Genomic DNA, 227,750 nt, shown 5'->3' with positions numbered 1-227,750 from the left:
CGGCTCACCGAGGACGACTCGTGGGCCGCCCAGATGGTCGCGGCGGGCCTGATGAACGAGGCCGAGGCGTACGCGGACGAGCGCGCCCACGCGATCACCGGGTGGCTCGGCGCCGACGCGTACGAACTGGAGCCGCACACGGCCGCGTTCAAGCCGGACCGGTCCGGCGTGGTGGTGGTCTGCACGGACGGCCTGTGGAACTACGCGGAGGGCGCCGACGACATGGCCCGGGTCGTCCCCGCCGACGCGGCGCACCGCCCGCTGCACAGCGCCCAGGTCCTGGTCGGCCACGCCCTGGACGGCGGAGGCCACGACAACATCACGGTCGCCCTCGTGCCGTTCACGGTCACCCCCCAAGGGGCAGGATCCGCCTGAGCGGTCGCCGGTCCCCCGTCCCCTTCAGCCTTGTTGTCCGAGGAGCCGTAACAGATGGCGAACTTCTCCAAGTCGACCGTGCCGCAGTTCTCGGTGGACGTCTACCAGAACGAGTTCCTGCCCGAGGGCGGGCGTGACGTCAGCGCGATCGTCACGGTCACGGCGACCGGGGGCGGCACGAGCGGGCACCGGCTCTACGGCACGGCGGGCGCCGGGACGGCCGGTGTCGTGATCATGGTCGACTGCTCCGGCTCGATGGACTACCCCTCCACCAAGATGCGGGGCGCCCGGGAGGCGACCGCCGCCGCCGTCGACACCCTGCGCGACGGCACCTCCTTCGCCGTCGTCGCCGGCACGCACGTGGCGAAGGAGGTCTACCCCGGGGACGGCCGCCTCGCCGTCGCCGACGCCCGCACCCGGGCCGAGGCCAAGGAGGCGCTGCGCCGGCTGAGCGCGGGCGGCGGCACGGCCATCGGCACCTGGCTGCGGCTCGCGGACCGGCTGCTCTCCTCCGCCGAGCTCACCATCCGGCACGGCATCCTGCTCACCGACGGCCGCAACGAGCACGAGTCGCCGGAGGAGTTGCGGGCCGCGCTCGACGTTTGCGCGGGCCGCTTCACCTGTGACGCGCGCGGGGTGGGAACCGACTGGGAGGTCAAGGAGGTCACCGGGATCGCCTCGGCGCTCCTCGGCACCGCCGACATCGTCGCCGACCCGTCCGCCCTCGCCGCCGACTTCACGGCGATGATGGAGCAGGCGATGGGCAAGGGCGTCGCGGACGTCGCGCTGCGGCTCTGGACCCCCGTCGGGGTGGAGATCGCCTATGTAAAGCAGGTGGCGCCGACGGTCGAGGACCTGACCGGGCGGCGTACCGAGGCCGGACCGCGCGCCGGGGACTACCCGACGGGTTCGTGGGGCGACGAGTCCCGCGACTACCACGTCAGCGTGCGGGTCCCGAGGGCCGCGGTCGGCCAGGAGATGCTCGCCGCCCGGGTCTCCCTGATCGCCCCGGACCCGGCGGGCGGCGATCCGCGCCCGCTGTCTCAGGGACTGGTACGGGCGGTGTGGACCGACGACCTGGCGATGTCGACGTCGATCAACCCCCAGGTCGCGCACTACACGGGCCAGGCCGAGCTGGCGGACGTCATCCAACAGGGCCTCGATGCCCGCAAATCGGGCGATCACGACGGCGCGACGGCCAAACTGGGCCGCGCCGTGCAGCTCGCGGCGGCTTCAGGGAACGCGGATACGGCGAAACTGCTTTCGAAGGTGGTCGACGTCGTCGACGCGGCGACCGGTACTGTGCGTTTGAAGGCGAAGGTCGCGGATGCGGACGAGATGACACTCGAAACGCGCTCCACCAAGACCGTTCGCGTCAAGAGGTAGCCCGGCCACCGGGCCGGACGACGAGAGGGGGAAGCACCGACATGCCTACCTGCCCGAACGGACACCAGTCGGTCTCCGACGACTGGTGCGAGGTCTGCGGCCATCGCATGGCCGGGGCGGGTGCGCCGACGGGTGCCGTACCGCCGCCTCCCCCGCCGCCGCCCCCCGCGTACGGATACCCCGGCCCCGGCCAGCCCCCGGCGGGCCCGCCGCCCGGTGCTCCGGGCGCGCCCGGCCCCGGTGGTCCCGGTGCTCCGGCCGCTCCCGGTGGCTTCGGCCCCGGTGGCGACCCGAACGCGACGGCCCAGGCGGAGCTCTGCCCGCAGTGCCGTACCCCGCGCGAGTACATGGCGCCGTTCTGCGAGGAGTGCCGCTGGAACTTCCTCACGAACACGGCGACCTCCTACACGCCGCTGGCCCCGCAGAACGCCCCGTCCCCGCCGCAGCAGCCCGGACCGCCACCCGGTCTGAACCTGCCGCCGGGCTTCCAGTCCCCGCCGCAGCACCAGACGCCTCCGCCGCCACCGCCGCAGCAGCAGCCGCAGGACCCGTTCGGGTACCAGGGCTCGCGGCCCTCGCAGGTGAACCGGCCGGCCGAGCCGCTCGGGGGCGACCCCACGCACCACCAGGCCCCGCCGCAGCGCCCGCCGGCGCAGCAGCCGCCGGCCCCGCCCTCTTACCTCCAGGCTCCGGCCCAGGCACCGGCGCCGCCCGCGCCGCCGCAGCCGCGCGCGGACGACGACTGGGTGCTCTCGCCGCCGTCGCAGCACCAGGCGCCGCAGGCACCTCCGCAGCACCAGACGCCTCCGCAGCATCAGGCGCCCCAGGCGCCGCCTCAGCATCACGCGCCTCCGCAGCACCAGACGCCTCCGCCGCCCCCGCAGCACCAGACGCCCCCGCAACACCAGCCGCCCCACGGCCCTCCCCCGCACCAGGGTCAGCAACAGCCTCCGCAGCAGCAACAGCCTCCGCAGCAGTACCAGCCGCCGCGGCAGCCGCTGTCCTGGACCGCGGTCATCGGCCCGGACCGCGACTACTTCATGGCGATGATGCAGCGCAGCGGTCCCGAGGCGACGGGCCTGAACCTGCCCGCGTACTCGCCGGACAAGCACCTGCCGCTCCAGGGCAACCAGATCTCCATCGGCCGCCGCCGGCACTCCACCGGGGAGTCCCCCGACATCGACCTGTCGGTGCCGCCGGAGGACCCGGGCGTCTCGCACCAGCACGCGGTGCTCGTGCAGCAGCCGGACGGCTCGTGGGCGGTGGTGGACCAGAACTCCACCAACGGCACCACGGTCAACGGCGGCGAGGAGCCGATCCAGCCCTACGTCCCCGTCCAGCTCCAGGACGGCGACCGGGTGCACGTCGGCGCCTGGACGACGATCACGATCCGTCTGTCCTGACCGTTCACGCGTCCGGCAGGGGCCAGGCGTACGGCCCTCCGGGGTCGTCGAGCCAGGCCCACTGCCGGTCGCCGCTGACCGTCACCCCGAAGCGCTCCCGCTCCGGCCGCCGCTCGCGCAGCCAGAGCGAGAGCGCTTCCCGCCTGTCGAGGGTCCCGCCGACCAGACCCCACAGGAACCGGAAGCGCTCGTCCCCGGCCGGATCGGGCCGCGGGACGCGCCCCGCGGCGCCCCGGAGCGCCACGAAGTACGCGGAGGTCGCGAGGAACCGTCCCTCCGCGTGCGCCCCGTCGCGCACCCGCAGCAGGAGCAGCCCGGTGGAGAGCGGGGCGAGGACGAGGGCGCCCGGCCTGCACTGGGCGAGCCAGGGGTACGGGACCGAGGGCAGCGCGCAGGTCGCGACGATCCGGTCGTAGGGGGCGTGCTCGGGACAGCCGCGGGCGCCGTCGGCGGTGACGACCGCCGGACGGTACCCGACGGCGGCCAGATGGGTCCGGGCGGACTCGGTGATCTCCTCGTCCAGGTCGACGGTGGTGACGTGCTCCGCGCCGAGCCGGTGGCAGAGCAGGGCCGCGTGGTAGCCGGTCCCGGCGCCGATCTCCAGGACGTCGTCCCCGTCGCGTACGTCCAGGGCGTGGAGCATCAGCGCCATCAGGGAGGGCTGGCTGGCGGACGAGACCAGTTCCCCGTCCCGCACCCGGGTGGCGATCGCCGTGTCCTCGTAGGCCCCGCGGAGCCAGCTGTCCCGCCGCTCGGGGTTCGGATCGCCGGACCAGAGCCGCTCGTAGCCGCCGGTCCCGGGCACGTAGTAGTACGGGACGAAGAGGTGGCGCGGGACGTCGGCGAAGGCGGCGCGCCAGGCGGGATCGGTCAGCGAGCCGTCCGCCTCGATCTCCCGCACGAGGGCCCGTCGCGCCCGCGCGCCGGCCTCGGCGAACTCGTCCGGCCGCTCCCGCCGCTCATCCATGCCTCCACTCTCCCGCCGCCGGGGGTCCCCGGCGAGTGGTCCTGGACCTCAAGTCCTAGGACGGGTCATCTGAGACGATGGGACGGTGAACGAGATTCCCGGGGAAACGACGCAGGAGCAGACCTTCTACGAGCAGGTCGGTGGCGAGGAGACCTTCCGCCGTCTGGTCCGCCGCTTCTACGAGGGTGTCGCGGGGGACCCGCTGCTGCGCCCGATGTACCCCGAGGAGGACCTCGGCCCGGCGGAGGAGCGCCTCGCGCTCTTCCTGATGCAGTACTGGGGCGGCCCCCGCACCTACAGCGACGGCCGCGGCCACCCCCGCCTCCGGATGCGCCACGCCCCGTTCACCGTGGACCAGGCGGCCCACGACGCCTGGCTCCGCCACATGCGCGCGGCCCTGGACGACCTGGCCCTGGCCCCGGAGCACGAGCGCGAGCTCTGGCGCTATCTGACGTACGCGGCGGCCTCGATGGTGAACACGGCCGGCTGACGACCCCTCACCCACCCGTCACGGAACTCGCCTGTCGCGGAACCTGTCTCGGACGGACACATTCCGGAGACGGAACCCCGAATAACGGTCACGATCGCATCAAGGTCGGTCCGTAAGCGGTTTCCAGCGGCACATGCCCTCTGAAAGCATCCGAGGGAAGTCTCGGGAGCGTTCGACCACGTTCGACGTGCGCACCGTGATCAGGGTGGCCAGGGGGATGGGTGACGGGGTTCGTATTTCTGCGTGTCAGGGCACACCGGCTGCTGCTCGCCGCCGCACTCCTCGCCGTGCTCCTGACCACCTCGGTGCTCGCCACCCTCGCCTCGTTCTCCGGGGCCATCGGGGACGCCGCGCTCCAGGCCGGGCTCCAAGGCAGGTCCGCGGCCGCGGCCTCGCTGCGCGTGAGCGGGCAGGTGCCCGCCGCCAAGCGGGCCGGCGCCGAGGAGGCCGTCCAGGAGGGGATGCGGCGGACCTTCGACGGCCTGCCCGTGACCGTACGGCGCCTGGAACTCTCCGGGCCGTACGCGCTGCCCCGGAGTCTCCAGGCGCCCGCCGCCCGCAAGGGCGACCCCGACCTCACCCACTTCGCCGCGCTCGACCGCTCGAAGCTGTCCCTCGTCCGCGGCGCCTGGCCCTCCGCCGCCCGGACGGCCGGCGTGGTCGAGACGGCGCTGCCCGAGGAGGCGGCCCGGCGGCTGCGGGTCGGCCCCGGGACCGTACTCGACCTGAGCGACCGGCTCGACGACCGGCGGGTGAAGGCCCGGATCACCGGCGTCTACCGGCCCGTCGACACCGGTGACCTGTACTGGCAGCTGGACCCTGCCGGTGGCCGCGGGGTGCGGACGGTCGCGTTCACGACGTACGGCCCGCTCCTCGCCGACCCGGCGGCGCTCGCCTCGGGGGCGCTGAGCTCCGGCGACACGTCCTGGCTCGGCTCCGCCGACTTCAGCGGCCTCACCACCGACCGCATCGACGCCCTGCGCGCCTCGGCGACCGAGGGCCCGAAGGCGCTGGCCGAGGCCCCCGACCGGTTCGGCACGACGATCTCCGCGACCACCGCGCTGCCGACCGTCCTCGAACAGACCCAGCGGTCCCTGCTCGTCTCCCGCTCCACCCTCCTGATCGTCGCCGTCCAGCTGGTGCTCCTCGCCGCGTACGCGCTGCTGCTCGTCGCCCGGCTGCTCAGCACCGAGCGCTCGGGGGAGACCGCGCTGCTTCGGGCCCGCGGCGGTTCGCGGCGCCGGATCGCCGGGCTCGCCGCCGCCGAGGCGCTGCTGCTCGCCCTGCCCGCGGCGCTCGCCGCCCCGCTCCTCTCGGGGCCGCTGACCCGGCTCTTCGCCGAGCGGTCCGCGCTCTCCTCCCTCGGCGTGGAGCTGGACACGACGCCCTCGCTCCAGGTGTGGCTGGTCGCCGCCGCCGTGGCGGTGTGCTGCGCGGCGGCCGTCGTCGCCCCCGCGCTCGCCGCGGGGGACGGCTCCGCCGTCTCGCTGCGCAAGGCCCGCTCGGCGTCGCTGCCCGGCCCCGTACGGGCCGGGGCCGACCTCGGTCTGCTCGCCGTCGCCGCCATCGCGTACTGGCAGTTGCAGCGGCCCGCGGCCGCGGGCGGCACCCTCGGCACGGAGGGACCCGGCGGCGGCTCCGTGGACCCGGTGCTCGTCGCCGCGCCCGCCCTCGCCCTGCTCGCCGGCACCGTCCTGACCCTGCGTCTGCTGCCGCCCCTCGCCAAGCTGGCCGAGCGGCGCGCGGCGGGCGGCCGGGGTCTCTCCGCCGCGCTCGCCGGCTGGCAGTTCAGCCGCCGGCCGCTGCGCGGCGCGGGCCCCGTCCTCCTCCTCGTCCTCGCCGTGGCGATGGGCATGCTCGCCATCGGGCAGAACCGGTCGTGGGAGCGTTCGCAGCGCGACCAGGCCGACTTCCGCACCGGCGCGGCCGTCCGTGTCCTCGGCGCGGGCCCCGGCGAACCCACCCGGACCGAGCAGTTGGGCGCCGTACCCGGTGTCCGCGCGGTCGCCCCGGTGTACCGCACCGGCATGGACGTGGCCGGCAAGCACGCGACCGTCCTGGCCGTCGACACCCGCAACGCCGCCGGTGGCCTGCTGATGCGCCCCGACCTCGCCGACGCCCCCGTCCGCTCCCTCCTCGCCCCGCTCGCCCCCGCGGCGACCACCCGCCCCGGTCTCCCGCTGCCCGCCGGCAGCCGGGCGTTCACCGCCGACCTGCGGCTCACCGCGACGGCGGCCCCCGCCCAGGTCGCGGCCGTCCTGGAGGACCCGAACGGCGTCCCGTACCGGCAGGCCATGGGCCTGCTGCCCACCGACGGCCAAACCCACCGGCTGACCGTCGACCTCGGCGCCCTGACCTCCGGACCGGGCGCCGACGCGGGCCGCGGCTCCGGCGGCCTGCTCACCCTCACCGGCCTGGAGTTGACCGGCCGGTTCGACGACGGCGCGGGGACGGGGACCCTCCGCGCCGAGCGGTTCGGCGTCGTCCGCGCGGACGGCGGCGAGCAGGTCCACGCCCCCGGGCGGATCCTCGCCCCCTGGACGCACCTGTACGAGGCGACCGACGGCGACGCCGTAGGCGGCAGCCCCACCTCCGGCGTCCCCGGCACCGCCGGGCCGGGAGGCCGCCCCGCCCCGTACACCGTCTCGTTCGCCGCCACCACCGCGTCCGACGCAGAACCCGCCCCGGCGGCCGAGGAGTTCGCCCTGCGCCTGACCGCCCCAGGACCGAAGGCACCCGACCGGCTGTTCGCCGTGGCCACCGGGGCCTTCATGACGGCGACCGGAGCCGGCCCCGGCGACGAGATCGAGGTCGCCATCGGCGGCCGCAACGTCCGCGTCACCGTCGCCCACGTCGTCGCCGAGCTGCCCACGACGGGGCCGGGAGCCCAGGCGGCCTCCGCCCTCTCCCCCGTCGCCACCCCCGACGACGGCGGTACGGTCCTCCTCGACCTGGCGGCCGTCAACCAGTACCTCTCCACCGGCGAGGCCTCGACCGTGCCGCCCACCGAATGGTGGCTGACCGTCGCCCCCGGCCGGGCGGACGAGGTCGCCGCGGCCCTGCGCGCCCGGCCCGACGCCGACCCCGCGCAGGTCCTCGTCCGCGACGAGGTCGCCGCGGAACTGCTCGGCGACCCGCTCGGCGCGGGCCCCAACGCCGCCCTGATGGCGGTCGCCGCCGCGGCGGCCGCGCTCGCCGCCGTCGGCTTCGCGGTCGGCTCGGCCGGCGCGATGCGGGAACGGTCCGCCGAGTTCGGGGTGCTGCGGGCGCTCGGCGCGCCACGCCGCCGCCTCGCCCGGCTGATCGCCGCCGAACAGGGACTGCTCATCGGCATCGGCCTGCTCGTCGGCATCGGACTCGGCGCCGTCCTGGCCCGTGCGGTCGTCCCCCTGGTCGTCCTGACCGGCCAGGCCGCCCGCCCCGTGCCCCCGGTCCTGGTCGAACTGCCCCTCGGCCACGTCGCCCTGCTGCTCGCCGGCGTCGCCGCGCTGCCGCTCGCCATGGTCGCCGTCATCGCGCTGCGCCCGACGGACCCGGCCGTGACCCTGCGCCACCAGGGGGACAACTGATGGCGCCGACGGCCCCGTACGACGACAACGATCCCGACAGCACCGGCACTCCCGCCGTACGCAGGAAGGCACCCGACATGGCCCGGCCCAGGTCCGACAAGCCCGCCCGCGCCGTGGCGCCCTGGGTGCGGACCCGGCTGCGGACCGCGCCCTGGGCCGCCGCGTCGCTCGCCCTGCTCGTCCTGGTCACCGCGTACCTCGCGGCCGCGCTGCCGCGGGCGATGGACGCGTACGAGACCGAGGGGCTGCGGCACGACATCCGTACCGCCGCGCCCCGCAACACCGTCCTCGAACTCACCGCCCCGCTCGGCGTGGCCCCACCCGAGCCGAGCCTGGCCCCGGGTGTCCTCCGGAAGCAGCACGACGAGGTCCGTGCCCTGTTCCCGGAGCCGATCAGGACCGACCCGGGGCAGAGCGTCCACGGCGTCCGTACGGTCAAGCGCGTCGAGGGTCTCGACCCCTGGCTGCCCCGGCCCGACGGCATGTCCCCCGAGTTCGTGCTCTCCTCCCCGTCCGGGCTCACCGAGCACGCCGCGCTGCGGACGGGCCGGCTCGCCGCGGGCACGCCCGGCGCGCCGGAAGCGGTGGTGACCGCGCAGACCGCCGCGGCCCTGCGGCTGAAGCCCGGCTCCGTCGTGCACGTGCCGAGCAGGGTCGGCGCGGAACCGTTCGCCGTGACCGTCACCGGGATCGTGGAGCCGCGCGGCCCCGAAGCCGCGTACTGGGCGGTGGAGCCGCTGCTCCGCACCCCCGCGCTCGCCCCGCTGGTCGCCGACGGAGAGGTGAAGTACTACTGGCAGGGGGCGCTGCTCCTCTCCCCCGCGTCCGCGGCCGCCGCGCTCTCCACCCTCGGCGACCCGGAGGTCTTCTTCCGGTTCATGCCCACGTCCGGCCACCTCACCGGCCGGGACACCGACCGGCTCGCCGCCGCGCTCGACTCGGCGGCCGGCGGCCCCGACCTGCTCAGGATGCGCAAGGTCGTGGGGCCCACCGGGGCGCTGACCACCGAACTCGACACGATCGTCGACTCGTACGGTTCGATGCGCGAGGCGATCGGTCCGGTCGTCGCTGTCGCCGTCTTCGGGATCGGCGCGGTCGCGGCGGTCGTCCTCGCCATGACGGGCGGGCTGTTCGTCGCCCGCAGGGACGGCGAACTGGCCCTGCTCCGCTCCCGTGGCGCCTCGCTCACCGGTATCGGTCTGCGGCTGCTCGGCGAGACCTCCGCCGTCTCCGTACCGGCCGCGGCGCTCGCCCTGGTCCTCGCGGTGGTGACGGTGCGGGCACCCGGAGGCGGGCCCGACGCGATCCCGCTCGGCCCCTCCCTGCTCGCCGCCTCGGCCGTCGCCCTCCTCGCGATGCTCGTCCTGCCGCTGCGGGCGGTCGTCCTGCACCGGCGCCCGCGCCTGCACGGCGGGCGCGACGACCTGCTCACCACGCGCCCCTCCCGGCGCCGTACGGTCGCCGAACTCACCGTCCTCGTCCTCGCCGTGGGCGCGGTCGTCTCGCTGCGGCTCCGCGGAACTGGTGGTTCCGGGGGCTCTGGTGGTTCTGGTGCCTCGGCTGGTGCGGGTGCCTCCGGTGACCTGCTGGTGAGCGCCGCGCCGGTCCTCGTCGGCCTGATCGCCGCCTCCCTCCTCGTACGGATCTATCCGCTGCCGCTGCGATGGCTGGGCCGGCCGGCCCGCCGGCTGCGGGGAGCGGTGGGCCCGCTGGCCCTGGCGCGCGCCGGGCGCTCGTCGTCCGCGGGCACGCTCCCGCTGCTCGCGCTCGTCCTCGCGCTGACGACGGCGGCGTTCGGCGGCTCGGTCCTGGCCGGTGTCGCCGACGCCCGCGACCGGGCCGCTCTCCTGGCGACCGGCGCGGACGCCCGGATCGACGGCGCGGTGGAGTGGACCCCGCTGCCGGCCGGACTCGCCGAGTCGGTGCGCGGGACGGCGGGGGTACGGGACGTGGCCCCGGTGCAGATCGAGTACGGGGTGGCCCTGCCGTCCCACCAGGGGACCACCGTCCAGCCGATGAGCGGCACCCTGGTGGGCGTCGAACCCGGCTCGTACACCCGCCACACGGAACGCACCGGCTTCGGCCCGTTCCCGGCGGGGCTGCTCGCGTCGACGGGGAAGGGCGGCAAGGAGGCCGCCGCGGACACCGAGCGGGTGCTGCCCGCGATCGCCTCGCCCTCGGTCGCCGAACGGCTCGGCGCGGAGCCGCAGGAGATCGTGGCGGCGGCAGGCGTCTTCCGGGTGAAGGTGGTCGCCGTCCGGTCGGCCACGCCGGCCCTGCCCGGCGCCGACTTCCTCCTCGTCAACGCCGCCGACCTCACCCACAGGACCCCCACGACACTGCTCGTCACCGGCCCGCAGGACGGCGCCGCGCTGCGGGCCGCCGTGAAGGCGAAGTCCGACGCCCTGCTCGTGTCGATGCGCGCCGAGGAACGGGCCGGCTACGTCGACTCGCCGCTCCAGTCGGGCGCCGAGCGGATGTACCTGGGCGCGATCGGTGTGGGCGGCGGTTTCGCCGTGGTGGCCGTGCTGCTGTCCCTGATGCAGAACGCGCCGGAGCGGACGACGCTCCTCGCCCGGCTGCGGACGATGGGCCTCACCCGGAAGCAGGGCCGGCGTCTGCTCGGGCTCGAAGCGGTGCCGCAGGCGGTGCTCGCGGCGCTCGGCGGGACGCTGGTCGGCTGGGCGACGGTGCCGCTGCTCGCGCCGGGCATCGACCTGTTCCGGCTCGCGCTGGCGACGACACCGGGGTTCGCCCCGCTGGACAGCGCGCCGCTGCGGGCGGACCCGTGGTCGCTGGTGGTGCCCGCGCTCGTGGTCGTCGTCCTGACGGCGACGGCGGCGGCCGGGCAGGCCTGGTGGGCCGGGCGGAAGAGCTCGATCAAGGAACTCAGGGCAGGAGACGCACGATGACGAAGACCGGGACGATCCCCAGCACCGCGTCCGACACCACCCTGGAGGAGCTGGAGCGGCGGGTGAACGCGCGGCGCGACCGGCCCTCGTACGGTCACGACGCGCTCATCGCCTGCGACCGGCTGGTCCGGATCTTCACCACCGACGGAGTGGAGGTGCAGGCCCTCCAGGGGCTCGACCTCCTCGTCAAGGAGGGCGAGTTGATGGCCCTGGTCGGCGCCTCGGGCTCCGGCAAGTCGACGCTCATGAACATCCTGGCGGGCCTGGACGTACCGACCGCGGGCGCGGCCCGGGTCGCCGGGTGTGACCTGCTCGCGATGGACGGCAAGGCGCGGCTGCGGTACCGCCGCGAGGTCGTCGGCTTCGTCTGGCAGCAGACCGCCCGCAACCTCCTGCCCTACCTGACGGCGGCCCAGAACGTGGCGCTTCCGATGCAGTTGCGGGGCCGGTCCAGGCAGAAGGGGCAGCGGGCCGAGGAGCTCCTCGCGATGCTGGGCATCGCGGAGGCCCGCGACCGGCGGCCGCACCAGCTGTCCGGCGGTCAGCAGCAGCGGGTGGCCATCGCGGTCGCCCTCGCCAACAACCCGTCCGTGCTCCTCGCCGACGAGCCGACGGGCGAGCTGGACTCGGCCACCGGCGAGCAGGTCTTCGCGGCCTTCCGCCGCGCCAACGCCGAACTGGGCACCACGATCGTGATCGTCACCCACGACCAGGCGGTGGCCTCCGAGGTACGCCGCACGGTCGCCATCCGCGACGGCCGCACGTCCTCCGAGGTGCTGCGCCGTACGGAGGTCGACGAGCAGGGCCAGGAGTCGCTGGTGGCCCGGGAGTACGCGATGCTCGACCGCGCGGGCCGGCTCCAGCTGCCGGCGGAGTACACCCAGGCGCTCGGGATGGAGCACCGGGTGGCGCTCGAACTGGAGCAGGACCACATCGGGGTGTGGCCGGACGACGCGGAGGGCTGAGGAAGCCTCTCGCGTCCGGGGCGGGGCTCCGGCGAAACCGGGGACGGCCGGCACACGTCCCTCTCCTGGGGGGGTGGTGTCCATGCCAGGGGGATCCATGCGAGTGGTGAGCGCGCCGTCGAGGAAGGCGCGAAAGGCCCGGGCGGCGGTGTTCCTGCCGGCGGTGGCCGCGGTCGCGCTCGCCGTCTGGGCGGTCTGGTGCTTCGGGGGCGCGTCGGCGCCGTCCACGGCGGTCTCGGTAGCGGTCGGCGGGGCGGCCATCGTCGTCGCGGGGGTGGCGTACTTCGTCCTGGTGACCGGGAGCCTGGGCTTCTTCGGCGCGCTGGCGCTGGCCGGCGGGCTGCTCCTGACGGCGGCCGCCGCGGACCAGGCGGCGTCGCGGGGTGAGGTCGCCGAGTGCGTCGTCGAGAAGGTCACCGCCGAACACAAGGAGGCGATCTTCGACGGCGGTCTCGACACGACGCTCTTCCACCACACCCTGCGCTGCCCGGGCGGCTACCCGTCGTCCCTGGCGGAGGACCGCAGGGCCGCGCCGGACGGCGCGACGATCCGGGTGGCCTACGATCCGCGCCGCCGGGTGGACCCGGCCCTCGAGGGCTCCAACTCGCCGTGGCTCCCGGGGTTCCTCGCCCTGATCACACTGTCCGGCGCGACGGCGGCGGCGCGGCACGTCAGCCGCTTGGAGAGCCGCCCGAAGGACCCGCCGATGACCCGCCGAGGGGCACGGCGGGCGCCCCGCTAGGGCGGGCCGCCCACCGGGCGGTGATCAACGGGGGGCGACGGCCAGGGACATCGGCGCGGTCCGCAAGGCGATGGAGCCGTACGGGGTACGCAGCCGCAGCCACGGCCCGGAGGCGAAGAGAGCGACCGGCGTCGGCTCCTGCGTGGGCGGCAGGAAGCCCAGGGACTGGGCGGCGTGCACGGCCCGGAGCGGCAGTCCGGTGGGGCCGAGGGTCCGGGACCAGATCTCACGGCCGATGCGGTCGCGCTCGTCCCTGGTCCGCCGTTCCTCGGGCAGTTCCTCGTCCCGCGCCCTGAACTCGGCGACGGCGGCGGCGACCGCACCCCGCATCTCCGCCGCGCTCGGGAGCCCGGCGACCGGCGCCCAGTCGGCACGCGGCGGGAGCACGCCCGCCCAGGGCGGCCCGGTCACGGAGTCGGGCACGACCGCCTTGCCCGCCGACTCCTCGATGCCTTCGAGGAGTTCACCGGCGGAGACGGTGGCGTCGAGTTCCACCGCGTCGACGAGACGGGCCGTACGGATCGCGAGGACCTCGAAGGACGGCGGGCGTCCGAAGACGGCCAGCGCCCCGCCGCCCGCCTGGAGGCGGACGACGGCGGCCCGGTCGTAGTGGACGAGCCGGGTCAGGAAGGCGGCGAGGGCCGCCGCCTCCCTGGCGTCGTCGAAGTGCAGCGGAGCGAGCACGGTCATGCGGCGGACGTCATCCCGTCGTCCACGTACTCCTCGAGGAAGCTGCGCTCCTCGGCGGTGATCCGCCGCGGCCGCTGCGCCTCCAGGTCGAAGGGCACGACGACCGTGGACGCCCGTACGTACGTGACGTCGGGGTCCTTGATCTCGTACGCGATCGTCAGCGAAGCCGCGCCGATCTTCGTGACCCAGGACTCGATGGTCACCGGCGCGTGCCGGTGGACCAGCGGCCGCAGGTAGTCGACCTCGTGCCGGGCCACGACGGACCCGCCGGAGAACGAGGGGGAACCGTCCCCCGGCGCGAGCCGGAACATGAAGTCGATCCGCGCCTCTTCCAGGTACCGCAGGAAGACGACGTTGTTGACGTGCCCGAAGGCGTCCATGTCCGACCAGCGCAGGGGACAGCTGTAGATGTGCCTGGTCACTGACTCAGCCTCGGGTCAGCTTCTTGTACGTGGCGCGGTGCGGACGGGCCGCGTCCGGGCCGAGGCGCTCGATCTTGTTCTTCTCGTACGACTCGAAGTTGCCCTCGAACCAGTACCACTTCGACTCGCCCTCGTACGCGAGGATGTGCGTCGCGACCCGGTCCAGGAACCAGCGGTCGTGGGAGATGACCACGGCCGCACCGGGGAACTCGAGCAGCGCGTTCTCCAGCGAGGACAGGGTCTCGACGTCGAGGTCGTTGGTGGGCTCGTCGAGGAGCAGCAGGTTGCCGCCCTCCTTGAGCGTGAGCGCCAGGTTCAGGCGGTTGCGCTCACCACCGGAGAGGACGCCGGCGGGCTTCTGCTGGTCCGGCCCCTTGAAGCCGAAGGCGCTGACGTACGCGCGCGACGGCATCTCGACCTGGCCGACGTTGATGTAGTCCAGCTCGTCCGACACGACGGCCCAGAGGGTCTTCTTGGGGTCGATGTTGGCGCGGGACTGGTCGACGTAGCTGATCTTGACCGTGTCGCCGATCTTGACCGAGCCGGAGTCCGGGGCCTCGAGGCCCTGGATCATCTTGAACAGCGTGGTCTTGCCGGCGCCGTTCGGGCCGATGATGCCGACGATGCCGTTACGGGGCAGGGTGAAGGACAGGTCGTCGACGAGGACCTTGTCGCCGAAGGCCTTGGAGAGGTTGCTGACCTCGACGACGATGGAGCCCAGGCGCGGGCCCGGCGGGATCTGGATCTCCTCGAAGTCCAGCTTCCGCATCTTGTCGGCCTCGGCAGCCATCTCCTCGTACCGGGCGAGGCGCGCCTTGGACTTGGTCTGCCGGCCCTTGGCGTTGGAGCGGACCCACTCCAGCTCTTCCTTGAGGCGCTTGGCGCGCTTCTCGTCCTTGCGGCCCTCGACCTTGAGGCGGGCGGCCTTCTTGTCCAGGTACGTGGAGTAGTTGCCCTCGTACGGGATGGCGCGGCCGCGGTCGAGCTCGAGGATCCACTCGGCGACGTTGTTCAGGAAGTACCGGTCGTGCGTGACGGCGACGACGGCGCCCGCGTACTTCGAGAGGTGCTGCTCCAGCCAGTTCACCGACTCGGCGTCGAGGTGGTTGGTGGGCTCGTCGAGGAGGAGCAGGTCCGGGGCCTCGATCAGCAGCTTGCAGAGCGCGACGCGGCGCTTCTCGCCACCGGACAGGTTGGTGACGGCCCAGTCGCCGGGCGGGCAGCCCAGGGCGTCCATGGCCTGCTCCAGCTGCGCGTCGAGGTCCCAGGCGTTGGCGTGGTCCAGGTCCTCCTGGAGCTTGCCCATCTCGTCCATCAGCGCGTCCGAGTAGTCGGTCGCCATGAGCTCGGCGACCTCGTTGAAGCGCTTGAGCTTCCCCATGATCTCGGCGGCGCCGTCCTGGACGTTCTCCAGGACCGTCTTGGCCTCGTCCAGCTTCGGCTCCTGCATGAGGATGCCGACGCTGTAGCCCGGCGACAGGAACGCGTCACCGTTGGACGGCTGCTCAAGGCCCGCCATGATCTTCAGAACGGTGGACTTACCGGCACCGTTCGGGCCGACCACACCGATCTTCGCGCCCGGCAGGAAGCTCAGCGTCACGTCATCGAGGATGACCTTGTCGCCGTGCGCCTTGCGCGTCTTGCGCATCGTGTAGATGTACTCAGCCAAGAGAAACCGTCCGGCTAGGAGTGAGTGGGCAGATACACCCCATCTTGCCTGACCGCTACCCCCGGGCGGAAACCGGTAAGGCGGAGGCGGGTGCTCCGAGGGGGCCTCGGGCGGCTCGTACCGGGCGGTAGGGGAGCGGGGCCGTACCGGGCGGTACGGGACGGAACGGGGACGGAACGGGGCCCGGACGTGCGACGACCCCGGGCGCTGGCGCGGTCCGGGGTCGTGCGGGGGTCACGGGGCGGGTCCGGTGTGACGCGGATCACCCTGTGGGGTCAGGCGCTGTCCCGGTGCCGGCGGGGCCGGCACCGGGGGCCTGGGCTTACTGGCCGGCGGTCTTCTTCTTGCGGAGGAAGAACACCGCGCCGCCGCCGATCACGACGAGCGCGGCGGCGATGCCCGCGATCATCGGGGTGGCGTTGGAGCTACCGGTCTCGGCGAGGTCGCCGCCACCGGTGGTGGTGCCGGTGGTGCCGGTCGTGCCCGTGGTGCCGGTCGAGCCGCCCGCGGTGCCACCGGTGGTGCCGGTGGACGTGGACGGGGAGACCGACGGGGTGGGCTCGGTCGAGGGCTCCGTGGTGGGGGTCTCGGACGGCTTCGGGCCGGGGGTGGCCGTCTCGCAGTCCAGGACGCCCTCGAAGGACTCCTCGAAGCCGTTCGGGCCGGTGATCGTGAACTTGTACGCCTCGTCCTCGGTGAGCGGGACCGGGATGGTCTTCGTCTCACCCGGGGCGACGGTGTGCGAGGTGCCCTTCAGGTCGAAGGTCCAGGCCTCGTCACCCTTGTTGGAGGCGATGACCTCGAGGCCGCCCTTGGCGCAGTCCTTGGCGACCGTGACGGCCGGGACGGCGCCCGTCTTCGCCCAGGTCGCGGAGGCCTTGCCGGTGACCGTGGACTCGCTGGAGCCGGCCAGGATCAGGGTCTGCGAGGGGCCGTCGACGGAGACGAAGGCGCGGCCGAGGGAGACCTTGGTGGTGGCCGCGGCGGTCAGCTCGGCGGCGCCGTCGGCGGTGCCGGCGGGAACGTCGAAGAAGAGCTCGGTCTTGCCCTTCGGGACCTCGGTGACGGCCTTGCCGTCCTTGTCGACGACCGTGACGCCCGCGGGGGCGCCCGGGACGACCGAGACCTTGGCGGTCGCGGCGTTGGTGTCGACGGTGATCGGGCCGAGCTTCCCGCCGGCCTTACCGGCGACGGAGGCCGGGGAGACGCTCAGGGAGGCGGTCGGCTCGTCGAGCTGGACGGCCTTCTCGAGCAGCCACTTCTTCAGCTTCTCGGCGTCCTCGTCCTTCGGCGTCGCCGTGACGTCGTCGGAGAGGGTCCAGATCGCGGCCTGGGTGCCGGCAGCGGCCTCCTTCTTGTCGAGGTCGACGCCCACCTTGCCGCCGAGGGCCTCGGCGGAGAGCTTCGGGTAGGCGTTCTCCAGGATCCAGAGGATCTTGCCCGCGTTCTCGTTGTCGTGCAGGGAGGATTCGTCCCAGCCGACTTCCTTGTAGTCGAAGTCCTGCTTCGCCTCGGTGCGGAGGTCGATGCAGTACGTGAAGAGGGTTCCCCCGCCCTCGACCTCCATCTTGAACAGACCACCGTCGACCGGCCACTTCTCGCCGTTCTTCTCGGTGATCTCGACACCGGCGGCGTCCTCGGTCATACCGCCGAGCTTCGCCATGACACCGCCGGTGCCCGAAGCACCGTCATCGGCGAGCGCCGGACCGGCGATCGCGACGGATCCGACCGCGACGAGGCCGGAGACCAGCGTCGCAGCGGCAAGGCGGCGGGCAGCGCCGCGCCCTCGAACTGAAAACATTGCATTCCCCTCCGGGCGAGCCGCTCCGCGAACATGGTCATTTCGCGTGGGGGGAGCGCACGCCAGCAGATTCACAGACCCGATGGGCTCATGTGCCACATGAGTACCCGCGAATCCTAGGGATGCGGAACCCCCCGGTGCCCGGCCATACGTTCAGATAACCATTCCGTCTCGGAATCGTTATCACCCACGGCGAGTTGGTCGACAAATCGCCGCAACACAAGGTCAGGGGACGGTCACCAGTCGCGAGGACTCCTGTGCCGCAGCCACCGCCCCTGCCTTGACCTCCGCCTTTTCCCCAGTCGCCGCCTCGGCCACCGCCTCCGCTGCGGCCTCCGCCGCCGCCTCCGTCCACGGGTCCCGTTCCAACGCCGGAACAAGTCCCTCCGATTGTTCCGGATGCGGCCTGGGCTCGGGCCGCGCCGCCCGCCGGAAGGCCGCCGTACCCCGCGTCAGATCGTGGCCCACGGCCAGCGCGGCCACGTCCACGAAGGTCTTGCGCTGGCCGTCGCGCTCGTCCTCACGCACCCTCAGGCGGCCGTGGACCACCAGTGGTTCGCCGACGGACACCGAGGCCGCGAGATTGGCGCCGAGCGACCGCCAGGCCGACACCGTGTAGAAGCTGGTGTTCCCGTCGGACCAGAGCCCCCGCTCCCGGTCCCAGCGGCGCGCGGTCACCGCGAAGCGGAACCTGGCCACCCCGCCGGTCGCCGTGTCCCGGTACTCCACCGCCGTCGCCACGTTGCCGACGAGCGTCACGGTCGTGTCGTTCATGGTTCCGCCCCCACCCTCTGCGTTCTCTTCCGGTCCCCACCATGTTGAGACGAAAGGGAAGTTCCCGCCCGCGCCTGTGGACAGCGGCACGGATGGGCGTAACTCCTTCACCCGGAAGAGTGATGGGGAGCGGCGCCGTCACCTCCCCCGTACACCCGCCCGTGTCGCACCCCACCGGGTCGCGCCGGCGCGGATCCCGCCGACGATCCGCGCCGAGGAACGGATCCCCACGACCGTCGCGTACTGCTCGCGCACCTCCCGGTAGCGCATCAGCTCCGCCGCCACCGGGTCGAGCACCCGGGCCCGGCCGCAGGCCGCCGCCGCCTCGCGCAGGCGCCGTTCGGCCTCCTGCCCGTACCGCTTGGCCGGACCCTTCACCGCGCCCTCGCAAGCCCATTCGACGAGCGGTCCGCCGATGATGCCGCCGAGCATCACGAGGACCGCGGGGAGCAGCCCCGGTTCCACGACGCCGACGATCTGGGCCACCAGCCACAGCGCGCCGAAGAACTGGAGGAGCGTCATCACGATCTGGGCGAGGACGGCGGCGGGCCACCAGGCGGGCCGGGGCGGCCGGGCCGCCGGGTCTCCGATGGTGACCGTCAGCTCGTCCAGGGCCTCGGGCAGCCCGTCCGCCCCGCGGGCCGCCGCCTCCCGTACCGCCTGCGCCCAGGGCGTGGGGAGCCCGCGCGAGGCCTCGTCGGCGACGATCCGTACCGCCTGCTCCACGCACTGGCGTGCCGTCAGCTCATCCTCGACCGGGGAGGAGAGGCGCGGGTCGGTGGAACCGTGGGCGCGCAGCCGCTCGTACCAGCGGTAGAGCCGTAGCCACGGCGTGCCGCAGGCGCGGATGGCGCCGCGGCGCCAGACCCGTTCGGCGGCCTCGCCCGCGGCCTGGGCGCCGACGGCGGCCGCGAGCCGGTCCGTGAAGGCCTCGCGGGCCCGCTCGTCGAGGCCGGGCCGCCCGTCGGCGAGGTAGGCCGGGCGCAGCCGGGTGGCGGCGGCGTCGACGTCGGCGGCGAGCCGGCGCTCGGGAGCGGTCCGTTCCTGGACGAAACGGGCGATGAGTTCCCGGAGTTCGGACACGCCGTCGCCGGTCAGGGCGGAGACGGCGAGGACGGTGGCGCCGGGTTCGCCGTGCTCGCCGAGCGCCACGCCGTCCTCGTCGAGGAGGCGGCGCAGGTCGTCGAGGACCAGGTCGGCGGCCTCCGTACCGAGCCGGTCGATCTGGTTGAGGACGACGAAGGTGACCTCGGCGTGCCCGGCGAGCGGCCGGAGGTAGCGCTCGTGGAGGGCGGCGTCCGCGTACTTCTCGGGGTCGACGACCCAGATGACGGCGTCGACGAGGCCGAGGACCCGGTCGACCTGGTCGCGGTGGGCGGTGAGCGCCGAGTCGTGGTCGGGCAGGTCGATGAGGACGAGCCCCTGGAGTTCGGTGTCGGCGGCGCCGCCCGCGAGGGGCCGGCGGCGGAGCCGGCTGGGGACGGCGAGCCGGTCGAGGAGTCCGGCGGCGCCTTCGGACCAGCTGAGCGCGATGGGCGCGGAGGTGGTGGGGCGGCGCAGGCCGGTCTCCGAGACGGGTACGCCGGCGAGCGCGTTGAACAGCGTGGACTTGCCGCTTCCGGTGGCGCCGGCGATCGCGATCACGGTGTGCCGGGAGGAGAGCCGCTGCCGGGCGGCGGCCTCGTCGAGCACCCGCCCGGCCTCGGCGAGGGCCTCGCTCTCGACCCGCGTACGGGAGAGCCCGACGAGCTCGTGAAGGGCGTCGAGGCGGATACGGAGGGGGCCGCCGTAGCTCCCGCCGAGGGGCGGCAGGGTGTCCTCGTCCTGCGGACCCCGGCCGAGACCGGCTCCTTCGGAGGACCCGCCGCCGGGGCCGACGCCGGCCGCGGCGGCGGCCCGATGGTCGGCACGCCGGGCGATCAGTCCGTCGTCCCAGCGGAGCTGGGCGCGACCGCCGTCGCCGCCACCGTCGCTGTCACCGTCACCGTCGGCGTCACGCGCAAGGCGGTCCCCACCCCGACAAGGTTCCCTCCGCAGATCTCCACCCGATTCCCTCCGCAGATCTCCCCCGCGATCGCCGTCCACATCCCCGCCCCCGTCCCCGCCGCCATCCACATCCACATCAACCACGTCACTTCTCCTTCTGCAGTACGGAGAGCGCGGCGATCAGCTCCGCCTGCGGCTCGGGGGTCACGTCGAGTGCTTCGAGGGGCGCGAGGAGCCGGTCGCGTTCGGCGTGCAGGACTCGGTCGACGTACGAGAGGACGAGTTCGCCGCCCTTGTCGCGCAGGCGCAGGGCGGACTTGGCGCCGAGGAGTTCGGCGAGGCGCTCGCCCGCGGGGCGGGTGCGGCGGCCGCCGAGGAGGGCGGCGGCGAGGAGGGCGGCGACGGTGTCGGCGTCGGGGGCGGCCGTACGGGAGGTGGAGGGGCGCTCCACTCCGCGTACCTCGTCCTCGGCGAGTTCTTCGAGGACGCGGCGCCAGCGCCGCACCTCGACGCCGATCCGCTCCCCCGCCTCGCGGTCGCCGCCGGTCCGTACGGGGCCCAGGGCGCCGGCTGCGGGTTCGCGGCGCCAGGCGTCGTCGACGCGTTCCTCGGCGGCGGAGACCGCGCAGTGGAGGAGGGCGGCGAGGGACTCGACGAGGGCGTCGAGGAGTTCGACGGCGGTGCTGTCGCGGGGGTAGCCGCGCCAGCGGGTGCGGGCGTCGCCGGCGAGGACGGCGCCGCGGCCGAGCAGGGTGCGGACACGTTTCCCCTGCTCGCCGTAGGCGGCTTCGACGGCACCGCCGAGGCGGACGGCGGCGGCGTACTGCGCGGCGACGGCGGCGGCCAGCTCGGGGAGCCGGGCGTCGAGGGAGTCGATGACGCCGGAGGCGGTACGGTTCGCGGCCTGCTGCCGGGCGGCCGGGTCCTCGGCGCTGTGGGCGAGCCAGCCGCGCAGGGCGGCGACCGCGCTGTCGGGCAGGAGGCCGCTGCCGCCGTCGGCGGACTCGGGCAGCTCGGGGATGGTGAAGCGGGGTACGTCGCCGAGGCCCGCCTTGTCGAGCAGGGCCGCGTACTGCCGGGAGACCTCGCCGATGACCTGGTGGGGGACGCGGTCGAGGACGGTGACGAGGGTGGCGTCGTACTCCTTGGCGGTACGGAGCAGGTGCCAGGGCACGGCGTCGGCGTACCGGGACGCGGTGGTGACCATGACCCAGATGTCGGCGGCGCAGATCAACTCGGCGGCGAGGAGCCGGTTCTCGACGACGAGGGAGTCGATGTCGGGCGCGTCGAGGAGGGCGAGACCCCGGGGCACGGAGGAGGCCGTCTCGACGCGCAGGGCGTTCTCCTCGGGAGGCTCCTCCGGAGGGTGGTCGTCGTCGGTCTGGGGCAGCCAGACGCGGGTGAGCTGCGGGAGGACGCGCATTCCGGCGAACCAGTGGTGGTCTTCCGGGTGGCACACGAGCACGGGTGTGCGGGTGGTGGGTCTGAGCACGCCCGACTCGCTGACGCGCCGCCCGACAAGGGAGTTGACGAGCGTGGACTTCCCGGCTCCGGTGGAACCGCCGACGACGGCGAGGAGCGGGGCGTGGGGATCTTTCAGGCGAGGTACGAGGTAGTCGTCGAGCTGGGCGAGCAACTCGGCCCGGGTCTGCCGGGCGCGTGGTGTGTCGGGGAGGGGGAGGGGGAGACGCACGGCGGCGACACGGTCGCGCAGGGCGGAGAGTGCGTCGATCAGCTGAGGCCGTTCGTCCAAGGTCACCACATGCGAAGAATGCCCAATTTATGAGTGTTTTTGAAGCCTATTGCGGCCCTGCGCGCCGAAGAGAGCGGCGGCGACCGGAACCTCAGGCATAACGAGTGCACAACACCCGTCCCGAGCGATGCGAAAAGCGCTGCGCAAATCGCACCTGCCTGCGATTATCGTTCCGCTTCACCGAACCTCCACATCGTGCCACGCAGGTGAAGCAACCGGGCCAAGGTGATCGGAGCCCTATCCTTGTCCCGTCAGGCCACACCCCACCCACAAGGGGTTCCTGGCCACACGGCCACCACCCGGCCCCCGTAGCTCAGTGGATAGAGCAGGTGCCTTCTAAGCACTTGGCCGCAGGTTCGAGTCCTGCCGGGGGCGCTCCGCGATCGACCCTCCTTCGGGAGGGTCTTTTTGCTGGTCGGGGGAGGTTTTCGGCCGACTCCAGCCCCTTGGGCGGTCTCGGCGCGCAGTCATTGCGTAGGGGGGTCGGCGAGGAAATGGGGAGACGGGACCAACGGGGCGTTGGCAGGATGTCTGCGCCCCGGACGCTCGACGCGAAAGGACCTGGCCGCCATGGCTCGTGCCGTCACCTTGATTCGCTCCGCCTCTCTCTCCGATGTCGCCGAGTACGCCTACGCGGCCACGGCACCTGCTGAGGCACGCCTGATCTTCCTCGCCGGGGCGTGTCCGCTCAACGACGACGGCTCCACGGCAGCGATCGGGGACTACGCGGGTCAGGCAGCGAAAGCCGTCGAGAACATGCAGGCCGCTCTCAGGGACTCCGGTGCGTCACTCCAGGACGTCATCAGCACAAGGGTCCTCGTCGCATCGGCCCGGCGGGAGGACCTGGTGGCCGCCTGGGAGGTGGTCCGGGAAGCGTTCGGTGACCACGATGTACCCAGCACTTTGCTGGGTGTCACCGTGCTCGGCTACAAGGACCAGCTCGTCGAGATCGAGGCCGTCGCCGCCGTACTCGATTCTTGAGACCCGTTGGCATCCGAATGACACGATGACCGGCTTCAGTGTCGAAGGACAACTGGCCCAGCAGAAGCGAGTTCGCCTCGGCCCTGCGGATGGCCGGCCGCAACATCCTGACGCTCGGCGCCGAGTCCCTGTCCGTCACCTGACTCGCCGAGCCCCTCACGTTCGCACGGAACTGGGCGTACCCGCGCTGAAGACCAGCGACGTCACCTGGCTGACCGACGAACTCGGCGACGCCATCCTCTCCCGTGACATCACGGCGCACTTCAAGGGCCTGCATCGCGACGGTCTCGCCAACCGATCAGTGATCGACAACGCCATGCGGATCACCGAGAAGGGTGAGGAGTACCTCGCCGCCCTCTGACCCACGTACGCAAGCAGGTCCGGCCTCGCAGGGATCACCGCGTACGCCACGAGACACTCTGCCTCGTGATCGTGATGCAGCCCGTCCTGGAGATGTACGCTCCTGGCCCTTTCGTCCTCTGGCCTGTCGCCGGCGGTGAGCCGTTCAGCCATCTGGCGCTCCACGGTGGGCTCAGCCCTGCTGAGGTCGGGGCTGCGGTGAGGCGTATCGCTGAGTGCAATGACATCGATCCCGATCCCGACGTGGGGGACGACCGGCCGCCCCGGCCGGCAGACGCGGTTGGTTCCTTCCTGCACGGGCTGCTCACCTTCGACAGCCTCTTCGCGGCCGGTGGACTGCGTGTCACGGACAGTTCCACAGGCGTCGCGTTCCTCCCTGGTTGCTGCAACGGCCTGGAGGAGTGGCGCGTTTGGTACGAAGTCATCGGCGGCAGCGGGCCCGTCTCCTTTGGTCACGACCCCGACGCGGTCGCCGAGCTCTGCGGCGACGCCGTCCGGCTGACCGTCGACGCCGAGCAGGACAACAGTCCCGTGATCTACGTACCGACCAGCGAGCTGTCGCCCTTGCTGGACGGGGTCGAGCGCGACCTGAGCGCGTTCCTCGTGCTGGCCGCCGACTGGAGCGCCAGGCACCTGCCCGACCGGGCAGCCTCCGTCACTGCCGCCCTCGCCCGAGCCCTCGCCCTACCCGAACCAGCCGGACCGTCGGAGGCGTAACGGTGCACCGGTTTCTCAGTCCTGGGCGGGGATGTCCAGGGCGGTTCCGTACAGGCGGGAAACCTTGATCAGGATGGTTACGCGTCGGTCAGGCAGCGGCTGATCGCCGGGGGCCGTCCCGTCGGCCGGGTCCACGATCTCCGCCTGTCCCTCCGCCACGGCGAACGACCAGATGTCCGGGCCGTTGACATGCAGGGAGGCGTGGGGGTCGCGGCGCAGTTGGCGGACCTTGAGGCGGTCTGCGGTGGAGGAGACCCGCAGGACGCGCTCCTCGGCGTTCCAGTCGTAGAGGACGGTCGACAGGTGCGGGTGGCCGCTGCTCCTGACGCTCGCGAGTACGCCGAACTGCTGCTGGCCCAACAGCCTGGAGAGTTCCTGGTCGGTGAGCACCCGGGGGGCCGGGCCGTCGTTCTGCGTGGTGCCGGCGGGGGTCTCGGTGGCGGTGGTGGCCTCGGTGGCGGTGTGCTTGCTCATGGATCGACCTTTCGGGGGGGGTGGGGTGAGTTCGAGGGAGAAGCGGGCGTCGGCTTGGAGTCGGATGCGGCGAACCTGCGGTCTCTCCTGCCGATTGGCGCCACAAGAGAGACCGTAGCCGATAGTTTTGTTGCAGACTATCGTTTACGGTCTTATTCATTGGTTCGCTTGGTGGAGTGCCCGCCTGCGGCCTTGCTCCACACAGCCCGTGACGGGACGTCATATCCCGAACATGAGTGTGTTGCCGACTTCTCGAGCACCGGGAGGCCTGAGCCGTCGGGCCCGGACCTTCGTCGGCGGGGTGTTGAGGTCGTCGGTCACGAGCCACAGGAGGGCGCGGGGGCGTTGGGGGTCAGCTGGATCAGGGGCTGGGGTGGGGTCTGCTGGGGTGGGTCTGCGGCGACGCCTGCCCGATCTCCCCGGCAAGAAGTACCTCGACTGCCCTTGAGGACCCGGCCGGCCAGGGCGTCGAGGCCGTCCGCCCCATCCGCGACGAGATCAAGCTCCTCATCGAGCGCCTCGTCGCCGAGATCGGCGCCCAGCGGGAGGCGTGACCCGGGAGGCACTCATGCGTGGGTGACCCGGCGCCGTCTGGGTAGCCGCCCTGGGAGGCCTTCGGGCACTGCACCGCGCGGCGACTGCGAGGAGCGGCACGTGAACACCGCCGAGACGATCGAGCAGCTCCTGCGGGAGCACGGGCGGACCTACGCCGACGAGGCCGGGATCGCTCTGCGAGACACACCCGCCCCGCTGTACCAGCTCCTGGTGCTCACCGTTCTGTGCTCCATCCGCATCAAGGCGGACATCGCCACCGCCGCCGCCCGCGAGCTCTTCGCAGCCGGGCTGCGGACGCCGCGGGCCATGGCGGACTCCGCCTGGCAGGCACGCGTGGACGCCCTCGGGCGGGCGCACTACGTCCGGTACGACGAGAGCACCGCGACCGTGCTCGGCGAGGGTGCCGCGCTGGTCCTCGACCGGTACCACGGCGATCTGCGCCGGCTCCGCGAGCAGGCGGGCGGCGACGCGGACGTCCTGCGCCGGCTGCTGCGCGAGGTGCCCAGGATCGGTCCGGTGGGCGCCGACATCTTCTGCCGGGAGGCCCAGGCCGTCTGGCCGGAGCTGCGCCCGTTCTTCGACGAGCGGTCGCGCGGGGCCGCCGAACGCCTCGGCCTCCCCCACACCCCGGCCGGCCTCGCCCGGCACGTACCGCCCGAGGACGTGGCCCGTCTGGCCGCCGCCCTCGTACGCGTCAGCCTGTCCAAGGACGCGGCGGGCACGGCCTCCGACACGGCGCGGGCGGCGTGAGACGTGGGCGGCGTGGGGCGTGGGCGGCGTGAGACGTGGGCGGCGTGGGGCGTGGGCGGCGTGGGGCGTGGGCGGCGTGGGGCGTGGGCGGTGTAAGGCGGGCGGTGTGAGGCGTGGGCGGCGTGAGACGTGGGCGTACGCCCCGACGCCGGGCAGTCGCCCCACTGCGCCGCCCCCCCCTGCCGGGCAGTCGCCCCACTGCGCCGCCCCCCTGCCGGGCAGCCGCCCTGCCGTCCCCCCGCCCCCCTCACCCCACCCGACGCGCCAGCCCGACCCTGACCAGCGTGGTCTCCACCCCGCTGTCGACCAGTCGGCCGTTCGCGTCGAAGGCCTCGGGGCCGTCCGTCATGCCGAAGTCGTTGTCGTTGATGAGGACGAGGGTCGAGGAGTCCTCCACGGCGACGCCTTCGATCTTGCCGGGCACGCCCTCGACCGTGTTGAGGTCGACCACCAGGCGCTTGCCGAGGACCGGCGCGCCGGCCGCCGCCTCGTCGTCGAGCTGCTCAAGGGTGGGCGCGGCGGACGAGTCCCAGGTCGAGCCGAGGATGTCGGAGCCGCGGCGGAGGCGTACCTCGTACAGGCGGGAGGACGTGTCGGTGCGCTCCTGGACGAGGAGGCGGTCGCCGCCGAGTGCGACGAGGGCGGAGATCTTCAGCTCGGACGTCTTCGTCTGGCCGGGCTCGACGACACCGACCGGGTCGAAGCGGTACGCGTACTCCGCCGTGACCCGGTGCGTACGGGTCGAGAAGCGCAGCAGCCGCGTGGTCCGGGAGTCCTCGCCCGACGCCTTGTCGGGGTTCAGCAGCGGGCTCTGCAGGGCCATGACCAGGTCGCCGCCGGGCAGCAGCGCGAGGCCCTCGAAGCCGCGGTTGATCTTGCGCTTGAGGAAGACCGAGGGGAGCGACTCGATCACCGGGTAGTCGGCACCGGTCAGACCGAGGCCCTCGGGTACGTGCCGGGCGAGCACCCGGCCCTTCGCGGAGACGTGCACGAGCGAGGGGCCGTACTCGTCCACCAGCCAGAAGCTGCCGTCCCTGTCCCGCACGAGGCCCTCGGTGTCGAGGCCGTTCGGGTTGTACGGGAGCGGGGTCGAGGCGTCGTACGTGTACGGGATCTCGTCGCGGCCCGGCTGGTTGGGCAGGCCGGTGACGGGGGCGCCGGAGGCCGTGGTGAGCGGGATGGAGCCCAGCACCTGGACGCGGCCGCCGACGGCGCGGACCTTCACGATCGCCGGGTCGAAGCCCGGCACCGGGAACGTACGCCGCTTGTCCTTGCCGACGGCTATCTGCCCGTTGGGCCCACGGTCCGTCACGGTCCAGTACTCGCCGCGCCGTTCGGCCGGGAACAGGTCGCTGCCGATGCCGCCCAGGTCGACGTCCCGGTCGTCGTCGACGCTGCCGGGCAGCAGGGAGTTGCTGAAGGCGGCCAGCGGGATGTCGGGCAGGGTCGAGGTGGAGACGACCCGGGCGACGGAGCCGTGCCGCGCCGGCTCCGCCTCGGCCGTCCCCATGACCACCGACAGCGCGAGCGCGGAGGTCAGCGGCAGGACCACGACCGCGGGTCGGCCCCGGAGACGCGAACTCAGTGACCTCAGTGACCTCATTGACCTCAGCGAACTCCGTGACCTCAGCGAACTCATCGGCCCCAGCGGTCCCATCGGACTCCGTGAACTCTGCGGACTCATCTGGACTCCCTTGAACACATGCACATGGAATGTCGCCCGTGGGCATGTCGATCTCGCCCGGAGAGGCGGCCCCATGGTCCTTTTCCGGCCACAACGGCGAGCGTCGTGTCCGCGACGACACGGCGATCCCTGGGTGAACGGGCGAACTCTCCGTACAACCACCCGACCCGATCGCGAGTCTGTTCGGGTACGGGAGTTCCGTGCCCGTCCTTCTCGTGGGGGTTCACCTTGCAGTTCCGCTCCACCGGTACCCGTCTCGCCGCGGCCGTCACCGCGGTCCTGGCCGTCACGGCGCTCGGCGCCGGCACCCTCGTCTCGGCGCCGGCCGCCTTCGCAGCGCCCTCGGGTCCCGCCGTGGCCGATCAGGCCGCCGCCCTCCCGGTCTTCCCGACCGGGGCCCGGCTCCTCGGTACGGGTTCCACCGGCTTCCTCACCTACGACTCGCACCCCTCGGACGAGTCGAGGGAGTTCCTCTGGACGCCGTACGACGGCGGGGAGCCGACCCCGCTCCCGCGCCCCGACGGCACCGGTTGGGCGATGTCGGGCAGCGACGTGCTCGTCCACGGTGACCACGTACTCACCTCCGAGATGCGGTCGCTCACCCTGCGGAACATGGCCGCACCGTCCGCCCCGGGCGTCGCCCTCGATCTCGACGAGCTGAACGGCAACTACGTCGCCGCGCTGAGCCCGACGAGCGTGCTCGCGCAGATCACGAACGAGGACGGCACGGCGGAGCTGCACGTCGTGACCAAGGACGGCGCCGCGCTGTCCAGCCGGAAGGTGTCCGGGCTGCCCGCGGACGCCGACCACTTCTTCACCAGCACGCCGGTCAGGGACGGCATCGCCTTCGTCGGGTACGAGACGGGTCCCGAGGGCGCGCGGACCGGCGGCCGGGCCCTGATCGACGTCGGGGCGGGGACGGTCTCCGAGACCTACGCCTCCGCCGAGTCCGGCTACGGCTCCAGCGACCTCATGTTCTCCGGTTCGCACGTGGCCTGGCTCGACCGGGAGAGCGGCACCGGCCCGTTCATCACGTCCGTCGACCGCTCCACGCGCACCGTGAAGCGCACCGCCCTGGCTGCCGACGACGAGTGGTCGGCCGAACTCGTGGACGGCTGGCTCGTCTACGGCAACGCCTGGAGGCCCGCCAAGGCCCTCTCCCTGATCAGCGGCGAGCTCCACGACCTCGCCGAGACCATGACCGGTGCGTCGGCCGCGGCCGACGGCGGCGCGGTGTTCAGCGGCAAGCGGGCCGCCGACGGTGACGGCCTGTTCCGGATCACCACGGCGGGGGACGGCACCCCGGCCGTCACCAAGGTGGCGGACATGGACGAGCCGACGCCGCTGACGATCGACCAGGTCCACGTCCCCGACTCGGTGAACCTCGACAGGACCGGCGGCAAGGTGACGCTCGGCTGGACGCTGTCGCGCCCCGACGTCTCCGTGCACGTCACGCTCACGCACATGGTCACGGGCAAGGAGTACCACCAGTACGCGCACGCGTCCGCCGGCAGCACGCTCTTCTCCTTCGAGTGGGACGGCCGCGCCGACGACGGCACGGACGCGCCGAACGGCTCGTACGCGGTGGGGGCCGAGGCCACGTCGGACGATGGGGGCGGCGAGCCGGTCTACCAGGGCTGGCTCATGAACGTGCACCGCACGGGCAACCCGCACGACTACACGAACAACGGCTCCACCGACGTCCTCGCGCGGGACACCGCCGGTGTGCTGTGGCGCGACGACCTGCGGGACCGGCCGGTGAACGGCCGGGTCGAGACCGCCCGGCGCGACCGGGTCGGCCCGGGGTGGCAGGCGTACAAGCAGATCGAGGCCGCCGGTGACCTCGCGGGCAACTCGGTCGGTGACCTGATCGCCCTCGACGGCACCGGCGTGCTCTGGCACTACCTCGGCAAGGGCGACGGCACCTTCGCGACCCGGGCGAGGATCGGCGGCGGCTGGGGTGCCTACACCAAGCTGACCGGCGGCTCGGACCTCAACGGCGACGGCCGCGCCGACCTCCTCGCCGCGGACACCGCAGGCGTGCTGTGGTTCTACAAGGGCACGGGCTCCGCCACCTCCCCCTACGCCGCCCGGGTGCGCGTCGGCGGCGGCTGGGGCGCCTACAACCAGATCACCGCCGTCGGGAACATCGCCGGTACGGCCGCGGGGGACCTGGTCGCCCGCGACACCGCCGGCATCCTCTGGCTCTACCAGGGCGACGGCCGCGGCAACTTCGCCACCCGCGTGCGGGTCGGCGGCGGCTGGGGGGCCTTCACCCAGCTCGTCGGCGCTGGTGACGTCGACAACGACGGGCGCCCGGACCTGATCGCGTACGGGGCGGGCGGCACGTACGTGTACCGCTCGACCGGCTCCGCCCTCAGCCCCTTCGTCCGTCAGTCGACGTCCCTGTACGCGGGCGAGGGCTCCAAGTTCAACAGCGTCGCCTAGCAACCCTTCCGACCCCCGCCGACCCCCACCAGCCCACGACGCGCCCCCGCCGGCCCCACCGCGCCCCCTACCGCAGCAGCAGGTTCGCCCCCACGTCCGTGGGGACGGCCTCGCGGACGGGGGTGCTGTCGGGGCCCGGCAGGCGCATGCCGGGGACGGTGGCGGTGCGGTCGGTGCGGTGGAGCAGGACCGTCCCGTCCTGGTCCCAGACCCGGGTGTAGCCGTGGGCGAGGAGGAGCCGGACACGCTCCCGCTGGTCCTCGGTCGAGGCGAAGGGGAACGTCCGGTCCCGCGTGCGGAGGAGGACCCAGTCGGCCCCGCGCGGCGTCGCGTCGGCGATGACCACGTGGGTACGGGCGGTGAGGCGGGGCGCGATCGTGTTGTCCGCCTCCACCGTCGCGCCGTCGGGGATGAGCGCGGCGGCCGCCGCGAGGGGGCTCTTGTCCGGCGACGGGCGCCAGAAGTCCGGGCGGAACAGGAGGTTGAGGCCGAGGGCGACGGCCGCCGCCGAGGCGAGCGCGACCGCGGTCACCGCCCACCGGCGGAACACCGCCCGGTTGCCGCCGCGGTGCAGCCGGGCCGCCGTCTCCAGGGCCGCCGTCACCAGGATCGGCCACAGGAAGGCGTCGTAGTGGTTGATCACCGGCCAGTGGTTCGGGTTGTCCGAGAGGACCCGTTCCGCCAGGAGGGGCACGGCGAGCAGGAAGGTCCGGGAGCCGAGCGGCAGCAGGGCCAGACTGCCGAGGGTCCAGGCCACCATGGCGACCTTCACGAACGGCGTCACGGCGACCTGGAGCAGCACCCAGGGGGCCGTGACGACATGGGCGAGCGCCGAGCCCGGGTCGGCGCCGAGGCGCCCGTACGACCAGTAGTAGCCCTCCGGTCCGCCCATCGCCGGCAGGAACCACACGATGACGGCGGCGGAGACCAGCGGTCCGGCGAGCGCGAGCGCGATCCCCGCGGCCCGGCCGGCGCGGTGGCCCGCGCGGTGCGCCCGTACCGCGAGGACCAGGCCGAAGGCCCCCACGACGAGCCCCATGTCCTCCTTCGCCGTGCACAGCAGGGCCGCCCAGCACGCTGCCGCGCCGTACCGGTGGGCCAGGCCGCGCTCCAGCATGAGGAGGGTGAACGGCACCGCGAAGGCCACCTCGTGGAAGCCGTTGTACGAGGAGTTCAGGAGCGGCCAGCCGAGGCCGTACACGAGCCCGCCGAGGTCCGCCGCCCGGCGTGCGGTGAGCGGGTGGGCATCCGCGAAGCAGTGCTGTGCGATGCGCCGGACCACCGGCACGCCGGCCGCGAACAGCGCGGCCTGCGCGAGGACGAGGACCCTCGGGTCGTCCCACAGCCAGTACAGCGGCGCGAGCAGCGCCAGGGCCGGGGTGAAGTGGTCGCCGAGGAGCGAGAAGCCGGGCGGGAACTCGTGGTGCACGTTCTTGATCGGCGACCTCGGCAGCTCGAAGTGCGCGTACGCGCGGACCGCCTGGTCGAAGATGCCGAGGTCGAAACCGGTGAGCCGCAGGGCGAGCCAGGACTGCATGCCGAGGGCGCAGCAGACGAGGAAGCACAGCAGGGTGAGGGCGAGACCGCGGCGCCGGGACCGCGGGCCGGCCGGGGTGGCCGGGTCGGCCGGGGTGGCCAGGGCGGCCGGGGCGGCCGGGGCGGCCGGGGTGGCCAGGTCGGCCGGGGTGGCCGAGGTGGCCAGGTCGGCCGGGGCGGCCGGGGTCGCCAGGTCAGCCGGGGCGGCCGGGGCGGCCGGGGTGGCCAGGTCGGCCGGGGCGGCCGAGGTGGCCAGGTCGGCCGAGGTGGCCGGGTCGGCCGGGGTGGCCGCCGCCTCCCGTTCCTCGTCCCGTTCCGCCTCCGGTTCCTCGTCCGGGCGTCGTGGGGATGTGCGGGTCGGCGTGGCTTCCATGGCCATGACCCTACGGTGCGTCGCCCAGGCGCCCGGGGACGGAGGACAATCGCGCCATGGTGATCACCGCGCGCGCCCTCAACCGCTCCACCCTCGCCCGGCAGTTGCTCCTCGACCGGGCTCCGATCGGCGTCGAGGAGGCCGTACGGCGGGTGGTGGCGCTCCAGGCGCAGCAACCGGGCTCGCCGTACGTCGCCCTGTGGAACCGGGTCGCGGGCTTCGACCCAGCACGGCTCGACGAGGCCGTCGGCGGTTTCGAGTTGGTCAGGTCGACCCTGATGCGGCTCACGCTGCACCTGGTGCACGCCGAGGACTACCGGGCGTTCCGGGAGGGCATGGAGCCGACACTGCGCGGCTCGCGGCTCCACGACCCCCGGTACAAGGCGGCGGGCTTCACGGCCGCCGACGCCGACGCGCTGCTGCCCGACCTGCTCGCGTACGCCGGTGAGGCACGGACCGGCGCCCAGCTGCGGTCCCGTATCGAGGAGGCGCGGGGCGGGCCGGTGGAGGCGGTGGTCTGGCGGATGATCCGCCAGTACGCGCCGCTGTGGCACGCGCCGACGGGGCCGCCGTGGTCGTACGGGACGGCGCAGGCGTTCGTGACGGCGAGCTCGCTGCCGGTCCTGGCCGACCCGGAGGCCGCGACGGCGGGGCTCGCCGCCCTGATCCACCGCTATCTGGAGGGCTTCGGACCGGCGTCCGTCCCCGACATGGCGCAGTTCACCCTGGCGCCCCGGGGCAGGGTGCGCGAGGCGGTACGGGCGCTCGACGGCCGGCTCGACCTGGTGGAGGGGCCCGACGGGACGGTGCTGTACGACGTTCCCGGCGCGCCGCGCCCCGCCGAGGACGTCCCCGCGCCGCCGCGTCTCATGGCCATGTGGGACAGCGTTCTGCTGGCCTACGCGGATCGCGGGCGCGTCCTGCCGGCCGCGTACCGCAGGCAGGTGATCCGGGTGAACGGCGACACGCTGCCGACGCTCCTCGTCGACGGGTACGTCGCCGGGGTCTGGCGGCCGGTCGCGGGCGGCATCGAGGCCTCGGCCTTCCACCCGCTGCCCGCCGACGCCTGGGAGGGCCTCGCGGCCGAGGCCGGGGCCCTCGGCGCCTTCCTCACGGCCCGGGACCCGTGGGTCTACCGCCGCTACGACCACTGGTGGGCGAAGGGGCTGCCGACGGTCGAGACACGGGTACTGCCGGCCGCGGTCTGACGGGCGGCCCTTCAGCCGCCGGCCGCCCCCTGACGCGCGGCCCTTCAGCCGCCTGCCCCGCGCTCCTTCAGCCCCGCCCCGCCGCCAGTTCCTTCAGCGCGATGTTGAGCCGCAGGACGTTGACCCGGGGTTCGCCGATGAAGCCGAGGAGCCGGTCCTCGGTGTGGTCGGCGACCAGCCGGTCGACCTGGGCGGCGGTGAGGTGGTTCCTGGCCGCGACCCGGTGGACCTGGAGCTTCGCGTACGCCGGGGAGATGTGCGGGTCCAGGCCGGAGCCGGAGGAGGTGACCGCGTCCGCCGGCACGTCGGAGGGCCTGACGGGGTGGCCGGGGACCGAGTTGTCGCTGACCACGGCGGCCTTCGCGTCCTTGACCCACTGGATGAGTTCGGCGTTGTCGCCGGAGCGGTTGGTCGCGCCGGAGAGGATGAGCTTGTGCTGGGTGTTGCTCGTGTTGGTGCCCAGGCCGTTCGACGGCCGTGGCTGGAACCAGCGCGGGTCCGGCTTCCCGTCGTCGGTCAGATACGTCTGGCCGATGAGTTCGGAGCCGACGACCTTCCCGCGCGCGTCCTTGATCTCGGAGCCGTCCGCCTTGGCCGGGAAGGCGACCTGGGCGGCGCCGGTGACGGCGAGCGGGTAGAGGACGCCGCACACGACGGTGAGGACGAGGAGGGCGCGCAGTCCCGCCCAGAGCAGGCGTCCCGTGTTTCCGGTGGAGGTGGAGGTGTTCATGAGCGTCAGGCCGCTTTCGGGTCAGCTCAGTCCGGGGACGAGGGACAGGAGGAGGTCGATGATCTTGATGCCGACGAAGGGTGCGACGAGGCCGCCGAGGCCGTAGATCCCGAGGTTGCGCCGCAGCATGGCGTCCGCGCCGCTCGGCCGGTAGCGCACGCCCCTCAGGGCGAGCGGCACGAGGGCGACGATGACGAGCGCGTTGAAGACGACGGCCGAGAGGATCGCGGACTGGGGTGAGGCCAGGCCCATGACGTTCAGCTTGTCGAGGCCCGGGTAGGCCGCCGTGAACATCGCGGGGATGATCGCGAAGTACTTCGCCACGTCGTTGGCGATCGAGAACGTGGTCAGGGCGCCCCGGGTGATGAGGAGCTGCTTGCCGATCTCGACGATCTCGATGAGCTTCGTCGGGTCCGAGTCGAGGTCGACCATGTTGCCGGCCTCCTTCGCGGCCGACGTGCCCGTGTTCATCGCCACGCCGACGTCCGCCTGGGCGAGCGCCGGGGCGTCGTTCGTGCCGTCGCCGGTCATGGCGACGAGCTTCCCGCCCGCCTGCTCGCGCTTGATGAGCGCCATCTTGTCCTCGGGTGTCGCCTCCGCGAGGAAGTCGTCGACGCCCGCCTCCTCGGCGATCGCCTTCGCGGTGAGCGGGTTGTCGCCCGTGATCATGACGGTACGGATGCCCATGCGGCGCAGCTCGTCGAACCGCTCCCGCATGCCGTCCTTGACGACGTCCTTGAGGTGGACGACCCCGAGGACCCGGGCGCCCTCGCCGTCCTCCAGGGCGACGAGGAGCGGTGTGCCGCCGGCCTGCGCGATCCGGTCGGTGAGCGCCTGCGCGTCCTCGGCGACGTCGCCGCCCCGCTCCTTCACCCACGCCACGACCGAACCGGTGGCGCCCTTGCGTACCTTGCGTCCGTCGACGTCGAGGCCCGACATCCGGGTCTGGGCGGTGAACGGGATCCACTCGGCGCCCGTGAGTTCGTCCTGGTGGCGTTCGCGGAGCCCGTACCTCTCGTTCGCCAGGACCGTGATCGAGCGGCCCTCCGGGGTCTCGTCCGCGAGCGAGGACAGCTGGGCGGCGTCGGCGAGTTCGGCCTCGGTGGTCCCCCGGACCGGCACGAACTCCGCCGCCCTCCGGTTGCCCAGCGTGATCGTGCCCGTCTTGTCGAGCAGCAGCGTCGACACGTCACCCGCCGCCTCGACCGCGCGGCCCGACTTCGCGAGGACGTTGCGCTGGACGAGCCGGTCCATGCCGGCGATGCCGATCGCGGAGAGCAGCGCGCCGATCGTCGTCGGTATCAGGCAGACGAGGAGGGCCGTCAGGACGATCATCGACGTCTGCTCGTCGGCGCCCGCGTAGATCGCGAAGGGCTTGAGGGTGACGACGGCGAGCAGGAAGACGATCGTCAGGGAGGCGAGCAGGATGTCGAGCGCGATCTCGTTGGGGGTCTTCTGCCGTGCCGCGCCCTCGACGAGGCCGATCATCCGGTCGATGAACGTCTCGCCGGGCTTCGTCGTGATCTTGACGACGATCCGGTCCGAGAGGACCTTCGTGCCGCCGGTCACCGCGCACCGGTCGCCGCCGGACTCGCGGATCACCGGCGCCGACTCGCCCGTGATCGCGGACTCGTCGACGGACGCCACTCCCTCGACGACGTCTCCGTCGCCGGGGACGACGTCACCGGCCTCGCAGACGACCAGGTCTCCGACGCGCAGGTCGGTCCCCGGGACCCGCTCCTCGCCGTCGCCGTCGCCGGCGCCGGCGAGACGGCGCGCGACCGTGTCCGTCCGTGCCCTGCGCAGGGTGTCGGCCTGCGCCTTGCCGCGGCCCTCGGCCACCGCCTCCGCCAGGTTGGCGAAGATGGTGGTGAGCCACAGCCAGGCGGCGATCGCCCAGCCGAACCAGTCCCCCGGGTCCAGGACGGCCAGCACGGTGGTGAGCAGCGAGCCGATGAGCACCACGAACATGACGGGCGACCTGGCCATGACCCGGGGGTCGAGCTTCCTGATCGCGTCGGGGAAGGACGTCAGCAGCTGCTTCGGGTCGAACAGTCCGCCGCCGACGCGTCCGGTCGCGGCCGGCCGGCCGGTGGGCGCCTCGGACGGCGAGGGCTCCGGGGGTCTGGTGGGGGTGAGGGTGCTCATGCTGCGAGTCCTTCGGCGAGCGGGCCAAGGGCGAGGGCCGGGAAGTAGGTGAGTCCGGCGACGATGAGGATCGTGCCGACGAGGACGCCGGTGAACAGCGGTTTCTCGGTCCGCAGGGTGCCCGCCGTCTCGGGTACGGGCGTCTGCTCGGCCAGCGAGCCGGCGAGCGCGAGCACGAACACCATGGGCAGGAACCGGCCGAGGAGCATCGCGATGCCGAGGGTCGAGTTGAACCACGGGGTGTCGGCGCTGAGGCCGGCGAACGCGGAACCGTTGTTGTTGGCGCCCGAGGTGTAGGCGTAGAGGATCTCGGAGAAGCCGTGCGCGCCGGAGTTGGTCATCGACTGCGACGGGGTGCCGAGGGCCAGGGCGAGGGCGGTGAAGCCGAGGACGAGCGCCGGGGTGACGAGGATGTAGCAGGCGGCGTACTTGATCTGGCGGACGCCGATCTTCTTCCCCAGGTACTCGGGGGTGCGGCCGACCATCAGTCCGGCGATGAAGACGGCGAGGACGGCCATGATCAGCATGCCGTAGAGGCCGGAGCCGACACCGCCGGGCGCGATCTCGCCCAGCTGCATGCCGAGCAGCGTGATGCCGCCGCCGAAGCCGGTGTACGAGGAGTGGAAGGAGTTCACGGCGCCGGTGGAGGTGAGGGTGGTGGCCACGGCGAAGAGTGAGGAGCCGGCGATGCCGAACCGGGTCTCCTTGCCCTCCATCGCCCCGCCGGCCAGCTCGAACGCCGGCCCCTTCCCGGCGAACTCGGTCCACATCATCAGCGCGGTGAAGCCGAGCCAGATGGCGGCCATCGCGCCGAGGATCGCGTACCCCTGCCGGACGCTGCCGACCATGCGGCCGAAGGTCCGCGTCAGCGCGAAGGGGATGAGGAGGATCAGGTAGATCTCGAAGAGGTTCGAGAGGCCGTCGGGGTTCTCGAAGGGGTGGGCGCTGTTGGCGTTGAAGTAGCCGCCGCCGTTCGTGCCCAGCTCCTTGATGACCTCCTGCGAGGCGACCGCGCCGCCGTTCCACTGCTGCGTACCGCCGCCGAACTGCCCGACCTCGTGGATCCCGGCGAAGTTCTGGATCGCACCGCAGGCGACGAGCACGAGCGCGCCGACGACGGAGATCGGCAGCAGGATCCGGACGACTCCCCGGACCAGGTCGGCCCAGAAGTTGCCGAGTTCGCCGGTACGGGACCTGGCGAAGCCGCGGACGAGCGCCACCGCGACCGCGATGCCCACCGCCGCCGAGACGAAGTTCTGCACGGCGAGGCCGCCGGTCTGGACGACGTGGCCCATGGCCTGCTCGCCGTAGTACGACTGCCAGTTGGTGTTCGCCACGAAGGAGGCGGCGGTGTTGAACGCCTGGTCCGGGTCGATCGACACGAAGCCGAGCGAGCCGGGCAGGGCGCCTTGCGCCCGCTGGAGCAGGTAGAGGAAGAGGACGCCGGCGGCGGAGAAGGCGAGGACGCCGCGCAGATAGGCGGGCCAGCGCATCTCCGCTTCGGGGTCGGCGCCGATGCCCCGGTAGATCCACCTCTCCACCCGTAGGTGCGTGTCGGAGGAGTAGACCCGGGCCATGTGGTCACCGAGCGGGCGGTACGAGAGGCCGAGCGCGACGATCAGGGCGAGGAGCTGAAGGGCGCCGGCGAGGACGGGACTCATGGGACGGCCTCAGAACCTCTCGGGCTTGACGAGGGCGAGGACGAGATAACCAAGCAGGGCGGCGGCCACGAGGAGACCGACGATGTTCTCGGCGCTCACAGTTTGGCCACCCCCTTGGCGATGAAGGCCACCAGCGCGAAGACCGCGACCGTGGTGACGACGAAGGCCACGTCGGCCATCGTGAGCTCCCGGATGCAGGAAGAAGGAAGAAAGGATTCTCGGACGAGATGAGGAAACCTCTCTTCCGGCCGCCCACCGCCGTCGTTGACGTGCCCCTAACGCGCCGAATGCCCGTCTTGACGCTTCCCCTACGCGGACCCCGAGGACCCCGAGGACCCCGAGCTTCCTACAGCCCGGCCGCCCGGACTCCCAGCCATACGGCTCCGAGCCCGGCGGCCAGGCTCCCGGCCACGTTCAGCACCGCGTACCCCTTCGCCCCGTTCCCGTACAGCACATGTGTCTCGTACGAGAAGGTCGAGTACGTGGTCAGCGCTCCGCACAGGCCCGTGCCGAGCAGCAGGAACGCATGCGCGGAGGCGACCCCGGCCAGCAGGCCGAGCGCGAACGAACCGACGACGTTCACCGTGAACGTGCCCCAGGGGAAGCCGTGGCCGAACCGGGCCCTCAGGGCACGGTCCGTGAGATGGCGCAGGGGCGCGCCGACGGCGGCTCCCGCGACGACGAGCATCCAGTTCACGCGCGCGCCACCCGCCCGCGTACGGCCCTGGTGACGGTGATCCCGGCCTGGACGGCGGCGAGCGCGGTCACCACGGTCGCGCCCAGGTAGAGCAGGCCGCGCGTCGGGTCGCCCGCGCTCAGCAGCCGCTCGGTTTCGAGGCTGTACGTCGAGAACGTGGTGAACCCGCCGCAGAATCCGGTGCCGAGGAAGGGGCGCAGGAGCGGATGCGGGGCGGCGGGAGGCTCCGTCATGAGGACCACGAGGAGTCCGAGCAGCGCGCAGCCGCTCACGTTCACCGTGAACGTCGTCCAGGGGAAGGCGCCTTCGGGGGTCGGCCAGAGCAGCGCCGCGCCGTGGCGGGCGGTCGCGCCGAGGGCGCCGCCGGCGGCCACCGCCGCGACGACCGGCAGTTCCGCGCGCAGCCCCATGCGTCAAGGGTACGAGGACGGACACGCGCGTCCGTTCACGACGGGGCCGTACGGGGCGGGCCGGGGCAAGGCGCGCGGGCCCGTTCGAGGCGAGGCGCACAGGCGCGGTCACCGGCCTGGGGCATTAACCGGGGACCGGCCCGTGCAGCCTCGCTCTGCGATGGTCCGGCCACGCCCTGCGACGGGTCAAAGCGGGGCCGGTGAGTCTGTCAGATCCCCCGGCGGCGCCCTCGGGACGGCTTCGGCGGGTCCGCCCTGCCGCGCCGAAGACGCCTCCGACCTGCGACGACACGGGGGGAGGTGGTCCGGCCACCATCCGGCGGCCGATTCGGGTGCCGGGTACACCTCGTCCCGGAGGGCGGGGACGGGCGACGGTGGTGGGGCAGCGGGAGGGAGCTGCGCAACCTTCGGGCAGGAGTGTCGTGAGTACATCCGTCGCAATCAAGCGCAGGGCCGTCGCCGGGGCTGTTCCGCCGGCCGTTCTTCCCCTGGGCGTCGTCAGGTCCGTCGGCGCGGCCGGCTCGCGCGAGGACGTCTACGCCGAGCTGTGCGGCGCGCTGTTCTCCGGCTTCCCGCGCCGCGACCAGCGTCTGAAGGCCGAGCAGTATCTGCACGGCCTGCTGACCGCGCAGGGCCGCAAGTCCATCCGCAACATCGCCGCGCAGATAGGCGGTCCCGCGGCCGAGCAGAGCCTGCACCACTTCGTGTCCAGCTCGACCTGGGACTGGCAGCCCATGCGGGCCGCGCTCGCCCGGTTCCTGGAGCGGAACAGCTGCCCGCAGGCCTGGGTGGTGCGTCCCATGCCGATCCCGAAGGCCGGCGAGCATTCGGTGGGCGTGGACCGGCGTTTCGACCCGGAGCGCGGTCAGGTCTTCCACGGCCAGCAGGCCTTCGGGGTGTGGTTCGCCAGCGACGAGCTGAGCGTCCCGGTGAACTGGCGTCTGTTCCTGCCGGATCCCTGGGTCAACGACCGCACGCGGCGCGACCGCGCGGAGGTTCCCCAGGAGGCCGGCGAGGAGACCCTGGAGGAGTGCGCGGTCGCGGCGGCGCTCGACACCGCCCGCTGGCCCGACGTCACCCGCAAGCCGGTGCTGCTCGACATCCGGGGCGGCGCGGGGCGGGCGGCCCTCACCCGGCTCGCCGGGGCGGGGGTGCCGGTGGTGGCCCGGATCGGTCCGGGGTCCCGGCTTGCGATCGCCGACCGGTCGTTGCCCGGTTTCGGGGCGGGCCCGCTGACCGCCGTACAGATCCTGGAGTCGCTCAAGGGGCTGCGCAGGCCGGTGAGCTGGGTGGACACCGTGGCCGGCGCGCGGACCTCGCGTACGTCGCTGGCCACGGCCGTCCGGGTGGCGCTGCCCACTCCGGGCGGGGAGCGGATGCGGCCGCTCGTGCTGCTCGGCGAGTGGGACGATCCCCGGCGGGCCCCGGCCCGGGTGTGGATCAGCGATCTGACCGGGTCTCCGGTCGGTTCCCTGCTGCGGCTGACGAAGCTGGCGCGCCGGGTGGAGCGGGACTTCGCGGAGGTCGGGGAGGGGGCGGGGCTGCGGGACTTCGTGGGCCGCTCGTTCCGCGGCTGGCACCGCCACATCACGCTGGCGTCGGCGGCCCACGCGGCGACGGTCATGGCCGCCACCGACTGGGAGGCGGCGTACGACTCCCGCTACGGCTCGGGACGCACGGCGAGCTGACGGGCGGCGAGCCGGCGGCCGGGGGCACGCGCAACGCGCGTATACACGCCTGCCGGTCCATCAGTTGCCGCGCTCCGGCGGGCCCGGCTGGCGGGCCGGGTCCGTCGTGGCGCGGCCCCTGGCCAGGACCTCCCGGGTGCGCTGGAGCCGCAGGGCCAGCTGGACCTCGAGGACCTGGCCCGGTTTCTGCCACTCGGGGCCGAGGAGTTCCCCGATCCGCTCCAGGCGGCGGGAGACCGTGTTGGGGTGGACGTGCAGCGCCTCGGCCGCGTTCGTCGGGCTGCCGCCGGAGGCGAAGTACGCCTCCAGGGTGTGGGTGAGATCGGTGAACCGTTCGGCGTCGTAGTCGAGTACGGGCCCGATCGCCGCCTCGACGAAGCCCTCGACGTCGTTGTCGTCGGAGAGCAGCAGCCCGAGGAACCCCAGGTCCTGCACGGAGGCCGCCGAGCCGGTGCCGCCGAGCGCGCTCATCGCGTCGAGGCAGCGGCCGGCCTCCTGGTGCATGCGGGCGACACCGTCCGGGCTCCAGCCGGGTCCCGCGGCGGCGACCGAGACGGGGTGCCCGAGCAGCGGGGAGAGTTCCGCGGCGACGGCCTTGGCGGCGGCGGAGGCGTCGATGCCCGGGAGCAGCAGCACGATGCAGCCGCCCTGCACGGTCTTCAGACCCGAGAGGCGGTACGCGTACGAGGACGCCCAGACGACGGCCCTGCCCTGTTCGCCGCCCTCGGGCCGCGCGAGCACCAGGACGTGCGGTTTGCGCAGGTCGACGCCGAGCCGACGGGCCCGCTGGGCGATCTGCTGCGGCGCGTGCGGCGGGTCGGCGATGAGGTCGTCGAGCAGCTCGTCGCGGACGGGCCCTTCGGCGACGGCGGTGGAGCGCCGCATGAGGAGGAGGAAGGCGACGGACTGGGCGGCGAGTTCGAGGAGCCGCTCGTCCTCGCCGGTGAGGCCGCCCGCGGCGCGGATGACGAGTCCGCCGAGGTCCTCGGATCCGGCGATGACGGGCGCGACCCAGGTGTCGTCGGCGGCGAGGACCGGGCGGCGGCGGGCGTGCGCGTCGAGGGAGGCCTTGGCGACGGCCTCCTCGTCGAGGCCGGGGATGTCGCCGGCGGTGGCGAGGCAGCGGCCGCCCTGGTCGCGGATCATCACGGTCGCGTCGAGGGCGTCGGCGGCGGCCTTGGCGACGTTGCACAGGTCGCCGCCCGCGAGGACGAGGTTCATGATGCGGCCGTGGGCCTCGCTGACGTGCCGCATGCGGGTGAGGCTCGTACGGACGCGGGAGCTGTCCCGTTCCAGTTCGGTCACCTCGGCCCGGGTCCGGTCGAGGAGTCCGGTCTTCTCGACGGCCAGGGCGGCGAGGTCGGCGAGCGCGGCGAGGAGCCCGATCTCCTCGGAGGTGTGGTGGCGGACCCGGCGGTCGGCGCCGTGGAGGGCGCCGATCACGGTGTCCCCGCTGCGCAGCGGCGCGGTCATGATCGCGTGCAGGTCCTCGGCGCGCAGGGCCGCCTCGGCGGCTTCGTCGAAGGCCGGGGCGTGGACGCCGGCGTCGAGGGAGCCGGAGGGGGCGAAGCGTTCGTCGGCGAGGTAGTCGGCGGTCCAGACGGGTTCGCCGTGGAGCTGGACGGCGCCGCCGAGCCCGTACCCCTCGGCGATCCGCAGGCCGGGGGCGAGCCGCGGCCCCTCGCCGCGGCCGCCGCGGGAGCCCTCCGTCGTGTGGACGTAGCAGGCTCCCTGCGGGCCGCGGAGGGTCACGTACGCCAGGTCGAGGTCGAGCAGCCGGCGGGCGCGGCGGGTGATGACGCGCAGCAGGCTGTCGAGGTCGTAGGAGGAGGTCAGGTCGCGTGCGGTGTCGGTGAGCGCGGCGAGTCCGGCCTCGCGGCGCGTCTCGTCCGCGCGTCCCCGGTCGACCTCGCGGGCCAGTTCGACGGCGCGTTCGACGCGGTGGAGTTCCTCGCCGGCGAGTCCGGAGAGGCGGGCCTCGTCGAGGAGGGCGTCGAAGCGGGCGGGCGGGGCCTGCCCGGCGAGCAGTTCGAGGACCGTGAGCAGCGCGTCGGCACCACCGGCTCCGTCGGCGCCGTGCAAGGTCATGGTCCCGTCCCCCGTGGTCGAGCGAAAACGGGCACCTGGGCGGAAACCCGTACTGGTCGCCGAAACTGTTTCGGCTCCGGGAGTCGTCAACGGTGAGCTGCCGCACTTCGTTCCCGGCGGCAAGCGCCCCGGAGACCCTGTGCCCCCCGCAACCCCTGAGTCCCGTGCGTCCCGTGCGTCCCGTCGGGTGGTCAGCCGACGGAGCCCGCCGGGACGAGGGCGCGTGCCGGGCTGAACTGGGCGGGGACACGGGGAGCGTACACAGGGCGGACCGCGGAGTTCCGCATGGTGAGGACCGAGCTCTGGAGGCGGCGGAGCCGGGCCGAGGGCTCCATGCCGCTCTCCCCCTTGAGGGCCACGCGCAGCCGCTCGTACACGGTGAGGGCCTCGTCGTGCTGTCCGCAGCGCAGCAGGGCGGCCATGTAGTGGGCGTGGAGGGGCTCGTTGGTGCGGTAGCGGGCGACGAGCCCGGGGAGTTCGGAGAGCAGCTCGGCGTGCCGGCCGAGGCCGAGCTGCGCTTCCACCCACTGGTCGAGGACGCTCAGCCGGGAGGCTTCGAGGCGCTCGATCTCCCTGCGGAGGCGGGGCCCCGCGGCGACGCCCGCGTAGGGTTCGCCGCGCCACAGGGCCAGCGCCTCGCCGAGGCGGAGCGCGGCGCGCGGGAGGTCGCCGGCCTCCATGGCGCGGTAGCCGGCGCCGGCCGCGCGCTCGAACTGCCAGACGTCGTGGACGCCGCCGCCGGTGTCGAGGCGGTAGCCGCCGGGCTGGGAGACGAGGATCGCGTCGGCGGTGCGGCGCTCCGACCAGCCGGGACCGGGTTCGGCCGGCTCGGCGCCGCGCAGCAGCGCGCCCGCGATGAGGGTGCGCAACTCGGCTATGTGGGACTGGAGTTCGGTACGGGCGCCGCGGGGCGCGCCGGACGGCCACAGCTCCTCGGTCAGCACCGTGACCGGAACGACCTGGTCGGCGCTGGCCGTGAGCAGGGCGAGGAGCTGCCGGGGCGCGGCAGCCGTCGGGGTGATCGACACCCCGTGCTCACGTACCGACAGTCCCCCCAGGATCCGGACGTCCACCTTGCCCCCTCAGTGCCTGTGCGGTGTCTGCGCGCGGGATGACTTCTCGTTGATTAGAAAAGACCCCCGTAGGCATGTCAATAAGAAACCGGAGGGTACGGAATCTCAACCCGGGATATCGGGGTGATTCACCCTCTTTATGGTGGTATTGAGGTGTCAAGATTTCATCACTGACGGAGGCGACCGCACCTCGGAAGACTGTTTCCGGACTCGGGGGTACGCTTTCGCAGGGTCCTTGCGGATGCGGGAAGCGCCGACACGCGCGAGTTCACGCCAGAATCCGGCCGCTCGGTACGGTTCGGGGATCTGGCGCGTCGGGGCAGGGGGCTGGAGAGGCCCTAGAGCACGGCCGCGGCCGTCAGCAGGCCGAACGCGACGGTGATCAGGGCCGTACGGACGCGGTGGAAACCGTTCCAGCGCTTCTCGAAGGCCCCGCGGACCTTCGCCGGGTCGTCGCCCGGGGCCTCGGGTGCGGCGAGCGCGGTGTTGAGCGGGATGTTGCCGCCGACGGTGACCGCGTGGTTGAGGGCCGCGCACACGAGCCCCGCCAGGACCAGCCACTTCTGGGTGTCCGTACGCCCGTCGACGGGGACGAAGTACGCGGCGGTGGGGAAGGCGAGCACCCCGAGGAAGACGGTCAGGAACACGCCCCTCGGCACGGACTCGTTGATCCGGCGCATCGCCGTGACGAACTCGGCGTCCGTCAGGCGGGCGAGGGCGGGCATGATCCCGGTCTGGAAGATCAGCATGAAACCGGCGTAGAGACCGGTGCATGCGACGGCGAGGGCGAGCAGCAGGGAGGCCATGGGGCCATTCTGTCCCGCTGCCCGCCGTGCGCGTCAGCTGTACGGGTCGCCCGACCTCAACTCTCCTTCACGCGAAGGCCCTTCACCCGGCTGCTCGCCGCGCGGAGCGAGCAGCCCCTCCGCCTGCCGCACGGCCTCGGCCAGCTCCCTGACCACCGCCGAACCCGACCGGCCGGCGATCGCGTCGGCGCGCTCCGCGAGCGCCGGAAGCCCCGGGGCCCCGGGCAGCCCGCCGCCCCGCAGGGCGTCCGCGAAGTAGGCGGTGACCGCGGTCAGCTGGAGACTGTCGTGCCCGCCGCCCCAGATGTCGGCGGCGAGCCCGCCGGTGCCGACGGTGCCGGACCGCTCGCGCGGCGCCCGGGTGGCGGGGTCGAGCCAGCGGACGGTGGCGGTGGCGACCGGGCCGGTCGCGCCGGGCCTGGTCCTGACCGCGTACAGGGCGGTGACGGTGTGGCCCGCCCCGACCTCGCCGCCGTCGACCCGGTCGTTCCTGAAGTCGTCGTCGGCGACCTCCCGGTTCTCGTACCCGATCAACCGGAACTTCTCCACGGTCCGGCGGTCGAAGGCGACCTGCGCCTTGGCGTCGCGGGCGCGCAGCTCGACATGGGCGGGCAGTTGGTCGACGAAGACCTTGCGGGCCTGCGCGGAGGTGGAGACGTACGTCGTCTGGCCGTCGCCCCGGTCGGCGAGCTGCTCCATGAACGTGTCGCCGTACTCGCTGCCGACACCGACGCCGAAGAGGGTGATCCCGTACGCCCTGCGCTCCTCCTCGATGCGTTCGAGGATCGTCGCGGCCTCGGTGGCACCGGTGTTGGCGAGCGCGTCGGAGAGCAGCACGACCCGGTTGGTGGCGCCCTTCCGGTGGCCGTTGACGGCCACGTCGTAACCGGTGCGGACGCCCGCCTCGACATTGGTCGACGAGGTCGTCGCGAGCGAGTCCACGACCTCGCGGATCCGGCCGCGGGCCTCCCCCACCCGGGTCATCGGCAGCCGGGTCTCGGCCTCGTCGCTGAAGGTGACGAGGGCGACCGAGTCGTCGTCGCGGAGCTGGTCCGCGAGCAGGCCGAGGGACTCCTTGACGAGGTCGAGCCGCCCTGGCTCGTCCATCGAGCCGGAGATGTCGACGACGAAGGTGAGGGCGGCGGGCGGCCGTTCGGCGGCCCGGTCCGCGCCCCGGGTGGCGAGCCCGACCCGGACGAGGGACCAGCCGTCGCCCCCGGCGCGGGCGCCGTCGAGCGTCACGCTGAACCCGTCGTCCGCCGGGCGCGGGTAATCGGGTCGGAAGCTGTTGACGAACTCCTCGGGGCGCACGGTCGCCGGATCGGGCAGCCGTCCCTCGGCGAGCGTCCGGCGGGCGTAGCCGTACGAGGCGGTGTCCACGTCCAGGGCGAAGGTGGACAGGTAGTCGGCGGCGGGCGCCGGCGAACGCCTCTCGCCCTCCCTGCCGTCCGTCCCGTCCCCGTAGGAGCCGTCGGGGCGGGCGCTTCCGCCGCCGTCGGGAACCGCGGGGGCGGTCCCGCCCTTCTCGTGGGACGCCCGGTCGGCGGTGCTTCCGCCGCCGCCCGCCCCGCAGCCGCCGACGGCGAGTCCGGCCGCGAGCAGCCCCGCGATCGTCGCCGAGAACCGGGCCCGGCGGCGCCGGGCCGCCCGCCGTTCGTATCCATGCATGTCATCTCCCCCTCTTGGTAAGGCACTTGTGACTGTGACGAACGAGAGGCCCGTGGGGAGCAGTCGAAGGAGTTGCGGATGGATCTCGATGCGGCAACGGCGGACGGGACGGAGCCCGGTGGCATGGATTCGCCAGACTTCTCAACAGGGGTTGTCACCGTGTGCAGTCGCATGCGTACATGGAGTGGACATCGATCGGGCGGGGGTGGTCAGCGGTGGCAGAGAGCGCGGGCTCCGTGATGCTCGCCCGTTCGGCGATGAACCGGGCCGCGGCCGAGGGACAGCGGCCCGCGGGGCGCCCGGTCCGGGGCGCGCGGCGCATCAGCGCGGCGCTCGCCGGGCTCGCCGCCTCCACCCGGTACGAGCTGTTGACCTTCGACGACCCGGTCGCCTCCGCGGGCTGCGCGATCCCGGGGCCGTTCCTCGAACTGGCGGGGGCGTGCATGCGGGCGGCGGCGGAGCGGGCCGGCGAGGTCAGACGGATCGTGCCGCGGCACGCGCTGTCCCGGCTCGAGGACGGTCCGGCGCTTCCCGGCCGGGCCCGGCTGGCGGAGGCCATCCCCTTCAAGATGATCGTCGTCGACCGCATGGTGGCCGCGGTCCCGCTCGATCTGGAACTGCTCTACAACGGGCTGCTGCTCATCCGCGACCCGGTGGTGGTGCAGGCCCTCGCGCGGGCCCATCACGCCTGCTGGGTGGCGGCGGAGGAGGTGTCGTACGCGCCGCCGCCCTCCGCGCCGCCGTGCGATCTGCCGTCGCAGCTGCGCCCGGTGCTGGACGCCCTCCTCGCGGGGCTCACGGACGAGACTGCGGCGGCCCGGCTCGGCATGTCCGCCCGGACGTACAGCCGCCGGGTGGGCGAGCTGATGGCGGCCCTCGGCACGACGAGCCGCTTCCGCGCGGGCGCGGAAGCGGCTCGGAGGGGGTGGCTGTGAGAAGACCGTAGGACCGCTACGACACGATGTCCTTGCGGGCGAAGCCGCGGAAGGCGAGCGCGAAGAGGATCAGGGCGAAGGTCACGGAGAGCGCCGTGCCCTTGATCATGCCGCTCCACTCCAGTTGGGGCTGGAGCGCGTCGATCCAGGCGTACTGCCAGTGCGTGGGCAGGAAGTCGCGCCAGTCGCCGAGCGCCGTGACCGCGTCCAGGACGTTGCCGACGATGGTCAGGCCGACGGCGCCGCCCACCGCGCCGAGCGGGGCGTCGGTGCGGGTGGAGAGCCAGAAGGCGAGCGCGGCGGTGACCAGTTGGGAGGCGAAGACGAAGGCGACGGCCACGGCGAGCCGCAGCACGGCGTCACCGGCGGGCACGGAGCCGCCGGTCGGCAGCTGGAGCGGCCCCCAGCCGTAGGCGACGGTGCCGACGGCGAGGGCGAGCAGCGGCAGGAAGACGATCGCCGCCGCGCTGAAGCCGAGTGCCACCGCCAGTTTGGAGGCGAGGAGCCGGGACCGGGGGACGGGCGCGGCGAGGAGGTAGCGCAGGGAGGACCAGCTCGCCTCGGAGGCGACCGTGTCCCCGCAGAAGAGCGCCACGGGGACGACGAGGAGGAAGCCGGCCGAGGCGAAGAGGGCGGTCGCGGCGAAGTTGGCGCCCGACGCGGTCGCCGTGTCCATCAGGGTGATCCTGCCCTCGCGGTCACCGCCGTCGGAGCCGCCGATGGCGAAGGCGACGACCAGGACGAAGGGCAGGGCGGCGAGGATCCCGCCCATCACCAGGGTGCGGCGCCGCTTCCACTGGCGCAGGGCCTCGACGCGCAGCGGCAGGGTGCGTCCGGCGCGGTAGCCGGGGGCGGACTCCACGGGGGCCGGCTCCGGGGCCGGTTCCGGGGCCGGGCGGGTGGTGGTGGGGGTGCTCATGCGGCTCCGCCTCCGATCAGGGTCAGGAACGCGTCTTCGAGGCGCCGGTGCGGTCCGACACCGGTCAGCGGCACGTCCAGGGCGACGAGTTCGCCGATGAGGGCGGTCGGGTCGAGGCCGTCGAGGCGGACGAGGAGTCCTCCGTCGGCACGGGTCGCCGCGGTGACGCCCGACAGGGCGCCGACCTTCTCCACGAGCACGTCGTCGACGTCCCCGGCCAGCGTCACGAGCAGGGTGTCGCCCGAGCCGGTGATCTCGGCGACGGGGCCCGCCTGTACGAGCTGTCCCCGGTCCATGACGACGAGATGGGTGCAGGACTGTTCGACCTCGGCGAGGAGGTGGCTGGAGACGATGACGGTACGGCCCTCGGCCGCGTAACGGATCATCACCTCCCGCATCTCGCGGATCTGCGGCGGGTCGAGTCCGTTGGTGGGCTCGTCCAGGATCAGCAGGTCCGGCAGGCCGAGCATGGCCTGGGCGAGGGCGAGGCGCTGCCGCATGCCCTGCGAGTAGGTGCGCACCGCGCGGTCGAGGGCGCCGCCCAGGTTCGCGATCCGCAGGGCCTCGTCGACGTGGGCGTCCTCGGCGGGGCGGCCGGTGGCCTTCCAGTACAGGTCGAGGTTCTCCCGGCCGTTGAGGTGCGGCAGGAAGCCGGCGCCCTCGACGAAGGCGCCGACCCGGGAGAGGACCGGGGCGCCGGGCCGGATGGCCTGGCCGAAGACCCGGATCTCGCCCTCGTCGGGGGTGATCAGTCCCATCAGCATGCGCAGGGTGGTGGTCTTGCCCGCGCCGTTGGGTCCGAGGAGGCCGAGGACCTGGCCCTGTTCGACGCGGAAGGAGAGGTCGCGGACGCTGTACCGCTCGCCGCCCTTGTACTTCTTGGAGAGCCCGGTGATCTGGAGCGGTACGGCGGTCAGTGCGGGGTCGGGCGCGGGGGCGGCGGTGCGGCGCCGGGCCGAGAACAGCAGCGCGGCGGCTGCGGCGAGGCCGAGGAGCGGCAGGCCCCAGACCCACCAGGGCAGGACGGCGGCCTGGGTGTCGACGCCGGGTGCGGTCGGGACGGAGAGCGGGCCCTCGACGGTGACGGTGTAGTCGGCGGGGAGCACCGGGGAGGCGTAGCCGAGGTCGGTGGCGGCGACGACGAGCCGCAGCCGGTGCCCGGCCTCCACCTCGTGGTCGATCGCGGGCAGGGTGAGCGTGACGCTCTTCCCCGCGGCGGCGCCTTCGACGCGGACGGGGGTGACGAGCTGGGAGGGGAGGACCTGCTGCCGGCCGTCGGGCCCGACGTCGTACACCTTGGCGAAGAGGACGGCGGAGCCGTCGGTGGCGGTCGAGGTGACCTTGACGCGGACGGTCGGGGTACCGGTGATCCGGAGCGGTTCGGCCTGGGGCTTCGCGTCGAACCGGGCGTGCTGGCCGGGGAAGTCGAGGGAGATCCCGACGCCGAGGGAGGAGAGTCCGGCGACCGAGCCGCCGAGGCCGGGGAGGGCCGAGACGGCGGGCGGGGAGGCGCCGGCGGGGTTGGTGAAGGTCCACGGCCGTCCGGTGAGGGGGACGGCCGTGGTGCCGGCGGTGAGGCCCGGGTAGCGGTCGGCGGTCGCGGCGCGCAGGGTGGCCCGGCCGTCGGTGGAGTCGACGCCGCCGGTACGGCTGACGCGGAAGGCGGGGCCGGTGTCGGCGGAGGTGTCGCGCTTCAGCCAGCGGTCGAACCAGGTGGTGATGCGGCGCTCGACGCGCTCGGTCTCGCGGTCGCCGCCGTCGTGGCCGCCGGAGATCCAGTCGACGGCGACGGGGGCGCCGTTGGCGGTGAGGGCCTTGGCCATGGCGTCGGACTGGGCCAGGGTGAAGAGCGAGTCGGACTGGCCCTGGACGAGGAGGGCGGGCACCTTGATCCTGGAGCCGACGGCGGAGGGGCTGCGGGCTTCGAGGAGGGCGCGGGCGGCGGCGTCGGGCTTCCCGGAGACGGCGACGCGCTGGTAGAGGGCGCAGAGCTCGGGGGTGAAACGCCCGCAGGCGGCGGCCTTCTCGTCGGCCTTCTCGGTGGCGGCGCCACCGGCCGCGGTCGCGCCGGCCGCTCCCCCCGCCTGGTTCCCCGCGGAGAAGAAGATGCCGGCCCAGAGCTTCTTGAAGACACCCTGGGGGAACAGCGCGTCGGCGAGGTTCCAGTAGGTGATCTGGGGGGCGATGGCGTCGACGCGCGGGTCGTGGCCCGCGGCGAGCAGCGAGATCGCGCCGCCGTAGGACGCGCCGGTGACGCCGACGCGCGGATCACCCGGCTTGTCGAGGAGCACCTCGGGCCGGCCGGCCAGCCAGTCGACGAGCCCGCGGGCGTCCTTGACCTCGTGGTCGGGGTCGTTGAGGCCGATCTGCCCGGTGGAGGCCCCGAAGCCGCGGGCGGACCAGGTGAGGACGGCGTACCCGTCACGGGCGAGCTGCTCGGCCTGGGCGCGGACGTCGTCCTTGGAGCCGCCGAAGCCGTGGCCGAGGAGGACGGCGGGCCGCCGCCCGTCGCCGTCGCCGGTGAAGTACGAGGTGTCGAGCCGTACCCCGTCGAGGTCGAGCATCCGGTCCGCGCGGTGCACGGGCGGCGGATCGTCCGAGGCGACGGCGGTCAGGGTGCCGGCACCCGCGAGGACGGCGAGGACGGCGGTGACCGCGGCCCACCGGGGAAGTCGGAGTCGCATGGTGTCGAGCCTAAGCGGGTGGGCTGTGGAGCACGGCTGCCCGCAGAGGGATTACGGCGGCCTCCTGGAGTCGTACACCGGGCGGTCCTCGTACAGCGGGCGCAGTACACGCCGTCCGGGTGAGGAGAGGGTGGGGGAACGGAGGACGCGCCGCCACGCACCCTTGTGTGGCTCATGACAAGACGTCACCCTGTGGGGCACCACACCCGCTCGACGAAGGGTTCAGGTGCCCCACCACATGAATCACATCCCCCGCCGCGCCTCCCGCCGCCTCGCGGCGCTCGTCCCCGTCCTCGCGCTCGCCGCCGGCCTCCAGTTCGCCGTCTCCCCCACCGCCCGGAGCGCCCCCTCCCCCGGTGATCTGCGGCTCGCCCCGGCCGCCACCGCCCTCGAGAACAGCTGGATCGTCGTCCTCAAGGACGGCTCGACCCGCGCCGCCGACCTCGGCGTCACCCCGCAGCACGTCTACCGCTCCGCCCTCAAGGGCTTCTCCACCACGATGTCGATGGCCCGGGCCGCCGAGCTCGCCACCGACCCCCGGGTCGCGTACGTCGAGCAGAACGCGACCGTACGGATCGCCGACACGCAGACCGGGGCCACCTGGGGCCTGGACCGGGTCGACCAGCGCGATCTGCCGCTCTCGACGACGTACACGTACGACACGACCGCGTCGAACGTCACGGCGTACATCATCGACACCGGCATCCGCACCTCGCACGGCGAGTTCGGCGGGCGGGCCACCGTCGGCACCGACACGGTCGGCGGCGGGCAGAACGGCCAGGACTGCCAGGGCCACGGCACCCATGTGGCGGGCACCGTCGGCGGCGCGAAGTACGGCGTCGCCAAGGGCGTGAAGCTGGTCGCCGTCCGCGTCCTCGACTGCGCCGGCTCCGGCAGCACCGCCGGGGTCATCGCGGGAGTCGACTGGGTGACGGCCAACGCGGTCAAGCCCGCCGTCGCCAACATGAGCCTCGGCGGCGGCGCGAACACCTCCCTCGACAGCGCCGTGAAGCGGTCGATCGCCTCGGGCGTCTCGTACGCGGTCGCCGCCGGCAACGGCAACTTCCTCGGCCTCCCGGCGAAGGCCTGCGGCTACTCCCCCGCCCGCGTCCCCGAGGCGATCACCGTCGGCGCCACGGACTCGGCCGACAAGCGGGCCTCCTTCTCCAACTACGGCACCTGCGTGGACCTCTTCGCGCCGGGCGTCTCCATCACCTCGGCGTGGAAGGACAACGACACCGCGACCAGCACCATCTCCGGCACCTCGATGGCCGCCCCGCACACGGCGGGCGTCGCCGCCCTCTACCTGGCGGCCCACCCCACGGCCACCCCGGCCCAGGTGAGCACCGCGCTCGTGAACAACGCCACGAGCGGAAAGGTCCAGGACCCGAAGACCGGCTCCCCGAACAAGCTCCTGCACTCGCGCTGGTAGGAGCACGCACGGCGCACGGCAGTGGCCGGGCCCCGGGGGTACGTACCCCCGGGGCCCGGCCACGCGCTTGAGGCGGTCAGTGGTTGCGCGGGAAGCCCAGGTCCACGCCCGCCGGGGCCTCGGACGGGTCCGGCCAGCGGGTGGTGACGACCTTGCCGCGGGTGTAGAAGTGCACGCCGTCGTTGCCGTAGATGTGGTGGTCGCCGAAGAGCGAGTCCTTCCAGCCACCGAAGGAGTGGTAGCCCACCGGCACCGGGATCGGCACGTTCACGCCGACCATGCCGGCCTCGACCTCCAGCTGGAAGCGGCGGGCCGCGCCGCCGTCGCGGGTGAAGATCGCGGTGCCGTTGCCGAACGGCGAGGCGTTGATGAGGGCGAGGCCCTCCTCGTACGTCTCGGCACGCAGCACGCAGAGCACCGGGCCGAAGATCTCGTCCTGGTACGCCTTGGCCGTGGTCGGCACGTGGTCCAGGAGGGAGAGGCCGATCCAGTGGCCGTTCTCGTGGCCGTCGACCGTGTATCCGGTGCCGTCGAGGACGACCTCGCAGCCCTCGTCCGCGGCGCCGTGGACGTAGGAGGCGACCTTGTCGCGGTGGACGGCCGTGATGAGCGGGCCCATCTCGGAGGTGGGGTCGTTGCCGGGGCCGATCTTGATCTTCTCGGCGCGCTCGCGGATCTTCTGCACCAGCTCGTCGCCGATGGCGCCGACGGCCACGACCGCCGAGATCGCCATGCAGCGCTCGCCGGCCGAGCCGTACGCCGCGGAGACGGCCGCGTCGGCCGCCGCGTCGAGGTCGGCGTCCGGGAGGACCAGCATGTGGTTCTTGGCGCCGCCGAGCGCCTGGACGCGCTTGCCGTTGGCGGAGGCGGTGGTGTGGATGTGGCGGGCGATCGGGGTCGAGCCGACGAAGGAGATCGCGGAGACGTCCGGGTGCTCCAGGAGCCGGTCGACGGCCACCTTGTCGCCGTGCAGGACGTTGAAGACACCGTCCGGGAGGCCCGCCTCAGCGAGCAGCTCGGCGATCTTCAGGGACGGCGACGGGTCCTTCTCGCTGGGCTTGAGGATGAAGGTGTTGCCGGTCGCGATGGCGATCGGGAACATCCACATCGGCACCATGGCCGGGAAGTTGAAGGGCGTGATGCCGGCGACGACGCCGACCGGCTGGCGGATCGACGCCACGTCCACGCGGTTCGAGACCTGGGTGGAGAGCTCACCCTTGAGCTGGGTGGTGATGCCGCAGGCCAGGTCGACGATCTCCAGGCCGCGGGCGACCTCGCCGAGCGCGTCGGAGTGGACCTTGCCGTGCTCGGCGACGATCAGCTCGGCGATGGCGTCGCGGTTGGCGTCGAGCAGCGCGCGGAACTTGAAGAGGATGGTGGTGCGCTGGGCGAGCGAGGAGGTGCCCCAGGTCGCCCAGGCGTCCTTCGCGGCGGCGACGGCGGCGTCGACCTCTTCGACGGAGGCGAGCGCGACCCGGGTGGTGACGGCGCCGGTGGCCGGGTCGGTGACCGGGCCCCAGTTGCCCGACGTGCCCTCGACGGTCTTGCCACCGATCCAGTGGTGGACGGTCTTCGTCATGACGAGTTACTCCTTCAGAGATGGCGGCGTCGGGCGGTGACGTGCCGGTCGTACTCCTCGCGGGCCTTGGCCGCCGACGGGCGGGTCGACGTCTCGGCCACGGGCACATCCCACCACGCCTGGGCCGGGGGCGGGCCCGACACTCTGTCTGCCGTTTCGGTCTCGACGTAGACACATGTGGGAACCGTCGCTTCCCGCGCGTCCGCGAGGGCTTCCCGCAGGTCACGCACGGTGCGGGGGCGCAGCACCCGCATCCCGAGGGAGGCGGCGTTGGCGCCGAGGTCGACGGGGAGCGGCGGTCCGGTGAAGCCCCCGTCGGGGTCACGGTGGCGGTAGTCGGTGCCGAACCGCTCGGCGCCGACCGCCTCCGACAGGCCGCCGATGGAGGCGTAGCCGTGGTTCTGGAGGACGATCAGCCGCAGCGGCAGGCGTTCCTGGACTGCGGTGACGATTTCGGTGGGGTTCATCAGATACGTACCGTCGCCGACGAGCGCCCAGACGGGCCGGCCGGGCGCGGCGAGGAGGACGCCGATGGCCGCCGGGATCTCGTAACCCATGCAGGAGTAGCCGTACTCGACGTGGTACTGGTCCGGTGAGCGGGTCCGCCACAGCTTGTGGAGGTCGCCGGGGAGCGATCCGGCGGCGTTGATCAGGATGTCGGTGCCGTCGACCAGAGTGTCGAGTACGCCGAGTACCTGGGTCTGGGTGGGGCGGGCGTCCTCGTCGGGGACGGCGTAGGCGGCGTCGGCGCGGGTCTGCCAGCGGAGCTTCTCCTCGGCGTACTCGTGCGCGTAGTGCGCGGTGACGTGGTGCGGGTCGAGGAGCGCGTGGAGCTGTTCCAGTCCTTCGCGGGCATCCGCCACGAGCGGGAGCGCGGCCATCTTGTGGGAGTCGAAGGCGGCGATGTTGAGGTTGACGAACCGCAGGTCGGGGTGGCCGAAGAGGGTGCCCGACGCGGTGGTGAAGTCGGTCCAGCGGGTGCCGACGCCGAGGACCACGTCGGCGGTGCGGGCGAGGTGGTCGGCGACGGCGGTGCCGGTGTGGCCGATGCCGCCGACGTCCTGGGGGTGGCCGTGCGGGAGCACTCCCTTGCCGGCCTGGGTGGCGGCGACGGGGATGCCGGTCAGCGTGGCGAAGTCGTGGAGCGCCTCCTCGGCCCCGCTGTACCGGACACCGCCGCCGACGACGATCAGCGGCCGGGTGGCCCGGCCGATCGCCGCGACGGCCGCGTTCAGTTCGTCCTCGTCCGGGGAGGGGCGGCGGACCCGCCAGGTCCGCTCGGCGAAGAACTCCTCCGGCCAGTCGTACGCCTCCGCCTGGACGTCCTGGGGCAGCGCGAGGGTCACCGCGCCGGTCTCCACGGGGTCGGTGAGGACCCGCGTCGCGGCGAGCGCGGCCGGGATCAGGGCCTCGGGGCGCCCGATCCGGTCGAAGTACTTCGAGACGGGGCGCAGGCAGTCGTTGACGGAGACGTCGCCCGCGTACGGGACTTCGAGCTGCTGGAGTACGGGGTCGGCGGGGCGGCCCGCGAAGGTGTCGCCGGGCAGGAGCAGCACCGGCAGGTGGTTGACGGTGGCGAGGGCGGCGCCGGTGACGAGGTTGGTGGCGCCGGGGCCGATGGAGGTGGTGACGGCGTGCGCGGAGAGCCGGTTGCACTGGCGGGCGTAGCCGACGGCGGCGTGCACCATGGCCTGTTCGTTACGGCCCTGGTGGAAGGGCATGCGGGGCTCTTCGAGGAGCGCCTGGCCGATCCCGGCGACGTTCCCGTGGCCGAAGATGCCCCAGGTGGCGGCGAACAGCCGGTGCCGGGCTCCGTCGCGCTCGGTGTACTGGGCGGCGAGGAAGCGCACGAGCGCCTGGGCGACGGTCAGCCGGACGGTCATGCGGATCCCCTGCTCATGCGCGTCCCCTGCTCATGCGTCCCCCTGCTCATGCGTATCCCTCCGTGTGGTCCGGGTGGAAGCAGATCTTCCACTCGCGCTCGGGGCCGGGGCCCGCCATGACGTTGAGGTAGTGGAGGTCGCGGCCCGGCTGGGCGATCGAGGGGCCGTGCCAGCCGTCGGGCACGAGGACGGCGTCGCCGTGGCGCACCTCGGCGAGGAGGTCGGCGCCGCCGGGCCGGGAGGGCGAGATCCGCTGGTAGGCGAGGCCGTTCGGGCCCTCGATCTCGTAGTAGTAGATCTCCTCCAGGACGCACTCGGCGCCGGGGCGGTGCTCGTCGTGCTTGTGCGGCGGGTAGGAGGACCAGTTGCCGCCGGGCGTGACGACCTCGACGGCGATGAGCCGGTCGCAGTCGAAGGCTTCCGCCGAGGCGAAGTTCCGCACCTGGCGGGCGCGGTTGCCGCTGCCCCTGGTCTCGACGGGAACCTCCGGCGCGGGGCCGTAGCGGGCGGGGAGTCGTCGCTCGCACTTCGCTCCTGCCAAAGCGAAGCGGCCTCCCGCACCGGAGGCGATCTGGGCGTGGGCGTCGCGCGGTACATAGGCGAAGTCGCTCACTCCTTCGAACACGCTCGCGCGGCCCAGGAGTTCGAGGATCTCGCCGTCGACGCGCACGCTACAGGCACCGGAGAGGGGAAGCACGACCCATTCGGAATCCCCGCTCTCGAAGGAGTGGATCTCCCCCGGTCCGAGGGCGAGGACGCGCAGGGCGGAGTACGTCCATCCGGCCCGCGCGGGGTCGATGTCGACCGTGTACGGGCCTCGGGCGGCGGTCCCGGCGGGCAGGTGGAGGGAGGGGAGGGACGGGGGTCGGGACGGGGGTCGGTCAGGACTCATGGCGCATCCCTACCCGGTCTCCGGCGGCATGCTGCCGGGCGTGGCGTGGGCCTTCGGCAGGGTGCCGCTGCCCGTGGCGAGGGCTTCGGCGATCTCGGAGGCGTACGGCATGGCGGAGGAGCAGGCGAGACGGCCCGCGACGATCGCCCCGGCGGCGTTCGCTCGGCGCAGGACCGTCTCCAGGTCCCACCCGGCGAGCAGTCCGTCGACGAGCGCCCCGCCGAACGCGTCGCCCGCGCCCAGCCCGTTGACGACGTCCACCGGCAGCGGCGGCACCTCCGCGCACCTCCCGTCGGCGGCCAGCGCGAGGACGCCCCCGGGCCCCTGCTTGACGACGGCGAGCCGGAGGCCGCGCCCGCTGCCGGAGGCGAGGAGGGCGCGGGCGGCCGCGTACGGCTCGCGCTCCCCCGTCGCGACCTCGCACTCGTCGAGGTTGCCGACGGCGACGGTCGCGTGCCGCAGCGCCTCGGTGTAGTACGGGCGGGCCGCCGCCGGGTCCGCCCAGAACATCGGTCGCCAGTCCAGGTCGAGGACCGTCACCTCACGGCCGGACCTGGCGCGCAGCGCCTCCAGGGTCGCGGTGCGGCTCGGCTCGGCGCTCAGGCCGGTGCCGGTCGCCCAGAAGACCCGGGCGGCGCGGATCGCGTCGAGGTCGAGCTCGTGCGGGTGGATCTCCAGGTCGGGCGCCTTGGGCCGCCGGTAGAAGGTGAGCGGGAAGTCGTCGGGCGGGAAGAGGGCGCAGAAGGTGACGGGCGTCGGGTACGCGTCGACCTCGGCCACCCAGCGGTCGTCCACCCCGAAGCCCTTGAGCTCGCGGCGCAGATAGGTGCCGAAGGGGTCGGCGCCGGTACGGGAGACGAGGGCGGTGCGGCGGCCGAGCCGGGCGGCGGCGACGGCCACGTTGGCCGGGGAGCCGCCGAGGAACTTGCCGAAGGTCTCGACCCGGTCGAGCCCGACCCCGGTCTGGAGCGGGTACAGGTCCACGCCGAGGCGCCCCATGGTGATCAGGTCGTACGGCTCCGTCTCCACGCGCCACCTCTCGCGTCCGGCTTCCGCACCCAGGTCTAGCCGTCCGCCCGGAGGCGTGTCAACGATATGTCCGGACATTCGGACGACAGGACCGACCGGATCGGACCGGACCGGCGTGCTTGACGCTGCTCTCGGGCCCCGGCGAAGGTGGCAGGCATGACGAAGCCGTCACCGCAGCCGTCCTCGCCCCTGTCCGCTTCCCCTTCCCCTTCCCTTTCCCCGTCTCCTTCGCCGTCCCGCATCCGGGTCGGCTCCGCCCCGGACTCCTGGGGGGTGTGGTTCCCCGACGATCCCCGGCAGGTGCCCTGGCAGCGCTTCCTCGACGAGGTGTCCGGCGCCGGCTACGAGTGGATCGAACTCGGCCCGTACGGCTATCTGCCCACCGATCCGGCCGTCCTGACGGAGGAGACGTCCCGACGCGGCCTGCGGGTCTCGGCGGGGACGGTCTTCACCGGCCTCCACCGCGGCCCCGAGGTCTGGGACCGCACCTGGGCGCACGTCGCCGAGAACGCGGCCCTGGCGCAGGCGATGGGCGCGGACCAGCTCGTCGTCATCCCGGCGTTCTGGCGGGACGACCGCACGGGCGAGGTCCTGGAGGACCGGACGCTCACCCCGGCCCAGTGGCGGGACCTGACCCGGCTGACCGAGCGCCTCGGCCGGGAGGTGCGTGAGCGGTACGGGCTGCGGATCGTCGTCCATCCGCATGCCGACACCCATCTGGACGGCGAGGAGAGCGTCACCCGGTTCCTCGACGCCACCGACCCGGACGCGGTCTCGCTCTGCCTGGACACCGGGCACTACGCGTACGCGGGCGGGGACAGCGTCAAGCTGATCGAGACGTACGGCGAGCGGATCGGCTACCTCCATCTCAAGCAGGTCGACCCGGAGGTCCTGGCCGGGGTGGTGGCCGAGGGGGTGCCGTTCGGGCCGGCCGTGGCGCGGGGCGTGATGTGCGAACCGCCGTCGGGGGTGCCCGCCCTCGCACCGGTGCTCGCCGCCGCGTCGGCGCTCGACGTGGACCTGTTCGCGATCGTCGAGCAGGACATGTACCCGTGCGAGCCGGACGTCCCGTACCCGATCGCGCTGCGCACCCGGCGCTTTCTTCGCTCCTGCGGCGTGTGACGGGCGCATACCTCCCTGACCAGGGGTGAGGCACGCGGACACGCCGAGGTCCTGTTGCGTCACTTCTGTCACGCGCGTCCCTTCGTCGTCACACATATCTCCGTTATGCGGGTTTTCCGTCACAGGCGCTCGACAGGCGCTCTCCTCCTGTCTGGGGCGGCCGTTGCAGGGGGCACAGGCTCAGTGATCGCCAACGCCCGCCCGCAGCGCCCCCGAACGGCACCCCCGCCGCCGCTGCGTGGTGAGCAGGGAGGTACCAGGCATGACGGACAAGAGGCTCTGGTCGTACAAGGACATCGCCGCGCACATCAAGGTGCAGCCCGACACGGTCCGCTCCTACCGGAAGCACGGACTGCTGCCGGCCCCCGACCAGGTGGAGTCGGGCAAGCCCTACTGGTACGCGGACACGATCCGCGCCTGGGTCGCGAGCCGCCCCGGCAACCGGGGCCGCCGCGACTGACCGCAAGCCTCGGCCGTGGCGAGGGCGCCGGGCCCCGGATCGTCCGGGGGCCCGGCGTCCCGCTTTCTCATCTGCCCAGCGAGACGGCCTCCCGGGGTGCCTCGGCCCCACCGGCTCCACCGGTCGCACCGGTCGCCCCGGACCCCTCGGCCGCCCCGTCCGACTCGCTGATCCCGAACCGGTCGTGGAAGCGGCGCAGCGGGCCCGGGGCCCACCAGGTGAGGCGGCCGGTCAGTTTCATCACGGAGGGGACGAGGAGGCTGCGGACCACCATGGCGTCCATGAGGACGGCGAGGGCGACGCCGAGGCCGAGCATCTTGGTGTTGGTGACGCGGGAGGTGCCTATGGCGACCATGACGACGGCGAGGATCACGGCGGCGGCGGTGATGAGGCCGCCGGTGTGGCGCAGGCCGAAGCGGACGGAGTGCTCGTGGTCGCCGGTGGTGTCGTACTCCTCCTTGATGCGGGAGAGCAGGAACACCCCGTAGTCCATGGAGAGTCCGAAGGCCACGCAGAACATGAGCACCGGCAGGGTGGTCTCGATGTCACCGGTGGGGGTGAAGCCGAGGAGGCCGGAGAGGTGCCCGTCCTGGAAGACCCAGACGACGGCCCCGAACATCGCCGTGAGGCTGAGGGCGTTGAGGACGACGGCCTGGACGGGGATGAGGACGCTGCCGGTGAGCAGGAAGACGAGGACCAGCGTGACGAGGACGATGATCGCCGCCGCCCAGGGCAGCCGCTCGGCGAGGGCGTCCTTGGAGTCGACGAGGACGGCGGCCTGCCCGGTGACGGAGGTCTCGAACGGGGCGGGCACGGACCGGAGTTCACCGACCGTCCGCTGGGCTTCGGCGCCGACGGCCTCCCCCTCGGGCACGACGGTGAAGTAGGCGTGGCCGCTGCCGGTGGTCACCGGTCCTTCTGCCCGTACGACGCCGTCGACGCCGGTGATCAGCTCGCGGTAGGCCGCGTACTGCGCGGGCGTGGCCGGGCCCTCGGCGAGGACGGTGATCCCGCCGCCGGGGTCGCCGGGGAAGCCGTCCCGCAGCTGGTCCTGGACGACCCGGGAGGAGGCGGTGGCGGGCAGCTGGCGGTCGTCGGCGGTGCCGAGCTGCACGCCGAGGAAGGGCAGTCCGAGGAGGACGAGCCCTGCGGTGGTGAGGACGGCGAAGACCGGCGCCCTGCGCATCACGAGCGCGGCCGCCCACGCCCAGCCGGCGCCTTCACGACCGCCGCCGCCGTATCCGCCTCCGTCTCGGCCGCCGTCTCCGTCTCCGTCGAGGGCATCGAGGGCATCGGGGGCGTCCTTGCCGTTACGGCCCCGGCGAAGGAGGCGCCGCAGGTCGAGGGCGTTGACCCGGGGGCCGAGCAGGACGAGGGCCGCCGGGAGCAGGGTGAGCGCGGCGGTCGCGGCGAGCAGGACCACGGCGATCCCGGCGTACGCGAAGGAGCGCAGGAAGTACTGCGGGAAGACCAGCATCGCGGCGAGCGAGACGGCGACGGTCAGGGCCGAGAAGAGCACCGTCCGGCCGGCTGTGCGCAGGGTGGTGCGCACGGCGGTGTACGTGTCGGCCCCGGCGGCGAGCTCCTCGCGGTAGCGGCGGACGACGAACAGGGCGTAGTCGATGGCGAGTCCGAGCCCCAGGGCCGTCGTCAGGTTCTGCGCGAAGACGGACACGTCCGTGAACTCGGTGATGCCGCGCAGGACCGCGTTGGTGCCGAGGATGGCGACGATGCCGACGCCGAGCGGCAGCAGGGCGGCGACGGCGCTGCCGAAGACCATGACGAGCAGGACGAGGGTGACGGGCAGGGCGATCAGCTCGGCCCGCAGCAGATCCTCCTGGATGACCACCTGCATCTCGTGGCGGACGGCGAGAGAGCCGCCGAGGGAGACCTCGACGGGGCCGTGCGCGCCCCGGTACTCGGGGGCGATCCGGTCGAGGACGGCGGCGGCGTCCTTCTCCTCACCGGCGATCCGGGCGGCGATGACGGCCTTCCGGCCGTCCTCGGAGCGGAGGGCGGGCGAGCCGGTCGACCAGTAGGAGCCGACGCCGTCGACGCCCGGTTCGGCGTCGAGCCGCTCGGCGAGCTCGCGGGCCTCGGCGGCGACCGCCGGGGCGTCGACGCCGGTCGGTCCCGCGTCGACGAGCAGGAGCAGATTGGGCTGGGAGCCGGGGAAGCGGCGCTCCAGGGCCTCCGTCGCGTACGTGGATTCGGCGGCCGGGTCCTCCCAGCCTCCGCTGCCCATCCGGTCGGCGACCCCGCCGCCGGCCAGCACGGCGAGGGCGGTGAGGACGAGTGCCACGAGGAGCGTGAGGCGCGGGCGAGCGGTCACGAACCGCGTCCACCCCCCGGCCCCACGCGCGCCCCCACCGGGCGGTGTCTTCTTGACTTCGGCCATGACGAGGTGTCCCCTTCACCTGACCCCTGTGCTCGCTTCCCGGCAGGTCACAGGGGTCGCCCATTGCCATAGACTGGCAAACACGAGCGATCACTCGCGTTTCTCAAGAATGCGAGTGACCTCTCGCATTTGTCAAACGTGTTGAGGAAGCTGGGGACAGTCATGTCCGACGACGTGTCCGACGACCTGGGTGGAGAAGTGTCCGGAGAGGCGTCAGGAGAGCCCAAGCCGCGCCGCCGCCAGGCGCGCGGTGAGCGCCGCATCGCGCAGCTGCTCCAGGCCGCCGCGAACGTCTTCTGCGCGAACGGCTACACGGCGGCGAGCACCAACGCGATCGCGCGCGAGGCCCATGTCTCGCCCGGCACGCTCTACCAGTACTTCCCGAACAAGGAGGCCATCGCGATAGAGCTCGGCGAGCGCCTCCTGCACGAGATGCGGGAGGCCCACGGCCAGGCGTTCACCGCGGCGAACCTCTCCCTGCCGCTGCCCGAGCTGCTCGACGCCGTCGTCGATCCGATGATCGAGTTCAACTGCCAGAACCCCGCCTTCCTCGCCCTCATGCACGGCTCCGAGGTGCCAGGCCGGATCGCCGAGGAGCACGACGCCCTCCACGTCTCGCTGCTCGCCCGGGTGCAGGACGTCCTCGCCCACTACGCCCCCGGGACACCCGCGGAGGACCGCGCCCGCGTCGCCGACATGGCCTTCGCGACCTTCAAGGGCGGCCTCGGGCTCGTGCTCGCCGCGCCCGAGGGGTCCGAGCGCGACGCGACGATCGTCGAGCTCAAGACCGTCCTCCTGCGCTATCTGGCCCCGCTGACCGAGGGGTCGAACACGGCGCCGCCGGTCACCACGTCTCGGACCCGCTGACGGAGCCCCCGGACCTGTCCGCCCCTCCCGACCCCTCCCCCGCCCCAGCTCCCGCCCCCGTCTTCACCCGCGCCCGCAGCTTCAGCGCGAGCAGCGGGAAGACGAGGACGGAGACCATCCCCGCCCCCACGAGCGCCGCCGCCTCGCCCGCCGTCAGCACCTTGTCGTCCACGCCGATGGTGGCGATCGCGACGACGAGCGGCAGCGCGGTGGAGCCGTACAGGACGAGCCCGGTCCGGTCCTCTCGGCCGAGGTCGCGCGGGGCGAGGAACCAGATCGGCCCGCCGCGCACCAGCAGGAACAGCAGCAGGAAGACCGGCAGCAGGAGCAGGGTCCTGCCGCCGTCGAGGAGCGAGTCCAGGTCGAACTCGATCCCGGTGACGACGAAGAAGACGGGGACGAGGAAGCCGAAGCCGACGCCCTCGATCTTCTCCAGGATCCGCGGGCCGGACTCGGGCGCGGCGCCCGTCAGCACGAGCCGGGTGACGAGTCCGGCCGCGAAGGCGCCGAGCAGCACGTCGAGCCCGAGGGCCGTCGACGCGCCGAGCATCAGGGCGAGCAGCAGGAAGACGAACCGGACCGCGAACTGGCCGCTGCTGTCCAGGGTCCTGGCGATGATCTTGGAGAACCACGGCGGGCGCGGCCGCAGCGCCCAGTAGACCGCCCCCGCCGTGAGCGCGGCGAAGACGGCGAGGAGCGCGGTCGACTCGCCGGCGCCGCGCCCGCTCAGGAGCAGCGCCATGGCGATGATCGGGCCGAACTCGCCGACCGCCCCGAAGGCCATGACGACCGAGCCGAACCTGCCGTGGAGGTCGCCCGCGTCCCGGAGCACCGGCAGGACGGTCCCGAGCGCGGTGCTGGTGAGCGCCACGCCGATGAAGACGCCCTTCGCGTATCCGCCGCCGAGCAGGATGCCGGCGGCGAGTCCGAGCACGAGGGCGATCAGCCAGGCCCGGACGGAGCGCCGGAGGGTGTCGCCGCGGACCTTGCCGAACTCGATCTCGTACCCCGCAAGGAAGATCAGCATGGTGAGGCCGAGTTCGGAGAGTCCGTCGATCAGCTCACTCGGACGGGCCCAGCCGAGGACGTCGGGGCCGATGAGGATGCCGAGCAGGATCTCGAAGATGACGAGGGGGACGGGGAGCTTCCGCCCGACCGCGTAGGCGAGCAGCGGCGCCAGGACGGCGATCGCCATGATCAGGATGAGCGTGGTCCCCGAATGCGACATATGGGGTATTTACCATAGGGTTCGGCGGGATGACCCGAAGACGGAGACAGCCCGCCTTCCGGGCCACGATCGAGGCTGCTCGCGCGCCATGACCGAGGCCGGCCGCGCGCCACGACCGGCCCTGACTGGAATTTATACCCCCTAGGGGTATAAATTGGTGGTGTACGGCTCTGACACCCACGAGGAGAACGCCATGTCCGCAGAGACGAAGACCGAGCTCACCACCGTCTACCACGTCAAGGGCATGACCTGCGGCCACTGCGAGGGCGCCGTCTCCGGTGAGATCTCCGAGCTGCCCGGCGTCTCCTCGGTCACGGCCGTCGCCGCCACCGGCCAGGTGACCGTCGTCTCCGCCGCCCCGCTCGACGAGGAGGCCGTGCGGGCCGCCGTCGACGAGGCCGGTTACGAGCTGGTCTGACCGCTCGCCTGCCACCACCCCGCAGGGCCGTACCGTAACCGGGTACGGCCCTGCTCTCGTTTGGAACCGCTCATGACGTCCACGATCACCGAGCTGACGATCGGTGGCATGACCTGTGCCTCCTGCGCCGCCCGTGTCGAGAAGAAACTCAACCGGATGGACGGGGTGACCGCGACGGTCAACTACGCCACCGAGAAGGCACGGGTCGAGCACCCCCCGGAGCTGGCGGTCGACGATCTGATCGCCACCGTCGTCAGGACCGGCTACACCGCTGAGGAACCCCCGCCCCCGGAGCCCGAGCCCGAGCCCGAGCGGCCCGCCCCCGATGGGCCCCGGCCCGAGCCCGCGGAGGACCCCCAGCTCGCCGCCCTCCGGCAGCGGCTCACCGTCACCGCCCTCCTCGCCGCCCCCGTCGTCCTGCTCGCCATGGTCCCGGCGCTCCAGTTCGACAACTGGCAGTGGCTCTCCCTCACGCTCGCCGCCCCCGCCGTCGTCTGGGGCGGGCTGCCCTTCCACCGGGCCGCCCGCACCAACCTCCGGCACGGCGCCGCCACCATGGACACCCTCGTCTCGGTTGGCACCCTCGCCGCCTTCGGCTGGTCGCTCTGGGCCCTCTTCCTCGGCGACGCGGGCATGCCCGGCATGCGGCACGGCTTCGACCTCACCGCCGACCGCTCCGACGGCACCTCCACGATCTACCTGGAGGTCGCGGCCGGAGTCGTCACCTTCATCCTGCTCGGCCGCTACCTGGAGGCCCGCGCCAAACGGAAGGCGGGCGCGGCGCTCCGGGCCCTGATGGAGCTCGGCGCGAAGGACGTGACCGTCCTGCGGCGCGGCACGGAGGTACGGATCCCGGTCACCGCGCTCCGGGCCGGCGACCTCTTCGTCGTACGGCCCGGGGAGAAGATCGCCACCGACGGCACCGTCACCGACGGCGCCTCCGCGGTCGACGCCTCCCTGCTCACCGGCGAGTCACTGCCGCTCGACGTCACCGGGGGCAGCGCCGTCACCGGCGGCTGCGTCAACGTCTCCGGCCGGCTCGTCGTCCGCGCCACCCGGGTCGGCGCCGACACCCAGCTCGCCCGGATGGCGAAGCTCGTCGAGGACGCCCAGAACGGCAAGGCCGAGGTGCAGCGGCTCGCCGACCGGATCTCCGCCGTGTTCGTCCCCGTGGTGCTCCTCATCGCGCTCGGCACCCTCGTCACCTGGCTGCTCGTCACCGACGACCCGACCGCCTCGTTCACCGCCGCCGTCGCCGTCCTGATCATCGCCTGCCCCTGCGCCCTCGGCCTCGCCACCCCGACCGCCCTCCTGGTCGGCACCGGCAGGGGCGCGCAGCTCGGCATCCTCATCAAGGGCCCCGAGGTCCTGGAGTCCACCCGCCGCGTCGACACGGTCGTCCTCGACAAGACCGGGACGGTCACCACCGGCCGGATGCGGCTGGCCGGCGTCCATGTGTACGGGGGGAAGTACGGCACCGACGGCACCGACGAGGTCCGGCTGCTGCGGCTCGCGGGCGCCCTGGAGCACTCCTCCGAGCACCCGGTGGCCCGCGCGGTCGCGGCCGGCGCCGCCGAGCGGTGCGGCCCGCTCCCCGTACCGAAGACCTTCGAGAACGTCCCCGGGCTCGGCGTACGCGGCTCGGTCGACGGCCATCTGGTCCTCGTCGGCCGCGCCGCCCTGCTCACGGCGGAAGGCGTGGAGGTCCCGGCGGGCGCCGCCGGGCCCGGCGCCGTCCACGTCGCCTGGGACGGGGTGGCCAGGGGCACCCTGACCGTCGCCGACACCGTCAAGGACACCAGCGCCGAGGCGGTCGCCCGGCTGCGCGGCCTGGGGCTGCGGCCCGTGCTGCTCACCGGGGACCACCGGGCGGTGGCGGAGGCGGTGGCCGCCGAGGTGGGCATCGGCGAGGTGATCGCGGAGGTGCTGCCCGAGGAGAAGGCCGAGGTGGTCCGGCGGCTCCAGGCGGAGGGCCGGACGGTCGCGATGGTGGGCGACGGCGTGAACGACGCCGCCGCGCTCGCCACCGCGGATCTCGGCCTGGCGATGGGGACGGGTACGGACGCGGCCATCGAGGCGAGCGATCTGACCCTGGTCCGGGGCGACCTGCGGGTCGCGGCCGACGCGATCCGGCTCTCCCGGCGGACCCTGGCGACGATCAGGGGAAACCTGGGCTGGGCCTTCGGCTACAACGTGGCCGCGCTGCCCCTCGCGGCGGCCGGACTGCTCAACCCGATGATCGCGGGCCTGGCCATGGCCCTTTCGTCCGTGTTCGTCGTCTCCAACAGCCTGCGGCTGCGGCGCTTCACGTGAATTCACCCACACGTGACGCACAGGACCTTCACAAGGAGATCTAGATCACAGATATTGGGGGGTAACCATCTGGGCTGTTCGCGAGTCTAAGTGGGCGATGCCGAGAACGTCTTGGGGGACGTTCATTGGGAGGTCTTGGGGGACGTCCCATTGGCAAGCGTTGGCCGGGGGACGTGCACCGGGGAGCTTTGAGCGGCCCTCCCGTACGTACGTACCCCGGCAGACCGCGTCGCGCCCGCCCCGCGCAGCTTCTGCTGACGCCCGGCAGACGCCCGGCCCGGATCCCGTGGGGGGAATCCGCTCCGGGATATGGGAAGCGCCCCGCCCGTCGACCCGTGGGGGGATCGACGGCGGGGCGCTTCCTTCTTTTTCAGGGCTCGCCGCCAGGGGCGCGCCCTCACTCACGGCGAAGCCGCTAGCGGGACTCGACCGGGACGAAGTCGCGGAGGACCTCGCCCGTGTAGATCTGGCGCGGGCGGCCGATGCGGGAGCCCGGCTCCTTGATCATCTCGTGCCACTGGGCGATCCAGCCGGGGAGCCGGCCGAGCGCGAAGAGCACGGTGAACATCTCGGTCGGGAAGCCCATCGCGCGGTAGATCAGACCCGTGTAGAAGTCCACGTTCGGGTAGAGGTTGCGCGAGACGAAGTACTCGTCGGAGAGCGCGTGCTCCTCCAGCTTCAGCGCGATGTCCAGCAGCTCGTCGGACTTGCCGAGGGCCGAGAGGACATCGTGCGCCGCCGCCTTGATGATCTTGGCGCGCGGGTCGAAGGACTTGTACACCCGGTGGCCGAAGCCCATCAGGCGGACGCCGTCCTCCTTGTTCTTCACCTTGCGGATGAAGGAGTCGACATCGCCGCCGTTGGCCTTGATGCCTTCCAGCATCTCCAGGACCGACTGGTTGGCGCCACCGTGCAGGGGACCCCAAAGGGCCGAGATGCCGGCGGAGATCGACGCGAACATGTTCGCCTGCGAGGAGCCGACCAGACGCACGGTGGACGTCGAGCAGTTCTGCTCGTGGTCCGCGTGCAGGATCAGCAGCTTGTCGAGCGCGGCGACGACGACCGGGTCCAGGTCGTACTCCTGCGCCGGCACCGAGAAGGTCATGCGCAGGAAGTTCTCGACGTACCCGAGGTCGTTGCGCGGGTAGACGAAGGGGTGGCCGATCGACTTCTTGTACGCGTACGCCGCGATCGTCGGCAGCTTCGCGAGCAGCCGGATCGTGGAGAGGTGGCGCTGCTCCTCGTCGAACGGGTTGTGGCTGTCCTGGTAGAACGTGGACAGCGCGGAGACCACCGACGACAGCATCGCCATCGGGTGGGCGTCCCGCGGGAAGCCGCGGAAGAAGTTCTTGACGTCCTCGTGGACCAGCGTGTGCTGCGTGATCTCGTTCTTGAAGGTCGCCAGCTCGTCGACCTTGGGCAGCTCACCGTTGATCAGCAGGTACGCCACCTCAAGGAAGGTGGAGCGCTCCGCCAGCTGCTCGATGGGGTAGCCGCGGTACCGCAGGATCCCCTGCTCACCATCGAGGTAGGTGATCGCGGATTTATAGGCGGCGGTGTTGCCGTATCCGCTGTCCAGGGTGACCAGACCGGTCTGGGCTCGGAGTTTCCCGATGTCGAAGCCCTTGTCGCCGACGGTGCTCTCGACCACCGGGTAGGTGTATTCACCGTCCGCGTACCGCAGTACTACAGAGTTGTCGCTCACGTCATCCCTCACCGACGTAGTGCCTCTTCTTCGAGGTGCCCTGACTGTCTCTACCATCCCCCATTTGGCTCAGGAGAGTGCACTCGGGGTCGACCATTGGGCCAATCGGCGGCACTCAGTGCCGCCAACCTTCATATCCTGCCCCCTTCGCCCCGGTTCCGGTAGTCCTCCGTGATCTTTCACACGAGGGTGCGACCTGTGAGCCGGAAGGCGAGTGCGGTAAAGCGTCTGCCCGCCGAGACGGTACGGACGGCCTGGGCGATCGCGCGGCGGGAGCCGACCAGGACGACCAGCTTCCGGGCCCGGGTCACGGCCGTGTAGAGCAGGTTCCGCTGGAGCATCATCCAGGCGCTCATGGTGACCGGGATCACCACCGCCGGATACTCGCTGCCCTGGGAGCGGTGGATGGTGACCGCGTACGCGTGGGCCAGCTCGTCCAGCTCGTCGAAGTCGTACGGCACCTCCTCTTCCTCGTCCGTCCGCACGGTCAGCCGCTGCTCGACCAGGTCCAGGGCGGTGACGACGCCGACGGTGCCGTTGAAGACCCCGTTGGCGCCCTTGTCGTAGTTGTTGCGGATCTGGGTGACCTTGTCGCCGACCCGGAAGACCCGGCCGCCGAACCGCTTCTCCGGCAGGTCCGGGCGGGCCGGGGTGATCGCCTGCTGGAGCAGCCCGTTGAGCGAGCCCGCGCCCGCCGGGCCCCGGTGCATGGGGGCGAGGACCTGGACGTCCCGGCGCGGGTCAAGCCCGAACTTGGCCGGGATCCGGCGGGCCGCGACGTCCACGGCGACCCGGGCGGCGTCCTCGGTCTCCTCCTCCGCGAAGAGGAAGAAGTCCGGCAGCCCCTCGGTCCTGGGCGGGACGCCGGCGTTGATCCGGTGCGCGTTGGTGACGACGCCGGACTCCTGGGCCTGCCGGAAGATCCGGGTCAGCCGGACCGCCGGTACGGGGCTTCCCGGCGCGAGCAGATCGCCGAGGACCTCACCCGCGCCCACCGACGGAAGCTGGTCGACGTCGCCCACGAGCAGCAGATGGGCGCCCGGCGCCACCGCCTTCACCAGCTTGTTCGCCAGGAGCAGGTCCAGCATGGAGGCCTCGTCGACCACGACCAGGTCGGCGTCGAGGGGCCGGTCCCGGTCGTAGGCCGCGTCGCCGCCCGGCTTCAGTTCGAGGAGCCGGTGGACGGTGGAGGCCTCGGCGCCGGTCAGCTCGGCGAGCCGCTTGGCGGCCCGTCCGGTGGGCGCGGCGAGGACGACCTTGGCCTTCTTCGCGCGGGCCAGCTCCACGATGGAGCGGACCGTGAACGACTTGCCGCAGCCGGGTCCGCCGGTGAGCACGGCGACCTTGCGGGTGAGGGCGAGCCGCACGGCCTCCTCCTGCTCGGGCGCGAGCGAGGCCCCGGTCCGGTCCGCGAGCCACGCGAGGGCCTTGTCCCAGGCCACGTCCCGGAAGCCGGCCATCCGGTCCTCGTCGGCACCGAGCAGCCGGCGGAGCTGCCCCGCGAGCGACAACTCGGCCCGGTGGAAGGGGATCAGGTACACGGCGGTGACGGGCATGCCCTCGGGGCCCGGCACCACCTCCCGTACGACCCCCTCGGGGTCCTCGGCCAGCTCGGCGAGGCACTCGATGACGAGCCCCGTGTCGACCTGGAGGAGTTTGACGGCGTCGGCGATCAACCGCTCCTCGGGCAGGAAGCAATGGCCCTGGTCGCTGGACTGAGACAGCGCGTACTGCAGTCCGGCCTTCACCCGGTCCGGGCTGTCGTGCGGTATCCCCACGGCCTGCGCGATCTTGTCGGCGGTGAGGAAGCCGATGCCCCAGACGTCGGCGGCGAGCCGGTAGGGCTGGTTCCGCACCACGGAGATCGAGGCGTCCCCGTACTTCTTGTAGATCCGGACCGCGATGGAGGTGGAGACGCCGACGCCCTGGAGGAAGACCATGACCTCCTTGATCGCCTTCTGCTCCTCCCAGGCGGCGGTGATGTTCTTGGTCCGCTTGGGGCCGAGGCCGGGAACCTCGATCAGCCGCGCGGGGGCCTCTTCGAGGATGTCCAGGGTGTCGAGCCCGAAGTGCGAGGTGATGCGGTCGGCGAAGACGGGCCCGATGCCCTTGATCAGACCGGAGCCGAGATAACGCCGGATGCCCTGGATGGTGGCGGGCAGGACGGTCGTGTAGTTGTCGACGGTGAACTGCTTGCCGTACTGCGCGTGCGAGCCCCAACGGCCCTCCATCCGCAGCGACTCCCCCGGCTGCGCCCCGAGCAACGCCCCCACCACGGTGAGCAGGTCCCCACCACCGCGCCCGGCGTCGACGCGGGCGACGGTGTAGCCGGTCTCCTCATTGGCGTAGGTGATCCGCTCAAGGACCCCTTCGAGCACGGCCGGTCCCGGCCCGCGACCTTCGTTGGACATGCCCCGAAGGTAGCGGGCCGGTCGGACAGCGTGCGCGGCCCGCGCGAACGCGGGTCACCGGCCCGCGCGCACGCGGCTCACCCCACGCGCCTCACAGGTCGTGCACCGTCCCCAGGACGGCCGGTCCGCAGCCCTCGGGCAGGTGGGCCGCGACCTCGGCGAACGCCTCACCGGCCGTCGCGAACCGGCCGTGGACCTCCTCCGCCCCGGCGCGGTTCGTCACCTCGTAGCCCCCTCCCCGGAGGGGATACACGGCGGGTACGTCCCTCGAATGGGGATATCCGACGCAGCGGCTCAACAGCAGGATTCCGTGGCTCACGCCGGGAAAGAGCTGCCGTAGCCGCGGCTGCGCGAAGGCCGCCCGGACCATCTCGGGCTCGATCACCTCCGGCCCGTACGACAGGACCGTGCGCCATTGGGCCGCCACGATCTCCGCGGCGCTCTGTGCGGGTGTCTCGTCGGTCACTCAGTCGCCTTTCCCTTTGGGCCTGCCGAGCTGGATCTCCGTGATCACCGAGGCCGCGGCCGCCGGGAACGCGCCGCGGGTGTCAGACCTCCAGGAACCTTTCCAGCGTCTCCTCCAGGACCTCCACGCCGTCCCTCGCCCACAGTTCGTCGTTGAAGAGCTCCACTTCGACCGGGCCCGGGTAGCCCGCCTTCTCGACCAGGTCCGCCCAGGCACGGAGGTCGATGCAGCCGGTGCCCAACTGGCCCCGGCCGTTGAGGACTCCCGCCGGGAGCGGGGTGGTCCAGTCGGCGAGTTGGAAGGAGTGGATGCGGCCGGCCGCGCCCGCGCGTTCCACCGCCGCCGGGGCCTGGTCGTCCCACCACAGGTGGTACGTGTCGACGGTGACGCCCACCTGCTCGGGCGGGAAGTGCTCGGCGATGGCCAGCGCCTGGTCCAGGGTGGAGATCGCGCACCGGTCGGAGGCGTACATCGGGTGGAGGGGTTCGATGGCGAGGCGGATGCCGCGTTCCCCCGCGTACGGGGCCAGTTCGCCGATCGCCTCCGCAATGCGCGCACGGGCCGACGGCAGGTCGGGGCAGGCGGGGGTGAGGCCGCCGGAGACCAGGACGAGGGTGTCGGTGCCGAGCGTCACCGCCTCGTCGATCGCCGCGCGGTTGTCCTCCTCCCAGCCGTCGGCGGTGAAGAAGCCGCCCCTGCAGAGGGTGGTGACCGAGAGGCCCGCCTCCCGGACCAGCGCGGCCGCCGCCTCCACCCCGTACTCCTGGACGGGCGCGCGCCACAGGCCCACCCCCGGGATGCCCAGGCGGACGCAGTGGGCTACGAGGTCGGGCAGGGTGAGCTGTTTGACCGTCATCTGGTTGACGGAGAAGCGGTCCAGGTTCACTGCGGGCCTCCGTACACCGTGAGGAGCGAGCGCATCCGGGCCTCCGCGAGCGCCGGGTCGGGGAACAGGCCGAGGCCGTCGGCGAGTTCGTACGCCCGCGCGAGGTGCGGGAGCGAGCGGGCGGACTGGAGTCCGCCGACCATCGTGAAGTGGTCCTGGTGGCCGGCCAGCCAGGCGAGGAGGACGACACCGGTCTTGTAGAAGCGGGTCGGGGTCTGGAAGAGGTGCCGGGAGAGGGCGACCGTCGGGTCCAGGATCGCGCGGAAGCCGTCGGCGTCTCCGGTGTCCAGGGTCCTGACAGCCTCCGCCGCCAGCGGGGCCAGCGGGTCGAAGATGCCGAGCAGGGCGTGGCTGAAGCCCTGCTCGTCGCCGGCGATCAGCTCCGGGTAGTGGAAGTCGTCGCCGGTGTAGCAGCGGACGCCTTCCGGGAGGCGGCGGCGGAGTTCGACCTCGCGGCGGGCGTCGAGGAGGGAGACCTTGATGCCGTCGACCTTGTCGGGGTGCGCGGCGATGACCTCAAGGAAGGTCTCGGTGGCGGTGTCGAGGTCGGCCGAGCCCCAGTACCCGTCGAGCGCCGGGTCGAACATCGGGCCGAGCCAGTGCAGGACGACGGGCTCGCTCGCTTGGCGCAGCAGGTGGCCGTACAGGTCGAGGTAGTCCTCGGGTCCGGAAGCGGCGGCGGCGAGGGCGCGGGAGGCCATCAGGACGGCCTGGGAGCCGGTGTCCTCGACGAGGGCGAGCTGCTCCTCGTACGCCTTGCGGACGGCCGGCAGGTCGGCGGGGCCCGTGAGCTGGTCGGTGCCGACGCCGCAGGCGATCCGGCCGCCGACGCTCCTGGCCTCCGCCGCGGACCTGCGGATCAGTTCGGCGGCGCCCGCCCAGTCGAGGCCCATGCCGCGCTGGGCGGTGTCCATGGCCTCCGCGACGCCGAGGCCGTGGGACCAGAGGTGGCGGCGGAAGGCGAGGGTGGCGTCCCAGTCGACGGCCGCCGGGGAGTCGGGGGTGGTGTCGGCGTAGGGGTCGGCGACGACGTGGGCGGCGGAGAAGACCGTACGGGAGGCCAGGGCGCCGCTCGTGGTGAGCGCGAGGGGCTCGGCGCGCGGCGCGTACTCCCGTACGCCTCCGTCGGGTCCGGGCAGACGGATCACAGGGACACCTCGGGGACGTCGAGGCGGCGGCCCTCGGCGGCGGACCTCAGGCCCAGCTCGGCGAGCTGGACGCCGCGGGCGCCGGCGAGGAGGTCCCAGTGGTACGGCTCGCCGAGGGCGACGTGCCGCAGGAACAGTTCCCACTGGGCCTTGAAGCCGTTGGCGAACTCGGCGTTGTCGGGGACCTCCTGCCACTGGTCGCGGAAGGACTCGGTGACCGGGATGTCCGGGTTCCAGACGGGCTTGGGGGTGGCCGAGCGGTGCTGGACGCGGCAGCCGCGCAGCCCGGCGACGGCGGAGCCGTGGGTGCCGTCGACCTGGAACTCGACGAGTTCGTCGCGGTTGACGCGGACCGTCCAGGAGGAGTTGATCTGGGCGACGGTGCCGCCCTCCAGCTGGAAGATGCCGTACGCGGCGTCGTCGGCGGTGGCCTCGTACGGCTTGCCCTGCTCGTCCCAGCGGCGCGGGACGTGGGTGGCGACGTGGGCGCTGACGGAGGTGACGCGGCCGAACAGCTCGTGGAGCACGTACTCCCAGTGCGGGAACATGTCGACGACGATGCCGCCGCCGTCCTCGGCGCGGTAGTTCCAGCTGGGGCGCTGGGCGTCCTGCCAGTCGCCCTCGAAGACCCAGTAGCCGAACTCGCCGCGTACGGACAGGATCTCGCCGAAGAAGCCGCCGTCGATGAGGCGCTTGAGCTTGAGCAGGCCCGGCAGGAACAGCTTGTCCTGGACGACGCCGTGCTTGACGCCCTTCGCGGAGGCGAGGCGGGCGAGGTCGAGGGCGCCCGCGAGGTCGGCGGCGGTGGGCTTCTCCGTGTAGATGTGCTTGCCGGCGGCGATGGCCTTGGTGAGCGCGTCGACGCGGGCGGACGTGACCTGGGCGTCGAAGTAGATGTCGATGCTGTCGTCGGCGAGGACGGCGTCGAGGTCGGTGGACCACTCGGTGAGGCCGTGGCGCTCGGCGAGCGCGCGCAGGGCGGGCTCGCGGCGGCCGACGAGGACGGGCTCGGGCCAGAGGGTCTCGCCGTTGCCGAGGTCGAGGCCGCCCTGTTCGCGCAGGGCGAGGATCGAGCGGACGAGGTGCTGGCGGTATCCCATGCGTCCCGTGACGCCGTTCATGGCGATGCGGACTGTCCTGCGTGTCACGAAAGGTTCCTCTCCCGGTTGTGCCGCGCCCCACGGATCATCCATAGAAAGCGCTTTCCATCGAGGATGACGCTAGCCTGCCGACATCGCCGTCGACAAGGGCCCCGGAGGTACGCGCACGATGCTGGAGGTACGCACACGATGACCGTCACCCTGGCGGACGTGGCCGCCCGCGCCCGGGTCTCCCCCGCGACCGTCTCCCGCGTCCTCAACGGCAACTACCCGGTCGCCGAGTCGACCCGGGAACGGGTCCTGCGGGCGGTGGACGAGCTGGACTACGTCCTCAACGGCCCCGCGAGCTCCCTCGCCGCCGCCACCTCCGACCTGGTCGGCGTCCTCGTCAACGACATCGCCGACCCCTTCTTCGGGATCATGGCGAGCGCGGCGCAGAGCGCGATCGGGGAGGGCGCGTCGGGGCGGGGCGGCGGCGAGAAACTCGCCGTCGTCTGCAACACCGGCGGCTCCCCCGCGCGCGAGCTGACCTACCTCACCCTGCTCCAGCGGCAGCGGGCCGCGGCCGTGATCCTCATGGGCGGCGCCCTGGAGGACCCCGCGCACCTGGCGGCGACGGCCGGCAAACTCGCCAGGCTGGCGGAGGCGGGGACCCGGGTCGTGCTGTGCGGGCGCCCGCCGGTGCCGGGCGACGCGAACGCGGCGGCGCTCGCCTTCGACAACAGGACCGGCGCGCGGCGCCTCACCGAGCACCTGCTCGGACTCGGCCACCGGCGCATCGGGTACGCGGCCGGGCCCGCCGACCGGACCACGACCCGGCACCGCCTCGAAGGCCACCGGGCGGCGCTCGCGGAGGCGGGGATCGCGGAGGGGCCGACGGTCCACGGCGCGTACGACCGGCAGGCGGGCTACGAGGCCACGGCCGGGCTCCTCGCCCGCGACCCGGACCTGACGGCGGTCGTCGCCGCCAACGACACGGTGGCCCTCGGCGTCTGCGCGGCCCTGCGGGAACGGGGCCTCGACATCCCGGGCGACGTGTCCGTGGCGGGCTTCGACGACCTGCCGTTCTCGGTGGACGCGGTCCCGGCCCTGACGACCGTACGACTCCCGCTCCACGAGGCGGGCATCCGCGCGGGCCGCCTGGCGATGGGCACGGAGGAACCTCCGCCGGGCGGCGTAGAGACGGTCCCGGGGGAGCTGGTGGTACGGGGGTCGACGGGGCGGCCGCGGGGGTAGGAGGGCGCTACGGCGGGTGCTACCCCGGGGCCGCCACCCCGGGCGTGACCGCATACGGAGACCGATGGTCTCTCCGCGCCGGGGGCTGATCCGCCTCCCCCTCGACCGTCAGCCCCGTCGGCCCCGTCAGCCCCGTCAGCGCGTCGATCCCGTCAGCCCCGTCGGCCCGTCGATCCCGTCAGCCCGCCCACCCCGCCAGCCCCGTCGCCGCGAGCACCGCCTCCACCGTCTCCTCCACCGTCTGGTCCGCGTTGTCGATCCAGACGCCCTCGCCGGACAGTTCGGCGCGCATCGCCGCGTCCAGGAACGACCAGTTCGTCGTCAGGCGCTTGTGGCGGGCGTTGTTGCGTTCCCAGGCCTTGTCCGGGCCGGGGGCGAGGAACACCGTGTGGAGCGGGCCCGCCTTCAGGTGGGCGCGGTAGAAGTCCAGGTGGGAGCGGCGTACGACCACGTCGTCGAGCACCGGGAGGAAGCCGGCCGCGGTGAAGCTGTCCGCGAGGAGGCAGGCGTTGCGGGCGCGCAGCAGGATCTGGCGGTCCGCCTCCGGGTCGCCGTCCGGGGTGGGCCAGTGGCAGCCCTGGACGATCAGCTCCTGGAGGTGGTCGACCTCGATGTGCGCCGAGCGGGCGAAGCGGGCCGCGAGGGCCGCCGCGACGGTCGACTTGCCGCTGCCGGGGATGCCGGCGAGCAGGACGGCGCCGGGGGCGGGCTCGGGCGCGTCGACGGTGAGGTGCGCGAAGGTCATACGGGCCTTTCCTCGCGGGCGGGACCGGACGACGGTACGGCCACGGGCTCCTCGGCCGCCACGGGATTCCCGGGTGCGATTCGTGCGCGGGTCCTTGACCTGGCAGTTACTTTCGGGCTATCCGTGACTCCTTGGAAGTTTCCTTCAGCGGGAGGCTTCCCGGCAATCCGACAACCTCGCACGGCCGGAAGGAGCATCAGTGCACCACCGCGCCCCCGTCCCCTCCCGACGCACCCTCCTCACGGTGACCGCCGCAGCCGCCGCGGCCACCGTCACCGGAGTGAGCACCCCCGCCCACGCCGACCAGGAGCGGCACGACGACAGGAAGCTCCGGCGGATCATCGACCGCATGTCCCTCGCGGAGAAGGTCGGCCAGCTCTTCGTGATGCGGGTGTACGGCCACTCCGCGACCGCCCCGGACCAGGCCGACATCGACGCCAACATGGCGGAGATCGGCGTCCGTACGGCCGCCGAACTGGTCGAGCGCTACCACGTGGGCGGGGTCATCTACTTCGCCTGGGCCCACAACACCCGCGCCCCGCAGCAGATCGCCGAGCTCTCCAACGGCATCCAGCAGGCGGCGCTCGCGCAGCCCACCCCGGTCCCGGTGCTCATCTCCACCGACCAGGAGCACGGCATCGTCTGCCGGGTCGGCGAGCCCGCGACCCTGGTGCCGGGGGCGATGGCCCTCGGCGCGGGCGGCTCGCACGCGGACGCCCGCCGGGCGGCGCAGATCGCGGGCGCCGAACTCGCGGCCGTCGGCATCCGGCAGAACTACGCCCCGGTCGCGGACGTCAACGTCAACCCGGCCAACCCGGTCATCGGCGTCCGTTCCTTCGGCTCCGACCCGGCGGCGGTCGCCGGGCTCGTCGCCGCGCAGGTCAAGGGGTACCAGCGGGCCGGGGTCGCGGCCACCTCCAAGCACTTCCCGGGACACGGCGACACGGCCGTCGACAGCCACTACGGACTGCCGACGATCACCCACACCCGGGCGCAGTGGGCGGAGCTCGACGCCCCGCCCTTCCGGTCCGCGATCGCCGCCGGGATCGACTCGATCATGACCGCGCACATCGTGGTCCCGGCGCTCGACCCCAGCGAGGACCCGGCGACCCTCTCCCGGCCCATCCTCACCGGCATCCTGCGCGAACGGCTCGGTTACGACGGGGTGGTGGTCACCGACTCGCTCGCCATGGAGGGGGTGCGCACCAAGTACGGGGACGACCGCGTCCCGGTGCTCGCGCTGAAGGCCGGGGTGGACCAGCTGCTCAACCCGCCGAAGCTCGACGTGGCGTGGAACGCGGTCCTGAGGGCGGTCAGGGACGGCGAGCTGACGGAGGAGCGGCTCGACGAATCGATCCTGCGGATCCTGCGGCTGAAGTCGAAGCTCGGTCTGTTCCGGAACGCGTACGTGTCCCGGGCCGGCGTCGAGCGGGTGGTCGGCTCCGCCGCCCATCTCGCGCAGGCCGACCGGATCGCCGAGAGCACCACGACCCTGCTCCTCAACGAGGGCGGGTTCCTGCCGCTCAGCCCGGCCTCGCACCCCTCGGTCCTCGTCGTCGGCGCCGACCCGGCCTCGCCGTCCGGGACCACGGGGCCGCCCACCACCACCCTGGCGGCGACCCTGAGGGAACTCGGGTTCACCGCGACCGCGCTCTCCACCGGGATCACCCCGACGGCGGCGAGGATCGAGGAGGCGGTGGCGGCGGCCGCGGGCAAGGACGTGGTCGTCGTCGGCACGTACAACGTCACCGCGGCCAGCCCGCAGCGCACGCTCGTCGCGCGGCTCGTCGCGACCGGGGTGCCCGTCGTGACGATCGCGATCCGCAACCCGTACGACATCGCCAGGATCGGCGGCCAGCGGGCGACGCTCGCCACCTACTCCTGGACCGATGTCGAACTCCGGGCCGCCGTACGGGTCCTGGCGGGCCGGGCGCAGCCGAGGGGGCGGCTCCCGGTCCCGGTCCAGGACGCGGCCGACCCGGCGAAGGTGCTCTATCCGGTCGGCCACGGGCTTTCGTACCGCTGACGGACGAGGGGGGTGTGCCCGGTCGACCGGGCACACCCCCCTCACCATGCAAGGCGGTTAAGGCCGTACGCCGTGCTCCCGGGTCACGTCCTCGTCGACCGGCTTGTCGAGACGGGCGTCGAAGCGGGCCAGCGGCTGCGCCGCCTGGACGGCTGGGGCGGGGACGCCGGCCCACGCCAGGATGCGGGCGGTGGCCTTCTCGCGCTCGGCGTCGGCGAGCCCGGCGACGTTCGCGCCGTGGTTGGCGCCCGGCGCGGTGTAGACGTAGCTGTCGCGCGCGCCCTTGCCGAGGCGGAACGGCTCGGCGCTCCACGGGTCGTTCTGGCCGTTGACGAAGAGCATCTGGTGCGCGTTCTTCCGGACCCAGTTGTCGACGTCCCGCATGACCTGCGGCTGGAACCTCATCGGGATCGAGCTCGGCACGAAGTTCCGGGCCGGCTGGTAGCCGTAACGGCTGAGACCCGCGAGGTGCGGCTGCTGGATGGTGGGCGAGCCGAGCTGGGTCGCCGCCTGGTAGTAGTACGGCGTGTAGTACTCCAGGCCCTGGTCGGTGTAGGCGGCCCAGCCGGAGTAGGCGTCGATCGTCTCGTAGACGGTGTCGTCGCTCGCGGTCGCGGCGTCCGGGATCTGGTCGCAGACGCCCTCGCCGTAGTACTGCCAGAAGCCCCAGACGAAGTCGAGGACGACGGCCTCGTAGGCCTTGTCGAGCGTGCCGACCGTGTTGAAGGTGGCGCCTTCGGACTCGGCCCACTCCTTGTACTTCTTCTGCAGGGGCTCGCGGCGGACGAGGGCCTCGCGCTGCATGCCGTTCAGGCGGTCGCGGCACTCCTGGGTGCCGACGTTCGCGAAGAAGCGGTCGTAGGCCGAGTCCTCGTTGTTCACCACGTCGTTCGGGGCGACGTACGCGACGACGCCGTCCATGTCACGCGGGTAGAAGCGCTCGTAGTAGGTGGCGGTCATGCCGCCCTTCGAGCCGCCGGTGGACAGCCACTTCTTGCCGTAGATCTTCTTGAGGGCGGTGAAGATCCGGTGCTGGTCGCTGGCCGCCTGCCAGATGTCGAGCTTGGACCAGTCGGCCGGCGCCGGGCGGGACGGCGTGAAGAAACGGTACTCCATGGAGATCTGGTTGCCGTCGACGATCCGGGTCGGCTCGGCCCGGCTCGGAGTGGTGCTCAGGCCGTAGCCGCTGGTGCGGAAGACGGTGGGGCGGTCCGTGTCCTTGTGGAGGACGGAGATCCGCTGCTGGAAGGTGCCCGCCCACGGGCGTCGGTGGTCGATCGGCTGCTCGTAGTTCAGGACGAGGAAGCGGTAGCCGGCGTACGGCTTCTCCTCGATCAGGCTCATCCCGGGAATCGCCAGGAGCCGGTCCTTGATGTCCGTGCTCTGTGTGTCCGTGCTCTGCGTGTCCGTGCTCTGCGAGTCGGCGACGGACGTGGTGCGGTCGGTCTCCGTGTCCGCGGCGGTGGCCACGCCCGTGGAGCCGACGGTGCCTATGAGCACCGAGAGCGACACCAGCCATCTGAGCGACTTGCGCATTCGTCCTCCCCATGGTTCACAACGGTGTCGCGAACCTAGCGGGGGCAACGTGTGGACCGCCAGACCCAGTTGGTCCTTACCCTTGGACTTATCCGCACATCAGCACAGGATCCAGCCCGTGGAAGTGCCCCGCCCGGCCACCGAACCGGTCGCGCGGACACAGCGGTTGAGCGCGTGGACGGTCACGGGCCCGGCCTGCCGGTCGAACCGTCCGGAGCGGACGGCGGGCCGGGCGCCGCGCGGTTGGAGCGAGACGGCCATCGGTCGGCGGGCGCCGGGCTGCTTGGCGACGGTGACGGCGCAGGCGTAGTGGCGGGTCTTGTAGAGGCGCAGCTCGCCGGTGGCGAAGACGATGGTCCTGGCGGGGCGGCCGTGGCAGACGGAGGCGGCGTCGGCGGTCCCGGCGCCCGGCCCGGGGCCGGGGAGCACGAGCAGGGCGAGGGCCCCGAGGAGCGGGGCGAGGACATGGGCGAGCAGCCGTCGGCCACGTCGTGCGTTCTGCGTGTCCGTGGGCATGCGGGGTCCCCTCCCGAGTGGATCGGCGTACGGGCGTACGGGCGTACGACGCGCCCGACCCCGGAACGGTTGCCTCCGGGCCCGCATGCCTACGCGAAGGCGATGAGGAGCAGGAAGAGGAAGAAGCCCTCGGCGCCGAGCTGGGTCCGGAGGGCCACCCGGCGGACGCCGGGGCGGGACGTCCTCCGCAGGGTGACGAAGGCCGCGAGAGCGATCACCAGGCTCGCGGCGTACAGGAACCCGGGGGCGCCGTCGCAGTCCGTCCCGTGGGCGAGGCAGCTGGCGGTGTTCTCCCGGCTGAGCACCAGGAGGCCGGCGAGCAGGCTCGCGGGCAGGAGCAGCCCGGCCCCGATCCTGGACCGCCTCCGCAGACGCGCGCCCTCGACGTCCGGCGGGGTGATGGGGACGGGGGAGGCGGCGCGGGCACGGGTCTGGTGGCTCATGCCCCGATCCAAGCAACGGGCCGGGGGCGGGACATCCGCCGGGGTACTCATCCCGCCGGGCGGCCCGTACTCACACCCCGCCCCCTCCCGTCACACCCGCTCCGTCTGCGTCTCCGGCTCCGGCTCCCCGATGAAGGTGCTCCAGAGGGCCGCGTACCGGCCGCCCAGGGCGAGCAGCTCCTCGTGGGTGCCGTCCTCCGCGACCCGGCCGTGGTCCATGACGACCACCCGGTCCGCGCGGGCCGCCGTGGTCAGGCGGTGGGCGACGACCAGGGTCGTACGGCGGCCGGCGAGGCGGTCGGTGGCCTGGTTGACCTGGGCCTCGGTGGCCAGGTCCAGGGCCGCCGTGGCCTCGTCGAGGAGCAGCACGTCCGGGTCGACGAGTTCGGCGCGGGCGAGGGCGATCAGCTGGCGCTGCCCGGCGGAGAGGTTGCGGCCCCGCTCGGCGACCTCGTGGAGGTAGCCGCCGTCGAGGGTCGCGATCATGTCGTGGGCGCCGACCGCGCGGGCCGCCGCCTCCACCTCGGCGTCGGTCGCCCCGGGACGCCCGTACGCGATGGCGTCCCGGACCGTCCCCGCGAAGAGGTACGCCTCCTGCGGGACGACGCCGAGCCGGTGCCGGTACGCGGTGAGGTCGAGGTCCCGCAGGTCGGTGCCGTCGGCGGTGACCCGGCCGCCCGTCGGGTCGTAGAACCGGGCGACCAGCTTGACCAGGGTCGACTTGCCCGCGCCGGTCTCACCGACGAAGGCGACGGTCTGTCCGGCCGGGATGCGCAGGTCGATACCGGTGAGGGCGGTCTCCTTCTTCGTGGTGCCGTCCTCTCCCCCGTACGCGAAGGAGACGTCCTCGAAGGCGATCTCGCCGCGCAGCGACCGCACGTCGAGGGGCTTGTCGGGGGCGGCCGTCGACGTCGGCTCCTGGAGGAGTTCCTGCATCCGCTTCAGCGAGACGGCGGCCTGCTGGTAGCCGTCGAAGACCTGGGAGAGCTGCTGCACGGGGGCGAAGAACAGGTCGATGTAGAGCAGGTAGGCGACGAGCGCGCCGGTGGTGAGCGTGCCCGCCTCGATCCGGTTCGCGCCGACGATCATGACGGCGGCGGCAGCGACCGAGGACAGCAGCGTCACGAACGGGAAGTAGATCGAGATCAGCCACTGGCCCCGGACGCGCGCCTCCCGGTAGGAGTCGCTGCGCTCGGTGAACCGGGCCGCGCCCGACCGCTCGCGGCGGAAGGCCTGCACGATCCGGAGGCCGGAGACCGACTCCTGGAGGTCGCCGTTGACGACGCTGATCCGCTCGCGCGCCAGCTCGTACGCCTTCACGCTGGAGCGGCGGAAGAAGTACGTGGCGACGGCGAGGACCGGCAGGGTCGCGAAGACGACCAGGGCGAGCTGGAGATCGAGCACGAGCAGCGCGACCATGATCCCGAAGAAGGTCACGACGGAGACGAAGGCGGTGACCAGGCCCGTCTGGAGGAACGTGGACAGGGCGTCCACGTCCGTCGTCATCCGGGTCATGATCCGGCCGGTGAGCTCGCGCTCGTAGTAGTCGAGGCCGAGCCGCTGGAGCTGGGCGAAGATCTTCAGGCGCAGGGCGTAGAGGACCCGCTCGCCGGTGCGGCCGGTCATCCGGGTTTCCGCGGTCTGCGCCACCCACTGCACGAGCACGGTGACCAGGGCGAGGACGGAGGCGGCCCAGACGGCGCCGATCGCGAGCCGGTTCACGCCCTCGTCGATGCCGTGCCGGATCAGTACGGGAAGCAGCAGGCCGGCGCCGGCGTCGAGGGCGACGAGGCCGAGGCTGATGAGCAGGGGGAGGCCGAAGCCGCGCAGGAGCCGGCGCAGCCCGTAGGCGTCCTCGGGCGAGACGGCGCGGGCCTCGTCGACGTCGGGGGTGTCGACGGCCGGCGGGAGGGCCTCGACGGCGGCGAGCAGTTCGGGGGTGGCTCCGGGGGCGGCGCTCTCCTGGTCGGCGGCCTCGTCCCGTACCCACAGGGTGGGGGTGATGCCCCGCTCGGCGTCGAACTCCGCGTCCAGCTCGGCCCGCAGGGTGCGGTCCTCGGGGACTTCGGGCGGGGTGATGTGGCCGGGCGAGACGGCGCCGAGCTCCTCGGGGTCGGTGAGGAGGCGGCGGAAGAGCGGGGAGCGCTCCTCCAGTTCCGCGTGGGTGCCGATGTCGGCGAGCCGGCCGTCGTCGAGGACGGCGATGCGGTCGGCGAGGTTGAGGGTGGAGCGGCGGTGGGCGATGAGCAGGGTCGTACGGCCCGCCATCACCGACTTCAGGGCCTCGTGGATCTCGTGCTCGACCTTGGCGTCGACGGCGGAGGTGGCGTCGTCGAGGAGGAGGAGCCGGGGGTCGGTGAGGATCGCGCGGGCGAGCGCGACGCGCTGGCGCTGGCCGCCGGAGAGGGTGAGGCCGTGCTCGCCGACCTTGGTGTCGTACCCCTCGGGCAGTTCGGCGATGAACCGGTCGGCCTGGGCGGCGCGGGCGGCGGTCTCGATCTGCTCCTGGGTGGCGTCCGGGAGGCCGTACGCGATGTTGGCGCGGACGGTGTCGGAGAAGAGGAAGGAGTCCTCGGGGACGAGGCCGATGGCGGCGCGCAGCGAGTCGAGGGTGAGGGTGCGGACGTCGTGGCCGCCGACGAGGACGGCGCCGTGGGAGACGTCGTAGAAGCGGGGCAGGAGGAGGGAGACGGTGGACTTGCCGGAGCCGGAGGAGCCGACGACGGCGACGGTCTCACCGGGCCGTATGTCGAGCGAGAAGCCGTCGAGTACGGGCCGGCCGTCCTCGTAGGCGAAGGACACGTCGTCGAACTCGACGGTGGCGGGGGCGTCGGCGGGGAGTTCCTTGGTGCCGTCCTGGATGACCGGCTCGGTGTCGACGAGGTCGAGGACCCGGTCGACGCCGGCGCGGGCCTGCTGGCCGACGGTGAGGACCATGGCGAGCATGCGGACCGGGCCGACGAGGGAGGCCAGGTAGGCGGAGAAGGCGACGAAGGTGCCGAGGGTGATCTGGCCGCGGTAGGCGAGCCAGCCGCCGAGGGCGAGGACGGCGACCTGGCCGAGGGCGGGGACGGCCTGGAGGGCGGGGGTGTACCGCGAGTTCAGCCGGACCGTCCGCAGCCGGCCGGCGAACAGCTTCCGCCCGGCCTCGCGGATCTTGCCGGTCTCCTGGTCCTCCTGGCCGAAGCCCTTGACGACCCGGACGCCGGTCACGGCCCCGTCGACGACCCCGGCGACGACGGCGGCCTGCTGCTGCGCGTGCCAGGTGGCGGGGTGGAGGCGGGTACGGCTGCGCTTGGCGATGAACCAGAGCGCGGGGGCGACGGCGAGGGCGACGAGGGTCAGCGGGATCGACAGCCAGGCCATGACGACGAGCGAGATGAGGAAGAGCAGCACGTTCCCGACCGTCATCGGGAGCATGAAGAGAAGGCCCTGGATCAGCTGGAGGTCGCTGGTGGCCCGGCCGACGACCTGCCCGGTGGACAGCTCGTCCTGCCGCCGCCCGTCGAGCCGGGTGATGGTGGCGTACATGTCGGTACGCAGATCGTGCTGGACGTCGAGCGCGAGGCGGCCGCCGTAGTAGCGGCGGACGTAGGTGAGGACGTAGACGAGGACGGCGGCGCCGATGAGGAGGCCGGTCCAGGTGCCGAGGTCCCGGGTCTTCGTCCCGATGACGTCGTCGATGATCACCTTGGTGACGAGCGGCACGAGGGCGAGCACGGCCATACCGAGCAGGGAGGACCCGAGCGCGAGCAGCGTGTTCGCCCGGTAACGCCATGCGTACCCGGCCAGCCTCCGCGCCCAGCCCTGCTGTTCCCGCGCCTGATCCCGCGCCGGTTCCCGCGCCTGTTTCTGCCCCACCGCCGCCACGAATGGCCTCCCGTCCGTCCTGCTCTGCCGGAAGGCCCAACACGCCTGGGCTGCGATTTCATCCCGCCGCAACAAAGACGGGGCTTTGGTCCTAGGCCGTCCCGGGCGGGGCGACCCACTCGGTGGGCTGCCCCGTGACGCGGGCGATGGTGTCGAAGTCACGGTCGTAGTGGAGGAGCGTGAGACCCGACAGCTCGGCGCTGGCCGCGACGAGAAGGTCGACGGGTCCGGCACTGCGGTGTTCACCCTGGTTGGTCAGCATGTGCTGGACGCGGCGGGCGCGGGAGTAGACGCCGTCGGGGACGGCGGTCCAGTTGAAGAGCTTCGCCAGCAGGTCTTCCTTGACGAGCCGGTCGTTGGCGGACTGGGCCGAGTAGAGGATCTCCAGCTCGGTGAGGTCACAGAGGCCGATGACGCCTTCGGCCGCGAACTTCCGCCACTCGTCCTGCACGTGTTTCCTGGCGATGATCCGAACGGCGGCGGAGGTGTCGACGAGGTAGGTGAGGTGGCTCATCGACGGTAGTTCGCCTTGTCCATGAGGATGGTGAGGTGGCTCATCGACGGTAGTTCGCCTTGTCCATGAGGATGTCGAAGTCGCCTCGCTCGCCCATCTCCGTGAGCTGTTCCAGCGCCCGCAGCCGCTCGTGCCGCCGCGCGACCTCCCGCAGGGCCGCGTTGACGGTGTCCTTCTTCGTCTTCGTGCCCAGTATTTCCGCCGCCTCGGCGAGGGCCAGATCGTCGACTTCCACGTACAGGTTCGACATGGCAAATCCTCCCTATGTCAGAGACATAAGGAGGATATGCATGCGCGGAAGGGCACGGCAAACCCCGTTCACTCGCAGGTGTCCGCTCGCACACGCGCAGGGTCAGTCAGTCCCGTAGAGGAGCAGGAATACAGCCGTGCAGGCGGTGAGGGAGAAACCCGCCGTGCTCGCGGCGGCGAGCCGTCGCCTGCCGCGGGCCTTCGTGGGGTCGCGGAAGGTCGCCCAGGCGCCGTGGGCGAGGAACAGGCCGAACAGTGCGGCACCCGCGAGCGTCAGGCGGGGGCTGAAGGACCAGCTCAGGTAGGCGAGCAGCGACAGGCCTGCGAGCAGGGCGCAGGCGAGTGCGGTGAGGATCAGTTCGGCGACGACCTCGCCGACCGTTTCGAGCAGGAACTCCTTGATGCCTTTCGCCGCTTTGCGGACGACTCTCACGGCGGTCCCCTTCCCTCGCGTCGACACGGCCCCGCGCGGGCCCCCTGGGGAGAGGACCCGCGCGGGGGCGGGAGGGTTGCGCCGGGCTCGGGCCGGTCAGAGGTGCGTCGGTTCGAACATCCTCAGGAGGGCCGGGAGGACCACGACCGACGGGCCCGGGGTTGTCAGGGCCTTCGTCAGGTCCGTCGTCAGGGTTTCCGGGGTGGTCAGGGTGGCCGGGACGCCGAAGGACTCCGACAGGGCGACGAAGTCCGGGCGGGTGAGTTCGGTGGCCGTGGCCTCGCCGAAGGCGCCCGTCATGTACTCGCGCAGGATGCCGTAGCCGCCGTCGTCGACGATCAGCCAGGTCACGTCGAGGCCGTACTGCTTCGCCGTCGCCAGCTCCGCGATCGAGTACATCGCGCCGCCGTCGCCGGAGACCGCGAGGACCGGCTGCGACGGGTCCGCCGCCGCCGCGCCGAGCGCGGCCGGGAAGCCGTAGCCGAGGCCGCCGGCGCCCTGGGCGGAGTGCATGGTGTTCGGGTGCCGGGCGTCGAAGGCCGACCACGCCCAGTACGCCAGGATCGTCATGTCCCAGAAGCTGGGGGCCCGGTCCGGGAGCGCCTCCCGTACCGCCGCGACGACCCGCTGCTCCAGGCCCAGGCCCTGCGCCGCGATCCGGTCCCTGACCTTCGTCAGGACGGCCGCGACCCGCGCGGGGGCGGTCTCGTCCCGGCGCTCCTCCACCGTCTCCAGGAGCGCCTGGAGCGCGAGGCGGGCGTCGGCGTGGATGCCGAGCGCCGGGTGGTTGGACTCCAGCTTCCCGGCGTCGGCCTCGATCTGGATCACCCGGCCGCGCGGGGCGAACGTGTGGTAGTTCGAGGACAGCTCACCGAGGCCGGAGCCGACGACGAGGAGGACGTCGGCGTCCTCGAGGAAGTCGGTGGTGTGCCGGTCCTCCAGCCACGACTGGAGCGACAGCGGGTGCTCCCACGGGAAGGCGCCCTTGCCGCCGAAGGTGGTGACGACGGGGGCGTCGACGCGCTCCGCGAGCGCGAGGAGCTTGCCGGACGCGTCGGAGCGTACGACTCCGCCGCCCGCGATGATCGCGGGGCGCTCGGCGTTCGCGAGGAGGTGGGCCGCGACCGCCGTCAGCTCGGGGCGGGGGGCGATGTCCTCGGGCGTCGCGTCCATCGCCGTGACCACGGGCAGGGTCGTCTCCGCGAGGAGCACGTCCTGCGGGATCTCGACCCAGACCGGCCCGTGGGGGGCGGTGAGCGCCGACTCCCAGGCCGCCGCGATCGCGGACGGGATCTGGGACTGCGTACGGACCGTGTGGACGGACTTCACGATGTCGCGGAAGGACGCCTGCTGGTCGCGCAGCTCGTGGAGGTAGCCGTGCCGCCCGCCGCCGAGCCCGGCCGCCGGGATCTGGCTGCCGATGGCGAGGACGGGCGCGGAGGCGGCGGCCGCCTCCTGGAGCGCGGCGAGCGACATGAGCGCGCCGGGCCCGGTGGAGAGCAGCAGCGGGGCGGCCTCGCCGGTGATCCGGCCGTACGCGTCGGCGGCGAAGCCCGCGTTGTTCTCGACGCGGAGGCCGACGTACCGGAGGGAGGAGCGGCGCAGCGCGTCGAACATGCCGAGGGCGTGCTGGCCGGGGAGGCCGAAGACGGTGGTGGCGCCGAGGCCGGTGAGGGTCTCGACGACGAGGTCGCCGCCGTTGCGGCCGGGGGGCGGGTTGAGCGCGGCGGTCGTCTGCGTGGCGGTGGGCCGGAGTACCAGGTCGTGGTCGTGGGTCATCGGGTCCCTCTGGGCTGGGCTCGGTCAGTCGGGTGCGGCCCGGTGGCCGGGGGTGTGCCCACCCGTTCCGCCCTGCGGAACGTATGCCCACACCCCCGGCTGGTCCTACTTCGCGGTGCGGCTCTCGGCGATCTGCCGGCTCATGATCGTCGTCAGTTCGTACGCGGTGTGCGAGGCCGCGACCGCCGTGATCTCCGCGTGGTCGTACGCCGGGGCCACCTCCACCACGTCCGCCGACACCAGGTTGCAGGAGGAGAGGCCGCGGAGGATCTCCAGGAGTTCGCGGGAGGTCATGCCGCCGGCCTCGGGGGTGCCGGTGCCGGGGGCGTGGGCCGGGTCGAGGCAGTCGATGTCGATGGAGATGTACAGCGGGCGGTTCCCGATGCGCTGGCGCAGCTGGTCGGCGACCTCGTCGGCGCCGCGGCGGTAGATGTCGGCCGAGGTGACGATGCCGAAGCCCATCTTCTCGTCGTCGGTGAGGTCCTGCTTGCCGTACAGCGGGCCGCGGGTGCCGACGTGGGAGAGCGCCTCGGTGTCGAGGATGCCCTCCTCGACGGCCCGGCGGAACGGGGTGCCGTGGGTGTACTCGGCGCCGAAGTACGTGTCCCAGGTGTCGAGGTGCGCGTCGAAGTGGAGCAGGGCGACGGGGCCGTGCTTCTTGGCGACGGAGCGGAGCAGCGGCAGCGCGATGGTGTGGTCGCCGCCGAGGGTCATCATGCGGGCGCCGGTGCCGAGGAGGTCGTCGGCGGCGGCCTCGATGGTCTCGACGGCCTCGTTGATGTTGAACGGGTTGGCGGCGATGTCACCGGCGTCCGCGACCTGGGCGAGGGCGAACGGCGACGCGTCCTGCGCCGGGTTGTAGGGGCGCAGCAGGCGGGAGGCCTCGCGGATGGCGTTGCCGCCGAAGCGGGCGCCGGGGCGGTAGGAGACGCCGCTGTCGAAGGGGACGCCGACCACGGCGATGTCGGCGGTGCCGACCTCGTCGAGTCGCGGCAGCCGGGCGAACGTCGCGGGACCGGCGTACCGCGGGATGCGGGACGAGTCGATCGGGCCGCGCGGAGTGTTCTGGTCGCTGCTGCTCATGGTCGGGGTCCTCCTGGGGTGTATCGGTGGGTCCGGGCGGCCGGGTCGCGGCGCCCGGAGGCTGGGGTGGCCGCCGTCAGGCGGTCACGGCCGCCTTCTCCGTGTCCGGATCGGGCTGCTGGGGGTCCTGGCCCGCGAGGCGGGCGCGCCAGTGCGCGAGCACGGCGGCGTCCGTCGGGCGGGTCGCCAGGGAAACGATCACATAGGTGGCGAGCGAAGCCAACAAACCATAGTAAACAGGCTCATTTGCCAAGATTCCGTAAGTCCACATCAGGCCGATCACGGCCAGGCCGCCGACGGTGACCGCGGCGAGCGCGCCCTGCACGGTGCCGCGGCGCCAGAGCAGCCCGCCGAGGATCGGCACGAGGAGCCCGCCGACCAGCAGGTTGTAGGCGACGGTGAGGGCCTGGACGACGTCGTTCAGGGCGATGGCGATGAGGATGACGGCGACGCCCATGATCAGGATGAAGAGGCGGTTGCCCTTCACCTCGTCGTGGTCGTCCCCGCCGTTCTTCGCGGTGAGCCCGCGCAGGCGTGACCAGATGTCGTTGTTGGCGACGGTGGCGCAGGCGATGAGCGCGCCCGAGGACGTGGACATGACGGCGGCGAGGGCGGCGGCGAGGACGAGGCCCCGGACGCCCATCGGCAGCTCGTCCTTGACGATGGTGGCGAAGGCGTCGTCGGCGCTGGGCAGCTTCGGGTAGAGCACCTTCGCCGCCGTGCCGATGACGGCTCCGGCGAGGGCGTAGACGAGGCAGTACGTGCCGGCGACCGTGCCGCCCCACTTGGCGACCTTGTCGGTCCGCGCGGTGAAGACCCGCTGCCAGATGTCCTGGCCGATGAGCATGCCGAAGGTGTAGATCAGCACGTACGTGAAGATCGTCTCGCCGCCGATGCCGAGGGGCTCGAAGTACGAGGTGGGCAGCGCGGCCTTCATCTCGGCGAAGCCGCCGGCCTTGACGACGGCGATCGGCAGCAGCAGGAGCAGCACGCCGACGGTCTTCACCACGAACTGCACCATGTCGGTGATGGTGATGGACCACATGCCGCCGAGGGTCGAGTACGCGACGACGATGGTGCCGCCGAGGATGATCGCGACGGACCGGGGCAGGTCGAAGAGGACGTCGAAGATCGTGGCGTACGCGATGGTCGAGGTGACCGCGAGCATCAGCGTGTACGCCCACATGACGACGCCGGAGATCATGCCGGCCCTGCCGCCGTAGCGCAGGTCGAGCATCTCGGAGACGGTGTAGACCTTCAGCCGGGCGATCCGCGCGGAGAAGAAGACGCTCAGGGCGAGCAGGCCGAGCCCGATGGCGAAGACCATCCAGGCGCCCGAGAGGCCGTACTTGTAGCCGAGGCCGACGCCGCCGATGGTGGAGGCGCCACCGAGCACGATGGCGGCCATGGTCCCGGAGTACATCCAGGGCCCGAGGCGGCGGCCCGCGACGAGGAACTCGCTCTTGGACTTGGCGCGGCGCATGCCCCACCAGCCCATCGCGAGCATGCCGGCCAAGTACAGGACGATCACTGTGTAGTCGACGGCCATGGGCCCTCCTTCGTTCACCTCGGTGGCGTGTCGTGCAGGGGAGTGACCAGATGTGCTGATCGCGGGGACATCCGCCCGTACCCGCGGCCTCTGGATGGCACGACAGTAGGTGGCCGGAAAGCGACGCAGAAGTGTACGTTTCCTCTACTGTCCGGGCGGGGGATGTACGAAGGATCCACAGCCATGCCTCCCGTGCCCCCGCTCACGGAGCCCGTCTCCGCCACTCCCCCCGCGCCGCCCGTTCCGCTGGCCGCGCTGCTCGCACGCCGGGACCTCGGCCTGCGGCTGCTCACGGGGCCCGAGGACGTCCCGCTGCACTGGGTCCACACCTCGGAGATGGCCGACCCCTACCCGTACCTCCTCGGCGGAGAACTGCTCATGACGGCGGGCGTGCTGCTCACCGACCCGGCGCACTACGTGGGGCGGGTGGTGGAGGCGGGGGCGGCGGCGCTCGCCTTCGGGGTGACCCCGGTGTACGACACGGTCCCGGCGGAGCTCGTCGAGGCCTGCGCACGGCACGGGCTGCCTCTGGTCGAGGTACCGCCGCGAACGCCGTTCACGGCGGTGGCGCGGGCGCTGTGGCGGCTGATGGCGGAGGCCCGGCTGCACGAGCTGCGCCGGGTGACGGAGGCGCAGCAGTCCCTGGCGACGGCCGCGGCCCGGCCCGCCCCGGTCCCGGCGGTACTCGGCGCGCTGGCCTCGCGGCTCGCGGGACGGGCGGTGCTGTTCGGCCCGGACGGTACGGAGTCGGTGGCGGCCGGCCGGGAGGTACCGGCGGAGGCGGCGCGGGCGCTGCGGGAGCTGGCGGGGGTGCTCGGGCCGCGCCCCGGCGGCCCGGCGTCGGCGAGCGGGGAGGGAGGCGGGCTCCGGCTCGCCGCGTACGCGCTCGGGGGCGGTGACGGGCTGACGCTCGGGGTGGCGACGGAGCGGCGCGGCCCCGGCGACCACACCATCGCGGGCGTCGCGGTCGTCCTGCTGTCCCTGCTCACGGCCCCGCACCGGGGCGCGGACGTGACGGTACGGGACGGGGCCCTGGTCCGGCTGCTGCTCGGCGCGCCCCCGGCGGAGGTCGCGGGCGCGCTGGGCCCGGGCCCGTGGACGGTGGTCCACGCCTCGGGCGGCGACGGCACGCCGTTCGCGGCGGCGTCACTGGCGGCGGCGCTGGGGACACCGCTGGTGGAGGCGGGGGCGGGAACGGAAGCGGGGGCGGGGGCGGGTCACGCAGCCGTACGGCTGCTCCTCCCCGCCTCCACCCCCGTCACCCCCCACGAGGGCTGGACCCTCGGGGTGAGCGCCGCCGCCGAGCCGGACGGTCTGGCCGCCGCCGACGCGCAGGCGGCGCGGGCCCTGCGCCGGGCGCAGGCGACCCGCGCCCCGCTCGTCCGCCACCGCCCCGGCGGTTTCGCGGCCCTGGTGGACCCCGCCGAGGCCGCGGCCCACGCCCGGACCCTCCTCGCCCCCCTGCCCGACCCCCTCCGGGAGACCCTGCGCACCTGGCTCTCCCTGCACGGCAGCTGGGACCGCACGGCCGTCGCCCTGGACATCCACCGCAACACCGTCCGCCAGCGCGTCACCCGCTGCGCCGCGCTCCTGGACCGGGACCTGGACGACCCGGACGTACGGATGGAGCTGTGGTTCGCGCTCGGGTGATCCCCCCGGTCAGTGGAGCTTGTTGACGGCGGTCTTCGTCGTCGTCTTGAAGGCGGTCAGCGGGGCGTCCTTGAAGTCGCCCATCTGACCCCAGCGGACGAGGGTGACGGTGCGGCCGTCGCGGCCGACGGAGAAGAGGTGGATGTCGCTGTTGCCGATCTGCGGGTCGGCGGTGTCCAGGCTGTAGACCCAGGCACCCTCCTCGACGGCGAGCTTGCCGTGGGAGGCGCTGACGGCGTGCAGACCCGGGTTCTGCCGCTCGAGCAGGGGCCCGCAGCCGGCGAGGGACTTGCGGAGGGTGTCGACCAGCTTCACGGCGTCGGCCTCGGTGCGGGCGACGGTGGTGACCTGGACGCCGTTGGTGTCGAGCTCGGTGCTGAACTCGCGGTAGCGGGTGTTCTGCGCCGGGATCTTGTACGGGGCGCAGAGGACGCCGCCGTTCTCCGGGACGCCGCTGAAGACCTGGGTGGCGGTCCACGGCGTCGAGGACGGCGGCATCTGGGAGGCGGCGAGGAAGGCGGGCTGGGCGGCGGCCTGCGCCGGGGCCGTGGCGAGGGCCGCGAGGCCCAGGGCGGCAGCGGCGGCGGTGGCGAGTGCGGTACGGAGCTTGTTCATGGTGGTGGATCCCCCGTCGGGTCGTTCGGTCAGTGCTCGACCAGCTTCGGGTCGGCGCCCGCCCGCCTGCAACGGTGACGCGCCCACCAGCCGTCCCGGAACCATTCCACCCCCGCTGACGTGCAAGGACGTGAAGGGTGGGACGCAGGGTCGAGGGGGATGGAATGCCGAAGGACGCCGCCGTCGAGGAGTTCGCGCGGAGCGTGCGCGCACTGAAGGCGCGGGACGGGAGGAGTTACGAGGCGCTGGGGCGGCGCCTGAGCGTCAGCGCGTCCACCCTCCACCGCTACTGCTCGGGCGCGACCGTCCCGGAGGAGTTCGCCGTGGTCGACCGCCTCGCCCTGCTGTGCGGGGCGGACGAGGAGGAACGGCGGACCCTGGAGGCGGTTTGGAGCCGCGCGGACCGCACCCGACGCCCTCCGGCGGCGGAGCCGGAGGCGGGGCCCGAGCCCGACGCGGGGCCGAGGCCGGCGCCGGAACCCGAGCCGGCTCCGGCGCCTGCGTCCGAGCCCGAACCCGAACCCGTGCACGCGCGCGTGCAGCTTGAACCCGTGCACGCGCGCGTGCCGGGCCTCCCGCCCGGGCGGCGGAGGCGGAGGTGGGGGTGGATGGGCCTGGTCGGTGGGGCGTTGGCGGTTGTGGGGACGGTGACGATCGGAGCCGTACTCCTGCCCGGGAAGACCCCGGAGCCGGCCGCCGAACCACCGGCGCCGCTGACGTGGACGGTCGCCTCGCACCTCTGGAAGAACGGGTGCGGGCACACCTACCTCGTGGACCGGACGCCCCCTCCCCCGCCGGAGGCGGCCGACGCGCGGAGCTGGGCGGCGGCGCAGGGGGCCGTGGACGGCGGGGAGACGCTGGTGCGGGTGTCGGTGCAGGGGAAGGGCGCGGCGGCGGTGGTGCTCCAGGCGCTGCACGTGCGGGTGGTGGAGCGGGGCGCGCCGCTGCCGTGGGCGGCGTACCGGATGGACGACGGGTGCGGCGGGGCGGTGACGCCGCGCCGTTTCGAGGTGGACCTGGACCGGCCGCGTCCGGTGGCGCGGGGGCTGGACGGGTACGACGCCTCCGGGCAGGAGGGCCGGACGCTCCCGGCGGTCTCCTTCCCGTACGCGGTCACCGCCGCCGAGCCGGAGGAGCTGCTGGTCTTCGCGGGGGCGGCGGGCTGCGACTGCCGCTGGTACCTGGAGCTGGTGTGGAGCTCCGAGGGCCGCACGGGCACCGCCCGTATCACGGACACCGGGGGGAGGCCGTTCCGTACGAGCGGGATCGCGGGGCGGCCGGTCCATGAGTACGACGCCGTCGGAGGGCGCTGGATCACAGGCGCGAGCTCTGGACAGAGGGGGTGACTGGTGGGTAACTTCGGGACATAACCCTGAGCAAGCGCTTAGCAAGCGTCAGGGCGTCGGACCAGGACAGGAACCCAAGGAGGCGGCTCGTGCGCCGTACCGTATTCAACGAGGACCACGAGGCGTTCCGGGAGACCATCCGCGCCTTCATCGAGGCCGAGGTCGTTCCCGTCTACGACGAGTGGTTCGCCGCGGGGCAGGCGCCGCGCGAGTTCTACGACAAGCTCGGCGAGCTGGGCATCTTCGGCATCAACGTCCCCGAGGAGTTCGGCGGCGCGGGCCTGGACACCCACAAGTTCGAGGCCGTCCTCTACGAGGAGACCTCGCGCGCGGGCGTCCAGTTCGGCGGTTCCGGCGTGCATGTGCTGCTCGCCCTGCCGTACATCAAGATGCTCGCCACCGGCGACCAGAAGAAGCGCTTCCTGCCGAAGTTCGTCACCGGCGAGGAGATGTGGGCCCTCGCGATGACCGAGCCGGGCACCGGCTCCGACGTCGCGGGCATGAAGACCACCGCCAAGCTCTCCGAGGACGGCACCCACTACGTCCTCAACGGCTCGAAGACCTTCATCACCGGTGGCGTCCACGCCGACCGCGTGATCGTCTGCGCCCGTACCTCCGCCCCCTCCGAGGACGACCGCCGCTTCGGCATCTCCCTCTTCGCGGTGGACACCAAGTCCGAGGGCTACTCGATCGGCCGCAAGCTGGACAAGCTGGGCCTGCGCACCTCCGACACGGCCGAGCTGGCCTTCGTCGACGTCAAGGTGCCCGTCGAGGACCTGCTGGGCGAGGAGGGCAAGGGCTTCTACTACCTCGGCCACAACCTGGCCTCCGAGCGCTGGGGCATCGCCTTCGGCGCGTACGCGCAGGCCAAGGCCGCCGTCCGGTTCGCGCAGCAGTACGTCACGGACCGCACGGTCTTCGGCAAGCCGGTCGCCTCGTTCCAGAACACCAAGTTCGAGCTGGCCGCCTGCCAGGCCGAGGTCGACGCGGCCGAGGCCGTCGCCGACCGCGCCCTCGAGGCCCTCGACGCGGGCGAGCTGTCCCCGGCCGAGGCCGCGAGCGCCAAGCTGTTCTGCACGGAGGTCGCGCACCGCGTCATCGACCGCTGCCTCCAGCTGCACGGCGGCTACGGCTACATGAACGAGTACCCGATCGCCCGCCTGTACGCCGACAACCGCGTCAACCGCATCTACGGCGGCACCAGCGAGATCATGAAGTCGATCATCGCCAAGTCGATGGGCCTCTAGTCCAGGTGCCCGACGCGCACGACCCCCTCGATGCCCTGCTCGATCTGCTCGACCTGGAGCGGATCGAGCGGGACATCTTCCGGGGTGAGTCCCGCTCCGCGCTCGTCCCCCGCGTCTTCGGCGGCCAGGTGGCCGCCCAGGCGCTGGTGGCGGCCGGCAGGACCGTGCCCGAGGACCGTCTCGCGCACTCGCTCCACGCGTACTTCCTGCGGGCCGGGGACCCGGGCGCGCCGATCGTCTACACGGTCGACCGCATCCGCGACGGACGCTCCTTCACCACCCGCCGGGTCGTCGCCGTCCAGCACGGGCAGCCGATCTTCCACCTCTCCGCCTCCTTCCAGGCGTACGAGGAGGGGCTCGACCACCAGTCGGATATGCCGGCCGCGCCCGACCCGGAGTCGCTGCCCACACCCGCCGAGATGCTCCCCCGCCACCTCCCCCGCGAGGTCGCGGACCGGCTGATCGAGGCCCGGGCCGCGGTGGACCTGCGGTACGTCGACGTACCGCCCTGGGGCTCGGTCGGGCAGCCGCGCGAACCGCGCTCCCAGGTCTGGTTCCGCACCAACGGCAAACTGGCCGACGACCCCCTGCTGCACGTCGTCCTCGCCACGTACGTCTCCGACATGACGCTGCTCGACTCCGTCCTGCTCGCGCACGGGCGGGGCGGCTGGGCCCTCGGGGACGTGGTCGGGGCCTCCCTCGACCACGCGATGTGGTTCCACCGGCCGTTCCGGGCCGACGAATGGCTCCTGTACGACCAGGAGTCGCCGTCCTCCTCCGCCGGGCGCGGGCTCGGCCAGGCCAGGATCTGGACACGGGACGGAAAGCTCGCGATCTCCGTCATCCAGGAGGGTGTCGTTCGCGTTCCCCGTTCCTGACCGGACATACCGTCCGATGTCATGACCAAGGACTCGGGGAACGGCGAAAGCACCTTCACCGTGATCGTGGCGGCGGCGGCGAACCTGGGGATCGCCGCCGCCAAAGCCGTCGCGGGCGTCGTCAGCGGATCGAGCGCCATGCTGTCGGAGGCGGCGCACTCGCTCGCCGACACGGTCACCGAGGCCATGCTGCTCACCGCGCTCAAGCGGAGCGGGAAGCCGGCCGACGAGGACCATCCGATGGGCCACGCCGGGGAACTGTACGTCTGGGCGATGCTGGCGGCCGTCGCCACGTTCGTCGGCGGCGCGGTCTTCTCCGTGTACGACGGCATCCACACCCTCACCCACGGCGAGGAACTCGGCGACCCGCTCATCTCGTACGTGGTCCTCGGCATCGCCTTCGTCCTGGAGAGCTTCTCCCTGCGGACCGGGATCCGGCAGGTCAAGGCCGAGGCGCAGCGGCTGAAGGCCCCCTTCGCGGAGTACCTGCGGCTGACCCCCGACACCACCGTCAAGGCGGTCGTCCTGGAGGACTCCGCCGCCCTCGCCGGACTCGTGCTCGCGGCGGGCGGCCTCCTCGGCGGCCAGATCACCGGCTCCGGCGTCTGGGACGGCGTCGCGTCGATCCTCATCGGCGTACTGCTCGTGTACGTGGCCTGGGTACTCGGCCGCTCCAACGCCCGACTCCTCATCGGCCGGCCGCTCCCGCGCGAGATGCGGGACGCGGTCCGCGCGGAGCTGCTCTCCGTCCCGCACGTCGTGTCCGTACTCGACCTGACGACGCTGATCCAGGGGCCGGGGGAGGTCCTGGTCGCGGCGAAGGTCGACTTCAGGGACGTGGTGTCGGCGGGGGAGGTGGAACGGTCCTGCGAGCAGGCGGAGACCCGCCTCCGCACCCGCTTCCCCGCGATCCACCGCGTCTACCTGGACCCGACCCCGGGCCCCCCGGGACGGAGCGCGAGGGGGTAAGGCCCCCAGCCACCCCCGTCGTGGGCTGCGCCCACCCCCGTTGTGGGCATTCGTTCCGCTGGGGCGGAACAGGTGGGCACAACCCGGGTCCAACCGGGCGCCTCAGGCCGACAGCCCCGCCGCGTTCAGCGTGTACGCCGTCAGGGGCTCGTAGTAGCGCGGGTCCAGGACGTGGTCGTCCAGGGGGATCGTCACCTGCATCGTCCCCTCCGCCTCACCGATGAAGAGCGCGGGATCGTTGCAGTCCGCGTAACCCACCGAGTCGATCCCCCGCTGCCCCGCCCGCCCCGCCCACCCGTGGTCCGCGATCACCAGGTCCGGCCGCCCGTCCTCCCCGAGCGCGTCGAGGATCGCGTTCATCGGCTCCGGGGAGTGGGTGTGCCAGAGACTGGCGCCCCGCTCGAAGACGGCGACGTCGGCGAACTGCACCACGTACCCCTCGTCGGCGACGAGCCCACCGGGGATACGGACGATGTCGCAGCCCTGGGCCCGCAGCGCGGCGGCGACCCGGCTGTGGACGTCGATCAGCGCACCGGGGTGACCGGTCGCGAAGAGGACGCGTTCCTTGCCGGCGGCGGCCTTGCGGAGGCGGGCCGCCATCCGGTCGAGGCCGTCGACGGTGAGTTCGGGGTCGATGGTGTCCTGGCCGATCCGGTGGGCCGGGTCGTCGATGACCCCGCAGCGCTCGGCCATCACGGCGAGCACGTCCTGCTCGTCGGTCCAGCGGTCACCGAGCTCGATGCCGAGCCAGTAGTGCCGGTCGCCGTTGGCGAGCTTGCGGTAGTGGGAGAGGTTGTTGTCGCGCGGGGTGGCGACGTCTCCCGCGATCCGGGTACGGACGAGGTGCTCGACAAGGGCGGCGCGGCTGAGTATCGGCATGGGGCTCATTCTGTCCGAGCACCGGGCGGCGAGGGCAACCGGTTCCGCACCGTGGACCTCCGAGTCCCCCGACACGGTCGGGACATCCTCACTGCCCGTCCGGTCAGACCGGTCTGCCCTTCGGTGCCTGGCATCGCGCGCCCCCCTCCGCGTATCCAGGGGGAGCCTGTATCTCCGTGCCGAAAGAGGCTTCCTTGCGCAGCAACGAGAACTCCGAGCCGACCAGGGCCGGCGGCAGTCGCCCGCCGGAGCGCACTCCGGCGGGTGAAGCGCGGACGGGGCTTCAGCGCGTCCTCGCGCTCCAGGGCATCGCCGGGAACGCCGCGGTCGTCCAGATGCTCCGCCGGGCGGGGCACTCATGGGCACAGGGGCCGGAGCCGGAGCAGCATCGGCACGGGGCCGGCTGCGGCCATCAGCCGGAACAGCCCTCGGTGCAGCGCTCCTCGGTCCACGACGTCCTGCGCTCCCCGGGCCGCCCCCTCGACGACGCCACGCGCACGGACATGGAAGCGCGTCTCGGTGCGGACTTCTCCGACGTCCGCGTCCACGACGACAGCGCCGCCCGCGCCTCCGCCGCGGAGGTCGGGGCACGCGCCTACACCTCGGGCGGCCATGTCGTCATCGGCGAGGGCGGCGGCGACCCGCACACGCTCGCCCACGAGTTGACGCACGTCATCCAGCAGCGCCAGGGCCCCGTCGCGGGGACCGACGACGGCTCGGGCCTGAGCGTGAGCGACCCCTCCGACCGGTTCGAACGCGAGGCGGAGGCCAACGCGGTACGGGTCATGAGGGCCACCGGACCCCAGCTCGCCGCCGAGCCGGCGACGACGGACACGGCCGCGCCCACGCCCCCCGGCGGCGCCGTCCAGCGCATGTGGAACGGCAACTTCGGCGGCGGATTCGGCGGCGGATTCGTCGGGGACGAGGATCTCTCCATGGGGACCCAGCAGTCCTCCTTCGGCGACCAGTCGAGCCAGGGGACCGCCTACGGGAGTCAGGCCACCCTCGGGAGCCAGTTCTCCCAGCAGAGCGCGTCCTTCCCCTCCCTCGATCTGTTCAACGTGAACTGGTCCCAGCACCAGCTGAGTCGGCCCCGCGCGGGGGCGGACCTGCGCCAGGCACAGGCCGACGCCATGCTGGAACTCGACACCTTGATCATTCCCGCCGTGCACGAGGGCGCACAGCCGTCCGTGCCCGACGGTGCGGCCCATCCGGCCGCCAACGTCGGCAACGTGGAAACGATCACCGTGTACCGCGACGCGGGCTGGGTTCCTCCGCAGACGTCCACACGCGGCGGCTCCCTGCAGACCCACTACGTCGCCACCTACCACTCCGCCTACTTCAACTACAGGATCTCCCTCACCAATGACGCGACGTCGGCGACGCACGTCAACCCGGACAGGCTCTTCCAGGTCCTCACCCAGACCCCCCGGTCGAACGGACGCGGTTCGCAGGGGAGGACGTACATGTTCGAGCACCGGTGGGCCCCCAATCCGAGCTTCCTCGCGGCACCTGGTCAGGGCGCCGCGGAGACGGCCGCGTTCTTCGGGCTGGACCCGGGCCTGCGGCTCTCCCCGGCGGACACCGGCTTCGTCCCGCTCCCCACGGACCCCTCGCTCCCCTTCGTCTTCTTCGTCGAAGCGGACAGGTCCGACAGCCGGTTCCTGAACGACAAGCGGGAGTTCCTGTCGGCGGACGCATTCGACACCGAGTACGACACGGCGAGCTTGACCGACACACGCGAGCAGCGGCGCATATCGCAGCCGCCCATCCACGACCGGCGCACGGCAGGGCGGAGCACCGCCCAGGCCATGGGGGGAACCCAGGCACACGAGTGGGTCGACGCCGGGGGCTCCGAGGGGGGAGCGCCGGGCGTCCTGGCCAAGTACGAGTGGTGCCACCTGATCGGTGACGGCGACAGCGGGCCGAACATCCCGGAGAACCTCGTGATCGGCACGAATGCCGTGAACACCGAACAGCTCGCGATGGAGATCGGTCTGCGCCGCTACGTACGTCAGTTGGCCACGAGGGGCTACGGCATCGAACTACGGGTGAAGGCGACCATGGTGGACGCCCCGGAGCAACTGAACCCCCCTGCCCATGCACCCAGGATATTGGACGGCGCACCGTTGATGGCGGACTGGATCAGCTACGAGATCACCGTCGTGGGCCCGGGCCTGCGCCACCCCATACACCGGCAGATCATGGACGCGGCGCGCGGAACGATCACGGAGTCCGAGTTCGTCTTCCTCCAGACGGCCGTGGAGCAGCGCATCCGGGCGTTCATCCAGACGGCGTTCGGGGCGCCCGCCAGGGGAGAGGACGAGGCCGCCGTCGGCGCCGACGTCGAGCTCTGAGCGGAGTTCCCGGCCCCGGCGCCCGGCTACCCGAGCGCCCCGAACGCCCCGTGGGCGAGCCGCCGCAGAAGCTCTTCCATCGGGCCCCGGCCGAGCGCGGCCAGGTGCGGGGTGGAGTTGAGGAGCCCGAAGACGGCGTGGACGGCGGTCCGGGACTCCGACTCGCCGGCGTCGGGGTGGAGCTCGCGCACCACCGAGACCCACAGCTCGACGTACTGCCGCTGGAGCTGCCGGACCCGCTTGCGGTCCTCGTCCTTGAGCCGGTCGAGCTCCCGGTCGTGCAGGGTGATCAGCGGCCGGTCGTCGAGGGCGAAGTCGATGTGCCCGTCGATGAGGGAGCCGAGCAGCGCCTCGGGGTCGCCGCCGGTCGCCCCGGCCCGCAGCCGCCCGCCGTCGAGGAGCCGCTCACTGATGCCGACGAGCAGCTCGGCGAGCATCGCGTCCTTGCCGGGGAAGTGCCGGTAGAGACCGGGACCGCTGATCCCGACGGCGGCCCCTATCTCGTCGACGCCCACGCCATGGAAACCGCGCTCGGCGAAGAGGCGGGCGGCCTCCTTGAGGATCTGCTCGCGCCGCGTCGGAGCGTCGGTCCTGCCGGTGGCGGTGGGGGTCGTGGTCGTGGCCATGTATTCGATTCTAGACAACCCCGTTAGCGGTCGTTAACCTGAGCGACATACGTTAACGCTCATTAACCGAGCAAGGGAGCTCGAGGGATGCAGCAGGCACCTGTGCTGACGAGTGCGGCGGATCCCGCGTCGCCGGCCTGGCAGGCGAACGAGGCGGCGCATCACGAGCTGGCCGCGACCCTGCGCGCCAAGCTCGCGGCGGCCGCGCTGGGCGGGGGTGAGAAGTCCCGGGCCCGGCACACCGCGCGCGGCAAGCTGCTGCCCCGGGACCGGGTGGACACCCTGCTCGATCCGGGTTCGCCCTTCCTGGAGCTGGCCCCGCTCGCGGCGCACGGGATGTACGGCGACCAGGCTCCGGCGGCCGGGGTGATCGCGGGCATCGGCCGGGTCAGCGGGCGCGAGTGCGTGATCGTCGCGAACGACGCGACCGTCAAGGGCGGCACGTACTACCCGATGACGGTGAAGAAGCACCTGCGTGCCCAGGAGGTGGCGCTGGAGAACCGTCTCCCCTGCCTCTACCTGGTCGACTCGGGCGGCGCCTTCCTGCCCATGCAGGACGAGGTCTTCCCCGACCGGGAGCACTTCGGCCGGATCTTCTACAACCAGGCCCGGATGTCCGGCGCGGGCATCCCGCAGATCGCGGCGGTCCTCGGCTCCTGCACGGCGGGCGGCGCGTACGTCCCGGCGATGAGCGACGAGGCCGTGATCGTACGGAACCAGGGCACGATCTTCCTGGGCGGTCCGCCGCTCGTGAAGGCCGCGACCGGTGAGGTCGTCACGGCCGAGGAGCTGGGCGGCGGCGAGGTCCACTCCCGGATCTCCGGCGTCACCGACCACCTGGCCGAGGACGACGCCCACGCCCTGCGGATCGTGCGGAACATCGTCGCCACGCTCCCGGAGCGCGGCCCGCTGCCGTGGTCGGTGGAGCCGGTCGAGGAGCCGAAGGTCGACCCGTACGGGCTCTACGGCGCGGTGCCGGTGGACTCCCGCACCCCCTACGACGTCCGCGAGGTCATCGCCCGGGTCGTGGACGGCTCCCGGTTCCAGGAGTTCAAGTCCGAGTACGGGCAGACGCTGATCACCGGCTTCGCCCGGATCCACGGGCACCCGGTCGGGATCGTCGCCAACAACGGCATCCTGTTCGCGGAGTCCGCGCAGAAGGGCGCGCACTTCATCGAGCTGTGCGACCAGCGCGGGATCCCGCTGGTCTTCCTGCAGAACATCACCGGCTTCATGGTCGGCAAGGCGTACGAGCACGGTGGCATCGCCAAGCACGGCGCGAAGATGGTGACGGCCGTGGCCACCACCCGGGTGCCGAAGCTGACGGTGGTCGTCGGCGGCTCGTACGGCGCGGGCAACTACTCGATGTGCGGCCGGGCGTACTCCCCCCGCTTCCTGTGGATGTGGCCCAACGCCAAGATCTCCGTCATGGGCGGCGAGCAGGCCGCTTCGGTCCTCGCGACCGTCAAGCGCGACCAGCTCGGTGACGGCTGGAGCGCGGAGGAGGAAGAGGCCTTCAAGGCCCCGATCCGCGAGCAGTACGAGACCCAGGGCAGCGCCTACTACGCGACCGCCCGGCTCTGGGACGACGGGGTCATCGACCCGCTGGAGACCCGGCAGGTCCTCGGCCTCGCCCTGACCGCCTGTGCCAACGCGCCCCTGGGTGACCCCCAGTTCGGCGTCTTCCGGATGTGAGGGGCTCCCAGGAGATGCGCAGCTTGATCCAGCACAGCATGTTCGACACCGTCCTCGTGGCCAACCGGGGCGAGATCGCCGTCCGCGTCATCCGCACGCTGCGGGAGATGGGCGTGCGCTCGGTGGCCGTGTACAGCGACGCGGACGCCGACGCCCGGCACGTACGGGAGGCGGACACGGCGGTACGGATCGGTCCGCCGCCGGCCGCCGAGTCGTATCTGTCGGTCCCGGCGCTGCTCGACGCGGCCCGGCGTACGGGTGCGCAGGCAGTCCACCCCGGTTACGGGTTCCTCGCGGAGAACGCCGGGTTCGCGCAGGCGTGCGCGGACGCGGGTCTGGTCTTCATCGGTCCTCCGGCCGCCGCGATCTCCCTGATGGGCGACAAGATCCGGGCGAAGGCGACCGTGAAGGCGGCGGGCGTGCCCGTCGTCCCCGGCGCCGCCGATCCCGAACTGGCCGAGGCGGCCAGGGAGCTGGGCGCGCCCGTGCTGCTCAAGCCCTCCGCCGGTGGCGGCGGCAAGGGCATGCGGCTCGTCCGGGACCTGTCGGTCCTGGAGGACGAGATCGCGGCGGCCCGCCGTGAGGCCCGTTCCTCGTTCGGTGACGACACGCTGCTGGTGGAGCGGTGGATCGACCGCCCCCGGCACATCGAGATCCAGGTCCTCGCGGACACCCACGGGAACGTGATCCATCTGGGCGAGCGCGAGTGTTCGCTCCAGCGGCGCCACCAGAAGATCATCGAGGAGGCGCCGAGCGTCCTGCTGACCCCGGAGATCCGGGCGGCGATGGGCGCGGCGGCGGTGGAGGCGGCGCGGTCCTGCGGGTACGTGGGCGCGGGCACGGTCGAGTTCATCGTGCCGGGCGGCGATCCGGCCTCGTACTACTTCATGGAGATGAACACCCGGCTCCAGGTCGAACACCCGGTGACCGAGCTGATCACCGGGGTGGACCTGGTGGAGTGGCAGCTGCGGGTGGCGGCGGGCGAGCCGCTGCCGTTCGGGCAGGACGACATCCGTCTGGACGGCTGGGCGATCGAGGCCCGGCTGTGCGCGGAGGACCCCTCCCGGGGCTTCCTGCCGTCGGGCGGTACGGTCCTGGCGCTGCGGGAGCCGGAGGGGGACGGGGTCCGTACGGACTCGGGCCTGAGCGAGGGCACGGAGGTCGGCAGCCTGTACGACCCGATGCTGTCGAAGGTCATCGTCCACGCGAAGGACCGCCCCACGGCCCTCCGCAAGCTGCGCGCGGCCCTCGCGGACACGGTCACCCTGGGCGTCCCGACGAACGCGGGCTTCCTGCGCAGGCTGCTCGCCCACCCGGACGTCGTCTCGGGCGCCCTGGACACGGGTCTGGTGGAGCGGGACGCGGAGAGCCTGGTCCCGGAGGGCGTACCGGAGGAGGTGTACGCGGCGGCGGCGGCCGTACGGCTCGCGGGGCTCGCCCCGGTGGCGCGGGAGGGTTGGGCCGACCCGTTCTCGGCGCCGAGCGGCTGGCGCCTGGGCGGCCGTCCGGCTCCGCTCCCCTTCCCCCTACGGGTCTCGGGGCACGAACCCGTCCTGGTCGAGGCGCCGGGCGGCGCCCGGGTCGCGGACTCCACGGTGACGGTCATCGTGGACGGCCTCACCCATCACTTCCACCGCAGCGGCAACTGGCTCGGCCGTGACGGCGACTCCTGGCACGTGCTTGACCACGACCCGGTCGAGGCCGCGCTCTCCGGGGCCCGGCACGGTGGGGCGGACACACTCGCCGCGCCGATGCCCGGGACGGTGACCGTCGTGAAGGTGGCGGTCGGGGACGAGGTAGAGGCCGGGCAGAGTCTGCTGGTCGTCGAGGCGATGAAGATGGAGCACGTCATCTCCGCCCCGCACGCCGGCACCGTCACCGAGCTGGACGTCACGCCCGGTTCGACCGTCGCCATGGACCAGGTCCTGGCCGTGGTGGCCCCCCGCGAGGAGGACACGGAATGAGCCTGCCCATGACCGTCCCCGACCCCGCGCTCCCGAAGAAGGTCCGGATCCACGAGGTCGGCGCCCGGGACGGGCTGCAGAACGAGAAGGCGGCCGTCCCGACCGAGGTGAAGGCGCAGTTCATCCGGCGGCTCGCCGCCGCCGGGCTCTCCACCGTCGAGGCGACCAGCTTCGTGCACCCGAAGTGGGTGCCGCAGCTGGCGGACGCGGAGGACCTGTTCCCGCTCGTCCGCGACCTGCCCGTCCGCCTGCCGGCGCTCGTGCCGAACGAGCGCGGTCTCGACCGGGCGCTCGCGCTCGGCGTCCGGGAGATCGCCGTCTTCGCCTCCGCCACCGAGTCCTTCGCGAAGGCCAACCTCAACCGGACCGTCGACGAGGCCCTCGCGCTGTTCGCCCCGACGGTCACCCGCGCCATAGAGGCGGGCCTGAAGGTGCGCGGCTATCTGTCGATGTGCTTCGGCGACCCCTGGGAGGGCGCCGTCCCGATCGAGCAGGTCGTCCGGGTCACCAAGGCGCTCGCCGACATGGGCTGCGACGAGCTGAGCCTCGGCGACACCATCGGGGTCGCCACCCCGGGGCACGTCGCCCGGCTGCTCCAGGAGCTGAACGAGGCCGGGGTCCCCACCTCCCGTATCGCCGTGCACTTCCACGACACCTACGGCCAGGCCCTCTCCAACACCCTGGCCGCCCTGCGCCACGGGGTGACCACCGTCGACGCCTCCGCCGGCGGCCTCGGCGGCTGCCCGTACGCGAAGAGCGCGACCGGCAATCTCGCCACCGAGGACCTCGTGTGGATGCTCGACGGTCTCGGCATCGAGACCGGCGTCGATCTGGCCGCCCTCACCGCCACAAGCGTGTGGATGGCCGACCAACTGGGCCGCCCCAGCCCTTCCCGTACCGTCCGCGCCCTCTCCCACAAGGAGTGACGTCACCCATGTCCCTCGACCACCGGCTCTCCGCAGAGCACCAGGAACTCCGCCGCACTGTCGAGGCGTTCGCGCACGACGTCGTGGCGCCGAAGATCGGCGACTTCTACGAGCGGCACGAGTTCCCGTACGAGATCGTCCGCGAGATGGGCCGTATGGGCCTGTTCGGGCTGCCGTTCCCCGAGGAGTACGGGGGCATGGGCGGCGACTACCTGGCGCTCGGGATCGCCCTGGAGGAGCTGGCCCGGGTCGACTCCTCCGTCGCGATCACCCTGGAGGCGGGGGTCTCGCTCGGCGCGATGCCGCTCCACCTCTTCGGTACGGAGGAGCAGAAGCGGGAGTGGCTGCCGAGGCTGTGCGCCGGCGAGATGCTGGGGGCGTTCGGTCTTACGGAGCCGGGCGCGGGTTCGGACGCGGGTGGGACCCGTACGACCGCCGTCCGCGACGGCGACGAGTGGGTCGTCAACGGTTCGAAGTGCTTCATCACCAACTCCGGTACGGACATCACGGGTCTGGTGACGGTCACGGCGGTCACCGGCCGCAAGCCGGACGGCCGTCCGCAGATCTCCTCGATCATCGTGCCGTCCGGGACTCCCGGCTTCACGGTCGCCGCCCCCTACTCGAAGGTCGGCTGGAACGCCTCGGACACCCGTGAGCTGTCCTTCGCCGACGTCCGGGTCCCGGTGGGGAACCTGCTCGGCGAGGAGGGGCGCGGGTACGCGCAGTTCCTGCGGATCCTGGACGAGGGCCGGGTCGCGATCGCGGCGCTCGCGACGGGGCTCGCGCAGGGCTGTGTCGACGAGTCGGTGAAGTACGCGAAGGAACGTCACGCCTTCGGCCGGCCGATCGGGGACAACCAGGCCATCCAGTTCAAGATCGCCGACATGGAGACGCGGGCGCACATGGCGCGGATCGGCTGGCGGGACGCGGCCTCGCGCCTGGTCCTGGGCGAGCCGTTCAAGAAGGAGGCGGCGATCGCGAAGCTGTACTCCTCCACGGTGGCCGTGGACAACGCGCGTGAGGCGACGCAGATCCACGGCGGCTACGGCTTCATGAACGAGTACCCGGTGGCCCGGATGTGGCGCGACTCGAAGATCCTGGAGATCGGCGAGGGCACGAGCGAGGTCCAGCGGATGCTGATCGCACGGGAGTTGGGCCTCCAGGCCTGAGCCGACCGGTCCGGTGAGGAGGGCCCGCCGCCCCGAGGGGTGGCGGGCCCTCCCCCCTTACAGATCGTTATGAGGTTAGGCTAACCTATGTTTCCATGACGCACTCCGAGACCGCCCCCTTCCAGTTCTTCCGCCTCCAGGTCGACCGGACCCGGCGCCTCGGCCCGTCCCTGGTCCGGGTCACCTTCACCGGGGACGACCTGAAGAACTTCGCCGCCGGCGGCCGCGACCAGTCGCTCTCCCTCTTCCTGCCGCACCCCGGCCAGGACGCGCCCGCCCTGCCCCCGCTGGACAACCCGGACATGTACGCGATCCTGGGCGCCTGGCGCGCGATGCCCGACGACGAGCGGGCCGTCATGCGCTCGTACACCGTCCGCGAGCAGCGCACCGAGCCGGCGGAGGTCGACATCGACTTCGCGATCCACGAGGACGGCGGCCCCGCCTGCCGCTGGGCCGGGCGCGCCGAGCCCGGTGACCAGGTGGTCGTCCTCGGCCCCGCGGTCGCCGAGAACACCGGCGTCCGCTTCCAGTTGCCCAAGGACGCCGACTCCGTCCTGATCTGGGCGGACGAGACGGCCCTCCCGGCCGCCTCCGCGATCCTGGAGTGGCTGCCGGCCGGGACCCGCGCCCAGGTGTTCCTGGAAGTCCCGTACTCGGGCGACCGGATGGACCTCCCGACGCAGGCCGACGCGAGCGTCACCTGGCTCGTACGGGAGGAGGGGGCGCCGTCCGCCGTGGACGCGGTGCGCGCCGCCGAGCTGCCCGGGGAGGCTCCGTACGTCTGGATCGCGGGCGAGTCCGGCGCGGTGAAGGCGCTGCGACGGCACTTCGTGCGGGAGCGCGGTCTCGACCGGCGCCGGGTGACGTTCGTCGGCTACTGGCGCAAGGGTCTCTCCGAGGACGCGCTGCGCGACGTCCCGGACGAGACGCAGGAAGACGCGTAGGCGTCCCCCTACGTTTTCCCGGCCATCGTTCAACTCCCGTTCACCGAGCGTGACCTGAGAGGGGCGAGGGGACGTTGCGATGCGTTATTAGGTTAGGCTAACCTAATAACGCATCGCCCCCCTCGCCCCTCACCGCTGTCCGGAGGCCCCCCACATGCGCTCCCACCTGCTCAATGACGCCACGGCGGAGAGCTACCGCCGCTCCGTCACCGAAGGGGTCGAGCGCGTGGCGGCCAAACTCGCCTCGACGCGGGGCCCGTTCACCGGTGTGACGCCCGCCGAGCTCGGCCCCGTCATCGACGCCGTCGACCTCGACCGGCCGCTCGGCGACTCCTCCGCCGCCCTCGACGAGCTGGAGAGCGTCTACCTCCGCGACGCCGTCTACTTCCACCACCCCCGCTACCTGGGCCACCTCAACTGCCCGGTGGTCATCCCCGCCGTCCTCGGCGAGGCCGTCCTCTCGGCGGTCAACTCCTCGCTCGACACCTGGGACCAGAGCGCGGGCGGCACCCTCATCGAGCGCAAGCTCGTCGACTGGACCACCGGCCGCATCGGCCTCGGCCCGGCCGCCGACGGCGTGTTCACCAGCGGTGGTACGCAGTCCAACCTCCAGGCCCTGCTCCTCGCCCGCGAGGAGGCCAAGACGGACGACCTCTCCAGGCTCCGGATCTTCTCCTCCGAGTGCAGCCACTTCAGCGTCCAGAAGTCGGCCACCCTCCTCGGCCTCGGGAACGACGCCGTCGTCTCCATCCCGGTCGACCGGAACAAGCGGATGCAGTCCGTCGTCCTCGCCGCCGAGCTGGAGGCCTGCCGCGCCGAGGGCCTCGTCCCGATGGCGATCGTCGCCACCGCCGGCACCACCGACTTCGGCTCCATCGACCCGCTGCCCGAGATCGCCGCCCTGGCCGACGAGTACGGCGCCTGGATGCACGTGGACGCCGCCTACGGCTGCGGCCTGCTCGCCTCGCCGACCCGCCGCCACCTCCTGGACGGCATCGAGCGGGCCGACTCGGTCACCGTCGACTTCCACAAGTCCTTCTTCCAGCCGGTGAGTTCCTCCGCGGTCCTGGTCCGCGACGGCGCCACCCTGCGCCACGCGACCTACCACGCCGACTACCTGAACCCGCTGCGCACGGTTGCCGAGCTGATACCCAACCAGGTCGACAAGTCGCTCCAGACCACCCGCCGCTTCGACGCGCTGAAGCTCTGGATGACCCTGCGCGTGATGGGCGCCGACGGTGTCGGCCAGCTCTTCGACGAGGTCTGCGACCTGGCCGGCGAGGGCTTCGCGATGCTCGCCGCCGACCCGCGCTACGACGTCGTGGTCGAGCCGCAGCTCTCCACCCTCGTCTACCGCTACATCCCGGAGGCCGTCACCTCCCCCGAGGACATCGACCGGGCCAACCTGCACGCCCGCAAGGCCCTGTTCGCCTCGGGCGAGGCCGTCGTCGCCGGGACCAAGGTCGACGGCCGCCAGTACCTCAAGTTCACCTTGCTCAACCCCGAGACGACCACGGCCGACATCGCCGCCGTCCTCGATCTGATCGCCGGCCACGCCGAGCAGTACCTGGGAGAGAACCTTGTCCACGCCTGAGACGCCTGAGATGTACGACTTCATCGGCATCGGGCTCGGTCCGTTCAATCTCGGACTCGCCTGCCTGACCGAGCCGATCGACGAGCTGAACGGCGTCTTCCTGGAGTCGAAGCCCGACTTCGAGTGGCACTCGGGGATGTTCCTCGAAGGCGCCCACCTCCAGACGCCGTTCATGTCGGACCTGGTCACGATGGCCGACCCGACCTCGCCGTACTCCTTCCTGAACTACCTGAAGGAGAAGGGCCGGCTGTACTCGTTCTACATCCGGGAGAACTTCTACCCGCTGCGGACCGAGTACAACGACTACTGCCGCTGGGCCGCCGCGAAGCTCTCCTCGGTCCGCTTCTCGACGACCGTCGCCTCCGTGGCCTTCGACGAGGCCACCGAGGTGTACGAGGTGACCAGCGAGGCCGGAGAAACGTTCCGCTCGCGTCGGCTCGTCCTCGGCACCGGAACCCCGGCGTACGTCCCCGAGACCTGCCGGAACCTCGGCGGCGACCTGATCCACAACTCGCGCTACCTGCAGAACAAGGCGGAGCTGCAGAAGAAGAAGTCGATCACCCTGGTCGGCAGCGGCCAGAGCGCCGCCGAGATCTACTACGACCTCCTCAGCGAGATCGACGTCCACGGCTACAAGCTGAACTGGGTGACCCGCTCCCCGCGCTTCTTCCCGCTGGAATACACCAAGCTCACCCTGGAGATGACCTCCCCGGAGTACGTGGACTACTTCCACGCGCTGCCCGAGCAGACCCGCTACCGCCTGGAGACCCAGCAGAAGGGCCTCTTCAAGGGCATCGACGGCGAGCTGATCGACGCCATCTTCGACCTGCTCTACCAGAAGAACCTGAACGGCCCGGTGCAGACCCGCCTCCTCACCAACTCCGCGCTGCACGCCGCCGCGTACGACGACACCAGCGGCACGTACACCCTCGGCTTCCGCCAGGAGGAGCAGGAGAAGGACTTCACCCTCGACACCGAGGGCCTCGTCCTCGCCACCGGCTACAAGTACGCCGTCCCCGCCTTCCTGGAGCCGGTCCGTGACCGCCTCAAGTGGGACGGCCAGGGCCGCTTCGACGTGGCCCGCAACTACGCGATCGACACCACCGGCCGCGGGGTCTTCCTGCAGAACGCCGGTGTGCACACCCACTCGATCACCTCGCCCGACCTCGGCATGGGGGCGTACCGCAACGCGTACATCATCGGGGCGATGCTGGGATACGACTACTACCCCGTCGAGAAGACCATCGCTTTCCAGGAGTTCGCGGCATGACCGTATCGATACGTCCCTTCGACCCGTCGAAGGACGCCCGGCTGATCCACCCCTGGGTCACCCACCCCAAGGCCGCCTTCTGGATGATGCAGGGCGCGACGCTCCAGGACGTCGAGCGCGAGTACACGGCGATCACCGCCCACCCGCACCACGACGCCTTCATCGGTCTGGTGGACGGCGAGCCGTCCTTCCTGATGGAGCGGTACGACCCGTCGCAGCTGGAACTGGTCGGGCTGTACGAGCCGCAGCCCGGTGACGTCGGCATGCACTTCCTCGTCGCGCCCACCGACACCCCGGTGCACGGCTTCACCCGGACCGTGATCACCGCCGTGATGGCGGAGCTGTTCGCCGACCCGGCGACCGTCCGCGTGGTCGTCGAGCCCGACGTGTCCAACAAGGCCGTCCACGCGCTCAACGAGGCCGTCGGCTTCGTGCCCGAGCGCGAGATCCAGAAGCCGGAGAAGAAGGCCCTGCTGAGCTTCTGCACCCGCGAGCAGTTCGAGGCCGCCGTGGGGGTGTCCGCATGAGCGTCACCGACCCCGTCGCCCACCTCACCCCCGAGCGCTGGGCCGACGCCAACCGCGCCCTGATCCGCAAGGGCCTCGCCGAGTTCGCCCACGAGCGGCTCCTCGACCCGCGCGAGCTGGGCGAGAGCCGGTACGCGGTCCTCGCCGACGACGGCACCACCGAGTACCGCTTCACCGCGGACCGGTTCGCCCTCGACCACTGGCAGGTCTACGCCGAGTCGATCAGCCGCCACCGCGGGGACGAGCAGCTCCCGCTCGACGCGCTCCAGTTCATCACCGAGCTGCGCGGCTCCCTCGGCCTCAGCGACGAGGTCCTGCCGGTCTACCTGGAGGAGATCTCCTCCACCCTCGCCGGCACGGCCTACAAGTCGACCAAGCCGCAGGTGACCTCCGCCGAGCTGGCGCAGGCCGGCTTTCAGGCCATCGAAACCGGGATGACCGAGGGCCACCCCTGTTTCGTCGCCAACAACGGGCGCCTCGGCTTCGGCGTGGACGAGTTCCGCGCGTACGCCCCCGAGGCCGCGAGCGACATCCACCTGATCTGGCTGGCGGCGCACCGCGACCGCACCACGTTCACGGCGGGCGCGGACATCGCGTACGAGACGTTCGTCCGCGCGGAGCTGGGTGACGCGACGGTGGACGGCTTCGCGGCGACCCTGGCCGCCCGGGGCCTGGACCTGGCGGACTACCTGCTCATGCCCTGCCACCCCTGGCAGTGGTGGAACAAGCTGTCGGTGACCTTCGCGGCCGAGGTGGCGCAGCAGCGTCTCGTCTACCTGGGCGAGGGCGACGACACGTACCTGGCGCAGCAGTCGATCCGTACGTTCTTCAACACCTCGGACCCGTCGAAGCACTACGTGAAGACGGCCCTCTCGGTCCTCAACATGGGCTTCATGCGGGGCCTGTCGGCCGCGTACATGGAGGCGACGCCGGCGATCAACGACTGGCTGCACCAGTTGATCGAGTCGGACCCGACCTTCCGGGCGGCCCGGTTCTCAATCATCCGCGAGCGGGCGGCGGTCGGCTACCGGCACCTGGAGTACGAGGCGGCGACGGACCGCTACTCGCCGTACCGCAAGATGCTGGCGGCGCTCTGGCGCGAGTCCCCGGTGCCGTCCCTCGCCGAGGGCGAGCGCCTGGCGACGATGGCCTCGCTGCTCCACGTGGACCACGCGGGCGCGTCCTTCGCGGGCGCGCTGATCAAGGAGTCGGGCGTCGAGGCCACGGTCTGGCTGCGCCAGTACCTGGACGCGTACCTCCTCCCGATCCTGCACAGCTTCTACGCGTACGACCTGGCGTTCATGCCGCACGGCGAGAACGTGATCCTGGTCCTCGACGAGCGCGGCGGGGTGGCGCGGGCGATCTTCAAGGACATCGCGGAGGAGATCGTCGTCATGGACCCGACGGCGGTCCTGCCGCCGGCGGTGGAGCGCGTCCGCGCCGAGATCCCGGAGGACATGAAGCTCCTCTCGGTCTTCACGGACGTCTTCGACTGCTTCTTCCGCTTCCTGGGCGCGACCCTGGCGGCGGAGGGCGTCCTGGACGAGGACGACTTCTGGCGCACGGTCGCGGAGTGCGTCCGCGCCTACGAGGCCTCGAAGCCGGAACTGGCGGACCGCTTCGCCCAGTACGACATGTTCGCGGAGACCTTCGCCCTGTCGGCCCTCAACCGCCTCCAGCTCCGCAACAACAAGCAGATGGTCGACCTGTCGGACCCGTCGGCCGCCCTCCAACTGGTAGGCGACCTGGCGAACCCGATCGCACGCTTCGCCTGACGATTCCCCCCGGACCGATGTGGGCCCCGCCGGAGTACGGTCCTCCGCCGGGGCCCACATCTCTTCTTCAGCGGAACTCGTGGACGACCTGGATCTCGCCGACGATGTGGGCGTTGAAGTCGTCCAGCTCCTCGGCCGGAACCCAGAGCTCCAGGATGGTCCGCCCGCCGGCCTGCTGGACGGGATACCGGCTCAGGAACTCCGACTCGACCTCGAACCGGGTGACGAAGCCGGCGCCGTCGTGCTTCACGTTCCAGTCCCGCGCGATCCTGACCGCGTAGTCCTCGTTGAGGACGGGGTAGAAGATCGGCTGCTCGGGCAGCCGGGGCGGCCACGCACGCCAGCCCGACTCCCGCACCAGATCCAACTCCTCGGGCCCGGTCGGGCGCCACAGGGTCGTCGTCGGCTGTCGGCTGGTCATCTCCACGTCACTCTCTACGCGTACGCCGCCACCAGGGCGGTTCGGGAGCCCGGACGATACCGACCCCACGAACCGGGCGGCTACGGGGTTTCCGCACGTGCCCACGCCACACCGCTACTCCGCCGGCCAAGGCACCTGTGGTGAGCGGTAGAAGTCGATGCCCAGGGCCTTGAACCTCGGGGCCTGTTCCGCCAGGCGGAGTTTGTAGGTGTCCCAGTCGTGGGTGGACGCCGGGGACCAGCCCAGTTCGGCCACGCCCGGGAGGCGGGGGAAGGCCATGACGTCGAGGTCGGCCGTGGTGGCCAGGGTCTCCGTCCACAGGGGGGCCTCGACGCCCCGGACGGCGCTCTCCGGCGCCCCCCGCAGATAGGTGGCCGGGTTCCAGTCGTACGACTTGCGCACCTCGACGTGTCCGGCCCAGGTGAGGCCGAGCGGGGTGTCGGGGGTGTACTTCATGTCGAGGTACGTGCGGTCGGCGGGCGAGAGGATGATCCCGGTGCCGTTGCGCGCGGCCGCGGCGACCCGCTCGCGCTCGGCGGCGGGGGTGCGGTCGAGGCCCCAGTACTGGACGAGGGCGCCCTCGGCGGGGGTCGTGCTCGTCAGCTGGTGCCAGCCGACGACCTTCTTGCCGTACTTCGCGACGATCGGCTGCACACGGTCCATGAAGGCCACGTACTCGGCGTGGGGCGTGGAGTGGGCCTCGTCGCCGCCGATGTGGAGGTAGCGGCCGGGGGTGAGGGCGGCGATCTCCCGGATCACGTCGTCGACGAAGTTGTACGTGACCTCCTTGGTCGCGCACAGGGAGCTGAGGCCGACCTTGATCCCGGTGTAGAGCGGCGGCGCGATGTTGTCGCAGTTGAGGACCTCGTAGGAGGCGAGGGCCGCGAAGGTGTGGCCCGGCATGTCGATCTCGGGGATCACCTCCTGGTAGCGGGAGGCGGCGTACCGGACGATCTCCTTGTACTGCTCCTTGGTGTAGAAGCCGCCGGGGCCGCCGCCGACCTCGGTGGAGCCGCCGTGGCTGGTGAGCCGGGGCCAGGAGTCGACGGCGATGCGCCAGCCCTGGTCGTCGGTGAGGTGGAGGTGCAGGGTGTTGATCTTGTAGAGGGCGAGCTGGTCGATGTACCGCTTGACCTCGTCGACGGTGAAGAAGTGGCGGGAGACGTCGAGCATGGCGCCCCGGTAGGCGTACCGCGGGGTGTCGGTGATCGTGCCGCCCGCGATCTTCCAGGGGCCCGGCTGTACGGAGCCCCGCTCGACGGCGGAGGGCAGCTGCTGGCGCAGGGTCTGGACGCCGCGGAAGAGGCCTGCGGGCTCGCGGGCGGTGAGGGTGAGGCCGTCGGGTGCGGAGCGGAGCCGGTACCCCTCCTCGCCGAGCGCGGTCTCGCCGGGGCTGAGCCGGAGCCGGATGCCGCCGCCGGCCGCGGCCTCGTCGACGACGGGCAGCGGGAAGCCGGTGGCGGGGCGGAGCAGGCCGGCGAGGTAGCGGCCGACGGCCTTGGTCTCGCGGGAGGTCCCGGCCACGCCGATGCGGGTGGTGGGGGTGAGGGCGTACGGCTCGCCGCCGGGTGTGACGGAGGCGGGTACGGGCACGATGCGGCCGAGGGGGCGGACCTCGGGTTCGGCCGCGGCGCTCTTCCCGTCGCCGGTCCGGGTGTCGGCGGCGGACTCGCCGCAGCCCACCCCGGCGGCCGCGACCAGGAGCAGGGACCCGATCAGGCGGTGAATCCGTCGGTTCTGTCTCACAGGCATGGTCCCCTTCGGATGATCGACACGTCCGTCGTCCTGTTGTTACGTATATCCGGTCAGCGCCCTCCCTGCGCGCCCCCGACCCCCCGGACGCGGCCAAGGTCTGGACCAAGACCCTGGTTTTTACGTCGATCATGGCGCCACTGCCCGATATCGGGCAGGATTCTTGCGAAAGGCGGCCCGGACCCCTCAATATTCACGGGTGCTCGAACGCCGCCCGTCGCATGACGACCTCGTCGACCATCTGGTCCGCAGCACCGCGCTCCAGCGCGGTGAGGCCGCCCGGGTGGTGCTCGACGTGCTGGCGTACTTCGACGAGACGACCGAGGAGTTCGTCCGCCGCCGCCATCGCGAACTGCAGTCCGGCGGGGCGGTGAACACCGAGATCTTCGAACGGATCGCGGCGGAGCTGCCCCACCGGGCGGTGGCGCCACCGGAGCTCTCGCTCCGGCAACTGCGCCGCATCGTCTACGGCTGAGACCCGGCCGGGACCCGGCCGAGACGCGGCTGAGAAGCACCATCGTCAACCTGGAGGGGTTTCACCTTTATGTGCGGAATTGTCGGTTACATCGGTAAGCGCGACGTCGCCCCGCTGCTGCTCGAAGGCCTCGCCCGCCTGGAGTACCGCGGTTACGACTCCGCCGGCATGGTCGTCACCAGCCCGAAGGCCTCCGGCCTGAAGATGGTCAAGGCCAAGGGCCGGGTCCGTGACCTGGAGGCCCGCGTCCCCAAGCGCTTCACCGGCACCACCGGCATCGCCCACACCCGCTGGGCCACCCACGGCGCGCCGAGCGACGTCAACTCGCACCCGCACCTGGACCCCGAGAACAAGGTCGCCGTCGTCCACAACGGCATCGTCGACAACGCCCAGGAGCTCCGCGCCAAGCTGGAGGCCGACGGCGTCGTCTTCGCCTCCGAGACGGACACCGAGGTCATCACCCACCTCATCGCCCGCTCCCAGGCCGTGACCCTGGAGGACAGGGTCCGCGAGGCGCTCAAGGTCATCGAGGGCACCTACGGCATCGCCGTGATGCACGCCGACTTCAACGACCGCATCGTCGTGGCCCGCAACGGCTCCCCGGTCATCCTCGGCATCGGCGAGAAGGAGATGCTCGTCGCCTCCGACGTCGCCGCCCTGATCGCCCACACCCGCCAGGTCGTCACCCTCGACGACGGCGAGATGGCCACCCTCAAGGCCGACGACTTCCGCACGTACACGATCGCCGGCGCCACCACCACGCCCACCCCGGAGACCGTCGAGTGGGAGGCCGCCTCCTTCGACATGGGCGGCCACGACACCTTCATGCACAAGGAGATCTCCGAGCAGCCCGACGCGGTCGACCGCGTGCTGCGCGGCCGGATCGACGACCGCTTCTCCACGGTGCACCTCGGCGGCCTGAACCTGGACCCGCGCGAGGCCCGCACCATCCGCCGCATCAAGATCCTCGGCTGCGGCACCTCGTACCACGCCGGCCTCATCGGCGCCGGGCTCATCGAGTCCATGGCCCGCATCCCCGCCGACGCCGAGCCGGCCTCGGAGTTCCGCTACCGCAACCCGGTCGTGGACCCCGACACCCTCTACATCGCCGTCTCCCAGTCCGGTGAGACCTACGACGTGCTCGCCGCCGTCCAGGAGCTCAAGCGCAAGGGCGCCCGCGTCCTCGGCGTGGTCAACGTGGTCGGCTCCGCCATCGCCCGCGAGGCCGACGGCGGCATCTACGTCCACGCCGGCCCCGAGGTCTGCGTCGTCTCCACCAAGTGCTTCACCAACACGGTCACCGCCTTCGCGCTGCTCGCCCTGCACCTGGGCCGCATCCGCGACCTGTCCGTCACCGACGGCAAGCGGATCATCGAGGGCCTGCGCAAGCTGCCCGAGCAGATCAGCGAGATCCTCCGGACCGAGGACGAGATCAAGAAGATCGCCGAGGCGTACGCCGGCGCCCAGTCGATGATGTTCATCGGCCGTGTCCGGGGCTACCCGGTCGCCCTCGAGGCCTCCCTGAAGCTCAAGGAGATCTCCTACATCCACGCCGAGGCCTACCCGGCCTCCGAGCTGAAGCACGGTCCGCTCGCCCTCATCGAGCCGGCCCTGCCGACGGTCGCGATCGTCCCCGACGACGACCTGCTCGAGAAGAACCGCGCCGCCCTCGAGGAGATCAAGGCCCGCAGCGGCCGCATCCTCGCGGTCGCGCACCAGCCGCAGGCGAAGGCCGACCACACCATCATCGTGCCGAAGAACGAGGACGAGCTGGACCCGATCCTGATGGGCATCCCGCTCCAGCTCCTCGCCTACCACACGGCGCTCGCCATGGGCCGCGACATCGACAAGCCGCGCAACCTGGCCAAGTCCGTCACGGTCGAGTAGCAGCCGGTCGGGGCCTGTCCCCCCGACCCGCGCCGCCGGGCCTGTCCCCCGGCGGATCGACCGGACACGAAATCGGTCCCTGTCGCACACCCAGGTGCGACAGGGACCGATTTCACTTCCCGTACCTACCCCGCGGCGGGTGCGCTCCTGCCCGCCGAGCGGCGGAAGGCCATCGGCCACCCCGCCACCGCCGCCGTGGCGCCGTACCAGGCGACGAGGCCCGCGACGGCCGCGACCCAGCCGCCCGCCTTGCCGAGGCCCCCGGTGTCGGCGAGCGCCCCGATGCCGAGCAGCAGGAGCGCGACGAACAGCAGCCCGTACACGCCCTGTCCGAACAGCCCGCTGCCCGAGGCCGCCATCGTCAGCGTGAGCGCCAGGAGCGCCCACAGGAGCATGAAGACGCCGACCGCGTCGGCCGAGGCGCCGCCGCCGGCCGCGGTCCCCCAGGTGAACCAGAAGGCGCCGAGCGCCGCGAACGCCGTGCCCTCGCCCTTGTCGCCCGCGCGCAGGGCGAGCATGCCGACGAGGAAGAGCGCCACCCCGCCGACCCAGGTGGCGAGGCCCGCGGCATCCGATGCCGCGACGTTGTCGATGACACCCGTACCGCCCAACCCGAAGGCGAGCAGGGTCAGTCCGAGTGCGAGGTGGCCGAGAGTGGAGGTGCTGTTCCCCGCGGCGACGTCGTTGTCCACGGCGGGCTCCCTTCAGGAGTGCGGGCGTGCTGTGTTAGCTGCGTGATCCGGAGACTGATCCGGTGACAACCGGAAGCTGATCCGGTGACCCTTATCTACCCTTCACAAGCACACAATTCACCTACCGCAGGCCGAATTTATGGCCGGATGACGGCAGTTGGGAGAAACCGGACCCGCGCGGTGGGCGCCTACGGGATGACGATCACGGGCCGCTGGGCGCGCCGCGCCAGACGCCCGGCCACCGAGCCGAAGATCCGGCCGACGATCCCGTGCGTGGAGCCGACCACGATCGCGTCGGCCGAGTACTCGCGGCCGACCTCCTCCAGCTCGTGGCAGATGTCCCCGCCGCGCTCGACGAGGATCCAGGGCACCTCGGAGAGGTGCTCGGCGCAGGCGAGCTCGAGGCCGAGGACCTCGGTGCGGTGGTCGGGTACGTCGACGAAGACGGGGGGCTCGCAGCCGGCCCACACCGTGGTGGGCAGCCGGTTGGCCACGTGCACGATGATCAGGCCCGAGCCGGAGCGCCGGGCCATGCCGATGGCATAGGCGAGGGCGCGCTCACTGGACGTGGAGCCGTCGAAGCCGACGACCACCCCGTGCCGGAAGGCCGGGTCGCAGGCATGACGTGGCTGTTCTACCGCCAGGGGGTCGACCGTGGAGTCGGCGACGCGCTTGCGGTCCGCGGGTTCGGGGAATTCGTGACCGGCCATCGGTGTCTCGGCGAAGAGGGTCCTCGTGGGAAGGGACGGGGAAAGGGAGCGGACGGAACAAGGGTGGCGGCGGAGCTGTGTGTCCGGGAATCATCTTCCCAAGCCCATACCCCCAAGGGTACGGCGACACTCCTCTCCTGCCCAGAGCCCACCGTGCCGCTCCCGGCGTGCCCGCCGCTCGCGCACGGCGTTCCAGGGAGCATGCACGAGCGGCTCGGGATCTGGCAATGCCGGTTGTGTCCTACAGGCGTCCGTACGGGGGCCAAACGGACGTCGCCCAGAGTGACCGGAACGTTCCGTTCCTCGTTGCCCACAGGTCCAGCCCACCGTCGTAGGGAGACCGCCCGTGCCCGCACCATCGACCGCCGCCGGCCAGACCTCCACCACGCCCGCCTCCGTGCTCGCCGCGCCTCGCGGCCGCCGCCGGGCCCCCGCCCCCTCCCGGCCCGCCGCGGCGGGCCAGGACCCGGGAATTGCGCAGGGGGCGGCACCAGGGATGCCGGGGGCGGCTCCGGGCGCGGGCGCGGCGGACCAGGCCGGTGACGTCGTCCGCTGGGCGGTCTTCTGCTGCGTCCTGGTCCCGGTGGTGCTCGTCGCCTACGGCACCTCGCTCGGCGGGGCCGCCGGCACCGCGCTCGGCCTCGTCGCGGTGACGGCGGCCTGCCGGGTGCTGCTGCGCCGCTCGGAGCGCGGGCTGCGCTGCGGGTACGGCGGGGGCGGCGGACCCAGCGGGAGCGGCGGGAGCGGCGGGCACGGCGGAAGCGGCGGGAGCGGTCGCGGTAGGCGGCGCGGCTAGGCCCTGATCCGCCGGAACGCCTAGGGCTAAACCGGGCCGAAACGGAGGCCTCCGCCGGGCCTGTTCCCCTTCGAGTTGACAGGTTCGTACACGCGAACCGATATGTTTTCAGCCAACTTCCATCTCCCGGCGAGTCCTTGGCGGAACGGTTGCCCAACCCCGGCGCCGACACCCGAAAACGCCCCGCCACAAGGGCTCACACCCCCCGCGTACGGGGGTGTTCGCCGCGCCACCCCTCCCCGGGACGGCCGTCGGACGGCAGACTTCGCCATCGATCGCTTCGCGCCAAGTGGCCTTGTCGACAATCCACCGGATGAAGAACTTGTCACGCCGGCGCCACGGGACGCAGTAGATTCGATCATGGGTACCGAAGACTGGGGTCTCGTGCAAAACCGAGGGGAAACGTGCAGGAGCGACACGACCAGGGAGACGCGAACACCGAGGGGGGCTTAGCGTCATGAGCCAGGACTCCATTATTGCGCCGGAGGCCGCACGGAAACTGACCGGGCGCCGCCGTCGCGAAGTCGTCGCGGTGCTGCTGTTCAGTGGCGGCCCCATCTTCGAGAGCTCCATCCCGCTCTCCGTGTTCGGCATCGACCGGCAGGACGCCGGGGTGCCCCGCTACCGGCTGCTCGTCTGTGCGGGCGAGGACGGCCCGCTGCGGACCACCGGTGGACTCGAACTGACCGCGCCCTACGGCCTGGAGGCCATCAGCCGCGCGGGCACCGTCGTCGTCCCGGCCTGGCGGTCGATCACCTCGCCGCCGCCGCCGGAGGCGCTCGAAGCGCTGCGCCGGGCCCACGAGGAGGGCGCGAGGATCGTCGGTCTGTGCACCGGCGCCTTCGTCCTCGCCGCGGCCGGCCTGCTCGACGGGCGTCCGGCGACCACGCACTGGATGTACGCGCCGACGCTCGCCAAGCGCTATCCGTCGGTCCACGTGGACCCCCGGGAGCTCTTCGTCGACGACGGGGACGTGCTGACCTCCGCCGGCACCGCGGCCGGAATCGATCTGTGTCTGCACATCGTGCGGACCGACCACGGCACGGAGGCCGCGGGCGCCCTGGCGCGCCGGCTGGTCGTCCCGCCGCGGCGCAGCGGCGGTCAGGAGCGCTACCTCGACAGGTCTTTACCTGAGGAGATCGGCGCCGACCCGCTGGCCGAGGTCGTCGCCTGGGCCCTTGAGCACCTCCACGAGCAGTTCGACGTGGAGACCCTGGCGGCCCGTGCGTACATGTCACGGCGGACCTTCGACCGCCGGTTCCGCTCGCTGACCGGTTCGGCCCCCCTCCAGTGGCTGATCACCCAGCGGGTGCTCCAGGCGCAGCGGCTGCTCGAGACCTCCGACTACTCGGTCGACGAGGTCGCGGGCAGGTGCGGCTTCCGCTCGCCGGTGGCGTTGCGCGGCCACTTCCGGCGGCAGCTCGGCTCCTCGCCGGCCGCCTACCGGGCGGCGTACCGCGCGCGGCGGCCGCAGGGCGACAGCGGTACGACGGTGCTGGACACGGTCGTGCCCACCCAGGTCGCGACGGGCGCCCGGCGCCCGGCGTCCCCGCTGGAACCCGGCAAGCCGCAGTCCGACGCCTTCGCCCCCGGGCGGGCGCCGCTGCCGGGCCAGCGCAGCGCGCCGTAACACCGACCCGCGCGGCCACAAGCGGCGCACCGCAGGACCGACGGGCGTCCGGGGAGACCTCCCCCGGGCGCCCGTCGGCCGCTTCCCCCGCAGGAAGAGCACCTAAGGTAGGACGCATGAACGATCGCATGGTGTGGATCGACTGCGAGATGACCGGGCTCTCGTTGACGGACGACGCACTCATCGAGGTGGCCGCACTGGTCACCGACTCGGAACTGAACGTGCTCGGCGACGGGGTGGACATCGTGATCCGCCCGCCGGACGCGGCGCTGGAGACCATGCCGGAGATCGTGCGCCAGATGCACACGGCCTCGGGACTGCTCGACGCGCTGCCCGGCGGCACCACGCTGGCCGACGCGGAGGCCCAGGTCCTCGCGTACATCCGCGAGCACGTCAAGGAACCCGGCAAGGCGCCCCTGTGCGGGAACTCGGTCTCCACGGACCGCGGCTTCCTCTCCCGGGACATGCCCGCCCTGGAGAGCCACCTGCACTACCGGATCGTCGATGTCTCCTCGGTCAAGGAGCTGGCCCGCCGCTGGTACCCGAGGGCGTACTTCAACAGTCCGGAGAAGAACGGCAACCACCGGGCGCTCGCCGACATCCGCGAGTCCATCGCGGAGCTGCGCTACTACCGGGAGGCGGTCTTCGTCCCGCAGCCCGGCCCTGACTCGGAGACCGCGAAGCAGATCGCGGCCCGTCACGTCCTGCCCGCGGAATGACCGCCCGCTCGCGCCCCCGGAACCCGCTGCGGAAAACGCGGGCGCGAGCACCCTCCATCACCCTGTAGACTTCTTCTCGGCCGGTCAGGGAAACCTTCGGGAAAACCGCCGGGCATGGTGGGTATAGCTCAGCTGGCAGAGCACCTGGTTGTGGTCCAGGATGTCGCGGGTTCAAGTCCCGTTACTCACCCTGAAGGCTCAGGCCCCGGTTCGAAAGAACCGGGGCCTGAGTCGTTTCCACGTTCCGGTCTACGTGCCGGACGTACAGCTGAGCGTCGTCGGGGGCGGGTTGGCGCCCGACCAGGAGCCATTGAGGCCGAAGGTGGCCGAGCCGCCCGGCGGGACCGTCGCGTTGTACGAGAGGTGCGAGGCCGCCACGTCCGCTCCGGTCTGGGTCACCGTCGCGTTCCACGCCTGGGTGACGCGCTGGCCGGCCGGCTGGGTCCAGCGGACAGTCCAGCCGTTCAGCGGAGCCATACCCGTGTTCCGGAGGGTGACCTGGGCCGTGAAGCCGCCCTGCCACTGGTTGGTCACCTTGTACGCGACCTTGCACGCGTCCGTCGGGGTGCCGCCGTCGCCGGTCTCGGCCGTGTCGCCGTAGAGGATGCCGCGGCCGTTGGTGGAGACGTACACCCGGCCGTAGACCCGGGGGTCGCCGGTGATCGCGGCGCCGGTCCAGCCCCACTGGTGGGCGTCGTCGTTGATCCGGACCCAGCTCGCGCCCGCGTCGGTGGAGCGGAAGACGCCGCGTACGCCGCCGATCTTCGCGCTCGTGTAGAGGGTGGGGTACGTGGCTCCGGGCGCGGCCTTGCCGAAGCCGATCGTGTCGGCCTGCTCGACCCCGGCGATCCGGGTGAAGGTGGCGCCGCCGTCGGTGGAGTGCCAGAGGCCGTACGCCGAGTCCGGCGCCCCGCCGGCGAGCCAGATGTCGCCCTTGTTGCCGGGGACGGCCTTGAAGCGGACGTTGCCCTTGGCGGGGAGGCCGGTGGCCTTGGTGGTGAAGGTCAGGCCGCCGTCCGTACTGGCGTGGAAGGCGCCGGCCGCGAAGCCGTAGAAGGTGCGGGGGTCGACGCGGTCGGACTCGACGGTCGCGCCGGCCGGGATGCCGGTGGACGCCGTCCACGCGCCTCCGGTGCCGGTGTGGACGCCGGCGCCTTCGGGGCTCCAGACGAAGCGGGTGCCGTCGGCGGACGCGGCGACCGTGCCGCCGCCGGTGACGCCCGCGGGTTCCTGTCCGGCGCGCCAGGTGGCGGCGTTGTCGGTGGAGAACGCGACCCGCGGGCCGCCGTCGAGGTGCCCGGCGCGTACGACGGTGTCCGGCTTGGTCTCGGCGAAGTCCACGCTGGTGGTGGAGGTGAAGTTGGGGCCGGTGAACATCATCGCGGGGACCTTGGTGAGGTCCGTGTGCCGGAAGCCGCCGATGTCGCCGAGGGCGCTGATCAGCGGGGCTCCGGAAGGCGGCGAGGCCAGGTCGAGGACGGCGGTCTCCTCAAGACCCGCGACCATGGGCCGGATCGTGAACTTCGTCCCGGTGTCCCACCGGGTGAGCTCGGTGGTGCCGTAGATCGTGGCGCCGGTGCCGTACATCATGCGGTTCGAGTCGAACGGGTCGATCTCCAGGGCCTCGGTCATCCAGCCGAGCTTCGGCGTCTGCTCGGGCGGGGCGGGGCTCGCGCCCCAGGTCAGCCAGGGGGCGGAGGAGACGTCCATCGTGTAGCGGTCGGCGCGGTTCGGGTACGCGGTGTAGTCCCAGGCCCTGGTCCAGCTGGCGCCGCTGTCGGTGGAGCGGAAGATCTGGGTGTCGGGGTACCAGGAGCTGTACCCGGACACCATGACCGTGCCGGGGTTCTGCCGGTCGACGGTGAGGCCGCTGAAGCCGTAGTGGGTGTCGGCCTCGGCGACGGGGCTGATGTCCGTCCAGGCGCCGGTGGCCGTGGCGTACCGCCAGACCTGGCCCTTGCCGCCGTCGTACGGGCCCGCCGTGTCGCTGTACGCGAGGTAGAGGTAGCCGTTCTCGGCGTCGAGCACGCCCTTGTGGGCGAGGTAGCCGGTGGGCTGGCCGGGCAGCCGGGTCCAGGTGGCGCCGGCGTCGGTGGAGCGGTAGACGGCGTTCTCCTTGTCGCCGACGCCGACGTAGATCGTGCTGGTGGCGCGGCCGGCGGTGCCGGTGGACTCGTCGAAGGTGACCCAGACGATGCCCTGTTCGTCGGAGTTGTAGCCGCTGGTGTCGGTGGGGTCCTGCTGGTAGTTGCCGGGGTTGGTGAAGGAGGTGACCTTCGACCAGGTGACCCCGGAGTCGGTGGAGCGCCAGAGGCCGTTGCCGCTGGGGGCGCCGAGGTAGAGGACGCTGTTCTTGTGCGGGTCGATCGCGAGGCGCTCGCCCATGCCTCGGCCCGGCATGTTGCCGCCGAGCTTGAAGGGGAGGTCGGCGCGCTGCCAGGTGGCGCCGCGGTCGGCGGAGCGGAGGACGGCGCCGTTGCCGGGGTCCCAGTCGTTGGTGTACGTGCCGACGGCGGCGTACACGCGGTCGGGGGCCACGGAGTCGGTGGCGAGTCCGACGACTCCGGTGTGGCCCCAGTCGTCCCAGCCGATGTGGTCGAGGAGCGGGGTCCAGGAGGAGGCGGCCTGGTTCCAGCGGTAGGCGCCGCCGATGTCGGTACGGGCGTAGGCGAGGTTCTTCTCGGCCCGGTTGAAGACGATGCCGGGGACGAAGCCGCCGCCGTCGATCCGGACGTTCTTCCAGGTGTACGAGGGGGGCGCGGCGGCGGGCGCGGCCGGGGGCGCGGCGGGAGTCGGTGCGGCCGTGACGGCCGGTGCCGCTCCCGCGAGGAGGCCGGCGGTCAGGGCGAGCCCCGCCAGGAGGTGTCGTGTTCTGCGCATGGGGGTCCTGTCGACGAGAAAAGTATGGGAGCGCTCCCACTATTCGGCGACTGTCAGAACACGGTCAAGGTGCGGGAGTCGTCGAAGACGTTCGACGACGCTCGGCCGTCCGGGTGGTGCGCCTGGCGGGCTCCCCGTTCCCCGTGGTCCCGCGCACTACGGTCGGGATCATGTGGTGGAGGAGGACGCGGCCCGGCGCCGCCGGACGCGGGCCCCTCGTACCCGCCGCCGGACGCGGGCCCCTCGTACCCGCCCCCGCCTTCGTCCTCGCCCTCGTCCTCCTCCTGGCCGCCGCGCTCTCCGCCGGGTGCGCCACCGACCCGCCGGAGCCCTCCCCCGTGCCCGACCGCGAGCGCGTCGACGGCGCCGGGCGGCCGATCACCCTCACCGTCGGCGTCTTCGGGGAGTTCGGCTTCCAGGAGGCCGGGCTCTACGACACGTACATGCGGCTCCGTCCCGACGTCACCGTCCGGCAGACCTCGCTCTCCCGCAACGACGTCTACTACCCGCAGCTGCTCACCCACCTCACCGCCGGCTCCGGCCTCGCCGACGTCCAGGCCGTCGAGGTCGGCAACATCGCCGAGGTCGTCGCCACCCAGGCCGGACGGCTCGACGACCTCGGCTCGGCGCCCGGCGTCGACAAGAAGACCTTCCTGCCGTGGAAATGGGCGCAGGCCACCACCCCCGACGGCCGCACCCTCGGGCTCGGCACGGACATCGGCCCACTGGCCCTCTGCTACCGCAAGGACCACTTCGCCGCGGCCGGCCTGCCCACCGACCGGGAGACCGTCGGGCGCCTGTGGGCCGGGGACTGGCGGAAGTACGAGGAGGTCGGGCGGCGCTTCGCCGAACGGGCGCCCGAGGGCGTGGCGTTCACCGACTCCGCCTCCGGGGTGCTCGCCGCGGCCGTCTCCGGCGCTCCGCTGCGCTACTACGACGCCCGCGGCGAACTCGTGGTGGGGACCAACCCGTATGTGCGGGCCGCCTGGGACCTCGCCGCCGACTTCGCCCGGCACGGGCTCACCGCCCGGCTCCAGCAGTTCACGCCCGACTGGGACCAGGCGTTCGCGCGCGGGGCCTTCGCCTCGATCGCCTGCCCGGCGTGGATGCTCGCCTACATCCAGGACAAGTCAGGGCCTGCCGCGCGCGGGCGGTGGGACGTGGCGGTGGCGCCCCGGCCCGGCAACTGGGGCGGCTCCTTCCTCGTCGTGCCGTCCGCCGGGCGGCAGCGGGCCGAGGCCGCCCGGCTCGCGGCCTGGCTGACCGCGCCCGAGCAGCAGGCCCAGTTGTTCGCCCGGCGCGGCGGCTTCCCGAGCGCCTCCGCCGCGTACCGGCTGCCGCAGGTGGCGGACGCGCGGCACCCCTACTTCGGGGACGCGCCGACCGGGCCGCTCTTCGCGGCGGCCGCCCGGGGAGTGCCGCTCGCCCCGGTCGGGCCCAAGGACGGGCTCGTCAACCAGATCCTCTCCGACATCGGGATGCTCCAGGTCGACCAGACCGGGCGGTCGCCCGACTCGGCCTGGCGGGCGGCGATGCGGGCGATCGACAACGCGTTGGACCGGTGAGCGCCCTTGACCGAGACGAGGGACCCCGTGGACCCGTTCCTGCCACCGGCCGGTACGCCCGTCCCCCCGCCCGCCGCCACTCCCCTGAGGCCACAACCGGTTCGGGGGCAGGGGCGGCCCGTGCGCCTCGGGCGGCTGCGGTCGCGCTCCGCCCCGTACGTGCTCGTCGCCCCGTTCTTCCTGCTCTTCGGGGCGTTCGGCCTCTTCCCGCTGGTCGCCACCGCCTGGACCTCGCTGTTCCGGGTGGAGCTGACCGCGCCGGAGGCCCGGGAGTGGGTGGGGCTGCACAACTACGCCCGGCTGCTGCACGACGAGTTCTTCTGGAACGCCCTGTCGAACACCGTCGCCATCGGTGTCCTCGCCACCGTCCCGCAGCTGCTGCTCGCCCTCGGTGTGGCGCACCTCCTTGACGTACGGCTGCGCGGTCAGCTGGCCTTCCGGGTCGTGGCGCTCGCTCCGTACGCGACCTCGGTGGCCGCGGCGACGCTCGTCTTCGCGCTGCTCTTCGGCCGGGACCAGGGGATGGTCAACTGGGTCCTGGGGCTCGTCGGGATCGACCCGGTGGACTGGCAGAACGGCCCGTGGGCCTCGAAGGCCGCCGTCTCGTCGATCGTGATCTGGCGCTGGACCGGCTACAACGCGCTGATCTACCTGGCGGCGATGCAGACCGTCCCGCGCGAGCTGTACGAGGCGGCGGCGCTCGACGGGGCCTCGCGGTGGCGGCAGTTCCTGCACGTGACGCTGCCGGGGCTTCGGCCGGCGCTGCTCTTCACGGTCCTCGTGTCGACGATCGGCGCGACCCAGCTGTTCGGTGAGCCGCTGCTGTTCAACAGCGGGGCGGGCGCCTCGGGCGGGGCGGACCACCAGTACCAGACGCTGGGGCTGTATCTGTACGAGCAGGGGTGGGTGAACCTGCACCTGGGGCGGGCGGCGGCCATCGCCTGGGCGATGCTGCTGATCCTGGTGGTGGTGTTCGGGATCGCCCGGCTCCTCGGGCAGAGGAGGGCGGTCTGATGCGGACGGTACGGGCGGGCTGGGGTACGTACACGCTGCTCGGTCTCTTCGCGGCGGTCTCCCTCTTCCCGCTGGTGTGGACGGCGGTGGCGGCCTCTCGGACGAGTACGCGGCTCGCGTCGGCGCCGCCGCCGTTCCGGTTCGGGCGGAACCTGCCGCGGAACCTGGGGATCGCCTGGGCCGAGGGCGGCCTCGGTGAGGCCCTCGCCAACACCGCGGTGGTCGCGGGTTCGGTCGCGGCGGGCACGGTGCTCTTCTCGACGCTCGCCGGTTTCGCCTTCGCCCGGCTGCGGTTCCGGTTCCGGGGCGCGTTGCTGCTGCTCGTGGGGGCGACGATGCTGATCCCACCCCAGCTCGGGGTCGTACCCCTCTATCTGCTGATCGCGCGGCTGCAGTGGACGGACCAGCTCCAGGCGGTGGTGCTGCCCTCGCTCGTCTCGGCGTTCGGGGTCTTCTTCATGCGCCAGCACCTCCTGCGGGCGCTGCCGCCGGAGCTCCTGGAGGCGGCGCGGGTCGACGGGGCGGGGACGCTGCGGGTGGTGTGGCACCTGGTGTTCCCCGCGGCGCGGCCGGCGATGGCGGTGCTCGCGATGCTGTCGTTCGTGGCGGCGTGGAACGACTTCTTCTGGCCGGTCCTGGCGCTGACGCAGACCGGGAACCCGACGGTGCAGGTGGCGCTGACGGGGCTGGGGCGGGGGCATGTGCCCGACCAGTCGGTGGTGATGGCGGGGGCGCTGCTCGGGACGCTGCCGTTGCTCGTGGTGCTCGCGCTGTTCGGGCGGCACATCGTGGGCGGGGTGATGCGGGGCGCGGTGAAGGGCTGAGCGCCGCGAGCGGCCTCCGGCTCCCTCCGTTCACCCGTATCGCCCTCCCCCCTTCCCCGTACCGTCCGCTCACCCGTTCGGGCGAGGCGGTGATCCACTTCCCCGCTCCCCCCTGTTAGCGTCCCCTTATGTCCAATATCCTCACATTTAGCCCTTCTTGGGCGCGGTGAGGGCCGATGGGGATCCTGCGTGACCATCCCGAACTCGCCCTCTTCCTCTGCCTCGCCGCCGGCTACCTCGTCGGCAAGCTCCGGGTCGGCCCCATCACCCTCGGCGGCATCTGCGGCACCCTCATCGTCTCGCTGCTCCTCGGAGCCTGGGCGAAGGTCACCGTCTCCGACGACGTGAAGACGATCTTCTTCGCGCTGTTCATCTTCTCGCTCGGCTACATGGCGGGACCGCAGTTCTTCTCCAACCTCAACAAGAAGAGCCTGCGCTTCTTCGCCCTCTGCCTCATCGAGGTCGTCTGTGTCGTCGGCATCGCCCTCGGCCTCGCCGGGGCCTTCGACCTCGACGTCGGCACCGCCGCCGGCATCCTCGCCGGCGCAGCCACCGAGTCGGCGGTCGTCGGTACGGCCACCGAGGCCATCGGCAAGCTCTCCGACCTGACGCAGGAGCAGATCACCCAGTACCAGGGGCACGTGGCCACCGCGTACACGGTCTGCTACCTCTTCGGTCTCATCACCATCGTCATCTACACCAGCCAGATCATGCCGATGATGCTGCGGATCAACCTCCGCGACGCCTCCCGCGAGCTGTGGGAGAAGATGCGCGGCTCCGGCGGGGGCCTGGAGTCCGACGAGCGCGAGGCCCTCCCCGGCATGGTCGGCCGGACCTTCCTGGTCACCCACGCCGACGGCACCAGGGTCGGCGACCTGGAGCGCTCGCTCGGCGGCCGGGTCACCGTCGAGGCGGTGAAGCGGGGCAGCAAGGTCCTCACCCCTCCCCCGCCCGGCTTCGAACTGACCCTCTCCGACCTGGTGCTCACCGTGGGCCGCCGGGCCAACATCATCGAGGCGGGGCGGGTCATCGGCCCCGAGACCCCGGCCGTCCCCGGCCTGGACACCCCGCTCGCCACCACCGAGGTCTCGCTCACCGACAAGGCCGTGGTCGGCAAGTCCCTGGACACCCTCGCCAAGGAGCACCCGGAGTTCACCTCCGGCGGGGTGTACGTGACGGACGTCCTGCGCAACGACCAGCATCTGCCGGCGACCCCGGAGACCGTCGTCCACCGCGGTGACGTCCTCACCCTGGTCGGCGCCCGCTCGGGCCTCGGCAAGCTGGCGTCCAAGGTCGGCGCGGTCGTGAAGAACGACGCCACCGACTTCATCTACCTGGGGCTCGGCATCGTCTGCGGTTCGCTCCTCGGGCAGGTCGTGGTGGAGTTCGGCGACGTCCCGATGTCGCTCGGCACGGGCGGCGGCTGTCTGATCTCCGGGCTGCTCTTCGGCTGGTTCCGCTCCCGTACGCAGACCTTCGGCGCCTTCCCCCCGCAGGCCGCCTCCACCCTCAAGGACATGGGCCTCGCGATCTTCATCGCCTGTACGGGGCTGGTGTCGGGCCCGCAGGCCTGGCCGCTGCTCAAGGAGTACGGGGCGCTGCTGCCGTTCGCGGGGATCGCAATGGTCCTGGTGCCCGCGACGATCTCCCTGGTCGTCGGCCGCAAGCTCCTGAAGATCGAGAAGCCGCTGCTCATCGGCGCCATCGCGGGCCAGCAGTGCTCGACCCCGGCGATCACCTCGATCACCCAGGTGGCCCAGAGCTCGGTCCCGATGCTCGGCTACACGATCACCTACACGCTCTCGAACTTCCTGCTCCCGCTGACCGGCCCGCTCCTCGTCGGCATCCTCGGAGCGTGAGAGGACCCATGACCCGATGATCGACTTCCTCGACCGGAACGTCTTCCAGCCCCACCCCGAGCTGCTGATCTTCATCACGGTCGCGCTCGGCTTCCTCCTCGGCAAGCTCCGCTACAAGGCGATCGCGCTCGGCGCCGTCACCGGCTGCCTGGTGGCGGGGCTGCTGCTCGGGGCGCAGTTCGAGGTCACCGTCGACGGCACGGTGAAGAACCTGTTCTTCACCATGTTCCTCTTCGCCCTCGGCTACAAGGTCGGCCCCCAGTTCTTCCGCGGCCTGAGGAACGACGGTCTGCCGCAGGTCGTCAACGCCCTCGTCGTCTGCGTGACGGGCCTCCTCGTCTCCTGGGGCTTCGCCGTCATGCTCGGGTACGGCCCCGGGCTCTCCGCCGGCCTCCTCGGCGGCGCGCTCACCCAGTCCGCGGTCATCGGTGTCGCCCAGGACGCCATCGGCAACCTGCCGGGGCTCTCCGCCGAGCAGCTGAAGACCGAGGAGAACCTGGTCGCGATCGGTTACGCCGTGACGTACCCGCTCGGCACCATTCTCTGCGCGATGCTCCTCGCCAACGTCCTGCCCAAGCTGTACAAGCGGGACCTGGCCGCCGAGTCGGCCCAGCTGGCGAAGGAGCTGGACGCGCCGGGCGACGACCCCGACCTGGCCGAGGGCTACTACACGGTCGTCCTCCGCGCGTACCGCATCGAACGGCCCGACCTCGTCGGCCGCACCATCGACGACTTCGAGAAGCAGCAGCAGGCGCTCGGCCGCCGCATCTACCTCACCCGGGTGCGGCGCGACGGGCAGCTCCTCGACCACGACCAGCGGACGGTGCTGCGCGCGGGCGACACCGTGGCCGTCAGCGCGCTGCGCGGCTCACTCGTCGACTTCGACGCCCGCACCCACATCGGCCCGGAGACCGACGACGTCGAACTGCTCGGCTACCGGACGGAGACACTGCACGTCGTCGCCTCGGACAAGGAGCAGCTGGGCAGGACGGTCGCCGACCTGCGCCGGGAGCCCTTCATGGTCGGCGTGTACGTCGACAGGATCTACCGCTCGGGCGCGGAGTTCCCGTACCGGCTCTCCACGAAGCTGGAGCGCGGCGACACCGTGGTCCTGACCGGCCCGAAGCGGCTCGTCGACCCGGCGGGCAAGGCGATCGGCAAGCCCGTGCCGACCTCCTTCGCCACCGACATGCTCTGGGTGGGCCTCGGCATCTTCCTGGGCGGCTGCGTCGGCATCCCGGCCCTGACCGTCTCGGGCGTGCCGATCTCGCTCTCCACCTCCGGCGGCGCGCTGATCATGGGCCTGGTCTTCGGCTGGATCCGCGGCAAGTACCCGACGTACGGGAACGTGCCGCCGGGTGCCCAGTGGTTCATGGACACCCTCGGTCTCTGCCTCTTCATCGCCGTCGTCGGCATCAACGCCGGGCCGAGCTTCACCAGCGGTCTGTCGTCGGCCGGCTGGGGGCTGCTGATCTGGGGCGCGGTCGCCACCGTGATCCCGCTGATCGTGGGCTTCCTGTACGGCCACTACGTCCAGAAGATCCGCTTCCCGATCCTGATGGGTGTCCTGGCCGGCGGCCAGACGACGACCGCGGCGATCGGCGCGATCAACGAGCAGTCCAGGTCCCAGATCCCCACGCTCGGCTACACGATCCCCTATGCGGTGGGCAACGTCCTGCTGACCATCTGGGGCGCCGTGATCGTCCTCCTCAACCACTGACGTCCTCAAGGGAGTTCCCCGTGCCCAAGACCACCTTCACCCGCGAGGAGATCCAGTCCTTCGCGCAGCTCTCGCCGTTCGAGCTGAAGGACAAGTTCATCCAGATCGCGCAGGCCGCGCAGGCCGGCAAGCCCGGCCAGAAGGTGAAGTCGCAGACGCAGATGCTCAACGCGGGCCGCGGCAACCCGAACTGGGTCGCCACCGGCCCCCGCGAGGCCTTCTTCGCCCTCGGCTACTTCGCGCTGTCCGAGTCCCGCCGGGTGTGGACCGCCGACAACCTCGGCGGCATGCCGGAACTCCCCGGCTCCGGCGCCCGCTTCGACACCTTCGTACGGCAGCACCCCGACCTGCCCGGCATCGAACTGCTCCAGCGGTGCGTGGAGTACGGCGTCGAGCGCTTCGGCTTCGACAAGGACGCGTTCCTGCACGAGCTGACCGACAGCACGATCGGCGACAACTACCCCGTACCGGACCGGATCCTGACCCACACCGAGCAGGTCGTACGCGGCTACCTCGCCGACGAGATGTTCGACAAGCGGCCGCCGGCCGGGAACCTGTCGCTCTTCGCGACCGAGGGCGGCACGGCCGCCATGTGCTACATCTTCGACTCCCTGATGAAGAACGGGATCCTGAAGAAGGGCGACCGCATCGCCCTGATGGTGCCGGTCTTCACCCCGTACATCGAGATCCCCGAACTCGACACGTACGACTTCGACGTGGTCACCGTCAGCGCGAGCCTCTTCGCGGAGACCGGGGTGCGCGAGTGGCGCTACCCGGCCGACGAGGTCGCGAAGCTGGCCGACCCGGCGGTGAAGCTGGTCTGCGTCGTCAACCCGTCCAACCCGCCGTCCCTCGCGCTGAGCGAGCGGGTGACGCAGCAGATCAAGGACATCGTCGCCGGCCCCAACCCGAACCTGCTGATCGTCACGGACGACGTGTACGGCACCTTCGTCGAGGGCTTCCGCTCCCTCGCCGCCGACCTGCCGCGCAACACGCTCCTGGTGTACTCGTACTCCAAGCACTACGGCTGCACCGGCCACCGGCTCGGCGTCATCGGCCTCCACGACGACAACGTGATCGACGAGATGATCGCGAACCTGCCGGGGGCCGAGAAGGACCGCCTCGCCAAGCGGTACGGCACGCTGAGCCTGGAGCCGGCGAAGATCCGGTTCATCGACCGTCTCGTGGCCGACTCCCGCCAGGTCGCCCTCAACCACACGGCGGGGCTCTCGCTCCCCCAGCAGGTCATGATGACGCTGTTCTCCCTCTTCGACCTGCTCGACGAGGGCCAGGCGTACAAGGAGAAGATCCGGGGCATCGTGCGCCAGCGCCTCGACCTGCTCCTCGAAGGCGCCCGGATGAAGATCGCCGACGACCCGGAGCGGGCCGGGTACTACATCGAGCTCGACCTCCTCGCGGAGGCGGAGCGGGTCCACGGGAAGGACTTCGCGGACTTCCTGGAGAAGAACTACGAGCCGGTCGACCCGCTGTTCCGGCTGGCCGAGCAGACCAGCGTCGTCCTCCTCAACGGCGGCGGCTTCGACGGCCCCGAGTGGTCCGTCCGCGTGTCGCTCGCCAACCTGGACGACCTGGACTACCTGAAGATCGGCCACCATCTGCGGGCGATCTTCACCGACTACGCGGAGGAGTGGAAGGCCGCACGGGCGTAGTACGGGCGTGGCACGGGCGTACGGAGACGGCCGACGCCAGGTCGACGTCCGACAGCCGCCAGCGTGATCCGTTCCGGCCGGTCACGCTGGCGGCATGACGACGAACTCCCCCACCACCGACTCGACGGCAGTCCTGACCGGCATGTACGCGGCGGAGGCCGCCTACCTGGCGGCCGGAGGCCCCGGCAAAGCCTCCTTCGCGCCGCTCGCCCCCTCCTTCGCGCCCGACGTGGTCCTCCACCAGGCCGCCACCCTGCCGTACGGCGGGACCTGGCACGGACACGCGGGCCTGGAGCGCTTCTTCCTCACGATGAGCCGGGTGTGGGAGTCCTTCGACATGACGGAACAGGAGTTCCTCGCCACGGGCCCCACCGCGGTGGTCCTCACGCGCGTGCGTGCCCGCGCCCGCGCCACCGGCCGCGCGCTGACCTTCCCGATCCTGCAGACGATCACCGTGCGGGACGGCCGGATCGCCGAGGTCCGGCCCTTCTACTGGGACACCTCGGCGATCGCCGACGCCTGCGCGGTACGCCCGTCGGCGGCCGGGTAGGGATGCGCGCCCCGGCCGGCGGTGGGGTGGCTCCGGCCGGGGCGCGCGCTCGTGGGGGGACTCAGCGGCTCACTTGTAGGCGGCGAAGGCCTTCGTGAAGGCCAGCGGCTGCTGGAGGATCGAGGAGCAGGTGGCGTCCGCGTAGTTCACCGCGCCGGCCGCGCACTGCTTGTCACGGGTCGAGGACCACATCGACAGCCAGCCGATGCCCTTGGACTTCGCGAAGTCGACGAGCTGGGTGGCGTCCTCGACCGTGAAGATCTCGGTGACGACGTCGTTCACACCGATCATCGGGGTGACGGCGACGGCCTTCCAGGCGGCCGCGTCGGAGAGCCCGAGGACGCCCTTGATCTGCGCCTGGGTCGCGGTCGCGGCCTGGATGGCGTACGTGCCCATGTCCGCGCTGTACGCCGGGCCGTAGTCCATCGCCATGATGTTGACGGCGTCGACGCGGACACCGTTCCGCTTCGCGTCGGCGAGCAGGTCGACGCCGGGCTGGGTGAGGCCCTCGGGCATGACCGGCAGGGTGAAGGAGACGTTCAGGCCCGGGTGGGACTTCTGGAGCTGGGCGATCGCCTGCGAGCGGCGGGTGTTGGCGGCGGTGTCCGGCAGGGCCGCGCCCTCGACGTCGAAGTCGACCTTGGTGAGCTTGTACTGGTCGATGACCTTGCCGTACGCGGCGGCCAGCGCCGAGGACGAGGAGCAGTTCAGGGCCAGCTCGTGGCCTGCCGCGCCGCCGAAGGAGACCCGGACGTCGCCGCCCTTGGCGCGAAGCGCGCCGATCTGGGCCGCGACCTTGTCGTGTCCCAGGTCGGTGACCCCGCCCCACAGCGGGGCGCAGGCGCCGCCGGAGGTGATGAAGGCGAGGTTGAACTCCTTCACGCCGGTGGCGTCGGCAGTCGCGAGCAGGTCGTACGCCGGGTAGAGCGAGGTGTCGACGTAGGGGGCGTACTTCGCGGCCGTGACGGGGGCGCCGGTGGAGGTCGCGGTGGGCGTCGGGGCGGGGGTCGGCGCGGTGGTCGGCGCGGTCGTCGTGGTGGCGGTCGGCTTCGGGCTCGTGGTGGCCGTGGCGGTGGCGGTGGGCGTGGGCTTCGCCGTGGCGCTCGGGCTCGCGGTCGCCGACGGGGAGGCCGTCGCGGTGGGCGGGTCCGTGGGGCGGCCGCTGGGGGTGGGGGCGGTGCCGCCGGCGGAGCAGGCCGCCTTGTTGATGAGGCAGTTGGCGGGGTCGCCGGCCTCTCCGGCGGCGGAGGTGACGAAGCCGACGGTGACGGACTGGCCGGGGGCCAGCTGCTTGTTCCAGCTGGCGGGCTTCACGGTGACGTGCCGGCCGGAGACGGTGTGCTCGCCGTTCCACAGGGACCCGATGGTCGTCCCGGCCGGGAGGTCGAACTCCAGGGTCCAGTCGGCCTGGGCGGTGGAGGTCTCGTTGGTGACGACGTACTGGCCGGTGTAGCCGCCGGTCCAGGCGCTGGTACGGGTGTACGCGGCGCCGACCGCGGCGGCCTGGGCCGTACCGGTGAACGCGAAGACGGCGCCGCCGACGACCGCCGCCGCGACGACCGCTCCGACGGCCTTGGTCCTGGTGCTCGTCCTGCGCCGGTGCGAACTGGTGCCCATCGCGTGCCTGCCTCTGCGTACTGGGGGGTGGGGAGGGGGTGCGGCAGCACGCTAGCGACTGGGAAACGGACAAAAAGGTGTCCGGGGGCGCGGGCGGGGATCCTTAGGATCCGCTTAAGGAAGGCATCGGAACCACGAAAGGTTCCGCCCGTACGCACCCCGTACGTACCCCGTGCGCACCCCCTGCGCACCCCGTACGTCTCAGCCGACGTCGGCCCTGCGGGTGCCCGTGCCCCCGCGTCTGCGCCGGGCGGGCCGGCGGCCCTGGCGTCCGGCCGTGCCGCCCGAGCGGCGCCCGTCGAGGCCGATCCAGACGCGGACCTCCGTGCCGCCGAGGACCGAGTGCCCGATGCGGACGTCGCCGCCGGTGGTCTCCGCCATCCGCCGCACGATGTCGAGGCCGAGGCCCGTGGAGCCGTCCCTGGCACCGCTGTTGCCGCGGGCCAGGGCGGCGGCGGGGTCGGCGATGCCGTGGCCCGCGTCGGAGACCAGGACGATGACGGCGTCGTCGCCGTTGTGGAGGTCGATCGAGAAGGCGGTGCCCTCGGGGGTGTGCCGGAAGACGTTGCCGAGGAGGGCGTCGAGCGCGGCGACGAGCTCGGGGCGGGCGACCGGGATCCGGACCGGGCGCTCGACACCTGCGACCCGTACCCGGCGGCTCTCGTCCTCCGCGAGCGCCGACCAGAACTCCATCCGCTCGCGCACCACTTCGGCGGCGTCGCAGCCCGCGCCCGGGCCGGTCGCCTGGGTCTGCGGCTTCGCGTCGCGGGCGGTGCGGATGATGATGTCGACCTCGCGCTCCAGCTGTTCGACGGCCGCGCGGGTCTGGTCGGCGGCCGGGCCCGAACCGAGCGAGGCCGCGTTGAGCCGGAGGACGGTGAGCGGGGTGCGGAGCCGGTGGGAGAGGTCGGCGGCCAGTTCGCGCTCGTTGGCGAGGAGCTGCACGACCTGGTCGGCCATGGAGTTGAAGGCGACGGCGGCCGACTTGAGTTCGGGCGGCCCCTCCTCGGGGACCCGGGCGCCGAGCCTGCCCTCGCCCAGGTCGTGGGCGGCGCCCGCGAGCCGCTGGGCGGGCCGGACCATGCGGACGCCCAGCCGGTCGGCGACGGCGACGGAGCCGACGATCAGGGCGATGCCGACACCGGCGAGGACCAGCCAGGCGGTGGCGACACCGTTGGACACCTCGCCCTCGGGGACGAACAGTTCGACGACGGCGACCTTGCCGCTGCTGAGCGCGGTGGGCTGGAGCAGCGCGAAGCCGCCCGGGACCTCGGCGATGGAGGCCCGGCCGAGCCTGCGGGTGGTCGCGAGCTCCTCCTCGCCGGCCCGGCGCGTGCCGATCTCCAGGTCCGTGGTGCCGGGTTCACCGGCGGGGACGTGGACGGCGAGCCGTCCGGCGGCCCCGTCCTCGGTGGTGGCGACGGCCTTGTCGAGTTCGTCGCGGTCGGTGGTGATGGCGAGGACGGGCGCGAGCCCGGCGGCCCGCCGCTCGGCGTTGGAGAAGGCCCGGTCGCGGGCCATCTCCTTGACGACGAGCCCGAGGGGTACGGCGAAGGCGACGACGACCATGGCGGTGACGGCCAGCGACACCTTGACGAGGGCCCATCTCAAAGCTGCGGCTCCGGTTCCTGCTGCCGCGGCGGCTCCAGCTTCACGCCGACTCCGCGCAGGGTGTGCAGATAGCGGGGCCGGGCGGCCGTCTCGCCCAGTTTCCGCCGCAGCCACGACAGATGGACGTCAATGGTCTGGTCGTCCCCGTACGACTGCTGCCACACCTCGGCGAGCAGCTCCTTGCGCGGGACGACGACCCCGGGCCGCCCGGCGAGGAAGGCGAGCAGGTCGAACTCGCGCCGGGTCAGGTCGAGCGGCGTCCCGTCGAGCTCCGCCTGGCGGCGCAGCGGGTCGACGGTGAGCCCGCCGACCCGGAGCGCCCGGGACGGCGGCGCCTCGCCCGCCGAGGCCCGCGCCCTGCGCAGGACGGCGGCCATCCGGGCCGAGAGGTGGTCGACCGAGAAGGGCTTCACGAGGTAGTCGTCGGCCCCGGCGTGGAGGAGCCGTACGATCTCCGCCTCGTCGTCCCGGGCGGTCGCGATGATCACCGGTACGTCGGTGATCCCGCGCAGCATCTTGAGCGCCTCGGACCCGTCCAGGTCGGGCAGTCCGAGGTCCAGGACGACCACGTCGAAACGGAAATGGGCGACCTCGCGCAACGCCTCCAGGGCCGTGCCGACGCTCCGTACGGTGTGGGAGGCTTCGGACAACTGCCGGATGAGGGCGGAGCGCACGAACTGGTCGTCCTCGACCACGAGCACACTTGCCATGGGCCGCACCGTACGCCATTCGGGTGAGCGTAGGTATGGACCACCCTCCGGTACGGGTCCTCTCGGCGTGGTGCAGTATGGCCCCGATGCGAAGAGGACTCGTTCACGCCCTGGCCTGGTCGCTCGCCACCGGCGCGGCGGTCACCCTGTCCTGGTGGGGAGTGCACACGGTGCTGTCCGGCACGGTGTACGACCCTCCGCGCGCGCTTCCCCTCCCGGCCGGCAGCGCGGACGAACCGGACTCCGCCGGCAGCGACCCGCTGACCTCCTCGACCCATCGGCCCGGCACCACCGAACCCTCCGCGCCCTCCGCGCCCGCGACGGCGAAGCCCACGCCGAGCGGCGGCCGCACGACCCCGGCCACGCCGACGGCGACCCCCTCCCGGTCGGCGAAGCCCACGACGGAGGCGCCCCCGGCCACCGAGCCGCCCGCGTCGGATTCGAACGTGAAGAGCTACACGGTGGACGGCGGACGGGTCGCCTTCGACCTGGGGAAGGACTCGGCCGAGCTGGTCTCGGCGATCCCGGCCTCCGGCTGGCAGATGCAGGTGTGGAAGCAGCCGTCCTGGATCCGGGTCACGTTCACCGCGGACGGCCGCGAGCTGTCCGTCTTCTGCGTCTGGCACGACACGGCGCCCCGCGTGGAGATCGAGGACCGCGCGACCTGAGGCGTCCGGTCACACGGTCAGCGGAAGACGGACGCGGGCGGTACGGGTGAGGGCTTGGCACTCGCGTCGGTGACCGGCGCCGCTCCCCCGGCGAAGTCGGCGAGGGCGCGCCCGTGTTCGACCCGGCCCGGGTGCGGGTCGGTGGCGACCCGGCGGGTCAGCTCGGCCACCGGCAGCTCACGGTCGGATGCGAGCAGCACCGCGTTGCCGAAGCGGCGGCCGCGCAGCACCGTCGGATCGGCGGTCAGAGCGAGCTCGGGGAAGACGGCGGCGGCCGTGGCGATCTGGCCGCGCAGATGGGTCAGGGGCGGGCCGTCGGCGAGGTTCGCCGCGTAGAGGCCGCCGGGCCTCAGCACCCGCCGCACCTCGCCGAGGAACTCGGTGCTGGTCAGATGGGCGGGGGTGCGGGCCCCGCTGAACACGTCGGCGATGACGAGGTCGGCCCAGCCGTCCTGGACCTTGGCGAGTCCGGCGCGGGCGTCGGTGGAGCGGACGCGGATACGGGCTCCGCCGTCGAGGGGAAGCTCCCGGCGGACGAGTTGGACGAGGGGCCCGTCGACCTCCACGATCTGCTGGGTGGAGCGGGGCCGGGTCGCGGCGACGTACCGGGCGAGGGTGAAGGCGCCGCCGCCGAGGTGGACGACCTGGAGCGGCCGGTTCGGCGGGGCGGCGAGGTCGGCGATGTGGCCGAGGCGCCGCTGGTACTCGAAGGCGAGGTGGGCCGGGTCGTCGAGGTCCACGTGGGACTGCGGAGCGCCGTCGATGAGCAGCGTCCAGGCGCGGGGGCGTTCCCGGTCGGGTATGAGTTCGGCGAGCCCGCCGTCGACGGTCTCGACGACGGAGGCGGCGGCCGCCGCCCGGTCGCGCTGCTTGTTCCTGGCCACGGTCCTATTATCCGGCCAGTGATGAGGGGTCCCGCCCGCGCGGCGGGTCCGCCGCCTCAGTGGCAGCCGTCGGCCGCCTCGATGAGACGGGCCGCCTCGCCGAGCGCCTTCCGGAGGACGGCGGGGTCGGTGACGGGGTCGGTGTCCCCCGGCGGCAGCAGCCAGCCCGCCGGGCGGGGCGCGTCACCCGCCGGTTCGGGCAGTTCCGGCAGCTCGGGGAGGCGGAGGCCGCGCCCCGAGGTCCGCGTACAGGCGCTGCCCGGCATGTCCCAGGCGGCGGCGGTGCCCGGCGGCACCAGGAAGCCGAGGGTGTCGCAGGCGCCGTCGTGCACGACGGGGCCGACGGCGGGAACGGCGCCGCGTCGCAGGATGTCCACGGCCTCCAGGCCCTGCCGGACGGGGACCGTCACCAGGTCCCAGGCTCCGGCGTCGGGCTTGGGCCCGTCGGCCTCCGGGGCGGGTGCGTGCCACGTGGCCGACTGCGAACCGATCTCCGACATGGGGACCCCTCCTCGCTCCTGAGGAGACACGTTCCGTCTCTCCCTTTACGGTTCAACGCCCGTCGGCGTCAACGGCTACGGCGCCATGCCGCCGCAAAGGATGGCAGTTCATGGCAGATCACAGGCGAGATATCCGATTTGTAGCCAAACTCTGCGTACGCATCCGGTCACAGCAGGTACGTTCCTGTGCTGCCGGACCACCACCGGCAGCACAGGAGAGGGCTCGGCCATGGCGACGTCACGGGCAGTTCCCAATCTCGCCTTCCGCCGGCTCCGCGGACAGCAGTCGCCGGCGGAGTTCGCCGCGGCGGTCCGCCGGGCGGCGCGGGAGATCGGCGAACAGGTCGCGTGCGACGCCCGCTACATCGGGCGCGTGGAGGCGGGCGAGATCCGCTGCCCCAACTACGCGTACGAACGGGTCTTCCTGCACATGTTCCCCGGACTCGGCCTCGCCGACCTGGGGTTCTCCGCGCGGGAGACGGTGCGCGGCCGGCGGCAGGCCGTACCGGCCGGGGCAGCGCCTCCCGCCGCCATCACCACCCGGAACGATGAGGAGAGCGACGTGCTGCGTCGCGCATTCATGACGAGCGGCTCCGCCACCCTGGCGGCCGCCTCGCTGGGACTCGGCGGCCCCGCCGTCGCGATCCCCACCCCCCGCGGGGTCCACCGCATCGGCGAGGCCGAGGTGCGGGCCGTCGAGGACGCCGTACGGCAGATCCGTCTGCTCGACGACCGGCACGGCGCCGACGGGCTCTACAAGGTCGCCGCCCAGCCGCTGCGTGCCGCGTACGCGCTGCTCGACACGGGCACCATGACCCGCCGCTCCACCGAGGACCGGCTGCACGCGGGCGCGGGCGAACTCTCCCTCTCCGTCGGCTGGCTGGCCCACGACTCGGGGAGGCACGAGGACGCGCGCTCGCACTACGCGGAGGCCCTCGCCACCGCGCGCGTGTCCGGAAACGCGGCCCTTGAGGCGCACGCCTTCTGCAACACGTCCTTCCTGGCCAGGGACACCGGCCGGTACCGCGAGGCGGTGCGGGCGGCGCAGGCCGGGCTGCGGGCCGCGCAGCCGCTGGACTCGGCCCGGCTGCTGTCCCTGCTGTCGCTGCGGGAGGCGGGCGCGTGGGCGGGGCTCGGTGACCGGTCGGCCTGCGAGCAGGCCCTCGGCCGCGCCCACGGCTTCTTCGACCGGGGCCCGGCCGAGGGCGACCCCGAGTGGATGTCGTTCTTCGGGGAGCCGGAGCGGGAGGCCCTGGAGGCCCAGTGCTGGTCGGCCCTCGGCGACTGGGGCCGGGCGGCCCGGCACGCCCACCGGGCCACGGTCCTGCAGAACCCGCACTTCGCCCGGAACCTGGCGCTCTACCGCGCCCACCTCGCCAAGGACCTGGCGCACGCCGGACGCCCCGACGAGGCGGCGGCGGAGGCGAAGCGGGTGGTGGACTCCCTGGACGGCATCGCCTCTGCCCGGATCCGCGGGATGCTCTCCGAGACGCGGCGGGTCCTCGCGGCGTACTGAGGAACGCCTCCGCTCCGGGTGGCGGCCGCGTACTGAGGGGCGCTTCTCCTCCGGGTGGCGGCCGCGTACTGAGGGGCGCTCCTACTCCAGGTGGCCGGTGTCGTTCCAGCGCTCGACCGCGGGGGCGCCGTACGCCCAGCCGAGGACGGAGAGGCTCGTCGGGTCGAGGCGGATGCGGGAGGCGAAGGAGACGTCCTCGCCGAGCCAGCGGGCGCCGATCGAGCGCAGGATGTGCCCGTGGGCGAAGACCAGCACGTCACGGTCGGCCGAGCGGGCCCAGTTCACGATCTCGTCGGCGCGGTCCGAGAGCTGCGCCAGGGTCTCCCCGTCCGGGACGCCGTCGCGCCAGATGAACCAGCCCGGCTGGACGGCCTGGATCTCGGGCGGGGTCATCCCCTCGTACGCCCCGTAGTCCCACTCCATCAGCGCGTCCCAGGGCTCGGCCCGGTCGGCGAAGCCGGCCAGCTCGCAGGTCTCGCTCGCGCGGACCAGCGGGCTGGTGCGCACCTCCACGCCGGGCAGGCCCTGCCAGGGGCGGCGGTGCAGGCGCTCGCCGAGCAGCTTCGCGCCGCGCCGCCCCTCGTCGAGCAGCGGGATGTCGGTCCTGCCGGTGTGCCGGCCGAGAAGTGACCACTCGGTCTGACCGTGCCGGGCGAGCAGGATGCGCGGTGCCATGGGAAGGACGCTCCAGGGGTTCACGGGTGCGGACGTGCCTCTCCCATCATCGCCCACGTGGATTCCGGGTGACGTCCGGGCAACCCCCCGGCGGCGCAGGGCGTCCCCTCCCCCGGAGATGACCGTCTGGGGGACCCTTTCGATGCGCAGACCACGCTGGTGGGCCGAGCTGTCGCTGATCGCCTTCGTGTACGCCGCCTACTCGGGCGGGCGGCTCCTCGTGCGGGGTGACGAGGCCGCGGCCGTCGAGCACGGGCTCGCGATCCTGCGCGTCGAGGAGATGTTCGGGATGGACGCCGAGCATCCGCTGAACCGGCTGTTCACGGACGTCCCCGCGCTCGGGATCCCGGCGGACTTCGCGTACGCCTCCCTGCACTACCTCGTCACCCCGGCGATCCTGGTGTGGCTCTTCCGCCGCAGGCCCGCGCAGTACCGGGCCGCCCGCACCTGGCTGATGCTCTCCACCCTGCTCGGTCTCGTCGGCTTCACCGTGCTGCCCACCTGCCCGCCCCGGCTGCTCGACCCGGCGTACGGCTTCACCGACACGATGGCGCACTTCAGCGCGTACGGCTGGTGGGGCGGCGAGGCCAGCGCGCCACGCGGGCTCGGCGGTCTGACCAACCAGTACGCGGCCATGCCCAGCCTCCACGTCGGCTGGGCGCTGTGGTGCGGGGTGATGCTGTGGCGGTACGGGCGGACGCCCGCGGCGAAGGCCCTCGGGGTGGCGTATCCGCTGCTCACGACGGTCGTCGTGATGGGGACGGCCAACCACTATCTGCTCGACGCGGTCGCCGGTGCGGCGGTGATGGGCGCCGGTCTGCTGCTGACCCCGTACGCGCTGCGGCTCGCCCGTCGGGTGCGCGGAACGGGCGAAGCGCCTCCGGTTGTCAGTGGCGGATGCGAGACTTCCACGGGTGAGCGCATCCCTGGACAGCGGTCTGTCACTCCCTCCGCAGACGACACGTCGAAAGCTGCTCGCTGAGCTGCGTGGACCGGCCACCCCGCCGCGTCCGCTGGACGCGCGGGCGCTCGCGGCGCTCGCCGCGAATCCCGGCTGCCGGCGGCGGGCCCTGCTCGACGGCGCGGGGGTCGACAAGTCCGCGCTGGCCGCGAAGCTCGGCTCGCCGGCCCCGTTCGGGCAGTCGCAGTTCGCGATCGTGCGGGGCAACTCCTTCGAGGCGAAGGTCAAGGCGGACGGCGGCCGTGAGCTGCTGCGCCTGATCGGGGTCGAGGACCCGGGCACGGTGTCCGTACCGGATCTGGCGGCCGCCGGACCCGAGGGGCGGGTGGCGCGCACGGCGCTCGCGCTGCGGGAGGCGACCGCGGCCGGGGCGTGGACGCTGCTCGACCATCCGCTGCTCGCCCTGGAGGTGGCGGGCTCGCCGGTGTATCTGGAGCCGGACGCGGTGGTGGTCCGTCCCGACGGCGGGTGGACGGTCGTGGAGATCAAGTCGTTTCCGATGGTCGACGGCGCCGCCGACGCGTCGAAGGTGGGCGCGGCGGCCCGTCAGGCCGCGGTGTACGTGCTGGCGCTCGAACGGGTCGCGGAGCTCACGGAGGGCGCGCGGGTCGCGCAGTCGGTGCTGCTGGTCTGCCCGAAGGACTTCTCGAACCTGCCGACGGCGTCGGTCGTCGACGTGCGCAAGCAGCGGTCGGTGACCCGGCGGCAGCTCGCCCGGCTGACCCGGATCGACGAGATCGCGGGCGCCCTGCCGGAGGGCACGAGCTTCGACGTGGTGGAGCGCTCGGCGGCGGAGCTGACGGCGGCCGTGGAGTCCGTCCCCCATCAGTACGCGCCGGAGTGCCTGGCCGCCTGCGAGCTGGCCTTCCACTGCCGGGCCCGGTCGCGGGAGGCGGGCGCGGTGGAGACCCTGGGCCGTTCGGTACGGGGTGAGCTGGGCGGCCTGCCGACGGTCGGCGCGGTCCTCGCGGCCTCGCGCGGCGAGGAGGGCGACCCGGACGACCCGGCGGTGGCGGCGCTGCGGCGGGCGCGGGCGTTGCGGGCGGAGGCCCTGTCGGGGGCCGCGGGGGTGGCGGCATGTCGCTGATCTCCACGCTGGCCCGGATGGAGGCCGTCGAGTCGGGCCGGGCGCAACCCCTCGCGACCGTCCGGCACCGGCGGGTCTCCGAGCGGCCCCTCGTCCTCGTACCGCTGACGACGGCCGGTGAGGCGGGCGCCCCGCTGGGCGCCCTGGTCGGCACCGACCGGGAGGAGCCCCGGCTCCTCGTGGTGGCCCAGCCCCGGGACCGGGACCTGCGGTTCGCGTTCCTCGCCGACCTGGCGGAGGAGGTCCTGCCGTACATCGACTCGTTCACGGACGCCGTGGAGGCGGTGGAGAAGAACGAGACGGACCCGGAGACCGGCAAGAAGGTGAAGGTCGAGGTCGAGCTGTGCGCGGACGCCCCGCAGCTGATCGTGCCGAGCCGGGCCGGTATCGAGTACGTACGGCTCCTCGGGCGGTCGACGCGGTTCCGGCGGACCGCCGAGCAGGACCCGGAGACGCCGTTCCCCGCGCCGCCGCGCGTGCCGCTGCTCGGACGCTGGCTGACGCACTTCGGCGACCGGGCCCGGGTGCCCGGCTCCTCGCTGCTGCTCTCGGCGACCGACCTGCTCAACCGGCACTGGGCGACGGGCCAGTCCTCCCTGGAGGACCAGCACCTGGGCGCGCTGCTCGCCTGGATCGACCCGTACGACGGTGAACCGGGCGCCGAGGCCGCGCTCCGGGCCGAGACCGGGCGGGACTCCCGGGGGCAGCTGCTGTGCCCGCCCGCCGGGCCCGCCACCGACCCGGCCTTCGACAACCAACTCCTCGCACCCGCGATCGAGCGGTACGACCGGGCCCGGCAGGCGCTCGGCGCGGCCGAGGACGGCGAGAGCGCCGACACGGGCCTCGGTGAACTGCACGCGGCCGAGCGGGAGCTGCGCCGCCTCGTCGTCTCCCAGCTGAAACCGACCTGGGACGCGGTCTGGCGTGCGGTCGACCTGCTGCGGGAGCTGCCCGAGGGGGCCAGGGTCGAGGACCGCTGGACCCGGGACCGCTGGTCCTTCACCGGCCACCGGGACCGGGTCACGGCCGGCGAGCCGCCGCAGCCGCGCCGCGACGACGCGGTGACGGCGGCCCGGAAGCTCGCGGCCCGCGAGCAGGCGCAGGGGCAGCTGGAGGCGCAGGAGGCCCTCGACGATCCGCTGGTGCTCGCCGGGCGGAGGCTCGCGGGCGAGGCGTTCACGGCGGAGGTGGCCGAGGTGACGATGGCGTGGACGGAGTCGAAGCGGCCCGCGCCGCGCCCGCTGCTCACGGTCCGCACGGACGATCGGCCGCACCTGGGCGAGCGCGTGAAGGTGTACCGCTCGCTCGACGGGAAGCCGCAGTCGGCGGAGTTCGTGCGGTACGAGGAAGACGGATCGCTGCTGTTGCGGCTCCTCGACAAGATGGGCCGGTCGAAGGAGCCCGTGGAGGGTTCGGTGCCGGAGAAGGGCGAGCGGATCGCCTGGACGCTGTTCGAGCACGACCAGCGGGTCGGCCCGCAGCTGCCGGACGCGGAGGAGACGCCCTGGACACACGGCGGTCCGCCCCGGTCGGACGCCGTGGAACTGCCCGACGCCGTGACCCCCGAGGACGTGCTGTGACCGTGTTCGATCCTTCCGCCGAGGCCGGGCGGGCGACGGACGCCATCCTGGCGGACACCCTGCACGGCACCGCGCGCGGTGTCGTCGTGGACTCCCCGCCCGGGGCCGGGAAGTCGACGCTCGTGGTGCGGGCCGCGCTCGAACTGGCCGCCGTCGGGCGCCCCTTGATGGTGGTGGCGCAGACGAACGCGCAGGTGGACGACCTGGTGCTGCGGCTCGCCGAGAAGGAGCCGGAGCTCGAGGTCGGCCGGCTGCACTCGAACGACTCCGACCCGTACGACAAGGCGCTCGACGACCTGGCCAACGTACGGAAGTCGGCGAAGGCGGGTGAGCTGGCCGGGCTTCCGGTGGTGATCTCCACGGCCGCCAAGTGGGGGCACGTGAAGAACGTCGAGCCGTGGGCGCACGCGATCGTCGACGAGGCGTACCAGATGCGTTCGGACGCGCTGCTCGCCGTGGCGGGGCTCTTCGAGCGGGCGCTGTTCGTGGGCGACCCCGGGCAGCTGGACCCCTTCTCGGTGGTGGGGGCCGAGCAGTGGGCGGGGCTCACCTACGACCCGTCGGCGAGCGCGGTCTCCACCCTGCTCGCGCACAACCCGCACCTGCCGCAGCACCGGCTTCCGGTGTCCTGGCGGCTGCCCGCGTCGGCGGCGCCGCTGGTGTCGGACGCGTTCTACCCGTTCACGCCGTTCCGCAGCGGCACCGGGCACGGGGACCGGAAGCTGTCGTTCGGGGTGCCGTCGGACGGTTCGGGCCCGGACCGGGTCCTCGACGAGGCGGCGGAGTCGGGCTGGGGCCTGCTCGAACTCCCGGCCCGGCACACCCCGCGCACCGACCCGGAGGCCGTGCGGGCGGTGGCCCTGGTGGTGCGCCGGCTCCTGGACCGGGGCGGGGCGGCGGTCTCGGAGCGCTCGGAGACCCCCGTGCCCCTGACCCCGGACCGGGTCGCGGTCGGCACCGCCCACCGGGACCAGGCGGCCGCGGTGCGGGCGGCGCTCGCGGACCTCGGCGTGGCGGGCGTGACGGTGGACACCGCGAACCGGTTGCAGGGACGCGAGTACGACCTGACGGTCGTCCTCCATCCGCTGTCCGGGCGCCCGGACGCGACGGCCTTCCACCTGGAGACGGGCCGGCTGTGCGTCCTGGCGTCCCGGCACCGGCACGCGTGCGTGGTGGTCTGCCGGGCGGGCGTGGCGGAGCTCCTCGACGAGCATCCGTCGACGGAACCGGTCCAGCTGGGGGTCGCGGTGTCGTTCCCGGACGGCTGGGAGGCGAACCACGCGGTCCTCTCCCACCTGGAGGAACACCGGGTGAGCTGGACGCCGTGAGGAGTGTGCTGCCGCCGGGCCGGCCGTGGGCTGATCGGCCGGCCTGAGCGCGGCGACCCGGCGGCCCGGGGTCAGTCGGTCGGCCTGAGCGCCGCCGCGTGGCCGAGGAGTTCGTCGACCGTCCACTGGTCGTAGACGTGCTCGCCGTACTTCACGGCGGCGACGCGGCCGCCGGGCTCGATGAGGAAGTCGGCGGGGAGTCCGGTCCTGCCGTGGGGTTGGGTGGGCGCGGGCAGCTTCTCCCGGCCCCTGAGGACCTGTCCGACACCCCGGAGCACGGCCCGGACGATCGCGGGCCAGGCCCGCCGGTCGAGCAGGGACCTGCGGTGGGCCTCCACCCCGAACTCGGCGTACAGCCGCTTGGCGGGGTCCGCGACCACGGCGAACGGCAGATGGGCCACGTGTGCGCGGAGTTCCTCGGCGGGCGAGTGGAAGAGCACCACCTCCCGGATCCCGGCCCGCTCGATCTCCTCGTGCCGCTGGACCACGGACCGCAGGTGGAGGTTGCAGACCGGGCAGCCGGCGAAGCGCCGGAACTGGACGTGGGTGAGCCGCTCCGGGTCGGGGAGGGTGAGCGGCGGGCCGAGGACGGGGGTGAGCGTGCGGGGGGGCACGGAGCTGCCGGGCGCGAGGCGGGTGCGGGACGGGGCGGGGCTCGGAGTCGGAGTCGGAGGCGGGTTCGCGGGCGGGTCGACGGGTGCGTTGGTGGGCACGTTGGCGGGCTGGCGCATGGGGCACCTTCCTCGGGTCCTCGGAGCGAGAGCGCGTAGGCGTACGGCGTACTCCTAACAGCGTAGGCGTCGGCCGTACGCTGTCAACCGTCATGCCACGACCTCGCACCCTCACCCAGGACCAGCTGGCCGCCGCGGCCCTCGCCGTCATCGACCGGGAGGGGCTCGCCGCCCTCTCCATGCGCGTCGTCGCCAAGGAACTCGGCATGAGCCCCATGGGGCTCTACCGGTACGTGACCGACCGGGAGGAACTGGAAGGACTCGTGGCCGAGCGCGTCCTGGCCACGGTCGACGCCACCCCGCCCGGCCCGGACGCCCCCTGGCGGGAGCGGATCGAGGTCATGGCCGGACGGCTGCGGGACGGCGTCGCCGCGCACCCGGCGGCCATCCCCCTCACGCTCTCCCACCGGCACCGCGCGAGCGGAGGGCTGCGCTGGTCGGAGACGGTGCTCGGGATCCTGACCGAGGCCGGGATCGACGGCGAGCGGCGGGTCGTCGCGTTGCGCGCGCTCCACGGCTATCTCACCGGGGCGATCCAGCTCCAGCACCTGGGGCCGCTCGCCGGCCCGGGTACGACGGTCATCACGGCGCTGCCGGAGGACCGTTTCCCCCGTCTGACGGAGACCGCGCGCGCCGCCCGTACGGTCACCCCGGACCAGGAGTTCTTCGGCGGGCTCCGGCTGCTCCTGCGCGGTCTCGACGGCTGAAACCCCTGACCGGCCGGGGCTCGGGAGCTGCGCGGGGGCGCGGGGTGGAACGTACGCGCTCTTGCGGGGCGCGGGACAATGGAAGTCGGCCCGGGTCTCCGGGCCGTGCCTGTGCGAGGAGGAGACGAACGATGGCGGAACCCGCGGAACGAAGCGGACAGCGGCGGCTCAGGCCGGCTCCGCTGATCTTCGAGCCTGCCGAGGCGACCGCCGACCCGGAGCACTTCTTCGACCTGGAGTCGATAGAGGACCCACGGGAGCTGCTGTCCCGTGCGACGGAGCTGACGCTCGCGTTCCGCGCGGCGACGGACCGGGCGACCGAGTTCCAGGCGATCGCGGCGGCGCAGCTGGCGGACCCGCGCCGCTTCGACCGGCTGACGCCGGCGGACGTCGCCGAGCGGGCGCAGTGGACCGAGGACTACGCCCGGAAGATGATCGAGTTCGGCCGCGACCTGATCCGCACGAACGGCGGCCCGGCGGAGGAGTAGGCGGGGCGGGGAGGGGGCGGTGCCTGAGGCCGGGCTTCGGCCCGCCCCTCCGACGTCCCGCCTGGCATATGCGGCCCGCACGATACTCCTCGGCCGACCCTCCTGTCCGGGATTCCGTGAACCCTCGGCAATCGTCTCGTCACGCCCGGTACATCTGGAGCCATGACGACCTGGCTGCGCGAAGAGACCCCGCACGACATCTTCCGGTTCCTCCGGGAGGGCGACGAGGGGCGGCACCAGACGGCCCGGGTGACCGGCGACGGGGCCGCCTGGCTCGCCTCGGCCGCCGGGGGGCGAGGGGCCGCGCTCACCCGCTGGGAGGCCCGGCCGGCCTCGCCCGCCGCGCTGCCGTGCGGGACGGTCTTCGACGTCGTCAACGTGGACCCGGTCTTCGGGCGGCGGATGCTGGACCGCCTGTGGACGGAGGGCCCGGGGTCCGGGCCGGTCGCTGTGCACCGGGGCCGGATGATGCTGTTCGCCGCGCCCGGCACGGCCCAGCGGCTGCCGGCCCTCCTCGACTGGGAGGAGTGGGGGGAGGCGGTCCCCCGGCCGCTCTGCCACGGCGTCGGGGACGCGGTGACCGTGCCGCCGCTCGCCCCCTCCGGCACCGCGGGGCCCCGCTGGCTGGTGGCCCCCGACACCCGGCATCCCTGGCTGCCGGGCCCCGAGGTCGTGCTCTGGGCCTGCGTGCGGGCCGTCCGGGCGGTGTCCGCCGCCGACGTGCGGGTATCGATTTTTCCTCCCGCCGATCCGGGTGCTAATGTCTACGACGTCAGCAGGCGCCGCTAGCTCAGTTGGTTAGAGCAGCTGACTCTTAATCAGCGGGTCCGGGGTTCGAGTCCCTGGCGGCGCACAGACGGAAGAAGCCCCTCGCGGAAGCGAGGGGCTTCTTCGTGTTACGAGCCCAGGCCTGTATCGGTCAGTCGACGGCGGGCGGGGTGATCCTGACCGTCCAGCCGTCCGTCTCCGTGCGATCCATGACCTCGACCCTGACCCCGGTCCCCGGCACGGTCAGGGTCTCGCCCTCCTCCAGCGGGGCGTCCGCGAGCGGCGGGTAGACGGAGCGCTCCCAGCAGGCCTCGGTGCGCGGGTGGGCGTCGACGACCTCGACCGGCCCGTCGCCGGACGCGGAGCCGCCCCGTACCCGGTAGACGAGCACGCCCTCGGTGCAGGTGTCGGCGTTGTTCCCGGCGTCGGTCCTGGCCTCGACCGCGAGGACGCTGTCGGGGCCGGTGCGGACCACCGCGAGCCGGGTGCCGAGGGTGCCGCCGGACGCCGGCGGGGCGTCGGTCGGCTCCAGGCTGACCATCCGGGGGCCGGCGCCCTGGACACAGGCCACCTGGGCGCTGGAGAGCCAGCCGAGCTTCCACTTGTGCCAGCCGAAGAGGTCGGGGGAGAGCCCGAACTGGCTGCCCATGACGTCCCAGTCCCCCACATGGGTGTCCCAGTCGCCTTTGCCGTCGACCGGGCGGTGGTAGAGGTCGGGCAGGTCGAAGACGTGGCCGGTCTCGTGGGCCAGCACGTTGCGGTCGGGCGGGTGCCGCTCGAAGACCGTGACCACCCGCTTGATCTCGGTGCCGTCGACCTCCAGCGGCTGTTCGAGGTTGACCACCTTCGTCGCGTCGGAGTCCACGCCGGGCGCGTCCGGGTCGGCGACCAGGTAGACGATGTCGTAGCGGGAGAAGTCGACGCTCGCGTCGGCTGCGGCGATGCCGTCGCGGAGGTAGGCGGCGCGCTGCCCGGAGTCCCAGTCACGCCGTATGTCGTACGCTCCCGACTCCTTCGGCATGGGGGTCCAGGCGCGCTGGGGGTGCGGGCGCAGGGTGAAGCGCCCGTAGGAGGCGCGCGAGAAGTAGTCGCTGGTGGCGGGGAAGTGGTCGGCGGCGAGGTCGGCCGGTGTGGTGAGCGGCTCGGCGTCCGGGAAGGAGAGGAAGATCATGACCGCGTCGAGGGCGCGGTCGGGGCGCGGGTACGACCTGTTCCAGGTGTCGAGGCCGAGCGAGTGATGGGCCGAGGTGCGGGGCAGGGCGCAGGGGCCCGCCGACGACGCGCCGACGGCGGGGCCGGCGACGAGCCCGGTGGCGGCCAGGGCGGCGAACGAGGTGAAGGCCGCCGCGCCGGCACGCAGCCGCGAGCGTTCCACTCCCCCGGGTGGCTGCTGACCCCTCACGTGGACCTCCGGATCGCGAATGCGGGATACCCCACCCACCTTGTGATGGTTTGCGGCGTTTCGCATGTTTCCGCTGCCCCGGTCGGGTGAGGGCGCGCCATGAGGTCGACGCGACACGAGCGCGATTCAGCTCACGGACAGTCACATTCGGTCACGTCGTCATCGGCCCGCGTCAGACCCGTACAGAAACGATCGTGCAGGGTGCCGCGGTGGGCAGCCTCACAGCGTCGCACGCCCCCTGGAGGCGCCCCGGAGCTGGAACGCTCCCCCGCGCTGGCTCTATGATCGGCTCACTCTTCCTTGGCCGACCGTCCCGACCACATGTGACCGGCCCGACTGCACTACGGGAGCGAGCGGTGAGCGGAACCCCCGAAGGACCGGTGCACCCAGAGCCGCCGGAGAACCACGCGGCAGAGTCCGCACTCACGGAGCGTCACCCCGGGCTTTCGGCCGAGCGTCGCGCCGCCGAACTCCGCGACTACCGCGCCGCCTTCCGTGTCGCGCAGCTCGCCATGGCCGTCGTCGACCAGGACGGCGTCGTCGTCGCGGCCAACGACTCCTTCTGCACCCTCCTCGGCACCGAGGCCGGGGCGCTCCGGGAGCAGGCCGCCTCCGATCTCGTCGACCTCGCGTCCGACGGGCGCACCTGGCACGCGTACCGCGAGGTGCTGCGCGGCCGCCGCTCCCGCTTCCGCTGCACCCGCCGCCTCAAGCACGCCGACGGGCGCTCGCTGTGGGCGGAGGTCACCGTCGCGCCCGTGCCCGACAGCCGGCGCGTGCTGCTCTCCATCGCGGACATCAGCGACCGGCGCGAGCTCCAGGCTCGGCTCCGCCACCTCCAGATGCACGACCCGGTGACCCGGCTGCCCAACCGCGCGCTGTTCTTCGAGCGCCTCTCCGCCGCGCTCGAGGCCTCGGCCGAGGACGCCGGGGACACCATCGGCACCGTCGGCACCGGGGAGGCGGAAAGGGCCGGCAGCGCCGACCGTACGGGCGGCGCCGGGGCCAGGGCCAGGGCCGTGATCAGCTCTTCGTACGAGTCCTACGGGTATGGCAGAACAGGGCGGATCGGTCTCTGCTACCTCGACCTCGACGGGTTCAAGGCCGTCAACGACACCCTCGGCCACCGCGTCGGCGACCGGCTCCTCGCCGCCGTCGCCGGCCGGCTGACGGAGTGCGCGGACAGCGACGGCTACACCCGCAGCGGCGGCCATCTGGTGGCGCGGCTCGGCGGGGACGAGTTCGCGATCCTGGTCGAGGACTCGACCGGCACGGAACAACTCGCGGACCTGGCGCGCTCGGTGCTCGACGCGCTCCAGCACCCCTTCGACCTGGCCGGTCAGCGGCTCGCGGTCTCCGCCTCGATCGGCGTGGTCGAGCGCTCGGGGCACGGGACGACCGCGACCGCCCTGATGCAGGCCGCGGACACCACGCTGTACTGGGCGAAGGCCGACGGCAAGGCCCGCTGGACCCTCTTCGACCCGGAGCGCAACGCGCACCGGATGACCCGGCAGGCGCTCTCCTCCACGCTGCGACCCGCCGTGGAGCGCGGCGAGTTCGGCCTGGAGTACCAGCCGCTCGTGGACCTGTCCGACGGGGCGGTGCGGGGCGTGGAGGCACTGGTGCGCTGGAACCACCCGCAGTTCGGTCCACTGGCGCCGAATCGGTTCATCGGAATCGCCGAGGAGGACGGCTCCATCGTGGAGCTCGGCCGATGGGTGCTGCGGACGGCCTGCAGGCAGGCCCGGCAGTGGCAGAAGGACCATCCGCGCGAGCGCCCGATCTTCGTCAGCGTCAACGTGGCGGTCCGTCAGGTCTGGGATTCCGACCTGGTCGCGGACGTCGCCGGCATCCTCGCGGAGACCGGCCTCGCCCCGCACCTGCTCCAGCTGGAGCTGACGGAGTCCGCCGTGATGGGCTCGGCCGGCCGGCCGCTCCAGGCGCTCCAGGCGCTGAGCGACATGGGTGTGCGGATCGCGATCGACGACTTCGGCACCGGCTACTCGAACCTCGCCTATCTGAGCCGGCTGCCGGTCTCGGTGCTCAAGCTGGACGGCTCCTTCGTGCGCGGGTTCCAGGACGAGGAGCACGCCAACCCGGCGGACGAGCTGATCGTCGAGGCGTTGGTCCAGCTCGCGCACCGGCTGGGGCTCACGGTCACCGCCGAGTGCGTCGAGACGTCCGGGCAGGCGAGCCGGCTGCGCCGGATCGGCTGCGACACGGGGCAGGGCTGGCTGTACTCGCGGGCGGTGGCCCCTGACCGCATCGCCGAACTGATCGGCGCGGAGCCGCTGCGGGTGTGACCCCGAGGGGTCGTGGACATGGAGCTGCCCCCGGCCGGAGGGACATCCCGGGCGGGGGCAGCGGTTCAGGTGGGGCTCAGGCGTTCAGGGGTTCCGGGGCTCGTACGAGGCCGGTCGGTCAGGGCCTCAGCAGGCGCCCTGGTCCTTCCAGACGCCCCACTCGCCGGTGGTGCCGGGGGTCTCGTTCTGCGTCCACCACTGGGCGAGCCACTTGCGGCCGTTGTGGGAGACGACCGTGCCGCCGTTGTAGACCGTGCCGGCCGTGTACGCCGGGACCGATCCGCAGCCCGTGGTGGGCGGCGTGGTCGGGGGCGTGGTCGGGGGCGTGGTGGGCGGGGTGGTCGGGGGCGTCGTCGGCGGGGTGGTCGGCGGCGTCGTGGTCGGCGGGGTGGTGGTGGCGCCGAGCGCGGTGTTGATCTGGGTCAGCAGGGTGGCGTTGTTGTCCAGGCCGAGGAGCGAGTACATCATCGCGCCGGCCAGGCCGCGCTGCTTGCCGTAGTTCACGCGCTCCTGGATGGACTTCTGGTTGAGGCCGGTGAAGAACTCGCCGTCCTTGTAGAAGTACGAGGACTTCGACCGGTCGTCCCAGAAGGTGGTCGACGCGTTGTCGACGATGCCGCCGAGCTCCTTGTAGTGGGCGATGCCGGCCTGCTGGGAGAGCGGGCGGGCGTTCGAGCCACCGGTGGCGGTCTGGGCGAGGCCGTTGGTGGTGCCGGCCGGGACGCCCTTCCAGCCGCGGTAGTAGAACTCGTAGCCCAGGGTCAGCTTGTCGGCGGGGAAGCCGCCCGCGATGCCGTAGGCCGGGTTGCCGTCGATCCAGGAGTCGATGGCCGCGTCGATGCTGTACTTCTCGGTGCCCGGCGCGATCGGGTCGGTCGGGTCGTTCGGGGAGGGGTGCAGCGGGGACTGGTGGTACGTCGGCCCGTCGCCGTCCCAGGCGCCGTGCATGTCGTACGTCATGATGTTGGCGTAGTCCAAGTACTGGCCGATCTTGTCGGTCTCGATGTACTTGATCTTGTCCTGGCCGGCCGGGAGGGCCGAGGTCAGCAGGTACTTCTTGCCGCCGTTGGCCGCGCCGTGCGCGTCGAGCTGCTTGCGGAACTCGGCGAGGAGCAGGGTGAAGTTCTGCTTGTCCTCGGGGCCGTAGTGGTTGCCCAGGTGGCCGCCGGAGGAGCCCGGGTACTCCCAGTCGATGTCGATGCCGTCGAAGATGCCGGCCGCCGTGCCCGCGCCGCCGAAGCCGCCCTCGACCGGCAGGTTGCCCTTGATGTACTGGTCGATGCAGGAGGAGACGAGCTTCTTGCGGCTCGCGTCCGTCTTCGCCGCGTCGTGGAAGTACTTGGAGTAGGTCCAGCCGCCGAGCGAGATGTTGATCTTCAGGTGGGGGTACTTCGCCTTCAGTTCCTTGAACTGGTTGAAGACGCCCACGATCGGCTGGTCCCACTTGTCGGCGACGCCGTCGACGCTGTCCGCCGCGCTGAAGGACTTCTGGTAGTCGGCGTACGAGTCGCCCGCACCGTCACCCGCGTTGGGGTTGTTGTCGTCACCCGCGGCCTTGTTGGCCATGAAACAGGTGAGGTTGGTGGGGTGGATGTTGCCGAACGAGTAGTTGATGACGTCCAGCTGGCTCGCGATGCCCCGGGTGTCGAGGTGCTTGGGGTAGAACGCGTTGCCGTAGACGCTCCACTGGTCGTAGTACGCGATGCGCACATTGCCCGCAGAGGCAGTGGTCGTCGTGTCGGCCGCCTGGGCGGAGCCGAGGCCGACGGTCGCCGCGAGGGCGCCGCCGACGAGGGCCGAGCTGAGGAGCGCGGCGATCAATGGCTTACGGGGGTGCACGTGCGGCCTCCATCGGGGGGAGTGCGGGGGTGGTGCCGTACAGGAGCTGGAGCAGTGATAACCGGCACGTGAACAGTGCGTCAATGGTCTGAACCAGATTGAGGACTAGACCAATTCGCGGAAGAAAGGCCTTGTCAGGAGGGCGCAGCACAAAGCGGAACCGCCCGCCACCATCGGTGACGAGCGGTTTAAGGTTCACTTAGGGGTGCCGCGAGGGTGGTTCAAGAAGGAACCAACCAGGCCCGGAATCCAGGGTTTTTACCTGGACGACTCCGAGGGGGCGCGGGCTACCGAGGGGCGCGGCGGCTCCGGGAGGGTCCGGAGACTACGGGACGTCCGGCAGCTACGGAACGTCCGGCAGGTCCGGGACGTCCGGCAGCTCCGGGAGGTCGTACGCGTCCGCGACGAGTTCGTAGCTCCGCAGCCGCGCCTCCCCGCCGTGCGCGTTCGCCGTGATCATCAGCTCGTCGGCGCCCGTCCGCTTCCGGAGGTCGTCCAGACCCGTGCGGACCTCGTCGGCGGAGCCGTACACGACGTTCGCGAGCCAGCTGTCCGTGAACTCCCGCTCGGCGGAGCTGAACGCGTACGCCTCCGCCTCCTCGGGCGTCGGGATGAGGCCCGGCCGGCCGGTGCGGAGCCGCAGCATCGACAGCGCGCCCGTCAGCACCTGGCGGTGCGCCTCCTTCGGGTCGTCGGCGGCGAGCGCCGAGACGCCGATCATCGCGTACGGGGCGTCGAGGTGCGCCGAGGGCCGGAAGGTGTCCCGGTAGAGGTCGAGCGCCGGGATCGTGTTCCTGGCCGAGAAGTGGTGGGCGAAGGCGAACGGCAGGCCGAGCAGGCCGGCGAGGCGGGCGCTGAAGCCGGAGGAGCCGAGCAGCCAGATCGGCGGGCGCCCCTTCGGACCCTGCACCGGCCCGGGTACGGCGTGGATCCGGGCGTACGGGTGCCCGTCCGGGAAGTCGTCGTCCAGGAACCGGGTCAGCTCGGAGAGCTGCTCGGGGAAGTCGTCGGCGCCCTCGTTCAGGGTGTCCGTGCGCCGCAGGGCCGCGGCCGTGGCCCCGTCGGTACCGGGGGCGCGGCCGAGGCCGAGGTCGATCCGGCCCGGGGCGAAGGCCTCCAGGGTGCCGAACTGCTCGGCGATGACGAGCGGGGCGTGGTTGGGCAGCATGACGCCGCCCGAGCCGAGGCGGATGCGCCGGGTGTGGGCGGCGAGGTGGGCGAGGATGACCGCCGGGGAGGAGGAGGCGACGCCGGGCATGGAGTGGTGCTCGGCCACCCAGTGGCGGTGGAAGCCGCGCCGCTCGGCGAGCCGGCTGAGCTCGACGCTGGTGGCCAGCGCCTGGGTCGCGGTCCTCCCGCTGCCGACGGTCACCAGGTCCAGTACGGACAGCGGAACGGGCGCGGTCCCCCGCACCTCTCCTCGAATAGCGTCGGTCACCTTCGGGACCCTCCTCGGCACACGTGCGGGCACTTCGTCAGGGGCATAACAGGAGGGTGTCTCCGCTTATTCCGGCGGTTCTCGACGTGCTCCCGGCGGTTCTCGACGTGATCCCGGCGGCTCCCGGCGGTTATCGGCCACAGGAAGGGTCGCCTCCGACTCCGCTTCCCCCTGAAAAATCTTGCGTTCTCCACGAGCCGAACGCCTGCGCGAACACCCCCGCGCACGGCCCTGACCTGAGGCTCTACCGCGCACCCATGACCTTGGCATATGCCAGGGTGGTGAGCCCCAGCGTAGGGCCCGGATGCTCCGCATCATTCTCGCCAACAGCCGCCCCGTAAACGGTGCTTGGCGGTTATCGTGGTACGAAAGCTTGCGGTCACAACCTGGTAGGGGGAAACCGTGGCGCTGAAGCCCGAGCCCACCGCGCCGTTCCACTCGGTGCAATACGCCCTGCGCGTCCTCGAGACGATCTCGCGGCACGGTGGCGGAGTGACGTACGTCCAGATCGCGCGCGAGACCGGCCTGCCCGTCGCCCACCTCTCCTCGCTGCTCCTCATGCTCCGCCGCGAGGGCTACGTCGAACAGGTCGCCGACGGCGCGTACGTGATCGGGGACTCCCTCGTCCTCCTCGGCTCCGGCATGACCCGCCGCGAGGCCCTGCAGGCCAAGCTCCAGGAGACCCTGACCGAACTGCGCGACTCCGTCGGCGCGGCGGTCTACATCAGCCGGTACATCGACGGCGAGGTGAAGATCACCCAGTTCGCCGACGGCCCGCGCACCCCCGCGGTCAACGAATGGGTGGACTTCCGCTCGGCGGCGCACGCCAGCGCGGTCGGCAAGTGCCTGCTCACCCAGCTCGACCAGAACGGGCGGCGGGACCACCTCTCCCGCCACAAGATCGCCCGGCTGACCTCCCGGACGATCACCAGCGAGCGGATCCTCTTCTCCAAGCTCGACAGCCAGCCGCCGACCGTCCCCGTGCTCGACCTCCAGGAGTACGCGGTGGGCACGGTCTGCGCCGCCGTCCCCCTGACGGCGGGCTCCGCCGTGGGCTGCCTGGCGCTCTCCCTGCCGATCGAGCACGCCCACCGGCTCCGCTCGGCGGCCGACACGCTGAACCGCAGGGCCGCGCCGGTGGTGCTCTCGCTGGCGATCTGAGGCCGAGGAAGGACCCGTCCCGCGGGTGGTCGGAAGCACCCCGTGGGACCAGGTAGTATTTTCTCTGTCAACAGGCGCCGCTAGCTCAGTTGGTTAGAGCAGCTGACTCTTAATCAGCGGGTCCGGGGTTCGAGTCCCTGGCGGCGCACAGACGGAAGAAGCCCCTCGCGGAAGCGGGGGGCTTTTTCGTACCCCCGCCCTCACGCCCTGAGGTACGTGAGGACGGCGAGGACCCGGCGGTGGGTGTCCCCGGCCGGCGGCAGGTCCAGCTTCGCCAGGATGTTGCCGATGTGCTTGCCGACGGCCGCCTCGGTCACGACCAGGCGGCGGGCGATCGCCCCGTTCGACCGGCCCTCCGCGACGAGGCCGAGGACCTCGCGCTCGCGCGGGGTCAGCGCCTCCAGCGGATCGCGGTGCCGCCGCAGCAGCTGCCGTACGACCTCGGGGTCGACGACCGTGCCGCCGTCCGCGACCCGGGCGAGGGCGTCCAGGAACTCCTCCACCTGCCCGACCCGGTCCTTGAGCAGATAGCCGACGCCGGTGCCGTCGCCCGCGTCGAGGAGGTCGGCGGCGTAGCTGCGCTGCACGTACTGGCTGAGGACGAGGACCGGCAGGGCGGGCCGCTCGGCGCGGAGCGCGACCGCGGCGCGCAGGCCCTCGTCCTGGAAGCCGGGCGGCATCCGGACGTCGGTCACGACGATGTCCGGGTCATGGGCGGCGACCGCCTCGCGCAGGGCGTCGGCGTCACCGACGGCGGCGACGACCTCGTGCCCGAACCGGGCCAGGAGCCCGATCAGCCCCTCCCGGAGGAGGACGCTGTCCTCGGCGAGGACGACGCGGAGCTTTCGCTCGGTGCGGGACACGGGATCTCCACTCGCAGGAGGGTCGGCCCGCCCTTCGGGCTCATGATCGTCAGTGTGCCATCGAGGACGGCGATCCGGTCGGCCAGGCCCGTGAGGCCGCTGCCGCCGGCCGGGTCGGCGGCGCCGCGTCCGTCGTCCTCGACGTCGATCCGCAGGATGCCGTGGGTGTGCCGGGCGGTGATCCGCGCCCGGGTCGCGCCGCTGTGCTTGCCGATGTTGGCGAGCGCCTCGCGGGCGGCGAAGTAGCCCGCGCTCTCGACGGGCACCGGGAGGCGGGGCAGCTCGACGTCGAGGGCGACGGGAACGGCGGACCGGTCGGCGGCGTCCGCGAGGGCCGCGCCGAGCCCGTAGTCGGCCAGGACCTGCGGGTGGATGCCGTGGATCAGCTCCCGCAGCTCGGTCAGGACCTGCCCGGCCTCCGTGTGGGCCTTCGCCAGCTGAGCGGCGAGCGGTCCCGGCGGGGCGTCGAGCCGGGCCAGGCCGAGGGTCATGGTGAGGGCGACCAGGCGTTGCTGGGCGCCGTCGTGGAGGTCGCGCTCGATGCGGCGCCGCTCGGACTCGAAGGCGTCGACGAGGCGGGCCCGGGAGGCGATGACCTCGCCGATCCCGTCCTGCGGGTCGCTGTCGCGGGGCGAGAGGAGGGCGCGGGCGAGGGCGGCGCGGGCCCCGGCGACGGCGGCGAGGGGGTAGGCGAGGGCGACGAGGAGGAGGGCGCCGAGGAGGGCGGCGGCGAAGGCCTCGGGGTAGGAGGTGACCAGGTACGCCTTGACGACCTTCGCCTCCTCGCCGTCCACCGCCAGCTGGAGCGGGGTGCTGAGGAGCGTCAGGGGCAGGCCGACGCCGACGGCGAGCGCGACGAGGTCGAGCGGCCACAGGACGGTGGCGAGCAGCAGGGCGTACCCGAGCTCCCGCCAGGTCGCCTGCTCCCCCACCCGCAGCCGCAGCCAGGCTCCGAGACCGGGCTCGGCGGGGACGCGGTGCGGATCGGGGGCGGGGTCCAGGTCGACGAGCCGGAGCCGCAGCCGCTCGACGCCGCCGACGGCGGGCCCGGAGAGCAAGAGCAGCGGCAGCCCGACGAGGAACAGCGAGAACACGCCGAGCACGAGGAAGACGAGACAGACGACACCCCCGAAGAGCCCCCCGGTGACCAGATACCCGACGCCCCGCCAGGGCCAGGAACTACGGAGGAAGCGGGGCCGGGTGAGCGCCTGCCAGGGGTTACGGGAGTCCATAGGGGCCCACGGTAGGCGGGGGCGGGAGGCGGACGGGGGGTAGCCCACGCCCTCCCTCCCGCCGGGGCGGGGCGATCCCGGCGACGGCGGCCCCCGCGAGGGCCGCCGCGCCGGGCCGGAGCGGGTACTCCGGCACGTGGTCGAGCAGGACGCCGAGGTGCGGCTCGCCCCCCGGCGGGGGTGACGTCAGGTCGTGACGTCAGAACGTGACGTCAGAACTTGACGTCCGAGCACGCGTAGAACGCGTTCGTGGTGTCCGCGACCGTCCACACCGCCAGGATCAGGTGACGGCCCGTCTTGCCCGCCGGGATCGTCCCGGAGTGCGAGAGGGTCGCCGGCGGCTGCTGGCTGTTGTACGGGACGGTCAGGAACGGCTGGGGGTCGAGCGCGGCCCGGGTCAGCTTCTGACTCGGGTTCCAGCCGTTCTTGGTGATGTAGTACTTGAAGTCGGTGGTGCGGTGCCGGGCCGTGAACTGCCAGCGGAAGCTGTAGCTCTGCCCCGCCGTGAGCTGCGTGGCGGGCCACGCGCCGCCCCGGGGGTCGTCGAGCTGGGCGAACTGCGTGAGCCCGGCGGAACAGATCTTGCCGTCGGCGGGTCCGGCGGCGGGGAAGCCCTTGGGGCCCTCGACCGACTGCGGCTCCCACTGTATGGAGCCGCAGTTGGTCACGGTGCCGTTGGCGCAGAGCTTCTGTCGGCTGATCGGTGAGTCGGTGTAGCCGTGGCTGCCGGCGCTACCGGTGGCGAAGAGGGTGGCGCCGGCGACGCCGAGCGCCACCACCGCCGCCCCGGCTGACTTTTTGCGCATGCTGTCGCTCCAGGAGAACGTGGGGGAGTTCCGTTGGGCCGTGCGCGCACGCGTGCGGGTGGTGCGGGTCTGTCATTTTGGTCTGGACCAAGTACCAAGGTATGGACGGACGTTGAACATGTCCATCCCCTCACGCCCCCTCTACCGGACCCGTCCGACCCGTGTAGAACGCCACCGTCAGGTCCTTGACCAGCGCCTTGCGCTCGTAGTCGTCCAGCTCCACCAGACCACGACTGGTCAGCCGGTGGACCACGTCGTCCACCGCGTCCACCACCGAGGTCAGCACACTGTCCCGGTGCTTCGCGTCGATCGCCGCGATCCGGCGCCGCCGCATCGCCGCCGCCACCTCGGGCGCGTACTCGATCCGCGTCGGCTGCGCCGAGAAGACGTCCACCCCGACCGGGGCGCACTCCGCCGACAGCATCCGCGTCAGGGCCTCGCCGACCGCCTCCGCGTCCCTCAGCGTCGGGGCGTCCTCGTGGAACGCGTCCGCGGGAAGCTGCGAAAGCACCCGGGCCATCGCCGCCTCCACCTGCTCGCGCAGGTAGTCCTCGTGCCCGTCGACCCCGAGCGCCGCCCGGACGGTGTCCCTGACCCGCCACACCACGAGGACGGTGACGTCGAGCGCGGTCCCCTTCGCGTCCACGGACGACAGCGGCTCACTGCGCCAGTGCCGGAGCCGTACGTCGACCCGGCGGCGCAGCAGGAGCGGGCTGACCCAGACCAGTCCGGTGCGGCGGACCGTGCCGCGGTAGTCGCCGAACAGGGTCAGCACCCAGGCGTAGCCGACCCGGCCCCGGCCGAGACCGCCGAGCGCGAACAGGGTGAGCACGACGCCGAGGGCGAGCAGCGCCCACTGGCCGAGGTGGATGCCGTGGTACGGGCGTTCCGGCAGCCGCAGCATCCGTGCCGCCTCCGCGGGCACCGCCCCGGCCCACCACACGACCGCCGCGCACCCGGCGAGCGCGAGGGCCCCGCCGGCCACCCCGACCCACCCGGGCAGCACCTGCGCCGACCGCTCGACGAGATCGGGGTCGGCGGTGGGGGCGGGCCGGGAGAGCAGGACGGGGGTGGGGGCCGGGGCCTTGCTGTTGCTCCGCGACCCGGCCGGCGCGTCGGGCTGCGCCTTGGACAGCGTCTTGGACAGCACCTTGGCCTGCGCCTCGGACTGTTCCTTCGTCTGCGTCTTGGGGAGGGGCTTGAGGCTGGACTTGAGCCCCGCTTCCGCCGCCTGGACCTTCGTCGACTTCGGGGCCGCGTGCCTGGGGCCCTTCACCGGGACCGGCGGGGCCATGGCGACGGTGTCGGGCCCCCCGTCGTCCTCACCCGCCACCAGGGGCAGGACGGTGTCCGGCTCGTCCCGGAAGAGCAGATGTACGGGGATGGAGCCGGTGGTCTCGGCCCCGATCACGTTCTTCCGGCGCACCACCCGCACCGCGGCGACGACGGCACCGTCGGGCGCGGGGGCGGGGCTCACTTGCGCGTCGGGGGCCGACCCGGCCGGGTGGGCCAGGGAGGGGCCCGAAGCCGCTTCGGCGGCGTTCACCGAGGCGCCGGAGGCGGGGCCTGCCGGGCGGGTGTGGGACCTGCCCGCGATCCCCGACGAGATGACCGCCGACACATCGGCGGAGCCGGCCGGGCGAACCGTCGGCGCGCTGGACCCGGAACCGTCCGGGTGGCCCGTGGGGAGGCCGCCGGTGGGCCCGGCCTCCTGCGCCGGCGGTGTGCCGGGACCCCCCGCCAGGTCGGCCGGCGCCGCCGAGTGCTCCGGCCCCGCCCCCCGTACCGGCAACGCGCCGGAACCCCCCGCCAGGTCGGCCGGCGCCGCCGCGTGCTCCGGCCCCGCCCCCCGTACCGGCAACGCGCCGGAACCTCCCGCGAGGTCGGCCGGCGCCGACCCCGCCGAATGCTCCGGCGCCGCCCAGGGACGTACCGCCGCCTGCCCCGGTGGCGTACCGGCCGGCCCTGCACCCCCGTTCGGGGCCTCCGCTTGCGGCGCGGGCTCCGCGTCCTGCGGGAGCACGGGAGCTCCGCCCGGGGTGGACTCCGCGGCCTCGCCCGGGGCGGAGATCGGCGCGCCCATGACGGGGGCCCGCACACCCTCCGCCGGGGAGGCAGCCGCACCCTCCGGGGCCGGCGGCCGTGCGTCGGCCTCCTCGGAGACCGGCGGCTCCGCGCCACCCGCTTCGGGCTCGTGGGGCGGCGGGGTGCTCGGAGGCGAGGTGTGGGGAGGGGTCGTGCGGGGGAGTTTGCCGTCCGTCAGGCGTCTCGCCGTGCGGGCCGCGTCTCGTGAGGCCGCCGCGCCGGAGTCCGCGGGGTTCGGGGTCGATGCCGTCATTCGGGGTCCACCTCATGCTCTCGGGGTCATCGGAACAAGCGCCGCCAGGTCTCCGGGCCCGGGTAGCCGTCGGCTGCTGCGCCGCGCCACCCCTGTGCCCGCTGGAACGCCTCGACGTTGCGGCGGTCCGCCTCCGTCCAGCGCGGACCGGGTCCCGACAGGTAGTGCTTGCCGAAGCCCCGCTTCACCAGTTGTTTGCCCAGCTTCTCCACATATGCGTTGGATTGGCCCGGACGGAAGGAGCCACGCCCGGGAAACTCCGTCGCATGGGCGCTTGAGCCGCCCGAACCACTCGAACCGCCGATGCTCTTGCCTCCGCCGGTCACGAGCAGCCGCCACGTCTCGGGGCCCGGCAGACCGTCCGCCTCCCCGCCCTTCCAGCCCTGCGCCCGCTGGAACGCCTGGGTCGCGCGCCGGTCCGCCTCGCCCCACTTCGGGCCGGGGCCCTTGCTGTAGTACTTCTTGGCGCCCCGGTCGACGAGGAGCCGGCCGAGCTGGGCCACGTACCCGTTATTGGCCCCCGGGCCGAACATCCCCAGGCCGGGGTAGGGCGTCGCCGTCGGCTTCGCCCCGCCACCGGTGCCACCCGTCCCGCCGGTGCTGCCGCCGCTGACCACGCCCTTGTAGCGGTAGGCCACGTACCGGTCGGCGTTCTCCCAGTACGCCATCGGCGTGGCCCGCTTCCGCGTGCGCGGCCTGGTCTGCTCGTACGCGAGGTAGGAGGTGTGGGTGTAGTCGGTCCAGCCGCCGAAGATCGTGACGTGCGAGCCGCGCGTCGGGTCGGCCGGGTTGTGGAAGAGCAGGATGTCGCCGGGCTTGAGCTCGGTGCGGTCGATCCGGTCGGCGAAGCGGTCGAGGCTGCCGGTCCACTCGTTGCCGCGCAGGTTCCAGGCCATGGAGATGAAGCCGGAGCAGTCCTGGCGGTAGCCGTCCGACCAGTACTTCTCCATGGAGTACGGGACCTGGGCTGTCACCCACAGTTTCGCGCGGTTGATGATCTCGGTCCGGGTCGACTTGCGGAGGGTGCCGGTCGCGATCTGACTGGTCGTCGGGGTCGCGTTCGGGGAGGGCTGGGAGCCGGGGCCGGGCGCGCCGTGCAGCGGCGCACGGCCGCCCTGCGGCGTGTCGGGCCCCGGACCGGCCGCTGTCCCGGGCTCCTCGTCCGCCGGGGTGAACGGGCCCGTCGGCGGCGGGAGGGCCGTCGCCACCGCGGCCCCGCCTCCGCTCAGGACCACGCCCGCCGCCGTCACCAGGACCAGGGCGCGGCGGGCGCCGTGGGCCGCGGGATGCCCTCCGGCCCGGACGGGCAGGCCAAGCGCGAGGTCACGCCGCTGCTGGGCGCACCCCGGGCAGCCGCAGTCGGCCGCGGGTTCGAACTCCTCGAAGACCGGCACGCTCATGCGATTCCCCTCCACACTCGTCAAGATCTTTTGACCCTTGGTTTGGGGCGTCAGTGTCTCAACTGTCTGGACAAATCGCATTTTGACGGATTGAAGCCCTGATACGACCATCCGACAGGCCGGTGGTGACCGAAATTGGTCGGGAGCACGCCTGCACGTCGGGTAGAGTTCTCTCTGTCAGCAGGCGCCGCTAGCTCAGTTGGTTAGAGCAGCTGACTCTTAATCAGCGGGTCCGGGGTTCGAGTCCCTGGCGGCGCACGCAGAGTCAAGACCCCCTCGCCATCGGTGAGGGGGTCTTGGTCGTTCTTCGGCCACGTCGCCCCAACTACCGTGCGGCCCTCGCGAGTTCCTGGGCGTACGCGTCGAACCACTCCCCCGCCTTCGGGCCGCCCCGGCACGCGCCGTCCGACTCGCCCGGCCGCTTGATCCACAGGTGCGCGGCCACCAGCGGGTCCCCCGTGTTCCGGGTCGGCGGCGCGCCGAGCGCGCGGCCCGGCGGGTTGCACCAGTTCTCCGCCGGGTCGCCCTCCGTGTAGGGGCCGTTTCCGTTCCGGCTGGTGTCGATCACGAAGGGCTTGCCGCCCACCAGGGCCGAGAGCTCCCTGCCGTACGCGGTGCTCTCGGCGGTCGTCCGGAAGTTCGAGACGTTGACCGAGAAGCCGTCGGCCGCCGCGACGCCCGCCTCCTGGAGCGGGAGCCGCAGGTCCTCCGGCTTGCCCCAGCCCGCGTTGCCCGCGTCGATGTAGACGGTGGTGGCGGGCTGCTGCTTCAGCCGCAGGACCGCCGCCTTGAGCAGCTCGTACCGCTCGACGCGGAGCCGCCCGTCCGTACAGCCGTCGATCGCGTGCATCACGGCGTCCGGCTCCACGACGACCGTGGCGCGCCGCCCGCCGATGCCGCGGGCGACCTCGTCGACCCAGTCGCGATAGGCGGCGGCGTCCGCGGCGCCGCCCGCCGAGTGCTGGCCGCAGTCGCGGTTCGGGATGGCGTACAGCACGAGGAGCGCCTCGCGGCCGGCGCGGGTGGCGGCCTCGGTGAGCGCCCGGGTCTCGTCCTCGGAGCGGTCCGGACCGAGCCACTCGGCCTGCGGCCGGGAGGAGATCCTCCGCAGCAGCGCGGCCTCGGCGGTACGGCCCGCGCGAGATGCCCGGCGACCGCGTCGGCGACCTTGCCGCGGGGGTTCACCCAGTAGGGGACGGCGGCGGCACTCGACCCCTGGCCGGCCGTGGCCGGGCCCTGGCCGGGTGGGCCTGGCATGCCGGAAGCGTCCACCGCGCCCGGCGCGTCCCCTGCGGGTCGCGGGGCGGAGCTCGTACAGCCGGAGAGGAGGAGCAGGAACGCGGCGGCCGGGAGGACGAACCCGGCTCGGCACGCGGGCGTACGTGCGGACATGCGGGTCCCTCGGGCACGTGCGGAGCGAGCGGGTGACCATCGTGACACGGCAGCCCTCTGGGCCGGGCGAGGCGCGGCCTTTACAGTGTCCGCAACCCCCGACCTCCCGCGGCGGCACCGGGTCCCCTCCCGCGCCCGTGTGCCCCGCGGTCGAGGACCGGCCCGGTCGGCGGCGGCACGGGACGCGCCCCGCCGACCGCGGCCAGGTCCGTCGGTTCCGCCTGCCCCGTCAGGCGCCCGCCCCCGTCAGATACGCCGACACCACCACGTTCGCCGAGTACGTGCCCGCCGTCGGGTCGAAGGTGCCGCCGCAGGTGATCAGGCGGAGTTCCGCGCGGTGGGGGACCCGGGCGCCGTAGACCTTGCGGGCGTCGAAGTGTTCCCGGGGGTAGACCTGCACGTCGTCGACGGTGAATTCGGCGACCGATCCGTCCGTCCGGGTGACGCGGACCTCGGCGCCCGGCCGGGCCGCGCTCAGGCTGTAGAAGACGGCCGGGCGGGTGTCGGTGTCGACGTGGCCGACGAGGAGGGCCGGGCCGCTCGCACCCGGTGCGGTGCCGGCGCCGAACCAGCCGACCGTGTGCGGCAGCTCGTAGGGCGGCGGATCGATCGCGCCCGTGTCGTCCAGTCCGCGCGCCACCACGGGAGCCGTGATGCCGAGGGAGGGGATCTCCACCCGCCGCGGCGCGACGGGTGGCAGGGGGTCGTGGGCCGGGGGCAGGGCCGTGCCGAGCGGGCGGCCGACCGCGGCGATGTCACCGGTGGTCGGCGCGGAGATGCCCCCGGGTCCCTCGGTGGCATCGCGGCCCCAGAGCCAGAGGCCGAGCAGCAGGACCGCCCAGGCCACGCCGGTGACGAGTCGCCCGGTGCCCGCCGGGCGGGTTCCGGACGCCACCGTCACTCCCCGCCCGTGTCCGTACCGGAGCCGGTGGCGCGGTGGCGGCGGGAGCTGCGGAAGGCGACCGCCACGGCGGCGACGGCGGCCATGCCGAGGCCGAGCAGGGTGTACGGGGTGCCGAGGCCGCTCGCGCTGGTGGTCTGGGCGACGCCGGGGGCGGCCGGCGCGGCGAACGCGGCGGTGCCTCCGCCGCCCGCCCGGACCGGGGCGATCGGGCTCGGGTGGTCGTCCGGCTTGTGCGTCGGCCTGTGGGTCGGCTGCTCGTCCGGCTTGTGCGCGGGCTTGTGCGTCGGCTCGTGGGTCGGCTCGTGCGGGGGCTTCTGGCGTTTGACCTGGACCGTGCCGACGTCCGGGTGGTCGTGGCCGTCGCAGGTCACGCTGATCTTGTACGTGCCGTTCTCGAGCCGGGTCTTGATCGTGGTGTCGCCGAACAGCGGGGCGCCGCCGCCGTCGCGGCCGGTGAGTGCGGCGTCGGCGACGAACGCCCGCGACTTCGCGGCGCCGGTCGTGCCCTTGCAGCCCTGGACGCGGACGTCGACGTCGGCGGCGGGCGAGGCGGTGGACGGGGTGACGGTGGCCTTCACCCCGTCATGGGCGTACGCGCCACCGGCCGTGGGTGCCAGTACGAGCACCACGGCCGCCCCTGCGGCACGGAGAGCAATGAGACCTGAACGCATCGTGACCTCCTGGTACTGGCAGGGTCACCCGGTTCCGCCCGGCTCGCATCCGCAGGGGGCGGCCGCACGGGGCCTACACGCGGTCGACGATGTCCGCGATCGACGGGACGATCTTCGACGGGCGGAACGGGAAGCGGTCGATCTCCGCCTGCGTCGTCAGACCGGTCAGCACCAGGAAGGTCTGCATGCCCGCCTCCAGGCCCGCCAGGATGTCGGTGTCCATCCGGTCGCCGATCATGGCGCTGGACTCGGAGTGGGCACCGATGGCGTTGAGGCCGGTGCGCATCATGAGCGGGTTCGGCTTGCCCGCGAAGTACGGCTCCTTGCCGGTGGCCTTCGTGATGAGCGCGGCGACGGAGCCGGTGGCCGGGAGCGGGCCTTCGAGGGAGGGGCCGGTCTCGTCCGGGTTGGTGCAGATGAAGCGGGCGCCGGCGTTGATGAGCCGTACGGCCTTGGTCATCGCCTCGAAGGAGTACGTACGGGTCTCGCCGAGCACCACGTAGTCCGGGGCGTGGTCGGTGAGGACGTAGCCGATGTCGTGCAGCGCGGTGGTCAGGCCGGCCTCGCCGATGACGTACGCGGTGCCGCCGGGGCGCTGGTCGTCGAGGAACTTGGCGGTGGCCAGGGCCGAGGTCCAGATGTTCTCGACGGGGACTTCGAGGCCCATCCGGGCGAGCCGCGCGTGCAGGTCGCGGGCCGTGTACATCGAGTTGTTGGTGAGGACCAGGAACGGCTTCCCGGTCTCCCGCAGCTTCTTGATGAACGCGTCGGCACCGGGGATCGGCACGCCCTCGTGGATGAGGACGCCGTCCATGTCGGTCAGCCAGGATTCGATCGGCTTGCGCTCTGCCATGGGTGCGGGACTCCTGCCGTACAGACGTGCGGTGTACTGGGGGCGCCGCGACAGCGCTGTGGCGACGCCCCCAAGCCTAGTCAGGATGTCCTGATCCTGACCCTGGTGTTCAGGATGCGGCGACCTTGACCCCGTCGATGGTCCAGTACCAGTTGTTGGCGCCGGTGTAGCGGAAGCGGAAGCTCACGCTGGAGGCGCCCGCGGGGACGGCGACCGAGAGGGACTGGGGCTTGGAGATGACGTCGGCCGTGTAGCTCTTGACCAGGGTGGGCGTGCCGCCGTTGAAGCTGACCAGGACCTGGGCGGACTGGGCGCCCTCCTGGCGGTAGAAGGTGGTGAAGTCCAGGGTGACCCGGCTCGCCCCCGAGACGCTGTACGCGGGGGTGACCAGGGTGGAGTCGTACGTACCGGAGAAGGTCTTGTCGGCCCACTCGTCGGAGTCGGCGACGGCGAAGACGCCCCGGGCCCGGACGTTGAGCTCGCGGGACTGGTCGCGCTGGGAGCGGGACCAGAACTCGTCGGTGGCGAAGGACCAGCCGCGCCACTCGGTCATGCCGCCGGTGCCCATGGCGTTGTTGATGACGGACCAGCCGCTGGGCGCGGTGTGGGTGAAGCCGAGGACCCCGGCGGGGATGCCGGTCTCGTCGACGCGGCCGGTCAGCGACCCGTAGAGGCTGTCGAAGGGGTCGGTGGAGCGCTGCTGTATCGGCTTGCCGTCGAGGCCCCAGGCCGGGTCGGGGGTGATGCCGAGCTGGTGGAAGACGGTGGCGGCGACGTCGACGAGCCGGGTATCGATGGGGCGCTGGCCGGCGGCGATGCCGGGGCCCTGGGCGAGGACGAAGGTGCGGCGCTCCTCGATGGCGGAGCCGCCGTGGCCGCCGCCGTCGGTGTGGCCGTGGTCGGTGGTGACGATGACGGTCCAGCGCTCGGAGGCGTAGGTGGGGCGGGCCTTGATGGCGGTCCAGAGCCGGCCGAGGTAGGTGTCCTGGACGGCGATGACGTCGAGGTAGGCCTGGCTCGCGGCGCCGGAGTTGTGGCCGACGATGTCGGACTGGCCGAAGTAGACGAAGAGGACGTCCGGGTTCTGGTTCCGCAGGACGGACTCGGCCTCGGAGGCGATCGTGGCGTCGTGGGCCACGTACCCGTCCGCGTCGCCGTCGAGGACGAGCTTGGCGTCGGCGCCGGTGGTGACGGTGCCCTGGGCGTCCAGCGGCTTCCAGTCGACGGCGGCGTACGTGGAGAGGCCGGGCCGGACCTGGGCCAGGCGGGCGAGGAAGCCGGGGTACTGGGTGTAGTTCTTGCCGGTGAAGGTGTTGTCCTTCACCCCGTGCTTGTCGGGCCACACGCCGGTGGAGATCGTCGACCAGCCGGGCCCGGAGGAGGTCGCGGCCATCGGGTTGGCGTACAGCAGGGACAGGCCGTACGTGCCGTTCGCCATCATCGACTTGAGGTGCGGCGCCTTGGCCGCGTCGATCCTGTCGTACCGCAGGCCGTCCATGCCGACGACGAGCACCTTGTCGCTGCTGGTGCCGTTGGGGAGCGTCGGGGCGGCGGCGGCCGCGAGGGCGGTGGGGGCGGTGGCGATTCCGGTGGCGGCGACGGCGGTGGCACCGGCGGCGGCGAGCACGGTGCGGCGGGGGATGCCGGTGATCGGCATGTCGGAGTCCTCCGTGGAAGTCCGTGGAAGGGGGCTGAGGGCACGCCAACGCCCCTGATTCCTCAGGGGCGTTGGTCCGTACCCGTTATCCTTCCGCGATACTCCTCGCGGGCGCCAGAGTCGTACGGTGAACTCTTGGCCGTCGCTCGGTTAGCTTCCCGTTGCGGACTTCCACGCGTCGACGTACGCCTTGAGGTTCTTGTCGATGTCGGCCCAGTCGGGCTCGAAGACCTCGACGCCCTCGAGGAGCTTGGCGAGCTCGATGGCGTTGGCGTCGGTCGCCTTGATGTCCTTGCGGGCCGGGAAGCCGCCGCCGATGGCGCTGACCTCGCGCTGGGCGCCCTCGCTCAGCATGAAGTCGAGGAGCTTCTTGCCGTTCTCGGTGTGCGGTGCCTTGTCGACGAGACCGGCCGCGTACGGCAGGGCGAAGGTGGTCGGCTTGCCCGCGCCCTTGGCCGGGAACCAGATGCCGAGGTTCGGCATGGACTTCGACTGGGCGAAGTTCATCTGCACGTCACCGTTGGCGACGAGGAGTTCGCCCTTGTCCACCTTGGGGGCGAGCTTGGAGGTGGAGGACGACGGGCCGACGTTGTTGGCCTGGAGCTTCTTCAGGTACTCCATCGCCGGCTCCTTGCCGCCGAAGTCGTGCATCGCCTTGATGAGGACGGCGGTGCCGTCGCCCGCGACACCCGGGGTGGAGTACTGGAGCTTGTTCTTGAACTTGCCGTCGAGCAGCTCCTCCCAGCTCTTCGGGGCCTGGGGAAGCTCCTTCTTGTTGTGGATGAAGCCGAAGTAGTTGTTGACGACGGAGATCCACTTGCCGTCGGCGGACTTGTCGCCGCCGTCGATCTTGTCGGCGCCCTGGGGCTCGTACGCCTGGAGCAGGCCCTTGGAGTCGGCCTGCTGGATGAACGGGGGCAGGGTCACGATGACGTCGGCCTGGGTGTTGCTCTTCTCGCGGAGGGCGCGCTGCACCATCTCCCCGGAGCCGCCCTCGACGTACTTGACCTTGATGCCGGTCTTCTTCTCGAAGTCGGCGAAGACCTTGTCGTACCAGCCGTCGCCCGCCTCGCCCTTGAGGCCGTCGGCGCTGTAGACGGTGACGATCTTCTCGTCGGATGCGGCGGAGGAACCACCGCAGGCGGTGAGGGTGCAGGCGAGGGCGAGCGCGCCGGTGACGGCGGCGATCGGCTGGGCGTACGTGCGCATAACGTTGTTCTCTCCTCAGGGCGAGCGGGGCGAGCGGGCTAGCGGAAGGAAGCCTTGGTACGGACGCGGGAGACGGCGAGCAGGGCCAGCAGGGTCGCGGCCATGAGGACCACGGCGAGCGCCGAGCCGGTGAACAGCGAGCCGCGGTCGGTGGCGGTGAAGATGAGCACCGGAAGGGGCATCCAGTCCGGCGGGTAGAGCATCATCGTGGCGCTCAGCTCACCCATGGAGAGGGCGAAGCAGAGTCCGGCGGCCGCGTTCAGGGACGGCAGCAGGAGCGGCAGCTTCACCCGGAGCAGTACGTACGAGGGGCGGGCGCCGAGGCTGGCCGCCGCCTGCTCGTACATCGGGTCGAGCCGCACGATGGCCGCCGAGACCGACTGGTGGGCGAAGGCCGTCACGAGGACGGTGTGCGCGAGGATCACGATCCAGCGGGTGCCGTTGAGGAGCACCGGCGGCTGGGAGTACGCGACGAGGACGGCGAGGCCGACGACGACGGACGGCACGGCGACCGGCAGCATGAACAGGGCGTCGATGACCCTCTTGCCCCGCTTCCCCAGGGCGGCCCCGGCGAGCGCGGCCCAGGTGCCGACGGTCAGCGCGATCAGGCTCGCGGTGACGGCGGTGACCAGGCTGGTGGTGAGCGCCTGGAGGGACTCCCCGCGCACGGCCGCCGTGTAGTGCGCGGCGGTCGGCCCGGAGGGGAAGGCGCCGGACCAGTTCGTGGAGAACGAGGCGGCGACGATGACGAGGAGGGGCAGGGCGAAGAGGGGGACGAAGAGGAGGGCGAACCCGGCCCACACCGTCCACTTGCCCGTACGGCTATGCACCAGCACGGCGGCTCACCCCCCGGTAGAGGACGTAGAGGCCCACGGAGAGGGCGACGTTGACGACGGCGACGACACAGGCGGCGGCGTAGTCGGATTCGAGGATGGCCTTGCCGTAGACGAGCATCGGGAGGGTCGTGACGCCCTTGGCGCCGGTGAAGAGGACGATCCCGAACTCGTTGAGGCACATGACGAGGACCAGGCTGCCGCCGGCGGCGAGCGCGGGCAGCGCCTCGGGCAGGATCACCTGCCGCACGATCCGCAGCGGCCGGGCGCCGAGCGAGGAGGCCACCTCCAGCTGGGCCGTCTCCATCTGCGAGAAGGCGGCGAGCAGGGGCCGCATCACGAACGGGGTGAAGTACGTGATCTCGGCGAGGAGGACGCCCCACGGGGTGGTGAGGAACTGGAAGGGGCCGGCCGTGTCACCGGTGACGTCCGTCCAGACGCCGTTGGCCATGCCGACCGTGCCGTAGAGGAAGAGCAGGGCGAGCGTGATCAGGAAGGACGGGAAGGAGAGGAAGACGTCGATGAACTTCGACACCGCCTTCCCGCCGGGGAACGGGACGAACGCGATCACGACCGCGAGCACGAAGCCGAGGACGAGACAGCCGACCGTGGAGGCGACGGCGAGCCACACGGTGGTGACGAGGGCCTCGCGGAAGGACGTGGAGGCGAGGACGTCGGCGTACGCACCGGGCGCCAGGGACTCCTGGACGACCAGGGCGAGGGGGTAGAGGAAGACGAGGGCGAGGACGGCGACGGGGGGGAGGGCCCAGACCCAGGTGGGGGTGGAGCGTCGCGCCGTTGCGGGCATACGTTCCGCAGGGGCGGAACGGGTGGGCACAACACCCGTTGCGGGGTGCTCCTTGACGAGACCTGGAGCTTTACCGGCCATCGTTCACCCCTGCGGGCAGCAGCACCGCGTCCTCCGGCGCGAAGTGCAAGGTGACCTCGGCCCCGAGAAGCGGCGTCTCCCGCAGCTCGCGGACGTCCGCCTTCACCCGGTGGCCGCCGCCGACGTCCACGTACAGCCGGTGGGTGGAGCCGCGCCACTGGACCTCGGAGATGCGGCCCCGCAGCGCGTTCGGCCCGTCGCCGAGCCCGACCAGGTGGGGGCGGACGCAGAGGGTGGCGGCCGCGCCGGGGGCCGGACCGGTCACGTCGTCGGTGGCGGCCTTCAGCTCGGTCCCCTCGAAGGCGACACCCCCGGTACCGACGGTCACCGGCAGCAGGTTGGCGTTGCCGACGAACGACGCCGTGAACTCCGTACGCGGCCTGCGGTACAGGTCCTGCGGGGTGCCGCAGTCCTGGAGCCGGGCCTTGTCCATGACGGCGATCCGGTCCGCGAGGGTCAGCGCCTCGACCTGGTCGTGGGTGACGTACAGGATCGACACGTCCGGCAACTCGCGGTGGAGGCGGGCCAGTTCGGCCAGCATCCCGGAGCGCAGCTGGGCGTCGAGCGCGGAGAGCGGCTCGTCGAGGAGGAGCACCTTGGGCCGGATGGCGAGCGCGCGGGCGATGGCGACGCGCTGCTGCTGGCCGCCGGAGAGCTCCCGGGGGTACCGGTGGGCGTAGGCCGCCATGCCGGTCATCTCCAGGGCCTCGGCGACCCGGCCGGGGATCTCGTCCTTCGGCGCCCTCTGCGCCTTCAGTCCGAAGGCGACGTTCGCCTCGACCCGCAGGTGCGGGAAGAGGGCGTACTGCTGGACGACCATCCCGATTCCCCGCTTGTGCGGCGGGAGGGCGGTGACGTCGCGGTCGCCGATGAGCACCCGCCCGGAGGCCGGCCGCACGAATCCGGCGACGGCCCGCAGCGCGGTCGTCTTGCCGGAGCCTGAGGGCCCGAGGAGGGCCATGACCTCGCCTGGTTCGACGGTCAGGTCGAGCCGGTCGAGGACGGTGGTGCCGCCGTACGCGACGGACACGGCGTCGAAGCGGATGCCGCTGGTCATGCCTCGAACTCCTGGAGAAGCGCCGGGAGTTCGACGATGGAGGCGAGGACGCGGTGGGCGCCGTGCTCCGTGAGGGCGGTCTCGTCGTGGGCGCCGGTCAGGACGCCCGCCACGATCCCGGCGCCCGAGCGGACGCCGCTGAGCATGTCGTACGAGGTGTCGCCTGCGACCGCGATCCGGCGGACGTCCTCGACGGCCCCGGTGCGGAGGAAGGCCGCGAGGACCATGTCGGGGTACGGGCGGCCGCGGCCGCCGGCGTCGGCCGGGCAGAGGGTGAGGCCGACGAGGTCGCGCCAGCCGAGGGCGTCGAGGATGGCGTCCTGGGTGACCCGGGCGAAACCGGTGGTGAGAACGACGGTCCTGCCCTGCTCCCCCAGCGTGGCGATGGCCTCGGCGGCGCCCGGGATGGGGGCGATGCGGCCATCGGAGACGAGTTCGCCGTACGCGTCCTCGAAGAGGAGGTTGGCCTTCTGGGCGCGGGCCTCGTCGCCGTCGAGGAGGTGGCGGAAGACGGAGATCTTCGACTCGCCCATGGTGGCGCGGACGTGGCCGATCATCGCGGCCGGGTCTTCGCCGAGGCGCTCGGCGGCGACGGTGAAGGCCTGCTCGACGAGGCCGCCGTCGGCGACGGTGGTGCCGGCCATGTCGAGGACGACGAGGTCGTGCTGCTGCTTCTTGATGCTCATGTGGTTCACCAGCCCAGTTCGTTCGCGGTCGTCTCGGCGATGGCGGGGGAGCAGGTCATGCCCCGGCCGCCGGGTCCGGTCACCAGCCACACGCCGTCGCGGACCCGCTGGCGGTGCGCGACGCGGGTCTTGTCGACGCACTGCGCGTACACCCCGGCCCAGCGCCGCTTGATCTTCGGCAGCGGGCGGCCGAGGAAGGACTCGACGACGCGGGTGAGGTGCTCGTAGGGGTCTTCGAGGGTGTCGAAGGCGAAGGGGTGCTCGTACTCGTGGGTGTCGCCGATGGTCAGTCCGCCGTCGAGGCGCTGCACCATGAGCAGCTGCATCTTGTGGGCGGCGGCGGTGGGGTCCTGCGGCTGCGCGGCCTGGAGCGCGTCGAGGGCCTCGGAGGCGTAGGCCGGGTAGTAGCGGAAGGAGTCCGCGTCGGCGACGGAGGTGGTGAGGGGCTCGCCGAGGGGCTCGGTCTGCATCATCTGGAGGCGGACGCGGCGGACGGGTATCTCGCCGGCGACCTCGCGGACGAGGCCGGAGAGCCAGGCGCCGGTGCACAGGACGACGGCGTCGCCGGTGTGGGTCTCGCCCCGGTCGTCACGGACGGCGTTCTCCCCGACGACGTCCCGCACCTCGCGGTTCGGCAGGAAGGTGTACTTCCCGGTGGCGAGGAGGGCCTCGCGGAGGGCCAGCTGCGCGAGGCGGGGCTCGACGGCGGCGTCCCGCTCGCACCAGAGGGCGGCGTCGAAGTCGCCGCGCAGGGCCGGGTTGATCGCGCGGGCCTCGTCGGCCGTGAGGAGCTTGTAGCCACGGGCGGCGGCGTCGGGGCGGGCGACGGCCGCCTCGGCGACGGCGAGCTCCAGCTCGTTCCGTACGGGGGTGAGGGAGCCGTTGGCCCGGAAGCCGAGGCCGGGGACGCGGGCCCCGATGCCCTCCCAGAGTTCCCGGGCGCGCAGGGCGGTGTCGAGCTCTTCGCCGCCCGCCCGTCCGCTGACCCAGATCTGGCCGAAGTTACGGAGGGAGGCTCCGCGCGCCTCGGCCTCTCGCTCGATGTGTACGACCTCATGGCCGCGTTCCACTGCGTGCCAGGCGTGCATGGTTCCCACCACGCCGGCTCCTACGACGATCACCTTCATGCCGACGACGTTCGCGGCGGTGGGTGACCCGGACGGGGCCGGGGGGCGACGGGACGGTAAACAAACCGACAAGCTTGGACCAGACCCGTTACCGTTACGTAATAAAAGGGGGGGTGGGGAGGGGCTTGAGGTTGCCGACGTTCCGTCAGCCCTGCTCCCCCAGATGGGCGGTGAAGCTGAAGCGGTCGCCTCGGTAGAGGGTGCGGACGCGCTCCAGGGGGCGGCCCGCCGTGTCCCGGGAGACGCGGTGGAGCAGCAGCATCGGGAGGGCGGGCGGGGTGCCGATGAGCAGGGCCTCGCGGGGGGTCGCGAGCACCGTCTCGATGCGCTCGTCGGCGGCGCCGAAGGAGATGCCGAGCCGGTCGTGGAGGTAGGAGTAGAAGGAGGAGTCCGGGTCGAACTCCGTGTCCAGGTGCGGGACGCGGGCCTCGGAGACGTACGTGCTCTCCAGGCCGACCCGCTCGTCGTCGGCGAGCAGCACCCGCTCCATGTGCCAGACGGGCTCGCCGCGTTCCGCGCCGACCTCGGGGGCGAGCGCCTCCGGGCAGGGGAAACGGTCCAGCGAGATGAGACTGCGGCCGGGGCGGCGGCCCTGGCGGCGCACACCCTCCGTGTAGCTCGCGAGCGAGAGCGGCTGTTCGAGCTTGGGGCCCGCGACGACCGTGCCCCGGCCCTGGCGGCGCAGCCGCCCCTCCAGGAGGAGTTCCCGCAGCGCCTGCCGGACGGTCTCGCGGGACACCTCGTACCGGACGGCGAGGTCACGCTCGGTGGGCAGCAGCCCGCCCTCCCCCAACTCGTCGACCATCAGGGTGAGTTTCGCCTTGACGGCGTAGTACTTGGGCACGCGGCCGTGCTCCGGGATGCCGGAGCGGACGGGGGCGCCGGGGGTGGTGTGCTGGTAGTTCACCGGGGGATGGTCGCAGACGGGGATGAACGGGAGGGTGTACGGCGGGTGGCTTGGGGGTGCGGGGGGGGGCGTTTGGGTCAGTGGGGGTGGGGGCGGCGTTTGGCTCAGGGGGGCGGGCGGGGCAGTGGGGGTGGGGCGGCGTTGGGCTCAGGGGGGACGGGCGGGGCAGTGGGGGTGGGGCGGCACAGACGGGCGGGGCTCAGCGGGGGCGGGCGCGGCGGCGGAGGCGGATGAGGAGGGCGCCGAGCAGGACCAGGGCGGCGGCGAGTGGGGCGAGGGCTCGTACGTACGCCTCCGCGTCCTCCCGTCCGGTATGGGCGAGTTCCGGGTCCGACGGCTGGGCATCCGGGTCCCTCGGGTCGGCGGTGGCGTCCGGGGGGCGCGGGGCGGTTCCGGGGGGCCGGGAGGGGTCGGCGGTGCCGGGTGCGGTGGGTTCGGCGGTGGGAGCGTCGGGCGCGGCGGGTCCGACGGTGAGGCGGTAGTCGCCGGACTCGCCGACCCAGTCGCCGTCGGCGCCGCGGCGCTGCACGACGGCGGCGTTGACGACGACGTCGTCGGGGGCGGTTTGCGCGGCGAAGGCCAGCCGCACGGGGACGGTGAGGGTCTTGCCGGCGGGGACGGCGAAGCCGCCGAAGCCGGTGAACGCGCCTACGTTCTCCGCCTCTTCGGTCGCCTCGAAGGTGACGGGGCGCCACTGCGCGGACCCGGCGTCGTAGAACTCGAACCGGATCTGCTCGGGCCGCAGCGTCCGCTCCTGGTCGGTGAGGACGAGGACGGGGTGGATGCCGGAGCAGGGCGCGGCGGTGGTGTTGGTGAGGTCGAGCTTCCACTCCTGCGGGGCTCCGCCGGCGGGGTAGTCGGGGGGCCCGCCGTGCAGCCGGGTGTCGAGCGGGAATCCACCGCCGGGAGCGGCACCGCAGACGGGGGCGGGGGGATCAGGGGCGGGGACGCGGGGCCCCGGGGCGGCCCCGGCCGAAGCCGGGGCCGGCCGCACGCGGGCTGCCGAGGGCGGGGGCGGGGGTGCGGCGGGGGCGGCCAGGGGTGCGTCGGCCCTGAGGGCGGGGGCGGCCGGGGGGGCATCGGCGGCCAGGGCCGGGGTGGTCAGGGGTGCGTCGGCCCTGAGGGCGGGGGCGGCCGGGGGTGCATCGGCGGCCAGGGCCGGGGCGGCCCGGGGGGCATCGGCTGCCGAAGTCGGAGCCAGCCACGCTTCGGCCGACAGGCCCGGAGCCGACAGGTGAGCCCCGGCCGCCGAGGTCGGTGGGGCCGCGTGGGCCTCGGCCGCCAGGGCCGCGGCCGCCAGCTGGGTCGTGGCGGTGGCTGCCAGCGCCGCCGCCGTCGTCAGGGCGCGGGCGCTGCGCGGTCGCAGGGGGGCGGATGCCATGGGGCGGGGCCTTTGCTCTCGCGGGCGTACGGGTCGGCCGCGACGCTGCCACCCCGGAACGGCCAGGTCCGGGCAGCGACACCGCCCGCACCCCCGGACGGCCCGCCCATTCCGCCCGATCAGCCTATTTTCCGAAGATCGGAGCGAGGATGAGCCAGGCGGCCCCCTCGGCCACGGCGTCCGCCGCCGCCTCCGTGTCCACGTCCGCGTCGCCGCCCGCGCCCTTCTCCCCCGCGACGCCCACCGGCGCCGTCAGGCCCAGCCCCGCCAGGACCTCCCGTACCCCGTCCGCGAACACCCCCGGCGCCGCAAGCACCACCCGCCCGCCCAGGAGGACCTGGTCGATATCGAGGAGCCGTACGAGATTCGCGGCGCCCGCGCCGAGGATGCGCGCCGCCTCGGCCAGGTCGCCGCGCCCGACCGCCGCCAGGCACAGGACCTCCAGGCAGCCGCGCCCGCCGCAGTCGCACGGGGGCCCGTCGAGCTGCACGGTCTGGTGGCCGAGTTCGCCCGCCCCCGTCCTGTCCCCGCGCAACACCGCCCCGCCGAGGACAAGGCCGGCGCCCAGACCCGTACCCAGGTGGACGTAGGCGAAGGAGCCGGGGGCGGCGGGCCGGACGGCGAGGCGCAGGGCGGCGGCGTTGGTGTCCTTGTCGAGGACGACGGGCAGCCCGAGCCGCCGGACCAGCTCCTCGCGTACGGGGACGCCGTCCCACTCCGGGAACCCCGTCACCCGACCCGGCACCCCCGCGCGGTGGTCCAGCGGCCCGGGCATGGCGACCCCGACACCGAGCACGGGACGGGCGCCGAACGCGCCGGGTTCGTCGGGCGCGCCGAGAACCCCGGCCACGTCGGGCACGTCGGGCGCGCTGGACACCCCGGGCACACCCGACGCACCGGGCACCCCGGCCACCAGCCCCCGCACCTCCTCCGCCACCGCCGCCAAAACCGGCCCCGCCCCCTCCCCCAGGTCCAGGGCCCGGCGGCGCCGGGACACCACCGCGCCCGCGAGGTCGGTGAGGAGCGTCGTCAGCTCGTCGCGGTCGAGGTGGACGCCGACGGCGTACCCCGCGGAGGCGACGAGCCGCAGCACCGTACGGGGCTTCCCGCCGGTCGAGGCACGGTGGCCGGCCTCCGCCACGAGGCCCTCCGCCCGCAGCCTGGCGATGATCTTGCTGACGGCCTGCGGGGTGAGCCCGGTCCGCTCGGCCAGCTCAAGCCGACTGATCCCCGGCTCCCCCGCCGTACGCAGCAGGTCGAGCACGAGCGCCGCGTTGTGGCTGCGCAGTGCCGGCACGTTCACTCCACCCAGGTCCGTCTTCACCTCCCCATTGTCGCGGCCGCTTGCACTTTGGCAACACCGTTGCTTAAGTGGACGGCATGACTGGCACGGACACGACCGGCTCGGACACTGGCACGGCCACGACCGGCACGACAGGCACCGCACCCCGCACCCCCCTCCGCGTCGGACTCGTCGGCTACGGCCTCGCGGGCTCCGTCTTCCACGCCCCGCTGATCGCCGCCTCCGAGGACCTGGTCCTCGCCGCCGTCACCACCGGCAACCCCGAGCGGGCCGCCGAGGCCCGCGCCGCCCACCCCGGCGTCCGGGTCGTCGCCACCCCCGAGGAGCTGTGGGAGGGAGGGGCGGGCGAGCTCGACCTGATCGTCATCGCCTCCCCCAACAAGACGCACGTCGCGCTCGCCTCCGCCGCCCTCAAGGCCGGCCTCCCCGTCGTCGTCGACAAGCCGCTGGCCGGGACGGCCGCCGAGGCCCGCGAGCTCGCCGCCCTCGCCGAGGAGCAGGGCCTGCTGCTCTCCGTCTTCCAGAACCGCCGCTGGGACAACGACTTCCGTACGCTCCGGCGCCTGATCTCCGAGGACGCGCTCGGCGAGGTCCAGCGCTTCGAGTCCCGCTTCGAGCGGTGGCGTCCGCTCCCCAAGGGCGGCTGGCGCGAGTCCGGCGCCGCCGAGGAAATCGGCGGGCTCCTGTACGACCTCGGCAGCCACGTCGTCGACCAGGCCCTCGTCCTCTTCGGCCCGGTGGTCTCGGTGTACGCCGAGTCGGACGTACGCCGACCGGGCGCCGAGGCCGACGACGACACCTTCCTCGCGCTCACCCACGCGAACGGCGTCCGCTCCCACCTGTACGTGAGCGCCACCGCCGCGCAGCTCGGCCCCCGCTTCCGGGTGCTCGGGCAGCGCGCCGGCTTCGTGAAGTACGGGCTCGACCCGCAGGAGGCGGACCTGCGCGAGGGGCTGCGGCCCGTACCGGGCTCGGCGTGGGGCGAGGAACCGGAGACGCTGTGGGGCCGGCTCGGCGCCGGCGAGTCGCCGCTGACCGGCGGCGGCACCCCGGTCGAGTCGCTGCCGGGCGACTACCCGGCGTACTACGCGGCCGTCGCCGCCGCCCTGCGCGGCACCGGCGAGAACCCGGTCACGGCGCACGAGGCCGCCGCCGCGCTCGACGTCCTGGAGGCGGCGAAGCGCTCGGCCCGCGAGGGCGTCACGGTGAGGATCGACGCATGAGCGAGGACGGTCGCACGAACGAGACCGGGCGTACGAACGAGGGCGGGCGTACGAACGAGACCGGGCGCACGAACGAGGGCGGTCGTACGAGCGAGGTGGAGGCCCTGGAGGCCCAGGAGGCCCGGCTCGTCCTCCCCCGGTTCACGTACGAGGACGCCTGGGCGCTCGGCACCCTGCTCGTCGGCATGGCCCGGGAGCGCGAGGCGCCCGTCGCGATCGACATCCGGCGCGGGCCGCAGCAGCTCTTCCACTGCGCGCTGCCGGGCTCCAGCGCCGACAACGACGCCTGGATCGACCGCAAGCGACGGATCGTCGAGCGGTACGGCGTGAGCTCGTTCCTGGTGGGCGCCCGGTTCCGCGCCAAGGGCACGACGTTCGAGGCGTCCTCGCGCCTCGACCCCGACCGGTACGCCGCGCACGGCGGTTCGTTCCCGGTCGCGGTCGAGGGCGTCGGCGTGATCGGCTCGGTCACGGTCTCGGGCCTGCCGCAGGCAGAGGACCACGCCCTGGTCGTCGAGGCGCTGGAACGCTTCCTCGGCTCGTACGGCTCAGCCGCCGCCTGAGGGACGTACGTACGAGGGCGGCGCCCCACACGGGGCGCCGCCACTCCGCCGACAGACGTCCTACCGGGATCGGGATCAGGCGCTTTTCAGCTCCTGCCGCTGCCGGCCGAGGCCGTCGACCTCCAGCTCGACGACGTCACCGGGCCGCAGGTACGGCTTGGGCTCCGGCTGCCCCATGGCGACGCCCCCCGGGGTGCCGGTGTTGATGATGTCGCCCGGGTAGAGGGTCATGAACCGGCTGACGTACCGGACGACCTCCGCGACCGGGAAGATCTGGTCGGAGGTGTTGCCGTCCTGCTTCAGCTCGCCGTTGACCCAGAGCCGGAGGCCGAGGGACTGCGGGTCCGGCACCTCGTCGGCGGTCACGAGCCAGGGGCCGAGCGGGTTGAAGGTCTCGCAGTTCTTGCCCTTGTCCCAGGTGCCGCCGCGCTCGATCTGGAACTCGCGCTCGGAGACGTCGTGGGCGACGGCGTACCCGGCGACGTGCGCGAGGGCCTGCTCGTCGGTCTCCAGGTAGCGGGCGGTGCGCCCGATGACGATGGCGAGCTCCACCTCCCAGTCCGTCTTCACCGAGCCGCGCGGTACGAGCACGGTGTCGTCCGGGCCGACGACGGTGTCGGCGGCCTTGAGGAAGACGACGGGCTCGGCCGGGGTGGCCTGGCCGGTCTCGGCGGCGTGGCCGTGGTAGTTCAGCCCGATGCACACGACTTTGCCGATCCGCGCGACGGGCGGGCCGACGCGCAGGCCGGTGGCGTCGAGCGCGGGCAGCACACCGGCGCCGGCGGCAGCCCGTACGCGGTCGAGGGCGGAGGCGTCGGCGAGCAGACTGCCGTCGATGTCGTCGACAAGGGCGGACAGGTCGCGGAGCGTCCCGTCCTGGTCGAGCAGGGCGGGACGCTCGGCTCCGGGCGGGCCGACACGCAGCAGCTTCATGGACTTCTCCCTGTGGTCGAGGCGGGCCCGGGAAAGGGCCCTGAGGTACCCCGGCCGATGGAGTGCGGCCATCGGAGGATTGGTCGATCCTCCAAGAGAACGGGTCACTCTGCAAGACCCCGTTCACGCAGTGGACCCTTACGCGCGAGTAGCTACGGCCTTGGCGCCCCCCTTCTCCTCCCGCTCCCGGAAGAGGAAGGCGCGTTCGGCGGCGGCCCAGGTCGTGCTGGTGACCACGTAGAGGGCGGCGGCGAGCGGGATGACGGCGACGGTGATCAGGGTGGCGAAGGACAGCAGCGGCATGACCTTGGTGATGGCGCCGGCGCCGGGCGTGGGCTGCCCCAGGTCGAGGGGCTGGGCGGCGAGCTGCCGCTTGGTGCTCCGGTACGTGAACGTGGCCACGGCGGCGACGAGCGCGAAGAGCACGAGGTAGACCGCCCCGGCGGGGCCGAAGACGCCGCCGTCGCCGAGGGCGTCGGCCCAGCGGTCACCGAGCGGGGCGGCGAAGAGGGTGTGTCCGGCCATCCGGTCACCGGCGAACAGGTGGTACATGAGCAGGAACGCGGGCGCCTGGCAGAGGGCGGGCAGGATGCCGGCGAAGGGCGACACCTTCTCCCGGGCGTGCAGTTCGGTGACCGCCTTCCTGAGCCGCTCGGGGTTCTTGGCGTGCTTCTTGCGGAGCGCGGCGAGCTGCGGCGCGATCCGGGTACGCGCCTTCTGGCCCCGGGCCGAGGCACGGGACAGGGGGTGGATCGCGAGCCGTACGAGCAGGGTGAAGAGGACGATCGCGGCGGCGGTCGCGGTGGTGGCGAAGAGCGGCTGGAGCAGCTCGGCGAGCCACTCGACCAGGGAAGCGAACACAGACAGGAAGTCGGACAGGAAGCCGAACAAGGGGAACCCTCCGTGGGGTCTCGTCGTGCCGGGGAGATGTCGGGTCTCGGCATGACGGATCCGCGTGTGAGGGCTTGTCCGGTGTGGTGTGCGGGGGCTCCCTACGCGGCCGTCGGGAGGGGACGGCCGGGAGCGCGGGGTCTGCGCCGGCCTGCGGCGTCGGGGTCGCGCTGGGGCAGGAAGGCGGTGCGCCGCTCGCGGTCACGGATGGCCGTACGCACGGCGGTGGGCGGTACGGCAGGGGCCGTACGGGCTCCGAAGAGGGCGCAGACGACGGTGGTCGCGGCGAGGGCGACGGCGGAGGTGACGCCACCGCCGTCGGAAAGGAGCAGGTCGGCGAGGGCGATCAGGAAGAACAGCGGCGCGGCGACATGCAGCACCAGGGACCTGATGGTCATCCCGTCACCTCCTCCCCTGCTCGCGTCGCGCGATCTCTCACCGGGAGGACGCGCGGCGCCCCTCAGGAGTTCCCGTCCGGCGAGGGGAGTTGGGGGGACTCGTGCAGGGGTACGAGGAGACGCCGGGGGCCGAGGAGTGCGCGGCTGACCGGATCGCTGGGTTCGGGATCGAGCCCGGCGCCGGGGCGCATCTCGACGTCGGCGGGCGGTACGGGGACGCGGCAGGTGGCGCATTCGCCGTACGGGCCGAGTTCGGTGCCGCAGTCGGCGTGGTGGAAGTGGCGTACCGGTACGGGTCCGGGGTCCTCGGCGCGGCCCCAGGCGCCGAGCGACCACAGCACGGGCCAGAGGGCGAGGCCGCGCGCGGTGAGCACGTACTCGTCGCGCGGGGGCGACTCCTGGTAGCGCCGCCGGTCGAGGACGCCGGCGTCGACGAGGGCCTGGAGGCGGGCGGCGAGGACGGCCCGGGGGGCGCCGAGGTGAACGAGGAAGTCGTTGTAGCGGCGGACGCCGTAGAAGGCGTCGCGGACGACGAGGAGGGTCCAGCGCTCTCCGACGACTTCGAGGGCGCGGGCGATGGAGCACTGCTGGTGCGCGTAGTCCTTGCCGAGAGCCATGGACTCCAGCGTACCCGCTCTAGGTTCACTGACTGAACTCACCTGCTACGGTGAGCGTCCGTCGTCACCTGAGTTCACTGACCGAACCAACTGGTGGAGGTCCCCGCCGTGCCCCAGCCCACGCCGTCCGCCTCCCCTCCCCCCACCCCAGCCTCCGCCCCTCCCCCCGTGGCTTCCCCCACCCCGCCCCGAGGCTCCCGCCCGGGGGCGACCCTCGCCGTCACCGCCGCGGCCACCGCCGTCGCGCTGATGAACTACACGGCGCCGATGGTCACCCTCCCCGACATGGTCGCCGCCTTCGCGACCCCGGCCTCCGCCCAGGCCTGGCTCCTCAACGGCACCCCGCTCGGCCTCGCCGTCCTCCTCCTGGTGGCCGGCAGCCTCGCGGACGCGCACGGGCGCCGCCGGGTCTTCCTCCTCGGCACCCTCGCCCTCGGCGTCACCACCGCCCTCGGCGCCCTCGCGGGCTCCACGCTCACCTTCACCCTGGCCCGGGTCGCCCAGGGCGCGGCGAGCGCGGCGGTCCTCGCGGGCAGCCTGGGCCTCCTCGCCCAGGCGTACCCGGCGGGCCGGGACCGGATCAGGGCCACCGGAATCTGGGGCGCCGCCGTCAGCGGCGGCATCGCCCTCGGCCCCCTGCTCGCGGGCGCCCTGAGCCTGGCGGACTGGCGGCTCGCGTACGGGGCCCTGGGGGCGGCGGCACTGGTGACGGCGGCGGTGGGGGCGCGGGCGCTGGCGACGGAGGGGGCGGCGGTGAGGCTGGACCCCGACCCCGGCCCCGAGCCCGACCCCGAGCCGGGGTCCGACGCCGACGCGGCCGCACCGGGCGGCGGCGAATCGGCTCCCCGCCCCGACATCGCGGGCGCGGCGGCCCTGGGTCTGGCGGTCGCGGCGCTGCTCACGGCGCTCACCCTCGGCCGCGACGGCTGGCTGCGCCCCCACGTGGGCGTCCTGCTCCTGGCCACAGTCGCCCTGACCGCGCTCTTCGTGGCGGTCGAGCGCCGGAGCCGTACGCCCATGGTGGATCTGGCGCTGCTGCGGCGGCCCGCGTTCCTGGCGTCGACGCTGGGGGCGCTGTTCACGGGCCTGGCGGTGATCGGCCTGTTCAGCGTGGTGCCCACGCTGCTCCAGGGCGGATCGGGGATGTCTCCGCTGGGGGCCGCCTGGCTGTTCGTGCTCTGGTCGGGCACGGCGTTCGTGGTGGCCCTCCAGGCGCGCCGCCTCCCGGCCCGGTTCTCGGCCCCGTACCAGCTGACCCTGGGGTTCGTCCTGTCGGCGGCGGGGGTTCTGGCCCTGCTCGGCACCCTGGAGGGCCCGGCCGGCTCCTGGCCCCGCCTCGTCCCCGGCCTCGTGGTGGCGGGCGCGGGCAGCGGCCTCCTGAACGCGGCGCTGCCCCGGCTCGCGGTCGACTCGGTGCCGCCGGAGCGTGCGGCGATGGGCTCGGGCGCCAACAACACCGCGCGCTACATCGGCTCCTCGGCGGGTGTGGCCCTGGCGCTGGCCCTGGCGACGACGGGACCGGACACGGCGGTCCTGGCCTCGGCGGGCCTGGCTCTGACGGGCGCCGTGCTCACCCTCGTACTGGGGAGGGGTCAACGGGCCGCCGAGACGAGCGTCGCCCAGACGACGAGCCGGTAGGCGCTGCTGAACTCGGGGGTACAGGTGGTGAGGGTGAGATAGGCGCCGGGGGCGTCGTACCCGTACGAGGGCTTGACGAGGGAGCGGGGCACGGCCCGGATGACCCCGACGTCACGGGGAGCGGTACGGGAGAGGATCTGGTCGACGCGGTAGGTGTACGTGGCGTCCCGGGTCCGCACGGAGATCTCGTCGCCCTTCGCCAGCCGGTTGAGGTACCGGAAGGGCTCGCCGTGGGTGTTGCGGTGCCCGGCGAGGGCGAAGTTCCCGTCGCGGCCGGGGGCGGCGGTGCCGGGGTAGTGCCCGACGTACCCCTTGTCGAGGACGGACCGCTTGGAGACGCCGTGGGCGACGGGGGCGGTGAGGCCGATCCGGGGGATACGGAGGACGGCGAAGGCGGCGGAGGGCGCGCGGGGCGCGTGGGAACGTCCGGGGTCGGGCAGGCCGCCGGACGCCGCGGAACCGGCGGTGGCAGGCACGGAGGAGGGCTCGACGGACGGCTCGACGGACGATGGACCGGACGACGGGCCGGACGACGAAACGGACGCCGGACCGGACGACGGGCCGGAGGACGGAACAACGGGGACGGGGACGGGGGGAGAGATGTCCCACTCCCGCTCAAGGGCACTCACCTGTTGACGGGCCTCGGCGCGGGCCTGCTGGTTGGTCCACCAGAGCTGGTGGACGACGAGAAGCAGCAGGACGACACCACAGGTGACGACGGTCTCGGCAGCCACCCACAACACACGGGCACCCGGGCGGCGCCGCCCTCGCGACTGGACGACGACCGGTATCCGCTGCCCCGCTCTGGCCCGCACGCGGGGCACGATAAGCGCTGGGGCGCCAACTCTCCAGGCCCGTACAGCAGTACGGTGGAGCGCATGCGCCCCGACACGCCTGCCGCCCACACCACCGAAGCCGAGCGCCTGCTGCGCACCGCCGGGCAGTACCCGGAGGACCGGGAGCCCCTGCTTCTCCAGGCCGCGGCCCACCTGGAACTGGCGGGCGACCGCCCGGCCGCATCGGCCCTCTACGACTCGCTCCTGTCCCCCGCGCCGGCGAACCCGCACCTGATCAGGGCGCTGAAGGCGGCGAACCTGTGGGAGTACGGCCACGAGGCCGAGGCGCGGGCGATCATCGACGGCCTCCGGAGCGCGCGGCCCTCGGACGCGGCGCCGTGGGAGATCGCGGCGGAGACGCTGGAGGCCCACGACGAACTGGAGGCGGCGGAGTCGACGCTGACGGAGGCGGCCGAACTCCTGGCGACCTCCGAGGAACTCCCCCACGCGACCCAGTCGCTCCTGATCACCCGGCACCGGGTCCGCAGGATGCTGGCGCTGCCGCACGACGACTGGGACGTGACCGCGGACCGGCTGCACGGCGGGGCGGTCCCCCTGGACGAACTCCACGACCCGAAGCGCCTGTGGTCCCTCGGCTCCTCGGACCCGGCGGAACTCCAGGCGGAGATCACCCGCCTCCGCTCGGAACTGGGCACCTACCGCACGGCCCTCTCCCGCCCGTTCCCGGTGGCGGTCCTCCACTGGCCGGAACCGGAACTGGACGAGCTGCTGGCGGCGTACCCGGAACTGGAAGCCGAGTACCCCACGTACCGGGCCCACCTGACAGACATCGAAGCCTCCCTCCGCGAACTCGCCCAAGCAGGCACCCCGAACCTGGGCATCGTCCCCGCGACAGTCCCCTCGTACGAAGCCTTCGCCGCCTCAGAATCCACCAAGCCGTCAAACGCGGACCTGCTCCCCCAGTACGCGACGACTTTGGCGGCGAGGGGGCGCGCGACGGCTTGGCCACCGGCCCGCACGTCGGCTTGCTGGTGCGGGTCGGGACGGACGTACGGGGAGTGCCACGGCGCGGAGTGATCAGCTCTCCTCACCCGCGCCGGGAAAGGGCCCGACCGGAGCTATCACTCGACATCTGGCTTCGGGAGACGGGCTCATTGGGTGGGCCGGGTTCTCCGAGTGTGAAAAGGCGGCCTCCGCCGCCGGGTCAAGGGTGGGCGCAGCCCATCGCGCAGCGACGCCGAAGGCGCCCTTTACGCGGTGGTGGAGGACGCCGCACTCGGAAAGAGGGCGGTCGCGCCAGAAGCTCGGCCTGCGACCCGCCGCGGTCGTGACCTCGGTGGCAGCCGGGTCAGCTTGCCGGGCTGGTCAGGACGCAGTTCGGGTAGTCGTTGTCCGGGTCGCCGATGGCGGCCCAGAGTTTCAGGACCTTGCCTTGCTTCAAGGCGGCGTAGGCGTCCGGCTTTCGCCCGCGCGTTTCGGGGTGAGCGGCGTCGAAGGTCACGCCGAGGAAGCTTTGCTCCTTGTTGGAGCCTGCTCTCCACCTGCCTGTTCCGGACCAGGCCAAACTGTCGTACCAGCCCACGGCGACGCAGACCTTGTCGGCGATGAACGTCCCATCCTGCTTCAGCGTGAGCGTGCCGCCGTCGGCATCGGTCCACGTGGTCGCAAGTTCGGCTGGTTTCAGCACGACCGGGTCGCCGTCGGGCGGCGGCATGACGGTCAACCTGCCGCAGGCCGTCAGCGCGAGGGCCAGGGCCAGGGCGGGCACGATCAGCGCAGTACGGCAGTAACGAAACACACTCCACCCCTCGTGGGTTCCGCAGGCCACGGAACCCACGCCGTACCCTGGCACGGAGTTTGAACATGTTCAAGTCTCGTTCGCTACACGGCCATCCAGCAGTACAACCGGTGCCCCCGAGCGAGCGCCCTTTCCGCCAGAGCAGCCAGGTCCTCCAAGAAGCCCGTGAGTCCGCTCAGGTCCGACTCGGCGCTGAAGGCGCCCGACGCCGACCAATCACGGGCCGCTTCGCCCAGCGCCTTCCCGTCGAGACGGGCGAGGGAGTCGCGCAAGGAGTCCGTCAGCGACAGCGCGACGACTTCTCCGTCACCCACCATCCCGACCAGATGCCCATGCCTCGGATCAGCCCCCACAGCCTCGGCACTTCGCCCGGTGACGAGCACCTCCGCCGGCAGCAGCCCAACCACCGGATCGACGCCCTTCACGACGAACGTGTCATAACCCGTCCCCAACGGCTGTTCGTCCTCACGGACCACAGCCCGCATCGCGTCTTCGTCATCAGCAGCGGCGTAATAGCCGTACAGAGCTCCCATGCCGCCGATCATCACACCCAGCCGTCACCCCCCATGAGTGGCAAGCCCCCTCAGCCCCCTCAACCCCCCACCCCATGGCTCACCGTATAAATCAGCAGCCCCGCCAGCGCCCCCACCACCGTCCCGTTGATCCGGATGAACTGAAGGTCCCGGCCGATGTTGGCCTCGATCTTCTTCGAGGTCTGGGTGGCGTCCCAGCCGGCGACCGTGTCCGTGATCAGGGACGTGATCTCGTGGCGGTACGTCGTGACCACGTACGCCGCCGCGTCCTCCGCCCAGCCCTCGACCTTCGACTGGAGGCGGGTGTCCGTCGACAGGCGGTTGCCCAGGGAGATCAGGGAGGCGCGGGCGCGGAGGCGGAGTTGGCTGCGGTCGTCCTCGGCCGCCGCGATGATCAGGCTGCGGACCGAGGACCAGGCCGAGGCGATGATGTCCTGGATCTCCGGGCGGGCCAGGAGGTCCGACTTGAGGCGTTCCACGCGGGCGCGGGTGTCCGTGTCGGCCTGGAGGTCGGCCGCGAAGTCGGTGAGGAAGCGGTCGATCGCGCCGCGCGCCGGGTGGGCCGGCATGTCCCGCATCTCGGTCACGAAGCGGAGGAGTTCCTTGTAGACGCGTTCGCCGATGCGCTTGTCGACGAAGCGGGGGGTCCAGCCCGGCGCCCCGCCCTGCACCGCGTCCATCACCGACTCCCCGTGCGTCACCAGCCAGTCGTGGGCGCGGGTGCACACCAGGTCGACCGCCCGGTGGTGGGCGCCGTCGCTGACGATCTTCTCCAGGGTCTTGCCGAGGCCCGGCCCGATCTCCACGGCCTCCGCCCGCCGGGTGATCGCCTCCCCGACCACCGCCTGGACGTCCGAGTCCCGCAGGACCGTCAGCGCGCCCCGTAGCGCCGTCGACGCCTCCGCCGTGACGCGGTCCGCGTGCGCCGGGTCCGCAAGCCACGCGCCCAGGCGGCCTCCGATGCCGAAGGCGTGCAGCCTGCCCCGTACGACGTCGGCCGAGAGGAAGTTCTCCCCGACGAACAGGCCCAGCGAGGCCCCCAGCTGGTCCTTCTTCTTCGGGATGATCGCCGTGTGCGGGATCGGTACGCCCAGCGGGTGCCGGAAGAGGGCCGTGACCGCGAACCAGTCCGCGAGCGCGCCGACCATGCCGGCCTCGGCCGCCGCCGCGACATAGCCCGCCCAGGGCCCCCATCCCGCGCTCTCCGCCCAGGTGGCCAGGGCGTAGATCACGGCGACCACCCCGAGCAGGGACGTCGCCAGCGTCTTCATACGCCGCACGCCCCTGCTCTTCTCCTCGTCCGCCGCCGTGTACGAGAAACTCACCATCAGTCGACCTCCTACCTCAGGGACTCCCGGCGACCCTCCCGAGTTCCCCCGTACATCTTCGCGATCACCGCCTCGATGTCCGGCTCCCGCACCGAGAGGTCCAGGAGCGGGTATGTCGCGGCCACCGCCGCCACCAGCGGTGCCGCCGAGGCCGTGGCCGGGAAGGCGAGCCACTGGCGGGGGCCTTCCGACCGTACGAAGCGGGCTCCCGGCACGTCGATCGGGGGCAGCTCGCGCTCCAGGTCCACGACCAGGAGCCGTTCGCTCTCGCCGACGGCGTGCAGGCCGGCCAGCTCGCCGTCGTACATCAGGCGCCCGTGGTCGATGACCATGACCCGCGAGCAGAGCTGCTCGATGTCCGTGAGGTCGTGGGTGGTGAGCAGGACCGTCGTGCCGTGGGTGGCGTTCAGGTCGCGGAGGAACTCCCGTACCCGGCCCTTCGAGACGACGTCCAGGCCGATCGTCGGCTCGTCCAGGTACAGCACCTCCGGGTCGTGGAGGAGGGCCGCCGCGATGTCCCCGCGCATCCGCTGCCCGAGGGAGAGCTGCCGGACCGGTACGTCGAGCAGCTCACCCAGCTCCAGGAGTTCCACGCAGCGGTCGAGGTTCTCCCGGTAGCGGGCGTCGGGGATGCGGTACATGCGGTGCATCAGCCGGTACGAGTCCTTCAGCGGCAGGTCCCACCAGAGCGTCGTCCGCTGCCCGAACACCACCCCTATCCGCTGGGCGAGCCGGGTCCGTTCCCGCGCCGGGTCGATGCCCGCGACCCGCAGCCGGCCGCCGCTGGGGGTGAGGATGCCGGTCAGCATCTTGATCGTGGTCGACTTCCCGGCGCCGTTCGGGCCGATGTACCCGACCATCTCGCCCCGCTCGACGCCGAAGCTGATGCCGTCGACCGCCCGGACCTCCGTCTTCTCGCGACGGAACAGGCGGCCGCCTGCCTTCCGGCGGACCGTGAAGGTCTTCTCCAGTGACTCCAGTTCGATGAACGGCACGAATCCCGACTCCCTCAGCTTCCCGTCGATCTGTACGAGCGGATTCCCGCCCTCCACGCGAGCCCCGCCACCCCGCAGCACACCGCCGCCACCAGCGGCGACGCGAACACCAACCACCCGGGTACGCCCGCCGGGGCCGGCCGGTCCAGTACGTACAGCGCGGGCAGCCAGTTCACGAACGCCAGCGGTACGACGTACACGACACCCCGCACCAGCTCCTGCGCGAAGATCGTCGGCGGGTAGCCGAGGAGGGTGTTCCCGCCGTACGTGAACGAGCTCGTCACCTCCGCCGCGTCCTGCATCCAGAACAGCGCCGACGCCCCCAGGACCATCAGCGCCGCGAAGATCACCGCCCCGCAGACCACCGTCACCGGCAGCAGCAGCACCTTCACCGGCGTCCAGTCCACGTCGAGCAGGACCAGGCCCCAGACCAGGACGAACAGGCCCTGCGTGACCCGGCCGAGCCGCCGCAGCGCGAACTTGTCCGCCGCGACCTGGGCGAGGAGCGGCGCCGGGCGCATCAGGAAGGTGTCGAGCGAGCCGTCCCGCACCCGCCTCCCCATCCGCTGCAGCGAGCCCATCGTCAGGTCCGCGATCCCGAACGACGTGCCCGCCGTCCCGTACAGCAGGGCGACCTCCGCGAAGGTGAAGCCGCCGAGGCCCTTGACCTGACCGAACATCAGGAGGATGACGACGAAGTCGAAGAAGGTGACGCAGAAGCTGGTGACGAGCGTGAGCGCGAAGGAGGAGCGGTACGTCATGGTGGAGCGGATCCACATGCCCGCGACCAGCCGGTACGTGCGCCAGGAGTCCGCCCACCGCCGGGCGTCACCCGGCCCGCCCCCGTACGTACGCCCGGAGTCCCGGGCCGGACCGGCGTCGTCCACCACGCCGGTACGAACCGTCTCAGCCACCCTGCACCACCACCTTCCGTGTCGCCGCCGCCTGTACGAGCCGCCCCGCCCCAAGGAGTACGAGCGCCCAGCAGCCCTGGAAGGCGTACGCCCCCGCCAGCGCCGCGCCCCCCTCGTACTTCCCGAGGTACACGTCCGCCGGCACCTGGAGCAGGGACGCCCAGGGCAGCATCCGCGCGATCTCGCCCAGCGCGCCCGGGAACACGTTCAGCGGGAGCAGCATCCCCGAGAAGAACAGGCCGCTCAGCCAGACCACCTGCACCACTCCCTGGCCGTCGAGCAGCCAGAACGCGCTCATCGCCGCCAGGTACCAGATCGCGAAGCTCACCGTCGAACCCAGCGCCACGGCCCCCAGGAACGCCAGCCAGGCGCCCGGTCCCGACGGCAGCGTGAACTGGAACGCGAGCGCGCCGACGGCCATCGGGGCGACCCCGCGGCCGAGCAGCTGGAAGGCGCACCGGCCCGCGTTGGCCGAGAACCACCAGGCCTGGAGGTCGGCCGGGCGGTACAGGTCGACGGCGATGTCCCCGGTCCTGATCCGTTCGATCAGCTCGTCCTCGAAGCCGCCGCCCATCAGCCCGCAGACGGTGAGGAGCGCCTGTCCGATCCACACATAGGCGAGGGCGTCGTCCATCGAGTAGCCGCCGAGGTGGGGGCGTTCGTCCCAGAGGGCGATGTAGGTGTACGACAGGATGAAGCCGAAGACGCTGTTGGTGAACACCCCCGCCGCCGTCGCCACCCGGTACGTGGCGTGCCGCCGGAACCCGCCCGCGGCCACCGTCGCGTACAGCCGCAGCATGGGGCTCCCTTTCCGGTACGAATGACAGCGAAGCGCCCGACCCTAGTGGTCCGCGCCCTCGCACCGCGACCGGATTTTCCGTCAGATCGGATTCCGTCAGAATCGGGTCATTTTCGGAAGTTTCCGCAACTTCCGTGCAATATGTGGTGGCATGTCCCTTTCCTTCGGCATGAGCGACTCCGACACTCCCCGGCCACCCCGCCCGGGCTGGGAGCCGAGGGACCCCACCCTCCCCGCCCTCCCCGCAGGCACGCCCCCGGCCCCGCGCAGCCGCCGCGCGAGACGCTCCCGCCCCCGCCGCGTCCTGCGCGCCCTCGCCGGACTCCTCCTCCTCGGCGTGCTGCTGCTCGCGGGCGCCTTCGCCGCCGGCTACCTCCTGGTGGAGATCCCGCCCGCCAACAGCGCCGCCGTCGCCCAGTCCAACGTCTACCTCTACCGGGACGGCACCCCCCTCGCCCGCGACGGCGAGGTCAACCGCGAGAACGTGCCCCTCGACCGCGTCCCCCTCGCCGTCCGGCAGGCCGTACTCGCCGCCGAGGACCGCGACTTCCACACCTCCCGCGCCGTCGACCCCAAGGCCATGCTCCGCGCCGCCTGGAACACCGTCACCGGCAAGGGCCGCCAGTCCGGCTCCACCATCACCCAGCAGTACGTCAAGAACTACTACCTCGGCCAGGAACAGACCCTCACCCGCAAGGCCAAGGAGTTCTTCATCGCCATCCGGCTCGGCCGCGAGAAGAGCAAGGAGGAGATCCTCCAGGGCTACCTGAACACCAGCTACTTCGGACGGAACGCGTACGGCCTCCAGGCCGCCGCCCGCGCCTACTACGGCAAGGACGTCGAGCACCTCGACACCGCCGAGGGCGCCTACCTCGCGTCCCTCCTCAAGGCCCCCAGCGCCTACGACGTCACCACCCACCCCGAGAACCACGCCAAGGCCGTCGCCCGCTGGCACTACGTACTCGACGGCATGGTCACCGAGGGCTGGCTCACCCCCGCCGACCGCGCCACCGCCCGCTTCCCCGCCCCCCAGACCGCCCGCCCCGCCACCGGCCTCTCCGGACAGCGCGGCTACCTCGTCCAAGCCGTCGAGGAGTACCTGACCGACCGCGGGATCGTCGACGAGAAGACCCTCGCCGGCGGCGGCTTCCGCATCACCACCACCCTCGAACCCGCCAAGCAGGACGCCCTCGTCCAGGCCGTCGAGGACCGCGTCACCTCCCGCCTCGACCCGGCGAGCGCCCCCGCCGACCGGTACGTACGCGTCGGGGCGGCGGCCGTCGACCCCGCGAACGGCCACGTCCTCGCCATGTACGGCGGCATCGACTACACCCAGCAGTACGTCAACAACGCCACCCGCCGCGACTACCAGGTCGGCTCCACCTTCAAACCCTTCGTCTTCACCGCCGCCGTACAGAACGGGGCCCAGACCCAGTACGGCGAACCCATCACCCCGTACACCCTCTACGACGGCACCAACCGGCGCCCGGTGGAAGGCTGGAACGGCAGCCCGTACGACCCCGCCAACGAGGACGACGAGAGCTACGGCGAGATCCCCGTCGGCACCGCCACCGACCTCTCCGTGAACGCCGTGTACGCCCAGATGGCCGTCGACGTCGGCCCCGGCCACGTACGGCGCACCGCCGTCGCCCTCGGCCTGCCCGGCTCCACCCCCGACCTCACCGCCTCCCCCTCCATCGCACTCGGGCCCGCCACCGCCAGCGTCCTCGACATGGCGACGGCCTACGCCACCCTCGCCGCGCACGGACGGCACGGCGCGTACACCCTCGTCGAGCGGATCACCAGGGACGGCCACGACCTGACCCCGCCCGCCGCCCCCGCCCGGCAGGCGGTCAGCCGGGAGGCCGCCGACACGACCACCGCGATCCTGCGGAGCGTCGTCGAGACCGGCACGGGAACGGCCGCGCAGACCGCCGGCCGCCCCGCAGCGGGCAAGACGGGCACGGCGGAGGACGACAAGGCCGCCTGGTTCGCGGGCTACACGCCGGAACTAGCCACGGTCGTCGCGATGATGGGCCAGGACCCCGAATCGGCCCGCCAGGAACCGCTGTACGGGGCCCTCGGACTGCCCCGGATCAACGGGGGCGGAGCACCCGCCGAGATCTGGGGCCAGTTCACCCGGGAGGCACTGGCCGCGACACCGCCACGGGACTTCGACCTCCGGCTGATGCCGGGGACGGAGGAGATGATGCCGGGGGCCGAGGAGATGATGCCGGAACCGGCCATGCCGGACGAGGACGAATGGGGCGGTACCGAGGAGTCGGAGGAAGGTCCGCTGACGGGTGAGGCCGGGCCGGGCGCCGTGGTCTCCCGCAGCCCCCAGCCCCCTCGTACCGGCGGCCCCCGTCAGTGACCCGAGGTCGCCTTCAGACCCACCACCGCGACCAGCAGCAGACACACGAAGAAGATCCGGGCGGCGGTCGCCGGCTCACCGAGCACCACCATGCCGAGCACCGCCGCACCGGCCGCGCCGATCCCCACCCACACGCCGTACGCCGTACCGATCGGCAGCGTCTTCGCCGCATGCGAGAGCAGCAGCATCGAGGCGACGATCCCCGCGCCGGTGAACACACTGGGCCAGAGCCGCGTGAAACCGTCGGTGTACTTCATACCGATCGACCAGCCGACTTCCAGCAGACCCGCGACGACGAGAAGAACCCAGGCCATGACGACGACACCTCCGCGAGACGGAACAACAGGAGTGCGTCGTCTTGTCGAAGAACCCGGTACGGCGCGTCTCGTCGGGGTGTCCCCAGGCTAGCAAAGAACGGACGAGGGCCCCGGTGACCGTCGTCACCAGGGCCCCTCGCCACATCTCCTCCAGGCACCGACCGCTACGGCTACAGATACAGCCCGGTCGAGTCCTTCGTGCCCTCGAACCGGTCCGCCGCCACCGCGTGCAGATCCCGCTCCCGCATCAGTACGTACGCGACACCCCGCACCTCGACCTCGGCCCGGTCCTCGGGGTCGTACAGCACCCGGTCACCGATCTCGACCGTACGGACGTTCTGACCGACCGCGACCACCTCGGCCCAGGACAGGCGACGGCCCACCGCGGCGGTCGCCGGAATCAGGATGCCGCCGCCGGAGCGCCGCTCCCCCTCCGGGGAGTCGGTCCGGACCAGGACCCGGTCGTGGAGCATCCGGATGGGCAGCTTGTCGTGCGTGTTCTCGCTCACGGGGTGAACCTACCTGCCCGGCCGGGACACCCCGGGCGGGGAGGTGACCTCCCCGGTCATCGCCTGCCCTTGCGGGAGGACGCGGCGATCAGCCCGATGACCGCCACGGCCACCAGCGCCACCGGCACCAGGCGCTCCAGGCGGGGCGCGCCGTCCTCATGGGTGAAACGTGCCTTCACATCCGAGACGGTCCGGTTCACGGCGACGAAGGCCCGCCCGGCGGTCTGGTCGACCGTCGAGGCGACCTTGGCCTTCGCGTCCCCGATGATCGTCTTCGGGTGCATCCGAATGCCGATCTCGTCGAGAGTGACGGCGAGCTGCTCGCGCCGGCGGACGATGTCCGCCTCGATCTGAGCAGGGGTCCTGGACTCCGACACCGCGCTGCCTCCGTAGTCGTATTCCGGTCGTTGACGGACAGTCTGTCAGCTCCGCCACCGATGGGCCGTCCCCGACCCCCGCCGGACTCCCCCCATTAGGCTCTCATCCCGTACGCGAACCCTCCCGAGGAGAGCCATGAGCGAGCGACTGCAGCCCGGCGACACCGCCCCCGCCTTCACCCTTCCCGACGCGGACGGCAACGAGGTCTCCCTCGCGGACCACAAGGGCCGCAAGGTCATCGTCTACTTCTACCCCGCCGCCCTCACCCCCGGCTGCACCAAGCAGGCCTGCGACTTCACCGACAACCTGGACGTGCTCGCCGCCGCGGGCTACGACGTCATCGGCGTCTCCCCCGACAAGCCGGAGAAGCTCGCGAAGTTCCGCGAGAAGGAGAACCTCAGGGTCACGCTGGTCGGCGACCCCGAGAAGACCACCCTGGAGGCGTACGGCGCCTTCGGCGAGAAGAAGCTGTACGGCAAGACGGTGACCGGCGTGATCCGCTCGACCGTCGTCGTCGACGAGGACGGCAAGATCGAGCACGCCTTCTACAACGTGAAGGCCACCGGCCACGTCGCCAAGGTCCTCAGGGACCTCTCCATCGGGTCATAAGCCCCCCGGACCGGGGCATAAGGCCTCGGGACGATGTGACGGACGTCCCAATCCCGGCCGGATTCCGTTTGTGAACGGCATGACCGCGCAGAAGTCCCCCCTGGAATTTCATCCCCAGAGAGGACGTACGGTCATGTCGGCCACAGACCGCGAACCCGCGGCCGATCCCGAGGCGCAGAGACGCCACCCGCGCCTGTTCAGGGCCGTCACCCGGAGCCGTCGGCCCAAGCTGCGCCGCACCGACATCACGGTGACGGACGAGGCGGCGGTCAAGCGGGCCGTACGGGCCGCCTCCCTGGGCAATGCCATGGAGTGGTTCGACTTCGGCATCTACGCCTACCTCGCCGTCACCCTCGGCCACGTCTTCTTCCCCTCAGGCAACGACACGGTCCAGCTCCTGTCGTCGTTCGCGACGTTCGCCGTGGCCTTCCTGATCCGTCCGCTCGGCGGCATGGTGTTCGGCCCGATGGGTGACCGGCTGGGCCGTAAGAAGGTCCTCGCGCTCACCATGATCCTCATGGCGATCGGCACCTTCGCGATCGGCCTCATCCCGTCGTACGCCTCGATCGGCTTCTGGGCGCCGGTGCTGCTGGTGTTCTTCCGGATGCTCCAGGGCTTCTCGACCGGCGGCGAGTACGGGGGTGCCTCGACGTTCATCGCCGAGTACGCGCCCGACCGCCGCCGCGGCTACTTCGGCAGCTTCCTGGAGTTCGGCACCCTCGCCGGCTACGTCGGCGCGGCGAGCCTCGTCACGGCGCTCACCGCCTGGCTCGGCTCCGACGCGATGGAGGCGTGGGGCTGGCGCGTGCCCTTCCTCGTGGCGGGGCCGCTCGGCCTGGTCGGCCTCTACCTGCGGCTGCGGCTCGACGAGACGCCCGCGTTCCAGAAGCTGGAATCGGACGCGTCGAACGTCCTCGACGCGGCGGACGCCGTGGAGACCACGACCAAGGGCGACCTGGCGAAGATCTTCCGGCAGCAGTGGCCGGCGCTGATCCTGTGCATCGCGCTGGTCGGCGCGTACAACATCACCGACTACATGCTGCTGTCGTACATGCCGACGTACCTCTCCGACGAGCTCGGCTACAGCGAGACGCACGGACTGCTGATCCTGGTGCTCGTGATGGTCCTCCTGATGGCGATCATCACCCAGGTCGGCCGCCTCAACGACCGCTTCGGCCGCAAGCCGGTCCTGATGGCGGGCATGCTGGGCTTCCTCTTCCTGTCGCTGCCGGCGTTCCTGCTGATCGGCCAGGGCGGGATCCCGGCGATCACCATCGGCATGCTGATGCTCGGCCTGTCGCTGGTCTGCATGCTGGGCACGATGTCGGCGGCGCTCCCGGCGCTCTTCCCGACGGACGTGCGGTACGGCTCGCTGTCGGTGGGCTACAACCTGTCGACATCCCTCTTCGGCGGTACGACCCCGCTGGTCATCACGGCCCTGATCGGCTGGACCGGCAGCAACCTGATGCCGGCGTACTACGCGATGGGCGCGGCGCTGGTGGGCGTGATCGCGGTGGCCTGCATGAAGGAAACGGCCCAACAGCCCCTGGAAGGCTCACCCCCGGCGGTGGAAACCCCGGAGGAGGCAGCGGAAATGGTCCTGGCCCAGGCCCCGGAGCCGAAGTTCTGACCCCTCTTCTCGATACGGCCCGCACCGGTCACCACCGGCGCGGGCCGTCCCGCGTTCGGACGCGATATTCGTACGCGTTATGACGTGACCGTCCGATATTCGGCTCGTTACTCCGTACGAGGCTGCGAACGGGTGGCCGGAGCGGAGGGGGCCAGATGGGGACGAGCGTGTACACGAGGGAACGGCTCGACATCGCCGTGGCGGAGTCGACGGGGTGGGCTGACCTGATGCGGCGGCTCGGCGTCACGGAGAGCGGGGGACGGCGCCGAACACTGCAGTCGAAGGTCGCCGGGTACGAAATCGACACCAGTCACTTCAAACACCGCAGCCCCTGGCGCAAGTACACGGACAGCGCCATCGCCGAAGCGGTCGCCACCTCGACGACCCTGCGCGAAGTCGTACAGAAGCTCGGTGTGCCACCGGCGACCGGAACCCTCTCGCACATCCGGCGACGAATCACGGCGGCCGGAATCGACGTGAGCCACTTTCCTGGCTTGAACCGCTTGACCACGGACCTCCCGTTCACGGCGGAGGAGCTACGAACGGCCGCAGCGTCCACACGCAGCATCAGAGAAATGGCCCGCCTGTTGGGCGTAGCAGATGACAGCCGGTCCCGTGCCGCGCTGAGGCACATGTTGCACAAGCAGGGAATCGACGTCTCCCATTTCACCCACAGGCGCACCGATGTACCTGAGGACCACCTGCGGGCTGCGGTGGCCGAGGCCGTCAGCTTCGCCGATGTGATGCGTGCCCTCGGACTTCCTGTGAGCGACCAGAACCATCGCCGGGTTCGGCGACGGGTGGCCGAGCTGGGCCTCGACACGTCGCACTTCAAACGACGCACGTGGGGTTCCGTGCGAGTCATGGCGCCGAAAGCCATCGCGAACACTGTTTTCCGAGTACGCCCGGAAGGATCGTCGCGTGAGAACCGCAACCGGCTCCAGCGCGCCCTCACCGAGGCAGGAGTCCCGTATCGCTGCGTCGAGTGCGGGAACGAAGGCAGTTGGCGCGGTGGATCCATCACCCTGCAGATCGACCACATCAACGGAAACTGGCTCGACAACCGCCGGGGTAATCTTCGCTACCTCTGCCCCAACTGCCATTCGATGACGGAGACGTGGTGCCGCGGAAAACATCGGCACACCTCGCAACCAGATACCGCGTGACCGCTACCATGGCCGTGCGGGCGGCCGTTGCTGAATGGTATAAGCGGAGGTTTTAGGTGCCTCTGGGCGTTTCGTCCATGTGGGTTCGAATCCCATCGGCCGCACCACTCGAAGAGCCGCCCAGGGGGCGGCTCTTCTTGTTCTCATTCCTCAGCCCAGCAGTTCCCTCACCACCGGTACCAGTGCCCGGAACGCCTTGCCTCGGTGGCTGATCGCGTTCTTCTCCGCCGGCGACAGCTCCGCGCACGTCACCTCGTGGCCCTTCGGCTGGAGGATTGGGTCGTAGCCGAAGCCGTTCGTGCCCTTCGGGGTGTGGCGGAGGGTGCCCTCCATGCGGCCTTCCACTACGCGTTCCGTGCCGTCCGGGAGGGCGAGGGCTGCCGCGCAGACGAAGTGGGCCGCTCGGTGTTCGTCCGCGATGTCCGAGAGTTGGGCCAGCAGCAGGTTCAGGTTGGCGCGGTCGTCGCCGTGGGTGCCGGACCAGCGGGCCGAGAAGATGCCGGGGGCGCCGTTCAGGACGTCGACGCAGAGGCCCGAGTCGTCGGCGATGGCCGGCAGGCCCGTGGCCTGGGCCAGGGCGTGGGCCTTGAGGAGGGCGTTCTCGGCGAAGGTGACGCCGGTTTCCTTGACGTCGGGGATCTCCGGGTACGCGTCCGCGCCGACGAGGTCGTGGGTGAGGCCCGCGTCGGCGAGGATCGCGTGGAGTTCGGTGATCTTGCCCGCGTTGCGGGTGGCGAGGATCAGACGGGTCATGCCGTTGATTATCCGGGGTCGGTGGGTCAGCCCGGGGTGCAAACCTTCGCCACCTCGCCCGCCGCGTCCGTGATCGGCTGGATGTCCGGGGTCGTGTCGCCGTTCTTGACTGCCGTACGGACGCTGTCCACGCCCTTCGTGAGGTCGTCGACCGCCTTCGCCAGGTCGGCGTTGTCCGTCGTGTTCTTGAGGTTGCCGAGCTCCGTGGAGATGGAGTTGAGGGATTCCTCGATCTTCGTCACGTCGTTCGAGGCGTTGGAGACGGCCTGCTGGAGCTTGTCGACGGACGTGGCTATCGCGTCGGCGGTCTTGACGCAGTCCATGGCGGTGTCGAGGGCTCCGCAGCCGCTCAGGACGGTGGTGAGTGCGGCGGCCGTGGCCACGGCGAGTGCGAGTCGGCGCTTCAAGGTGGGTCCTCCCCCTGTGCATGGCGTTCGTGCGGGCGCACGGATCGTATCCGTGCGCCCGTGTGTCCGTCAGGACGCGTGAGGGGGGCGTGGGGTTGCGAGCCGGGGTCGCGGACCGTCGCCGCCCGTCGTTCTCAGAGCGTGCCTTCGAGGGCCTTGCGCTGGATCTCGGCGAGTTCGGCGCAGCCGCCGGACGCGAGGTCGAGGAGGGCGTTGAGCTCCTTGCGGTCGAAGGGCTCGGCCTCGGCGGTGCCCTGGACCTCGACGAAGCGGCCGTCGCCGGTGCAGACGACGTTCATGTCGGTGTCGGCGCGGACGTCCTCCTCGTAGCAGAGGTCGAGGAGGGGGGTGCCGTCGACGATGCCGACGGAGACGGCGGCGACGGTGCCGGTGAGGGGCTTGCGGCCGGCCTTGACGAGCTTCTTGCCCTGGGCCCAGGCGACGGCGTCGGCGAGGGCGACGTACGCGCCGGTGATGGCGGCGGTGCGGGTGCCGCCGTCGGCCTGGAGGACGTCGCAGTCGAGGACGATGGTGTTCTCGCCGAGGGCCTTGTAGTCGATGACGGCGCGCAGGGAGCGGCCGATGAGGCGGGAGATCTCGTGGGTGCGGCCGCCGATCTTGCCGCGGACGGATTCGCGGTCGCCGCGGGTGTTGGTGGCGCGGGGGAGCATGGAGTACTCGCCGGTGACCCAGCCTTCTCCGCTGCCCTTGCGCCAGCGCGGGACGCCTTCGGTGACGGAGGCGGTGCAGAAGACCTTGGTGTCGCCGAAGGAGATGAGGACGGAGCCCTCGGCGTGCTTGCTCCAGCCGCGGTCGATGGTGACGGGGCGGAGCTGTTCGGCGGTACGGCCGTCGATACGAGACATGGGTCGAGCGTAGCGGGACATGACGGAGGGCCCGTTCCCCTGTCGGAACGGGCCCTCGTCGATGTGTGCCGACGTGTGTGTCAGCTGCTCACATCATGTCCTCGATGTCGGCGGCGATCGGGTCGGCGTCGGTGCCGATGACGACCTGGATCGCGGTGCCCATCTTCACGACGCCGTGGGCGCCGGCGGCCTTGAGCGCGGCTTCGTCGACCAGGCCGGGGTCCACGACCTCGGTGCGCAGGCGGGTGATGCAGCCCTCGACCTCTTCGATGTTGTCGATGCCGCCGAGCCCGGCGACGATCTTCTCAGCCTTGCTGGCCATGTGTCTCTCCCTGTCCGTTCCGTTCGCGTGAACGCGAATCTCGGCGCACCTGCGGTCCGCTTTGTCACGGTAACCCACGGTTGGCCCAACTTCGCGAGCGAGTGCCACCGTTCTGCCGAATGATGACGATCACCGGCGGCCTGTCCTCAGCGGGCTCCCGGGAGCCTACCGCAAGTGGTCTACACCAGTGTGCAACGAGACGCGGACCCGGCTTGTTCCGGGCAGGGAGGACGCCGATGACCACCGACAGCGCCGCGGCGGCGCCGAGGAAGAAGTCCCGGGGGAGCGTGCTCTTCCAGGGGCTCCAGAAGATGGGCCGCAGCCTCCAGCTCCCGATCGCCGTCCTTCCGGCCGCCGGCATCATCAACCGGCTCGGGCAGGACGACGTCTTCGGCCCGGACGGGCTCGGCTGGGACAACGTCGCCAAGGTGATGGCGGGTGCGGGCGGGGCGCTGCTCGACGGCAGTCTCGGTCTGCCGCTGCTGTTCTGCATCGGTGTCGCGATCGGCATGGCGAAGAAGTCGGACGGTTCGACGGCGCTCGCCGCGGTCGTCGGCTTCCTCGTCTACTACACGGTGCTGCGCCAGTTCCCGAAGGACTGCCCCGAGGGTACGAAGGACGTCGGCGGGGGCTGCCTGGGCGTCGACGACGCCTTCGCGGGATACACGTACCAGAATCCCGGGGTCTTCGGCGGCATCATCATGGGCCTGCTCGCGGCGTGGTTCTGGCAGCGCTACCACCGGGTGAAGCTGGTGGACTGGCTCGGCTTCTTCAACGGGCGGCGGCTCGTCCCGATCATCATGGCCTTCGTCGCGATCGCGTTCGCGGCGATCTGCCTGTGGATCTGGCCGCCGATCGGTGACGCCCTGGAGAGCTTCAGCGACTGGCTGGTCGGGCTCGGCGCCTGGGGTTCGGGCATCTTCGGCGTCGCGAACCGCGCGCTGCTCGTGATCGGTCTGCACCAGTTCCTGAACGTGCCCGTGTGGTTCCAGTTCGGCTCGTACGAGAAGCCGGACGGCTCGGTGGTCCACGGCGACATCAGCATGTTCCTGGCGGGCGACCCGAACGCCGGCCAGTTCACCACGGGCTTCTTCCCGATCATGATGTTCGCGCTTCCGGCGGCGGCGCTGGCGATCACCCACTGCGCGAAGCCGCACCGGCGCAAGGAGGTCGGCGGCCTGATGCTCTCGGTGGCGCTGACGTCGTTCGTCACCGGCATCACGGAGCCCCTGGAGTACTCGTTCCTCTTCATCGCGCCGGTGCTTTACGCGATCCACGCGCTGCTGACCGGTGTCTCGATGGCGGTGACGTGGGCGCTCGGGGTGAAGGACGGGTTCAGCTTCTCGGCCGGTCTGATCGACTACGTGATCAACTGGAACCTGGCGACGAAGCCGTGGCTGATCATTCCGATCGGGCTCGGCTTCGCGGTGGTGTACTACGCGATCTTCCGGTTCGCGATCACCAAGTTCAACCTTCCGACCCCCGGCCGCGAGCCGGAGGAGGTCGAGGAGGAGATGGAGCGGGACAACATCAAGTGACCTGACCGTTTCGGGGCTTTCGCCCTGTACGTAGGACCGTCGAAGACCCCTGGACCTCGCCGTCCAGGGGTCTTTCGTCGTCACTTTCCGGCCATGGCCGAGTACGGAGAATTCGTAGGTTCCTTATCTAAGTCTCACGTGCTAAAACTGGTCTACACCACTCATTGGTGTAGACCACGCGGTCCAGACCACCGCGTTCCACGAGACGTCGCCGTCCCCCCGTGACATCTGTCCCCTGGCGGCGCCTTGCCTAATGGAGGAAGTTGTGTCCACGGCTAGCGCCGCCCCCGCGGCCCAGAAGAAGAAGGGCTCCGGCGCGATGGCTGTCATGCAGCGCATCGGCCGCAGCCTCATGCTGCCGGTCGCGGTGCTGCCCGCCGCCGCGCTCCTGGTCCGGTTCGGCCAGCCCGACATGCTCGGCAAGGAGTCGTACCCGACCGTCATCAACAAGATCGCCGGCTACATGGCGGCCGGCGGCGGGGCCATCCTCGACAACATGGCCCTGCTGTTCGCCGTCGGCATCGCGATCGGCTTCGCCAAGAAGTCGGACGGCTCCACCGCCCTCGCGGCCGTGACCGGCTACCTGGTCTTCCAGAAGGTGCTCGCCACCTTCACGGACAGCAGCCTCCCCAAGAAGGAAGCCATAGTCGACGGCAAGATCGTCATGGTGGAGCAGGCGGTCGACGCCAAGGTCCTCGGCGGCGTCGTCATGGGCATCATCGTCGCCCTGCTCTACCAGCGCTTCTACCGCACCAAGCTGCCGGACTGGGCGGGCTTCTTCGGCGGCCGCCGTCTCGTCCCGATCCTCTCCGCCTTCGCGGGCCTCATCACCGGCATCGTGTTCGGTCTGATCTGGCCGTGGCTGGGCTCCGGACTGCACTGGTTCGGTGAGAGCCTGGTCAACTCCGGCGCCGTCGGCGCGGGCATCTTCGGTGTCGCCAACCGCGCGCTGATCCCCGTCGGCATGCACCACCTGCTGAACTCGTTCCCGTGGTTCCAGGCCGGTGAGTTCGACGGCAAGAGCGGCGACATCGCCCGCTTCCTCGCCGGCGACCCGACCGCCGGACAGTTCATGACCGGCTTCTTCCCGATCATGATGTTCGCCCTTCCGGCGGCCTGCCTCGCGATCGTGCACTGCGCCCGCCCCGAGCGCCGCAAGGTCGTCGGCGGCATGATGTTCTCCCTCGCGCTCACCTCCTTCGTCACCGGTGTGACCGAGCCGATCGAGTTCACCTTCATGTTCATCGCGCCGGTGCTCTACGCGATCCACGCCGTCCTGACCGGTGTCTCGATGGCGCTGACCTGGGCGCTCGGCATGAAGGACGGCTTCGGCTTCTCCGCCGGTGCGGTGGACTTCTTCCTGAACCTGGGCATCGCGTCCAACCCGTGGGGCCTGGCCCTGGTCGGCCTCTGCTTCGCGGCCGTCTACTACGTGGTCTTCCGCTTCGCGATCACCAAGTTCAACCTTCCGACGCCGGGCCGCGAGTCCGACGAGGAGCTCGCCGAGCTGCAGAAGGCCGAGGCGAAGTAAGCCGCATACGGCAGACGCACCGAAGCCCCCGCCCTTCCTCACGAAGGGCGGGGGCTTCGGCCGTTCCCGCGCTCAGATCTCGTAGACCGCGCCCGGTCTCGCCAGCTCCGCGGGCCCCCCGTACACCGCGCGCGCGTCCGCCAGGTTCTGTTCGCCGTCGGTCCACGGCGGGATGTGAGTGAGGACCAGCCGGCCCACCGACGAGCGGGCCGCCTCCGCGCCCGCCTCCCGGCCGTTGAGGTGGAGCTCCGGGATGTCCTCCTTGCCGTGGGTGAAGGAGGCCTCGCAGAGGAAGAGGTCGGTGCCCTGGGCGAGCTCGTGGAGCGACTCGCAGACGCCGGTGTCGCCGGAGTACGTGAGCGAACGGCCACCGTGCTCGATCCGGATGCCGTACGCCTCGACCGGGTGGCACACCTTCTCCGTACGGACCGAGAACGGGCCGATCTCGAAGGCGCCCGACGTCAGGGTGCGGAAGTCGAAGACCTCGCTCATCGAGGTGGCGGACGGGGTGTCCGCGTACGCCGTGGTCAGGCGCTGCTCGGCGCCCTCGGGGGCGTATACGGGGAGCGCGTCGCAGCGTCCGCCCTCGTGCCGGTAGTAGCGGGCGACGAAGTACCCGCACATGTCGATGCAGTGGTCGGCGTGCAGGTGGCTGAGGAAGATCGCGTCGAGGTCGTACAGACCGATGTGTCGCTGCAGCTCGCCCAGGGCGCCGTTGCCCATGTCGAGGAGCAGCCGGAAGCCGTCGGCCTCGACGAGGTAGCTCGAACAGGCCGAATCCGCGGACGGGAACGACCCGGAGCAGCCGACGACGGTGAGCTTCATGGAGCGGGGACCTCCGTGGACGGATGCGGGGAAGCGCGCTGAGGAGGGGGTGGCTGTGCGGTCTGTCGAGCGTAAGGCGCACCCGGGCCTGTCGCTCCTTCGTGGTGGCCCGTTGTGGGCGAACTCACGGGCTCTGTCACCGGTTCGGATGGATGGCGGGGCGTCGCGGCGGAGTGGGCGGTGCGCCGGTACCGTCTTGAGGTATGGACACGTCGTGGTGGCCCGCGCTGGTCGCGGTCGTGGTGATCGCGCTGGTCGTGGCGCTCGCCGACGGGTGGAGGCGTTCGCCGCGGCGGCCGTCGTCGGGGCGTCGGCCTCCGGGGCGGGAACGGGGCCGGGGCCGGGCTCCGGAGCGGACGCGGCCGCCCGGTCGGCCCGCGCGGCCGGGGAAGGCTCCCGCGCGGCCGGGGCGGTTGCCGGTGGCGGCGGAGATCTGGTGGGCGGAGGTGCCGTTCGAGGACGGGCCCGGGTCGAAGGACCGGCCCTGTCTCGTGCTGTCGGTACGGGGCGACTGTGCGCTCGTCGCGAAGATCACCAGCAAGTACCACGACGAGCGGCCGGGGGTGATCGCGCTGCCGCCGGGGGCGGTGGGGGACGCGCAGGGGCGGCCGAGTTTTCTGGAGACGGATGAGCTGCGGGAGGTGCCGGTGGCGGGGTTCCGGCGGAGAGCGGGAATGGCGGACCCGGTCGTGTGGGACCAGGTCCGCCACTTGGCGCGGTAGGGGTGTCCGGGGCTTACGCCCAGAGCTGGCCCTGGACCGTGGCGATCGCTTCTTCCGTGGTCGCCGCCGTGTAGAGGCCGGTCGACAGGTACTTCCAGCCGCCGTCGGCGACGACGAAGGCGATGTCCGCGCTCTCGCCGGCCTTGAGTGCCTTGTTGCCGACGCCGATCGCGGCGTGGAGGGCCGCGCCGGTGGAGACGCCCGCGAAGATGCCCTCCTGTTGGAGGAGTTCGCGGGTGCGGGTGACGGCGTCGGCGGAGCCGACGGAGAAGCGGGTGGTGAGGACGGAGGCGTCGTACAGCTCCGGTACGAAGCCCTCGTCGAGGTTCCGGAGGCCGTAGACGAGGTCGTCGTAGCGCGGTTCGGCGGCGACGATCTTGACGTCGGGCTTCTGTTCGCGCAGGTAGCGGCCGACGCCCATCAGGGTGCCCGTCGTGCCGAGGCCGGCGACGAAGTGGGTGATCGAAGGGAGGTCGGCGAGGATCTCGGGGCCGGTGGTGGCGTAGTGGGCGCCCGCGTTGTGCGGGTTTCCGTACTGGTAGAGCATCACCCAGGCCGGGTTCTCGGCGGCGAGTTCCTTGGCGACGCGTACCGCCGTGTTGGAGCCGCCCGCCGCGGGGGACGAGATGATCTCGGCGCCCCACATGGCGAGCAGCTGGCGCCGCTCCTCGCTGGTGTTCTCGGGCATGACGCAGACGATGCGGTAGCCCTTGAGCTTGGCGGCCATGGCGAGGGAGATGCCGGTGTTGCCGCTGGTCGGCTCCAGGATGGTGCAGCCGGGGGTGAGGCGGCCGTCCTTCTCGGCCTGCTCGATCATGTGGAGCGCGGGGCGGTCCTTGACCGAGCCGGTCGGGTTGCGGTCCTCCAGCTTCGCCCAGATGCGGACGTCGTCCGAGGGCGAGAGCCGGGGGAGGCGGACCAGCGGCGTGTTGCCGACGGCGGCCAGCGAGGAGTCGTAGCGCATGTGGATCAGACCATGCCGCCGGCGACGGCCGGCAGGATCGTGACGTTGTCGCCGTCGGTGAGCTTGGTGTCGATGCCGTCGAGGAAGCGGACGTCCTCGTCGTTGAGGTAGACGTTGACGAAGCGGCGGAGCTTGCCCTCGTCGACGATGCGGGCCTCGATCCCGGTGTGGCGGGACTCCAGGTCGGCGAAGAGCTCGGCGAGGGTCGCGCCGCTGCCCTCGACGGCCTTCTGGCCGTCGGTGTAGGTGCGGAGGATGGTCGGGATGCGGACCTCGATGGCCATGGCGTGGGCTCCTGTCGGAAGTGACGTGATGGGCGCGCTGCTGGGGCCCCCGCGCGGAGGGGGGTCGTGCGGAAGTGCGCTCGGCCGGTCGCTCAGAGCGCAGCGCGGAGGGTACAGATCGCGCTGGCGAGGCGGCACAGGTCGACGTGCAGGCGGCCTACGAGCATGACTGTGCTCGGAGTCTCTTCGCTCACGTCGTGGGAAACCATGGGCTCATCGTATCGATTCCCGGTCCGGGTTTCGGAATGTGATCTCACATGGTGGATGCTTTCTGCCCGCCTGCCGGACCGTGCAGGTAGACGACGGTCGGGCTGCCGGTCCTGGGATGGGGGATGACCTCGGCGTCCACCCCGTAGACGGCGGCGAGGAGGGCGGGTGTGAGGACCTCGGTGGGGGTGCCGCCGGTGACGACCCGGCCGCGTTCGAGGACGTAGATGCGGTCGCAGTACGCCCCCGCGAGGCTGAGGTCGTGGAGGGCGAGCAGGTTGGTGGTGCCCAGGGTGCGGACGAGGGCGAGGACGTCGAGCTGGTGGCGGATGTCCAGGTGGTTGGTGGGCTCGTCGAGGACGAGGAGCGCGGGGTCCTGGACCAGGGCGCGGGCGACGAGTGCGCGTTGGCGTTCGCCGCCGGAGAGGGTGGGGTACGGGCGGTCGGCGAGGTCCGTGAGGCCGACGCGGGCGAGGGCGGCGCCGGCGCGGTCCCGGTCGGCGGCCGTGTCGCCCTCCCAGAACCGTTTGTGCGGGGAGCGGCCGAGGGTGACCAGTTCGCGGACGGTGAGTTCGAACTCGGTGGCGCTGTCCTGGGGGACGGTGGCGACGCGGCGGGCGCGGGCCTTGGGGCCGAGGGCGTGGAGGTCGTCGCCGTCGAGGGTGGCGTGTCCCGCGGTGGGGGTGAGGGTGCCGTAGACGCAGCGCAGGAGGGTGGTCTTGCCGCTGCCGTTGGGGCCGATGAGACCGACGGTCTCGCCGGGGTGGACGGTGAGGTCGACGGCGTGGAGGCGTTCCCCGTACGAGAGTCCGTGGAGGCGCAGTTCGGTCACAGGGAGGCTCCTTCGGGGCGCCGGCGCAGCAGCCAGAGGAAGAACGGGCCGCCGGTGAGCGCGGTCAGGACGCCGACGGGGATGTCCTGGGGTGCGGCGACGGTCCGGGCGGCGAGGTCGGCGAGGACCAGGGCGAGTGCCCCGCCGAGCGCGGCGACGGGGAGGAGCCGGCGGTGGGGGGCGCCGACGGCGAGCCGGGCGGCGTGCGGGGCCATGAGGCCGACGAAGCCGACGGCGCCGCTGGCCGCGACCATGACGGCGGTGACGAGGGAGGCGAGGACGAAGACGGCGGCGCGGAAGCGGGCGGTGTCCAGGCCGAGGACGGTGGCGCTCTCCTCTCCGGCGAGGAGGAGGTCGAGGGGGCGGGCGAGGGTGAGGAGGGCGGTGGTGCCGAGGACGAGGACGGCGGTGGGCAGGGCGAGGGTGTCCCAGCGGGCGCTGCCGAGGCCGCCGAGGGACCAGAACAGGGCCTCCTGGAACTGTTCGGGGCGTCCGGCGACGACCAGGAGGAGGGTGGCGAGGGCGGAGAGGATGTAGGAGACGGCGACCCCGGCGAGGACGAGCCGGGCGCCGGTCATGGTGCCGCCGCGGCGGGCGAGCCCGTAGACGAGGACGAGGGCGAGGAGGGCGCCGGCGAAGGCACCGGCGGGCAGGGCGATCGTGGTGGTGACGCCGCCGAGGAGGCCGATGCCGCCGCCGGCGGTGAGCACGAGGACGGCTCCGGCGGAGGCGCCGGAGGAGATCCCGAGGAGGAAGGGGTCGGCGAGCCGGTTGCGGACGAGGGCCTGGAGGACGGCGCCGACGACGGCGAGCCCGGCGCCGACGACCACGCCGAGCAGGACCCGGGGCAGCCGGACGTCGAGGACGATCGTCCGGTACGGGGAGGGGCCGGCCCGCCCGGTGAGCGCGTCGAGCACCTGACCGGGCGGGACCCGCACGGAGCCGAGGGCGAGCGAGGCGATCGCGGCGACGGCGAGGGCGAGGAGGAGTCCGGCGACGACGGCGGTGTAGCGCAGCGGGCCGCCGCGCGTCCGCCCGGGAGGGCTTGGGCGGCCGGCACCGGGCGGCTCGGCCTGGCCGGGCGGCTCGGACCGGCCGGGCGGCTCGGACCGGCCGGGCGGCTCGGCCCCGGCGCCCTCCGCGCCCCCGGCGCCCGACGGTTCGGGGTGCGGCGGGGTGGGCGGCTCCCCCGGTGTGCCCGCGGCGCGGGTTCCCGCGCTCATCGCGTCGGGTGGAGCTGGGTCGCCAGCTTGTTGACGGCTGCGGGGACTCGGACGCCCAGGACGGTGTCGGAGAGGGGGAGGACGGCGAAGCGGCGGTTCTTGATCGCGGGGACGTCCTTGAGGGCGGGGTCGTCGAGGAGCCGCTGCTTCTTCTGTTCGACGGTGGTGGAGCCGTAGTCGTAGATGACGACGACCTCGGGCTTCCGGGCGACGACCTGTTCCCAGGTGGCGTCGCCGAAGGCCTTGTCGAGGTCGGCGAAGACGTTTCGGCCGCCGGCGCGGGTGATGAGCTCATTGCCGATGCCCTTGCCGCCCGCGGTGAACGCGGTCTTGTCGCCGCTGTCGTACACGAAGACGGACACGGGTTCGACGCCGCTCAGGCGCTTCTGCGTGGCGCTGACCGTGCCGCGCGCCTGCGTGATCCAGGTCTCGGCCCGGTCGGGGACGCCGAAGGTGCGGCCGATCTCGCGGACTTCGCGGTAGAGGTCGTCGACGGAGGGCGAACCGGTCGGGCAGTACTCGGTGTTGAGGCGGGTGTCGATGCCCGCGCGCTTCAGGTCGTCGCGGCTGCGGCCGTCCTTGGCGGAGAAGGCGGTGGAGTAACCGCCGTACACGAAGTCGGGGTTCGCGGCGAGCACGGCCTCCTTGGAGGGGTACTCCTTCGCGAGGACCGGCACCGTGTCGTACGCCTTCTTGTACGCGGGGAGGATCGCATCGTCGAGGTAAGCGGTGCCGACGAGCGACTTCTCCAGACCGAGGGCGAGCATGACCTCGGTGACGTGCTGGTTCATGGTGACGGCGCGCTTCGGCGGCGCCTGGTACGTCGTCTTCACACCGCAGTTGGTGACGGTGTACGGGAATCCCGGCGCGGCTTTCGCCGCGGGGGCCTGTTCCGCGGGGGCCGCGCAGCCGGCGAGCAGGGAGACGAGGGCGGCGGCGGGCAGCAGGGCACGGCGGGGCCAGGTCATGACGGAATGCCTCCTCCGGGGATTTCCACGTCCCCAGTCGGTGGTGAGAGGCGGCAGGTCAGTTCCTGGCTCCCAGCGCCCGAAGGCGCTGGTCACAGTGGCGGGACCGTGCCGGATTCACACCGGCTTCCTGGGTCCTGCCGCCCGTTGGTCCGGGTCAGTGTCTCATTCGGGCCAGCCGGAGTTCTCGATGGTCGTCACGAAGTCGCCGGGAGCGAAGCCGGGGACGTAGTGGCGCAGGACGTCGGCCTTCACGTTGCCGAAGGTGGTGTCCGGCTTGGGGGCGATGCCCTCGGTGAAGGCGGCGAGGATGCGCTTCTTGAAGTCGGGGCGGGGGTGGGCGGCGACGATCGCGGCCCGGACCTCGGGGCTCACGGCGGCGGGATCGTCGTAGCCGATGCCGAGGACGTCGTACTCGACGCCCGCGGTGACGAGCGCGACCTCGGGCTCCATGAACGCGGGGATGCCGGGGGTGGTGTGGAGGGCGACGGCGGTCCAGACGCGGCGGACGGCGTCCTCGTCGGCGCCTTGGGCGCGGAGGAAGGCGGCGGCCTCCTCGGCTCCGTCGACCTCGAAGCGGCGGCCGCTGCCGTGGTGCGCCTCCCCCAGGCCGAGGTCGTGGAACATGGCGCCGACGTAGAGGAGTTCGGGGTCGAAGGCGAGGCCTCGGGCGCGGCCCTGGAGGGCGCCGAAGAGGTAGACGCGGCGGGAGTGGTCGTAGATCAGGTCGCTCGTCGTGTCGCGGACGAGTTCGGTGGCGGCGGTGGCGAGCCGGCTGTCGGGGATCAGCGCGAGGGCGTTCGGGGAGAGGGTGTTCCCGGGTGTGTTCGTGGGTGCGTTCATAGGGCCAAGCCTCGCCGTCGGGGTCGTCGCCCCGCCATGTCCCTGCGGACGGGCATCCCACAGAATCGGACACATGACAGTGCACTCGGTGACGGTGTTCGCCTTCGACGGTGTCCGGCTGCTCGACGTGTCCGCCCCGCTGGAGGTGTTCGCGACGGCTGGGGCGGCGGGGGCGGCCTACGGGGTGCGGGTGTGCACGCCCGACGGGCGGGATGTCCGCACCTCGACCGGGCTGCGGATCGGGGCCGACTGCGCGGCGGACGCGGTGACGGCCGTGGACACGCTTGTCGTGCCGGGGGCGGTGGACGTGGCGCGGTGCGTGGCGGCGGCGCCGGCGGTCGCGGAGCTCGCGGCGCGCTCGGGGCGGGTGGCGTCCGTGTGTACGGGGGCGTTCGCGCTGGCGGCGGCGGGGCTGCTGGACGGGCGGCGGGCGACGACGCACTGGGAGCACGCGGCGGAGCTGGGCCGCCGCTACCCGGGGGTCGAGGTGACGGCGGACGCGATCCACGTGCGGGACGGGCGGGTGTGGACGTCGGCGGGGGTGACGGCCGGGATCGACCTGTGTCTGGCCCTGGTGGAGGAGGACCGGGGGCCGGCGGCGGCGCGGGCGGTGGCCCGGGACCTGGTGGTGTTCCTCCAGCGCCCGGGTGGCCAGTCGCAGTTCTCGGCGGCCTCGCGGACTCCCCCGACCGGGCACCCGGTGGTCCGGCCGCTCCTGGACGCGGTGGTCGCGGACCCGGCGGCGGACCACAGCGCGCAGGCGCTTGCGCGGCGGGCGGGGGTGAGTGTCCGGCATCTGGCCCGGCTGTTCCGGGAGCAGGTCGGGGTGACGCCCGCGGCCTGCGTGGAGCGGGTGCGGGTGGAGGCGGCCCGGATGCTCCTGGAGGGCGGGGCGAGCGTGACGGGGGCGGCGGCGCGGAGCGGTCTCGGGAGCGACGAGAGCCTGCGGAGGGCGTTCGCCCGGCACTTCGGGGTCACGCCTTCCGCGTACCTGGCCCGCTTCCGGACGACCGCGGGCGCGTCCTGGGCGTAGGTCCCTACGCGTAGGTCCCTACGCGTACTCCTCGACGACCTTGACGTCCTCCTCCGTCACGACGCCGTCGACGATGGTGAAGGAGCGGAACTGGAAGGGGCCCGCGGCGTCTTTGTCGGCGGTGGAGACGAGGACGTAGTGGGCGTGGGGCTCGTTGGCGTACGAGATGTCCGTGCGGGACGGGTAGGCCTCGGTCGCGGTGTGCGAGTGGTAGACGATGACGGGTTCCTCGTCGCGGTCGTCCATCTCGCGGTAGAGCTTGAGCAGGTCCGCGGAGTCGAACTCGTAGAACGTGGGCGAGCGGGCGGCGTTCAGCATGGGGATGAACCGCTCGGGGCGTCCGCTGCCGGCCGGGCCCGCGACGACGCCGCAGGCCTCGTCGGGGTGGTCCGCGCGGGAGTGTTCCACGATCTGGTCGTACAGGGCCCGGGTGATGGTCAGCATGCCGACAGGATAAGCATCGGATCAAGGGGGGCCGCGCGGAGCGCGTCAGGCAGGGTGGTGGCGGGCGACGGGCGGGCCGTCCCGTACCGAGGAGTGGTACGGGACGGCCCGGATGCTGGGACGGGCGAGGTCAGCAGCTCAGCGGCCGACAGGCTCGGAGGTCAGGACCGCTTGGCGAAGGCCGCGCCCTCGGGGTTGCGGGCCCTCAGGACCAGGTAGGAGACGCCCAGGATGAGGCCCCAGACCGGTGCGGCGTAGAGGGCGGTACGGGCACCCTCGTCGACGCCCATCATCACGATGACCATGCCGATGAAGAGGAGCGCGAACCAGCTGGTGTACGGGGCTCCCGGGGCCTTGAAGGTGGACTCGGGGAGCTCGCCGCGGTTCGCCTTGGCCCGGTAGCGGATCTGGCAGACCAGGATCATGATCCAGGCCCACATGCCGGAGATGGTGGCGAAGGAGACGACGTACTCGAAGGCCTTGCCGGGGGCGACGTAGTTGATCCAGACGCCGACGAGCATCAGGGACGCCGAGAAGGTCAGGCCGAGGAGCGGGGTGCCGTTCTTGGTGAGGCGGGTGAAGACCTTCGGGCCCTGGCCGTTGAGCGCGAGGTCGCGCAGCATGCGGCCGGTGGAGTACATGCCCGAGTTGCAGGAGGACAGGGCCGCGGTCATCACCACGAAGTTGACGATGGCGGCGCCGACGCCGAGGCCCATCTTCTCGAAGGCGGCGACGAACGGGGAGACGCCCGGCTGGAACTCGGTCCACGGGACGACCGACAGGATCATGATCAGCGCGCCGACGTAGAAGACGGCGATGCGCCACGGCACGGTGTTGATGGCCTTGGGCAGGACGGTCTTCGGGTCCTTGGACTCGCCCGCGGTGACACCGACGAGCTCGACGGCGAGGAAGGCGAACATCACGATCTGCAGGGTCATCAGCGTGCTGCCGATGCCGTTCGGGAAGAAGCCGCCCTGGTTCCACAGGTGCGCGACGGTGGCGGTGTCGCCGGCGTCGGAGAAGCCGATGGTGAGGATGCCGGCGCAGATCAGGATCATGCCGATGATGGCGGTGACCTTGACCATGGAGAACCAGAACTCCAGCTCACCGAAGAGCTTCACGGAGATCAGGTTGGCGCCGAAGAGGACGACCGTGAAGACCAGCGCGGAGATCCACTGCGGGATGTCCCACCAGTACGTCATGTAGGTGGCCGCGGCGGTGACCTCGGTGATGCCGGTGACGACCCAGAAGAGCCAGTACGTCCAGCCGGTCACGAAGCCCCAGAACGGGCCGACGAACTGGCGTGCGTACTCCGCGAAGGAGCCGGACACGGGGCGGTACATGAGCAGCTCGCCCAGGGCCCGCATGATGAAGAAGATGACCAGGCCCGCGATGGCGTACGCGAGGATCAGGCTGGGGCCTGCCTTGGCGATGGCCTTGCCGGCGCCGAGGAACAGGCCGGTGCCGATGGCACCGCCGATCGCGATCATCTGGATCTGCCGGGCGCCGAGGCCTCGCTGGTAGCCCTCGCCGCCGTCCACGGCCCCGTCGGTGCCGTCGTGCTGCTTGTCGACCTGCACAGAGGTCATGGTGGTGCGCCTTTCTCCATGCTGATCCGCGCGACTGCGTGTGCGTCTGCCGCGGATCAGATCCTGATCCCCCCGGATGTGGATGGAGTGCTACCGGCGGTCAGCCGGTCCAAGCGCCCTCGGGAACAGGGGTGGCGTCCCCGAGCGGTCGTGAAGATTTATCACGGGCTGGGACGCGATCGAGGGAGTTGCGGGTGGCGCACGTCATGGAAAACAGCAGGCAAAAGGGACACAAGATGGCGAAGCGGACGCTCTGATAACGCATTCGTTATCCGGATTTGAGCGTCCGCTGAGCGAACAACAGGGGGGATGCAGGCGTCCCTACGACATCAGGGTCTCGATGAGGGACTCCTGGAGCGCTCCCAGCCAGAGGTACGCCATCACCATCGGCTTGCGCGGGTCGGAGTCCGGCAGCCGGTACAGCTGCTCGCTCTCCTCGTCGTCGGTGACCTCAAGACGGGTCCCGATGGTCAGCCGGAGGTCGTTGAGCGCGCCGAGCCAGGCCCGGGCCTCGTCCGCGGTCAGCTTCAGGACCGCCCCGCCCTCGCCGGCCGCGTCGGCGGAGAGCGCGTCGAGGGCGCGCACCACGACGAGGGCGTCCTCGCGCTTGCGGGCCCGCAGGTCGTTCTCGGTGTAGCGGCGGAAGTCGGAGGCGGCCGCCCGCAGCTCCTCGCTGCCGTCCCCGTACGCGTCGGGGAAGAGGCGCTTGAGCGCGGGGTCGGACGGCGGCTTGCTCGGGCCCTCGGCGAAGAGCGCGGCCAGCGGGTCCTCGTCCTTGGCGGGCTCGTCGCCCGGTCCGATCAGCTCCATGAGCTGGACGGCGAGGGAGCGGAGGATGGAGATCTCGACGTCGTCGAGGGCGACGGCGGCGCCGCCACCGGGCAGGGCCTCGAAATGGCCGGCCATCAGAAGCGGTCCTGGGAGAGCGTCGCCCAGAGGCCGTAGCCGTGCATCGCCTGCACGTCGCGCTCCATCTCCTCGCGGGTGCCGCTGGAGACCACCGCGCGGCCCTTGTGGTGCACGTCGAGCATCAGCTTGTGCGCCTTGTCCTTGGAGTAACCGAAGTACGACTGGAAGACGTAGGTCACGTAGCTCATCAGGTTGACCGGGTCGTTGTGCACGAGGGTCACCCAGGGCACGTCCGGCTCGACGACGGCGGAGACCTCCTCGGCCGATTCCGTACGTTCGATCTCAATAGGCGCGACGCTCACTCACCCCATGCTGCCACCCCGGGGGGCCCGTCGCACAAACGGGTCACCCACTCGCCGCACTATTCGTCAGATTGACGATTTCTGCGCTAGCATCGCTGACATGAACGCTGCGGACCTTGGGCTGCCGGTGGACGTGCCGTCGACCGCGCTCTTCACCGATCAGTACGAGCTGACCATGCTCCAGGCGGCCCTCGCCGCCGGCACCGCCGACCGGCGCTCCGTCTTCGAGGTCTTCACCCGGCGGCTGCCCGAGGGGCGGCGCTACGGCGTCCTCGCGGGCGTCGGCCGGGTCCTGGACGCCGTCGAGAACTTCCGCTTCGACCCCGCCGTCCTCGGCTTCCTGCGCGAGCACGGCATCGTCGACGAGCCGACCCTGGAGTGGCTGGCCCGCTACCGCTTCTCCGGCGACATCTGGGGCTACCCCGAGGGCGAGGTGTACTTCCCCGGCTCGCCCGTGCTGCGCGTCGAGGGCTCCTTCGCGGAGTGCGTGCTCCTGGAGACCGTGATCCTCTCGATCCTCAACCACGACTCGGCCATCGCCGCCGCCGCCTCCCGCATGTCGGCCGCCGCCGGCGGGCGCCGCCTGATCGAGATGGGCGCCCGGCGCACGCACGAACTGGCGGCCGTCGCCGCCTCCCGCGCCGCGTACGTCGGCGGCTTCGAGGCCACCTCGGACCTCGCGGCCGGCTTCCGCTACGGCATCCCGACCGTCGGTACCTCCGCCCACGCCTTCACCCTGCTCCACGACAGCGAGCGGGACGCCTTCCGGGCGCAGGTCGACACCCTCGGGCGCGGTACGACCCTGCTCGTCGACACCTACGACGTCACCGAGGCCGTCCGTACCGCCGTGGAGGTCGCCGGGCCCGAGCTCGGGGCCGTCCGCATCGACTCGGGCGACCTGCTGCTCGTCGCCCACCGGGTGCGGGCGCAGCTCGACGAGCTGGGCGCGCGGGACACGAAGATCGTCGTCACCTCGGACCTCGACGAGTACGCCATCGCCTCGCTCGCGGCGGCCCCGGTCGACGCGTACGGGGTGGGGACGCAGCTGGTCACCGGCAGCGGCCACCCGACCTGCTCCATGGTCTACAAGCTGGTGGCGCGGGCGGCCTCGGCCGACCTCAAGGCGCCTCTCGTGCCGGTCGCGAAGAAGTCCCTGGGCGGCAAGGCCTCGGTCGGCGGCCGCAAGTGGGCGGCGCGGCGGCCCGACGCGTACGGGATCGCCGAGGCGGAGGTCGTGGGCACCGGGCCGGTGCCGCCGGAGCTCGCCGACCGGCAGCTCCTGGTCGAGCTGGTCAAGGGCGGTGACGTGGTGGCCAGGGAGCCCCTCGAAGCCGCCAGGTCGCGGCACATCGAGGCGCGCGCCGGGCTGCCGATGTCGGCGACGCAGCTCTCCCGGGGCGAGCCGGTGCTGCCGACGGAGTACGTGTAGAGGCCCCGAACGGAGGATCGGGACGCCCCCTCCCGGCGGGAGGTGGAAGTCTCTAGGCTCGAACCACCCCTCCCCGACCCGCTAAGGACACCCGCCATGCACCGCGCATTGATCGTTGTGGACGTTCAGAACGACTTCTGCGAGGGCGGCAGCCTCGCGGTGACCGGCGGCGCGGACGTCGCCGCCGCCATCACCGACCTGGTCGGCCAGACGGCGGGCAGCTCCTACCGGCACGTCGTCGCCACCCGTGACCACCATGTCGACCCGGGCGCGCACTTCGCCCCGGCCGGCGAGGAACCGGACTACGTCACGTCCTGGCCGGTGCACTGCGTGGCCGGTACGGAGGGCGTCGGCTTCCATCCGAACTTCGCGCCCGCCGTCGCCAGCGGGGCGATCGACGCCGTCTTCGACAAGGGCGCGTACGACGCGGCGTACAGCGGCTTCGAGGGGCGCGACGAGAACGGTCTGACGCTCGCGGAGTGGCTGCGCGAGCGGGAGGTCACCGAGGTGGACGTGGTGGGCATCGCCACCGACCACTGCGTGCGGGCGACGGCCCTGGACTCGGCCCGTGAGGGCTTCCGCACCCATGTGCTGCTCGACCTGACGGCGGGCGTCGCGAAGGAGACGACGGACCGGGCCCTGGAGGAGCTGCGGACGGCGGGCGTGGAGCTGACGGGCAAGCCGGTCGTCCCGTAGGGCGTCCGCTACGCGGCGGGTGCCCTGGGCAGGGACCGTACGGGGTGCCAGAGCTCCTGGGCGGCGCCCGGGTTCGATCTCCACAGCAGCCCGTCCGGGTGGTGCAGGACGGCCGTGACCTCGTCGGGGGTGGGGGGCTCGGAGTTGCCGCGGAGGTAGACCGCCCGCAGGCCCAGGTTCCGCAGCCGGGTCAGGGCGCGGGCGCGGTTCGCGGCGTGCACGAGGAAGCGGACGGTGACGCCGTCGCGGGCCGGGCTCGGCAGCCCTATCGCGACGACCACACTGCCTCCCGGCAACTTGCAGAACCCTCCGTTGGGCATGCGGAACCACTCCCCCGTGGATCGACTGTCAATAAGAACATCGGTCTGAAGCGTCAGACGCACCTAAACACGATCGGCCGCCGCCCGCTAGTGGGGCGACGGCCGATCATGCTTTGACCTGCGGATTTATCGATTACTTGGTCGAGGGACCCACGCGGACCGTGATCGTCTGGCCGTTCGACGGCTCCTTGACGACCTCGATCTTGGTGTTGGTGTCAGTTACCTTGACACCGGCCCGCTCGGTCTCCGGGTACCAGTAGGTGCCCTTGCGGTCGTCGAAGACCGGGTTGCCGCGCTGCGAGTTCACCCACGTCGGGACGTCCGCCTTGTGGAGCAGGAGGGAGTCCGTGCGGTAGGTGCCGAAGGTGGAGTCGTACGCCTGGACGCGGTTGCGCATCAGGGTGCCGTCCTTCCACTTCAGCGGGGTCGGGTGGGAGTCGACCGGAAGGATCAGGCCCTGGCCCGGGTGGACCGCGGTGTTGTTGTCCTTCTGGGAGAGGTCCCACTTCCAGATGAGCAGACCGTTCTGGTACGGGTAGTGCTCGACCCAGCTGGACTTCTCACCGGTGAACCCGAAGTTGTACGGGCCGACCTTGAGGGTGGCGTCGTACGAGACGTACTGGCGGTTCTCCGCGATGTAGTACTGCTCGTACTCCTTGGTGAAGCCCTTGCCGACCCGCGAGAAGCCCTTCGCGGTCCAGCCGTTGTCACCGTTCTCGGCGTTGTCCGAGAAGAGGGTGGCGCCGTCGGCGGTCAGGGTGATGGCGTCGGCGGTGAAGCCCTTGCCGCCCGCGCCGCCGTCCGTCTGGTAGCGGAAGCGGAGGTCGAACTTCTTGCCCGCGTAGGCGTCGAGGCCGTAGACGAGCTTCTTGTGGGTGCCGGAGACGTCGGTCAGCGCCGGGGCGCCGCTCGCGTCGCGCGGGAGGGCCACACCGTCGGCGGTGCCGTCGAGCGCGGTCCAGGTGGCACCGCCGTCGGTCGACGCCTCGGTGTAGAGGTAGTCGTAGTCCTTCTCGATGTCGTACCAGCCCTGGAGCGCCAGGGAGGCGGACGTCTTGCCCGTCAGGTCGACGGAGCGGGTCAGGGTGTTCTTGAGGTCGTCACCCATGTTGCTCCACCACTGCGTGGCACCCTCGGCGGGCGCGACGACATCGGTGGTGACCGGCTTCTTCGGCAGCTCGACGACGAGCGCCTGCGGGTTCTTGGTGTTGTACTCGGCCACACCCAGCTTGTGCGTGGAGTTCCACGCGCGGGCCTCGTCGGCCACCTTGGTGTAGTTGAGCCAGCCGAGCTGGAGCTTGTCCCAGGCGTTCATGTCGCCGGGCAGGTCGCCGATGGCGTCCTTGCCGCGGCCGAGCCAGGAACCGGACGACATGAGCGACCAGAAGCCGGTCGAGTTCTCGGCGCCGGGGCGGCCCGAGGTGTCGTACAGGTCCGGCAGGCCGAGGTCGTGGCCGTACTCGTGCGCGAAGACGCCGAGGCCGCCGTTCTCGGGCTGCATCGTGTAGTCGCCGACCCAGATGCCGGAGTCGCCGATCTGCGTGCCGCCGGCCTTGTTGTGGGCCGGGCCGGTCTTGCCGGCGTTGGTGCCGTACGCGTACCAGCGGTGGGCCCACAGGGCGTCGCCGCCCTGGGCGCCGCCACCGGCCGACTCGTCCTCGCCCGCGTGGACGATCTGGAAGTGGTCGATGTAGCCGTCGGGCTCGTTGAAGTTGCCGTCGGCGTCGAAGTCGTACCGGTCCCAGAGGTCGTACTGGGCCATGTCGGCCTTGATCTGGGCGTCGGTGCGGCCCTTGGCCTTCTGGTCGGCGACGAAGGCGGTGACGCCGTCGCGGACCGTGTCCCAGACGTTGGAGCAGTTGCTGCTGCCGCAGTAGTTCGAGCCGTAACGGGCCTCGTTGTACTCGACCTTGACCCAGTCGGAGACGCCGCCCTCGACCGAGTAACGGCCGGAGGAGGTCTTCTCCATGTAGGTCTTCAGCGACTGCTTGGGCTGTCCCTCGGCGTCCTTGCCGGTGCCGAAGTACAGGTCCTGGAAGTGCTGCTGGTCGTAGTCCGCCTGCCAGGCCGTGGAGTTGTCCTTCGCACGGTCCGGCTCTTCTATCTGGTTGTGCAGCGGGCCGGGCGTGCCGCCGAACTTCGGCTTCAGCTCGTCCGTGTCGTCGTCGGCGCGGTTCACCAGGGTGGTGGTGTCCACCTTGTCGCCGAACTCGACGAGGATCGTGAAGATCTTGTCGGTCTTCTCGCGGCCGAGCTCGACGTACTTCTTGCTGTCGAGCTTGACGACCTGCGAGCCGCCGCGGCGCTCGACCTTGGCCTCGCCGCTCAGCACCTGCTCCAGGGCAGCCTTGCGCTGCTGCTCCTGCTGCTTGCTGAACGGGCCTTCGAGGTCGTGGTCGACCGCCGTCTTGTCGACGCCGTGTCCGTGGCCGTGACCGTCGACCTCGGCGCCGGGCGCCGGGTCGTGGCGGACGTCGGCCGACGTCACGCCGTCGTTGTCGGCCCAGGCGGTGGTGAAGGTCGAGGCGGTGGCGGCGGTAGCCGCGAGCGCCACGACGACTGCGGACGTTCTGATCGCCCGTCGTCTGTTGGTCACTTGATGTAGTCCTCCCCGGCGCCCACGCTCGCGGACCGAAGGTGGGGTGTCCGTCCGGCGGGGTCGCGCGTCACAAGTGACGACATTTGACCGGAGGGAGACAAGAAAAGACAGATCTTGACTTGCGCACACCAACTGCACTATGCGGGAAGGAAATTCCGATTATCGGACGGATGAACGGCGCACACCGGCGGAAAATCGGGACTTCCGTGCCCCCGTGCGCCCCCCGTGCAACGGCACCGTGGGTAAGGTCACGCTTACCCGGCATCCGCCTTGGGCATCGAGCGTCGTAGAGTCGACCCGATGTCCGGAGGGACGGTACCCGTCATGCAGCGTCCGAACGCCGCGCAGCTCGCCTACGGTTCGGCCACCGTCGTCCTCGCGACCGTCGCCCTCCTGCTGCTCACCCGTACGACGACCACGCTGGGCATCACGGCGGTCAGCCTCGCCGGCCTGCTGCTCGGACTGTTCGTGGCGGTGACGATGCCGGGGCGGACGGCATCCGTCAAGGTCGCGGGGGGAGTTCCGGCGTCCGGGCGGCCCCGGCGGAACGAAGAGGTCCGGATACCGGCCGCGCGCGTGGGCGCGGGAGCCGATACCCGGACCGGTTCATGACCTGATCCCTCGTCCGTGGGCGCTCGTGCGCGCTCGGGTGCGCGCTCCGCGCGCTCACTGCGGGACGGAGACCACCACCGTCTTCGCCGCCTTGTCGTGCAGACCCTGCTTGTAGGGCTTGTCGATCAGGATCAGGATGAGGATGAGCAGCGGCCACAGGCAGGCGCAGCAGATCAGGGCGGGCAGCCACAGGACGACGGCACGCAGCAGCGACTGGCTCATCGGGGGCGTCGAGCCGTCGTTGAGCATCGCGACCCGCAGCTTCATCAGCTTCTTGCCGATGGTCTGACCGTTCCTGGCCGTCATCACCGTGTCATAGGCGACGTACGCGACGATCGTGATGAGCTGGAAGACCAGCTGGCTGCCGCCGTTCAGGCTGTTGACCGTGTCGCCGAAGTCGTTGCCGTTCTCCGTCGCCCGCGTGTAGATGTCGAACGGGATGCCGATGATCGCCAGCGGAATCGCGATGATCAGCCAGTCGATGATCCGGGCGAGGATGCGCCGGCCGGACTCGGCGAGCGGCGGCATCCCGGAGAGCGGATCCGTCCCGCCGTAGCCGGCGCCGTAGCCGCCCGCCCCGCCGCCTCCGCCGTACGGAGGCGGGGGCGGAGGCATGCCGTTGTCGTACGGGGAGCCGCCCGAGGGACCGTACGGGCTGCCGCCCGAGGGGCCGTAGGGGTTCCCGGGCGGGGGGCCTCCCGGGGGCGGCTGGTCGCCGCCGGACGACGGCGGGGGTTGGCCGGCGGAGGGCGGCGGGGGCTCCTGGGGCCTCTTGAGGAACGGGTCCTCCTCGGGCGGCTGGCCGGGCGGCGGCTGGTCGGTGCTCATGGGGGCAGTGCATCCCGGGCCCGGCGCCCCCGCAAGGAATCACCGCCCGTTCGGGGGACGCGGCGGTCCCCCGGCGGGTCAGCGCGCCACGAAGGTACGGGCCGCCTTGTCGTGCCAGCACTGGCGCCAGGGACGGTCGAACAGGCACCACAGGACGTTGAACACGCCGATGACCAGGAGCCCCAGGACGCTGTAGACGAGCCAGCGGCGCAGGGACGCGCCGAACCTCGGCGGCTGGTGCGCCTCGATGTCCCGCACCTCGATCCCGCACAGCTTCTTGCCGAGCGTGCGGCCCCAGCGGGCGGTGGGCAGGGCCTCGTACAGGACACCGAGGACGAACAGCGCGGCCAGCGCGATGCCGAACTGGACGGACGTCGTCCCGTCGAGCAGCCAGACCTGGACGGTGACGCCGGACTGCTTGGCCGCCTCGATCTTGCCGTCGATGTGGTCGAGGGCGGCGGTCACGAACGGGAACGAGGCACCGCCCACGAGCGCGCCGAGGACCACCGTGTCGATCAGCCGGGCCAGCAGCCGCCTGCCGAGACCGGCGGGACGGGCGGAGGCCTGCGCGCGGGCCGCCTGGACGAACAGGTCGTCGACGGGCGGCTTCCAGGGGACGACGGGCTGCTGCTGCTCCTGGGACTGCGGCTGGGCCGCTTGCTGAGGCTGGACCGCCTGCTGGGGCGGCTGGGGCTGTTGGGCCCAGGAGGGCGTGGCGGGGGCCGGGGCGGGCGCGTGCTGTACGGGGGCGGGCGCGGGCCGCTGCTGTACGGGGGTGGGCGCGGGGGCCGGGGCCTGGGCCGTCGCAATCGGCTCGGGAGCCGGCTGGGGTTGGGACCGGCGCTGAGGCTGGGACTGCGGTCGGGGCTCCGGTGCCGGGGTGGGCGTGGGCATCGGCGTGACCGGCATCCCGCCGAGTCGCGCGGCTCCCCCGGCCGTCCGGGGGTCGGCCGACCGCCCGGGGTCGGCGGCCGGCGTCTCCGCGGGTTCGGCGGGTTCGGCGGGTTCACTCGCACCGGCGACCGGCCACTCCGCCGGGGTACGCGGATCGGGAGTCCGGGGCGCGCCCCAGGAGACCTTCTGGTCGCGGTCGCCGCCGAAGCCGGTCTGGCGCGAGGTGTCCGCCTGCCACACGGCGGCGGGCTCCTGGGCGGCCGGCTCCTCGTCGAAGAAGACGGGCCCGGTCTCCTCCACCGCGGGTACGGGGGCGGGCGCGTGGGCCTGTGCGGGGACGTGCGCCTGTGCCTGGGCCTGGACGGGCCCCTCGGGCCGGGTCTCCCGTACGGGCTCGGGCTGCTCTTCCCGCTCGGGTTCTGCCCATGCGGGCTCCGGCTGGGCGGGCGCGGGCCGGGTGAGGACCGGCGCGGGCGCCGGGCCCGAGGCCAGGATCGGGCCGGCGGGGATCGTCGCGGCGGGCGGATGCGGGGGAACCTCGCCCTCCGAGGGGGCGGGCCGGCTCGTGCCGGGAACCCAGGCGCCCCCGTTCCAGTACCGGATGTACCCGGGAATGGACGGGTCCGGGTAGTACCCCGCCTGCGGTACCTCTCCGCCGCCTCCAGGAGGAGTAGCCACTGCCCCGACTCCGTTCAGTCACAACGCCCTTGAACCGCGCGGCCGCGTGCCGGGCGTGCCGCGCCCAAGGAGGACAGTAACGAAGAACGTCCCCGAGGGGAGAAGGAGCCCACGAGAAAGCCGCGCCTTCGGGCGACACGTACCGGAATCGATCACTCATGGTGATGTTCGGGCCGGTGCTCCCGCCGGGGTCCTGCCGGGAGAGGACTTCCCGGAAAAATTTTCCCGAAGTCGCGTAATGAACCGTGGGCACCGCGCTCTCTCCTGGTGAAGGCCCGCACGGGGCCGGTCCGCGAGAGGAAGTACGGCCATGCAGAACACCGACAACACCACGGTCGAGCGCGAGCTGGAGCTGAAGCTGGTGCTCTCGCCCGAGCGGGCTGTCCCCGTCCCCGCCCGGCTCGCCTACCGCACGGACGACCCGTACGCCGTCCACATCACCTTCCACGTCGGCACGGACCACCCCGTCAACTGGACGTTCGCGCGCGAACTGCTGGTCGAGGGCGTGTTCCGGGCGTGCGGGCACGGGGACGTACGGATCTGGCCCACGAAGGTCGACGGCCGCGGGGTCGTCCTGATGGCGCTCTCCTCCCCCGACGGCGACGCCCTGCTCGAAGCGCCGTCCGCGCAGGTGTCCGCCTGGCTGGAGCGGACCCTGCACGCGGTGCCGCCGGGCACGGAGTCCGAGCGCCTCGGTATCGACGACGGCCTCGCCGAGCTCCTGGCGACCACCGTGCTCACCGACGAGCTGTGGCTGCGCGACCCGTGGCCGTCGGACGAGTCGCAGGACGGCGAGCTGTGATTCCCGGCGCCGCGATCCCCGTACAGGTGCCGTCAGAACAGCTTTCCGGGGTTGAGCAGTCCCAGCGGGTCGAACGTGGCCTTGATCCCCCGCTGGAGTTCGAGGCCCACCGGCCCCAGCTCCCGTGCCAGCCACTCCTTCTTGAGGACGCCCACGCCGTGCTCGCCGGTGATCGTGCCGCCGAGCGCGAGCCCGAGCGCCATGATCTCGTCGAAGGACTCCCGCGCGCGCCGCGACTCGTCCTCGTCGGTGTGGTCGAAGCAGACGACGGGATGGGTGTTGCCGTCCCCCGCGTGCGCGCAGACGCCGATGGTGAGCCCGTACTTCTCCGCAACGGCCGCCGTGCCGTCGATCATCTCGGCGAGCCGCGTCCTCGGCACGCACACGTCGTCGATCATCGTCGCGGACTTGATGGTCTCCAGGGCCGTGAGGGAGAGCCGGCGCGCCTGGAGGAGGAGTGCGGACTCGGCGGCGTCGGCGGCCGGGACGACCTCGGTGGCGCCCGCCGCCGCGCTCAGCTCCCCGACGGCGGCCAGGTCGGCGGCCGGGTCCGGGGTGTCGAAGGCGCACAGGAGCAGCGCCTCCGTGGTGTCGGGCAGACCCATGCGCGCCAGCTTGTTGACGGCCTGGACGGTGGTGCGGTCCATGAGTTCGAGGAGCGACGGGGTGTGGCCGCGCTCCATGATCGTGCAGACGGCCGCGCAGGCGGCGGCCGCGGAGGGGAACTCGGCGGCGAGCACGAGCTGGGCGGGCGGCTGCGGCTTGAGCGCGAGGACCGCCTTCACGACGATGCCGAGGCTGCCCTCGGAGCCGACGAAGAGCCTGGTCAGGTCATAACCGGCGACGCCCTTGGCGGTGCGGCGGCCGGTGGTGAGGAGACGGCCGTCGGCGAGGACGACGTCGAGACCGAGGACGTACTCGGCGGTCACCCCGTACTTCACACAGCACAGGCCGCCGGAGGCCGTGCCGATGTTTCCGCCGATGGTGCAGGTCTCCCAGCTGGACGGGTCCGGCGGGTAGGAGAGGCCGTGTTCGGCGACGGCCCGTGAAAGCACCGCGTTGACGACACCCGGTTCGACGATGGCGATCCGGTCGACCGGGTTGATCTCCAGGATCCGGTCCATTCGAACCAGGGAGAGCACGATGCAGCCCTCGGAGGCGTTGGCGCCTCCGGAGAGGCCCGTGCGGGCTCCCTGGGGGACGACGGGGACGCGGAGTTCGGTCGCGGTGCGCATGACGTGCTGCACCTGCTCGACGGTGCGCGGGAGCACGACGACCGCGGGGGTGCCGGACTCGCAGAAGCTCGCCATGTCGTTCGCGTAGGAGGCGGTCACGTCCGGGTCGGTGAGCAGCGCCTCGGCGGGTAGCCCGGCGCGCAGCCGCGTCAGAAGATCGTCCATGGTTCCAGCCTGGCACCCGGGGCCAACGGTGTGAACCCGCCGGGGCGGGCGCTTCGTGTGCTCTTCGTACAGGTGGACGCGGGCGCACAGTGAGCGCCATGAAGACGCAGAACGTGTCGAGGACGGTCCTGGCGGCCGGAGTGGGCGCGGTGCTCGCGGCGACGGCGCTGCTGTACGTCCCCGAGTTCGTCGGCCAGGGCCCGCCGGCCCCGCCGGGTCCGGCGGAGCGGGCGGTGATCGCGGCCCACGCGGGCGCGCAGGCCGCGCTGCCGGATCTGGCGGCGCTGATCACCGACCGGGAGAAGTGGCTGCGCGGCCATCCGGGCGACGACGCGTCCTGGGCGGAGCTGGGGGCGGCGTACACGGAGCGGGGGACGCGGCTCGGTGACGTACGGGACTATCCGCGGGCCGAGCGGGCGCTGCGGCGCTCCCTGGCCGAACGGCCCGCCGAGCGCGGCAATCTGGCGGCGCAGTTGGGCCTGGGGGCGCTCGCGGGGGCGCGTGGCGACTGGAGGACGGCGAAGGAGTGGGGCGAGCGGGTGCGGAAGGCGGATCCGAAGCGCTGGCCGGTGTACCCGGTCCTGATGGACGCGTACAACGGTCTCGGGGAGTACGGGGCGGCGCAGAAGGCGATGGAGACCCTGGAGGGGCTCCACGCGGGCGCGTTGGTGCGGACCCGGGCGTCGGGGACCTACCGCGACCGGGGCTGGCGGGAGGACGCCGACGCGGCGGCCCTGGACGCGGCGGCGCTCGCGGAGACGGACCCGGACAGGGCGGCGGCGCTCGCCCGGCTCGGGGACCTGGCGTGGGAGCGGGGCGAGCCGGAGGAGGCGCTGGCGCGGTACGGGTCGGCGCTGCGGCTCGTACGGGACCACGGGCCGTCGCTCGCGGGCCGGGCGCGGGCGCTCGCGGCGCTCGGCCGCACCGACGAGGCGCTGCGCGACTGGCGGGCCGCGCTGGCGAGGCTGCCGCTGCCGGAGTACGTCCTCGAGGCCGGCGAGCTGTACGAGTCGCTGGGCCTTGAGGGGGACGCGCAGGCCCTGTACGAGCGGCTGCGGACCGGTACGTGGGCGCGTGGGGAGGTGGCCCTGGCGCTGCTCGACGCGGACCACGGCGATCCGGCGGCGGCGGTGACCCGGATGCGGGCGGAGTGGGCGCGGGGGCACCGCTCGGTGGCGGTCGCGGACGCGCTGGGGTGGGCGCTGTACCGGGCGGGGCAGCCGAAGGAGGCGCTGGAGTACGCGAAACGGGCGACGGAGGAGGGGGTGCGGAGCGCGCTGTTCACGTACCACCGGGGTGAGATCGAGCGGGCGCTTGAGCAACACGGCCCGGCGCGGCGGCACTTGGCGGAGTCGCTGCGGATCAACCCGACCTTCTCACCGCTGCTGGCGCGGGAGGCGGCGGAGTCACTGGCAACGGTGGGCGAACCACCACCGGGCCCCCCGAAGGACCTCGCGCCGCCGACGGCGCGGCCGAGGGGGTGAGACCTGGGTTGCGGCCGGCCGCCCCGCCGGGTTGTGGGCAGGCGTTCCGCAGGGCGGAACGGGTGGGCACAACCCACGACGGCGCCGCACCCGTGGTGCACGTCCAGGCCCGGAAGCCTAGGCCCGGCAAGGGGGCGCCGTCCCGT

196 protein-coding genes, 6 tRNA genes, 1 pseudogene and 2 riboswitches (1 of these 205 running past the window's edge) are annotated in these 227,750 nt (G+C 72.4%); of the genes and pseudogenes, 85 read left to right on the top strand and 118 right to left on the bottom strand.

The window, feature by feature from the left end:
• The 3 genes in view from ABT034_RS01020 to ABT034_RS01010 are tightly spaced (at most 54 nt apart) and all read left to right on the top strand, a layout consistent with a single transcriptional unit that may run on beyond the window.
• Window positions 1-375: the 3' portion of a PP2C family protein-serine/threonine phosphatase gene (locus ABT034_RS01020; RefSeq protein ID WP_351209867.1), read on the top strand. It extends 1,044 nt beyond the left edge of the window; only the last 375 of its 1,419 coding nucleotides appear in the window; the start codon falls outside the window, past its left edge; it ends in the stop codon at window positions 373-375.
• Window positions 376-429: 54 nt separating this feature from the next.
• Window positions 430-1,761, top strand: a complete 1,332-nt coding sequence (locus ABT034_RS01015) for a vWA domain-containing protein (protein WP_351209865.1) — start codon at window positions 430-432, stop codon at window positions 1,759-1,761.
• A 41-nt stretch (window positions 1,762-1,802) separates the two neighbouring features.
• Window positions 1,803-3,164: an FHA domain-containing protein gene (locus ABT034_RS01010; protein ID WP_351209863.1), complete on the top strand. Its 1,362-nt coding sequence runs from the start codon at window positions 1,803-1,805 to the stop codon at window positions 3,162-3,164.
• 4 nt (window positions 3,165-3,168) lie between these two features.
• On the opposite strand, the gene ABT034_RS01005 is transcribed toward ABT034_RS01010, so the two are convergent.
• The gene (locus tag ABT034_RS01005; protein WP_351209861.1) at window positions 3,169-4,131 is read right to left on the bottom strand and encodes a methyltransferase domain-containing protein; all 963 of its coding nucleotides are present in this window, start codon (window positions 4,129-4,131) and stop codon (window positions 3,169-3,171) included.
• Window positions 4,132-4,216: 85 nt separating this feature from the next.
• Here ABT034_RS01005 and ABT034_RS01000 point away from each other — a divergent pair, with 85 nt between their 5' ends.
• The 5 genes from ABT034_RS01000 to ABT034_RS00980 all read left to right on the top strand — a co-directional run bounded on the left by ABT034_RS01000 (window position 4,217) and on the right by ABT034_RS00980 (window position 12,809).
• Window positions 4,217-4,621 (top strand): globin, encoded by a 405-nt coding sequence (locus tag ABT034_RS01000; protein ID WP_351209859.1) that lies wholly within the window; start codon window positions 4,217-4,219, stop codon window positions 4,619-4,621.
• A gap of 221 nt (window positions 4,622-4,842) precedes the next feature.
• Window positions 4,843-8,190, top strand: coding sequence for an ABC transporter permease (locus ABT034_RS00995; RefSeq protein ID WP_351209857.1), 3,348 nt, complete (start codon window positions 4,843-4,845; stop codon window positions 8,188-8,190).
• A gap of 77 nt (window positions 8,191-8,267) precedes the next feature.
• Entirely contained in the window at window positions 8,268-11,102 is a 2,835-nt protein-coding gene (locus ABT034_RS00990) for an FtsX-like permease family protein (protein WP_351210413.1), read from the top strand.
• The gene (locus tag ABT034_RS00985) at window positions 11,099-12,067 is read left to right on the top strand and encodes an ABC transporter ATP-binding protein (protein ID WP_351209855.1); all 969 of its coding nucleotides are present in this window, start codon (window positions 11,099-11,101) and stop codon (window positions 12,065-12,067) included. Before ABT034_RS00990 ends, ABT034_RS00985 begins: the two co-directional genes overlap by 4 nt.
• Window positions 12,068-12,164: 97 nt before the next feature.
• Complete coding sequence (locus ABT034_RS00980) at window positions 12,165-12,809, top strand: hypothetical protein (RefSeq protein ID WP_351209853.1); 645 nt, start codon at window positions 12,165-12,167, stop codon at window positions 12,807-12,809.
• 24 nt (window positions 12,810-12,833) lie between these two features.
• On the opposite strand, the gene ABT034_RS00975 is transcribed toward ABT034_RS00980, so the two are convergent.
• The 7 genes from ABT034_RS00975 to ABT034_RS00945 form a co-directional block, all read right to left on the bottom strand.
• The gene (locus ABT034_RS00975) at window positions 12,834-13,499 is read right to left on the bottom strand and encodes a DUF8010 domain-containing protein (protein ID WP_351209851.1); all 666 of its coding nucleotides are present in this window, start codon (window positions 13,497-13,499) and stop codon (window positions 12,834-12,836) included.
• The gene (locus tag ABT034_RS00970; protein WP_351209849.1) at window positions 13,496-13,921 is read right to left on the bottom strand and encodes an acyl-CoA thioesterase; all 426 of its coding nucleotides are present in this window, start codon (window positions 13,919-13,921) and stop codon (window positions 13,496-13,498) included. Before ABT034_RS00970 ends, ABT034_RS00975 begins: the two co-directional genes overlap by 4 nt.
• Before the next feature lie 4 nt (window positions 13,922-13,925).
• Window positions 13,926-15,590, bottom strand: coding sequence for an energy-dependent translational throttle protein EttA (gene ettA, locus ABT034_RS00965; protein WP_351209847.1), 1,665 nt, complete (start codon window positions 15,588-15,590; stop codon window positions 13,926-13,928).
• A 322-nt stretch (window positions 15,591-15,912) separates the two neighbouring features.
• The gene (locus ABT034_RS00960) at window positions 15,913-17,391 is read right to left on the bottom strand and encodes an LAETG motif-containing sortase-dependent surface protein (RefSeq protein WP_351209845.1); all 1,479 of its coding nucleotides are present in this window, start codon (window positions 17,389-17,391) and stop codon (window positions 15,913-15,915) included.
• A 225-nt stretch (window positions 17,392-17,616) separates the two neighbouring features.
• Window positions 17,617-18,165, bottom strand: coding sequence for a single-stranded DNA-binding protein (locus tag ABT034_RS00955; protein WP_351209843.1), 549 nt, complete (start codon window positions 18,163-18,165; stop codon window positions 17,617-17,619).
• Window positions 18,166-18,303: 138 nt separating this feature from the next.
• Window positions 18,304-20,295 carry a YfjP family GTPase gene (locus tag ABT034_RS00950; RefSeq protein ID WP_502972765.1) on the bottom strand — a complete coding sequence of 664 codons (1,992 nt, stop codon included), beginning with the start codon at window positions 20,293-20,295 and terminating at the stop codon, window positions 18,304-18,306.
• Between the two features lies 1 nt (window position 20,296).
• Window positions 20,297-21,913 (bottom strand): dynamin family protein, encoded by a 1,617-nt coding sequence (locus ABT034_RS00945; protein WP_351209841.1) that lies wholly within the window; start codon window positions 21,911-21,913, stop codon window positions 20,297-20,299.
• Window positions 21,914-22,206: 293 nt separating this feature from the next.
• Between ABT034_RS00945 and ABT034_RS00940 the strand changes: the two genes are divergently transcribed.
• From ABT034_RS00940 to ABT034_RS00925, 4 genes are all read left to right on the top strand, one after another.
• Window positions 22,207-22,279: transfer RNA gene (locus tag ABT034_RS00940), tRNA-Arg, on the top strand.
• 195 nt (window positions 22,280-22,474) lie between these two features.
• Complete coding sequence (locus ABT034_RS00935) at window positions 22,475-22,885, top strand: RidA family protein (protein WP_351209839.1); 411 nt, start codon at window positions 22,475-22,477, stop codon at window positions 22,883-22,885.
• Window positions 22,886-22,910: 25 nt separating this feature from the next.
• Window positions 22,911-23,246 carry a hypothetical protein gene (locus ABT034_RS00930; protein ID WP_351209837.1) on the top strand — a complete coding sequence of 112 codons (336 nt, stop codon included), beginning with the start codon at window positions 22,911-22,913 and terminating at the stop codon, window positions 23,244-23,246.
• A 74-nt stretch (window positions 23,247-23,320) separates the two neighbouring features.
• On the top strand, window positions 23,321-23,962 hold the full coding sequence (locus ABT034_RS00925; protein ID WP_351210409.1) for a hypothetical protein: 642 nt from the start codon (window positions 23,321-23,323) through the stop codon (window positions 23,960-23,962).
• A gap of 15 nt (window positions 23,963-23,977) precedes the next feature.
• On the opposite strand, the gene ABT034_RS00920 is transcribed toward ABT034_RS00925, so the two are convergent.
• Window positions 23,978-24,436: a pyridoxamine 5'-phosphate oxidase family protein gene (locus tag ABT034_RS00920; RefSeq protein ID WP_351209835.1), complete on the bottom strand. Its 459-nt coding sequence runs from the start codon at window positions 24,434-24,436 to the stop codon at window positions 23,978-23,980.
• 654 nt (window positions 24,437-25,090) lie between these two features.
• On the opposite strand from ABT034_RS00920, the gene ABT034_RS00910 reads away from it, so the two are divergent.
• Window positions 25,091-25,741: an endonuclease gene (locus tag ABT034_RS00910; protein ID WP_351209833.1), complete on the top strand. Its 651-nt coding sequence runs from the start codon at window positions 25,091-25,093 to the stop codon at window positions 25,739-25,741.
• Between the two features lie 247 nt (window positions 25,742-25,988).
• Here the strand turns inward: ABT034_RS00910 and ABT034_RS00905 are convergent, their stop codons facing one another.
• Window positions 25,989-27,344 (bottom strand): esterase-like activity of phytase family protein, encoded by a 1,356-nt coding sequence (locus ABT034_RS00905; RefSeq protein WP_351209831.1) that lies wholly within the window; start codon window positions 27,342-27,344, stop codon window positions 25,989-25,991.
• Between the two features lie 309 nt (window positions 27,345-27,653).
• Here ABT034_RS00905 and ABT034_RS00900 point away from each other — a divergent pair, with 309 nt between their 5' ends.
• Window positions 27,654-29,873, top strand: coding sequence for an FG-GAP-like repeat-containing protein (locus tag ABT034_RS00900; protein ID WP_351209829.1), 2,220 nt, complete (start codon window positions 27,654-27,656; stop codon window positions 29,871-29,873).
• A 67-nt stretch (window positions 29,874-29,940) separates the two neighbouring features.
• On the opposite strand, the gene ABT034_RS00895 is transcribed toward ABT034_RS00900, so the two are convergent.
• Complete coding sequence (locus ABT034_RS00895; protein WP_351209827.1) at window positions 29,941-31,788, bottom strand: DUF2079 domain-containing protein; 1,848 nt, start codon at window positions 31,786-31,788, stop codon at window positions 29,941-29,943.
• Window positions 31,789-31,838: 50 nt separating this feature from the next.
• On the opposite strand from ABT034_RS00895, the gene ABT034_RS00890 reads away from it, so the two are divergent.
• Window positions 31,839-32,990, top strand: coding sequence for a winged helix DNA-binding domain-containing protein (locus ABT034_RS00890; RefSeq protein ID WP_351209825.1), 1,152 nt, complete (start codon window positions 31,839-31,841; stop codon window positions 32,988-32,990).
• Window positions 32,991-33,057: 67 nt separating this feature from the next.
• On the opposite strand, the gene ABT034_RS00885 is transcribed toward ABT034_RS00890, so the two are convergent.
• The 6 genes from ABT034_RS00885 to crcB (ABT034_RS00860) form a co-directional block, all read right to left on the bottom strand.
• Window positions 33,058-33,720 carry a potassium-transporting ATPase subunit C gene (locus ABT034_RS00885; protein WP_351209823.1) on the bottom strand — a complete coding sequence of 221 codons (663 nt, stop codon included), beginning with the start codon at window positions 33,718-33,720 and terminating at the stop codon, window positions 33,058-33,060.
• 21 nt (window positions 33,721-33,741) lie between these two features.
• A complete protein-coding gene (kdpB, locus tag ABT034_RS00880; protein ID WP_351209822.1) occupies window positions 33,742-35,868 on the bottom strand; it encodes a potassium-transporting ATPase subunit KdpB in 2,127 nt (708 codons plus the stop codon).
• On the bottom strand, window positions 35,865-37,529 hold the full coding sequence (kdpA, locus tag ABT034_RS00875; protein ID WP_351209820.1) for a potassium-transporting ATPase subunit KdpA: 1,665 nt from the start codon (window positions 37,527-37,529) through the stop codon (window positions 35,865-35,867). Before kdpA ends, kdpB begins: the two co-directional genes overlap by 4 nt.
• Window positions 37,530-37,538: 9 nt before the next feature.
• Window positions 37,539-37,628: a K(+)-transporting ATPase subunit F gene (kdpF, locus tag ABT034_RS00870; protein ID WP_033204243.1), complete on the bottom strand. Its 90-nt coding sequence runs from the start codon at window positions 37,626-37,628 to the stop codon at window positions 37,539-37,541.
• A gap of 247 nt (window positions 37,629-37,875) precedes the next feature.
• A complete protein-coding gene (crcB, locus tag ABT034_RS00865; RefSeq protein ID WP_351209817.1) occupies window positions 37,876-38,226 on the bottom strand; it encodes a fluoride efflux transporter CrcB in 351 nt (116 codons plus the stop codon).
• Complete coding sequence (crcB, locus tag ABT034_RS00860; RefSeq protein ID WP_351209815.1) at window positions 38,223-38,636, bottom strand: fluoride efflux transporter CrcB; 414 nt, start codon at window positions 38,634-38,636, stop codon at window positions 38,223-38,225. The genes crcB (ABT034_RS00865) and crcB (ABT034_RS00860) overlap by 4 nt, the downstream gene beginning before the upstream one ends.
• 422 nt (window positions 38,637-39,058) lie before the next feature.
• Between crcB (ABT034_RS00860) and ABT034_RS00855 the strand changes: the two genes are divergently transcribed.
• Complete coding sequence (locus ABT034_RS00855; RefSeq protein WP_351209813.1) at window positions 39,059-40,324, top strand: IS701 family transposase; 1,266 nt, start codon at window positions 39,059-39,061, stop codon at window positions 40,322-40,324.
• A gap of 60 nt (window positions 40,325-40,384) precedes the next feature.
• Here ABT034_RS00855 and ABT034_RS00850 read toward each other — a convergent pair whose 3' ends face one another.
• From ABT034_RS00850 to ABT034_RS00835, 4 genes are all read right to left on the bottom strand, one after another.
• Entirely contained in the window at window positions 40,385-42,412 is a 2,028-nt protein-coding gene (locus tag ABT034_RS00850; protein ID WP_351209811.1) for a helix-turn-helix domain-containing protein, read from the bottom strand.
• Window positions 42,413-42,603: 191 nt separating this feature from the next.
• Entirely contained in the window at window positions 42,604-43,485 is an 882-nt protein-coding gene (locus ABT034_RS00845) for an AfsR/SARP family transcriptional regulator (RefSeq protein WP_351209809.1), read from the bottom strand.
• A gap of 338 nt (window positions 43,486-43,823) precedes the next feature.
• The gene (locus ABT034_RS00840) at window positions 43,824-44,291 is read right to left on the bottom strand and encodes an anthrone oxygenase family protein (protein ID WP_351209807.1); all 468 of its coding nucleotides are present in this window, start codon (window positions 44,289-44,291) and stop codon (window positions 43,824-43,826) included.
• A 33-nt stretch (window positions 44,292-44,324) separates the two neighbouring features.
• On the bottom strand, window positions 44,325-45,959 hold the full coding sequence (locus tag ABT034_RS00835) for a vWA domain-containing protein (RefSeq protein WP_351209805.1): 1,635 nt from the start codon (window positions 45,957-45,959) through the stop codon (window positions 44,325-44,327).
• Window positions 45,960-46,174: 215 nt separating this feature from the next.
• Here ABT034_RS00835 and ABT034_RS00830 point away from each other — a divergent pair, with 215 nt between their 5' ends.
• Window positions 46,175-46,894, top strand: a complete 720-nt coding sequence (locus tag ABT034_RS00830) for a DNA-binding response regulator (RefSeq protein ID WP_351209803.1) — start codon at window positions 46,175-46,177, stop codon at window positions 46,892-46,894.
• A 16-nt stretch (window positions 46,895-46,910) separates the two neighbouring features.
• Here the strand turns inward: ABT034_RS00830 and ABT034_RS00825 are convergent, their stop codons facing one another.
• Entirely contained in the window at window positions 46,911-47,813 is a 903-nt protein-coding gene (locus ABT034_RS00825) for an ABC transporter permease (RefSeq protein WP_351209801.1), read from the bottom strand.
• Window positions 47,810-50,497: a CocE/NonD family hydrolase gene (locus ABT034_RS00820; RefSeq protein WP_351209799.1), complete on the bottom strand. Its 2,688-nt coding sequence runs from the start codon at window positions 50,495-50,497 to the stop codon at window positions 47,810-47,812. The genes ABT034_RS00825 and ABT034_RS00820 overlap by 4 nt, the downstream gene beginning before the upstream one ends.
• A gap of 238 nt (window positions 50,498-50,735) precedes the next feature.
• On the opposite strand from ABT034_RS00820, the gene ABT034_RS00815 reads away from it, so the two are divergent.
• Entirely contained in the window at window positions 50,736-51,929 is a 1,194-nt protein-coding gene (locus tag ABT034_RS00815; protein WP_351209797.1) for a S8 family peptidase, read from the top strand.
• Window positions 51,930-52,005: 76 nt separating this feature from the next.
• Here ABT034_RS00815 and mmsA read toward each other — a convergent pair whose 3' ends face one another.
• The 4 genes from mmsA to iolC are packed head-to-tail and all read right to left on the bottom strand — an operon-like array spanning window position 52,006 to window position 57,282.
• Window positions 52,006-53,508 (bottom strand): CoA-acylating methylmalonate-semialdehyde dehydrogenase, encoded by a 1,503-nt coding sequence (mmsA, locus tag ABT034_RS00810; RefSeq protein WP_351209795.1) that lies wholly within the window; start codon window positions 53,506-53,508, stop codon window positions 52,006-52,008.
• Between the two features lie 14 nt (window positions 53,509-53,522).
• Window positions 53,523-55,391 carry a 3D-(3,5/4)-trihydroxycyclohexane-1,2-dione acylhydrolase (decyclizing) gene (gene iolD, locus ABT034_RS00805; RefSeq protein ID WP_502972763.1) on the bottom strand — a complete coding sequence of 623 codons (1,869 nt, stop codon included), beginning with the start codon at window positions 55,389-55,391 and terminating at the stop codon, window positions 53,523-53,525.
• Window positions 55,392-55,437: 46 nt separating this feature from the next.
• A complete protein-coding gene (iolB, locus tag ABT034_RS00800) occupies window positions 55,438-56,283 on the bottom strand; it encodes a 5-deoxy-glucuronate isomerase (protein ID WP_351209793.1) in 846 nt (281 codons plus the stop codon).
• 9 nt (window positions 56,284-56,292) lie between these two features.
• Window positions 56,293-57,282 (bottom strand): 5-dehydro-2-deoxygluconokinase, encoded by a 990-nt coding sequence (gene iolC / locus ABT034_RS00795; protein WP_502972782.1) that lies wholly within the window; start codon window positions 57,280-57,282, stop codon window positions 56,293-56,295.
• 186 nt (window positions 57,283-57,468) lie between these two features.
• On the opposite strand from iolC, the gene ABT034_RS00790 reads away from it, so the two are divergent.
• On the top strand, window positions 57,469-58,434 hold the full coding sequence (locus ABT034_RS00790; RefSeq protein ID WP_351209789.1) for a sugar phosphate isomerase/epimerase family protein: 966 nt from the start codon (window positions 57,469-57,471) through the stop codon (window positions 58,432-58,434).
• A 262-nt stretch (window positions 58,435-58,696) separates the two neighbouring features.
• Window positions 58,697-58,894 (top strand): helix-turn-helix transcriptional regulator, encoded by a 198-nt coding sequence (locus ABT034_RS00785; protein ID WP_351209787.1) that lies wholly within the window; start codon window positions 58,697-58,699, stop codon window positions 58,892-58,894.
• Between the two features lie 67 nt (window positions 58,895-58,961).
• Here ABT034_RS00785 and ABT034_RS00780 read toward each other — a convergent pair whose 3' ends face one another.
• Window positions 58,962-61,292, bottom strand: a complete 2,331-nt coding sequence (locus ABT034_RS00780; protein ID WP_351209785.1) for an MMPL family transporter — start codon at window positions 61,290-61,292, stop codon at window positions 58,962-58,964.
• A gap of 162 nt (window positions 61,293-61,454) precedes the next feature.
• Between ABT034_RS00780 and ABT034_RS00775 the strand changes: the two genes are divergently transcribed.
• The gene (locus ABT034_RS00775) at window positions 61,455-62,159 is read left to right on the top strand and encodes a TetR/AcrR family transcriptional regulator (protein WP_351209783.1); all 705 of its coding nucleotides are present in this window, start codon (window positions 61,455-61,457) and stop codon (window positions 62,157-62,159) included.
• On the opposite strand, the gene ABT034_RS00770 is transcribed toward ABT034_RS00775, so the two are convergent.
• Complete coding sequence (locus tag ABT034_RS00770) at window positions 62,137-63,387, bottom strand: cation:proton antiporter (protein WP_351209781.1); 1,251 nt, start codon at window positions 63,385-63,387, stop codon at window positions 62,137-62,139. The two genes, ABT034_RS00775 and ABT034_RS00770, sit on opposite strands and share 23 nt — an antisense overlap.
• Before the next feature lie 193 nt (window positions 63,388-63,580).
• Here ABT034_RS00770 and ABT034_RS00765 point away from each other — a divergent pair, with 193 nt between their 5' ends.
• Together ABT034_RS00765 and ABT034_RS00760 are read left to right on the top strand one after the other, a co-directional pair.
• Window positions 63,581-63,805: a heavy-metal-associated domain-containing protein gene (locus tag ABT034_RS00765; protein ID WP_351209779.1), complete on the top strand. Its 225-nt coding sequence runs from the start codon at window positions 63,581-63,583 to the stop codon at window positions 63,803-63,805.
• 72 nt (window positions 63,806-63,877) lie between these two features.
• Entirely contained in the window at window positions 63,878-66,118 is a 2,241-nt protein-coding gene (locus tag ABT034_RS00760; RefSeq protein ID WP_351209777.1) for a heavy metal translocating P-type ATPase, read from the top strand.
• 415 nt (window positions 66,119-66,533) lie between these two features.
• On the opposite strand, the gene ABT034_RS00755 is transcribed toward ABT034_RS00760, so the two are convergent.
• The 6 genes from ABT034_RS00755 to ABT034_RS00730 all read right to left on the bottom strand — a co-directional run bounded on the left by ABT034_RS00755 (window position 66,534) and on the right by ABT034_RS00730 (window position 73,882).
• Window positions 66,534-67,823 carry a citrate synthase gene (locus ABT034_RS00755; RefSeq protein ID WP_351209775.1) on the bottom strand — a complete coding sequence of 430 codons (1,290 nt, stop codon included), beginning with the start codon at window positions 67,821-67,823 and terminating at the stop codon, window positions 66,534-66,536.
• A gap of 179 nt (window positions 67,824-68,002) precedes the next feature.
• The gene (gene recD2 / locus ABT034_RS00750) at window positions 68,003-70,234 is read right to left on the bottom strand and encodes an SF1B family DNA helicase RecD2 (protein WP_351209773.1); all 2,232 of its coding nucleotides are present in this window, start codon (window positions 70,232-70,234) and stop codon (window positions 68,003-68,005) included.
• 91 nt (window positions 70,235-70,325) lie between these two features.
• Complete coding sequence (locus ABT034_RS00745) at window positions 70,326-70,700, bottom strand: DUF6193 family natural product biosynthesis protein (protein ID WP_351209771.1); 375 nt, start codon at window positions 70,698-70,700, stop codon at window positions 70,326-70,328.
• 82 nt (window positions 70,701-70,782) lie between these two features.
• Window positions 70,783-71,556, bottom strand: coding sequence for a sugar phosphate isomerase/epimerase family protein (locus ABT034_RS00740; protein ID WP_502972781.1), 774 nt, complete (start codon window positions 71,554-71,556; stop codon window positions 70,783-70,785).
• A gap of 26 nt (window positions 71,557-71,582) precedes the next feature.
• The gene (locus tag ABT034_RS00735; protein WP_351209767.1) at window positions 71,583-72,734 is read right to left on the bottom strand and encodes a dihydrodipicolinate synthase family protein; all 1,152 of its coding nucleotides are present in this window, start codon (window positions 72,732-72,734) and stop codon (window positions 71,583-71,585) included.
• Window positions 72,731-73,882 (bottom strand): Gfo/Idh/MocA family protein, encoded by a 1,152-nt coding sequence (locus tag ABT034_RS00730; protein WP_351209765.1) that lies wholly within the window; start codon window positions 73,880-73,882, stop codon window positions 72,731-72,733. The genes ABT034_RS00735 and ABT034_RS00730 overlap by 4 nt, the downstream gene beginning before the upstream one ends.
• A 141-nt stretch (window positions 73,883-74,023) precedes the next feature.
• On the opposite strand from ABT034_RS00730, the gene ABT034_RS00725 reads away from it, so the two are divergent.
• On the top strand, window positions 74,024-75,070 hold the full coding sequence (locus ABT034_RS00725) for a LacI family DNA-binding transcriptional regulator (protein WP_351209763.1): 1,047 nt from the start codon (window positions 74,024-74,026) through the stop codon (window positions 75,068-75,070).
• 178 nt (window positions 75,071-75,248) lie between these two features.
• Here the strand turns inward: ABT034_RS00725 and ABT034_RS00720 are convergent, their stop codons facing one another.
• Window positions 75,249-75,815: an AAA family ATPase gene (locus ABT034_RS00720; protein WP_351209761.1), complete on the bottom strand. Its 567-nt coding sequence runs from the start codon at window positions 75,813-75,815 to the stop codon at window positions 75,249-75,251.
• Between the two features lie 199 nt (window positions 75,816-76,014).
• Here ABT034_RS00720 and ABT034_RS00715 point away from each other — a divergent pair, with 199 nt between their 5' ends.
• Window positions 76,015-77,841 carry a glycoside hydrolase family 3 protein gene (locus ABT034_RS00715; protein WP_351209759.1) on the top strand — a complete coding sequence of 609 codons (1,827 nt, stop codon included), beginning with the start codon at window positions 76,015-76,017 and terminating at the stop codon, window positions 77,839-77,841.
• Window positions 77,842-77,898: 57 nt separating this feature from the next.
• On the opposite strand, the gene ABT034_RS00710 is transcribed toward ABT034_RS00715, so the two are convergent.
• The 10 genes from ABT034_RS00710 to ABT034_RS00665 form a co-directional block, all read right to left on the bottom strand.
• Window positions 77,899-79,377, bottom strand: a complete 1,479-nt coding sequence (locus ABT034_RS00710; protein WP_351209757.1) for a serine protease — start codon at window positions 79,375-79,377, stop codon at window positions 77,899-77,901.
• 99 nt (window positions 79,378-79,476) lie between these two features.
• Window positions 79,477-79,893, bottom strand: coding sequence for a hypothetical protein (locus ABT034_RS00705; protein WP_351209755.1), 417 nt, complete (start codon window positions 79,891-79,893; stop codon window positions 79,477-79,479).
• 89 nt (window positions 79,894-79,982) lie between these two features.
• A complete protein-coding gene (locus ABT034_RS00700) occupies window positions 79,983-80,336 on the bottom strand; it encodes a hypothetical protein (RefSeq protein WP_351209753.1) in 354 nt (117 codons plus the stop codon).
• 90 nt (window positions 80,337-80,426) lie between these two features.
• The gene (locus ABT034_RS00695) at window positions 80,427-84,206 is read right to left on the bottom strand and encodes an ABC transporter ATP-binding protein (RefSeq protein ID WP_351209751.1); all 3,780 of its coding nucleotides are present in this window, start codon (window positions 84,204-84,206) and stop codon (window positions 80,427-80,429) included.
• 91 nt (window positions 84,207-84,297) lie between these two features.
• Entirely contained in the window at window positions 84,298-84,720 is a 423-nt protein-coding gene (locus tag ABT034_RS00690) for a PIN domain nuclease (protein WP_351209749.1), read from the bottom strand.
• A 40-nt stretch (window positions 84,721-84,760) separates the two neighbouring features.
• Entirely contained in the window at window positions 84,761-84,970 is a 210-nt protein-coding gene (locus ABT034_RS00685; protein ID WP_351209747.1) for a type II toxin-antitoxin system VapB family antitoxin, read from the bottom strand.
• Between the two features lie 102 nt (window positions 84,971-85,072).
• Window positions 85,073-85,402 carry a lysine transporter LysE gene (locus ABT034_RS00680; protein ID WP_351209745.1) on the bottom strand — a complete coding sequence of 110 codons (330 nt, stop codon included), beginning with the start codon at window positions 85,400-85,402 and terminating at the stop codon, window positions 85,073-85,075.
• Window positions 85,403-85,498: 96 nt separating this feature from the next.
• Complete coding sequence (locus ABT034_RS00675) at window positions 85,499-87,181, bottom strand: thiamine pyrophosphate-binding protein (protein WP_351209743.1); 1,683 nt, start codon at window positions 87,179-87,181, stop codon at window positions 85,499-85,501.
• Between the two features lie 105 nt (window positions 87,182-87,286).
• Entirely contained in the window at window positions 87,287-88,264 is a 978-nt protein-coding gene (speB, locus tag ABT034_RS00670; RefSeq protein WP_351209741.1) for an agmatinase, read from the bottom strand.
• 76 nt (window positions 88,265-88,340) lie between these two features.
• A complete protein-coding gene (locus ABT034_RS00665) occupies window positions 88,341-89,813 on the bottom strand; it encodes a sodium:solute symporter family protein (protein WP_351209739.1) in 1,473 nt (490 codons plus the stop codon).
• 183 nt (window positions 89,814-89,996) lie between these two features.
• Between ABT034_RS00665 and ABT034_RS00660 the strand changes: the two genes are divergently transcribed.
• Window positions 89,997-91,463: a PucR family transcriptional regulator gene (locus ABT034_RS00660; RefSeq protein ID WP_351209737.1), complete on the top strand. Its 1,467-nt coding sequence runs from the start codon at window positions 89,997-89,999 to the stop codon at window positions 91,461-91,463.
• 9 nt (window positions 91,464-91,472) lie between these two features.
• Here the strand turns inward: ABT034_RS00660 and ABT034_RS00655 are convergent, their stop codons facing one another.
• Window positions 91,473-92,078, bottom strand: coding sequence for a hypothetical protein (locus tag ABT034_RS00655; RefSeq protein WP_351209735.1), 606 nt, complete (start codon window positions 92,076-92,078; stop codon window positions 91,473-91,475).
• Window positions 92,079-92,242: 164 nt separating this feature from the next.
• On the opposite strand from ABT034_RS00655, the gene ABT034_RS00650 reads away from it, so the two are divergent.
• The 4 genes from ABT034_RS00650 (at window position 92,243) to ABT034_RS00635 (ending at window position 96,518) form a co-directional block, all read left to right on the top strand.
• The gene (locus ABT034_RS00650) at window positions 92,243-93,424 is read left to right on the top strand and encodes a helix-turn-helix domain-containing protein (RefSeq protein ID WP_351209733.1); all 1,182 of its coding nucleotides are present in this window, start codon (window positions 92,243-92,245) and stop codon (window positions 93,422-93,424) included.
• 89 nt (window positions 93,425-93,513) lie between these two features.
• On the top strand, window positions 93,514-94,671 hold the full coding sequence (locus ABT034_RS00645) for an acyl-CoA dehydrogenase family protein (protein ID WP_030552914.1): 1,158 nt from the start codon (window positions 93,514-93,516) through the stop codon (window positions 94,669-94,671).
• 5 nt (window positions 94,672-94,676) lie between these two features.
• The gene (locus ABT034_RS00640) at window positions 94,677-95,549 is read left to right on the top strand and encodes an acyl-CoA thioesterase (RefSeq protein ID WP_351209731.1); all 873 of its coding nucleotides are present in this window, start codon (window positions 94,677-94,679) and stop codon (window positions 95,547-95,549) included.
• Window positions 95,550-95,570: 21 nt separating this feature from the next.
• Window positions 95,571-96,518 carry a cation diffusion facilitator family transporter gene (locus ABT034_RS00635; RefSeq protein ID WP_351209729.1) on the top strand — a complete coding sequence of 316 codons (948 nt, stop codon included), beginning with the start codon at window positions 95,571-95,573 and terminating at the stop codon, window positions 96,516-96,518.
• A gap of 102 nt (window positions 96,519-96,620) precedes the next feature.
• Here ABT034_RS00635 and ABT034_RS00630 read toward each other — a convergent pair whose 3' ends face one another.
• Window positions 96,621-97,397: a phosphatase gene (locus tag ABT034_RS00630; RefSeq protein ID WP_351209727.1), complete on the bottom strand. Its 777-nt coding sequence runs from the start codon at window positions 97,395-97,397 to the stop codon at window positions 96,621-96,623.
• A gap of 194 nt (window positions 97,398-97,591) precedes the next feature.
• Between ABT034_RS00630 and ABT034_RS00625 the strand changes: the two genes are divergently transcribed.
• Entirely contained in the window at window positions 97,592-99,754 is a 2,163-nt protein-coding gene (locus ABT034_RS00625; RefSeq protein ID WP_351209725.1) for an eCIS core domain-containing protein, read from the top strand.
• Between the two features lie 26 nt (window positions 99,755-99,780).
• On the opposite strand, the gene ABT034_RS00620 is transcribed toward ABT034_RS00625, so the two are convergent.
• Window positions 99,781-100,380 carry an SACE_7040 family transcriptional regulator gene (locus ABT034_RS00620; RefSeq protein ID WP_351209723.1) on the bottom strand — a complete coding sequence of 200 codons (600 nt, stop codon included), beginning with the start codon at window positions 100,378-100,380 and terminating at the stop codon, window positions 99,781-99,783.
• An 87-nt stretch (window positions 100,381-100,467) separates the two neighbouring features.
• Here ABT034_RS00620 and ABT034_RS00615 point away from each other — a divergent pair, with 87 nt between their 5' ends.
• From ABT034_RS00615 to ABT034_RS00575, 9 genes are all read left to right on the top strand, one after another.
• The gene (locus ABT034_RS00615; protein WP_351209721.1) at window positions 100,468-102,075 is read left to right on the top strand and encodes a carboxyl transferase domain-containing protein; all 1,608 of its coding nucleotides are present in this window, start codon (window positions 100,468-100,470) and stop codon (window positions 102,073-102,075) included.
• Between the two features lie 38 nt (window positions 102,076-102,113).
• Complete coding sequence (locus ABT034_RS00610; RefSeq protein WP_502972780.1) at window positions 102,114-104,039, top strand: acetyl/propionyl/methylcrotonyl-CoA carboxylase subunit alpha; 1,926 nt, start codon at window positions 102,114-102,116, stop codon at window positions 104,037-104,039.
• Window positions 104,036-104,965 carry a hydroxymethylglutaryl-CoA lyase gene (locus ABT034_RS00605; RefSeq protein ID WP_351209717.1) on the top strand — a complete coding sequence of 310 codons (930 nt, stop codon included), beginning with the start codon at window positions 104,036-104,038 and terminating at the stop codon, window positions 104,963-104,965. Before ABT034_RS00610 ends, ABT034_RS00605 begins: the two co-directional genes overlap by 4 nt.
• Window positions 104,966-104,973: 8 nt before the next feature.
• Window positions 104,974-106,134 carry an acyl-CoA dehydrogenase family protein gene (locus tag ABT034_RS00600; protein ID WP_351209715.1) on the top strand — a complete coding sequence of 387 codons (1,161 nt, stop codon included), beginning with the start codon at window positions 104,974-104,976 and terminating at the stop codon, window positions 106,132-106,134.
• Window positions 106,135-106,229: 95 nt separating this feature from the next.
• The gene (locus ABT034_RS00595; protein ID WP_351209713.1) at window positions 106,230-107,078 is read left to right on the top strand and encodes a siderophore-interacting protein; all 849 of its coding nucleotides are present in this window, start codon (window positions 106,230-106,232) and stop codon (window positions 107,076-107,078) included.
• 154 nt (window positions 107,079-107,232) lie between these two features.
• Entirely contained in the window at window positions 107,233-108,672 is a 1,440-nt protein-coding gene (locus ABT034_RS00590; protein ID WP_351209711.1) for a pyridoxal phosphate-dependent decarboxylase family protein, read from the top strand.
• Window positions 108,673-108,682: 10 nt separating this feature from the next.
• Window positions 108,683-109,942 carry a lysine N(6)-hydroxylase/L-ornithine N(5)-oxygenase family protein gene (locus tag ABT034_RS00585; protein WP_351210407.1) on the top strand — a complete coding sequence of 420 codons (1,260 nt, stop codon included), beginning with the start codon at window positions 108,683-108,685 and terminating at the stop codon, window positions 109,940-109,942.
• Entirely contained in the window at window positions 109,939-110,469 is a 531-nt protein-coding gene (locus ABT034_RS00580; RefSeq protein ID WP_351209709.1) for a GNAT family N-acetyltransferase, read from the top strand. Before ABT034_RS00585 ends, ABT034_RS00580 begins: the two co-directional genes overlap by 4 nt.
• Window positions 110,466-112,244 (top strand): IucA/IucC family protein, encoded by a 1,779-nt coding sequence (locus ABT034_RS00575; protein ID WP_351209707.1) that lies wholly within the window; start codon window positions 110,466-110,468, stop codon window positions 112,242-112,244. The genes ABT034_RS00580 and ABT034_RS00575 overlap by 4 nt, the downstream gene beginning before the upstream one ends.
• Window positions 112,245-112,311: 67 nt before the next feature.
• On the opposite strand, the gene ABT034_RS00570 is transcribed toward ABT034_RS00575, so the two are convergent.
• Both ABT034_RS00570 and ABT034_RS00565 read right to left on the bottom strand, forming a co-directional pair.
• Entirely contained in the window at window positions 112,312-112,665 is a 354-nt protein-coding gene (locus ABT034_RS00570; protein WP_351209705.1) for a hypothetical protein, read from the bottom strand.
• Between the two features lie 114 nt (window positions 112,666-112,779).
• Window positions 112,780-114,411 (bottom strand): beta-N-acetylhexosaminidase, encoded by a 1,632-nt coding sequence (locus ABT034_RS00565; RefSeq protein ID WP_351209703.1) that lies wholly within the window; start codon window positions 114,409-114,411, stop codon window positions 112,780-112,782.
• A gap of 205 nt (window positions 114,412-114,616) precedes the next feature.
• On the opposite strand from ABT034_RS00565, the gene ABT034_RS00560 reads away from it, so the two are divergent.
• Both ABT034_RS00560 and glmS read left to right on the top strand, forming a co-directional pair.
• Entirely contained in the window at window positions 114,617-114,892 is a 276-nt protein-coding gene (locus ABT034_RS00560) for a hypothetical protein (protein WP_073807713.1), read from the top strand.
• 69 nt (window positions 114,893-114,961) lie between these two features.
• The gene (gene glmS / locus ABT034_RS00555; protein WP_351209701.1) at window positions 114,962-116,779 is read left to right on the top strand and encodes a glutamine--fructose-6-phosphate transaminase (isomerizing); all 1,818 of its coding nucleotides are present in this window, start codon (window positions 114,962-114,964) and stop codon (window positions 116,777-116,779) included.
• Window positions 116,780-116,904: 125 nt separating this feature from the next.
• Here the strand turns inward: glmS and ABT034_RS00550 are convergent, their stop codons facing one another.
• A complete protein-coding gene (locus ABT034_RS00550) occupies window positions 116,905-117,471 on the bottom strand; it encodes a GPR1/FUN34/YaaH family transporter (RefSeq protein ID WP_351209699.1) in 567 nt (188 codons plus the stop codon).
• Window positions 117,472-117,659: 188 nt separating this feature from the next.
• Window positions 117,660-118,181, bottom strand: a complete 522-nt coding sequence (locus ABT034_RS00545; protein ID WP_015033782.1) for a universal stress protein — start codon at window positions 118,179-118,181, stop codon at window positions 117,660-117,662.
• Between the two features lie 496 nt (window positions 118,182-118,677).
• Here ABT034_RS00545 and ABT034_RS00540 point away from each other — a divergent pair, with 496 nt between their 5' ends.
• The 4 genes from ABT034_RS00540 (at window position 118,678) to ABT034_RS00525 (ending at window position 121,516) form a co-directional block, all read left to right on the top strand.
• Window positions 118,678-118,977 carry a hypothetical protein gene (locus tag ABT034_RS00540; protein ID WP_351210405.1) on the top strand — a complete coding sequence of 100 codons (300 nt, stop codon included), beginning with the start codon at window positions 118,678-118,680 and terminating at the stop codon, window positions 118,975-118,977.
• A 457-nt stretch (window positions 118,978-119,434) separates the two neighbouring features.
• Window positions 119,435-120,607 carry a helix-turn-helix domain-containing protein gene (locus tag ABT034_RS00535; protein WP_351209697.1) on the top strand — a complete coding sequence of 391 codons (1,173 nt, stop codon included), beginning with the start codon at window positions 119,435-119,437 and terminating at the stop codon, window positions 120,605-120,607.
• Between the two features lie 116 nt (window positions 120,608-120,723).
• Window positions 120,724-121,326: an oligoribonuclease gene (orn, locus tag ABT034_RS00530; RefSeq protein WP_351209695.1), complete on the top strand. Its 603-nt coding sequence runs from the start codon at window positions 120,724-120,726 to the stop codon at window positions 121,324-121,326.
• 117 nt (window positions 121,327-121,443) lie between these two features.
• Window positions 121,444-121,516 (top strand) — tRNA-His (locus ABT034_RS00525).
• A gap of 59 nt (window positions 121,517-121,575) precedes the next feature.
• On the opposite strand, the gene ABT034_RS00520 is transcribed toward ABT034_RS00525, so the two are convergent.
• Window positions 121,576-124,206: a cellulose binding domain-containing protein gene (locus ABT034_RS00520; protein WP_351209693.1), complete on the bottom strand. Its 2,631-nt coding sequence runs from the start codon at window positions 124,204-124,206 to the stop codon at window positions 121,576-121,578.
• A gap of 170 nt (window positions 124,207-124,376) precedes the next feature.
• On the opposite strand from ABT034_RS00520, the gene ABT034_RS00515 reads away from it, so the two are divergent.
• From ABT034_RS00515 to ABT034_RS00485, 7 genes are all read left to right on the top strand, one after another.
• Window positions 124,377-125,771 (top strand): ABC transporter substrate-binding protein, encoded by a 1,395-nt coding sequence (locus ABT034_RS00515; RefSeq protein ID WP_351209692.1) that lies wholly within the window; start codon window positions 124,377-124,379, stop codon window positions 125,769-125,771.
• Window positions 125,772-125,891: 120 nt separating this feature from the next.
• Window positions 125,892-126,785: a carbohydrate ABC transporter permease gene (locus tag ABT034_RS00510; protein ID WP_351209690.1), complete on the top strand. Its 894-nt coding sequence runs from the start codon at window positions 125,892-125,894 to the stop codon at window positions 126,783-126,785.
• Window positions 126,785-127,609 (top strand): carbohydrate ABC transporter permease, encoded by an 825-nt coding sequence (locus ABT034_RS00505; protein ID WP_351209688.1) that lies wholly within the window; start codon window positions 126,785-126,787, stop codon window positions 127,607-127,609. Before ABT034_RS00510 ends, ABT034_RS00505 begins: the two co-directional genes overlap by 1 nt.
• Before the next feature lie 176 nt (window positions 127,610-127,785).
• The gene (gene aspT, locus ABT034_RS00500) at window positions 127,786-129,468 is read left to right on the top strand and encodes an aspartate-alanine antiporter (protein WP_351209686.1); all 1,683 of its coding nucleotides are present in this window, start codon (window positions 127,786-127,788) and stop codon (window positions 129,466-129,468) included.
• Between the two features lie 16 nt (window positions 129,469-129,484).
• Window positions 129,485-131,188: an aspartate-alanine antiporter gene (gene aspT / locus ABT034_RS00495; RefSeq protein WP_351209684.1), complete on the top strand. Its 1,704-nt coding sequence runs from the start codon at window positions 129,485-129,487 to the stop codon at window positions 131,186-131,188.
• Window positions 131,189-131,208: 20 nt separating this feature from the next.
• Entirely contained in the window at window positions 131,209-132,858 is a 1,650-nt protein-coding gene (locus ABT034_RS00490; protein WP_351209682.1) for a bifunctional aspartate transaminase/aspartate 4-decarboxylase, read from the top strand.
• A gap of 94 nt (window positions 132,859-132,952) precedes the next feature.
• Window positions 132,953-133,408, top strand: a complete 456-nt coding sequence (locus ABT034_RS00485) for a nuclear transport factor 2 family protein (protein ID WP_351209680.1) — start codon at window positions 132,953-132,955, stop codon at window positions 133,406-133,408.
• A gap of 69 nt (window positions 133,409-133,477) precedes the next feature.
• On the opposite strand, the gene ABT034_RS00480 is transcribed toward ABT034_RS00485, so the two are convergent.
• The 3 genes from ABT034_RS00480 to ABT034_RS00470 form a co-directional block, all read right to left on the bottom strand.
• Window positions 133,478-135,025 carry a glycoside hydrolase family 18 protein gene (locus tag ABT034_RS00480; protein ID WP_351209678.1) on the bottom strand — a complete coding sequence of 516 codons (1,548 nt, stop codon included), beginning with the start codon at window positions 135,023-135,025 and terminating at the stop codon, window positions 133,478-133,480.
• A 201-nt stretch (window positions 135,026-135,226) separates the two neighbouring features.
• Window positions 135,227-136,636: a sensor histidine kinase gene (locus tag ABT034_RS00475; protein ID WP_351209676.1), complete on the bottom strand. Its 1,410-nt coding sequence runs from the start codon at window positions 136,634-136,636 to the stop codon at window positions 135,227-135,229.
• Complete coding sequence (locus tag ABT034_RS00470) at window positions 136,633-137,346, bottom strand: response regulator transcription factor (protein WP_351209674.1); 714 nt, start codon at window positions 137,344-137,346, stop codon at window positions 136,633-136,635. The genes ABT034_RS00475 and ABT034_RS00470 overlap by 4 nt, the downstream gene beginning before the upstream one ends.
• A gap of 77 nt (window positions 137,347-137,423) precedes the next feature.
• Here ABT034_RS00470 and ABT034_RS00465 point away from each other — a divergent pair, with 77 nt between their 5' ends.
• On the top strand, window positions 137,424-138,014 hold the full coding sequence (locus ABT034_RS00465) for a hypothetical protein (protein WP_351209672.1): 591 nt from the start codon (window positions 137,424-137,426) through the stop codon (window positions 138,012-138,014).
• A gap of 17 nt (window positions 138,015-138,031) precedes the next feature.
• Here ABT034_RS00465 and ABT034_RS00460 read toward each other — a convergent pair whose 3' ends face one another.
• Entirely contained in the window at window positions 138,032-138,898 is an 867-nt protein-coding gene (locus ABT034_RS00460; protein WP_351209670.1) for a spermidine synthase, read from the bottom strand.
• A gap of 56 nt (window positions 138,899-138,954) precedes the next feature.
• Window positions 138,955-139,398 (bottom strand): hypothetical protein, encoded by a 444-nt coding sequence (locus tag ABT034_RS00455; RefSeq protein ID WP_351209668.1) that lies wholly within the window; start codon window positions 139,396-139,398, stop codon window positions 138,955-138,957.
• Window positions 139,399-139,627: 229 nt separating this feature from the next.
• On the opposite strand from ABT034_RS00455, the gene ABT034_RS00450 reads away from it, so the two are divergent.
• The gene (locus ABT034_RS00450; RefSeq protein ID WP_351209666.1) at window positions 139,628-140,914 is read left to right on the top strand and encodes an NsdA family TPR-like regulatory protein; all 1,287 of its coding nucleotides are present in this window, start codon (window positions 139,628-139,630) and stop codon (window positions 140,912-140,914) included.
• Between the two features lie 81 nt (window positions 140,915-140,995).
• Here the strand turns inward: ABT034_RS00450 and ABT034_RS00445 are convergent, their stop codons facing one another.
• The gene (locus ABT034_RS00445; RefSeq protein ID WP_351209664.1) at window positions 140,996-141,589 is read right to left on the bottom strand and encodes a histidine phosphatase family protein; all 594 of its coding nucleotides are present in this window, start codon (window positions 141,587-141,589) and stop codon (window positions 140,996-140,998) included.
• A gap of 142 nt (window positions 141,590-141,731) precedes the next feature.
• Between ABT034_RS00445 and ABT034_RS00440 the strand changes: the two genes are divergently transcribed.
• Genes ABT034_RS00440 through ABT034_RS00425 form a run of 4 tightly spaced genes read left to right on the top strand, consistent with a single transcriptional unit; the run spans window position 141,732 to window position 146,545 of the window.
• A complete protein-coding gene (locus ABT034_RS00440; protein WP_351209662.1) occupies window positions 141,732-142,571 on the top strand; it encodes a phosphatase PAP2 family protein in 840 nt (279 codons plus the stop codon).
• A complete protein-coding gene (locus ABT034_RS00435) occupies window positions 142,504-143,637 on the top strand; it encodes a hypothetical protein (RefSeq protein ID WP_351209660.1) in 1,134 nt (377 codons plus the stop codon). Before ABT034_RS00440 ends, ABT034_RS00435 begins: the two co-directional genes overlap by 68 nt.
• On the top strand, window positions 143,628-145,217 hold the full coding sequence (locus ABT034_RS00430; protein WP_351209658.1) for a hypothetical protein: 1,590 nt from the start codon (window positions 143,628-143,630) through the stop codon (window positions 145,215-145,217). The genes ABT034_RS00435 and ABT034_RS00430 overlap by 10 nt, the downstream gene beginning before the upstream one ends.
• On the top strand, window positions 145,214-146,545 hold the full coding sequence (locus ABT034_RS00425) for a DEAD/DEAH box helicase family protein (protein WP_351209656.1): 1,332 nt from the start codon (window positions 145,214-145,216) through the stop codon (window positions 146,543-146,545). The genes ABT034_RS00430 and ABT034_RS00425 overlap by 4 nt, the downstream gene beginning before the upstream one ends.
• 71 nt (window positions 146,546-146,616) lie before the next feature.
• On the opposite strand, the gene ABT034_RS00420 is transcribed toward ABT034_RS00425, so the two are convergent.
• A complete protein-coding gene (locus tag ABT034_RS00420; protein ID WP_351209654.1) occupies window positions 146,617-147,276 on the bottom strand; it encodes a peroxiredoxin-like family protein in 660 nt (219 codons plus the stop codon).
• A 92-nt stretch (window positions 147,277-147,368) separates the two neighbouring features.
• Here ABT034_RS00420 and ABT034_RS00415 point away from each other — a divergent pair, with 92 nt between their 5' ends.
• The 4 genes from ABT034_RS00415 (at window position 147,369) to ABT034_RS00400 (ending at window position 149,324) form a co-directional block, all read left to right on the top strand.
• Window positions 147,369-147,983: a TetR/AcrR family transcriptional regulator gene (locus tag ABT034_RS00415; protein ID WP_351209652.1), complete on the top strand. Its 615-nt coding sequence runs from the start codon at window positions 147,369-147,371 to the stop codon at window positions 147,981-147,983.
• 131 nt (window positions 147,984-148,114) lie between these two features.
• Window positions 148,115-148,471, top strand: a complete 357-nt coding sequence (locus ABT034_RS00410; RefSeq protein WP_351209650.1) for a DUF8844 domain-containing protein — start codon at window positions 148,115-148,117, stop codon at window positions 148,469-148,471.
• 162 nt (window positions 148,472-148,633) lie between these two features.
• Window positions 148,634-149,260, top strand: coding sequence for a hypothetical protein (locus ABT034_RS00405; RefSeq protein WP_351209648.1), 627 nt, complete (start codon window positions 148,634-148,636; stop codon window positions 149,258-149,260).
• Window positions 149,251-149,324: transfer RNA gene (locus ABT034_RS00400), tRNA-Lys, on the top strand. Before ABT034_RS00405 ends, ABT034_RS00400 begins: the two co-directional genes overlap by 10 nt.
• A gap of 66 nt (window positions 149,325-149,390) precedes the next feature.
• Here ABT034_RS00400 and ABT034_RS00395 read toward each other — a convergent pair.
• Window positions 149,391-150,641: a M6 family metalloprotease domain-containing protein gene (locus ABT034_RS00395; RefSeq protein ID WP_351209646.1), complete on the bottom strand. Its 1,251-nt coding sequence runs from the start codon at window positions 150,639-150,641 to the stop codon at window positions 149,391-149,393.
• Window positions 150,642-150,997: 356 nt separating this feature from the next.
• On the opposite strand from ABT034_RS00395, the gene ABT034_RS00390 reads away from it, so the two are divergent.
• On the top strand, window positions 150,998-152,944 hold the full coding sequence (locus ABT034_RS00390) for a putative bifunctional diguanylate cyclase/phosphodiesterase (RefSeq protein WP_351209644.1): 1,947 nt from the start codon (window positions 150,998-151,000) through the stop codon (window positions 152,942-152,944).
• A 126-nt stretch (window positions 152,945-153,070) separates the two neighbouring features.
• On the opposite strand, the gene ABT034_RS00385 is transcribed toward ABT034_RS00390, so the two are convergent.
• Both ABT034_RS00385 and ABT034_RS00380 read right to left on the bottom strand, forming a co-directional pair.
• Complete coding sequence (locus ABT034_RS00385; protein ID WP_351209642.1) at window positions 153,071-154,783, bottom strand: glycosyl hydrolase family 18 protein; 1,713 nt, start codon at window positions 154,781-154,783, stop codon at window positions 153,071-153,073.
• A 343-nt stretch (window positions 154,784-155,126) separates the two neighbouring features.
• Window positions 155,127-156,221 carry an LLM class flavin-dependent oxidoreductase gene (locus ABT034_RS00380; RefSeq protein WP_351209640.1) on the bottom strand — a complete coding sequence of 365 codons (1,095 nt, stop codon included), beginning with the start codon at window positions 156,219-156,221 and terminating at the stop codon, window positions 155,127-155,129.
• A gap of 402 nt (window positions 156,222-156,623) precedes the next feature.
• Between ABT034_RS00380 and ABT034_RS00375 the strand changes: the two genes are divergently transcribed.
• Both ABT034_RS00375 and ABT034_RS00370 read left to right on the top strand, forming a co-directional pair.
• Window positions 156,624-157,382, top strand: a complete 759-nt coding sequence (locus ABT034_RS00375) for an IclR family transcriptional regulator (protein ID WP_351209638.1) — start codon at window positions 156,624-156,626, stop codon at window positions 157,380-157,382.
• A 74-nt stretch (window positions 157,383-157,456) separates the two neighbouring features.
• Window positions 157,457-157,530 (top strand) — tRNA-Lys (locus ABT034_RS00370).
• 52 nt (window positions 157,531-157,582) lie between these two features.
• Here the strand turns inward: ABT034_RS00370 and ABT034_RS00365 are convergent.
• From ABT034_RS00365 to ABT034_RS00345, 5 genes are all read right to left on the bottom strand, one after another.
• Window positions 157,583-158,245, bottom strand: coding sequence for a response regulator (locus ABT034_RS00365; protein WP_351209636.1), 663 nt, complete (start codon window positions 158,243-158,245; stop codon window positions 157,583-157,585).
• Window positions 158,176-159,477, bottom strand: a complete 1,302-nt coding sequence (locus ABT034_RS00360; protein ID WP_351209634.1) for a sensor histidine kinase — start codon at window positions 159,475-159,477, stop codon at window positions 158,176-158,178. Before ABT034_RS00360 ends, ABT034_RS00365 begins: the two co-directional genes overlap by 70 nt.
• Window positions 159,478-159,689: 212 nt before the next feature.
• Window positions 159,690-160,283 carry a lytic polysaccharide monooxygenase auxiliary activity family 9 protein gene (locus ABT034_RS00355; RefSeq protein WP_351209632.1) on the bottom strand — a complete coding sequence of 198 codons (594 nt, stop codon included), beginning with the start codon at window positions 160,281-160,283 and terminating at the stop codon, window positions 159,690-159,692.
• Between the two features lie 130 nt (window positions 160,284-160,413).
• Window positions 160,414-162,621 carry an SPFH domain-containing protein gene (locus tag ABT034_RS00350; protein ID WP_351209630.1) on the bottom strand — a complete coding sequence of 736 codons (2,208 nt, stop codon included), beginning with the start codon at window positions 162,619-162,621 and terminating at the stop codon, window positions 160,414-160,416.
• A gap of 26 nt (window positions 162,622-162,647) precedes the next feature.
• A complete protein-coding gene (locus ABT034_RS00345; protein WP_351209628.1) occupies window positions 162,648-164,021 on the bottom strand; it encodes a peptidoglycan-binding protein in 1,374 nt (457 codons plus the stop codon).
• Window positions 164,022-164,205: 184 nt separating this feature from the next.
• On the opposite strand from ABT034_RS00345, the gene ABT034_RS00340 reads away from it, so the two are divergent.
• Window positions 164,206-164,279 (top strand) — tRNA-Lys (locus ABT034_RS00340).
• Window positions 164,280-164,346: 67 nt separating this feature from the next.
• Here the strand turns inward: ABT034_RS00340 and ABT034_RS00335 are convergent.
• The 14 genes and pseudogenes from ABT034_RS00335 to ABT034_RS00270 all read right to left on the bottom strand — a co-directional run bounded on the left by ABT034_RS00335 (window position 164,347) and on the right by ABT034_RS00270 (window position 178,911).
• Window positions 164,347-165,413 (bottom strand): annotated as a pseudogene (locus ABT034_RS00335) (glycoside hydrolase family 6 protein).
• Window positions 165,414-165,642: 229 nt separating this feature from the next.
• A complete protein-coding gene (locus ABT034_RS00330; RefSeq protein ID WP_502972760.1) occupies window positions 165,643-166,314 on the bottom strand; it encodes a class F sortase in 672 nt (223 codons plus the stop codon).
• Window positions 166,311-166,988: a hypothetical protein gene (locus ABT034_RS00325; RefSeq protein WP_351209624.1), complete on the bottom strand. Its 678-nt coding sequence runs from the start codon at window positions 166,986-166,988 to the stop codon at window positions 166,311-166,313. Before ABT034_RS00325 ends, ABT034_RS00330 begins: the two co-directional genes overlap by 4 nt.
• Before the next feature lie 73 nt (window positions 166,989-167,061).
• A complete protein-coding gene (locus ABT034_RS00320) occupies window positions 167,062-167,841 on the bottom strand; it encodes an HAD-IIA family hydrolase (protein WP_351209622.1) in 780 nt (259 codons plus the stop codon).
• 109 nt (window positions 167,842-167,950) lie between these two features.
• On the bottom strand, window positions 167,951-169,498 hold the full coding sequence (locus ABT034_RS00315; protein WP_351209620.1) for an alkaline phosphatase family protein: 1,548 nt from the start codon (window positions 169,496-169,498) through the stop codon (window positions 167,951-167,953).
• 150 nt (window positions 169,499-169,648) lie between these two features.
• On the bottom strand, window positions 169,649-170,707 hold the full coding sequence (locus tag ABT034_RS00310; RefSeq protein WP_351209618.1) for a 2-aminoethylphosphonate ABC transporter substrate-binding protein: 1,059 nt from the start codon (window positions 170,705-170,707) through the stop codon (window positions 169,649-169,651).
• Window positions 170,708-170,745: 38 nt separating this feature from the next.
• On the bottom strand, window positions 170,746-171,543 hold the full coding sequence (locus ABT034_RS00305) for an ABC transporter permease (RefSeq protein ID WP_351209616.1): 798 nt from the start codon (window positions 171,541-171,543) through the stop codon (window positions 170,746-170,748).
• On the bottom strand, window positions 171,530-172,348 hold the full coding sequence (locus tag ABT034_RS00300) for a 2-aminoethylphosphonate ABC transporter permease subunit (protein ID WP_351209614.1): 819 nt from the start codon (window positions 172,346-172,348) through the stop codon (window positions 171,530-171,532). Before ABT034_RS00300 ends, ABT034_RS00305 begins: the two co-directional genes overlap by 14 nt.
• Window positions 172,349-172,418: 70 nt before the next feature.
• Window positions 172,419-173,486 carry an ABC transporter ATP-binding protein gene (locus ABT034_RS00295; RefSeq protein ID WP_351209612.1) on the bottom strand — a complete coding sequence of 356 codons (1,068 nt, stop codon included), beginning with the start codon at window positions 173,484-173,486 and terminating at the stop codon, window positions 172,419-172,421.
• Complete coding sequence (locus ABT034_RS00290) at window positions 173,483-174,172, bottom strand: phosphonatase-like hydrolase (RefSeq protein WP_351209610.1); 690 nt, start codon at window positions 174,170-174,172, stop codon at window positions 173,483-173,485. The genes ABT034_RS00295 and ABT034_RS00290 overlap by 4 nt, the downstream gene beginning before the upstream one ends.
• A 5-nt stretch (window positions 174,173-174,177) precedes the next feature.
• Window positions 174,178-175,299 (bottom strand): TIGR03364 family FAD-dependent oxidoreductase, encoded by a 1,122-nt coding sequence (locus ABT034_RS00285; protein ID WP_351209608.1) that lies wholly within the window; start codon window positions 175,297-175,299, stop codon window positions 174,178-174,180.
• A gap of 145 nt (window positions 175,300-175,444) precedes the next feature.
• Window positions 175,445-176,206, bottom strand: a complete 762-nt coding sequence (locus tag ABT034_RS00280; protein WP_351209606.1) for a GntR family transcriptional regulator — start codon at window positions 176,204-176,206, stop codon at window positions 175,445-175,447.
• Between the two features lie 199 nt (window positions 176,207-176,405).
• Window positions 176,406-177,587, bottom strand: coding sequence for a hypothetical protein (locus ABT034_RS00275; RefSeq protein ID WP_351209604.1), 1,182 nt, complete (start codon window positions 177,585-177,587; stop codon window positions 176,406-176,408).
• 124 nt (window positions 177,588-177,711) lie between these two features.
• Window positions 177,712-178,911, bottom strand: a complete 1,200-nt coding sequence (locus tag ABT034_RS00270) for an ROK family transcriptional regulator (RefSeq protein ID WP_351209602.1) — start codon at window positions 178,909-178,911, stop codon at window positions 177,712-177,714.
• A 56-nt stretch (window positions 178,912-178,967) separates the two neighbouring features.
• Here ABT034_RS00270 and ABT034_RS00265 point away from each other — a divergent pair, with 56 nt between their 5' ends.
• Both ABT034_RS00265 and ABT034_RS00260 read left to right on the top strand, forming a co-directional pair.
• Window positions 178,968-180,113 carry a Gfo/Idh/MocA family protein gene (locus tag ABT034_RS00265; protein ID WP_351209600.1) on the top strand — a complete coding sequence of 382 codons (1,146 nt, stop codon included), beginning with the start codon at window positions 178,968-178,970 and terminating at the stop codon, window positions 180,111-180,113.
• On the top strand, window positions 180,110-180,676 hold the full coding sequence (locus tag ABT034_RS00260; RefSeq protein ID WP_351209598.1) for a heme-degrading domain-containing protein: 567 nt from the start codon (window positions 180,110-180,112) through the stop codon (window positions 180,674-180,676). Before ABT034_RS00265 ends, ABT034_RS00260 begins: the two co-directional genes overlap by 4 nt.
• Window positions 180,677-180,751: 75 nt before the next feature.
• On the opposite strand, the gene ABT034_RS00255 is transcribed toward ABT034_RS00260, so the two are convergent.
• The 4 genes from ABT034_RS00255 to ABT034_RS00240 all read right to left on the bottom strand — a co-directional run bounded on the left by ABT034_RS00255 (window position 180,752) and on the right by ABT034_RS00240 (window position 183,515).
• Window positions 180,752-181,609: a fumarylacetoacetate hydrolase family protein gene (locus tag ABT034_RS00255; RefSeq protein ID WP_351209596.1), complete on the bottom strand. Its 858-nt coding sequence runs from the start codon at window positions 181,607-181,609 to the stop codon at window positions 180,752-180,754.
• 138 nt (window positions 181,610-181,747) lie between these two features.
• A complete protein-coding gene (locus tag ABT034_RS00250) occupies window positions 181,748-182,488 on the bottom strand; it encodes a YidC/Oxa1 family membrane protein insertase (protein ID WP_351210403.1) in 741 nt (246 codons plus the stop codon).
• Between the two features lie 113 nt (window positions 182,489-182,601).
• Window positions 182,602-182,898: a DUF6412 domain-containing protein gene (locus ABT034_RS00245; protein WP_351209594.1), complete on the bottom strand. Its 297-nt coding sequence runs from the start codon at window positions 182,896-182,898 to the stop codon at window positions 182,602-182,604.
• Between the two features lie 62 nt (window positions 182,899-182,960).
• Window positions 182,961-183,515, bottom strand: coding sequence for a winged helix-turn-helix transcriptional regulator (locus ABT034_RS00240; protein WP_351209592.1), 555 nt, complete (start codon window positions 183,513-183,515; stop codon window positions 182,961-182,963).
• Window positions 183,516-183,683: 168 nt separating this feature from the next.
• Here ABT034_RS00240 and ABT034_RS00235 point away from each other — a divergent pair, with 168 nt between their 5' ends.
• Window positions 183,684-185,153 carry an MFS transporter gene (locus ABT034_RS00235; protein ID WP_351209590.1) on the top strand — a complete coding sequence of 490 codons (1,470 nt, stop codon included), beginning with the start codon at window positions 183,684-183,686 and terminating at the stop codon, window positions 185,151-185,153.
• Here ABT034_RS00235 and ABT034_RS00230 read toward each other — a convergent pair.
• Window positions 185,108-185,968 carry a class E sortase gene (locus ABT034_RS00230; protein ID WP_502972759.1) on the bottom strand — a complete coding sequence of 287 codons (861 nt, stop codon included), beginning with the start codon at window positions 185,966-185,968 and terminating at the stop codon, window positions 185,108-185,110. The two genes, ABT034_RS00235 and ABT034_RS00230, sit on opposite strands and share 46 nt — an antisense overlap.
• A 63-nt stretch (window positions 185,969-186,031) precedes the next feature.
• On the opposite strand from ABT034_RS00230, the gene ABT034_RS00225 reads away from it, so the two are divergent.
• Window positions 186,032-187,027: an SEC-C metal-binding domain-containing protein gene (locus ABT034_RS00225; RefSeq protein WP_351209588.1), complete on the top strand. Its 996-nt coding sequence runs from the start codon at window positions 186,032-186,034 to the stop codon at window positions 187,025-187,027.
• 271 nt (window positions 187,028-187,298) lie between these two features.
• On the opposite strand, the gene ABT034_RS00220 is transcribed toward ABT034_RS00225, so the two are convergent.
• The 6 genes from ABT034_RS00220 to ABT034_RS00195 form a co-directional block, all read right to left on the bottom strand.
• Window positions 187,299-187,748 (bottom strand): hypothetical protein, encoded by a 450-nt coding sequence (locus ABT034_RS00220; protein WP_351209586.1) that lies wholly within the window; start codon window positions 187,746-187,748, stop codon window positions 187,299-187,301.
• Between the two features lie 83 nt (window positions 187,749-187,831).
• Entirely contained in the window at window positions 187,832-188,281 is a 450-nt protein-coding gene (locus ABT034_RS00215; RefSeq protein ID WP_351209584.1) for a hypothetical protein, read from the bottom strand.
• 59 nt (window positions 188,282-188,340) lie between these two features.
• Complete coding sequence (locus ABT034_RS00210; RefSeq protein ID WP_351209583.1) at window positions 188,341-189,609, bottom strand: DUF445 domain-containing protein; 1,269 nt, start codon at window positions 189,607-189,609, stop codon at window positions 188,341-188,343.
• A gap of 11 nt (window positions 189,610-189,620) precedes the next feature.
• Window positions 189,621-190,604, bottom strand: a complete 984-nt coding sequence (locus ABT034_RS00205) for an ABC transporter ATP-binding protein (protein WP_351209582.1) — start codon at window positions 190,602-190,604, stop codon at window positions 189,621-189,623.
• A gap of 14 nt (window positions 190,605-190,618) precedes the next feature.
• The gene (locus ABT034_RS00200) at window positions 190,619-191,518 is read right to left on the bottom strand and encodes an ABC transporter permease (protein ID WP_502972758.1); all 900 of its coding nucleotides are present in this window, start codon (window positions 191,516-191,518) and stop codon (window positions 190,619-190,621) included.
• Entirely contained in the window at window positions 191,511-192,314 is an 804-nt protein-coding gene (locus ABT034_RS00195) for an ABC transporter permease (RefSeq protein ID WP_351210397.1), read from the bottom strand. Before ABT034_RS00195 ends, ABT034_RS00200 begins: the two co-directional genes overlap by 8 nt.
• A 154-nt stretch (window positions 192,315-192,468) precedes the next feature.
• Between ABT034_RS00195 and ABT034_RS00190 the strand changes: the two genes are divergently transcribed.
• Entirely contained in the window at window positions 192,469-194,691 is a 2,223-nt protein-coding gene (locus tag ABT034_RS00190) for a transglycosylase domain-containing protein (RefSeq protein ID WP_351209580.1), read from the top strand.
• Here ABT034_RS00190 and ABT034_RS00185 read toward each other — a convergent pair.
• From ABT034_RS00185 to ABT034_RS00175, 3 genes are all read right to left on the bottom strand, one after another.
• Complete coding sequence (locus tag ABT034_RS00185; RefSeq protein ID WP_028811654.1) at window positions 194,685-195,005, bottom strand: DMT family transporter; 321 nt, start codon at window positions 195,003-195,005, stop codon at window positions 194,685-194,687. The two genes, ABT034_RS00190 and ABT034_RS00185, sit on opposite strands and share 7 nt — an antisense overlap.
• Before the next feature lie 33 nt (window positions 195,006-195,038).
• A riboswitch (guanidine-III (ykkC-III) riboswitch) is annotated at window positions 195,039-195,101 on the bottom strand.
• 77 nt (window positions 195,102-195,178) lie between these two features.
• A complete protein-coding gene (locus ABT034_RS00180; protein WP_351209578.1) occupies window positions 195,179-195,517 on the bottom strand; it encodes a GroES family chaperonin in 339 nt (112 codons plus the stop codon).
• A gap of 56 nt (window positions 195,518-195,573) precedes the next feature.
• Entirely contained in the window at window positions 195,574-195,894 is a 321-nt protein-coding gene (locus ABT034_RS00175) for a DUF3618 domain-containing protein (RefSeq protein WP_351209576.1), read from the bottom strand.
• 136 nt (window positions 195,895-196,030) lie between these two features.
• Between ABT034_RS00175 and bcp the strand changes: the two genes are divergently transcribed.
• From bcp to ABT034_RS00155, 4 genes are all read left to right on the top strand, one after another.
• The gene (gene bcp, locus ABT034_RS00170) at window positions 196,031-196,504 is read left to right on the top strand and encodes a thioredoxin-dependent thiol peroxidase (protein ID WP_351209574.1); all 474 of its coding nucleotides are present in this window, start codon (window positions 196,031-196,033) and stop codon (window positions 196,502-196,504) included.
• Window positions 196,505-196,637: 133 nt separating this feature from the next.
• A complete protein-coding gene (proP, locus tag ABT034_RS00165; RefSeq protein ID WP_351209572.1) occupies window positions 196,638-198,134 on the top strand; it encodes a glycine betaine/L-proline transporter ProP in 1,497 nt (498 codons plus the stop codon).
• Between the two features lie 155 nt (window positions 198,135-198,289).
• Window positions 198,290-199,300, top strand: coding sequence for an HNH endonuclease signature motif containing protein (locus ABT034_RS00160; RefSeq protein ID WP_351209570.1), 1,011 nt, complete (start codon window positions 198,290-198,292; stop codon window positions 199,298-199,300).
• A gap of 20 nt (window positions 199,301-199,320) precedes the next feature.
• Window positions 199,321-199,407, top strand: a tRNA-Leu gene (locus ABT034_RS00155).
• A 43-nt stretch (window positions 199,408-199,450) separates the two neighbouring features.
• On the opposite strand, the gene rdgB is transcribed toward ABT034_RS00155, so the two are convergent.
• From rdgB to ABT034_RS00135, 4 genes are all read right to left on the bottom strand, one after another.
• Complete coding sequence (gene rdgB / locus ABT034_RS00150; protein WP_351209568.1) at window positions 199,451-200,053, bottom strand: RdgB/HAM1 family non-canonical purine NTP pyrophosphatase; 603 nt, start codon at window positions 200,051-200,053, stop codon at window positions 199,451-199,453.
• A 26-nt stretch (window positions 200,054-200,079) separates the two neighbouring features.
• Complete coding sequence (locus ABT034_RS00145) at window positions 200,080-200,460, bottom strand: hypothetical protein (RefSeq protein WP_351209566.1); 381 nt, start codon at window positions 200,458-200,460, stop codon at window positions 200,080-200,082.
• Window positions 200,461-200,594: 134 nt separating this feature from the next.
• On the bottom strand, window positions 200,595-201,326 hold the full coding sequence (rph, locus tag ABT034_RS00140) for a ribonuclease PH (protein ID WP_351209564.1): 732 nt from the start codon (window positions 201,324-201,326) through the stop codon (window positions 200,595-200,597).
• Window positions 201,327-201,414: 88 nt separating this feature from the next.
• On the bottom strand, window positions 201,415-201,648 hold the full coding sequence (locus tag ABT034_RS00135) for a PTS sugar transporter subunit IIB (RefSeq protein ID WP_073807872.1): 234 nt from the start codon (window positions 201,646-201,648) through the stop codon (window positions 201,415-201,417).
• Window positions 201,649-201,884: 236 nt separating this feature from the next.
• Between ABT034_RS00135 and ABT034_RS00130 the strand changes: the two genes are divergently transcribed.
• Together ABT034_RS00130 and ABT034_RS00125 are read left to right on the top strand one after the other, a co-directional pair.
• On the top strand, window positions 201,885-203,186 hold the full coding sequence (locus ABT034_RS00130) for a PTS transporter subunit EIIC (protein ID WP_351209561.1): 1,302 nt from the start codon (window positions 201,885-201,887) through the stop codon (window positions 203,184-203,186).
• A gap of 265 nt (window positions 203,187-203,451) precedes the next feature.
• On the top strand, window positions 203,452-204,717 hold the full coding sequence (locus ABT034_RS00125) for a PTS transporter subunit EIIC (protein ID WP_351209559.1): 1,266 nt from the start codon (window positions 203,452-203,454) through the stop codon (window positions 204,715-204,717).
• Between the two features lie 72 nt (window positions 204,718-204,789).
• Here ABT034_RS00125 and ABT034_RS00120 read toward each other — a convergent pair whose 3' ends face one another.
• Window positions 204,790-205,542: an MBL fold metallo-hydrolase gene (locus ABT034_RS00120; RefSeq protein WP_351209557.1), complete on the bottom strand. Its 753-nt coding sequence runs from the start codon at window positions 205,540-205,542 to the stop codon at window positions 204,790-204,792.
• Window positions 205,543-205,745: 203 nt separating this feature from the next.
• On the opposite strand from ABT034_RS00120, the gene ABT034_RS00115 reads away from it, so the two are divergent.
• Window positions 205,746-206,264 (top strand): type II toxin-antitoxin system PemK/MazF family toxin, encoded by a 519-nt coding sequence (locus ABT034_RS00115; protein ID WP_351209555.1) that lies wholly within the window; start codon window positions 205,746-205,748, stop codon window positions 206,262-206,264.
• 13 nt (window positions 206,265-206,277) lie between these two features.
• Here ABT034_RS00115 and ABT034_RS00110 read toward each other — a convergent pair whose 3' ends face one another.
• The 7 genes from ABT034_RS00110 to ABT034_RS00080 all read right to left on the bottom strand — a co-directional run bounded on the left by ABT034_RS00110 (window position 206,278) and on the right by ABT034_RS00080 (window position 211,585).
• Complete coding sequence (locus tag ABT034_RS00110) at window positions 206,278-207,228, bottom strand: PLP-dependent cysteine synthase family protein (protein ID WP_351209553.1); 951 nt, start codon at window positions 207,226-207,228, stop codon at window positions 206,278-206,280.
• 5 nt (window positions 207,229-207,233) lie between these two features.
• Window positions 207,234-207,512 carry a MoaD/ThiS family protein gene (locus tag ABT034_RS00105; protein ID WP_351209551.1) on the bottom strand — a complete coding sequence of 93 codons (279 nt, stop codon included), beginning with the start codon at window positions 207,510-207,512 and terminating at the stop codon, window positions 207,234-207,236.
• A 92-nt stretch (window positions 207,513-207,604) separates the two neighbouring features.
• Entirely contained in the window at window positions 207,605-207,721 is a 117-nt protein-coding gene (locus tag ABT034_RS00100; RefSeq protein WP_351209549.1) for a putative leader peptide, read from the bottom strand.
• Between the two features lie 44 nt (window positions 207,722-207,765).
• Entirely contained in the window at window positions 207,766-208,551 is a 786-nt protein-coding gene (locus ABT034_RS00095; RefSeq protein WP_351209547.1) for an ABC transporter ATP-binding protein, read from the bottom strand.
• Window positions 208,548-209,774 (bottom strand): FecCD family ABC transporter permease, encoded by a 1,227-nt coding sequence (locus ABT034_RS00090; protein ID WP_351209545.1) that lies wholly within the window; start codon window positions 209,772-209,774, stop codon window positions 208,548-208,550. The genes ABT034_RS00095 and ABT034_RS00090 overlap by 4 nt, the downstream gene beginning before the upstream one ends.
• A complete protein-coding gene (locus tag ABT034_RS00085) occupies window positions 209,771-210,742 on the bottom strand; it encodes an ABC transporter substrate-binding protein (protein WP_351209543.1) in 972 nt (323 codons plus the stop codon). Before ABT034_RS00085 ends, ABT034_RS00090 begins: the two co-directional genes overlap by 4 nt.
• 39 nt (window positions 210,743-210,781) lie before the next feature.
• Window positions 210,782-210,898: riboswitch (cobalamin riboswitch) on the bottom strand.
• 9 nt (window positions 210,899-210,907) lie between these two features.
• Complete coding sequence (locus ABT034_RS00080; protein ID WP_351209541.1) at window positions 210,908-211,585, bottom strand: HD domain-containing protein; 678 nt, start codon at window positions 211,583-211,585, stop codon at window positions 210,908-210,910.
• A gap of 73 nt (window positions 211,586-211,658) precedes the next feature.
• On the opposite strand from ABT034_RS00080, the gene ABT034_RS00075 reads away from it, so the two are divergent.
• Window positions 211,659-212,618 carry a GlxA family transcriptional regulator gene (locus ABT034_RS00075; protein WP_351209539.1) on the top strand — a complete coding sequence of 320 codons (960 nt, stop codon included), beginning with the start codon at window positions 211,659-211,661 and terminating at the stop codon, window positions 212,616-212,618.
• Between the two features lie 18 nt (window positions 212,619-212,636).
• On the opposite strand, the gene ABT034_RS00070 is transcribed toward ABT034_RS00075, so the two are convergent.
• The 4 genes from ABT034_RS00070 to clpS form a co-directional block, all read right to left on the bottom strand.
• Window positions 212,637-213,062 carry a M67 family metallopeptidase gene (locus ABT034_RS00070; RefSeq protein ID WP_351209537.1) on the bottom strand — a complete coding sequence of 142 codons (426 nt, stop codon included), beginning with the start codon at window positions 213,060-213,062 and terminating at the stop codon, window positions 212,637-212,639.
• A gap of 161 nt (window positions 213,063-213,223) precedes the next feature.
• A complete protein-coding gene (locus ABT034_RS00065) occupies window positions 213,224-214,651 on the bottom strand; it encodes an amino acid permease (RefSeq protein WP_351209535.1) in 1,428 nt (475 codons plus the stop codon).
• A gap of 321 nt (window positions 214,652-214,972) precedes the next feature.
• Window positions 214,973-215,557, bottom strand: coding sequence for a DUF2017 domain-containing protein (locus ABT034_RS00060; protein ID WP_351209533.1), 585 nt, complete (start codon window positions 215,555-215,557; stop codon window positions 214,973-214,975).
• Window positions 215,557-215,862, bottom strand: coding sequence for an ATP-dependent Clp protease adapter ClpS (gene clpS / locus ABT034_RS00055; protein WP_073807902.1), 306 nt, complete (start codon window positions 215,860-215,862; stop codon window positions 215,557-215,559). The genes ABT034_RS00060 and clpS overlap by 1 nt, the downstream gene beginning before the upstream one ends.
• A gap of 100 nt (window positions 215,863-215,962) precedes the next feature.
• Between clpS and ABT034_RS00050 the strand changes: the two genes are divergently transcribed.
• Window positions 215,963-217,291, top strand: a complete 1,329-nt coding sequence (locus ABT034_RS00050) for a nicotinate phosphoribosyltransferase (RefSeq protein WP_351209530.1) — start codon at window positions 215,963-215,965, stop codon at window positions 217,289-217,291.
• 96 nt (window positions 217,292-217,387) lie between these two features.
• Window positions 217,388-217,987, top strand: coding sequence for a nicotinamidase (locus ABT034_RS00045; protein ID WP_351209528.1), 600 nt, complete (start codon window positions 217,388-217,390; stop codon window positions 217,985-217,987).
• An 8-nt stretch (window positions 217,988-217,995) separates the two neighbouring features.
• On the opposite strand, the gene ABT034_RS00040 is transcribed toward ABT034_RS00045, so the two are convergent.
• Together ABT034_RS00040 and ABT034_RS00035 are read right to left on the bottom strand one after the other, a co-directional pair.
• Complete coding sequence (locus tag ABT034_RS00040) at window positions 217,996-218,307, bottom strand: hypothetical protein (protein WP_351209526.1); 312 nt, start codon at window positions 218,305-218,307, stop codon at window positions 217,996-217,998.
• A 133-nt stretch (window positions 218,308-218,440) separates the two neighbouring features.
• Window positions 218,441-220,903: an immune inhibitor A domain-containing protein gene (locus ABT034_RS00035; protein WP_351209524.1), complete on the bottom strand. Its 2,463-nt coding sequence runs from the start codon at window positions 220,901-220,903 to the stop codon at window positions 218,441-218,443.
• Window positions 220,904-221,230: 327 nt separating this feature from the next.
• On the opposite strand from ABT034_RS00035, the gene ABT034_RS00030 reads away from it, so the two are divergent.
• Complete coding sequence (locus ABT034_RS00030; protein WP_351209522.1) at window positions 221,231-221,518, top strand: hypothetical protein; 288 nt, start codon at window positions 221,231-221,233, stop codon at window positions 221,516-221,518.
• 54 nt (window positions 221,519-221,572) lie between these two features.
• Here the strand turns inward: ABT034_RS00030 and ABT034_RS00025 are convergent, their stop codons facing one another.
• Entirely contained in the window at window positions 221,573-222,346 is a 774-nt protein-coding gene (locus ABT034_RS00025; RefSeq protein WP_351209520.1) for an RDD family protein, read from the bottom strand.
• A gap of 78 nt (window positions 222,347-222,424) precedes the next feature.
• Complete coding sequence (locus ABT034_RS00020) at window positions 222,425-223,918, bottom strand: RDD family protein (RefSeq protein ID WP_351209518.1); 1,494 nt, start codon at window positions 223,916-223,918, stop codon at window positions 222,425-222,427.
• Window positions 223,919-224,228: 310 nt separating this feature from the next.
• On the opposite strand from ABT034_RS00020, the gene ABT034_RS00015 reads away from it, so the two are divergent.
• Window positions 224,229-224,720, top strand: coding sequence for an SsgA family sporulation/cell division regulator (locus tag ABT034_RS00015; RefSeq protein ID WP_351209516.1), 492 nt, complete (start codon window positions 224,229-224,231; stop codon window positions 224,718-224,720).
• A 32-nt stretch (window positions 224,721-224,752) separates the two neighbouring features.
• Here the strand turns inward: ABT034_RS00015 and ABT034_RS00010 are convergent, their stop codons facing one another.
• Window positions 224,753-226,120 (bottom strand): FAD-binding oxidoreductase, encoded by a 1,368-nt coding sequence (locus ABT034_RS00010; protein WP_351209514.1) that lies wholly within the window; start codon window positions 226,118-226,120, stop codon window positions 224,753-224,755.
• Between the two features lie 98 nt (window positions 226,121-226,218).
• Here ABT034_RS00010 and ABT034_RS00005 point away from each other — a divergent pair, with 98 nt between their 5' ends.
• Window positions 226,219-227,604, top strand: coding sequence for a tetratricopeptide repeat protein (locus ABT034_RS00005; protein WP_351209512.1), 1,386 nt, complete (start codon window positions 226,219-226,221; stop codon window positions 227,602-227,604).
• Window positions 227,605-227,750 lie beyond the last annotated feature (146 nt).

The sequence above is a fragment of the Streptomyces sp. NPDC002773 genome (assembly GCF_040295605.1).
GTDB lineage: Bacteria > Actinomycetota > Actinomycetes > Streptomycetales > Streptomycetaceae > Streptomyces.
This window is presented reverse-complemented; position numbering and strand designations above follow the sequence as displayed.

Bases quoted from the DNA above. Each gene is read 5' to 3' on its own strand.
- ABT034_RS00160 (WP_351209570.1), top strand. From the start codon at position 198,290: ATGGGGACGAGCGTGTACACGAGGGAACGGCTCGACATCGCCGTGGCG.
- ABT034_RS00290 (WP_351209610.1), bottom strand. From the start codon at position 174,172: ATGAGCATCAAGAAGCAGCAGCACGACCTCGTCGTCCTCGACATGGCC.
- ABT034_RS00410 (WP_351209650.1), top strand. From the start codon at position 148,115: ATGGCGGAACCCGCGGAACGAAGCGGACAGCGGCGGCTCAGGCCGGCT.
- ABT034_RS00070 (WP_351209537.1), bottom strand. From the start codon at position 213,062: ATGCTGACCATCACCCGGGCCCTGTACGACCAGATCGTGGAACACTCC.
- ABT034_RS00215 (WP_351209584.1), bottom strand. From the start codon at position 188,281: ATGGGAGCTCTGTACGGCTATTACGCCGCTGCTGATGACGAAGACGCG.
- ABT034_RS00545 (WP_015033782.1), bottom strand. From the start codon at position 118,181: ATGGCCGGTCACGAATTCCCCGAACCCGCGGACCGCAAGCGCGTCGCC.
- ABT034_RS01015 (WP_351209865.1), top strand. From the start codon at position 430: ATGGCGAACTTCTCCAAGTCGACCGTGCCGCAGTTCTCGGTGGACGTC.
- ABT034_RS00090 (WP_351209545.1), bottom strand. From the start codon at position 209,774: ATGAGCGCGGGAACCCGCGCCGCGGGCACACCGGGGGAGCCGCCCACC.
- ABT034_RS00840 (WP_351209807.1), bottom strand. From the start codon at position 44,291: ATGGCCTCCCTGCTGCTCGCCCTCGCCGTCGCATGCACCGGTCTCTAC.
- ABT034_RS00080 (WP_351209541.1), bottom strand. From the start codon at position 211,585: ATGAACGCACCCACGAACACACCCGGGAACACCCTCTCCCCGAACGCC.
- ABT034_RS00005 (WP_351209512.1), top strand. From the start codon at position 226,219: ATGAAGACGCAGAACGTGTCGAGGACGGTCCTGGCGGCCGGAGTGGGC.
- ABT034_RS00930 (WP_351209837.1), top strand. From the start codon at position 22,911: ATGACCGGCTTCAGTGTCGAAGGACAACTGGCCCAGCAGAAGCGAGTT.
- ABT034_RS00600 (WP_351209715.1), top strand. From the start codon at position 104,974: ATGTCCCTCGACCACCGGCTCTCCGCAGAGCACCAGGAACTCCGCCGC.
- ABT034_RS00040 (WP_351209526.1), bottom strand. From the start codon at position 218,307: ATGCCCAACGGAGGGTTCTGCAAGTTGCCGGGAGGCAGTGTGGTCGTC.
- ABT034_RS00790 (WP_351209789.1), top strand. From the start codon at position 57,469: ATGACGAAGCCGTCACCGCAGCCGTCCTCGCCCCTGTCCGCTTCCCCT.
- ABT034_RS00630 (WP_351209727.1), bottom strand. From the start codon at position 97,397: ATGCCGATACTCAGCCGCGCCGCCCTTGTCGAGCACCTCGTCCGTACC.
- ABT034_RS01010 (WP_351209863.1), top strand. From the start codon at position 1,803: ATGCCTACCTGCCCGAACGGACACCAGTCGGTCTCCGACGACTGGTGC.
- ABT034_RS00700 (WP_351209753.1), bottom strand. From the start codon at position 80,336: ATGAGCCACCAGACCCGTGCCCGCGCCGCCTCCCCCGTCCCCATCACC.
- ABT034_RS00610 (WP_502972780.1), top strand. From the start codon at position 102,114: ATGTTCGACACCGTCCTCGTGGCCAACCGGGGCGAGATCGCCGTCCGC.
- rdgB (WP_351209568.1), bottom strand. From the start codon at position 200,053: ATGACCCGTCTGATCCTCGCCACCCGCAACGCGGGCAAGATCACCGAA.
- ABT034_RS00300 (WP_351209614.1), bottom strand. From the start codon at position 172,348: ATGCCCGCAACGGCGCGACGCTCCACCCCCACCTGGGTCTGGGCCCTC.
- ABT034_RS00320 (WP_351209622.1), bottom strand. From the start codon at position 167,841: ATGGCAGAGCGCAAGCCGATCGAATCCTGGCTGACCGACATGGACGGC.
- ABT034_RS00275 (WP_351209604.1), bottom strand. From the start codon at position 177,587: ATGGCATCCGCCCCCCTGCGACCGCGCAGCGCCCGCGCCCTGACGACG.
- ABT034_RS00580 (WP_351209709.1), top strand. From the start codon at position 109,939: ATGACCGTATCGATACGTCCCTTCGACCCGTCGAAGGACGCCCGGCTG.
- crcB (WP_351209815.1), bottom strand. From the start codon at position 38,636: ATGGGGCTGCGCGCGGAACTGCCGGTCGTCGCGGCGGTGGCCGCCGGC.
- ABT034_RS00345 (WP_351209628.1), bottom strand. From the start codon at position 164,021: ATGAGCGTGCCGGTCTTCGAGGAGTTCGAACCCGCGGCCGACTGCGGC.
- ABT034_RS00850 (WP_351209811.1), bottom strand. From the start codon at position 42,412: ATGACCTTGCACGGCGCCGACGGAGCCGGTGGTGCCGACGCGCTGCTC.
- ABT034_RS00705 (WP_351209755.1), bottom strand. From the start codon at position 79,893: ATGCCCACGGACACGCAGAACGCACGACGTGGCCGACGGCTGCTCGCC.
- ABT034_RS00030 (WP_351209522.1), top strand. From the start codon at position 221,231: ATGCAGCGTCCGAACGCCGCGCAGCTCGCCTACGGTTCGGCCACCGTC.
- ABT034_RS00955 (WP_351209843.1), bottom strand. From the start codon at position 18,165: ATGAACGACACGACCGTGACGCTCGTCGGCAACGTGGCGACGGCGGTG.
- ABT034_RS00605 (WP_351209717.1), top strand. From the start codon at position 104,036: ATGAGCCTGCCCATGACCGTCCCCGACCCCGCGCTCCCGAAGAAGGTC.
- ABT034_RS00770 (WP_351209781.1), bottom strand. From the start codon at position 63,387: ATGTCGCATTCGGGGACCACGCTCATCCTGATCATGGCGATCGCCGTC.
- kdpB (WP_351209822.1), bottom strand. From the start codon at position 35,868: ATGAGCACCCTCACCCCCACCAGACCCCCGGAGCCCTCGCCGTCCGAG.
- iolC (WP_502972782.1), bottom strand. From the start codon at position 57,282: ATGGGGCGCCTCGGCGTGGACCTGTACCCGCTCCAGACCGGGGTCGGG.
- ABT034_RS00710 (WP_351209757.1), bottom strand. From the start codon at position 79,377: ATGCGCAAGTCGCTCAGATGGCTGGTGTCGCTCTCGGTGCTCATAGGC.
- ABT034_RS00720 (WP_351209761.1), bottom strand. From the start codon at position 75,815: ATGACCTTCGCGCACCTCACCGTCGACGCGCCCGAGCCCGCCCCCGGC.
- kdpA (WP_351209820.1), bottom strand. From the start codon at position 37,529: ATGAGTCCCGTCCTCGCCGGCGCCCTTCAGCTCCTCGCCCTGATCGTC.
- ABT034_RS00815 (WP_351209797.1), top strand. From the start codon at position 50,736: ATGAATCACATCCCCCGCCGCGCCTCCCGCCGCCTCGCGGCGCTCGTC.
- iolD (WP_502972763.1), bottom strand. From the start codon at position 55,391: ATGACCGTCCGGCTGACCGTCGCCCAGGCGCTCGTGCGCTTCCTCGCC.
- ABT034_RS00060 (WP_351209533.1), bottom strand. From the start codon at position 215,557: ATGGCCGGCCATTTCGAGGCCCTGCCCGGTGGCGGCGCCGCCGTCGCC.
- ABT034_RS00430 (WP_351209658.1), top strand. From the start codon at position 143,628: ATGTCGCTGATCTCCACGCTGGCCCGGATGGAGGCCGTCGAGTCGGGC.
- ABT034_RS00110 (WP_351209553.1), bottom strand. From the start codon at position 207,228: ATGCGCTACGACTCCTCGCTGGCCGCCGTCGGCAACACGCCGCTGGTC.
- ABT034_RS00240 (WP_351209592.1), bottom strand. From the start codon at position 183,515: ATGGCTCTCGGCAAGGACTACGCGCACCAGCAGTGCTCCATCGCCCGC.
- ABT034_RS00225 (WP_351209588.1), top strand. From the start codon at position 186,032: ATGCGCCCCGACACGCCTGCCGCCCACACCACCGAAGCCGAGCGCCTG.
- ABT034_RS00655 (WP_351209735.1), bottom strand. From the start codon at position 92,078: ATGAACAAGCTCCGTACCGCACTCGCCACCGCCGCCGCTGCCGCCCTG.
- ABT034_RS00660 (WP_351209737.1), top strand. From the start codon at position 89,997: ATGCCTCCCGTGCCCCCGCTCACGGAGCCCGTCTCCGCCACTCCCCCC.
- ABT034_RS00075 (WP_351209539.1), top strand. From the start codon at position 211,659: ATGACAGTGCACTCGGTGACGGTGTTCGCCTTCGACGGTGTCCGGCTG.
- ABT034_RS00985 (WP_351209855.1), top strand. From the start codon at position 11,099: ATGACGAAGACCGGGACGATCCCCAGCACCGCGTCCGACACCACCCTG.
- ABT034_RS00350 (WP_351209630.1), bottom strand. From the start codon at position 162,621: ATGACGGCATCGACCCCGAACCCCGCGGACTCCGGCGCGGCGGCCTCA.
- mmsA (WP_351209795.1), bottom strand. From the start codon at position 53,508: ATGACGAAGACCGTCCACCACTGGATCGGTGGCAAGACCGTCGAGGGC.
- ABT034_RS01005 (WP_351209861.1), bottom strand. From the start codon at position 4,131: ATGGATGAGCGGCGGGAGCGGCCGGACGAGTTCGCCGAGGCCGGCGCG.
- ABT034_RS00905 (WP_351209831.1), bottom strand. From the start codon at position 27,344: ATGAGGTCACTGAGGTCACTGAGTTCGCGTCTCCGGGGCCGACCCGCG.
- ABT034_RS00620 (WP_351209723.1), bottom strand. From the start codon at position 100,380: ATGGCCACGACCACGACCCCCACCGCCACCGGCAGGACCGACGCTCCG.
- ABT034_RS00445 (WP_351209664.1), bottom strand. From the start codon at position 141,589: ATGGCACCGCGCATCCTGCTCGCCCGGCACGGTCAGACCGAGTGGTCA.
- ABT034_RS00540 (WP_351210405.1), top strand. From the start codon at position 118,678: ATGCCGGGGGCGGCTCCGGGCGCGGGCGCGGCGGACCAGGCCGGTGAC.
- ABT034_RS00590 (WP_351209711.1), top strand. From the start codon at position 107,233: ATGCGCTCCCACCTGCTCAATGACGCCACGGCGGAGAGCTACCGCCGC.
- ABT034_RS00245 (WP_351209594.1), bottom strand. From the start codon at position 182,898: ATGACCATCAGGTCCCTGGTGCTGCATGTCGCCGCGCCGCTGTTCTTC.
- ABT034_RS00105 (WP_351209551.1), bottom strand. From the start codon at position 207,512: ATGGCCATCGAGGTCCGCATCCCGACCATCCTCCGCACCTACACCGAC.
- ABT034_RS00255 (WP_351209596.1), bottom strand. From the start codon at position 181,609: ATGAAGCTGCTGCGTGTCGGCCCGCCCGGAGCCGAGCGTCCCGCCCTG.
- ABT034_RS00520 (WP_351209693.1), bottom strand. From the start codon at position 124,206: ATGCGCAGAACACGACACCTCCTGGCGGGGCTCGCCCTGACCGCCGGC.
- ABT034_RS00480 (WP_351209678.1), bottom strand. From the start codon at position 135,025: ATGGGCACCAGTTCGCACCGGCGCAGGACGAGCACCAGGACCAAGGCC.
- ABT034_RS00575 (WP_351209707.1), top strand. From the start codon at position 110,466: ATGAGCGTCACCGACCCCGTCGCCCACCTCACCCCCGAGCGCTGGGCC.
- bcp (WP_351209574.1), top strand. From the start codon at position 196,031: ATGAGCGAGCGACTGCAGCCCGGCGACACCGCCCCCGCCTTCACCCTT.
- ABT034_RS00990 (WP_351210413.1), top strand. From the start codon at position 8,268: ATGGCCCGGCCCAGGTCCGACAAGCCCGCCCGCGCCGTGGCGCCCTGG.
- ABT034_RS00820 (WP_351209799.1), bottom strand. From the start codon at position 50,497: ATGCGACTCCGACTTCCCCGGTGGGCCGCGGTCACCGCCGTCCTCGCC.
- ABT034_RS00635 (WP_351209729.1), top strand. From the start codon at position 95,571: ATGACCAAGGACTCGGGGAACGGCGAAAGCACCTTCACCGTGATCGTG.
- ABT034_RS00285 (WP_351209608.1), bottom strand. From the start codon at position 175,299: ATGAAGGTGATCGTCGTAGGAGCCGGCGTGGTGGGAACCATGCACGCC.
- ABT034_RS00450 (WP_351209666.1), top strand. From the start codon at position 139,628: ATGGCGACGTCACGGGCAGTTCCCAATCTCGCCTTCCGCCGGCTCCGC.
- aspT (WP_351209684.1), top strand. From the start codon at position 129,485: ATGATCGACTTCCTCGACCGGAACGTCTTCCAGCCCCACCCCGAGCTG.
- ABT034_RS00740 (WP_502972781.1), bottom strand. From the start codon at position 71,556: ATGACGGTCAAACAGCTCACCCTGCCCGACCTCGTAGCCCACTGCGTC.
- ABT034_RS00960 (WP_351209845.1), bottom strand. From the start codon at position 17,391: ATGTTTTCAGTTCGAGGGCGCGGCGCTGCCCGCCGCCTTGCCGCTGCG.
- ABT034_RS00405 (WP_351209648.1), top strand. From the start codon at position 148,634: ATGACGACCTGGCTGCGCGAAGAGACCCCGCACGACATCTTCCGGTTC.
- ABT034_RS00885 (WP_351209823.1), bottom strand. From the start codon at position 33,720: ATGAACACCTCCACCTCCACCGGAAACACGGGACGCCTGCTCTGGGCG.
- ABT034_RS00360 (WP_351209634.1), bottom strand. From the start codon at position 159,477: ATGGACTCCCGTAACCCCTGGCAGGCGCTCACCCGGCCCCGCTTCCTC.
- ABT034_RS00725 (WP_351209763.1), top strand. From the start codon at position 74,024: ATGACCGTCACCCTGGCGGACGTGGCCGCCCGCGCCCGGGTCTCCCCC.
- ABT034_RS00685 (WP_351209747.1), bottom strand. From the start codon at position 84,970: ATGTCGAACCTGTACGTGGAAGTCGACGATCTGGCCCTCGCCGAGGCG.
- ABT034_RS00325 (WP_351209624.1), bottom strand. From the start codon at position 166,988: ATGCGTTCAGGTCTCATTGCTCTCCGTGCCGCAGGGGCGGCCGTGGTG.
- ABT034_RS00295 (WP_351209612.1), bottom strand. From the start codon at position 173,486: ATGACCAGCGGCATCCGCTTCGACGCCGTGTCCGTCGCGTACGGCGGC.
- ABT034_RS00065 (WP_351209535.1), bottom strand. From the start codon at position 214,651: ATGACCTCTGTGCAGGTCGACAAGCAGCACGACGGCACCGACGGGGCC.
- ABT034_RS00570 (WP_351209705.1), bottom strand. From the start codon at position 112,665: ATGACCAGCCGACAGCCGACGACGACCCTGTGGCGCCCGACCGGGCCC.
- recD2 (WP_351209773.1), bottom strand. From the start codon at position 70,234: ATGTCCAACGAAGGTCGCGGGCCGGGACCGGCCGTGCTCGAAGGGGTC.
- ABT034_RS00315 (WP_351209620.1), bottom strand. From the start codon at position 169,498: ATGCCGATCACCGGCATCCCCCGCCGCACCGTGCTCGCCGCCGCCGGT.
- ABT034_RS00465 (WP_351209672.1), top strand. From the start codon at position 137,424: ATGGCCCCGATGCGAAGAGGACTCGTTCACGCCCTGGCCTGGTCGCTC.
- ABT034_RS00535 (WP_351209697.1), top strand. From the start codon at position 119,435: ATGAGCCAGGACTCCATTATTGCGCCGGAGGCCGCACGGAAACTGACC.
- ABT034_RS00665 (WP_351209739.1), bottom strand. From the start codon at position 89,813: ATGGCCGTCGACTACACAGTGATCGTCCTGTACTTGGCCGGCATGCTC.
- ABT034_RS00100 (WP_351209549.1), bottom strand. From the start codon at position 207,721: ATGGTTTCCCACGACGTGAGCGAAGAGACTCCGAGCACAGTCATGCTC.
- ABT034_RS00045 (WP_351209528.1), top strand. From the start codon at position 217,388: ATGCACCGCGCATTGATCGTTGTGGACGTTCAGAACGACTTCTGCGAG.
- proP (WP_351209572.1), top strand. From the start codon at position 196,638: ATGTCGGCCACAGACCGCGAACCCGCGGCCGATCCCGAGGCGCAGAGA.
- ABT034_RS00760 (WP_351209777.1), top strand. From the start codon at position 63,878: ATGACGTCCACGATCACCGAGCTGACGATCGGTGGCATGACCTGTGCC.
- ABT034_RS00785 (WP_351209787.1), top strand. From the start codon at position 58,697: ATGACGGACAAGAGGCTCTGGTCGTACAAGGACATCGCCGCGCACATC.
- ABT034_RS00025 (WP_351209520.1), bottom strand. From the start codon at position 222,346: ATGAGCACCGACCAGCCGCCGCCCGGCCAGCCGCCCGAGGAGGACCCG.
- ABT034_RS00355 (WP_351209632.1), bottom strand. From the start codon at position 160,283: ATGCGCAAAAAGTCAGCCGGGGCGGCGGTGGTGGCGCTCGGCGTCGCC.
- ABT034_RS00935 (WP_351209839.1), top strand. From the start codon at position 22,475: ATGGCTCGTGCCGTCACCTTGATTCGCTCCGCCTCTCTCTCCGATGTC.
- ABT034_RS00825 (WP_351209801.1), bottom strand. From the start codon at position 47,813: ATGAGCACCCCCACCACCACCCGCCCGGCCCCGGAACCGGCCCCGGAG.
- ABT034_RS00925 (WP_351210409.1), top strand. From the start codon at position 23,321: ATGCAGCCCGTCCTGGAGATGTACGCTCCTGGCCCTTTCGTCCTCTGG.
- ABT034_RS00675 (WP_351209743.1), bottom strand. From the start codon at position 87,181: ATGACCCACGACCACGACCTGGTACTCCGGCCCACCGCCACGCAGACG.
- ABT034_RS00835 (WP_351209805.1), bottom strand. From the start codon at position 45,959: ATGCATGGATACGAACGGCGGGCGGCCCGGCGCCGCCGGGCCCGGTTC.
- ABT034_RS00585 (WP_351210407.1), top strand. From the start codon at position 108,683: ATGTACGACTTCATCGGCATCGGGCTCGGTCCGTTCAATCTCGGACTC.
- rph (WP_351209564.1), bottom strand. From the start codon at position 201,326: ATGTCTCGTATCGACGGCCGTACCGCCGAACAGCTCCGCCCCGTCACC.
- ABT034_RS00420 (WP_351209654.1), bottom strand. From the start codon at position 147,276: ATGCGCCAGCCCGCCAACGTGCCCACCAACGCACCCGTCGACCCGCCC.
- ABT034_RS00190 (WP_351209580.1), top strand. From the start codon at position 192,469: ATGTCCCTTTCCTTCGGCATGAGCGACTCCGACACTCCCCGGCCACCC.
- ABT034_RS00455 (WP_351209668.1), bottom strand. From the start codon at position 139,398: ATGTCGGAGATCGGTTCGCAGTCGGCCACGTGGCACGCACCCGCCCCG.
- ABT034_RS00265 (WP_351209600.1), top strand. From the start codon at position 178,968: ATGACTGGCACGGACACGACCGGCTCGGACACTGGCACGGCCACGACC.
- ABT034_RS00260 (WP_351209598.1), top strand. From the start codon at position 180,110: ATGAGCGAGGACGGTCGCACGAACGAGACCGGGCGTACGAACGAGGGC.
- ABT034_RS00015 (WP_351209516.1), top strand. From the start codon at position 224,229: ATGCAGAACACCGACAACACCACGGTCGAGCGCGAGCTGGAGCTGAAG.
- ABT034_RS00210 (WP_351209583.1), bottom strand. From the start codon at position 189,609: ATGGTGAGTTTCTCGTACACGGCGGCGGACGAGGAGAAGAGCAGGGGC.
- ABT034_RS00690 (WP_351209749.1), bottom strand. From the start codon at position 84,720: ATGAGCCACCTCACCTACCTCGTCGACACCTCCGCCGCCGTTCGGATC.
- ABT034_RS00130 (WP_351209561.1), top strand. From the start codon at position 201,885: ATGACCACCGACAGCGCCGCGGCGGCGCCGAGGAAGAAGTCCCGGGGG.
- ABT034_RS00780 (WP_351209785.1), bottom strand. From the start codon at position 61,292: ATGGCCGAAGTCAAGAAGACACCGCCCGGTGGGGGCGCGCGTGGGGCC.
- ABT034_RS00010 (WP_351209514.1), bottom strand. From the start codon at position 226,120: ATGGACGATCTTCTGACGCGGCTGCGCGCCGGGCTACCCGCCGAGGCG.
- ABT034_RS00895 (WP_351209827.1), bottom strand. From the start codon at position 31,788: ATGGCCATGGAAGCCACGCCGACCCGCACATCCCCACGACGCCCGGAC.
- ABT034_RS00415 (WP_351209652.1), top strand. From the start codon at position 147,369: ATGCCACGACCTCGCACCCTCACCCAGGACCAGCTGGCCGCCGCGGCC.
- ABT034_RS00975 (WP_351209851.1), bottom strand. From the start codon at position 13,499: ATGACCGTGCTCGCTCCGCTGCACTTCGACGACGCCAGGGAGGCGGCG.
- ABT034_RS00085 (WP_351209543.1), bottom strand. From the start codon at position 210,742: ATGACCTGGCCCCGCCGTGCCCTGCTGCCCGCCGCCGCCCTCGTCTCC.
- ABT034_RS00595 (WP_351209713.1), top strand. From the start codon at position 106,230: ATGACGCACTCCGAGACCGCCCCCTTCCAGTTCTTCCGCCTCCAGGTC.
- glmS (WP_351209701.1), top strand. From the start codon at position 114,962: ATGTGCGGAATTGTCGGTTACATCGGTAAGCGCGACGTCGCCCCGCTG.
- speB (WP_351209741.1), bottom strand. From the start codon at position 88,264: ATGAGCAGCAGCGACCAGAACACTCCGCGCGGCCCGATCGACTCGTCC.
- ABT034_RS00120 (WP_351209557.1), bottom strand. From the start codon at position 205,542: ATGAAGCTCACCGTCGTCGGCTGCTCCGGGTCGTTCCCGTCCGCGGAT.
- ABT034_RS00920 (WP_351209835.1), bottom strand. From the start codon at position 24,436: ATGAGCAAGCACACCGCCACCGAGGCCACCACCGCCACCGAGACCCCC.
- ABT034_RS00115 (WP_351209555.1), top strand. From the start codon at position 205,746: ATGGACACGTCGTGGTGGCCCGCGCTGGTCGCGGTCGTGGTGATCGCG.
- ABT034_RS00980 (WP_351209853.1), top strand. From the start codon at position 12,165: ATGCGAGTGGTGAGCGCGCCGTCGAGGAAGGCGCGAAAGGCCCGGGCG.
- ABT034_RS00775 (WP_351209783.1), top strand. From the start codon at position 61,455: ATGTCCGACGACGTGTCCGACGACCTGGGTGGAGAAGTGTCCGGAGAG.
- ABT034_RS00650 (WP_351209733.1), top strand. From the start codon at position 92,243: ATGCCGAAGGACGCCGCCGTCGAGGAGTTCGCGCGGAGCGTGCGCGCA.
- aspT (WP_351209686.1), top strand. From the start codon at position 127,786: ATGGGGATCCTGCGTGACCATCCCGAACTCGCCCTCTTCCTCTGCCTC.
- ABT034_RS00050 (WP_351209530.1), top strand. From the start codon at position 215,963: ATGAACGCTGCGGACCTTGGGCTGCCGGTGGACGTGCCGTCGACCGCG.
- ABT034_RS00310 (WP_351209618.1), bottom strand. From the start codon at position 170,707: ATGCGCACGTACGCCCAGCCGATCGCCGCCGTCACCGGCGCGCTCGCC.
- ABT034_RS00440 (WP_351209662.1), top strand. From the start codon at position 141,732: ATGCGCAGACCACGCTGGTGGGCCGAGCTGTCGCTGATCGCCTTCGTG.
- ABT034_RS00185 (WP_028811654.1), bottom strand. From the start codon at position 195,005: ATGGCCTGGGTTCTTCTCGTCGTCGCGGGTCTGCTGGAAGTCGGCTGG.
- ABT034_RS00470 (WP_351209674.1), bottom strand. From the start codon at position 137,346: ATGGCAAGTGTGCTCGTGGTCGAGGACGACCAGTTCGTGCGCTCCGCC.
- ABT034_RS00765 (WP_351209779.1), top strand. From the start codon at position 63,581: ATGTCCGCAGAGACGAAGACCGAGCTCACCACCGTCTACCACGTCAAG.
- ABT034_RS00890 (WP_351209825.1), top strand. From the start codon at position 31,839: ATGGTGATCACCGCGCGCGCCCTCAACCGCTCCACCCTCGCCCGGCAG.
- orn (WP_351209695.1), top strand. From the start codon at position 120,724: ATGAACGATCGCATGGTGTGGATCGACTGCGAGATGACCGGGCTCTCG.
- ABT034_RS00515 (WP_351209692.1), top strand. From the start codon at position 124,377: ATGTGGTGGAGGAGGACGCGGCCCGGCGCCGCCGGACGCGGGCCCCTC.
- iolB (WP_351209793.1), bottom strand. From the start codon at position 56,283: ATGAGTCCTGACCGACCCCCGTCCCGACCCCCGTCCCTCCCCTCCCTC.
- ABT034_RS00615 (WP_351209721.1), top strand. From the start codon at position 100,468: ATGCAGCAGGCACCTGTGCTGACGAGTGCGGCGGATCCCGCGTCGCCG.
- ABT034_RS00135 (WP_073807872.1), bottom strand. From the start codon at position 201,648: ATGGCCAGCAAGGCTGAGAAGATCGTCGCCGGGCTCGGCGGCATCGAC.
- ABT034_RS00505 (WP_351209688.1), top strand. From the start codon at position 126,785: ATGCGGACGGTACGGGCGGGCTGGGGTACGTACACGCTGCTCGGTCTC.
- ABT034_RS00485 (WP_351209680.1), top strand. From the start codon at position 132,953: ATGACGACGAACTCCCCCACCACCGACTCGACGGCAGTCCTGACCGGC.